Genomic DNA, 230686 nt, shown 5'->3' with positions numbered 1-230686 from the left:
TCAAACGGGTAAAAAACGCTTTTATCCGGGTTCGCCTGTGATTGCCCAAAAGTTGGTGCGAAGCACCGATCGCATGAAGTTATTTGAATTGCATCCAACGGATTCAGAAATTCTCATCAACAACATGAAAGGGCAAGGCGTCAAGTACCAAGTGGGCATCACGGATGGCTTTAAAGGTTTGATTGGCTTATTGCCGCCATCGTCACGCCGCGCTGTGGTATTGATTGATCCGCCATATGAAGATAAAAAAGATTATCAAACGGTGATCAAAACATTGCAAGAAGCGCATGAACGGTTTTCAACGGGTTGTTATATGGTTTGGTATCCGTTGCTGCCACGCAATGAAAGTTTGAATTTGCCCAATAAATTGGAACAATTGTTTAAAGACAATTACCTCAATGTAACGCTTTCTGTCACAGAACCTGAAGGTGATCAATTTGGTATGTTTGGCAGCGGCATGTTCATTGTCAATCCGCCGTATACTTTGAAAAAAGAATTGGAAAGTGTATTGCCAGCATTGGTTAAACATTTAGGGATCGATCGCGGTGCCACTTCGACGTTGGATTATAAAATCCCTTAAAGATTGTACGCATTCATGCATAAGAAAAAGCCCTAAAATATTTTTAGGGCTTTTTTGTAAGGAGAGTAATCGTATAGATTAAGTTTCACAACAGTCCATGAAACTGAAACCATTGTAGCGAACATTAACATTTCATTACAATTTAAAATGGTTATGGTTTTTTAGAATGTTGGCAAAAAAATACCTGAAACAGCGTTCAGGTATTGAGTCATTTCATTCCCTTTTAAAGGAATTTTATGATGATTTATTTTGCGCTTCAGTGAAAAATTCAGGATGATTCACTTGGCGATATTGTTGAATCGCTTCAGAGATGCCTTCGCCGCCCACTTGTGAACGCACATATTGGCTGATGAATTTAGAACGCTCTTCTTCAGCTTGTTGTGAGTTATCCATAGATGACACCACAAATGTGACAATGAATGCAATTGGAATGGAGAATAACGCAGGGTTATTGTATGGGAACAATGGGCTGTCGTGACCTAATACTTTCACCCAAACTTCTGGGCCAAAGAGGATCATCAATACCGCACTGATTAAACCTGCTGCACCACCAATGACCGCGCCTTTTGTGGTCAAGCGTTTCCAATACATGGATAAGAACAATAATGGGAAGTTTGCAGAGGCTGCAATGGAGAAGGCTAAGCCCACTAAGAAGGCAACGTTTTGATGTTCAAACAATAATCCCAATAAAATTGCAATGATGCCTAAGGATGCTGTGGTGATGCGTGAAATCATCAACTCAGTTTTCATCACAGGTTTGCCTTTTTTGATGACGTTGGCATAGAAGTCATGACTGATGGCAGATGCACCTGATAAGGTTAAACCTGCAACAACCGCAACCAATGTTGCAAATGTCACCGCAGACATGAAGCCTAACAATACGTTACCGCCGACTGCATGAGATAAATGGATGGCAACCATGTTCGCACCGCCCACAATTAAGCCATCTGCATTGGTGTATTCAGGTTTGCCGGTCACATATAAGATCGCGCCAAAGCCGATGATGAACATCAATAAATAGAAGTAACCAATGAAGCCTGTTGCGTATAATGCTGATTTTCTTGCTTCTTTGGCATCTTTAACCGTGAAGAAACGCATCAAGATGTGTGGCAAACCTGCCGTACCAAACATTAAGCCAATGCCTAAAGAGATGGTATCGATCGGGTTAGAATATGCCAAACCTGGTTTCATCAACGCAGTGCCTGCATTGTGAACATCTGTCGCTTCAACAAACAACGTTTCAAGGTTAAAGCCCACCCAATATAAAACCACGATGGACATGAACGTTGCGCCGATCAAAATCAAAACGGCTTTGATCATTTGCACCCATGTTGTGGCCAACATGCCGCCTAACAATACATAGATCATCATCAAAATGCCCACGATGAAAACAGCAATGTTGTAGTTTAAGCCAAAGAGCAATTCGATTAATTTACCCGCGCCCACCATTTGTGCGATCAAATATAACAACACGATCGCCATTGTGGAGAACACCGCTAAAATACGAATAGGCGTTTGATTCAAACGAAATGCGGTCACGTCCGCAAATGTGAAGCGACCTAAGTTTCTAAAGCGTTCTGCCATGAGGAATAAAATCACCGGCCAACCAATGAAGAAGCCAAATGAGTAAATTAAACCATCATAACCTGATGCAAACACAAGGGCAGAGATCCCAAGGAAAGAGGCTGAAGATAAATAGTCACCGGCAATCGCTAAACCATTTTGAAAGCCTGAGATGCCGCCGCCAGCGGTATAGAAGTCAGAGGCGGATTTTGTTTTATTCGATGCCCAAAATGTGATGGCGATCGTTGCAAACACAAAGACGAAGAACATGATGATGGCGGTCCAGTTTTTACCGCCGCCTGTTGTTTGTGCTAAGGCAAAGCTGCCCACGCCCAAAATGGCTAAGCACAACAATTGCTTAAAGACATTATTTAATTTCATTGGCGATCTCCTTTAACAACTTTTCCGTCATCGGATCATAATAAGTATTGGTGCGATAGACGTAATAGCCTGTCATTAAAATGGTCCAAATGATCAAAAAGAATCCCGCAGGAATGCCCCACGTGGTCACCATGTCAGATGCCATCGGCAATCCAACGAGATCAGGTGCAAAGGCAACGCCAATGATGATCAAAATATAAAAACCTAATGTGAGCAGCAGTAGCCAGAGACTGAATCTCTGTTTTTTGGCCACCATCTCTTTGAATCGCGGATCATTGTAGATACGATGCACGACGACATCGTATTGGCGATCCTGTTCTACAGCATTAGACATAGGGTCCTCCTCAAATTTTACTTGTTGTTGTATTGTTTTAATGAATTAAATTTCTCATGTATGTTTGATGCATATTTTTTAATATATAAAACACCTCCTTAATGAGAAGATACGAATTTTTAAAAATTTTGCAAATAAAAACGATGATCATTTAAATAATTGATCCATTGTAAGATGATCGTATTAGCATTTAACTATTGATGGTTATATTTAATTACAATGAGTTAACAAAGTTTGGCTGTATAGTTTTTGATCACATTTATGGGTGTTGATGCTGATTTTTCAAATACTTTTGATATGAGTCTCAACATTAAATGAAACAAAGTGCCTAGAATACGGCTTTAGAGTTGATTTTCGCTAGATAAGCATGCTATATAATTAGAACCATCATGGAGAGCGCCCAAAAGGCAAAATGGATCAAAACCTAAATTGATCAATGATTTGTGAGTGGCGAATCACTCTAAAATTTTTTAGAGCAGGGAATATTTAATAGAATTTAGAACAGCAGGGAAAAACTATGCCGAAATATCGTTCGCATACATCGACCCAAGGTCGTAATATGGCGGGGGCACGTGCGTTGTGGCGTGCCACAGGAATGAACAATGAAGATTTTAAAAAACCGATCATTGCCGTTGTTAACTCTTTTACGCAATTTGTGCCAGGACATGTGCACCTGAAAGATTTAGGTCAAATGGTGGCGCGTGAAATTGAAAAAGCCGGTGGCGTTGCCAAAGAATTTAACACCATTGCCGTGGATGATGGCATTGCAATGGGACATGATGGGATGTTGTACTCTCTGCCCAGCCGTGATTTGATTGCGGACTCTGTAGAATATATGGTCAATGCCCACTGCGCAGATGCCATGATCTGTATTTCAAACTGCGATAAAATCACCCCAGGCATGTTGATGGCATCGATGCGTTTGAATATTCCCACCATTTTTGTATCAGGTGGCCCGATGGAATCAGGGAAGCTCACTTGGAACAATGAAAAATTGCGCCTTGATCTTGTCGATGCCATGGTAATGGCGGCGGATGATCGCGAAGCAGATGATAAAGTTCAAGCCATTGAAGAAAATGCATGTCCAACGTGTGGCTCATGTTCAGGGATGTTTACGGCAAACTCCATGAACTGCTTAACGGAAGCCTTAGGTTTATCTTTACCCGGTAATGGCTCACTCGTTGCCACGCATAAAAATCGTCAAGAACTCTTTTTTGAAGCGGCGCGCCTCATCGTAAAAAACACGCGCGATTATTATGACAATGATAATCATCAAGTATTGCCACGTTCGATTGCCTCGTTTAAAGCTTTTGAAAATGCCATGATGCTTGACATTGCCATGGGCGGATCGAGCAATACTGTGTTGCATTTATTAGCGGCTGCCCATGAAGCGGGTGTTGGTTTTACCATGCAGGACATTGATCGATTGTCTCGCAAAGTACCACATTTATCTAAAGTGTCTCCATCCACCAGCCGATATCATATGGAAGATGTGCATCGCGCAGGCGGCATCATTGGTATTCTAGGTGAATTGGCGCGCATGAATTTATTGCATACCGATTGCCCAACTGTGCATGCTCCAACATTGAAAGATGCCATTGAGCGTTGGGATGTGATGACGCAACAGGATGAAACAATTAAACATTTTTATCAATCAGCACCAGGTGGCGTACGCACCACAGAAGCGTTTAGCCAAGATCGTTACTTTGAATCATTAGATACAGACCGTGAAAATGGCTGCATTAGAAGTGGTGAACATGCTTACAGCCAAGATGGTGGCATTGCCGTATTGTATGGCAACTTAGCAAAAGATGGCTGCATTGTGAAAACGGCGGGTGTGGATGATTCCATTTTAAAATTCACAGGTCGTGCACGTGTGTATGAAAGTCAGGATTCTGCCGTTAAAGGTATTTTAAACGATGAAGTGAAAGCCGGTGAAGTGGTGATCATTCGTTATGAAGGCCCAAAAGGCGGACCCGGCATGCAAGAGATGTTGTACCCAACGTCTTACTTAAAATCCAAAGGGTTAGGGAAGGCTTGTGCATTATTGACAGATGGCCGATTCTCTGGCGGAACTTCTGGTTTATCCATTGGTCATGCATCGCCAGAAGCAGCGGATGGTGGCATCATTGCCATTGTGGAAACAGGCGATGAAATCATCATTGACATCCCTGAACGCAAAATCCATTTAAATGTATCGCCTGAAGAGATTGACGCACGATTGGCGACTCAAGCACAAATGGGATTTGTGCCTAAAGAAGTGCGTACGCGTAAAGTATCCCCAGCGTTACAAGTATATGGTGCACTGGCAACCTCAGCTGCATTTGGCGCGGTGAGAGATGTGAGTCGTTTAGCTAAATTAAAATAAATTTCTGAGCCCATGAAAGTGGGCTTTTTAATGGGCATTAAACGACTGACCGTCGGTCAATATTATTTATAATATCAAATCAACAAAAGTCATCATTCTTCAAAGCCCAAATAAAATATCAACAAATAATTACCCCCACATGTCACGATCTAAATGATCATGCAAGTGAATAGGGTGGATAAATATAATCTTTTAATATGGATGGACAATTTTAAGAGACTGGCTGAATCATTATCTCATCTAGCTAAAACATCAATCTATAACTTAGAAGTTAAAGGAAATGCAGCGTGATTAAAATATGGTATGATGATCGCCGTTATTTTAGTACAGAGATATCAATGCCAATATTAAGTGAGCAATTAAAATTAAGCTGAATTAAACTGTTGGGAATATTCAGGGTAACCAACTGACCGTCGGTCAATAGCGTTTGTTAAAACATTAAACCTCACCAGCATTGATCTTAAATTCCACCATCTGAAATAAAGCCTAAAATCATTAAAATAAACATTGAATAGGGCAGAATGCTGTATATAAAAATGTAATCGTACGCGCGTAGAATTCATCAATGTGCCTCCTAGGTCACTTCTAGAAAAACTGAGCACATATGTTTGAGGCTAAAAATCATCCAGATTTCATACACAGTTAACCGATTGGCAAATTGAGTGTGAAATATTGTGTGGGATTTATGATCGCCATGAAATGAAATGCAATCACACTTTAAGAATGATCATTTTTGGTATGATGAGATTAAAGGTGAATCTTGATGAATATGATGAGTGTAATAATAAGAGCGGTAAATATTTTTTAATGTAGAAATCATGAATCAAGGGCAATCACGCATATAAATATAATTTAACATAATATATAGAAGTGGAAATTGTGGTTATATAATTTCAACTGATTCAAAACTAATTTCACATTGTATATCGTATGAAATATACGTCAATATATGAAACATAAAATTTATGTTCTCATATCTCATATTCAATGATCAATAAATTATAACCTATATAATCATACTGACTTATTGAATTGGAGAACTCGAAATGCTAATACCCGTTAAAAAGACACCTGAACGGAGTACCATCGGAGTTACAAAAAACGAGATTATTTTTTTAAAAGATTGCTGTGAAACGATCAAAAAGAAAACCAACAATGAATATGAGATTTCGTGGAGTGAATTCGCCAAGTACGTCATGATGAATTATGCTGAAGAAGCTATGCAAGATATTATTTTCAAAATTAGAGATACAGAAAATGAAAGTTAGAGACTTAATTTTTATATCCGAGTTGGATCAGTTTAGTGTGGCATATCAACTCAATATTAGTTATAGCTATTTGAGTGAGATAAAAAATAAAAAACTCAGTGGACTCTCTAGAGATCTACGCTTAAAAATTGAGTTATTCATTATCAAGAATAACTTACAAGAAAAAATCGAGCAGAAATATTTAGAACTTAAAGAAGGTTCAAAGCCACCTTTTCTATAATGCCCTGTTCCCTACCCAATCTTTTAAACATCGTGTTAAAATTGTGTTTCAGTTTCAAAATGGGAAAAAAGGACGGTATTACTATAACCGTCCTTATGGCATCGTCATATCATTCAAATACGGAGCAAAAGTTCAAATGCTTTTTATGAATCCTGATAAATTATTTCTAATGTTTGTTCTTTTAGGAATAGCAGCAATAATAATTACAATCATTGCTGGGTATTTTATTCTTAAAGCCCTAAATAAATGGGAAGAAAAAGAAGAAAAATATCGTAATAAACCAAAAGAAATCATTATTACAATTCGACGTGAAGATGATAAAGAGAAAATTATAGAAGAAATTGTTAAATCTGAAGTAAATAATAATTTAACCTTTAGAGATAGATCACAACGCCGATAATCTTATATTTAGATTTTTTCTGGGGGAATCGCTACGCGACCGAGCTGCCTACTGAGCTAATTTTATTCGCTAAATTTCTTTGCGATTGGAACCCTGATTATTGAAACGCTTGCTGACAATAATTGCTGAACCCACTCTGAACAAATTACCTAGTCGGACGCTAATAAAATGGATCTCATCCAAGTATGGCGGCATCTCTTTCCCTAAAAACCTAGATTACGGCTAGCGCTCACTGTAGTACTTGTGGTTTCCGTATTTTCTTAACGCGTTTATATTATAGATGCAATGTGTTCTTATTCCGTCTGTTTCTCTTGCTTCACTACAGTTATCGGAACAAACTACGCCCCCAAAAAAACAACGGTAAAGGCTACGCCCTCCATAAAAATAATTTTTTTATTTAGATGCCAGTCTACAAGATGACAAAAAGTGTCGCTTGTTATGCCTGTGTCTAAATAAATAAAGTGCAAAAATTATTTTTATTTCGCCATTGTTTTTTTGTTGTCGGTTTGTTTACCGATCTGTAGGCGAAGCGAGAAACTAACGACGGAATAAGGAACGACAGCCGCAAAAGTATATAAACGCTAAAAATACTGATGCAGCAGGCTCGCTCCAAATCTTCAACAGAATAAGGTTGAATCTCGCCACAACATACTAAATGAGGAAATAAAAATGCACATGAACACAAACATAGAAATTGAAACACTATATCTAATCTTAGATAAAATCGACATTTGTATAAAGCTTATGAAAGATACGCCTATAGATGATATTACTAGAAATCAATTTATGGGTATAGCCATTGGTATGGTTAAAACATTGTGGCAGTTGGGGATTATAGATGATAGGCAATTACTTTATATTGAAAGCTGCATAAGTAGTGCAACTAACATAGATACTGACATCTTAGGAAACTTCCACAAATTCAAATAATTTCAAGCCCCTAAAAATATTGGGGCTTACTTAATCTCATACCTTTCGACTATTGCCAGATCGTTGTTGGATCACTCGTGGTAATGGTGATTTAATGGCATCACGACATACTTTGTTTTCAAGTTCAAGCGTATACCCTGCTTCACTAAAACACATACATTTATTCCGATAACTTACACAACCGCTAACAGGTATGGCTTCTGGAACTGCTGAGAAAGCATAAATTCTTTCGGGTGTTGTTTCAGCCAAATAATTAGTTGGTGGTGGCGTATAACCCCCGACCGTCGCCGGCACATTGTGCGTCGGCTTGACGGTCGCGGGGGTGTTAGGTTCTTGTGTTGCTAATGAATGTATCTCGTTGCCTGCCAACATTGACAATCCATCATTATAAAAAACTTTATAAATTAAATAACCAATAGCCATCAATATAAAAAAACTTAACGTTGCCAGCTTTTTTGGTACTTTAAATTTATACGTATGTACTGATGCAGACTTATAATATTTATAAAGACTTTTATCATATTTCCAAAAGTAAGAATCAGCGCGTTGTTGCTCTGCCCTATCATTTGGATTGTCACAAGTATGTGACCATGTATATTTCATGGCACCTGATACACCACGAGCACGATATAAATGAATATGTTCACCAACTAATTTACGAATATGATGATGGACAAATGTTGGTGCTTGAGTAATAAAAATTAAATCATGCCCTGTATGTCGATGGGTTTCCATGGCTGTCAATCTTTCATCTTCAACTTTGCCACGCTTGGCATCACTTGGATATAAATGTGGCTGCTGACATTCATCATAAATCACTAATGATCCTTCAGGTGTCTTTCTCCAATCATCGGGAGCATCATGTAAATATACTCCTGTTGGATCAATTAACTCTTTTTGTAAACCTGAAATATTTGTGTAAACCATTCTTTTTTCAGCAATAGCTTTAAGAATTATTGCAATTGCTGATAATGTCTTTCCTGATCCAGGAACCGCAGTAATTAATGTGATCATGGCTTAACACCTAAAACAACCATACCCGCACGAATGGTAATGGTTGTTAATAATGCAGAAAAAACTATAGAAATAGCAGTATCAACTTCAGCAAGACGTAGTATTTGTAATAATGAAGTTGGTAACTCTGATAAATACTGTGTCATGAAATTCATAGCCTTTTCAATGTACTTATCTACTTGCGTATAGGTAAAAAATCCTAAACCAAATCCAGCAAATACACGTAATACAACACTAGATAAAACCCATACTAAAATACCTTGTAAGAAAGTTTGCATTATTATTTCCTCAATCCCATGACAATATAAATGGCTGACATATAAGCAGATGCTATAACCAAGTACCCCATGATTTCGGCAAATTGGCAGAAAATATCAAATGGTATAGGGATTTGATATTTGCCTAAATTTAAAACATAAGGTTCAGGACATGTCTTAGCGACACCCAATTGGAAGCGGTATGTGCGATCCAACTGATTTATATCTTTTTCGTTTACCAACCCAGCTAATCCACTATCTAATAATGAGTTAGCCTCATGCCCTAGTCTTAATCCCTCTTTTTCCATTTCTCCTTGGGTGCTTAACCACCATTGATTAATTTTCCCCTCTAGAGATTTACCCTTAGAATCTAAAGCATTTTCAATAGCTTGTTGAACTTCAGATTGTGATAGTCCCTTACCATTACCATTACCATTACCTGTTGGGGCATTGCCATTATCACTACCATTTTCTGATCCTGTATTATCTCCTTTGCCCGAACCAGAATCCCCATCTTCTCCATTTTTACTATCATCATTTGGATTAGATGGAGTATTTGGGTCAGCCGTCCCTCCGGATTCGGGTGGATGGTTATAAGTAATCCAAATATCAGGATCATCACATGCCCAAAACTCTTGCTTATATCTTGATTCACCTTCACCCTGTGCATCACCAATAATAACCCATGAAAATCCATGATCTTTTCCAGATTTACAATTATTCCAATCAGTTAAATCAGGCTTTGGATCAACAGATATAGAACAATAAAGAGACTTAGTTTCTTTCTGTTTATAAATCAAAGACTGACGACCAAGATGAGAATGATGAGTATTTTTTGTATTAATACAAGAAACAGCGTCATCACTTGGTTTTAACTTAGATAATGGAGGCTCAAAACGACCAAAAGACGCACCAAGTTTTTCTAATCTTTCCTGACATGCTAAAGTCATTGCAGCTACGTCAATTTCCTTAGTTTTAGTCTTAACAATAGAATAAATAGAATCACCATCTTTGACACAAGAGCCAAATCGCTCATTACAAGATTCAATAGAACAAGACTTTTCTTGTGCTGTAGCAAAACTTATGGCAATAAAAAGAATGGCAATACAAAACCGATATAAATTAACCATATAAATTCCATATTCATAAATTCATTCCTAAAAAAAGGGGGACACAAAGTCCCCCCAATCCCACCGATACAAATTAAAAAAAGCTTGCTTTTAACCAACGAAAGCCCATGACAACAGCTGCCATAATTACTAATGCAACACCTACGGATTCCAAGTTGGTTTGGACAGTGGATAATTGAGCATTAATTTTTCCCATCATGGCTGAATCATCAGCAAGCGCAAAAGAACCCATTGAAGTTACCGCAACGCCTAAAACAACACCTTTAATTTTCTTTAACATAAAAATATTCTCTAACGTTTATTGATAATAAATCTAGCAAGTGTTTTAAATCCCCATGCTACCAATGTGATTAGAAACAATTGCCAACCAATTTCTGAACCCATGCCTGATGGCAAACCATTCAGAATATTTGTGTTCTGGATCCAAGAACGACAAATTTCATTAACGACTTCTGTACATACATAAGTCATAGATTCCTCTTGTTTTCTTTATGTATTTCATATAGTTTTCGCATTTCATACCTGCGTTTTTCTTCAGCCTTCCTTTCAGCGATTGCTTGATAGTTAGGCTTTGATAAATCGATTTGACGGAATTCTTGAGTTGGTACACATTTGAATGTTGCTTCATTAATATCTTTACGAGTTGGCAGGTGCTCGAGTAAATTAATGACGTTCATTTCTGGCAATGAATCAATATTCACATGTAATTTATAGTTTTCTGGACATGACAACGGTTTAACATCAAAACGATTGATTAAGGAACGGGCTTCAATGGATACCCCTTCAATAAATCTTTCAGAAATATCAATGCCACTAATTTCTAAAATTTCATTTCGATGGCGGTAAAAAGTGGTCTTAGACATAATGCGACGATCTTGCAAGTCCAAACCTGCTTTCCACATACTAATAGTTTTGATATGTTTCTTTTCTGTGAATACTTGTAATGGATCAAAATACTCAAGGTTCTCCTGTGGGAAATTGAGTAGTTGATCTATTTTCTCTTTTGCGTACCTTGCCAGTTTCGCCATAGTAACTTGCTCCAAATCTCTTAATCCAGAATCCGCCAAAGTTTTTCTATCTATTTCAGTTTCAATACGAACAACGCCATGTTTTTTGGCATATTGATAAGCAAATGATTTTTCTAAGGATTCTCTATCTTTTGTTTTACAGTGCGCCATTAATTCTTCATGCTTTACATAAGCTTTTGTGAATAATCGACCACCTTTTCTGCCCCATTGTGCAGAGCTGCGACCACTTACAGACTTGCTCACATGAGAAATTGAACGAGTTTGTAAATAGTCCACAAGATATTGAGCATTTTCTGGCGACCCTGTTGCAAAGTTTACGTTCACATCGCAACGGGTAATAACGGCACCATATAAACGAGAGCGGATTAATCTTCCATCTCTCAATGATGGATAACAATTTGTTTTGCCAAAAGTAAAAGCAGGTAAACCAAATTTAGCTAGGATTTTATTTGCCTTTTGGATGGTCTCACCAAATGACAAATTAAATAAGTTGTCTCTACGACCAAAGCGACCAATATTGCCCGATAAAAAGACACGCGTGCCATCACAAAAAAGCATTAAACGTGTTGAGTGTGAACCTTCGACAAGATATTTTTTATAAGAGCGCCAAAGTTCTTTATATTCCTGACCATCATGCCAGTGGGTATTTATTTCAGTTTCACCCTTATGGAATTCATCAGAGTATGAGTCCAAATCTTCAAGATTTAAAAGCATACCATTATTAATTTTGCGCAACTTCCCTGCTTTATCATGGTGATCCTGATAAATCGTTAGCCAATCAACATTTAAAGTTTGCTCTAATAAAGATAGAGGGAATTTTGAATTGTCTATTGGATCAATGGTTAAAGCAGGGATAGTCATGATTATGCCGCTGCCTTTTCTTTAGGTAAAACTTTAAGTCCTACAAACTTAATGCCCGGTCTACCTCTAGATAGATATGTTTCTTCTAGGAATTCGCAAGTTGCAGGAAAATCTTGTCCATTGACAGAAGTAATAAAAGCATCTAATTCCTGTTTATCTCTAAAGAACATAGAGACAGTATCAACACATTGCCCAAATTGTAGATTACTGAACTTTTCCCCATAGGTCTCATTTTTTTCTTTGATGCAATAAACGCTGGCGGAAAAGAAAGGGCTATTATCTTTTGATTTGATGCCCCAAATCGGTTCGACGCCTAAAACAAGTGCTCTCATACTCTAACCTCATCAAGTTAATAAAACTTGAATCAGTCAAAATTACTCAACACAAATAAACATAAAATATATAGAAGTGGAAATTATATCTATATTGAAATCTAGGGCTTTATGGCTGTATAGATTATGATGACTGAGATAAATACATTTGCATGGCTTCATCAATTTTCTGGATCACATGATTTTGATATGTTATAGATCCAGATCGATTCCAGCCATTCGTATCCACATTGATCACATCAATGCCCACAGAATTTAAGATCATGGTTTTGGTATCATCAAATTTATCATGATGTCCATTGCCATTGATTTCGATCACAGCCACAACATTGTGCTGCAAATCCGTGAGCACAAAATCTGGACGCAAACCTTTTTGTAACTGTAAAACATAATCTGCATTTGTGGTTTCTTCAATGAATGCCATCAATGGCACCTGCGGATAAACATGCAGCGGAATTTTATTGTAACGCAAAATATTTTGTACGCGCTCAAATGCAATCGTTTCGCCAATATTCATCAAACCACGTTTTTCAAAGGTGGCAACTTTAACCGCAGCTTCCCTTTTAGCCTTTTCAGTAAACACTTGCTGTTGATCTTTAAAAGTCGGATATTCACGCGCTGTTTTGTCTGATTTTGCTTGTGGCTTTTTTTGCGGGACTTTCTCTGTAACGGTCGGTTCGATCCGTTTTGATTTTTTGGGTGTGCGATTTTTAGGCAGCACGGCGACCACAAGAATTAAAACGAAGAATATTGCAGCACCGATGGCGCTTGGGCTAAATTGACTGAATAAATTAAGCATTAATTAAGTTTCAATAATTTGAGTTCTTCATCACTCAATGGTAAACCTTGGGCGAATTTTGCCAACACTTGTTTGCGTGGATCCACACGTTTCGCCAAACGGCGCATAGCATCAGTGTATTCTGATTGATGCAATTGAGGATCAAGCATGTGATCAAGCACACTTAAAGATTCAACATATTGAATCCATGGTTGATGTTGAAAGCGGCTAAGCAATTGCGCTGCTGTTTTGATTTCAGGATAATCAATGATTGTGGTGATGAGTTGATATAAAACTTTAGCGCCTTTTTCCTCACTATCCAGTAAAAATTCATAATTATGAATCGTTTTTGCCAAATTTAGGTTATTTAATAGTAAAACAATGCCGCGCTCAACTAAGTTTTGACCTTGAGGTTGTGCCATTTTGCGTCTAACGGGTGTTGCCACAACACCAGCGCTGACATGTTTCTCTAAAATGCTTGCAGACACATTGGCTTTTTTGCCAAGTTCAATGCGTAATAAATCTCGCAGTGGAATGTCTGGCATTGAATTGATCAACGCGCCCATATCCGTCAAAAGTTGCGAGCGCCCTTCAATGCTTTCTAATGAATAACGCTGTTCAAAATGGTGAAAGAGATATTCGCTCAATGGCAATGCATTGTTCACTAAGTCTAAAAATGCTGCTTGTCCATGGGCTTTTAAGTAACTGTCCGGATCATGGCGATCGGGTAAAAAGAGAAATTTAATCTCTTTATCCACATTCATTACAGGCAACGCATTTTCCATCGCTTTATAGGCAGCCTTCTGCCCTGCCTCATCGCCATCAAAACAGAAAACAATGGAGTGCGTATAACGAAATAAATTGGCCACTTGTGTATTTGACATCGCTGTCCCAAGTGTTGCCACCACATTTTGAATGCCAAAATGTGACATCATCACCACATCCATGTAGCCTTCCACCACAAGGATTTCATTGTAATTGCGCACATCACGTCGCAATTCATACAATCCATAAAGCTCTTTGCCTTTATGGAAAACAGGCGTTTCTGGGGAGTTTAAATATTTCGGTTCACCTGTACCAATGATTCGACCGCCAAACGCAATGGTTTGCCCTTTGCGATTGCGGATCGGAAACATCACGCGATCACGAAAACGATCATAAAAGTGATTGACTTTATTTTGTGCAGGAATGATGAGCCCTGCTTCTTCCAATGTTTTTTCGCTTGCGCCTTTTGACTTTAACGTCATCAATAAAGCATTCCAGCTGTCTGGCGCAAAACCAATGTTAAAGCGCGCAATGTCTTCGCTGTTTAAATCACGATTGGTCAAATAATCTCGTGCATGCTGATGATTGGGCTTTGCCAATTCACGCTGAAAAAATTGATTGGCTTCTTCCAATGCCGTTAATGTGGTTTGTGTCCGCTTTTCTGCTTCTGGCGATACATTTGATCGTCGTTCATATGGCACCACCATGCCTTCATGATGGGCTAAGTATTCAATGGATTCGACAAACTCAAGTTTCTCATACTCCATTAAAAAAGTGACCACATTGCCCTTCGCGCCACAGCCAAAACAGTGATACAACTGTTTACTTTGATTGACCATAAACGATGGCGATTTTTCTTGATGAAACGGACAACATGCCTTAAAGCTGTTGCCCATTTTTTTCAGGGATACGCGCTGATTGATGATCTCAACAATATCAACGCGCCCGATGACTTCATCAACAAATTGATTGGGAATGTAGCCTTTACTCATTTATGGGTTCAAAGCTGCTTTTAACAATTTGCTCACAACGCCCATGTCAGCTTTACCTTCTAATTGTGGCTTTAACATGCCCATGACTTTACCCATGTCTTTCATGGTTAAAGCACCTGTCGCTTTAATCGCTTCGCTGATGGCAGCTTCTACATCTTCTTGGCTCATTTGCTCTGGCAAATATGGCATGATGATGGACAATTCAGATTCTTCTTGCGCCACTAAATCTAATCGTTCAGCTTTTTGGAATTGATCAATGGACTCTTTGCGTTGCTTAACCATGCGCACTAAAACAGCAGTGACGGCGGCATCATCCATCTCAATGCGTTGATCCACTTCCACTTGTTTGATTTCTGCACTGATTAAACGCAAAGTGGCGAGTTTTTCTTTGTTTTTCTCACGCATTGCCGTTTTGATGTCTTCCATGATTCTAGCTTTTAAGCTCATTGCTTTACTCCTTCTCAAAAACAATATTATAGAACGATTCTGTGAAGTTAGCAGAAAAAAAGCCCTCGGTTGAGGGCTTTTGCTTAAACTTTCTGCGCTAATGCTTATGGATTAAGCATTTATTGGAATGCTGCAAAAATTTCTGCCGTGGTTAATTTTTTACCGTTGATGTTCCAAGTCCCTTGTTTGAATTCAATGTCCATGAACAATGTTCTTTCTTTGTACTCAAGTGGAGAGGCACCTAATTGTGCTGATTGCATGCCCACTAACATCATCACCATTTGAATGGCACCTTGCACATCTTTTTTCGCAGATGCAGTATCTTGGCCATCTAATGTTAAGAATTTTTCATACTGAGCAATGATGTAATCTTCCGTCACTTTACCTTTGAAAGAGAATTCATGAATGAATGCATCGATTAAATCTACAGGTGATTGATTTTCAACCATGGCTTCAATGGCTTCAGGACCTTCTTGCAATAAGGCCACTAATTTTTCAGAAGGTTGGAAAGCAATGCTCGCTTTTAATTCATCGCCAATGGTTAATTTGTTTTCAAAGCTCATGTTCAAACGGGTATCTTTAGTGAACAAAGAGGCAATCGTTTTTAAAAATTCTTGCGCTTCTACTTCGTTCATGTCAGATGGATCTTGTGAAGATAATGCGTTTGCTTGTTCAATTAAAGCCTTCCAATTTTTGATGTTTTTGATGCCTTTGATGTTGGTATCAACAGAGATGGCGCCAAAATCAAGCTTTGGAGATTGATCTTTAGTCACCGCAACATTACCAACATGATAAGCGACGTTGCCTGAGAGTAAACCTTTCTCTTCATAAATACCACTTTTCGCTTCAATTTTAGACACATCAAACTTGAAGGTTTCAACATTGTCGCTGTTTTTATTCGTGGCAGACATGGCAAGATTGCCCAATGAGGCAACCGTTTCATATTTTAATGGGCTTGCTTGATAGTTCGTTGAAGACACCAATTTTGTTAAATCAATGTTTGCATCCACTTCTTTGGCCAATTCACCGGTGGCTTTAATCTGAATGCTTTTGCCTTCAGAACCCGATTTCAATGCCGTCAAATCTGTATAATCTTTATTGAAGTTTAACACAATGTCATTGGTGAAATCATTGAGTGTCAATTCAGCAATGGCCACATCGCTCAATAATACAGGCACCGTGTTTTTTGCCATTTTCACATTGTAAGAAAATGTTTTGGCTTTTTCATCTAATGTGCCTTCATAATCTGCATTGGCAAATAGGTTGTTTAATTTAACCGTTTCACCTGCCGCTTCTACATCAATGACCACACCACCATTGGCCTGCCCTTTGATTAAAGCGCGACCATTTTCTGGGTTGTATTTTGCTAAATCAACATTCGCTTGAGAGGTGATGTTGTATTCAATCGATGCTGCATTTTGTTGATCGGTATAGGTGAATTGATCTTGTAAGGAAACTTGATCATTCACATTGCTAAAGTTTGCTTCATATGCCACAGCACCTGTGCTAAATTCAGTGGATTTGTTGATCACTGTTTGTGTTGCAGCGAGGTAGTTTTGTTCAAAAGTTTTGAATTTATCGGCATTTGAAAGATTGCTAGACTCATCAGAGCAACCATAAATGATCAAAGGTAAAGCGACAGCTAAAATTGTTTTTTTCATAGTATGTTATTTCCTTGGTTAAATCGCGTCATATCATATCACAATGAAAATCATTATAAAATTCTATCGAAGGCTTTTTTCACAGCGTCTTCAAACACGGTAAAATCCGCATCATCTTTAAACATATTTTCACTGAGGTGGCGGCGCCATTGGCGACTTTTTGGGTAGCCATTAAATAGTCCAAGTAAATGGCGGCCAATGTGATGAACCCTAACGCCTGCAGCCAATTCAGATTCCACATAAGGCTTTAATGCAGCTAAAACATCAAACGGCGATTGATCAGAGGCTTCATCCCCAAAATAAAGATGGTCCACTTCATTCATTAAAAAGGGCGAGTGATACACGGCGCGCCCAAGCATGACACCATCAAGATTGTTCATAACACTTAATCCCTGCTCTGGCGATTGAATGCCACCATTTAAGATTAGCATCAATTCTGGAAAATCGTGCTTTAACTGATACACGCGATCATAATCTAATGGTGGAATCTCACGGTTCTCTTTAGGCGATAAACCAGATAGCCAAGCTTTACGCGCATGAACAGTGAAAGTTTTGCATCCTGCTTGACTCACCACATCAATAAAACGATGCACAAAGGCATAATCATCCTGATGATCAATGCCAATACGGTTTTTAATGGTGACAGGAATATTGACAGCGCTTTGCATGGCATCAAAGCACTCTGCCACCAATTCAGGCTCAGTCATCAAACACGCACCAAAGCGACCTTTTTGCACACGGTCAGATGGACAACCACAGTTTAAATTGATCTCGGTATATCCATAATCTTCTGCAATTTTAGCCGCTGTTTGTAAATCTTTTGGATCTGATCCACCTAATTGTAATGCAATCGGCGATTCTTTGGCATTAAAACGCAAATGCATGTCTGTATCCCCATGCAAAATGGCACCAGTGGTCACCATTTCTGTGTATAGCAAGGCTTGTTTGCTCATCAAACGGTAAAAATAACGACAATGGCGGTCGGTCCAATTGAGCATCGGCGCAACACTGAAACGGTGGTAATGGTTCATAACTCTATAATCTCGGGGAATATTAAAAAGTAAAACCTCTTAAAAGTTTAAGAGGTTTTCAAGACATTAAGCAAATAAGTGAGGCTTATTCATTGTCCATAAAGCTGCGTAAGCTTTCAGAACGGTTCGGATGACGCAATTTTCGAAGGGCTTTGGCCTCGATTTGGCGAATACGTTCGCGCGTGACATCAAACTGTTTGCCCACTTCTTCTAAGGTGTGATCCGTGTTCATGTCGATACCAAAACGCATGCGAAGTACTTTTGCCTCTCTTGGCGTTAAGGTTTCTAACACTTCACGGGTGGCTTCACTTAAACCCACGCTGGTGGCCGCTTCTAATGGAGAGACCATGCCTGTATCTTCAATGAAGTCACCTAAATGTGAATCTTCATCATCACCCACAGGTGTTTCCATTGAAATGGGTTCTTTAGCAATCTTCAACACTTTACGAATGCGGTCTTCAGGTAAACCCATCGCTTCTGCGAGTTCTTCTGGCGTTGCTTCGCGTCCCATGTCTTGCAACATTTGTCGAGAAATACGGTTTAACTTATTGATGGTTTCGATCATGTGCACAGGAATACGGATGGTGCGCGCTTGATCGGCGATTGAACGCGTGATCGCCTGACGAATCCACCAAGTGGCATAGGTTGAGAATTTAAAACCGCGGCGATATTCAAATTTATCCACCGCTTTCATCAAGCCAATGTTCCCTTCTTGAATCAAGTCGAGGAACTGCAAACCACGGTTGGTGTATTTTTTCGCAATCGAGATCACCAAACGTAAGTTCGCTTCGATCATTTCACGTTTTGCACGTTTTGCTTTCGCTTCATTGATGGAGATTTCACGGTTGATCTCTTTAATCTCATAAATGGCTAAGCTGTTGGCTTTTTCAATTTTTGCCAATTGTGTTTGAATCTCAAAGATGGCATCTTTGTGCTCTTCGATGGCTTTGGCATATTTGTGCTTGCTGTTGATGACTTCTTCGACCCACTCTTTTTTCGTTTCATTGCGTGGGAATGTTTTGATGAATGCATCGCGCGGCATTTTACAAGTGGCGATACAGATTTTCATCATTTTACGTTCTAATGGACGAATGCGATCAATGGTCTCTTTTAATAAAGCCACCATATCTTCTTGCATTTTTGGCGCCAATCTAAACTCGATGAATTTTGATTTTAAACGCTCTTGGGCATCTAAAATTAAAGCATCGATGTTTTTCTTGCGTTTGTTACCACGAAGGGCATCAATTTCTGCAATGATGGCTTTGAGCTCTGCAATTTTCTCTGCAAAGATCTCTTTATTTGGGCCAGTTTCAGCAGAAGCGGCGCTGCCACCTTCGGCTTCTTCATCATCTTCAAGATCATCAGCTGGCGCTTCATCATCCACAATTTCTAATTCTTCATCGTCTTTATCTTCGGCGATTTCAGAATAATAGCTAGGATCCACAAAGCCGGTGGCAATGTCGCCAAGGCGCTGATCTGTTTCTAATGTTTCTTCATAACGGCTGATCAAAAGATCAACCGCAGGATAGTAATTCGCTAAGTTTAATAATGCGCTGTTTAAACCTTCTTCGATGCGGATGGCGATTGATTTCTCTTCATCACGAGACAATAAATCTACAGTACCCATTTCACGCATGTACATACGCACAGGGTCAGTTGTGCGACCAATTTCACTGCTGTCGATGTTGACCAATACCGCGGCCGCTTCATCAACGGCATCATCATCTGAGCCGATGGAGTCATTCGTTAATAACAAGCTGTCCATATCTGGCGCTTCGTCACTCACCTTAATGCCCATTTCAGAGATCATGGCAATGATGCTTTCGATTTGCTCAGGATCGATGATATCTTCAGGAAGGTGATCGTTGATTTCAGCATACGTCAAGTAACCTTGCTCTTTACCTTGAGCAATTAACTCTTTAATTCGTGCTTGTTGTTCTTTAACTGTTAAAGCATTTTGCTTACTCATAATGAATTCCGATAACCCCAAAAATGTAAAAAACGCAATATAATATTATACCATATTTCATATCGCATAATAAAAGCCACAACGTTAATTTATGCAGCTTCCCCCACTATGATCAGCATAATGGTGATACTTTTAATAATTTCAATCCCCCCAAGGGTTCAAAGTGATGTTGCCCAAAATCATACTGTGCGCGGCGCCTGTGGCGGTGGTTAAATTGCTTGGCTGACGATTGAGGGTTTGATGCCCAAGCACGGCAAAAGCCACCGCTTCTTTTGCATCGCTATTGAGTCCAATGTCCTCTTGCGTCTTCACTTTAAGCATAGGCAAATAATGCTCAATTCGTGACACAAGATATAAATTATATGCGCCGCCTCCAGCAATGATGAGTTCATCATCCGGATTGAGTGCCAGTTTGGGTTGAATGAATTGTTTAACTGCATGGGCAATACTTTTTGCGGTTAATTCTGTGAACGTTGCGATGACATCGTCTGCTTGATTCGCATACTGCTCGCAAATGGATTGAATGTGAGTTTCTCCAAACAATTCTCGTCCTGTGGCTTTTGGCGGTGCTTCTTTGAAATAGGGATCATTCATCAAATCGTTCAATAATTCAGGGATCACTTGCCCACGGGCGGCGATTTGTCCTTGGTCATCATACGGCAATTGATAGAAATATTGCATTGCGCCATTGATCATCATATTGCCTGGGCCTGTATCAAAGGCAAAGACTTCATCCATCGTACAGTTTTTTGGCAATACGGTAATGTTGCCTATGCCGCCAATGTTTTGTAATAAGCGATTGTGTGTGGTGCTGCGCAATAATAGATATTCAGTATAAGGCACCAATGGCGCGCCCTGCCCGCCGGCCATCATGTCCATCGGGCGAAAGTTTGAAATTACCGTTGTATGATGATCATACGCTAAGGGTGCCGGATCCCCAATTTGTAAAGTTGAGGCGCAATATTCATCTGTCGCTTTTGGGATGTGATAAATGGTTTGCCCATGCATGGCGATAAAATCGAGCGGCGCTTTAAAATCATGATCCTTCAATAAACGACTGACAGCTTCACTGTATAATTTGCCAAGTTCAAAGTTTAACGCACAAAGCTCTGCCACATTTGAAGTTTCTGGATGACTGACGCGCAGTACGGCTGCTCTAATGTGTTCATCGTATGGATAGCTGTCATAATGAATGAGCGTGCATTGTGTGGATTCATTGACGCCTTCAATCTCCACTAAAGCGACATCAACGCCATCTAATGATGTGCCAGACATGATTCCGATACCATATGCCATTATTTTGCCTCTTTTAAAAGAACCGCTAAGCGCTCTTCTTTTGCCAATGCGGATTGCGCTTCTGCATAACTCATCTTTTGTAGATGCATGAGCAGTGCTGTTTTCACATGGTGATGTGCACGCTCTAATAAATCATGGGCGGCGATTTCATCAATTTCTAAAATGCTCATTAGCATATTGAGCGCACGCTGATGTAATTTCTCATTGGTGGGTTTGACGTCCACCATAACATTGCCATACGTTTTGCCCAATTGAATCATGCTACAAGTGCTGAGCATATTGAGCACCATTTTTTGTGCACTGCCCGCTTTTAAGCGCGTGGATCCTGTAATCACTTCAGCGCCGGTTACAATGGCAATCGGGTAATCGGCGGCGCTTAACATGGGATTATTCTCTGTACAGGTCACGGCAATGCTTTTTGCACCGATGGCTTTGGCATACTCTAAGCCACCTAAACAATATGGTGTTCGCCCGGATGCTGCAATTGCACATAGAATGTCTTTGTCATTGAATGCCACGTGCTTTAAATCTTCAATGCACAATTCGCGGCGATCTTCTGCATTTTCCACAGGATGACGAAGTGCTCGATCACCACCTGCAATGATGCCCATCACTTTTTCTTCCCCAACGCCAAAGGTGGGTAAACATTCTGAGGCATCTAACACACCTAAACGACCGGATGTGCCTGCACCAATGTAAATCAATCGTCCTCCTGATTTTAAAGCGGCGACAATCCCATCAATGGCATGGCTGATGTTTTCACTGGCGTTGGCAATCGCATCGATCACAGTTTGATCTTCTTGATTCATGGTTTTGACCATTTCAAGTGTACTCATGGCATCGATGTTTTGGGTTCTAGGGTTGTGCTGCTCTGTGGTCAGCCTATGGATGGCAAGCGTCATTAGAATACGGCTCCTGGTTTGGCAAAAATAAGTTGAGCACGGCGAATGCACGGCGTTTGAGGTTTATCCGCGCATTCATAAATTCTGATCCACAATTTACGTGTGGGAATGAACTCACTTGGATTTTTGCCTTCAAAGTAATGAATGGGCAAACCATTGGCTTGCTGGCGTGGGAACCATGCGGCTTCAAATCCGCGTAAACGTTCAATGGCTTTTACAAAGGGTTTGACTGGCTCTGTAAAATATAAGGTTAAGATGCGTGTGCCGCGATTGGCGCTGTATTCAAATGTGGGTTGATCGGCATCGTTTGTTAAATGCTGAGTGGATTCATAAATGGCACCCCTTCGCGGCGATTTCCCCCAAGTGATGCCCAAATATTGCTGTGCATCATCTTTGGTAAATCCATATTGATCCCCATTTTTGGCAGCCGCTAAACGCATGAAGCTTTTCATTTCATGGCTTAAAGGCTCAGCAAAGCTTATGGATAATTGACCTAACATCAACAACGCGGCGATGATTCGCATCGATTCTCCCTCATTATGAAACCATTTTGATGAAGACATCATAAAGGCGCTCTGTCATCCCTTCAAGTTCTTCAAAGCTTTTTTCACGGCATTCATCAAAGGCTAAATTGATGCCTTGATAAATCAAGAGCGCCACTAAATCTGGCGAGGCAACATGCCAAGCTTGGACTTCATTGCCCGTTCGTAAAAATTCCTCTAAAAAGATGATGACACTTAAATGCTCGCGGCGTTCGTCTAAATAATATTGCTGCTGAAACAATGCAATGTGCTCTGCCCGATGCTCATAATAATGGACAATGCTGCCCTGGCACCATGCGCGAATCTTACCATGCCAATCGCTGTGTTTGCATTGCCCCATGTAATCATTGGTCAGTGATAAATAGCTTCGAATGTATTTTGCGCGAAGTTCTAGGATCAAATCCTCTTTAGATTGAAAGTAATGGTAAAAGGTGCCCTTTGCGATATTGACGGCTTTAACGATCTCATTGACGGTTGTGTCTTTTAAACCGTATTGAATGAATAAGCGTAATGAGACATCCATAATTTCGGCATGCCGTTCATCATATGTTTTTGCCATGGTGATGTTCCTATTGTGTGCGTGGATGTGAATAATTTTTTAAATTATATTGACCGGTAGTCAGTCGGTAAAGTATATCTAAAACCCCATCCCTTTGGCAAATCTTTTCAGACTCAAATAAAAAAAGATCCCCCGATTGCTCAAGGGATCAACAACTCAAACTTATTTAAAGTTTTAGTTAAGGATTCATTATTCGATTACGATCAATAAGTCGCCAGATTCCACAGTGTCGCCCACTTGCACGTACACTTGCTTGACCACACCCATTTTCTCAGATCGTAGGATCGTTTCCATTTTCATCGCTTCCATGGTGAGTAATGCATCGCCTTCTTTCACATTATCCCCAACTTTCACGCGCATTAAACCGATCATTCCTGGCATTGGTGCACCGACGTGATGATTGTTGCTTGGGTCGGCTTTTGCTTTCTTCGCAGCTAAACCTTCCACACCTTTTTTCGGTGTTTTAAAGATGCGCTGCTCACCGTTGAGCTCAAAGTACACTTGGCAATCACCATTGTTATCAGGTTCAGAGGCAACAAGGTAGCTGATCAATAGATCCTTACCCTTCTCGATCTGTACGCTGAAGGTTTCATCTTCTGCCATTGGGTAGAAGAATTGCTTCGTAGGAATGATGGACACATCACCATATTCATAACGGAACTTCACAAAATCTGTAAAGACCTTCGGATACATGATGTATGATGCCAAATCTGTATCAGAGACATAGTATTTAAACTTCGCTGTCAATTCTGTGCGCAATTGATCAAAATCCACGGGCGGCAATTGGCTGCCTGCATTTTGAATCTCTGGTGCTTTGCCTTGTAGAATTTTATCTGACAATGCTTTCGGTAAACCGCTTTCAGGAATGCCGAGCTCACCATTGAATAAACCTGTCACAGATGCAGGGAAAGCAATTTCACGGTTAGGATTGACCACATCTTCTGGCGTTAAATCTTGCGTCACCATCATCAATGCCATGTCGCCCACGACTTTAGAGCTTGGCGTCACTTTCACGATGTCCCCAAAGAGCGTATTGACATCCGCATAAGCTTTGGCCACTTGATCCCAACGAGATTCTAAGCCTAAGCTGCGCGCTTGTTCTTTCAGGTTCGTGTATTGTCCACCGGGCATTTCATGACGATAAATGTCTGATGTGCCTGAGCGCACGCCAGATTCAAACGGCGCATAGTAAGAACGCACGCCTTCAAAATATGTGGAGATTTGCGTAATGGCATCATAATCAAACTTAGGATCACGGTCGGTGTATTCAAGGGCACGTAAAATCGAACCCATTGGCGGTTGGCTCGTTAAGCCTGAGAAACTGTCAATGGCGCAATCCACTGCATCCACACCAGCTTCTACCGCAGCCAATACGCTTGCCCCGGAGATGCCTGAAGTGTCATGCGTATGGAAATGGATCGGTAAACCCACTTCTTCTTTCAATGCTTTCACCAATTGACGCGCCGCCGGTGCACGGCATAAGCCCGCCATATCTTTAATGGCAATGATGTGCGCCCCTGCTTTTTCAAGCTCTTTGGCCAATTTCACATAGTATTCCAATTGATACTTCGGACGCGCGGCATCATGAATGTCAGAGGTGTAACAGATCGTCGCTTCACACAATTTGCCGGTATCGATGATGGAATCCATACAAAAACGCATGTTATCGACAATGTTCAATGAGTCAAACACACGGAAAAGATCAATCCCTTTTTTCGCCGCTTGTTCCACAAAGAACTGAATGGCATTGTTTGGATAACTGGTGTAACCGACACCATTGACGCCACGGATCAACATTTGCAATAAAATGTTGGGCATGGCTTCGCGCATTTTTTCCAAACGATCCCATGGATCTTCGTTCAAAAAGCGCATGGCAACGTCAAATGTAGCACCACCCCAACATTCCATGGAGAACATTTTTGGCAATAATTTTTGATAATAAGACGCAATTTTTAATAAATCATGGCTGCGTACGCGAGTTGCAAATAAAGATTGATGTGCATCACGCATCGTTGTATCGGTGATGAGCACCTCTTTTTGATTGAGCATCCAATCGCTGAAGCCTTTTGCACCGAGCTCATCTAAAATGATGCGCGTGCCTTTAACTTCTTCCACATCTTCTTTCGGTTTTACCGTTGGTAAAACTGGCGTCACAAAGTGCTTAGGAATGTCACGACCCGCCACTTCAGGATTGCCATTCACTTGAACTTCAGATAAATATTTTAATAAATAGCTCGCACGGTCACGGCGTACAGGGAATGTGAACAGTGAGGGCGTTTCGTCAATAAAGCGCGTGATGCATTCGCCATTAATGAACAATGGATGATTGATCACATTTTCAACGAACAATAAGTTTGTGGCCAAACCACGCACACGGAATTCACGCAATGCGCGATCCATACGCTCAATGGCTTCTGCCGCGCTTCTGCCCCACGTGGTGACTTTGACAAGGAGTGAATCGTAATAAGGTGTGATCACTGCGCCAGCATAGGCTGTACCGCCATCTAAACGAATGCCAAAGCCCGCAGGCGAACGATACGCATTGATGACGCCATGATCGGGCACAAAGCCATTGGCAGGATCTTCTGTCGTGATGCGGCATTGTAACGCAGCACCTGTCATCTTGATGCCATCTTGTGTCGGCACTTCTAACAATGCATCCCCAAAGGTTAAACCTTCAGCAATGCCAATTTGTGCTTTAACAATGTCAATGCCTGTGATGGCTTCTGTCACAGTATGTTCAACTTGAATGCGAGGGTTCACTTCAATGAAGTAGAATTTATTGGTGTCCGCATCCATCAAAAACTCAACGGTTCCTGCATTGACATAACCGGCTGTTTGACCAATTTTTACGGCATAACCACACACTTCTGCACGCAATGCATCATCTAAATAAGGGGCAGGCGCACGTTCCACCACTTTTTGATGGCGGCGCTGAACGGTACAGTCACGTTCAAATAAATGCACGATGTTGCCAGCGGCATCCCCAAGGATCTGCACTTCCACGTGGCGTGCACGCACCACTAATTTTTCAAGGTAGACTTCATCATTGCCAAAGGCGGCTTTTGCTTCACGGCGCGCCACTTCAACGGCATCTAAAATTTTATCGGCAGATTCCACCACGCGCATACCACGGCCACCACCGCCCCAGCTTGCTTTGAGCATGACAGGGTAACCGATGGTTTCGGCGATTTTTAAAATTTCTTCGTTATTGTGTGGTAATGGCTCAGACGCTGGCATCACAGGCACGCCTGCTGAAATCGCTAAGTTACGAGCAGAGACCTTATTACCTAAAAGCTCCAAAATACGCTGTTCTGGACCAATGAAGATAATGCCATTCTCTTGACAGGCTTTTGCTAAATTTGGATTTTCTGCCAAAAAGCCATAGCCTGGATGGATCGCATCGGCGCCTGACTCTTTAGCAATGCGGATGATGTCCTCAATGTCTAAATATGCTGCTAATGGTGGTTTACCTTGGCCCACTAAATAGCTTTCATCTGCTTTATAGCGGTGAACCGCTTTGATGTCTTGCTCAGAGTAGATCGCTACAGTATTAATGCCAAGTTCAGAGGCTGCGCGCATGATGCGGATCGCAATTTCTGAACGGTTAGCAACCAGTATTTTTTTAATCTTACGTTCTGTTTGTAGATCAGATGCTGCTTGAATACCCATAACTCGCCCTTATCAATGTAATTATTTTAATCACAATAAATTCTCTTAAAAGATTTTTATTGCTCTACTTTTATAATGGACTTTTTCGAAAGATTCAATCCTTAAATGCCTCCTTTTGATTGAAGCGCACATTTGCCCATGTCAATCAAAAAGTAGTAAAGATGTAATGTTTCATCTAGGGCAACGAAAAATATTGGCTCATCTTCGCCGTTTTTCATTAACGTAATTAAACGATCACAGCGCCACCATTGAATCGACTATTGCCATTGAATTAGAAACATACAGCGATTGTGTAAAGTTTTGTAGGAGCAAAATCGCCCCGAATCATTGATGTAAACAGATGTATGGGCGCGGCATATCTTCATCCACATTCGTCAAAAATTTCATCATTTTTAGCCATCAATCGCCGCCAAATCTTGACCAAAATTGTATAAAAATAAATCAAAAAAGCTGACCATTTGGCCAGCTTTGACATTCATTGCGCAATTTTTTTAACTTAAACTTTTACAATCCAACCTTCAGGGGCTTCGATGTCACCAAATTGAATGCCCACCAATTCATTGTATAATTTCTCTGTCACAGGGCCCACTTCTGTTTCGCTGTAAAAAACGTGGAAATCATCTTCAATTTGAATGCCACCGATCGGAGAGATCACAGCCGCTGTACCACAAGCACCCGCTTCTGCAAATTGATCTAACTCATTGACATACACATCCCCTTCAATCGCCTCCATGCCTAAACGCTCTTTAGCAATGTGCAACAAGGAGTATTTTGTGATGGATGGCAAAATAGAAGGTGACACAGGCGTCACAAATTTATTGTCATGCGTGATGCCAAAGAAGTTTGCTGAACCCACTTCTTCAATCTTTGTATGGGTTGCTGGATCTAAATAGATACAATCTGAGAAATTACGCTCATGCGCTTCATAACCTGGCAATAAACTTGCCGCATAGTTACCACCCACTTTGGCAGCCCCTGTACCCATTGGCGCTGCACGATCATAATCAGAGACAATAAAATTCGTTGGCGCTAAGCCACCTTTAAAATAAGGACCCACAGGCATACAGAAAATCGTGAAGATGTATTCAGGTGCAGGTTTAATGCCAATGTTTGCCCCAACGCCAATATAAAGCGGACGCAAGTATAAGGTTGCCCCTTTACCATAAGGCGGTACAAAATCTTCATTTGCACGCACTACGGCTTTCACTGCTTCTACGAACATCTCTTCAGGAATCTCTGGCATACGAAGACGACGCGCACTCTCATTCATACGACGCGCATTTTCATACGGACGGAATAAGTTAATGCTGCCATCTTTCGTGCGATACGCTTTTAAGCCTTCAAAACATTGTTGGCCATAATGAAGCGCCGTGGAGCCTTCATGAATTTTTAAATACGGATCATCCGTTAAATCACCTTTTTGCCACATGCCATTTTCATGTTTAGCCACAAAACGGTATGGCGTTTGAATATAACTGAATCCTAAATTATCCCAATCAATTGTATTGTTTGACATCTTTCATCCTTTGTTCTAACTATATTGTGGTAAATCATCACTGTCATAATGATGATCTGCCAAATTCTCTTTGATGGTCACCTCATTAATGGCCAAACCGATATCTGTAAATACCAGCGCATTAATATGTTTAATATATTTTTCCAGTTCTGCATAGGGGATTTGAAAGTTTTTTTGCACCGCTTCTACAGAATGCAATTTTGTCACTGAATCTTCCACCTCTTGAAAGGTTTGACCATACTTCGTGCTGTCAAGCAAAACGGCTTTACACGTCACATAGTCCGCTTCAAAACTCACAAAGCCAAAGCCAATCAGATAATATTGATCCATATTGATGCCTTTTTCGCGGCACAAAGCCACAAGGCTAGAAATACGACCTTCCCAATCAATCTCGATGGCACCTGCTAAGTCGCTATATTTTGTTTTTGTTGCAGGATTTGTCAGGGGCAGTTTTTTCATACGCGTACGATCCTCAATGATGAATTCTTATAAGAAATCTTTTAAAAAGTGACCGGTGGCACTGTCTGCATGATTTGCAATCATTTCAGGGGTGCCTTCTCCAATCACCCTCCCTCCTTTATAACCGCCTTCGGGACCTAAATCAACAATCCAGTCGGCTGTTTTGATCACATCTAAATTATGCTCAATGATAACAATGGTATTGCCTTGATCACGAAGGGTATGAATGACGCTTAATAATTGGGCAATGTCATGAAAATGTAAACCTGTGGTCGGCTCATCTAAAATATAAAGGGTTTTACCAGTGTCACGCTTTGACAATTCACGGGAGAGTTTCACGCGCTGGGCTTCACCGCCCGATAATGTCGTGGCATTTTGCCCCAATGTAATGTAACTTAAACCCACATCCATCAATGTTGTTAAGCGGCGATGAATGACAGGAATGGCAGAGAAAAATTCACACGCATCTTCCACAGTCATCTCTAAAACTTCACTGATGTTTTTACCTTTGTATTGAATGTCCAATGTTTCGCGGTTATAGCGCTTACCTTTACACACATCACACAGAACATACACATCTGGCAAAAAGTGCATCTCCACTTTAATCAAACCATCGCCTTGACACGCTTCACAGCGTCCGCCTTTCACATTAAAGCTAAATCGCCCCGCGGTATAGCCACGAGCACGCGCTTCTGCGGTGCCTGCAAACAGCTCACGAATCGGCGTAAACAATCCTGTATAAGTGGCAGGATTCGAGCGCGGCGTGCGCCCAATGGGGCTTTGATCAATGTTAATGACTTTATCAATATGCTCAAGCCCTTTCAGTTCTTTCACAGGTGCCACTTCTTGACTGGCGCGATTTAAAGCATTCGCTGCAAATGGATACAATGTATCATTGATGAGTGTTGATTTACCTGAGCCTGAGACACCCGTCACACACGTCAATAAACCCACAGGAATATTCACCGTCACATTTTTTAGGTTATTGCCGGTTGCACCCACAATGGTGAGCTGTTTTTCAGGATCATTTTGCGTGCGCGTTTTTGGCACTGCAATGGACAATTCACCCGATAAATATTTACCCGTTAAGGAATTAGGGTTGTCCATGATCTCTTCAGCTGTACCTTCTGCCACCACATGCCCACCATGCACGCCCGCACCGGGCCCAATGTCCACAATGTAATCCGCCGCGCGCATTGCATCTTCATCATGCTCCACCACAATGACCGTATTGCCTAAATCCCGTAAGTGAATGAGGGTTTTGAGTAAGCGATCATTATCACGCTGATGCAAACCAATGGAAGGCTCATCCAATACATACATGACGCCCACTAAACCTGCCCCAATTTGTGAGGCCAAACGAATGCGCTGCGCTTCACCGCCGGATAATGTCTCTGCTGAACGGGACAGATTCAAATAATCTAAGCCCACATTCACTAAAAAGCCTAAGCGCTCATTGATCTCTTTGAGGATTTTATCAGCAATTTCCGCACGCGCGCCAGTTAAAGCCATCGATGATGACCAAGTCAATGCATCCTCAATGCTCATCGCCGTCACTTGATCAATGGAATGATCATCAATCAACACATTGCGCGCCGCAGGATTCAAACGCGCACCACCACACGCTTGACATGGGCACGAGGTTAAATATTTAGCGAGCTCTTCACGCATGCTTTGGGATTCTGTTTCACGGTAACGGCGCTCTAAATTCGGTAAAATGCCTTCAAATGCATGTGTGCGCTGCACCACTTTGCCATTTGAGCCAAAGTATTCAAAATTAATCTCATCTGTGCCTGAGCCATTTAAAATGATCTCTTGAATCTTGTTTGGCAATGCATTAAAGGGTGCTTCAGGATCAAATTTATAATGTTTCGCTAAAGATAAAATCATGGAGTAATAATAAAAAGCACGTTTATCCCAACCCCGAATCGCCCCTGTGGCTAAAGAGAGATCGCCATCTGTGATCACTTTGGTGCGATCAAAAAATTGACTGACGCCCAAACCATCACACGTTGGACACGCACCCGTAGGATTATTAAAGGAAAATAAACGCGGCTCAAGCTCTGGCAAAGAAAAACCACATTCCGGGCACGCATAATTGGCTGAGAAATGGAGCTCAATCTCAGGATTTTGCATATCAACGGCGTACACTAAGCCTTCTGATAACCCCAATGCAGTTTCAATGGATTCCGCTAAACGTTGGGCAATGTCACTGCGCACTTTAAAGCGGTCAATCACCACTTCAATGCTGTGTTTTTGTTTTGGGTTGATCTCGGGCAACTCATCAATCTCATACACTTGCCCATCAATGCGTAAACGCAAATAACCTTGTGCCTTTAACCCATCAATGAGCTTAATGTGTTCGCCTTTACGATCACGCACAATTGGGGCAAGCAGCATAATGCGTGAATCTTCCTCAAGGGCGAGAATTTGATCCACCATTTGGCTCACCGTCTGAGCATTGAGTGGCAAATGATGCGTTGGGCAATGGGGCACGCCAATGCGTGCAAATAAAAGACGCAGATAGTCATAAATCTCCGTCACCGTGCCCACAGTTGAGCGCGGATTGTGTGAAGTGGATTTCTGTTCAATGGAGATGGCAGGTGATAAACCTTCGATGTGATCCACATCCGGCTTATCCATCATGGAAAGAAACTGTCGTGCGTAGGCTGATAAAGATTCCACATAACGTCGTTGCCCTTCGGCATAGAGTGTATCAAAGGCCAGTGAGGATTTACCTGATCCTGACAAACCTGTGATGACAATCAGTTGATTGCGCGGCAAGGTCAAATGAATGTTTTTTAAATTGTGGGTACGCGCCCCTTGAACCGTTATATTTTCCATGATCGCTCTCAAAAAAATCTCTCCCGAAGGAGAGAATGATAAATGGTTGGAAGTCTCTGCTTATTGGGTGTTTTCTTGCATGAAGATTAAACTCTTCAATAAATTCAATGCCTCATACAATTGATTGTCCACCACCGCAATTTCACGGGTTTTCTTAGATTGAGCAAATGTGGTGATGGTTTGATCCCCATCGCCATTTTTGTTCAAATGTTTGGCTAAATTCTCTTCACGAATGAAGTTTGAATTGTTCTCTGAATCCACATTCAACGACAACAACTCAATATTTGGCACAATGCCTTCACCCTGAATCGATCGCCCTGATGGCGTGTAATAAAGAGCGGTTGTATATTTCATGCCCTGCCCATCCATTAGATTCACCACTGTTTGTACTGAGCCTTTACCAAAGCTCTTTTCACCAGCGATGATGGCACGCTTTTGATCTTGAAGGGCGCCTGCCACAATTTCAGAGGCAGAAGCAGAACCGCCATTAATCAACACAATTAAAGGTGCACCGTTTAAAATATCCCCTTCCGTCGCCGCAAAATCAATGCGTGTTTCAGGTGATTTTCCTTGCGTGTACACCACCAAACCAGACTCTAAAAAGAGATCAGAAATGCCCACGGCTTGGTCTAAAACGCCGCCCGGATTGTTGCGTAAATCAAGCACCAAGCCTTTTAAACTGCTCTTTTTCGCGCGAGCTTGCTGCATCAATTCATTGATGGCCGTGCGCATCTCTTCAGCAGATCTGTCTTGGAATTGACTCAAACGCACATAACCAAATGCATCATCAATGAGTTCACTTTTAATGCTTTCTGTTTTGATGATGTCTCTGACCACTGTAAAGGTTAAAGGCGCACGCTCTTTTTCGCGGATCACAGTTAAAGTGACTTCTGTGCCAGGTTCACCTTTGAGCATGTCCACAGCTTTTGCCACATCAATGGATTGCACAGCGGTTGAGTCAATTTTAATGATCAAGTCGCCCGCTTCAATGCCTGCTTTTTTCGCAGGTGAACCATCCATTGGGGAGATCACGCGAATCAAACCATCTTCACTCACCACTTCAACGCCAAGGCCAGCAAACGATCCCGTTGTGGTCTCTTGCACCTTTTTATAGGCTTCGGCATCATAAAATTCAGAATGAGGATCTAACCCTGAGAGCATCCCTTTGATGGCATTATTGATCATGGTTTCATCGGTGACATCATCCACATAATTGGCTTTCAGCTGCTCAAACACATTCACAAAGAGCAACAATTGTTGCACGGGTAATGTTTGCTCAGGCGCTTCTGGCAACACTGAATCAATCACATTATCCACATGCACATCACTCATTGCAGCCGGTGGCTGCTCTAAACCTAATGCCACACTGTGCCCACTCAAAGACACTAAGGACAGTACAGCGGCGACTAACAAGGATCGTCGAAAATCTCTCATCCTGAATCTCCCATTCATTATTTAAAATGTACAAGGTTGTGCCCAGTCATCTCTTTAGGTTGCTCAAGACCCATTAAATGCAAAATGGTGGGCGCTAAATCTTTTAACGCACCATCTGGGGACAACGTTGCTTCACGACCTAAATAGATCAATGGCACAGGACCTGTAGTGTGTGATGTGTGTGGCTGATTGGTGTGTTCATCCCAAGTCAATTCTGCATTGCCATGATCGGCTGTGATCAATAACTCACCGCCCACTTCTTGTACGGCATCATACACATGACCCATGCACTCATCGACGGTTTCAATCGCCGTGACAATCGCATCAAATACACCGGTATGACCCACCATATCAGGGTTGGCAAAGTTACAGATGATCACATCAAACTTGCCAGAACGAATCGCCGCACACAATTTATCTGCCACTTCTGGCGCGCTCATTTCAGGCTGTAGATCATAGGTTGCCACTTTCGGTGAATTGACCAAAATGCGCTCTTCATTTTCAAACACCGTTTCGCGGCCACCATTGAAGAAGAAAGTCACATGTGGATATTTCTCGGTTTCTGCAATGCGAAGTTGAGACAAACCTGCATTGGCCACCACTTCCCCTAAACCATTGACAATGTTTTGAGGTGGGAATGCCACTTCACCATGCAAACCATCTTTATAATGCGTTAAGCAGACATAATGAGACAATTTAGGGCGATACTTTGGCACAAAGCCTGTGAAATCATCTTCCGTAAATGGATAGCTCAATTCACGCGCACGGTCAGAACGGAAGTTCATGAAGATCACCGCATCGCCATCCATCATTTTAACGGCATCGCCAATCACGGTTGCTTTAACAAATTCATCATTTTCATCACGTGCATACGCTGCTTCTAAACCGGCTAATGCAGTGGGTGCTTTAAATTCTGCCAAGCCTTGGCTCACTAAATCATAGGCTTGTTCAACGCGCTCCCAGCGATTGTCACGATCCATTGCATAATAACGGCCAATGATGCTTGCAAAGCGGCCAACGCCACACGCTTTAAACGTATCTTCTGCGCGTTCAATGTATGTTTGTGCTGAGCGTGGCGCAGTATCGCGACCATCTAAAAAGGCATGGAGATAAATCTCTTGAATGCCAGCATCCGCCGCCACTTTAATCAAACCATGAATGTGCGCTTCATCCGCATGCACGCCACCATCTGACAATAAACCAAAAATGTGCAACGCTTTACCGGACGCTTTTAAATCCGCCAAGGTTTTTTCAATCACAGGATTGCTTTGAAATTCACCGCTTTCAAATGCTTTTGTGATGCGCGTTAAATCTTGATACACCACGCGTCCTGCACCAATGTTGATGTGTCCAACTTCTGAGTTCCCCATTTGACCTTCGGGCAAACCCACCGCCATGCCAGACGTTTTCAACAATGTGCATGCGCCTTCTGTTTTAAATTCTTCCCAGTTAGGCGTTTCTGCCGCCATGATGGCGTTGTTTTTCATATCGGTGCGGTAACCCCAACCATCCAAAATACATAAAACCACAGGTCTTGGTGCTTTCGTCATGATGTTTTCCTCGTTTGATCATCGTCGTTAACAAATGTGTCCATTATAATGAATTCTCCCCCTGCTTTCAGAATAGATTCCGCCTGTCATAAAAGTGCAACATTGATTGCGTAACCTTTTGTGCATCTTTTGACAACGAGGAGAAAATCATCATGGGTCGTCCAAAAACCATTGAGATCACCACAGAAGCGATCAGCAATTTAAGCCCAAATCCAATCTTATCCACTTTACTCAATAAACCACGTTCACGCCGCGATGTGCTCACAAAAACAGGCATGGGCGCAGGCTTGCTTGGGCTCTTTACATTACCATTGGTCAATGTGGCTAAAGCAATTGCACCGAGCAGTCAAAATCAACTCACTGATGGAAAAACGCCCTATTTACGCTTTCAATCCGTGCCATTTTCCACACAAGATGATGTGATCGTCCCCAAAGGTTATCAAGCAGAGGTGCTTTATCAATGGGGTGATCCTGTGGGGATTCAAGGCAATGGACCAAAATTTAATGAAGATGCCAGCAATACCGCCGAAGATCAAGCGGCGCAAGCGGGCATGCATCATGATGGCATGGCATATTTTCCTTTAGACAAGGGTTCAAATCATGGCTTATTGGTGATGAACCATGAATATGTGGACAATGGCTTACTCTTCCCGGATGGCGATGCCAATTGGGACATAGATAAAGTACTCAAAAGCCAAAACGCCATGGGTGTGTCTGTCATTGAAGTGATCAAAGATGGCCATCAATGGCGCGTGGTTCGTCCATCAAGATATGCGCGCCGCATTACGCCCCATACACCCATGCACATTCAAGGACCCGCCAAAGGTCATCCATTGATGCAAACAGCCGCTGACCCGAAAGGTGAAATGGTGCTTGGCACCCTACAAAATTGTGCCAATGGTCAAACGCCGTGGGGCACATATTTAACCTGTGAGGAGAATTGGTCGGACATCTTTGTGAAAAAAGGTGCACTCAATGAATTAGAATCCCGTTATGGCATTGTCAATCAAGATGATGCGTATCGTTGGCATGAGTTTGATGCGCGATTTAATGTGGATCAAACGCCAAATGAGCCCAACCGCTTTGGCTGGATTGTGGAGATTGATCCCACAGATCCAAATGCCACACCGATTAAACACACAGCCCTTGGGCGCTTTAAACATGAAGGTGCTGAACTCACCATTGCCCCAACCGGTCAAATTGTGGCATATATGGGCGATGATCAGCGCTTTGAATACATCTATAAATTTGTCTCTAAAGATGCCTTTGACCCCAAAAAAGGCAAACAAAACAGCCAATTATTGGATGAAGGGACGCTCTATGTCGCAAGATTCAATGAAGATGGCAGCGGCGATTGGTTACCTTTAATCTATGGTAAAAATGGTTTAACGGCTGCCAATGGCTTTCATCATCAAGGCGATGTGGTGATCAATGCGCGTAAAGCGGCGGACATTGTGGGTGCAACGAAAATGGATCGCCCTGAATGGATTGCCGCCAATCCTTTGGTGCCCGGCTCCATTTATTGTACGCTCACCAATAACAGCAATCGTGGTAAAGAAGGTTATCCCGATGTGGATGCGGCGAACCCGCGCGCTAACAATCTCTTTGGGCACATCATCCATTGGAATGAAGAGAATGGCAATGGTGCAATGGATGCCTTTACGTGGGATATTTTAGCACTCGCTGGCCGTGATCAAACCACGGCGCGCAATCACATGGCCAATCACCGCGGCGATCTCTTTGGCAGCCCCGATGGCTTAAAGTTTGATTACAATGGTTTGTTGTGGGTGCAAACAGATGTCTCCACGTCAACCCTCAATCAACATGAATATGCTGGCATGGGCAACAATCAAATGTTGGTGGTGGATCCGGAAGAGGGTTATTTTAAGCGCTTTTTAACAGGGCCAAATGGGGCGGAAATTACGGGCATCGCATTTACGCCAGACAATCAAACCTTATTTGTGAACATTCAGCATCCTGGTGAACCACCAAAAGGCAATGCGGATCCGAATAACCCAAGTCAATATTCAAGCTGGCCCAATCACCACAATCGCCGCCCAAGGTCTGCAACTGTTGTCATTCAACGCACTGATGGCGGCATTATTGGCACATAACCAGTTGTTTATTAAATATAATTGATACGTTGTAAAAAAGTAGTTTTTCGTAAAATCATGCCCAATTTATTTTTAAACTGGGCATTTTGTATTCAATCATCGCCTAGGGAAACACTTTCACTTTGTGCTAATTTTCCATAAAACTACATTTCAACTACAATACAACTTTAAGCCTTCGCACATAAACCAATATAGACCGCAATATCAATCATATCGTGCAAATCAATGCCTTCTGATTGTGCATTGAGTTTCACTTTAGCCGCCAAAGCCAATGCCGTATCATAATCACTCAAGGCTAGATCATCCGTTAAATGCAGCGTCATGCCAAACAATGGCGCAATGGATTCTAACGCTTTAGGCATCACAATGATTAGCTGCATCGGCTTCATTAAAGCTATAAGAGATGTGATCACGCTCCATTGATGAATGCCAAGTTCACTCAATAATTCAGCAAACGCCGCCCAATCTACCGACCATTCATCCTCATTGCCATAGACCGCATCACACCAAAGGGTGGCCAACTCATGGGGATTGCCCTTTTCAATCGCTTTAATGACTAAAGACGGTGATTGAATGAGTCCTTTCGGTGCGCTTTTCAGCAATGCCACCAAACGTGCAATGATCATATCTGCTTCACCGCGTTTTAACCATGCGCGCACATCCACTTCATTGAGCTCAGTTTGTGCTTGCTCGGATAAATCACGATATGGCGTCACTCTTTTGATAAATTTAACATCCGCCACACCCTTTGGGCAGAGACTTAAAAAGCGCTCCGCCAACGGTTGATTCATTGCCAAGTGTGAATCATCCACCGTCACTTTCACAGGTGAGCAAAATTGTACCGATAACAGCTTTTGTCCGGCATGTTCAAAGAGAATGTGCACTTTATCATCGCGCTGATCTTCTAACACCAAACCGATGCCCCAAGCCTCTTGCTTTGGGTGTTTGACTTTGTCACCTTTTTTGTAATGCATGATTCACTCCTTGGTTGTTATTATCTTATTGAATCTGCTGCACAAACCACCTTTGTAATTCTATTAAAGAGTCCTGTGCCTCAGGATGATGTTCTATGACGCCATTGAAAATAGCATGAATGTCATCTTTTTTATAGCGCTGACCCATTAAAGCTTGTTCTAAAGCCTCAAGCGCCGATAAATAGAGGCTATCACTGTAGAGTTTAACGGCTGTCATCACACCTTGTTGCACCAATAATTGTACCTCAACGCCGCCCCAAGTGAAGCGTTCATCAAAATGATGGCTAAACTCCAATGCTTTACCAAAGTTCCAATCCCAACTGCTTTGCACTTTAAATTGCGCCGTAAAGCCATCAATGGCAGGCGGATGAGCTTCACTGATGTATTCTGCCGTCACCTTGCCACCATACAACGCACAAAACTCTTGCTCAATCGCCTGACAAATCATCTGATGCGTTAAATCAGGGCGCACTTCTGTTAAATTCGCCACGCGCGAACGCACGGATGAAATGCCTTTGGCCGCCAATTTTTTGGGATCAGGATTTAAGTAATTGGCCAAACGCGTAAAATCCACATCAATGAGCAATGTACCATGATGAAAGCCACGATCCGTTTTTTCCCGATACGCAGAACCAGAAATTTTACGCACTTCACCATTGCGCTCAATGATGAGATCATTACGCCCTGAAGCTGTGGCATGAATGCCCAATGAGGCCAATGCACGTATAATGAGTTGCGTGGATTGCGTTTTATCATAATCAGGCTTACCTGCCATAAAGGTAAAATTGGTGTTGCCCAAATCATGAAACACCGCCCCGCCGCCACTTTGTCTTCTCGCAAGTTTTACATGATCTTCTGCCATTTTACGCGTATTGCACTCTTTCCAAGGATTTTGGGCGCGCCCAATCACCACCGTTTGATCATTGCGCCACAAAAACAATACTTTTTGATTCGGATCCATCTCATTAAAGATGGTCTCTTCCACCGCTAAATTGAACCACGGATCCACACTTTCTGAAATCAGTAATCGCAAAGGGGACATTTTTACTCCTTTTCTCTCTATTCATCGGCAAATTGTCATGATAGAACTTTTTTCTCTGTTAATATACACACAGCAAAGATTGAAGGAGTCACTATGAAAATTGAAGTTTGGTCAGATTTTTCTTGTCCATTTTGTTACATTGGCGTGCATAACTTTTATTTAGCGTTAGATGCATTCAACGCAGAACATCAAACAGAGGCGATGCTCCTATTTAAAGCGTATGAATTGTCGCCGGATGCGCCGTTTGAAACCGAGTTATCTTATTATGAGAATCTTGCGCAAAAGTATGATGTGCCCCTTGATCGGGCAAAAGCCATGACAGACAATGCCGTCGTGTATGCCAAAGAAGCTGGATTAACCATTGATTTTGATAAAGTGATTCCCGTCACCACAACGATTGCCCACCGCGTTGCCATTTGGGTGCAGCAGCATCATTTAGACAAATCTCGTGCATTTAACATGCGCTTATTTGAAGGCTATTTTGCCAAAGGTGAAAATATTGCTGATGATCAAGTACTCGCGGCGATTTTAGCAGAAGTGGGCATTGAAGCGATCAACATTGCGGACATTTTAACGGATCACACCATCAGCCAAGCCAAAGATGTGGATTTAGCAGAGGCCATGGGCTTTGGCATTAAAAGTGTGCCATTTTTTGTCTTTAACCGCACAGATGCTGTGGCAGGTGCGCAAACGCCCGTGAATTTCTATCAAGTGATCGATAAAATCCACACCACAGGCACCACAGAAGGCTTACAATAAGCCTCATCAATCAAAGGAAAGGATCGAGTTATGAAAATTGGTGTATTCATTACCTCTAATGACACTGAAAAAGCATGGAATGCCATTCGCTACATGAATGTCGCCATTGAAATGGGACACACCGTGACCGCATTTTTAATGAACAGCGGCGTTGAAGTGGAATTTATGGATCATGAGCTCTTTGACATTCAAGCCCAATGGCAAAAATATGCTGAATTAGGCGGCAAGCTCTATTCATGCGGCACTTGCTTACAATTTAGAAAGCGCCGCGATGATGCCCAATTATCCACCGTCACCACCATGATCGAAGCTGTGAAAATCACCGAAGAGAGCGACAAAGTGCTCACGTTTTAATCCTTGAGGAATCAATCATTATGAAAAAACGCACACACTCTATTAATAAATCAACGTTTCGTAAGAACTTTAAACTCAAACCTCTGGCCGTTTCCCTTTTAGTTGCTTTTGGCGTCGTGGCTTGTGGCAGCAGCAATGACACTGAACAGTTGACCATTTATTCAGATGCCAATGACTGCATCAATAACAATCCAAACATGGTGGCAGAATGTAAAAGCGTTTATGAAGGCGCCATTAAAGAAGCCATTGAAACGGCACCTAAATACGCCACCATTGAAGAATGTACCGCAGATTTTGGCGCAGAAAACTGCCAATCCGTTCAACAAGCTAACAATGCTGTCAATCCGCAACAAATGGCCAGCAATGAGAGCGGCGGTTCTTTCTTCATGCCACTGCTTGCAGGTTTTATGATGGGTAAACTCATGAGCGGCATGATGGGCAACAACAATGCTGCCCATAAACCTGTCTATTCTCCGAAAGATGCATCAGGCCGCCCAACAAACTATTATGACAGCACCGGTAAAAGCTATGGCGCTGCGCAATCTGGTCGCACCGTTTCTGTGCCAAAAAATGAGCTGAAATCTAAGCCCGTAGGCACCGTTAAACGTGGCGGATTTGGCCAAATGGTGAACAATCAGCGCATGGCGGCACAATCAAAAGCCACGCAATCGCGCTCAACGGGTTCAACCTCTAAAGCCACCTCTTCTAATCGCTCAACATCTTTTGGTGGTTAAATGAAACGCATCCCCATTACCGCGCGCCCCGATTGGCAAGAAAAAGCTGTGGAATATGGCTTTTATTTTCATACGATGTATGACGAGCCTTATTGGAGCGAAGATCATTATTATGCCTTCACTGGCCGCGAAATCGATGAGCTCGAAGATGCCACCAATGAGTTGCATCAAATGTCTTTAGAAGCCGTTGAGCTTGTGATCAATAATGAAGCTTTACTGAAAAAATTCCGCATCCCTGAAAATGTGTGGGACTTTGTGGCCACATCATGGAAAGATAAAGATCCCTCACTGTATGGGCGCTTTGACTTTGCCTATGATGGCAAAACGCCGCCTAAAATGTTGGAATACAATGCAGATACCCCAACCTCTTTATATGAGAGCGCATTTTTCCAATGGATTTGGCTCGAAGATCAAATGGCTGCCGGTCATTTACCGGACAATGCCGATCAGTTCAACAGCATTCAAGAAAAACTCATCGAGCGCTTTGCCTTCTTTAAAAGCTGGCATGGCATCTCTCACATGCATTTGAGCTGCTGCTCTGACACAGAAGAGGATCGCGGCACCATTCAATATCTGCAAGATTGTGCCTTAGATGCAGAGTTACCGAATGATTTTGTGTTCATTGAGGACATTGGCATCAATGAATATGGGCAATTTACAGATGTGAATGATGAGATCATCCGCACGATGTTTAAGCTCTATCCTTGGGAGATGATGTTCCGCGAAGAGTTTGCAGAATACTTAGACAATCGTAAAACCTTGTGGATCGAGCCCGGCTGGAAAAGCATTTTATCCAATAAAGCGATTTTACCGCTCTTATGGTCAATGTTCCCGAATCATCCTAATTTGTTGGAAAGCTATTTTGCAGAAGATGCCGCCGCCGGCAATTTATCTTCTTATGTGAAAAAGCCGCTCTTCTCTCGTGAAGGCGCCAACATTTCGATTGTGGATCGTGGGCAAGTTGTGGCAGAAGCGGAAGGTCCTTATGGTGAAGAAGGCTACATTCATCAAGCCTATTATCCCCTACCAAAATTTGAGGACAACACCACATTGATTGGCAGCTGGGTTGTGGGTGATCAATCGGCAGGCATTTGTATCCGTGAAGATAAAGCACTGATCACACAGGATTTATCACGTTTTTATCCGCATGCAATCATTGATTAAATAAAATCCCCAGAAATGGGGATTTTTTTGTATGAAGACATTTATATTGAGTATAAAACACATTAACCGACGGTCAGTTGGTCATCACCATTTAAAAAAGGCCTTGTTTCCAAAGCCTTTTGATGACTATTTATGATCTGTGCTTTTACCCACTTGATCACCAATGAGACCACCGACGGCAGCGCCGCCCACTGTACCGAGCACCGCGCCATCAAAGAGCCAAGCACCTGTGACAGCACCAACGCCTGCCCCAGCCACAGCATCCTTTTCACGAGTGCTCATACTGTTCCAAGTTGAACAACCTGCCAATAATCCAATCATGGTCATAACTGCTGTTAGTTTGATGAATGTTTTCATACATGCTCCTTTCTTTTAGGCCCATTGATACTTCTAAAGTAGCGCAATTGACACCAAAATCCAAGACCAATTAAAGGATTCTATAATCCTTAGAATCTTCTAAACGCTGTGCATCAGACATCTTTTTCAAGATGTAATTGAGCAAAATACCATACAAAGGCAAGAAGAACAGCGCACAAATCACGATCTTAAAGCCATAATCCACCCATGCAATCTCCATCCAATTTGCTGCCATAAATGGATCATCGCTTTGATAAAAGGCAACGCTGAAAAACACCAAAGTATCAATCATATTACCCACAACAGCCGCAGCACTTGGCGCCACCCACCAGCGTTGATTGCGACGCAAATAACTGAATACGCTAATATCCATCAATTGCCCCACTAAATACGCAGAAAAACTTGCCAGTGCAATGCGTGCCACAAAGAGGTTAAATTGACTTAACTCCCCAAACCCGAGCCACTGCCCTTTAAAGAAGACCACCGATAACACATACGAGATCAAGAGCGCTGGCATCATCACCACAAAAATAATGCGCCGCGCCAACGATGCACCAAAAATGCGAATCGTCAAATCTGTGGTTAAAAAGATGAATGGAAAAGTAAATGCGCCCCATGTGGTGTGAAAACCAAAAATGGTAAAGGGCAATTGCACCAAATAGTTGCTCGATGCAATGATTAAAATGTGAAAAAATGACAATTGATACAACGCACGGCGGCGCTGTTCAGGCGTAAATGCATACATACAATAAATTCCTTAGTTTTTTTGCGTGGGAGGTTTGCGAACCACGAAGCGTGCCATTGTAGCCGATATTATCGAAATGGCAAGGCGACTTTTTCGCTATATTTGACAATATATATCGGTTAATTTAAGCTGATCGGTCATTCCTATGGTATCTGCATCGAAGGCCTTGCATGCATAATCGTCGATCCTTTTTAAAATCCATTCTCGCCACCGCGTTAATGGCTCATTGCCCTGCCCTTGTGTGGGCTAAATCCCGTAACACATCATTGCTACAGAGCTTTGGCGCATTGCCTAAAGCAGACAGTGTGCAACGCATTTTAAGCGCAGGACCTGTTGCCGATGTCTTATTGATGAGTTTAACCCCCGAAAAATTATTAGGACTCTCAACGCGCCCATTGTCAAAAATGCAGCAACCTTTTTTCAGCCCCAAGTTTCGTGATTTACCTTTAACAGGGCGCTTAGCCGGCAAAGGCTCAACCTTATCCTTTGAAAAAATCATTGCACTCAAGCCTGACATCATTGTGGACATTGGCAGCATCAGCGCCACCTATGTCACAACCGCTGAGCGCGTGCATCAACAAACCAAAGTGCCTTACGTATTGATGGATGGCACGCTTAAAGACAGCCCTGAACAGCTCTCAACTTTGGGCGATATTTTAGGTGTCAGCGAGCGCGGCGATCAATTGGCCAATTATGCCACTCAAATGCTTGATCGCACACATTTACTCGCCAAATCTTCCCAATTGCCTGAAATGAAAGTCTATTCTGCCCGCGGTGCGGATGGTTTAGAAACAGGCTTAGGCGGTTCGATTCATACAGAAGTGCTCGATTGGGTGGGCGCCCATAATGTGGCAGCGGCGGCTGGTGATGAGATCATTGCACGTGTTTCCATGGAGCAATTGATGCTCTGGCAGCCCGATGTGATCATCACGATGGATCCAGAATTTCATGCTAAAATTTATACTTTACCCCTTTGGCAACGCCTCAATGCGGTTAAAAATCGCCGCGTTTATTTAGCCCCAACGCTGCCTTATGGCTGGCTTGATCGCCCACCAAGCATTAATCGATTGCTTGGCACCATTTGGCTAAGTCGCGTTCTCTATCCTGAGCTCATGCCTTATGATGAATATGCAGAATGGATCACCGGTTACTTTAAACACTTTTATCAATATGATCTGACAGATGAGGCATTGAGCATGCTCTCTGGAGATCTGCATGCGTAAACGATTGTTCATTGCGCCAACTTTGCTGGTTGTACTGATGATCCTTGCCATGCTTGTGGGCAAAGTCCCGCTCTCATTGTCTGAGTTGTGGCAAGCTTTCATGAGCTTATGGACAAACTCAGAAGCCACAGATGCAGAATTTGTCCTTTGGCACATCCGCTGGCCACGCATTTTAGCCGCCATTTGTGTGGGTGCTGCTTTATCTGTTGCAGGCGCAACGTATCAAGGCATGTTTAAAAATCCATTGGTGTCCCCAGACATTTTAGGGGTTTCTGTGGGTTCTGGCTTAGGCGCTGTGATCGCCATATTTTTAGAATATTCCATGGTGGGCATTCAACTTTTGGCATTCATTGGCGGTTTACTCACTGTTTCCTTGGTTTATTTGGTCTCCCGCTTGGTGCGCCGCTTAGATCCTGTTTTAGCCTTGGTACTCTCTGGCATTGCAGTGGCTTCTCTATTGGGCGCATTGATCTCACTGTTTAAACTCCTAGCCGATCCCTACAGTCAATTGACCACCATGACATTTTGGATGATGGGCTCGCTCACCATGGCAACGTTAGAAGACCTCGTCATCATTGTCCCTTTGATTCTCATCGGGCTCATTCCGCTTTATCTCTTGCGCTGGCGCATGAATTTACTGAGCCTTGAGGATGAAGAGGCCAAATCCATTGGCGTTAATATCAAACATTTACGCATTATCTTCATTCTCGCGGCGACATTGATGACCTCTGCGGCTGTCTCAATGGCAGGCATCATTGGTTGGATTGGCTTAGTCGTGCCACACATCGCCCGTTTGTGGATCGGCCCTGATTTTCGTCAATTACTGCCCACCACACTTTTTTTAGGCGCAGCATTTTTACTCCTCACAGACACCATCGCCCGCACCCTTTTCCCCATTGAGATGCCAATCAGCATCATCACAGCCTTTGTGGGTGCGCCATTTTTTATGGGCTTACTCATTAAAGGTGGTCAGCGATGACGGATATTGTGCTTGAGCACTTAACCATTGGCTATGGCAAAAAGGTGATTGCGGCTGATTTAAATTTAGCTTTACCGAGTCAAGCGGTGACGTGTTTACTGGGCGGCAATGGCTGTGGTAAAACCACCCTACTCAAAACCATTTTGGGCACATTGCCCGCCATTGATGGCACTGTTTTGATCAATCAAAAGCCCATTACCACTTATTCACATGCGGCTTTATCACGCTTAATGGCTTATGTGCCCCAAGCCCATCACCACGTTTTTCCATTTACCGTGGAAGAAGTGGTATTAATGGGACGAACGGCACATATTTCGTGGCATGCAACGCCAAAAGCGGCTGACCTTGCCATCGCGCATGACTGCCTTAAGCGACTCAACCTCAGCCATTTACGAACGCAAGCCTATACAGAACTCAGTGGCGGACAACGTCAATTGGTGCTGATCGCACGGGCAATGGCACAAAAGCCCGCCATCCTCGTCATGGATGAACCCACGGCAAGTTTAGATTTTGGCAATCAGTTAAAAGTGCTCAACCACATTGAAACCTTAAAAGCTGAAGGGATGAGCATTTTACTCACCACCCATCAGCCAGAACATGCTGCCCACATCAGCGATCATGTGGTGCTTTTTCATCAAGGAAAAATCATTCAAGCAGGCACGCCGCAAGATTGTTTAACAGCCACGCACCTTGCCACGTTGTATGACTTACCGATGGACACCATCCACAAACATCTCAACCATATGTTTTAATGAAGGATTTTTCATGTCTGATTCCACCACCATTTATGACATTGATTTTGCAAAACTTTATCGCAATCATGCTGCACAAGCATTGCGCCAACCGAAAACGTCTGCCGATTGGGATAAAAAAGCAGACAACATGCGTTCAGGCACAGGCTGCACTAATGATCAATACATTCAAGCCTTTGTCTCGCGCATGGATTTGACCGATGCGGCCACTCTTTTAGATGTGGGCTGCGGCGGTGGTACCATTGGCTTAGCGGTTGCTTCAGGCTTAGAGAAAGTCTATGAGCTTGATTACAGTCCAAAAATGCTTGAAGTGGTGGCAGAGCGCGCCGCAGAACAAAAGATCAATCATTATCAAACCATTCTCAAATCTTGGGAAGATGATTGGCACGATGTCCCTGAATGTGACATTTGCGTCTCTTCTCGCTCATCGATGGTGGCTGACATTGAAGATGCACTGGCTAAGCTCAATGCCAAAGCCAAAAAAGCCGTTTACATGAGCATGACGGTGGATAAAGATTTCATTCAGCGTGACATCCTCAAAGCCATTGGGCGCGATGACATCGGTTTTCCCACTTACATTTATGCCATGAACCTACTCTATCAACAAGGCTATCGCGTGAGTGTGGATTTCATTGAAGCCAACCATTGTGCCCAAAAGCTATTGACACAAACCGCAGAAGAGTTTGTGCGCTCTGTTGAGTGGTCAATTGGCACCTTGACAGAAGATGAGCGCGATCGCCTCATCCATTATTATCATAACCACCAAAGCCAATTGCCGACAGTGAAGCCAATGCATCGTCCCTGGGCATTTTTATCGTGGAGAACATCGTAATTTTTAGTGGCGAATTCAACATCTATTTTTGATTGCATTTTTAGGAGAGTGTATGCAATATCCATCCCCCCGTTTTACTTTAACAAAAGTCGCCGCTGCGGTGATTTTGTGCACATCTGGCATGGCAATGGCAGATGAGAACAAAGCCGAACACAGTAACATTTTCACCTTAGGTACGGTTGTGGTGACCGCAGATGCCATCACCACGGCAGAATCCTCTGAATCTTTCATTGACCGCGAAACCATTGAGCTTTTAGAGGCGAAAGATTTAGGACAAGCTCTACAATATACACCGGGTGTTTTCTACGATTCACCAATTGGCGCAGCTGGCGGTCGCTCTGCCCGCCGCTTTGAACCAAGCGTATCCATTCGTGGTTATAGTTTGCGTTATGTGCCCATTTTTGTTGATGGCATTCCTGTTTACATTCCATATGATGGTTATTCAGACATGAGTCGCTTTACAACGGCGGATGTCTCTTCCATTCAAGTGGCAAAAGGTTACAGCTCCGTCATGTATGGTCATAATACTATGGGCGGCGCCATTAACATTGTGACATTAAAGCCACGCTCCGCCTTTGATTTCTCTGGCACCCTTGGTACAGCGACTGGCGATGTTAAAGAGATCAGTGCAAACGTTGGCACATTACAAGAAAATTGGTATCTACAAGTGGGTGCATCTGAACGCACACGCAAATACAGTCGCCTTGCAGAAAAATTTGATGGCAAAGATGGTGCAAATCGTCAAGTTGATAGCGATCAATATCTCTATCACACCAAAGATCGCCGCGCGAACATTAAAGTGGGTTGGACGCCCAATGCCACAGATGAATACGTTTTAAGCTATTCTAAACAAGAAGCCAAAAAATATCCCGGTACAGGCAACGGCATCATTCCAACAGAATGGATTTGGCCAAAATGGGATCGTGAAACCGTTTCCTTTGTTTCCCAAACATGGCTTTTTGATGATCAAGTTTACATTAAACCACGCATTTATCATGATGGCTTTAAAAATACGCTCTTAAACTTTAAACCCAATCAAGCCAGTCATTATGATGATAAAGCCTTTGGTGCGTCTTTAGAATTGGGCACAACAGCTGTACAAAATCATCTCTTTAAATTGATGCTGAGCTATAAGCGTGAAACCCATAAAGGCATTGATCAAGACCTCAAAAAAATGACGCAGGAAGAGACAAAAGCCACACAGAAGTTCTACTCCATCGCTTTAGAGGATACCATCACCTTTAATGAACAATGGGAAGCTCAAGTTGGGGCAATCTATACCAAACGTAAAGCAGATGCCGATGGCATTGGGGCAAATACACAAGCGTTGATCGGTCAATATCCTGCCGCACGCTCTTTATTAGCGCCATCTATGGATGCGACAGACTTCCAAGCAGCACTTTTTTATCAGCCATCAGAGACTGATACATTCCGCATCACTGCAGGTAAAAAAACACGTTTCCCAAGTTTTAAAGAAGTCTATTCAAACTATGGTGACAACGCTGTCAATTGTAAAGACAAAAAATTCAAATCTGATAAGCGATTATGCCCTGTTTATGATAAAACACCCATCATTGCGCTACAAAATCCTGGTTTAAAACCAGAAAGTGCCATCAACATTGACTTAGGCTATAGCGGCATGCCAATAGAGGGTTTACATCTTGATGCAACGCTCTTTTACAGCCAATCTAAAAATGTCATTGCTCGCGAAGAAAATAACCCTCATCGTTTCCCAGGTTACATTGTGAATCAAACCATCAACTTATCTGGTAAAGTCGAACGCAAAGGGTTGGAACTTGGATTAGATTATGACATCAATCGTTATGTGCGTTTAGGTGGTGGTTATACCTATTTAGACATGAAAAATAAGGATTCTCATGAGCATGTCACAGATACACCAAAGCATTTTGGCTATCTCTATGCCACATTTAAACCGATTGATTGGTTTGAAATCACCCCATCTATGACCGCTCGCAGCAGCAGTTATGCATTTGCTCATAGCAATGAGAAAAATAAAGGCTATCAATTATATAACCTTAAAATCAGTGTGACACCGCCACAATGGAAAGGCGTGAGCTTTAATGCAGGTGTTGATAATATCTTTAATAAAGATTATGCAGCCTATAACGCATCTTTCCCATCTGAAGGACGATCATTCTACGCAAACATGCGCATTGATTTTTATTAATCATCGTTATATAAATAAGAACATATCCCGCTGTTTTGACGGGATTTTTCATTTTACGATAACTGCTCATATCTTTTTAGATTCTTCAATATTTTTGAGATATTTTTCGATAAAATTCATAATTTTTATATTTCCCATACACAGCCATAAAAAATACCAATAAATATATTAAAATCATATATTTATAATTAAATACAAATATTTAACCTATTGACTTATGGGGTAAGATTCTATAAGGTAACCGCTCCTCAACTAAAAAGGAGTATGTTTTGGATAAAAAGAAACGTATTGCAATTTTGGGCGCAGGGCCCAGTGGTTTAGCACAATTACGTGCTTTTGAAGCGGCGCGATTACAAGGAGTTGAAAATCTGCCTGAAATCGTATGTTATGAAAAACAAAATGATATTGGCGGCATGTGGAACTACACATGGCGAACAGGATTAGACAAACACGGAGAACCTGTTCATGGCAGCATGTATCGCTATCTTTGGTCAAATGGACCGAAAGAGTGCTTAGAGTTTGCAGATTACTCATTTGAAGAGCACTTTGGCCAGCCGATTCCCTCTTATCCCCCACGTGCAGTGTTAAAAGACTACATCATGGGGCGCATCAACAAACAAGACATTCGCAAATACATTCGCTTTGAATGCCCTGTGCGTTGGGTGACGTTTGATGATGCCACAGAAAAATTCACCGTCACGGTGATGAATCATAAAACAGATCAACAAGAGACCGAAGAATTTGATTATGTTGTGGTGGCCACTGGCCATTTTTCAACGCCGAATATGCCCTATTTTGATGGTTTAGATCAATTCCCCGGCCGCGTTTTACACGCCCATGATTTTAGGGATGCATTAGAGTTTGAAGGCCGCGACATTTTATTGGTGGGCAGCAGCTATTCAGCAGAAGACATTGCCACACAATGCTATAAATATGGCGCAAACTCCATCACCATCAGCTATCGTTCTCGCCCTTTAGGTTTTGATTGGCCAGAAGGTATTGCAGAAGTACCATTGCTGACGCACTTTGATGGCAATGTTGCCCACTTCAAAGATGGCACACAAAAAGCCTTTGATGCAGTGATTTTATGCACGGGTTATCAATTCCATTTCCCATTTTTAGAAGATCGCTTGCGCCTACAGGCGAGCAATTGCCTCTATCCTGAAACATTATACAAAGGAATTTTTTGGCAAGAGCATCCACAATTGATCTATTTAGGCATGCAAGATCAATACTTTACTTTTAATATGTTTGATGCCCAAGCATGGCTTGCGCGCGATTATATGATTGGCCGCTTTAACTTGCCAGACAGCGATGCACGCGAACAAGATATGAATGCATGGCAAACAAAACGCCAAGCGGCAACCTCCGCATTTGCGGCGATTGATTTCCAAGCAACTTACATCCGTGATTTAGTGAATCAAACGGATTACCCTGACTTTGCAGTGGAAAAGCAAGCAGAACTCCTCAAAGCGTGGCAAAACGATAAAAAGAAAGACATCATGGGCTTTCGTGAACAGTGTTATCGTTCCACTCAAACCAACACTTTAGCCCCTCAATTACCGATGCCATGGTTAGAGATCAAGGACGATACATTAGAGTATTTCCTATCACTTGATTTTAAACCCCATCAATCTTTGAAGGTTTCTTAAGCGAAAACACCAAGGCAATCGGCCTTGGTGTTTGTTGATGCACTTAAAAACGATAATTGAACCCAACCATCACTTTAGTTTCACGATGATGTTTTGTACCCGTTGTATGAGACACATTGCCCCAAACGCCAAATTGCGAGTTGATGTGTGCCTCTAATCCCGCTTTAAATTCCACGCGATTTTTCATCCCTTCTAAGTACGTATCCACTTGATCCATGCGCACACCCACTGCTTTTGATTGATGCAACCAATTCGCTTCTACAAAGGGTTCAAGTCGCATGCCTTGAGGATCATTGCCCATCTCATGCTTTAAAGAGACTCGCACGCCTAAACGCGTTAAAACATGATCATGCCCCATGCCTTCCACCACAGTACCATTGCTTTCCACATGGCGATCACTTTTCACACCCGACCAAATCACTTGTGCTTGTGGAATGACATACAACGCATTAGAGGCACCTGCCGCACTTTGCCAATTCGCTGCCTGCCAAACATAACCTGATTCTAACGATGCTGTTAAACCCTTGCTGTGATATTTTTCTTTATCCAATAAGTCACCTTTGACCGTATTATTGAACCAGTTGTATAACAACCATCCATCCACATACCAGCCGTGAGATGATGCTGCATTTTGATACCATGTGCCATATAAACCTGCACTGTAACCATCGACATCACCTTTTGCACGACGATGAGACAAATGATTTTTATTGGTATTACTTGCGTGTGCATAACCAGCCATTAAACCAAAATGCACCGCATCCACCCCTTGCCATGAGCCACTGAACAAATCGCCGCCTAACTGCACCACGTAGCGATCTGATGAGAGCTGAGATTGTTCATCTGACATTCTTCCCTTCATGTGTGCCCCTGACACACGACTCCATAACGTGGTTTGTTGCATTGTGCCAGTGATGGGATCGGTATACCATGTTTCACCAACGCGATCACTTAGACGCGTGTTAAACAAGCTACCCGCTGCTGCTAAGTTTGCAGCATAGCTGCCCCCTTCCGGTCGATAAGTTGGTTTTGGCACAGGGGTGGGGTCTGGTGTTGGATCTGGCGTTGGATCTGGTGTTGGATCTGGTGTTGGATCTGGTGTTGGATCAATCGTGCCACCGTCTTGTTTAGACGTTAAGTACCAATGATTACTATTTTGCCCTGCAGCGCCCGGTTTTAAATAGTATTCATAACTACCCGCGACTATTCGCCCCTCTTGTACAAACGCATTGGCATCTGAATGCCCTGTTTGAATGATCTCAATGCCTTCAACCGTTTGTGCACCTTGTCCGCCACGATTGAGCACTGCCACGCGCGTTGTACCTGTGGCGTTACCAGTGATGATCAACTGATCTTTCGGGCTATCATCCCCACCCACTTTGACACCTAATGTCACTAGACCATTATTGCCATGCCAGTTGCCTTGTTGTGTATAAGTTTGACCCACTACAGATTGCATATTACCAATGATCAGATGACCACTGTGCTCAATGTCACCTGTGACTGTCACTTTCTGGGCTAATGCTTTTTGTGCTGAATCATCATTCAGTAAAATCGTTCCACGATTGTCCAATGCCAGCAAGGTTTGATCATTACCGGCTAAATTCAATACACCCTTTTCATCCACCAAGATATGTTGACTAGAAGCAATCGCATCATGCGCCGCTAAAGACAATTGCCCATCATTGATGGTGGTTTTTCCCGTATAACCATTTTGTGCCATTAAGACCAAATTGCCTTGCCCAGTTTTCGTTAGGCTTTGACCATCCCATGATGGATTGAGCGAGTCATGATCATTCAGCGGAACTTTAATGGCCAATGCATCATCCTTTGCAATGTCAAAAGTTCCATGCGCCCGATCGCCTAAACCATACCAACTCAATGAATATTGAACAATATGATCATTTTGACTGATTTGTGTGTAATGATTCGCCTTTTGACCTGAGATCATCAACTCACCTTCAGCAGCAGCCCCATGAATGGTCTGATCACTTTTCATAAGGGTCACCGCGGTTTGATCCCAATCTTTCAAATCAAGGGAAAAAGTTGCATCTTGCATGCTGACAGCATTGGCAGTCAATGAACCAACATCTGTAAAGTGAACCTTGACACCTTGATCTAAAGTAATCTCATTAAAGCCTGTCGCTTGCCCACCACTGACCATCAATTGACTGTTGTTGCCTGCCTTCAAAGCACCGTCCACCGCTGTTTTCGCTTGTGCATCGAGTGTCAATTGATTGGTTTGATCTGTGGCTTTAAGCACGATGTCCCCAACGATTTTTGAGCCATCCTCCAGTGTCAATTGATTGATGCCCTTTGTAAAATGAATGGCTGTCGGATCATTGCCGCTACCGGTTTGAATTAATCCATGATTGGTGATTCGTAAATCAGCACCTTCAATGGCAATGCCCGCATTGCCCGAAGCCCCATTGGTACCTTTTTTTCCGTAGGCACCATAACTACTGCCCTCACCACCCACATTGCCTGAACCGCCTGCACCACCTTTCCCACCATTACCACCATAAATGGATCCTGTATTGAGAATGGTTAAATCCGCGCCTTTAATGGCAATCCCACCATCACCACCATTGCCACCATCACCGCCTTGACCACCTACACCCCCCGGAGCATTGAACGTCCAAGCATTGCCGCCCTGACCGCCTAAATACCCCTGAGTGCCATCGCCACCATTACCCGCACGGATCACACCACTATTGGTTATGGTGCCATGCTTAACTTCAATGGCGATGCCACCTTGACCACCAGTGCCACCCTTTCCGCCTTGTCCACCGTTCCCACCAAGAAATGCACTACTGTCACCTTGTAGGTTATCACCACCTGCACCACCTGCACCGTCTAAACCACCATAACTTTGAGTATCAGCACCACGACCACCATCACCTGCGATCATTAAATTTTCATTATTAATCGTAATATGGTCTCCCTTAATGGCAGAGCCACCCTGACCACCAGTACCTGCATTGCCTCCCGCGCCGCCATCCGCACTTTTAGATTCAGTGATGCCAGAGCCATCAAAGCCACCTTGACCACCTGTGCCACCTTGACCACTTGTGCCACCTGTACCACCCTTAATTTGACCTAAGTTATGAATGGTCAATTGATCACCCATAATGCCGGCACCACCTTGACCGCCATTGCCCCCTGTACCACCAACGGCACCAATGGCACCTTGACTAATGTTTACATTAGATCCACCGGCACCACCTTGACCACTATCACCGGCCTCACCACCAATGCCACCCTGACCACCTTCGATCAATGCTCCAGCAGCATTATTGATGATCAAATCCTTGCCTTCCACGGCATTGCCACCGGTACCGCCTTTAATGTCTGATCGATTGTTTAAAGTGAAACCATTATTCCCCACAAAAACAGCGCCGCCTTGCCCACCTGTGCCACCAGCACCGCCATTACCTCCGACTTGTGCCACGCTATCTGTGGGTTGATTGGTGGCTGTTTTACCCTGTTGCCCTGCGGTACCTGATGTGCCATTTTTACCTGTGGCTGCCACAATCTTTTCATCATTGGAGGTCGATTGAGTCAATACTTGTGTCGGCGGTGCATCGGCACCTGCTTTCCCATCAATGCCATCTTGTGCTGGAGAATTGGCCACAGCCATCGCCATGCTCAACAACAAAATACCGCTCACTGTGGCTGACTTTTTCTTCCCTTTGGCCAATTCACAGGCCACTGACCATGCATTTAATGATTCATTCCATATGAGTCGATAAATTTTGTTCATGATTATCTCCTATATTATTAAGGATATTAATATTAATTAAATCAAACTTTATATCAAATATAATATCATTAATGTTATTAATAACGGCAGGATATTCAAAAAATGGAGACTCATGTCATAAAAAAACCACCTTTCGGTGGTTAATTCAAAGAAAACTGATTCAGCGCAAATACAAATTCATGGACAAACGCTGCTGATTCTCTTCAGCTAAGGTAAAGTCTAGCGCGAGCGTTGCGAGATCTTCCACATACACATCAAGCATTGGATTTTTTGTGCGATCTAAATGTTTAATGTAAGCATGACACTCAGGGCAGCTTTCAGCCTTCATGGGCGACTCTTGCCCTTCTAAAGACAATAACTCAATCTTCCCTGTATTTGGGCAGCTGTGACACGTTGAACGCACTTTATGCCATTTCGTTTCACAGGTGTTGCACACCAAATAACGTAAGCCATTGTCCATTGGGTCTAACACACTGGCAATTGGGGCATCGCCACACATCGGGCAATCATGAAAACTTTGCTCCACTTCTAACTTTGGCAAGGTGGCTAAGGTTACACTTTTCACATATACCGCTTTTAAAGCAATGGATAAAAACGGTAAATACTCTTTGGCAATCTCATCGCTGCCTTGACCAAGCAAAGTTTTGGCATATGAAATTAATGTTTCATCTGATAAATTTGCCATTGCTGTTAAAACAGATTTCACTTCATCTGCAAGCTTTTTCGCATTTAAAGCAGCCACAATGTGTTTAAAAACATTGGGAAAATATGGCAATAACTCTGCATCTTTCAAAAAAGGCGCCGCATCATTTAAAGTAGGCGGCGCCATCTCTAAATCTGCATATGCATGTTTTGCTGCTTCTGTGAGATGAATCCAAAAGTTGATGGTGCTGTGCAAAGATTCAGGCGCGCTGATCTCCATCTTCTCAAACTGCATCACGCGTGATGTGAAGGGATTGCCCTCAGGCAATAAAATGGGTTTGATGTCTGGAATCGTGCCCACTAATACATTATTTTCCGGTGTAAACTGACTCATTTCTTTCCCTATAAAAAGAATAAGCGCAATTTCTTGCGCCTATTTTTAAACATTATGATTCATTGTTATTTAGACTCTTTTTTCTCAGAATCTTCAACAACTTTCTCATTTTTCATGATTTCACGATACCAAGCAGGATGATGACTGTGGGCCCATTTTTCAGAAACCACGCCTTCTGTCATCGCACGGATGGTGCCACGAATCCAGATCGCTGCATAAACATGCACAATGATACACGCAATCAGAATTAAAGCTGCCCAAGCATGCAATAAGATGGCAATGCGACGAAGCTCAATGGAGAAATGATCGGCAAAGAAAAATGGACTTTGCCACATCATGATGCCAGTCACTAGCATCACAAATAAGCAGCCCGTCATTGCCCAGAACATCCCTTTTTGACCGGCGTTGTATTTACCCACATCGCCCACTTCTTCGCCCATGATCACTTTTTTCACAGACAATGCCCAGCGCACATCTTCCATATTAGGAATGTTATGTGGCGCATAACGCACGAACTGAATCATAAAGCCCAAGAACATGATGATGCCCACAAACGGATGCACAATGCGCGCCGTTTGCAAGGTACCAAACACTTGGCCAAACCATGAGAATGATGGATAAAAGAGCGCTAAACCTGAAATGGCCAACACAATAAAGCTAAACGCCACGATCCAATGGTTGATTCGCTCAGAAGCAGAATAACGTTGAATTAAACGATTTCCTGGTTTCATGCGTTGTCCTCCTTCTCGATATCTTTCGCTTCTTTCGCCAGTTTTTTAGGATCTAACACATCACGATCCTTATCTTTACTGTCTGCATCATTCGGGCCAATCGTAATGAAATGGAAGAATCCGAACAAAATGGAAGCGGCAATACCAAAGGTTGATAAAGGTTTTAAAAAGCCTTTCCACAACTCAGTCCAACCGCTGATCTTAGGATCTTTTGGCAAGTTTGAGTACAACTGTGGTTTATCTGCATGCTGCAATACGTATACAACGTGCGTACCGCCCACACCTTTCGGGTTATACACGCCTGCATCTTCAAAGCCGCGACCTTTTAATTCAGTCACGCGATCTTCTGCAAAGTGAAGCATGGCATCACGCTCACCAAAGCGAATGGCACCCGTTGGGCATGTTTTCACACATGCAGGCTCTTGCCCAACCGCAACACGGTCAGAACACAACGTACATTTATACGCTTTGTTGTCTTTCTTACTGATGCGCGGAATGTTAAATGGACAACCCGTAATACAGTAGCCACAACCGATACAGTTTTCTTCATGGAAATCAACGATCCCATTTTCATACTGCACAATCGCGCCCGGTGAAGGACAGGCTTTTAAACAGCCTGGATCTTCACAGTGCATACAACCATCTTTACGGATGAGCCACTCTAATTTACCGGCTTCATCAGGTTCAGCTTCAGCAAAACGCATCACTGTCCAGCTTTCTGCGGATAAATCATGTGGGTTGTTGTACGTACCATCACACGTACCGACTTTATCACGAATATCGTTCCATTCAGAACAAGCAACCTGACACGCTTTACAACCAATACAAGATGAGACATCGATGACTTTTGTCACCTCTGTCACATGTGTACGCGCTTGAGGTGGCGTGGTGGACGTCGCGGATAAACGCTTAATATCTAATGACTGCAAAGACATTATCGACCTCCCTCTGCTTTCTCAATATTCACTAGGAATGTTTTAAATTCAGGTGTTTGCGTATTCGCATCACCCACTGAAGGCGTCAACGTATTGGCAATAAAGCCTTGTTTGGTCAAACCTTCATAACCCCAGTGAATCGGAATGCCGATGTGATGAATGCGTTTACCATTCACATCTAATGGCTTAATGCGTTTAGTCACAACCGCAACCGCTTTAATGAAGCCACGCTTAGACCATACTTTCACCCAATCACCATTGGCAATGCCTTTCTCGGCTGCTAATGCTTCACCCATCTCAATGAATTGTTCAGGCTGCGCAATCGCATTCAATAATGCATGTTTTGTCCAATAGTGGAAATGCTCGGTCAAACGGTAAGTTGTGCCCACGTATGGGTAATCTTCCATTGTCCCTAATTCCTTACGGTCATCTTCAAAGATGCGCACCGCAGGGTTATTGAGCACTTTTGGATACATCAAGTTCACGCCAATTGGAGATTCCATGGGTTCATAATGGGCTGGGAACGGTCCTTCTGCCATCTTATCGATCGCATATAAACGGCTCACACCTTCAGGATTCATGATGTATGGATTCATCGCACTGCCTGGCGGCTCATCTGCTTTGAAGTCAGGGACATCGTAACCGGTCCATTTTTTACCATTCCAGAAAATGAGCGCGCGCTCTTTATCCCACGCCTTACCATCACGGTCAGCCGATGCACGGTTATAGATAATGCGGCGGTTTGCAGGCCATGCCCACGCCCAACCTAAAGTATTACCTAAGCCCGATGGATCGCTGTTGTCACGGTTGGCCATTTGGTTGCCCGCTTCCGTCCATGAGCCTGCGTAAATCCAGCAGCCTGATGCGGTTGTCCCATCATCACGCAATTGCGCAAAGCTTGAGATCAATTGACCTTTTTTCAAAATCACATTGCCATCGGCATCTTTGATGTCTGCCAATGCATAACCATTGAGCTCTTTGGCCAATTCATCAGGATGAGGCGCAGTTGGGATGTCATATTTCCAAGAAATATTCATCAATGGTTCAGGGTTCACACCACCATGCTCTTTATAGAGTCGGCGCACTTCATATAAAATGCCTGACAAAATATTCGCATCTGGCAATGCTTCTCCCGGTGCATCTGCTGCTTTCCAGTGCCATTGTAACCAGCGACCGGAGTTCACAACAGCGCCATCTTCTTCCGCAAAACATGTGGTGGGTAAACGATACACCGTGGTGCCAATTTTACTGGAATCCACATCGTTTGACTCGCCATAGTTTTTCCAGAAAGTGGAGGTTTCTGTCACCAATGGATCCATCACCACTAAATATTTCAATTTAGAGAGTGCTGCGATGGTTTTGTTCTTATTTGGGAACGATGCCACAGGGTTAAAGCCTTGGCAGAAATAGCCATTCATTTTCCCTTGTTTCATCAACTCAAATACGCGCAATACATCGTACATTTGATCCCATTTAGGCAACCAATCAAAGCCCCAACCGTTCTCTTTGGTGGCTTTATCACCCCAGAATGTTTTCATCATACTGACGAAGAACTTCGGCGTGTTGCCCCAATAGTTGAACTGATCAGGTCGTGTTGCTTTTGGCGTCACTTGTGACAAATAGGTGTCAATCGTTGTCTGTTTTTCACTTGGCAATGGCATATAGCCCGGCAAGTTCGTTGACAACAAACCTAAATCCGTCAAACCTTGAATGTTCGAGTGACCACGCAGTGCGTTCACACCGCCCCCTGGCATACCGATGTTACCCAATAACAATTGAATCATCGCCATGGTACGAATGTTTTGCGAACCAATCGTATGCTGCGTCCAACCAAGTGCGTACAAGAATGTCGCCACTTTATTGTGGGCAGAACAGGTGCCTAAAATTTCACAAACTTTTAAAAATTCTTCAACCGGCGTCCCTGTGATGGTGCTCACCAACTCAGGTGTATATGATGCATAATGTTTTTTCATCATATTAAACACACAGCGCGGATCCTCCATTGTCGGATCGACAACGGCATCGCCATTTTCATCCATCTTGTAGTTCCAAGAGGATTTATCTGTGTACGCGTTTTTCTCTTTATCCCAACCCGAGAATAATCCCTCATTGAAATCAAAGTCATCATGGACAATAAACGTCGCATTGGTGTAATTTTTTACATAATCCCAGTTTATTTTGCCATTTGCGATGAGCCAATTGATCACACCGCCAAGGAACGCAATGTCTGTCCCTGAACGAATCGGTGCATAAAAATCAGCAACGGATGCAGAGCGGTTAAAACGAGGATCAACCACAACAAATGTTGCGCCACGTCTTTGTTTTGCTTCTACGACCCAACGAAAACCAACAGGATGCGCTTCCGCAGCATTCCCACCCATTACAATTACAACGTCGGCATTTTTGATATCAACCCAGTGGTTGGTCATGGCGCCGCGGCCAAATGATGGAGCAAGACTTGCTACCGTGGGTCCATGTCAGACCCGAGCCTGATTATCTATGGCCACCATCCCAAGTGAACGAACAAACTTACCTGTCAAATGACCGGCTTCATTACTCGCACCTGACGCTGCTAAAAAGCCCGCCGTTGTCCAACGGTTGACACGCACGCCTTCTGCGTTGTGCACCACCATGTTGGCATCGCGATCTTCTTTAATGTGGGCGGCGATCTCTTTGTACGCCTGATCCCAACTGATGCGCTCCCACTTATCAGAATTTGGACGACGAACTTCAGGATACTTCAAGCGGTTTGGACTCTTCACGTAATCTAGTAAGCCCGCTCCCTTAGGACATAACGCCCCGCGGCTCACTGGATGATCCGGATCCCCTTCCACATGGATGAGGCTTGCTTTCGCATTATAAGCGCCATCACCTAAACTATACATTAACAATCCGCACCCTACCGAACAGTATGTACATGTATTACGCACTTCTTTTGCGCGCAATAATTTATACTGGCGAACTTCCGCGTGAGCTATGCTTGGCGCCATACCCATTAACGCCAAACCAGTTCCTCCGACAGCTCCAGCGGACAGTTTAAAAAACTGTCGTCTAGAAACTTCCATAAATTACCTCTTAAATTTAAAACACACCTAACAACACTTTTTAAAAACTCTAAACATCCATTCACAGTCTTTAAAAAATTTTAAAACGAGTTGTTCATTATATACTTTTTATTCACAGTCGCAAACGGCTAGAACCGGCGATGCCCCATTAATAATGTGGGGGACGCTCATCTAAAAGCGAAATCTGTGAGTCTTCTGTCTTCTCTGCTAATTTAGAAGATAATGTGATCAACTGATTGTGCAAATCTTCGATTTGGCGTTGTTGATCAATCAGACATTGATTCAATGTCTCAATCGTGAGTTCGTGAAACGCCTCGCGCTGCTCTAATTCATCTACGCGGGCGCGTAAGTCATCCATTTCGTCGTGTGCCATTGTTACCCTTCACAATTTTCTGCATGGCTAAAATCGCTTTCTTCACCAAAGTGGTTGATTGTACACCTTTATGCGGCGCATAAAAATAGTTCACCAACATTTGTTGCATCTTTTCTAAACTTTTTTGCTCATCCTCTGAAAGATACGGCATCAATGCCTGCTTGAATTCATCGATTGAAGTGCCTTGCGGCAAATCAAGCCTAAAGCGTGCATTGCTCAGCGCCAATAATCGCTGATACTCATCACTCACCGTGCGTTTAAAGGCACGCCAAGGTTTCATCACCCACAGCACTAATGCAAATACAATCAGTAGGATGAAAGCAATTGTCACTTTCAATAACAATGCTGTGGTCAGCTCTTTGACATTAAACAGCATGGAGAAGAGCGATTGTTGCGTTTGGTTTTGATACCCTAAAACAAACTTCGTCCAGCGATAATCTAAATCCTCTCGCCATGCTTTAAGAGCGGCCAACCAGCTTTGTTCACCCTGACCCACGGTTGTTTCACCCGTCAATGCCATCAATAACGCTTCAATGCCATGGTCTAATCGATTCGGTGCCACTGCCATCGTAGGATCAAGTCGCACCCAATGATTTTGATCCCAATATTCCACCCATGCATGGGCTTCTTGCCCTCTGACGGCAACGCGGCGTTCGGCAGCTTTAATGTCGCCGCCAAGATAACCAATGACAACACGGCTCGAAATGCCTGCACGGCGCAGCATCCAAGCCGTTGCCCCTGCATAATGTTCACAAAAACCGCTTTTGGTGTCAAACATAAACTCATCGAGGGTGTTTTCACTCGTCAATCGCCCTGGCTCTAACGTATATACATAATCCTGACGAAAATGCTGCAAAATCTTTTGCACATATTGGGTTGGATTTTGACTCTCTAACCATAAGCGATCGGCCAAAGCGGCAGTGTAGGGATTATCATTCGTGATCTGTGTGTAACCAGATGCGGTAATCTCAGCCACATTTTGCCCATTTTGCAATTGAGCCTCTTTGTAATAAGTGCCGCCGTATTGAATTTTCTGCTCTACCGGATGAGCATACTGATAACTGAAATCAGGCAAAGGCACAATAGTATTTTGCCCTTCATCCATCAACGTGAGATCAAGGGTTGCCAAATAGCGCTGCTGCGTCGGCGACATCACCACGCTATAATGTTGGCCTTTTGAGGATTTTGGCAAGCGGTAACCTGCTTGCGGTAACGCATCAGCAGCATGGGTTGCGCGCCAGGTTTTCCCATCAAAATGATCCAGCGTTAAGCTGCGCCAATAAAGCTCATTGACCTTAGGCACTGCCCCTTCAAATTCTGCCCAAAACATGTGTTGATCACTGCTGGCAAGCTTTGCGATGCTTCCAGGCGTCATACTGTTTGACACACCGGTTTTGGCCACTTCTGTCATCTGCCCACGCCCTGGCAATAGAGAGGGAAAGCGCGGGAACACCAAAAAAAGTACAATCATTAAAGGCAAAGAGAGCGCCATCAGTTGTAAGGCGGTGAACACTTGGGCTTTGTGATTGACGCGCCCATAACCCACTTGCTGCAAACTGAGCATTCCTGACACAATCAGCGCGAAAATCAGCACAGAATACATGAACATGCCAATGCTACGATCAAATAAATATAATGTTGAAATCCCGATCAATCCCACAGCGCTGAGAATATAACCATCACGCACAGTTTTAGATTCCACAAATTTAAGGGCATAAATCGCCATCAACAAAATGCTGCACCCCGTTGTATTGAGAAAATTGCCTTGCGTGGCATACAAAATGCCCACAACGGCTAGGATCATCGCGACTTTGACAATGCTTGAGGGAAAGCCCATTTTCATGCGATAAATGCGCAGGCGCCACACAAAGCAGCCCACAAACATCAGCGCCACCCACATGGGCAAAAAGAGCCACAATTGTGGCAAAAGGGTTAAGACAAACGCCGCACCGAACCAAATGACTGAGCTGCGTGGAAGATCCATATTATTCATGCCTCTATCGTTGATACAATGCCAACGCCTCTAAACAGCGTGCTTGATGAGCATCACCTGTATTGGGCTCAATGGTTAAAGCGCCCAATCGTAGCCCAAATCGTTGTCCTTTTTCCGTCCAAAGCAATACAAAATGGCATAAGTAAGATAATTTCTGTTCGATTGACCCGGTAAAATCCGCATCACTGAGCCACACTTCGGTAGTGGTTTGGCCAGAAAATTCCTTCACCCAAACCCCTTGACCTTTAGCATAGGCGCGCCAATCAATCCGCGAAAGCGCATCCCCAATGGCATATCTTTTTAATCCCTCAAAATGATCCACACCACGGATGATGTGCGCCGCTGACTCTGATGCCCCTTGCCCCTCTACCATGGTATGGTGTGTTGGCAGTGGAATCGTCATGGGTTTGGGATAACATAAGGTGTGCGAAGGCAGATCAATACGCGTCCATGCACGAAACAGCCCGAGCGGATAAGTCGTCGACAGGGTGACAGGCGGCAAATCAACGCGCCCTCGCACACAATCCTCAAGCAATATTGGCGCGGTGACCCTCTGTTCTTTTGGGCAATCAATGCGCACCTCAGAGGCGGCAATGCTCACCATAATGGCCGGATGCAAACGATCAGGTGCCTCAACACCCACCGGAAACATCGCCGTTTGCCCATCAAACACAGGCTCTGCACGCCCCACCGTGAGCTTTAATTGATCTAAATTGCGCCAAGTGAGCACCATGGTGGCCAAAAAGAGTGAAAAGAGCCAAAAACAGAGCAGATACACCAAGGCATTGTCAAAATTAATGGCCATCACCAACAACACGCCACAGAGCAACACATAAATGAGCCCAAAGCGTGTGGGTAAAATATAAAGAGTGCGGCGATTGATGGTCTGCATGATTACACAAGTGTTGGAATATGATTCAACAACCATTGCACCGCATCATGGCTGTTGTGTCCGCTGTGACGCAAACGGTGCTCAAAGACACTCGGCAATACCGCTTTCACATCTTCTGGCACCACATAATCCCGCCCACTGACCAAAGCATATGCCTTCGCTGCTTTTAATAATGCCACACTACCGCGGGGCGAAATACCAACGGCAAAGCGCGCCTCAGTACGAGTGGCAAACACCAAACGCAAAATATAATCTAACAATGCATCCGATGCCGTCACGGCCATCACTTGTTGCTGAATGAGACTGAGGGATTCTCGCGTCAACAGCGTTGGCAATGCCGCCACTTTACCGCGATGGGTTTCACCTTTTAATATGCGGCGCTCTGCTTCCTGAGTCGGATAGCCAAGCGACAGCGTCATTAAAAAGCGATCCATCTGAGAATCTGGCAATGGATAGGTGCCACTGCCCGCTGTGTTCGGATTTTGAGTGGCGATCACAAAGAAGTGTTCTGGCAGGCGATAACTTTTGCGCCCAATCGACACTTGGCGCTCTTCCATTGCCTCTAACAATGCACTTTGGCTTTTTGGCGTGGTGCGATTGATCTCATCGGCGAGCAGCAATTCTGTAAAAATTGGGCCATGGTGCAGGCGAAAGGCTTGTTGTGCTTGATCAAAGATCTCGCCGCCAATGATATCCCCTGGCAATAAGTCAGAGGTGAATTGTAAGCGCTGATACGATAAACCGAGCACTTTGGCCAAACTGTGTGCCAACGTTGTTTTACCCATACCCGGTAAATCTTCTAACAACAGATGGCCTTTTGCAAAAAGGCAGGCCAAACTTAATGTGACCTGCGCTTCTTTACCTAAAATGATGGCGTTGAGCGCCATTTTTATTTGTTTGATTTGATTATGCATGACGACTCAAGAAAAATATTAACGCACCACTTTTTGGAATTTAGGCTCTGAGGTGATCTCAGCAAAGCTTGCCACAGGATGATCTAACAGCACCATCTGATTTTCTGCCACAAAGAAATGCATGTTGCGTGCATTTAAGAGGCGAATGATGGGGGCATTTTTATCCCACGTATAACGGCCTTGAAACACAATGGGTTGACCTAATGGCGCACCATTTTTCATGCTTTGCTCAATATAACGATATTGCCCATACTGATTCACTTGCAATTGTGCATTGGTATAATCACACCCTTCGCATTTTAAACGCGTGCGATACGTGCCAGGATAATCAAGGCTCGTTTGGGCGATTTGTGAGGCTGTTTCTACAGGCTCAACAGGCTTTGGCGCCTCTGTTTTTTTAGGGGAAACAGATAAGCAACCGGTTAATATTAAAGGCAACATTGCCGCTGTGATCACACTCTTTTTCATACGTACGCTCCATTATTTTTTAATCAACATCACAGTCATTCATTGTAGCTGATATCTAGCAAATTTGACATTTTTTCACCCCTTCCACTATGATCCCTCTTTTCTTTATGGTTTTCCCTCATGACTGCTCCTCGTTTTGATGCATTAAGCGCACACTTTCAGGATAAAATTTATGCCTCCTTTAAAGGTCAATTGCGCCTAGCCATTTTAGAGCGTGATTTCCTCAAATTTGATCTGCTCAAGCGTCCTTTCAAAACTTTGGACATTGGCGCAGGCCAAGGACAATTTGCCAGAGTATTGGCGGAAAATGGTCATGACATGACCCTTTTAGAAGCGGCTGATAATATGTTGAGCCTTGCCAAAACGCGCTTTGCTGATCATCAATTGACGGCAACCTTCATCCATGATGAATTGCAAAACATTCCAGAGCGCTTCACAGAACCATATGATCTGATCCTTGCCCATGCGGTGATCGAATGGCTAGACAATCCTGCCGACATCATTCAAATTGCCAAACATGTCATGCATCAACACAGCACGCTCTCCCTACTCTTTTATAATGTCAATGGTTTGATTTATCACAATCTCATTCGTGGCAATTATCGTTATGTGGAGAAAAACAATTTCCGTGGTGAGGCCGGCGGCTTAACGCCCATTTCACCGGTGCAACCGACAGAATTAAAACAAGCGCTAGAAACTGCAGGCTGTGAGATCATCCATCAAAGTGGTATTCGCACTTATTATGATTTTATGACCAAAGACAATAAGCAAAAAATCAGCACGGAAGACCATTTAAAGATGGAGATGCACTGCTCCACGAAACCTGAATATCTGCCCAATGCCCGTTATTTGCATTGGCTCGTTCGCCTAAAATGAGAATGAACATGTCACTTTTTTTAGCCCCAACCACGGGCGAAACACTGCGCGCCTTTCATCAACAATTGATGCAATGGTTTGATGAACATGGTCGCCATGATCTGCCTTGGAAGCCACAGGATCATTACACAAATGCTCAAAACATCTATCACATTTGGCTCTCTGAAATCATGCTACAGCAAACGCAAGTGGCAACGGTGATTCCATACTTTTTTAATTTCATCGAGCAGTTTCCCACCATCAATGCGCTGGCGGATGCAGAGATTGAACGCGTACTCAAAGCTTGGGAAGGCTTAGGCTATTACGCCCGCGCCCGAAATTTACATCAAGGCGCACAATATGTCCGGGATCAATTCAATGGTGAAATCCCCTGTGATTTTGCGGCCATTGAATCCATCAAAGGCATTGGGCGCACCACCGCCGCTGCCATTATGAGCCAAGGATTTAATCGCCCTTTTGCGATTTTAGATGGCAATGTCAAACGCGTGATGGCACGCGTCACAGGCGCAATGCATCCAGAAAAGCAGTTGGAAAAAGTCCTGTTGCCCTTTGCCTATATGATGAGCAGCCAAGCGCGCCCAAATGATTATACGCAAGCGGTGATGGACTTTGGCGCCACAGTGTGCACCAAGCAGCCTAAATGCACCACTTGCTTTTGGCAGGCACGTTGCATCACTTTGCAACAGCAACAAGTGGCGATGATTCCCGCGAAAAAGATCAAAGCTGTGAAAAAAGAGCTCGAACTCTTCCCCATGATTGTGGAAAATCAGCGTGGCGAATTATTGTTTCATCAACGCACCACAGAAACCATCTGGCACAACCTTTATGAGTTCCCGCACCTCTCTTCCCATTTGCTAGACATTGAAGAGATGATGCCGAATGTGACCGTGATCGAGAGCATCTCCTTGCCGCGCTTTAAACATGTGCTCACACACATTAATTTTCACATTGAGCCACTATGGATTAAAGTGATAACGGATGAATCATCCATCACTCTCAATGGACAATGCTATGCTTTCACACCGCGCGCCATGTATGAAACGTATGCAAAAACCAAACCCACCAATGATTTATTAGATGTGATTCATGGCTGATCACTTCTTTTATGTTCTGCTGTGTCATGATGATTCACTCTATGCCGGTTACACCACAGATCTAGCGCGGCGTACAGCAACACATAATCGCGGCAAAGGGGCAAAATATACGCGGGCGCGTTTACCCGTACAATTGATTCATGCCGAGCGCTTTGCCACACAAACCTTAGCGATGCAGCAAGAATATGCCTTTAAGCAATTGACGCGCACAAAAAAAGCGGCTTATTTAGCCGCTTTTGGCGTTGATCTCACGCGCTTACTTAATGAAGCTTAAAAACTCTGCACGCGTGGCCGGATTGTTTCTAAAGGCGCCAAGCATGGCAGATGTCACCATGTGAGAATTTTGCTTCTCAACGCCGCGCATCATCATGCACATGTGTTTTGCTTCAATCACAACCGCAACGCCTTTAGCATCCGTCACTTCTTGAATGGCATTGGCGATTTCAGAGGTGAGCGCCTCTTGAATCTGTAAACGGCGCGCAAACATGTCCACAATGCGGGCAATTTTCGATAAACCAAGCACTTTGCCATTGGGCAAATACGCCACATGCGCTTTACCGATGAAGGGCAAAATGTGGTGCTCACACAAAGAATACAACTCAATGTCTTTGACCAATACCATTTCATTGCTGTCTGATGAGAAAATGGCGCCGCCCACGACTTCTTCTAAGGTTTGCTCATAACCACGACACAGATATTGCATCGCCTTTGCAGCGCGTTTCGGTGTATCAACGAGGCCTTCGCGCTCAGGATCTTCACCAATTTCAGTTAAAATGGCACGGTAATTTTTTTCTAAATCAGACATGATCGCAACTCAATAATGTGAATAAAGCTCCGAAGTTTACTAGGAATTGCAACATTGATCAATGATATTCACCAAATCCCGCAAAGAGCGTTATAATTGCATTTTGTTTATCGTAATTTTAAGGAACAGTATGATCTCCTCCATGACAGGTTTTGCTAGAGAAACCGTAGCCACAGATTTTGGTACATTATCCATTGAGCTACGCAGCATCAATCACCGCTATTTAGAAACCTATTTTAAATTGCCAGACCTATTGCGTGCCTTTGAACCTGCCTTGCGTGATCAAGCGCAATCCGTATTAAAGCGCGGTAAACTTGAGATCATGATGCGCCTAGAAGCAGCCGGTGCCACCAATGAACATTTAACCCTCAATGAAACGCTTGCTAAAAATGTGATCGCCCTGCATCAAGAGGCCAATGCCATTCTTGGGACAACACATGCCTTGAGCCCTTCTGAGTTGATGCGCTTTCCAAATATGCTCATCACGCGTACGCCAGATCCTAATGCGTTAGAAGCCATCACCACACAAACTTTTGCAACGGCACTTCAATCATTGGCGAAAAATCGTCAAGCAGAAGGCGCACGCATTCAAGCTGTGATTGAAGATCGTTTAAATAAAATCGCGGCATTGACTGAACAAGCCCAAGCCCTGCGCCCTGAAGCGATTGTACGCCTGCGTGATAAATTAACCGCGCGCTTAGCTGAATTTGCCATTGAGGTGGATCAACAGCGCTTAGAGCAAGAATTAGTCTTTGCCATTCAAAAATTGGACATCGATGAAGAGATCGACCGCCTCCATTCTCATGTTGTCGCCATGACCGATGCCATTGCCCGCAATGAACCGATTGGCCGCCGCTTAGACTTTTTAACTCAAGAGTTGAACCGCGAAGCGAATACACTTGGCTCAAAGTCCCAAGATGCAGAGCTCACCGCCATTGCCGTTGAGTTAAAAGTGTTGATCGAACAGATCCGCGAACAAATTCAAAACATCGAGTAAGCCATACATTGAAGCCCCGCAAAGCGGGGTTTTGTTTTATGGATGAATTAAATATTGATACAAACTCTCTTTCACCGCTTGCTTGAGCTCTAAATTGAGCGTCACCACATTGATGGTTTTATCTTCAGAGATCGGCATTTTCTCTTCCATAAAACTGTGTTGATCCGCCGTGACGCGCCCTAAGCAATAAAACTCACGCCCTTCATCATTGTCTTTTTTCACAAAAAGATACAAAGCGATATTGCGCGATTGACTGTGATAAAACGCCTGCACATCTTTACTTTTAAGTGTGCGCTGCCCTTTTGAAAACCAACGCAGGAGCGATGGATTTAAGAAAGCATCCTCATATTTGGTGCGATCGCTGATGTTTTCATCTTTATGATAATTGACAAAAATGGGGCACACTGTTTCATCCCGATCAAACAGATAACCGCCCACACTTTGCGCATTTGGATTTTCTTGGTAATTGAGAATGCGAAAGACATCTTTGCGGCTATATTTTTCATACAAAATAAAGCGCCCATCGATCAAACATGAATCTACCAACTTTTGTCGATAAACGGCACGGGCTAAATCCACCGATTGCATCAAATGGGTTTTAAAACTTGATTGCGCCAACAATGTTTTAAATTGTGACGTCAAAACAAAGGATTGCCCATCAAATGCCACCACATCATACAATGCTGCATCTTTTAAATATGCACTGTGGCGATAAACCACTTTGCGTTTATTGACCTCAGTCACCACAAAGCTAAAGTTAAGATTATCCACCACTGAAATGATGTCTGCATCCGTTGGCGTAAAGTGAAAATGTGCATTGCAATGGGATTTAAATGCATCTAACGTGATGACATGATGCTGTAATAATTCAAAGAGCAGACAACTTTCTGTAATGCGCTTGGCATTATTGATCTCACCATCAAAGTAACGCAGCATGGCGGCAGCATCCTCTGAAAGTGGCGGCACATGCGCTTTAAAAACATATTTCAGCGCTTGATAATAACTGCCAAACACCCGAATGTATTGATAAGGATCACGCGACCCATGGCGAATAAAGTCAATGGGCGTCGGCATATGCCCAAGCTTATCAAAGAGCGCCTTCATGTCCTCGGCCAAATCTTTTTTATGATCAAAAGATGCTTGATTAATCGCAGCATAAATGCGCTGCTCTGTAATGGCATCAAAGCTAATGCTCGATGCGCCCGGCAACGCGCTGCTGCCTTCACTCATTTTTCGGCGAAGCGCATCTTTGTTATATGATGTATCGCCAAAAAGTGCCATCGGAATCATATAGTTATTGGCATAATTACCAATGAAATCCAACACCGTAACATAAGACTTATCTTGTGCTTTACGCAATCCGCGCCCAAGCTGCTGCACAAACACAATCACCGATTGCGTTGCGCGCAACATCACAATGAGATTCACGCGCGGAATGTCGATCCCTTCATTGAAAATATCCACCGTGAAAATGAATTGTAGATGATCCACATCATCAGATTCGAGCGATTCAATCGCCGCCTCACGTTCATGTTCACTGTGGCGCCCAGACAAAGCACATGCACGAAAACCAAACCCACAAAATTGTGCGGATAATGCATCGGCTTCTTCTACACTTGAGCAAAAAACCAGCCCGCGATAATCTCCAGTATCCGTAGAATAATGGGTGATTTTCTCCAAAATGTGCGCCACACGTTCTTCACGAATCAATTGATTAAAGCTTGGCGGCTTTTTCACATCGTCCGTCAATACAATGTCCGCAATGCCGTAATAATGAAATGTGGTGAGTAAATCTGCTTCAAGTGCATCTTTTAAGCGAATTTCATAGGCAATGTTGTGATCAAAATATTGAAAAATATCTTCACCACTCATGCGCTCTGGCGTTGCCGTCATGCCCAATAAAAATTTGGGCGTAAAATGGTTAAGAATGGTTTGATACGTTTGCGCCGCTGCGCGGTGGGTTTCATCAATCACAATGTAATCAAAATGATCTTGAGCAAAATGCGCTAAATGATGGGGCAAACTCATCGTTTGCACTGTGGCAAAGAGATAATCGGCAGCGTAATCTTTATGATTGCCGTCAAATAAGCCAAAGGTCATGTGCGGATCATGGCCTGCAACGCTTGACAATATCTTTTGATACGACTGCATGGATTTGGCTGCAATCGTGCTTCTGTGCACTAAAAAGAGGAATGTTTTGGGTTGAACGCGCGCCACATCAAACGCCGATAGATAAGTTTTGCCCGTGCCGGTTGCAGAAATGAGCAATGCCTTTGTTGCCCCTTTTTCATCGCGAAGATGTTGTAAATTATCCAAAGCTTTTAATTGCATGGCATTCGGTGCAATGTGTTGCCCGCTTGTGATTTTCGTATGCTGCAATTGGTTTCTGCCAAAGCGCAATTGCTCATACTGAACACGATATTGATCAATGATGGCTTTGCTCACAAGGATTGATCGCTCATACATCACTTGTTGTTCAGCTTTGATCTGCTCGATGATCTCGCCATTAATGGAGGCATCTAATTTAATGTTAAATTCATAATTTTTGCATAAGGCACTGTCCGTCAAATTGCTACTGCCAATGACCACAATGCTCTGCTCGCCCTTTTCAAAATAAAAACATTTGGCATGAAAGCTGTTGTGCACATCAATGCGCAGTTCAATGTTTCGATAGGCCAATAAACGCTCAAGTGCCGCAGGATCGGTAAAATTAAGGTATTGTGACACAATGATCACGCCTTTAATCGCTTTACGATTCAACTCATCGAGCGCCTCACGAATCACCGCAACACCGCCTGTCGTCACAAAGGCCACCGAGATAAAGAATTCATCACAGGTTTTCAGCTGCTCTAAAATCGTGGTGAGCACCTTTTTTTCGCGTTTAAAATCATTGACTAAAATGGCAGGCAGATATTGCCCTTTTGAAATGTGATCCACATCATAAAAACTTGTGGTCAGATCATTGAGAAGATCATTCATAGCGCTTACTCAAGATAACTGAGCTGATCAATGATCGGCAAATCCGCCGCAGCCCAATCTAATGCGTAAAGCTCACTGATGGGCAACCACACATAATCCATGTGTTCATTTAAACGAAAGTTCAGATCAAGGGGCGTGCATAAAAATGCGTGCATGATGATTTTAAAATCAGGATACGTGTGATGGACTGTGATCAAAGGCTCATCCACTTGAATGACCCAATTGAGCTCTTCATCAATTTCACGAATCAAGGCCGCTTCATGGGTTTCACCGGCCTCTGTTTTGCCACCTGGAAATTCGTATTTATATGCCAAATACTCTTTTGCATTGGCCCCACGCTGGGCACAAAATATTTTGCCTTCATGTTGAATGACTGCCGCAACCACTTCTATTTCTTTCATCATTGTAACCATTATTATTTGTCAATATTGACGCTATCATTTGCAAAATTTATCGGCCAGTATACAACATTTTGGCAACAAGATGATCGCGAATATCCACACAATGGAAAGAAAATGGCGCGCACGAGAGGAAACCTAAAAACAACTAAAGCCCTTGATTTAAAGGGCTTTATATTTGGAGTGTTTATTTTTTACTTCCAAATTTACTTCTAATAATCCCTACCGAGTGTTTTCCACAATGTTTCTTCTGAAATTTTTAAATGCTCACACAATTGATCAACCGACCATTTTTTGGTTCTGCCGCTCACAATTGGTTCTGGCAGCATGCCATCTCTTACATAATTATTAATCGTGTAATTATGGATGGGTTTGCCATTTTCTGACATGAGTATAGCAACGTCTTTTTGTAAAATAAATGCTGGTTTGAAATTATGACTCACATTTAACCTCTGAAGCAACACACCTTTTTTATATGCCTCAATCAAACCATTACGGGTCAATTGCTCAATATGTTGTACACCAGTCAAATTAATTTTAGAGATATTATAAAGCCACTGGCCATCAAATTTTTTCACATCATGACGACTCAACATATAGCCATGATCATTTAAGAATTTCTTAATTTCATTGTTGATGATGTATGACGTTTTGTCGCGTTTATCTGTCATGCTCATTGTAATTCTCTCCCTAATTCTAAATGTTGTTTAACTGCTTCCAAATGTGCCAATTCAAAAGATTGTGCAGCTATGACATATTCATAGCCGCCCAATTTAATCGTGAAGTTCTGCATTAATCGCCCTTCATTGCTTTAAGTTTATGAATCCGTCTTTTTGCATCATTGATTTCATCAATGATCAATTTGTATTCCCGACGCTGAATCTTGCGCCGATCAAACAGTTGCATTCTTTGTTTTTGTAGATATGCCAAAATGCGTTCAATACCAGCAATGCGCTCATTCATTTCCAAATTATTCATACTTAAATCCTTTTTCTAATCAATCAATTATAAAATTTCACTGTTTTTCCAAAGAAAATAACGATTGGCCATTTTGATTACCCCTTACCTTTATGAAAAATATAACAACGCAATGAGCCAAAACCCTTCCCTGCTCTGTTTGTGTACTCATCATCGTTGTACTTAGAATTCACAACTTTATTATGCTCAATATATTTGTGCCTGCTGGTGTGTGGCAGCATCTTCTTGACTGTTTTAATGTCATCTAGCTGCTGGCGCATCTCTGCGGCCAATCCATAAAACTGATTTAAGTTGATGGCGATATACTCATCATTTCTGGAATGATTAACCGCAAAACCTTCATTATTGAGATACTCATAAACCTCCCAAAACTGCTCTAAAATTGGATGATCTTGTTTAAGTTCAATATCGCGTTCAATTGCAATGCGGCAAATGTACTCTTCAGTTGCACGCATCGTGTGCTCAGGAATGGGCATTAAAAACTTCAAAGCCTGCAACAATGAGAGCATCAAGCCATGCGTCAAGCCAATGCGCGTTGTCTGCACCTCTTCCAATGCCATAATGCGTGCTCTGTTTTGTTCAAAAACTGAATGAACACACTTTAAAATGGCATCTTCATTTTTCAGTGCTTCCACCAAAAAGCCTGACAACTCATCCATTGACATTTGTTCTAATCGACGGGCTTTAATGCGTGACTCAGATGTGTGATTGCTCGTATCAAAATGCACATAAACAAGGCGGGACAACAACGCAATTAAGTTATCGCGTGAACCTGCGGTAATGGCTCGCTCATTTTGGGATAAAATCAATGAACCTCTGAATTTAGGGCTGTTGGTGTTATTGCCATTATTCTTTTGGCCCGTTGTTCTCAAGTAACCGCCATTGTATAAGGACTTGAGATCCTCTAAGTTAAAGCCTTCACACTCAATCATTACCGTTGGCAAGTTGGCCACTTGTGATAATGTTCTGAAATAACCCACTTTAGAGCCGTTATTGGGATTGACCCCTTCATAGTCTCCCCCACGCCCAGAGAGTTTCCACATGAATTGTAAAATGGTGGACTTACCTGCACCCGCTTCACCTGTGAGCTCCAAAAATGGAAAGCCTTTATAAACATCACGCAATTGTTCTACAAATAATGAGCCAAGCCAAAACGCTAAAACCGTCAATCCTTTTTGGCCAAAGACATCAATGAAATCTTGGTGCCATGTATTTTGATAGTCCATGCTTGGATCAAACTCAGGCATTGAAAAAGTTGTCTTAATGTTTTGGTTCCCTGGCAACTCAAAATACTCTTCCTTATTGAGCTTATAGACACGACCATTTTTAACAGCAAACTCAGGGAAAATATACGCGCCCAACTCTTTGGCATACCCTAAAAATGGCACCGTGTTAATGTCTTTGATGTCGCTCGTTTTCACACGATAGATTTGATCTAAATGCTTTGTTTCACCTGTAAATGTCGCACCTGACACCGTATTCATCACACGCGCTTTGAACTCGCCCGCGCTGGACAATTGCTTCGGTGAAAAGGCATCTTTATTGCGTTTATTTTTCATGACCACTTCAAGAAAGTAGAATAACTCATTGGTATCTAACTCTTTTTGTGCGTACAAAATATTCGTAACGCAATTGGCAATCTCAGTGATGGTACAAGACGACTTAAAGGCTGTTTCCTCGTCCTCATCGTTTTTATTGATGGCTTCAAGCATCGCCTTCACATCCACTTTGACCCAATATGTATTGAAATTGAACTCAAGGAAAAACTGCTGCTTTTCATAGCGCTGATACATCAAATATGCTTTGCGCATCGGTGATCTTGCGGACAACACTGCGCCGTGGTGAAGATAGGTTTCAATATCTTCATCATCTAATTGCTCTTTGATGTGCTTATCGTTCCAATCATCGCCATCATTGGTAATGGCCAAACGGATGTCAGAAAAGAATCCTATTTTTTCACATAGCTTTAACCATTTAATGGCAGACTGTTTGCCTTTCTCATCTGAATCTAAGGCAATCACAATGTTTAAGCGCGGATTCTTTTGGTAGATCTGCGTTAAAGTGTGTTCAGGAAAGTTATTAGCACTCATGGCACTGATGGCATGAATGTTATGATGTCTTAACGCAATCGCATCAAAGATCCCTTCGACCACCCATAATTCATTAATTTTGGTCACATCAAGATCATTAAAATGCCAAGCCAATCCTTTGTATGAATAGCCTTTTTTGAAGTGGGCTTTTTGCTCAAACTTTTCCAAGTTTTCAATCAGGCGTTCCCAATAACCATCCCCTGGCATTGGAAAACGCACCGTTGGTGTGGAAACTTTTGTGCTATAATCAAAAAACGTTTCTTGCGTGAATTGGTCACACAATGTGGTGTTAAAGCCCCTTGCTTCCCTCAAGTATGCTTTAGCAATTGCGCGGCCATCTTCTGCCATTTCATGGGCATAGCGTTTAGAAAAGTTTTCAAAGATGTCTGGATAACGATCACGTGCGGAGATCTCATAACCGCACGTGGTACTATCACATTGGATCTTCCACGGATCATCACCAAATATCCATAATTTCTTTTTCTGACAGCTTGGACAAATACCATTTTTATAGCGTTTGCCATTGCCTTGAGGCTTTGCCCCTGTTTCTGCGATGAAGCGGCGCACCACTTCATCTCTCTGACTGCGTTCCATTTTCATTACATTTCACTCGTCATATAATTCACAAACTGTGTGTAACCACATCCGCGGTTCACCTCTTTGCCTTGTTTGAACACAACAAAAGAAGGTGCAACCTTGATATTGAAGCGGTGCATCAGGTTCTTCCCAACGCTGTTTGGGCTGATGTCTACATTGACGCATGCAATGTGCAAATGACGTTTACTGAACTCATCGAGCATGTGCAGCATTTTCTTAGAAGATGTGCAGTGGCTACGCGTGAATAAAATAATGGTGGGCTCGTTATCTGTGATGTTTTTGAGCGTTAAACCATTGGTAATATTGATCACATAACTAGTCATGATTCACCCCCTGAGATGCGCCCTTCTTAATGGATTTCATCAATTCATGGATTGAGATGGCAGACTTCAACAAATGAATGGTAAATGCTTGATCTGCCACTTCATCCGCTGCTAAGTAATATTGATGACGCACAGACTCAAGCACACTTAACAATGCAGAACTTGTCATTTGTGATGCTTGTTGAGCCAACTTCTGTACATCATTTGAATGGTCGATAAACATTGATGTTAAAGCTATACCGCGCACTGCTTTCGCTACGCGTTTAAAATCCAAGTGTGCTGCCTCTAAACATTGAGATACATTTTTAATGGGTAAAAAAGTGCCCTGACTAACTAAAGCCATAATTTTTTCTCCTTAAATTTTAATTAATTAGATTTCGTTTTAATGATCCAGCGATCAACTGTTTCATAGGTCACAAACGTGGATGAGCAATGCAGATTTGTACACTGGTAATACTTCTCCCTCGTTTGTGTCGTGATCACTTTAGTGGTGACAATCTTGGCTCTGCTACCACACTGTGGACATTTATACGAATTAGCGGTTCCTGATCTATTCACATACTCTCCAAATGTGTTATTTGCAGCTGTACTCTTCAATTGCTTTTTTTAATAAAGCATGAGCCACAGTCGCAACTGGACGCTTCTCTCTATTTGCAATGTTTCTGAGCTGATTTAACTCAGATTTCGTGATGGATACACGAACTTGCTCACTCCTTTGCTCGCTTGTAAAAAGCTTATTTTTCATTGATAATATCCTTAATGACTTAACAAATGACTTAATTATAGTTACTTCAAATGACCGTATTTGGCATATTACCCATCAATTGGGTGAATGTCAATAAATCAATCTATCGTTTGAATTAATCTATAGAGGAAACACTCATATGATAGAAATCGGACGTAGACTTAAAGAAGTTAGGGACAACTTAAAAATGACCCAAAAAGAATTTGGAGAAATTGCAGGTGTCGGTGGCAATGCCCAAATGAATTATGAAAAAGGGACGCGTAAACCTGATGCCGAATATTTTGCAAATATCACAAAAATTGGCTGTGATATCCAATACATTATTACGGGCATACCATCTAATAGCTCACAGCCCAAAATTTATGACAACGCTGGTCATTTAGTTGATTTGGAAGAATTCTGTTTTGTGCCTCGTTATAAAGTGTTTGCGGCGGCAGGTCATGGATCAGCCATTAATGAAGAAACCTATGAGTTCTCATTGGCATATCGTAAGTATTGGGTTAAAAAATATTTAGAGGTCAATCCCAAAGATTTAATTGCCATCACTGCCCGTGGTGACTCTATGATTGGCGTCATCAATGATAAGGATGTCATGCTCATTGATACCGCCAATAAACTCTTTAATGATGGGATTTATGTGCTCAGAATCGATGGTGACTTGATCGTTAAAAGCGTGCAAAAGCTACCCAATAAAATCATTGAAATTTCTAGCACTAACCCACTTTATAAACCGTTCACGATTGATATGAAGAACCCACCGAATGACTTTGACATCATCGGGTGCGTTGTGCATGTTGAGCCTGTGACATTGTTTAGAAATCGGCGTGTAAGGGATTAATATGGAAATCTTTTTGGCATTTGTGATTGTGGGGATTTTTCTTCTTATTTTAATGCGAAATAAAAAACTTAAACGCAACCAAAAACAAAAAATCTCGCCAAAAAAAGGGAAAAAAGTATCTTTCTATTATCTAAATTTTCCCGATCATGATGAGGATTTAACAGAAGAGGAAGAAGATTTAGAAGAGGCCAAACGATATAAAACTATTACCCTGCATAAAGTAGATGAAAATTATATTTATGGATATTGTCATACCGCAAAGGCTGAAAGAACTTATGTGCGTGAGAAAATTGAGTATTTTACAAATGGTCAAGAAATAGTTGATACGATGTATGAGGCATATTTAGATGAATATGCCACTCATAATGATAATTTTATTTCTATTCGCTACAACAATAAGAAAGGGGAACAAAAAAATCTAAACCTTATTATTACAAGTGAATATCCAATGTTTTTTAATGGCTATGTATTAGAAGATAGTTATGATAAATACATTTTTACCTTTTCTTATGAAAATGTTTTGAATGTTTTACGTGGTGAAAGGTTTAAAGAAAAATTGCAGCATTGGCAACCAATCATTAAACAGATAAAGTCATTGACTCATGATATAAAACGAACAGGCATTAATATTATCGGCTTTTCAGAATCTGAATCACTTGAGTTGGAAGAGCTTGCTAAAGCATATCGATTAAAAGTACTAAAAACACAAACCAAAACATTATTTGCTATTGTTACTAATGCTGCATTACCTGAAACACAAAGAGAACGAGCCACAGAGAATGGCACATTGATTATGAATAAAGAACAATTTTTACATTTTTTAAAAACGAGTGAGGTTTAAATAATAATTATGAATACAGATGTAGGCGCTAGAATTAATGCATTAGATAACAAATTAGTGGCTGCAGAATCAGACACGACAGAACGAGTTAAAGCGATAGAGGACAAAATATCTACATCAGAAACAGATGTAGATGCTAGAATTAATACATTAGATAACAAATTAGTGGCTGCAGAATCAGACACGACAGAACGAGTTAAAGCAATAGAGGATAAAATATCTACATCAGAAACAGATGTAGATGCTAGAATTAATACATTAGATAACAAATTAGTGGCGGCAGAATCAGACACGACAGAACGAGTTAAAGCAATAGAGGACAAAATATCTACATCAGAAACAGATGTAGATGCTAGAATTAATACATTAGATAACAAATTAGTGGCTGCAGAATCAGACACGACAGAACGAGTTAAAGCAATAGAGGACAAAATATCTACATCAGAAACAGATGTAGGCGCTAGAATTAATGCATTAGATAACAAATTAGTGGCGGCAGAATCAAACACGACAGAACGAGTTAAAGCGATAGAGGACAAAATATCTACATCTGAAACAGATGTAGATACTAGAATTAATGCATTAGATAACAAGCTATCAGCAACAGAAACAGGTATAGTCGAACGAATAAATACTTTAGAGCATCACTTATTTGGTGAAAATGGCACAGAAGCTAAAATTGATGATTTAGAGGAAAAGTTATTTGCTGAAGATGGTGCTGAAAGTAGAATTAACGCTTTAGATGAAAAATTAGATGAAACTAACAATTCTCTTGATGCAATACAAGCTAAAACAAAGGAACAAGCTAAAGAGCTAGAAAATTTTTTTGCAAAGCAAAAAGATGCAGTTGATAAGAAGATCATAGAATATGAAAATACTTATAAAGGATTCACTACAAAAATTGAAGATTTATTGCCAGCAGCTATGAGTGCAGGATTGGCAAGTTCCTATAAAGCAGCTAAAGAGACTTTCGATAAAAAAATCACTTTTTATAATCGAGCGCTCATAGGATTATTTTGTGTATTAGCTGTTTTTGGTGGCTATAATGTAATTAAATATGCAAACTTAGAAAACATAACCTTACTTTATGTTTTTTCTAAAATATTATTACAGCTTCCTATACTTGGCCTATTGGTCTGGATAACAATTTTTGTTTCCTCAAAATTAAATGAATGTGTAAGATTGCAACAAGAGTATGCACATAAAGAATCTATAGCAAGTTCCTACAGTAGTTTTAAACAACAAATTGAAAGCATTGAGAGCGATCAAGAAAAAAAAATGCTTGAGAATTTAATGGGTGATTTAATCCAAAATGTATCTTTTAATCCATCTACAACTTTAGATAAGCAGCAACCTCTCAAACATCCAGTTAAGGAAATAATAGATACAGCTGCTAATATTGCACAGCAGCGAGAATAATTATACAATTTGAATACCGATTATTTAACCTCCGCCTCAACCTGAGTCGTCAAACCACTCTGATCAAGGTTATGAGTCACACGAGTAGCGATCCAATTTTGTGAATCAATCTCCGCCTTAAAGCCCAGTACTTTCACTGGGCTTTCTGCTATGAGTTCAGGGCGACCCATCGCCAGCGTAAACGAAAATGATGCAACTGCACGTTGTACCCGCTTCAATTCATTTTCTGCCGCTGCCCTTGCCTCATCTTCCGTTTTGTAAATGCGGCGCAGCATCTTTGTGCGCTCATCATCGCCCACCAAAACCTCTTTACGCACGCCATTCTTAGTGGTTGTGTATTTCGCTTTAATGCCCGTATAAGCATCACGATCACTCACAGAATAACTGTGATTATCCCCTTGATTACGGGTAATGATGATTGTGGGCAACTCTTGGCCGCTAGCTGTCTTGCTTTCCCCGCGTTTCAAAAATAGGATGGTACCCTTTTTCACCGTGGCTACTGCATCAAACTCTTCAGCCAAACGCGTTAAAAAGTTGGCATCACTCTCATTGCGCTGCTGACGATCCTGCACTTTAATGTTGGCCAATTCATCAGCCACTCGGAATTCTAATTTGTGCTCTCCTGCAATCGCTTCCACAATCTCTTTGATGGTCTTTTGATGATATGCCTTGTTCTTCTGCTCCAAAAGCTTCTTTCTAAAGTCCGCAGAATTGGCGGAAATGGTGATCACATCAGGTGCGCCTGTATGTGAAACAGCATCCACCACAAAGTCCCCGCGATCAATCAATGCACCAAAGCCAATCTTCACATTGATCTTAACGCCACGCTTTGGCAACGCCATGAAACCATCACTATCATCAATCACAAGCGTTAATGTATCAGCATCAAAACCACGATTATCAACCAAATTGAGGGACAATAAGCGTGAATTAATGCGGCTGGTAATGTTCTTGCCATCAACAGTGATGGCATATTGTGGTGTTTTGGTATCAAAAAGCATAGTGGCTCCTTATAATACAAAGTTTCAATATTAAAAAAGTTCTGTTATTAAAATAATGAACTTCTAGTTTATTTAAGGACATAAATCATGGATAAATATAATAAAAGACTATCTGAGTCTTGGTTATTAGGATTTATACTAGGTGTATCCTCAATTCTCATAGTTTTAGCGGTGACATTAGCTATATTTAAGAATACAGAACTAGGCAATTATTCTGTGCTACTAACCATAATGTATGTTTCATTTCCTCTTGTTTTAGCTTGGTATAACAGTGTCATATCTGAAAGAAAAAAAAGAGAAATAGAAGTACTATCAAAAAACAGACAAGAATGGATCAATGATTTACGTAAAAATATGGCAGAATATTTGCAACTTGTATATAACATGAAATCATATAATTATGACCACCAAAACAATATAGTATTTACACCTCAGTTAGTTACAGAAGAAAATCACAATAGATTATTGTACATAACATCCTATGTAACACTGCTGTTGTCACCACAAGCAAAAACTATAAAAAATGATAAATCACTAGAATTAGTTAGATTATTAGGGGAAGTAAATTGCTTTATTTTTAATCCTTTAAGTATCGAGGATATCAATCAATTTTGTCAAAAAATATCTGAATATTGGGGTGCACCATTCGCAGCACCATTTCCTCTATATTGCGATAGTTTTGCACAATTATCCTCAACTGACCAAATGCAATTTTATATACATACAAAAACAATCACTCTGAAAATGATTAGTATCATGACTCAAGAAATACTCAAAACAGAATGGGAACAAGTTAAACTAGGGAATTAAATCAACCCACTAATCTGGCTTGTCAGCACACCCAATGCACCTAATAGATCATCCCCTTCCCGTTTGAACTCAAGGGTAAAATCCACAATATGTGGTGCGCCTGTGTGCTCAAACTGACGGGCAATTTCATCGGCATTCATACAAATATAATTGCCATGAATTCTGCCCGTTCTTTCAATCAAAGGAAATGCCTGCCCGCTGCTTGCCTGTAACCGCAAAATTTCCAACACATTGCGCCCGCCTGTCAGCATGGGTAAAAGTTTGCCCGACAACACCACCATTTCATCACCAGGACCCAAAAATTGATGGGCATCACGCGTGCCCACCCGTGAATTACTCGCATATTTATAGCCCGTTTTCTTTGTAAACTGCTCATATGGCAATGACTCCAAAGCAAAGGGGAAAAATCCCCAAACCATTTGAACTTTCATTACGTCACATCTCCTAAAAATGCACTGTTTTTATTGGTAACGCTGGCAATGCCACGCTTAACTGATTCAGCAATGGCGGATGCATCACTGCTTTGCACTGTAATGTTAATCTTGAATGTGTTGGTTTGTGTACGATTGCCAGTCCCATTGATGCGGTTTTGCAATATGCGTTGATAATCTTCTTGGCGAGCCGCATCATTTAAATGCGCATTGCCGCCAATTGCTTTTAATTGTACTTCTGGACTTAAAGTCCCAAACTCGCCATAGGTCAAACCTGTTTTATTTTCAATGTCTAATTTGTCATACATAGCCGTGTCTTTTTTCCCGACAATGGCATAATAAGCATCAAAAAACGGCTGCAATATTTTCATGACTCTATCAATGGCTGGTTGTGCCCACTTGACCATATCGTTCCAAAATTCCGCCACAGAGGACTTTAATACCGCAAACGAGGAGTCCCAATCCCTAAAGGCATTCACGACAAAAGCGACCCCTGCACCCATGAACTCCCCAAACTTTCTAAATGCAGTGCCAATCCCCAAAATAGTATTAGCGCCAATATCAAAGACAAATTGTAACTTAGAGCCAATGATGGGGATTCTGCCAATCCAGCTCCCTAACCAGTCATAGACATTCCGCAGATCTTTCCCTATTTGAAAAACACCATCTGTGAAAAACCAAACTAAGCTGTCCCAATTTTTATACACGCCATACATGACCAAGCCAATGCCAGCAATGGCTGCCACAATGGGATTACCAAGCACAGCAAACTGAAATGCTCCCCATGCCAATTTAGCCAAACCTAATGAGGCTGTAATGCCCATCACACCTGCTGCGATGTAGCTCAAATTACTAATGATATCTGGACTACTTTTGGCAAAATCCCCAATATTAACCATGATTTTAGTGAGCCATTTAAACGTATTACGTAGCCCTTTATTGTTCACCTCAAAGATAGAGATCTTAAAATCCGTCCATGCTGAATTTAATTGCTGCATATCGCCTGATAAGTTATCCGCCATGACTTTGGCCAATTGCTTACTTTCACCATGGTTGTTCTTCAGCTCATCAATGATGCGATTTAAATCTTCTAAGTTGCCTTTCTCAATCAATGCAGAAAAAGCCGCAGCCGCTTCCTCACCTGCAATACTTTTCAAAATCCCCATGCGTTGAGCATTACCCATTTTGGCTGTTTTCTGTAACACTTCTCTCAATAAATCAACAGGCGTTCTAAGGTTGCCCTTTTTATCATTCGTTTTAATGCCAAGTTTAGCCAGCTCTTTCTTTGCCATGCTCGGTCCTGCTGCTAAACGACTGAAGATCGCACGCATGGCTGTACCTGATTGACTGCCTTGAATACCAATGTTCCCCAACACACCAGCAATGGCAGAGGTTTCCTCTAAACTGACACCCAATCCCTTGGCAATTGGCCCTACATATTTCATGGTTTCACCAAGCATCTCAAGATCTGTATTCGTACGCGTAAATGTCCCCACTAAAATATCACCCACACGGTCCATTTCATCGGCTGATAAGCCAAAAGCTGAGAGAATATTTGACCCAATGTCCGCCGCCCTTGAAATATCCACATCACCTGCTTTAGCCAAATCCAATGTACCCGCCATTGACTTGATGATCTCTTCAGGTTTAAAGCCTGCCATCGCATAAAATGCTTGGCCTTGAGCAACTTGTGTAGGATCCGCCCAAGTTGAAGCACCCAATTCTTTAGCATTTGCCCGCAATGCTGCCAGCATGGGATCATCTTTTTGCAAACGTGTTAAAGCCTGAACTCTGCCCATCGTCGTATCAAAGTTCATACCATCATCCATAAAACGCGATACGCCATAACCCATTGCCGTGGCCGCTGCAATGTGCATACCACCTGCACCCATCATTTGTTTTCCTGAATTTCGATGAGCCTGCGTTTTATAAAGTCGCGTCAATCGCGCTTGTTGCCTTTCAATTAAACGAGAGGTTTTCTCAAGTTCTTGTTGATCACGTTGCTGCGCCCTGCTCAATGGTCCAACTTGTGGAATGCGATCATTGAGCTCTCGAACGCGTTTTTTATAATCTTTGATGTTCTGCTTGGTTTTACCAATTGAGCCATCAATACCACGCATCACAGAGGTCACGTGGTCAAATGCCTGTAAAATCACTTCCATTTTCAACTCAGCCACCACGTGCCTCCTTTAGCTCTTCTTGGTATGTTTTGGCATCCTCATACCACCCATTTAATTCAGATATTTCCATGTTGCACATATCGCCATAAGTGATGAACGGGAACGACAACCCGATCACCACCATTTTTGACTTTATGCCTCCATCTGTTCCTCTTCCTCCGCCCAATCGAGCGGATCCACCAAAAAAGCTGTGACCACTAATGCAAACTTACTGATGTCTTTAACGCTCATCTTTTTGATGACCGTCTGCGATAAACGTGGCTCCGTGATTTTTGGCAGCAACTCAATCAATGGATCGGTATGGCCAAACTGCAATGCGTGCAATGACAATCCTTTAAGGGCAATCACATTCGGTTCACGCACCACAATTTCTGTATATTCAGTTTCGCCCACCATTACAGGCTTGCTTAATCTCACTGTTTTTTGTTCGCTCATGTTTATTGTCTCCCTAAGTGACGACGGCGGTCTGCCAATTGATCTTTACCATTGATGCGGCGAATCATGTTCATGGGATCTTCAAAGTAAATCTCTTTGCCATCCACGAAATACTGAACACGTGCAACCGCCAATGTCACATCATTTGTACTCAATTCATTGAGTGATAAATCACCTGCATCTGCTTCCTGAATTTGCCCCCAAAAATAGGCTTTAAATGCTCGTTCTGTACAACTGTCCCCTTCCCCTAATGAGCCCAAAATCATGATGGGCACACCATCCACGGAACAATTGCTATTGACCAGCAAATCAAAATCCAACCCTTTGGTTGAAAAGCTCATTTCCCAATCAGCGTCATAACCCACAGCCACTTTAAGTGGACGTGATAAACCACCTGCATTCAACTCTTCTAATTTTGGTGAGTTCTTCGGCAACTTAATTTTTTCACAGGTGCCAGCATAGTTGTTGTCACCCACATACAAATCAAACGCACGTAAAATGCGTGGCAATACAATGCTCATGATTAACCTCCTACAGCATTTTTAATGAATTTATCGGATAAGCGCACCGTTAATCCTGGAGACTCAATCGGTGGCACTGCTGTCAATTCAAGTAACCAATCAGGGCGGCCACTCATCAATGCATCATCACCATTTAATTCAGGATGTAGAATAATCTCACCACCTAAAATACGGCCTGCACGCTGCCAATCATATAAAATGGCATCACCGCGTTGTTTGAACTGATCCAAACGCGCAGGATTCATCGGTTGATCTTGTGTCATGTTTTTGAGTAAATTTGCCAAAGTAATGGCTGCCACTTGGCTTGAACGTGCAAAGACTTCAAAGTACATGGATGAATCAGGTCCCGCGGTGGTGCGGTTGCCCCAAGTGCGGTAGCCATCATCTAACACAAAGCAAGAAATACCCGCTTCATTCAACGTGTTTGCACCTGTGCCATAGCCATTGATGCCGCTATATGTCACCTCTTTGGTTAAACCTGTCACACCTTTGAGCACCTTATTTGAAATGGAATAATGCCAGCCTTTCTCCTGATCTAAGCGGGCGCGTAAACCTGCCAATGCTGGTCCCGCATAGTGCTCAACTTCTGCGGCCAATTGTGGATTAAACTTGATGATGTCACCATAAAAGAACATGCCATAGTTATTGGCAAACTTCTTACGGTATACCAAAGCATCTGCGATATTTTCACAATGGCTCATGCTCATATAAGCAAAACCATATTGACGTTCTGCATGCTCCACCAATGCTTTGGCCACAGCTTCAGATTTATCATAAAGTGGAATGGTAAAAATGCGCGGTGTCACACCCACTTGAGTGGGCGCTAATGCCAGTGCTTTGAGCCCTGTCACGCTATCATTGTCATTCACCTTGCCAATAATATTGGCAATCGTCTCTTCACTTTCACCTTCTGCCACACGCACAACCACAACAGGCGCACGCACTTCTGCATCAATCGATTGCAATGTTTCTGACAACGTGCCTTTATTTCCTGCTTTGGCAATTGCTTTTTTAATATCTAAGACCAAAACACAACGATCTAACGGAAACACTTCAGGATCCGCATCTTCCGCAGTACACACAACGCCAATGGTATCTGTGGCCATAATGCGTGTTTCAATATATGCCTGATCATCAATCGTCAGGCGCACACCATGTAAATATGCAGTGCTCATTATTTCTCTCCTTTTTTATTCTTACCATCCGTCAAATAGCCTGCGTGAACCATCTTTTCAATTTGCTCTTTGGTGAGTTTCTTCACGTCAATCACATCACCTTTTTGATAGCGCACAGCGCCGATTTGGATTTGTCGTAAGACTTCCATGATTACTCCTTGAGTTTTTCAATTTCTGAATTAATATCTTTGATTTTTTGAGCAACTGCTCTTGCTTCTTCTTTTTCATCTAATAAAAGATGCATGTTCATATCTGACTGAAGTGATGACTTCTCATCTAAAAGCTTTTGCAACATCAGTTTTGCTTCTTGGGCTTGTTCTTTATTCAGTAAAGCATCATCGATCACCCAACCTTGATAAGTCCATTTTCCGCCTTTTGACTTATGGTCTCTAAACTGAATGAATTGTTCATCAGTCATCTCAACGAGATTCTCGAAATCATCGTTGAATTTTTGAGCGTCTTCGATTGATTCGTAACCAAAAACTTCATTTGTTTTTTTGTTTGTGTAGTGTTTCATCGTAGTTCGCTCCAAATAATTAAATTTTTCCAACCGACTTTCTCTGCTCTATATGTTGAGCCTGCGGGTACGATAAAAGATGTATGGCCGTACCAATTTTTGCCGTTACCCTGGTCTGTTTCTAGAATTAATGTATTATCGATAAAAATCTTGAGGGGATCGTAGTAGTTATCAAACTCATTATTTATTTGTACGCAAATCGGCTTATTAGTATTATTTTTGTATAACGTATCAAACGTTCTCTGACTCGTAACATTAACCCATTTCTGCCCATATCCTAACCCGTGACTGTTTTCAATGCTCTTCAACTGATCACTAACAGCTTTCTGACTCATCACGTTTGTTGTTGATGTGCCTATGGATTGCACAACAGAGCCACCTGTAATCTTTTTCTCAGCTAGATTATAAGCACTATCTGCTTTATTCTGTGCCGCAGCTGCTTTTTTATCCGCTGTTGCTGCCGCTGTATTTGCCGTGTTCGCTTTGTCATTGGCTTGATTCGCGGCTGTTTGTGCAGCTTTTGCAAGTTTATTGACTTCATTCACAATGCGCTGACTGGCACCCGCTGTGCGTGAATCACCCAAGGCATCCAAAATTTGTGGGATGGCTTTTTGATCAACTTTGGCAACTTCGGCCAATGCATGCATCACTGAACAAGCCAAGTCAAAAATGGCATTGTTATCATTTTCCTTCATACCATCAGCCTCAGGCTGACCACCCATCACATCATCATTTTCACTGACAATGCGAATCTTTTTGAGCCGATCTTCAGCTTTAATATTCTTTAAAATTTCAGGCATTTATCTCACTCCATATCTATAAGTACCGTTGTGCTTAAATGTTTTGTCATGCTTCATGGGGCGTGCATATTGCACATCTAACAATTCACACCGTGCAGGGGCGGTCGCATTTAAAATGCTTTTGGCCATTTCCATTTGGTCAGTTGTCAATGGCGATTGAAAAGCCACAATGTATTGCGCCCATGTCATTGTGGTTTGCTTGGCATATCGAATGCGGCCATTGTGTTTAAACAAACCATCATGTTGTTGGCGCTTCCCTCTACGAATGAATTCAATTTCACCAAAACCCACAGAGCGCATTGCTCTACGCATGGATGCCACAGTGCCTGCTTGCAAACTGATGGCAGGCGCTTCTCTAATCATTTTGCGTTTGCGATCTTCTGGCCATGATTCATCCCAATCTTCAATGCTTCTTGACCATGCCAACCACCCTAATAATTCAGTTGGACAATCCTCTGCACTATTGAGCGCGGCATAACTAAAATCATGCATTGATAATGCACAGACATCCGCTAAATCACGTTCTAATTGCGTGCTAGATGTGGGCAATAATTCATGTGGACGCATAGAAACCACCATCATTCATTTTGATCCCTGTTAATCGGATCACCTGATTCGCTTTAGCGATCACATCTGCTTTCGGTGCAATGATCTTAATGTTCTGCACACCTGGTGCGCGTGCCATATCATGAATGGCATTGAGTGTTAGAGCTTCCCCAAGCTTTGACACATCCTTTTTCAAGGCTTCAAAGCGTTGTTGTACAGAGTGATCCACAAGTGATTTCACCTGACCTTTGTAATACGTCACCGTAATTTCAATGGCTTGATCAATAAACTCTGCTTTCTTGACATACACAGAATCACACAGTGGCACCACCTCTTCAGATTCAAGATAGTTTTCAATCTTCTTTAGCAATACCTCATCAGCCACACCCTTTTGATCATGGGTCACAATGGTTAATGTCACATCGCCCGCTTTTGGTGTATGCGCATGTACGCCCACTTCTTTCACTCTGCCATCCACAGAACGTGCCAATAATTCATAAGCGCGTGCGGGTCCTGCCACAGACCATTTTTTAGGGGCATTTTGTGCGCGGTAACGTAAATCCTCATCTGCCTCCCAAATGGTGGGAATGGGCGGATTGGCATTTGGGTCACCTGCCTGAATGATTAAACGCTCCGTCACTGTATTGGCTGCAATGTTGTCCAAATTATTTTGTGTGGCATATGCCAACATGGTTTGCTTGAGCTTCTCATTGATTTCGTTTTTCAATAAAACGGTTTGATAGGCTGAAAGTTCCAACAATTTTTTAATGGGATCACTCTCAAGCACCAATGTTGCATAATCAGGACTCAATACACGAAATTGAGCCTCTAAATTTGATAACTCTTTTTCATAATCAATCTCATAAAAGACCTCTGGCGTTGGCAATGTTTCTAAATTAATCATGCGGATGCTCCTTTGACAAAATCATTGAGCGCATCAGGATTACGCAATAAGCGCTGGTTCATATAGAACTGTTCACCGCTTTCCTTAATGGTTGCTGCGATCTCTAAATCGACAAGTCCTGCATTAGATACAGGTGTAAAATTCACAAAGGTTGCAGTAATGCGTGGCTCCCAAATGGATAAAGCGATCACCGTTGCACTCATCAGTTGCATCATGTTTTCATCATTTGCAGGTCGGTCGATTAACTCAGGCAATAGAGATCCATACTCTCTACGCATCACACGTGAGCCAATGCGCGTTGTGATGATGTCAATGATGGATTGCTGAATGTGTTGGTTCATAGGGATTTCATGCCCCGTAATTCGATTCATCACACAACACCCCCTGTTTGATCACCACCAGCTTGCACACCACTGTGATGATGCTGGCTATATTTTTTGCCATTAATGGTTGGATCCACTTTAAAATCAATCGGAATATTTACGGTGCCCGCTTTGCCTGAACCACTCATCGCAAAGCCACCTTCTAAATTCGTAAAACCTTTAACCGTGAGGGATTTTTCAATGGTGGTGTCACCATCTAACGTGATCGTGGGGGCATGTACCTCTGCGGTTTGAGTATTGACAATCACATTGGCAGAGCTGTTTAAAGTTAAAGTGCCACTTTCTGTGTTGTGGTGGATCTCATCGCCATTATCAAAATGGATTTTAAAGTCAGCTTCAGACAAATAGGGATAGTTACTTTCATCAAAATAATTGGGGGCAAAACGGCACACATCATCCTCACCACCTTCCATCATCACAGTGCCAGAGACACCGATTTTTGGCGCACACCAAATCCATGTACCACCAATGAATGGCATGGCGCATGGCATCCAATCGCTATAAACACCCTGATCGATTTCAACACGCACTAAGCCTGGCGCTGTCGTTAAATCAACCGCGACAATCTTGCCCACAGGGTTCATGTTTTGAAGTTTTCTATGAATGTCTGACGGTAACATCTCAAAATCCTAAATGTTGTTTAACAGCATCTTCTAATGCTTTTTGATCATCGTTTGTGATGCCAAACAGCTCACGCACGGGATATTTATGCTTCAATCGTTTTTTACGGTTCACGATGGAGGATTTCCCAAATTGGTGAACGCCTGCAATATAGCCATCTAAGCCACTTTTATATTGCACATTGACGCCTTGGTCAGTGGCAATGATGCTTAATCTGCGTAATTGCGAAAGGCGCTTAAACATTTTGCCTTTCTTCATTGAGTATTTTTGTGGCTTACGTGGGACAAATGCTGATCCTTCCGGATCCACGTTTTTCTTGATTCTCTGCCCTGCACTTCGACGTACCACCATCCCCAAACTTTTGGCCAATTTCTTCCGTTCAACGGGCGATAATGCTTTGATCAAATCTTTTAAAGCCCCTAAATCAGCATGCATGAGTCACCAACTTCCCATCCAATCTTTTGACGGATACGTTCTCAACCAACTGCAACTCAATGGCAATGAATGCATCGGTTTCACGTTCTAATGCCGTTTCAAATCGCATAAATTCATCACCGCCTGTTTTACTGGCATGCTCACTCATCCATTCCCCAACCGCGGCAAATAACAACAATGCATCGCCTGCAAAATCATTAATGTAAATATTGGCTCGATAACTCAAACGATAATCCAACGCTTTGGCATTGCTTTTGGTCATCTTGCCTTCATCTGTGAACACATCAAATTTTGATTGATCCACATATTGCTCAAGCATTTGGGTCAGTGATGTGAGCTTTCTCATCGTTTTTCGAGCTCCTTAATCTGGTTCTCATGTTTCTTTAAAAGCTGGTCATGGTTGTTCAAAATCATTTTTGATTCAGAGAGTTCCTTATCAAAGGCACTCATCTTGGTCATAAATGCATCGGCACGATTTTCCAACTTTGTGACCTTCAGATCAGTCAATTCAGTGGTAATGCTGAATTTCTCAATCTTTAAATTCATTTCATTTTGCACATTGGCAAACTTGTCCAATCGGTTGTTATTCGCCGAAAAATACCAAGTGGCAATGGCAATACCGATGCCAAAAAAAGTGCTTAGGATTGCCAGCAGTGATTTATTCACTTCCCGAATTGTTACTGTTTGATGACTCTCAACTGCCATTGCTTCCGCCTTCTTTGCAAAAATATGTGTATAAATCCATGTACTTTTCTAATTGTTCTTGTGTGCCACTGGTGTCCAATTCATGCCCATAAATGGGATCAAAGATGAGACACCAACTGTCATTTCTCACTTCGTAAATAACCTTTGGTGCGCATGCGCTCAATGCGATCAGCATCAGACAACTGAGCATGACGCGCTTTAATGTGGTTCGCTTTTTTGACGTTATGAATGATTTCATGCGCAATGTTTCCCTCTTTAATTGCCTCATCTCGCTGCTTTTTTAACTGCGTCATGCGCCACATCACAATTTTGATCAGTAATGCAGCCACACCGAGCACACCTAATCCCCACACAAAACTATTCATGGTCATCCTTTTTTAAGGCATCGCGTTTTTGAAATGTGGTCACAATGCCTTTAGACACTTTCAAGCCTGCAAATGCCAAACAATAGATCCAATAGATTTCACCCAATGCACTTGGATCACGTACCGCAATCACCAATAAAACAATGGTGGCAACCACAAAAGCGCCTAAGCTCATGACTTTTGTATCATCAATCTTTTCCATGTCTGCCCTCTAAAACTGTGGATATTGTGGAGAGAGAGGCAATTCAAAATGTGGACCATCTGCAAAAGCACGCTGGCCACTGCGAATGCGTTGATCAACATATTTCTGTTGCGCTTGTTCTGTGGTCATGCCGCGGGTCTCAGATAGCAATGCATTCCATACACCACCCCAACGAATCGGGATATTGAGCTCAATGGATGCTTGTCGAACCGCTTCAGCAATTGCATAGCAACCATTCCAATCCCATGCCAACTTGCCATTGATCAATGGCACCAAATCAACCGCATGGGCATAACCATCTTTGCCAATCAAATGGCGTGAACCATGTAATGTTTGGGACGTGCCCTTTTGGTAATTAATCTTTTGTTGGGCGGCTGTGCGCACACCCTCAAAAACTTGAAAATCTTGTTGAGTCAATTGAATGGCTCGTTCAACAATGGCCACTAAATGTGGATGCACACCCACTAAATTTGCACGTGATTTTTGTCCTAACTTAAACATTATCAATCCCATAAACTTATTGTTTGTTTAACTGGCGCTTTGTACTCAGGCAAATAGATCACCGTGCGCGCAGGTAAAATGGCTGGCAACATTGCCAAATGTCTGTTCTCTTTCATCATGATCACTTGATCAAATTGAGACGTTGGCACACTGGCCGCATATAAAGCTGCATCTATGGTTTGTTGGCCATTGGCAATGATCTTTCTCATACCAACACCGCAAACACATCAGGTTCATCATAAAAAGTTCGTACAGCATTCCATCGGTCACGGCGCAATTCATCGACTTCTGGCGTAATGAGGCTTGCGCGGTCTTCACCTGATTTACGCGTCAAATCCATGTCCCGAAAATCTTCTAAAAGCTTTGCTTTACCTTCGCTAAATACTGCACGTTCAAAGTTAAATACATAACGGCTTTTACCCGCCAATTCATCACAGGGGACTTCTTCAAGTGTCAAATACTCAGCATGCTTTGCTCTGAAGATGCGTAATTCAGAAATGACCAAATCAAGGGCGGACAACAATGCCATTTCCACTTGTTCATTTTTAACAGAGTCTAAAATACGCATCGCATCACGAAAACTTTGACCATTAATCCCTGGCCAAAAGCCAGAGCGTGGGATCATTAATTCACTGTTTTTGCTATTTTGACCAATGAAGCTCATCCTAATCCTCCAATGACGGGGCTGTATGCTGGTACTTCGCGTGTCATATCAATGATCAGCTTCCCAACATAAGCCCCCGCGTGGTGACGCTCGTTATTCAACCTTGTCGGTTGATGTCTCTTCTTGCTTGTTTAAAGCAGCTTCAAGCTTATTTGCGCGTGTTTTAACTCCAACATCGGGATCTAATTCAAGCGCACGCTTCCAAACTGCCAAAGCAAACTGTGGATTACTTTCTTCTGATAACTCACCAATGGCACGATTTAACTTCGCACGAATGGCATCCAACATATCTTCATCCATCATCAGATCATTCAAAGCCAATAAATGTTCTAGCGTTGTATCTGGCTTTTGATTCAATGCCCGATTGGTGATCTGTTCCGTGATGGCACCTGCCTTATTGGTCTTAAAGATCGGTGGCAAATCATAATTGTTTGTCATCAAATACGTTGCAATGCGCAGTGCAAAATCAATGTCCCCCGCATCAACTGCCCAAATGAACATTTCAGCGGTGATCTTATCTTCAGGTGCATTTGGATTATCTAAAATGCCTTCAACCCAATGGCGATAATCCTCAAGGTGTTCCGCTTTAAAGCGCTCTTTCTCTTCATAGCTCAAAATGCTGCGTAAGCTAGATAGGTCATGCTTTAAGCGCACCAATAAATTCTGCTGCTCAGGATCCATATCATTTGGAGTGGCTGCATTGCCTTGCAACTCTGCAAGCTTGCGTTCTTTTTCTCGTTTGAAATAAAACACAGATCCCCCTTATTTATCTTCTAAGGTGATTTTTTCAACAAGCACCGCTTGTTCATAATTGTGCAATGCATAAAATTCATTTTGCGTGTTGTAATTCTCATAACGATCACGCTTTGAATTCATCTCATAAGATGAGCGCACAGAGCCTTTTTGAATGCGAATGGCTAAGTTTTTAGGACGCGTCACTAAAATGGTGCCATCGGGGAAAAAGTCGGGGGATTTGGCAATCAAGCCATTGATGACGTAATAAGCTTCCTGTGTGATTTTCTGTGCCGTTTCAGTGTTGGTCGCTTTCTCTAACAACTTCATTTGGCGACCCACCAATAAATCACTGGACACATAAACTTTAAGGTCTTTTTGATACTGCTTAGGGATTAAACTCAATGCTTGAACCACCAATTGATCCAAGTTTTCAATCAATTGACCCTTGCCCACTTTAATGGCTTCACCATTTAACTCAGTGATGGCATGTTCTGGTTTATGTGTGCGAATGCGTTGCAGCCAACCAATGTTCACATCCTGCCCTAATGGATAGGTTTTTTTATCGGTGTTCTCTGCAACTTTTTCACCATTCCAACCAATGCGCTCCATATCTTCACGTTTACTTTCTAAGCGTCGATCTTGTAAACGCTTTTGGAACATCTCTTTGGTGCGTGCAAAGGAGTTCAATTCTGCAAAAGTAAAATGCGTGTCATGATCTGTTTTGACAGCGGTATACACAATGCCTGACGGCTTACCTAAACCGCTTGTTTCACGCTCTTTATCTTCAGTATTTGTACGCCCTGACACCAACTGTGAAGGACCAAAACCAAGATCATTGACAATCATATCTGTACAAAGGTCAATGTCCACTTCACTTAAAATGCCTTCTGAAGCCACCTTTTCCACCCACACATATTCCGTTTGCGGGTTAATGGTAAACTTCTGGCCAGCTTCAATGGCTTTAACATCCACGCCATGCAATTCCGCCTGACGTGCTGTGTAATTGGTTAAACACTCTAATGTGTTTTGTAATAAAACTTCGCTCATAACTCTTCCTTAGACATCTGCTAAATATTCATTGGCACCATTGCCCGCAACAAATTCCTGTTTTGCACTGGGTTCTGGCGTGTTTTTTAATGATTCAAACTCTGTTTTAAGTTCAGTAAATGAGTCTGAAAGCGCTTTGTTTTGTTGCTTGAGCTCTGTAATCACGTCATCTTGCTTGGATGCAAATTGAGTTAAAGCACGTTCTAATGACTCAAGTGAGAAGTTTGACTCTGCTAATTTTGGGGCAGATTTTGGCGGTTCATTTTGTTCACGTTGTGCCGCAAACAGACCCGCAAATAAGCTTTTAAATAAGCCTTTTTCATTGGCATCCACATCACCATCGTCTACAAAATCAATGCCTGTAAATTCCAATGCAGTTGAAAAAATGTGCTCAGGCTTATGACGCACTTGAATGTTAAATTGCAAAGCTTCAGTGCCAAGGCTTGCAGGTGAGTCGGTCACACCTAAACCTGAAAGATATGCTTGATTGGTTTTTGCAAAGTTTGGTGCAATTTCAATGGAAAAGCCTTTCTTTTGATTTTTGGCATTCCACTCAACAAGGGCTGGCGTCACTTCCATTTCTGCATATAACGCACGCTGCGTAGTGCCATTGATTGCATAATCTTCCGCTTTTAATGCCAAAACATGACCATAATTGCCAAATGTGCTGTCAGGGTATGAGCTGCGGATGTGCTCCATCCAAATGTTTGCTTGATAAACCGCAGGATTATATGACGCGGCCATTTCATTGATTTGTTGTGGGGTGATTTCTCGCCCATCAATGGTGGGACCACTGACCGCAACCCGTGTCCATTTCGTTTTTTTATTCATGAATAGAATCCTAATCGTACAAAAGAGGATTCAATTTTTACGTTAATGGCAACAGAACGCACGTCATTACAGTTTGCCCTCAAGGGTTGCAAACTCAAACGAGATTATTTTTTACGCGTAACCATAGAGAATGAGCACATGAATAATGAATTGCTCATCACACCAGAAAACACCCAACCACGCGAACTTTCAAGGCTCTTTTATTTCGCGGGCTTTCGCGTATCTGAAATTTCCAAAATGATTGGCACGCCAGAGAGCACCATTTACGATTGGCGCAAAAATGATAAATGGGATGAGGCGGATTTTTTCACACGTTGCCAAGATGCTTTTCAGCTCAAATACATTCGTTTACTGATGAAGAACACCAAAACAGAAAATGAATTGCGTGAGTTTAAAGAGCTTGGTGTACAAATGAAAAACATCTACTCACCCAAGCCACAACGCAAAAAACGCAGTGCGCAAATCAATAGCGATCAATTCGATTGGGAAAAATTCCAATCCCAAATCAATGAGGGATTAAAAGATCTATTCCCATTCCAAACGCAGATCATTCAAGACATTGAAAAATATAAAAACAGTAAAAAGAGTTCGGCTGAATTCATTTTTGGTAAAACTCGACAGGCTGGCTTTACCTATTTTCTATCTTATTATGCCCTACGCCGTTTGGTGAATCTCAAACACAATCAAATTTACATTTCAGCCAGTAAAAATCAGGCGTTCCAAGCCAAACGCTACATGTTGGCCTTTGTTAAAAATCTGACGGGGGTTGAATTATCAGGCGGGGATGCCATTAAATTTAAAGATGATCTGAACTTTTATTTTTTAGGTGCCAATCCATACACTGCCCAAGGCTATACAGGCGATGTGACCTGTGATGAATTCTTTTGGATGCCTCGCTTTGAAGAGTTACAAACCGTTGTGACCGCATGTGCGACACATAAAAACTTTATTATTAATTATTTATCCACGCCTTCTAGTAAAAAGCATCCTGCCTATAAATTTTGGACGGCTGCTGAATACCACTCAAACAAAAAGAATAAACCCTTTAAGGTCGATCATGCCTCACTTAAAAATGGGCGGCTGTGTGAAGATGGTAAATTCCGTAAGATCATCACCATTCATGATGCGATTGCAGGCGGTTTTGATTTAGTGGATTTAGATAGTTTACGTCTACGTTATACGCCAGATCAATTCTCAAAGCTGTTTGAGTTCGAATTCTTTGATGACATGGAAAGCGCATTTAATTTTAATGATTTAAGCGCATGTATGGTGGATTCATGGGAGAAGTGGACAGACTTTGAACCTTTAACCAAACCCCATAAACCATTTGGCCGTAAAAAGGTGGCTGTGGGCTATGACCCTGCCCGCACCAATGATGGTGCTGCGTGTGTTGTGGTTGCCATTCCATCCAATAAAAATGAGCCGTATCGCATTTTAGAAAAGCACTTTTGGCAGGATGTCTCCTTTGACAATCAAGAGCGCTATCTCAAAGAAATCACAGATCGCTACAACGTCGTACATCTTGGCATTGATACCAGAAACATGGGATTGGTGATCGCTGAACGCGTGGAAAACTTCTATCCAAACTTAACGCGTTACCAAAGCGATCTATCCTTAAAAACCTTATTTGTCCTACAAGCCAAAACCCTATTTCGTGAGCGCAAAATAGAATTTGATGCAGGTTGGCAGGATCTTTTATCCAGTTTTTTAAACATCAAAAATGCCATGACCAAATCACAGCAATATGCCACGTTCCAATCTGTGAGAGATGAAGAACATGGGCATGCAGATTTAAGTTGGGCAACGATGTACGCGCTGGGCTATGAACGATTCGATGGCACAACGGTCGATACTGAACATGAACATATTGTAGTTTTATAGAGAGAATGATTATGAATAATGATGTAGTGACATTTAACATGGGCGAGCCTGAGATCTTCAGCCCACACGATTTCATTGATATGTTATCTTGCCAAACCATTGATGGCTACTATGCTCCACCCATTTCATACGACACATTAACCAAATTGCCTCGTTTGAATACCCATCATGAATCCGCTTTAGATTGTAAAAAAAACATCCTCAGTTCTATTTTTAAAGATACTCATTTTTTAGATTATGAATCGTGTGAAGCCTTCATTGCTGATTATCTAATTTTTGGCAATGCTTATCTTGAGCCTGTTAAATCATTGGTGGGCAATACAATTCGCTATCGCCATGTGATGGCCAAATATACCCGCGTTGGCACAGATGGCAATTATTACTTTCTCAAAAACTTTGGTGAGAAGATCAAAAAGAACAACCTGATTCATGTCAAAGCTTATGATGTGAATCAAAATGTGTATGGAATCCCACCATATTTAAGCGCCATGCTCAGTATTGCATTAAATCATGCAGGCACCCTATTCCGTTATAAATATTACAAAAATGGATCGCATGCGGGCTTTATACTTGCCATCAATGGACATGTTTCAGATAAGGGCATGAAAACCATTGAAGAGACGCTCAAAAAGACAAAGCAGTCAGGTAATTTTAATAACCTGCTCGTTCATTTGCCCAAAGGGGATAAAGATTCTGTGCAGCTGATTCCCATTAGCCAGATTGCAGCCAAAGATGAATTCGTCAATATCAAAGATGTGTCACGTGATGACATTGCCACCGTTCATCGTGTGCCATTGGTGCTCATGAGTATTCAAGCAACAAATGCTGGTGGCTTTGGTAATCCTGCACCATTTGCGAAAGTCTTTTACAAAAATGAGCTGTATCCAATGATCCGAAAATTCTACTCAGTGAATCATCGACTTGGCCAAAAGATATTTGATTTTGACAAATACGACTTAGAAGAAAGCTAGGGGGTGTTTCTCAAAAGAGTAACATCAGTAACCTGATTTTGTAATATTTACCAAAAGCATTGGTATTGCTACATTTCAAGAGATTTTAAAAATGTAACATTTTAGTATTTTTTAGTAACCTCAGATTACAAAAATCTATATCTATTTGAATTTAAATGATTATTTTTATAAAAAATGTTACATCTTATTTGTAATATTGATTACAGAAAAGTTACTTAAATGTTACATTTTGGAAACTCTCAAAAGCTAGTGATTGCAATGCATTTGGAAGAGTTATAAAAAAATGTTACTGAAATTACTACTTTTAAAACATACCCACAAGTTTTAAAAACTCTCTATTTAAGGGCGGAAAATTTAAAGAAAAAAGTAATATAAATATTCGAAATAAATCAGAATCCCAATTTGGTTGCTTATCATTGATGTGATCAAGCGCAATCCTTTGGTAATACTGCACAGCATTGCCCTCTTCTACGCACCTACGCCATAATTTTGGCCGTAAAAAAACGCCTTTTTTGCATAAAGCCCGCCGTGGTGAGGTGCGGATTTTTCGGGGGCATTTCTTAAAATAAAAATAATCCTCATCCAACAGCATCCACTTAAATAGAAATCATTGTTTAATTATATAAGCTTGAATTTTTTCAGGGCTTTCATATTATTTTTTTCTGTATCACACATATCTATAAAGTCACTCCACCAAATCAAAGCTTCTTTTCTGTGTTCTAAGTACTGTGCGCGATTATAAGCAGCGCGTACAGCATCACTATCTTTGTGCGATAAACACATTTCAATCACATCTCTATCAAATAAACATGTGCCATTTAATACTGTGGAAGCCAATGCCCTAAAACCATGTACTGTACTATCAATACCACAGCGATTAATTGCTGTATTTGGTGTGTCTTTATGAATATGTGTACTTAAATGATTATTTTGAAAAATATATTGAGATGATTTGAATTTCTTCATATCTTCGAGAATTTCCAATGATTGTTCAGTTAAATGAACAATATGAGCCCTTCTGCTTTTCATTCTCTCAGCGGGTATTGTCCAAACATCACCGTCAATTTCATCCCATGTAGCATATACAGCTTCGCTAATTCTGCACATGGTTCTTAATGTAAACTCGGTGCATTTTCGAACAATTAATGAACTTCTATCAGATGCAAAAAAATCATTTAACATATATATTTTTGATGGATCTAGCGCCCTATGATTCTGTTTTTCACGTATGGTAAAAGCCGATGCAGTGACTGACGTAACAGGATTCATATCACATAATCCTCGTGCAATGGCATAATCAAAGGTTAATTTAAGTGCTGATTTTGTTTTCTCTAATGTTTCTCCAGCACCACGCTTATCGATTGGCGCTAATGCTGCAACAATATCTTTAGGCCTAATTTTTGTGATGTCTAAATTTTCAATTGTAGGAAAACAATCTTTTTGGACAGATGATAAGGCCCGATTTGCAGTTGATTCAACAACAAGCAATTTCCATTTATCAAACCATTCATAAAAAACCTGACCAAATGTCATGATATCTTTTTTAGAGATACTTTGATGATTCTCCAGATTCCCTTTGAGTTCATCGCGTTTTTTTCTCGCAGCGGCTAAAGGGATGTGCTGCGCATCACCAATTGTGTAAGTTTTACGTTTTTTATTGAGATCATAATAATCTAACCGCCAAACTTTCTTACCTGTTGGATAAATTGTCAGTATTAACCCGCCACCATCATAAAGCTTGTAAGCTCTAGGCTTAGGCTGGGCTTCTTTAACTTGTTTGGAAGTAAGTGGAAGTATAATTTTCGCCATTTTGGAAGTAAAACCTTACAAATTTGGAAGTAGATACTCCAATCTTACTTCCATTTACTTCTATTTTAAACTAAATTTTTATATTCTTGGCTATTCTAGAAACGAAAAAAGCATAGTAGAACCCTGATTCTATCTATGCTTTACTATTATTGATTATTCTCTTCTATTATGAAAATGGCGCGCCCGAGAGGGATCGAACCTCTGACCTTCAGTTTCGGAAACTGACACTCTATCCAACTGAGCTACGAGCGCAAAGCGTGGCTATTGTAGCGAAGTTTCTGCCATTTTCATAGATGTATTAATGGGCAGCAGAAAATTAGCGCTTCTTGCGCACCTCAATTTGTGCGCCATCATCAATGTGAATGTTCGGAATCTGTTTATACAATTGTAGTTGACCTGTGATGCACACATTTTTACCATGGAGCGCCCGCAAAGCATATACGCCGCCTGCCGCATCGACATTGCGTTGCCACACGACGCCATAAAAACTTTGGTTCGGATAAGCAGCATCAAAGTTGATGAACACTGCCTTATTCGTCACCGTCACTTGCTTGACGTCACCGCACACCGTTTGCGTTGCATGCATGTATTGATGCGCCTCGCGTGCCGTAATGTCCGCATAGGCAGCACTTAAAATCACCACCAATGCTGCGCCATACCCTAAAATCTTCATGCCATCCTCCTCAATGTTGGCTCATTCATCATTTTTGCCTAGCATATCACAAGAAAAAAGCAGCTGCGCAGTCGATATTATCTTGATATATAGCGTATAGATCACCATTAAAATCGATTATTTAATCATTTATATCAATTGATTAATTAAAAATGAAATGATACGTTGAGCATCATCATTATTGAAGGCAAAGGCATGATTATGACAACGAATCAACACCCCTTTCCTGTTATGGAAAATCCTGGCATCGCCTGCTTTTTAGCGATCATCGCGGGGATGATGAATGGTTTTACCTATGATCAAGCGGGCGTCTTTGGTACGGTGCAATCAGGCAATGTGATCATGATTGGCCACTCATTGGCTACAGGCAATTGGGCACATTTAAAAATTGCGGCGCTCACCGTCTTAGCATTTGGCTTAGGATCAATGACTACGGTATTCATCCAATATTTAGATTCTGTGCGCAAAAAACTCAATTGGACCTTTGTTATTCTCCTGTTAGAATCCGCCATCCTTTGCCTATTGGCCACAGGCATCCTAACGCCCTATTTGAGCTTGATTGGCATCTGTATCATCATTTCCTTCATTGCGGGCATGCAAGGCAATGGCTTTCATAAAATGAAGGGCATGCTGTATGGCAACATTGCTGTCACCATGGTGGCACAACTAGCCTTTAATCACTTGATGCGATTTTTGTGTGGTGATCACAGCGCATTTAAAACGGCGATTCTTTATTTCTCTGTGCTCTGTAGCTTTGCCCTTGGCGGATTCTGTGGCACATTATTAACACACCATTTACATGATCATTCACTCTTTGTACCGGCAGCGCTCCTTGTTTTACTGGCTCTTTATCTCTATTTTAGCCCACGTAAAAAAGGCATCGCGATTGATCCCACATAAAAAAGCTCCGCAGTGCGGAGCTTGTCATTCACAGATGATTATACAGATTCTGGCGGAATAATGGCATCTTCAGAGCTTGCCACCAAGGTTGCAGCAGTCATAGAACTACTGACATTTGCACAAGTGCGCGCCATGTCCACAAATGCATCAATCCCCGCAAAAATCCCCACCACTTCCACAGGTAAACCCATCGTTAAAAAGAGGGCTGTGGCGATCAAAATACCGCCGCCCGGCACGCCTGCTGTCCCTAGTGACACAAGCGGCGTCAACGCAATGATGATGATCACTTGCGTCATCGTCACATCGCCCGTTGTGGCATTTAAGGCGAAGATTGCGAGCAATACCGGCCAAACGCCTGCGCAGCCTGCCATGCCAACACTTGTACCGAGCGACCCCACGAATCCTGCAATGTTGTCAGAAACACCCACGCGCTTAGTTAAGCAATCAATGTACAATGGCAATGTGCCCGCACTGCTTCTTGAGCTGAATGCCATGATTTGTGCGGGTAAAATCGCTTTAAAATATTTGATGGGATTTAATTTTGCAACAAGGGCGATCAAAATACCGCCCGTGATGAAAATATGGAAAAAGCAAGCAATGAATGTCAGAGCAATCACCGTTAATAAGGGTTTTAAGACTGAGGCATCGCTTGTGGCCAATGTATTGGCCATCAATGGCACAATCGCATACGGCAACAATTTAATGAGCACTTTAACGATTTGATAAATCACGATGTACGCCGCGTCAATGAACTCAATGAATGCCGTCACATTGCGCCCACGCGTGCGCACAGCCACCAATGCAATGCCCACCATAATGGCAAACAATACCACCGGAATCACTTGCCCTGCGGCCATGGATTTAAACAAGTTATTCGAAAATAGATCAGTGATCACTTGTGTGATCGGTGGCACCGCTTTTTGCACATAATCTTCAGCGCCTGTTAATGTGCTGCCCTTGCCTAAATCAATCGACAATGCCAATACTGCGGCCACAATCGCCGCTAAAATCACCTGAAACAACAACCAAAAGAAGCTTTTTGAGCCAATCGATTGCAATGCCTGCACGGACTCCATTTTATTAATCGAGCGAATCAAAGAGACAAGCAATAACGGGATCACCATCATGGAGATGGTTTTCACATAAATGGTGCCAAAAACGGCAAAGTAAGCTGTATCGCCGGGGAAAATTACGCCAAGCACGCCACCGATGATGAGTGCCACCATCGAAACCACGCCAAAATTTGTGCGCTTAGATAATACATAAATGGCAGCAAAGCTCAATAAGCCGACAGCGAGCATCACAAAGCTCATGAGCTGCATATGGTGAGTCATTTTTACATCCTTTTCTAAAATTTAAACAACAAGAAATGGAGTGCAAAAGACCCACGCGCAATCAGCCCGTACCACCTTTGGCACTCCGACATATCCCTAAACTAGGGATTAAATGAGTGCGTCAAATGGAGAGGGGTCGAGTCAATCGCATGATGAATTCTGAAAAAATTAAGGCGCGTATCCTAACACCGAATGCCATGGGAAATCAAAATTTGTTATGCTCATTCTTTACCCGCAAAAGGAGATGAATGATGAATCAAGATGATTTAAAAAAACGTTTAACGGATCTGCAATATTATGTGACGCAAGAAAATGGCACAGAGCGCCCATTCACCAGTCATTATAATGATTTTGATCAGGCAGGCATTTATGTAGACATCATCAGCGGTGAGCCGCTCTTTTGCTCTTTAGATAAATTTGATGCCGGCTGCGGTTGGCCGTCCTTCAGCCGCCCGATTGAAACCCTCAAAGAGGTGCGTGACTTAAGCCATGGCATGATCCGTACAGAAGTGCGAAGTGCACAATCAGATGCCCACCTTGGGCATGTTTTTACGGATGGTCCGGTTGAAATGGGCGGCTTACGTTACTGCATCAATGGTGCAGCGCTGCGCTTTGTGCCTTTCGAAACCATGGCAGAAGAAGGCTATGGCGATTATTTGGCACTGTTTAAAGCTTAAGCTGCTTTTTCACCTCTTCCACCAACACTGATTGATCCTGCTTACTGAAAAAGCTCAGCAATTTACCCTGACCATTCATCAAGAAAAAGGGCTTGCTGCCAAAGCTGAACATGCTGAGGTTGCGAGGTTTAAAGCGAAAACGCTCCACAAAATGCGGATGCGTGACGCGGGTCGGATCAATCAGCATTAAATTCTCATATTGTGTCATGGCAGGATAGGTGTGTATCTCTCCCATCAACACAATCTGTAATTGATCATCCCAAGCCGATTGCAGATGATTGATGCTTTTACTGAGCTGCTCTGAATCTGCGCTCAAATCATGCAGATCCATAAAAAGTGTAGGTTTACCCAGTAAATCAGTGATGGCACAGAACTTTTGCCCCATGCGCCACTCAATGTACGGCACAGAATCATGCACCACAAGCCCTTGCTGCCCTTCAAAAACGGAGGTGGCTTCGGTGGTTAAATAATCAATGAGTTGATCAAGGCGATCACTCAACGCCTCTTTAGAGAGATTACGATACATCTGATAGGCACTTTGCATGAGCCAACTGTCCGGATCAGAGATCCGCACAAACAGCGGCACATGGTTCACAATCTTCTCAAGGGCTGCTCGCTCAAAATAGAGCTTGGTCAAAGGTGGCAGATAAAATTGATTCAATTGTCGCAAGCGCTCTTTCATCTCATCTCTCCTCAAGTGCCCCCTTTAGGGCGTCGATCACATAGGGCAAAGCATGCTGATTTTGTTGCACACAAGCTTCGGCGGCGTTTTTCATGCGCCGACGCACCGCGCGCTCTTCAATGAGTTTGGCCATCTGATCATCTAACGTTTCATGGGTGAGGATCTCAATGGCATCGTGCGCTTGAAAAAGGGTCACCATCTCCATAATGTTATCCACATAAGGCCCCGTGGTGATCACCTTTTTAAGGCATGCGGGCTCTAAAATATTGTGTCCGCCAATGGGGACAAAACTGCCGCCCACCGTCACAATGTCAGAAACGCCATAGAGATACAACAGCTCACCTATCGTATCAAATAACCACACATCATGATGGTTGAACTCAAAATCCTCAAGCGCCGTTTCACTGCGCGCTTGGCATAAAAAGCCATAATCTTTAATCAGATTACGCACAGCCTTAAAGCGCTCAGGATGCCTTGGCGCTATGGCCAATTTAAGGTGTGGATGCTGCTCTTTTAATGTTTTAAAATGCTCTAAAATGAGCTTTTCTTCCCCATCATGGCTGCTCGCTAAACACCATAACAGATAATTGTGCTTGCCTTTAGTCAGCTGCGTCACTTGATAAGTGAAATCTTCTGGCAAAATGGTGAAGTATTTTAAATTGCCCATCACCGTCACTTTCTCAGCGCCAATGGCTAAAAAGCGGGCTTGATCCTCTTTTGTTTGCGCCATCACATGAATGGGCGCTAAAAGTTTGGCAATGGTTTTGGGCATCTTTTGATAGCCCTTTTGCGAACGATCCGACAAACATGCGCTGATGATGAACGTTTCAATCCCCAATTTGGCGCATTGACTGAGAAGGTTGGGCCAAATCTCCGTCTCCATGATCATCAAAGCCTTAGGGCGCACTTTTTTTAAAAAGCGGCGCACAAAAAAGCCAATGTCATGAGGCAAAAAGGTGACAGAGACTTGATCCCCGAAGCTCTTTTCAATCTGCGCACGTCCCGTTAATGTGGTTGTGGTGATCAAAATAGAACATGATGGCGAGGTTTTCAATAACTCGCACACCAATGGCGTCATTGCGCGCACTTCCCCTAAGGAAACCGCATGCAAAATCACATCGTGAGGTTGAACAGCGTTTGAAAAACCGAGGCGCTCAATGCAATAACGCCCCGCTTTGCCTGATTTTTTATCTTTCAAATACCGAAATAATAAAACCCATGGCAGGATCACCCACCATAGGATTCTATACACTAAAAATAACATGTCCGATCAATGGCGCTTATAGAGATTTTAAACCTGCGTAATTTGGGTAGTTCTTTTGCAAAATGCGCAAGCGATCATTGGCCATATTCTCTAAACCAAGGGCTCGATACGCTTTGACTTGAATGAGCAATGCTTCTTGTACAGCCGGTGAGCCATCGTAATTATCAATCACATATTGCGCACGGTTCGCCGCGCCCACATACGCTTTACGCTGCATGTAGAAATTGGCAATGTGGATTTCTGATTGCGCTAAAGTATTGCGAAGATAAATGACACGTTTTGCGGCATCTTCTGCATACACACTGTTTGGATACTTATCTAAAATCACCAAAAATGCTTCCATCGAATCTGTGAGCTGCTTTTGATCCACTTTTGTATGATCAGGCGGTAAGAATTTATCGATGATGGAACGGGCTTTATCAAAGTTCACTAAACCTTTCATGTACCATGCATAATCCACATGTGGATGATTTGGGTAGAGTTTAATGAAGTTATCGGCCTCTTGTAGCGCCTCTTTATGATCACGATTGAGATAGTATGCGTAAATTTTATTCAACTTCGCCTGTTCTGCATAATTCCCTTGGGGGAAGCGCGCTTCGATCACATCAAAACGTTCAATCGACTCTTTATAACTACCACCATCTAAACTTGATCGACCTTCCTGTAAAAGATCACTGCCTGACATCATACGATAACGATCTTCTTTTTTGGTACTTGAGCATCCAACAATCAACAACATTGTTGATAAAAGTACGCTACAATGCAAAACAGTTTTATTCATATTCAAATCCATGTGATTTAGTGTTTTAACAGAAATTTTAACCAGCTATTATACTCAAATTTATGCAATCGACAGAAACTTTTTCATTGACTATCCCTATGTCTGCCGCTGGCAACCGTTTAGATGTTGTTCTAAGTGAATTGTTACCGAATTATTCCCGCAGTAAAATCCAAGACGCCATCAAAAATGGTCAAACTTTGTTAGATGGTAAACCACCTAAAATCAAAGATAAAGTCTATGGCGGTGAAGCGGTCTCCATCACATTGATTTTAGAGCAAGATTATTTAAACGATGCGAAAGCCGAAGACATCCCTTTAAACATTGTCTATGAAGATGACCACATCATGGTGATCAATAAGCCTGCGGGCTTAGTGGTACACCCTGCGGCGGGCAACCCTGATGGCACTTTATTAAATGCCCTGCTCTTTCACAACGAAAACGCGCATTTATTGCCGCGTGCAGGCATTGTGCACCGTTTAGATAAAGACACCACCGGCTTAATGGTGGTCTCTAAAAATCTAGATGCTTATTACCATTTAGTCGAGCAATTGAGTGATCACTCAATGGGCAGAACTTACCACGCGATTGCCACGGGTGAACTCATTTCTGGGCAAACCATTGATGTGCCCATTGGCCGCCACAAGGTGGATCGCAAAAAGATGAGCGCGCAAGCCATTGGCAAGCCCGCCATCACCCATTATCGCATCTTAGATCATTACCGTGGTCACACATTGGTGGAGTGTAAACTTGAAACTGGGCGCACCCATCAAATCCGTGTGCACATGAACTTCATTCATCATCCGCTCTTTGGGGATTCTACTTATGGCTGGCGTTTAAAATTGCCACCTAAAATGGTGCCCGAACTGGCAGAAGAGTTGCGTCAATTCAAGCGCCAAGCCTTACATGCGAAAAAGCTCGAATTAACACATCCCCATACGGGTAAACGCATGTTATTTGAATGCGATTATCCTGCTGACTTGGCAAAAATCATGCACGTTTTTGAAGAAGATTATCAACGTAACGAGGATTATTAGAGTCATGACCATCAAAACCATCAATGGATTACCTGTGATCAAACCGAACTGGTCTGTGCCAGCTCATATTAAAGCTTACTCAACCACACGTTTGGGCGGTTTTAGCAGTGCGCCCATTGATGGTTTAAACTTAGCGCTCAGCGTTGAGGATGATCGTGATGATGTGATCAAAAACAGAGCGCGCCTGATGGAGGCGCTCAATCTGCCTGAGCCACCGCGATGGATTTCTCAAACCCACAGCACCATTGTTCATGATGCCAGTGCGTTAGAGGCCATTTGTGAGGGCGATGCCCTTTTTACCACCAAACCGAATCAAGTATGTGCCATTTTAACGGCAGACTGCTTGCCCATCATTTTAACCAATGAAGCGGGTACCTTTGTCTCGGCCATTCATGCAGGCTGGCGCGGTTTACTCAATGGCATCATTGAAAACACCTTATCGGCTTGCCATCACATGGATGACACAATGATTGCCTGGTTAGCGCCCGCCATTTCCCAAAAAGCCTTTGAAGTGGGTCCTGAAGTGCGCGAAGCCTTTATGGCACACAATCCTCATTATGGTGATTTTTTCATCGACAGCGAGCGTGCAAATCACTTTTATGCTGACCTTTACAGCATTGCCCGGGAAAAGCTGAAAGCCTTTGGCGTCAAAGCCCACAACATTTTTGGCGGCGATTACTGTACCCACAGCTCACCGGATCTATTTTTCTCATATCGTCGAGATGGCAAGGCCTCAGGTCGCCAAGCCACCTTGATCTGGATGGCATCCTAGCCGCACGCCCAATCATAGAGCACGTGATTAAAATCACGTTGCTCCAAGGCTTCCATCGTCATAAAAAACTGAATGGAGCCACAGTCGCCAATCAATACATCCCCAATGCTGTCAATTTGCAGCAATAAAAATTGTTGATTCTGTGCGCGCTCACGCGGATCAAACTGCGTAAAATTCGGATATCCACCCACAGCATGACCGTAATTGGCTGCATCAACAGCATCATAAATGGCCATCATGACGGACTCCTCCTCATCTTCATCCTCTAATGATTCAGTGTATGCCTCAAGCGCTGTTTTAAAGGCCTCAATCTCAGGGTTACCAAATGATTCAGATTCTAACTCATACAGGGTCTCTTTGATGCTGGCCGTCAAGCCCACCGCTTGATCAATGCTAAGCGCACCATAATCATCTGCATTGTCATCTTGAATGTGTGAGCGCAAAGCTTCAAACGGTACTTGTGTCAAGGCAGATTCTGGCAAAATCTCTGTAAAATAGTGCACTGCGCTGCCATTGCCCTGACCGGTTTTTTCTAAGTCTAACCCCATTAAATCATCGGTGATGTCATAAAAAAAGCTGAGCATGCCAGACTTTGGTAAATGTTTTAAAACGGCATCTTGCTCGCATGTACTTAAAAGCTCAGCATCTTTAAAGATGTCAGATAAGTTCAGTTGTGCGAGTAAAGCTAAGGGGACGCCATCATCATTCGTTGGATACAGTGCATCCTTAGGAAAATACGGCACGCCACCAATTTTGGAAGCATATAAATCATGATGCACCTGTGCCGCTGTGGGTGTCAGTGCAATGGCACGGCGCGCCGTGTGTGACAATAATGTGGCCAATTCCTTAGGGATCATGGATAAACCTCCAATGAAGAAAAGCTTAGTATGGCATTTTTTGCACAAAAATAAACCGTGCCATCTGTGCCCGCCATTTCTTTCAGAATTTTTTCTGAAAACCGTGTAAAATCGCCTCTGTTTTTAACTATCCTTAGTTTATCTATCTAATTTTATGACAACTGAATTACCATCTACTTCTAAAACTTTTTACATCCAAACGCAAGGCTGCCAAATGAATGAGTATGACTCAGACAAAATGGCGGACAGCTTAAAGGCGTTTTGTCAGCTTGAAAAAACCACTGATGTGGAAAAAGCGGACGTGATCATTTTAAACACCTGCTCCATTCGTGAAAAAGCGCAAGAGAAAGTATTCTCTGAATTAGGTCGCTGGCGCGAGCTGAAAGCTGCGAACCCAAACATTGTGATTTGTGTGGGCGGCTGCGTGGCGAGCCAAGAAGGTGAATTGATCCGTAAACGTGCGCCTTATGTTGACATTGTGTTTGGCCCTCAAACATTGCACCGCTTGCCAAAAATGCTCCTCGATGTCTGGAAAGGCAATGGCGCCCAAGTGGATGTTTCTTTCCCTGAGATTGAGAAGTTTGATCACTTGCCAGAACCACGCGCCGAAGGTCCTTCAGCGTTTGTGTCCATCATGGAAGGCTGTAACAAATATTGCTCATTCTGCATCGTGCCTTATACACGCGGCGAAGAGATTTCTCGCCCAATGATGGATGTGATCGGCGAAATCGCCATTTTAGCGGAACAAGGCGTCAAAGAGATCAACCTACTTGGGCAAAATGTGAACGACTATCAAGGCGAAATGCCCGATGGCTCCATCTGTGACTTAGCGTTATTGATTGAATACGTGGCAAAAGTCGATGGCATTGACCGCATTCGCTTTACCACATCGCACCCGATTGCCTTCTCTGATCGCTTGATTGAAGTGTATGGCCGCGTGCCTGAATTGGTGTCTCACTTACATTTACCGATTCAATCGGGCTCTGATAAGATTTTGATGGCCATGAAACGTAACCATACGGCGCTTGAATATAAGTCTAAAATCCGTAAGTTACAAAAAGTGCGCCCAGACATCTCTTTATCCACTGACATCATTGTGGGCTTCCCGGGTGAAACGGCTGAAGATTTTGAAAAAACCATGGATTTGGTCAAAGAGTTGAACTATGACATGTCCTTTAGCTTCATCTATTCCCCGCGCCCAGGCACACCTGCCGCCTCTTTACCGGACAATGTGTCTATGGAAGAGAAAAAAGAGCGCTTAGCCCGTCTTCAAGCCCAAATCACTTCACAAGTGAATGCCATTTCAGAAAGCATGGTGGGCACAAAGCAACGCATTTTAGTGAGCCGCCCTTCTCGACACGATCCTGAAGTTTTAGCTGGCCGCACTGAAAACAACCGCGTTGTGAACTTCATTGGACCAAAAGAGTTGATTGGCCAGTTCTGTGATGTCATCATTACAGAAGCATTGCCAAACTCATTGCGTGGCCGTTTAGTTCTAGAATAATCAAAAAAGGAAAGAATTTATGAAAACTCAACCCGTCTCTTACCAATTGATCAGCGAAGACATCGCTGCGTTAGAAACCGATGTATTGGTGGTGAACTGCTATGAAGATGAGCTCTCACCCGATGCTAAAGCACTCGATGCAGCCATGGATGGCTTATTGCAGTCTTTATTAGATTCAGGCGAAATCACTGGGAAAGCGGGTTCAGTTTTCCCAATCTTTCAACCGAAAAACATCAAAGCCCGTTATTTATTGGTGGTGGGCTTTGGTGCGCGTGAAAAAGCCTCTGTGGTGACGTTGAGTAAAGCTGTAGATGCTGCCACTCAATGGGTGAAAAAAATGCCCGCCGAAACCATCACATTCTCCATCTTGAGCAACTGTGGTAAAAAAGCGTACACCATTCCAAAAATCATCGAAACGGTTGCGCATGCCACCTATACTTTTAATCAATACAAAAGCAAAAAAGATGAGCAAAATGCACAAGTATACGCCATCAATGTTGCTGCGTTAACCGAAGAGATCAAAGCAGCCTTTGATTATGGTTTAGCCCTCAAAAAAGGCGTATTGCTCACAAAAGATCTTGGCAATACACCAGCAAATCACTTAACGCCCACTGATTTATCTGACATTGCGGACAATCTTGCGCGCGAATATGATGATTTACATTGCAAAATCCTCAATGACAGCGACATCAAACGTTTAGGCATGGGCGCAATTGTGGCGGTGTCTCAAGGCAGCGCAGAAGCGCCTAACTTCATCGTTTTAGAATATCATGGTGCACAAAGCCGTGAAGAAGCCCCAATTGTGTTAGTGGGCAAAGGCGTGACTTTTGACTCAGGCGGCATTTCCTTAAAACCAGGCGCTGGCATGGATGAAATGAAGTATGACATGTGTGGTGCGGCAAGTGTGCTTGGCACCATGAAAGCGGTGGCAGAATTGGCCTTACCTTTAAACATTGTGGCGTTGATTCCAGCAGTTGAAAACATGCCTTCAGGCACTGCGATTAAACCTGGCGATGTGGTGACATCCATGTCTGGCCAAACCATCGAAATTTTAAACACCGATGCTGAAGGCCGCCTCATTTTATGTGATGCATTAACGTATGCAGAGCAATATGAACCCAAAGCAGTGATCGATGTGGCCACGTTAACAGGTGCCATCATCATTGCCCTTGGTCATGAACCGACGGGTTTATTTGCCAACAATCAAGACTTAGCCGATGCATTGATGGCATCGGGTGAAGCAACGCGTGACCGTGTATGGCAATTGCCAATGTGGGATGAGTATCAAAGTCAATTAGACAGCCCATTTGCAGACATTGCCAACATTGGCGGCGGCCGCGCAGGTGGCTCAATCACTGCGGCATGTTTCTTATCACGCTTTACCGAAAAATATGCGTGGGCCCATTTAGACATTGCGGGCACTGCGTGGACATCAGGTGCGAATAAAGGTGCAACGGGTCGCCCTGTTGGCTTATTACTCGATTATCTGAAAAAGCAATCTTTGGCATAAGATAGACGTAGATCAAGCGAAAAGATATACATTAAATTAAAATTATGTAACTATAGATGACTATAGTTACTCCGTTTGTTTTTATTACCCATTAGATAATCAAGGAGAAAATAATGGCTATTCGTGTTGGCATTAATGGTTTTGGACGTATTGGTCGCTTTGTGATGCGCTTAGCACTCGAGCGTAATGACATCGAAATTATTGGTATCAATGACTTAATTGACGTTGATTACATGGCTTACATGTTGAAATATGACTCAACACACGGTCGTTTCAAAGGCACAGTGGATGTTAAAGATGGTCAATTGATCGTTAATGGTAAAGCCATTCGTGTGACTTCTGAGAAAGATCCTGCAAACCTCAAATGGGGTGACATCAACGTTGACGTTGTTGTGGAAGGTACAGGCATCTTCTTAACCGATGAAAAAGCACGTAAGCACATCGAAGCTGGCGCGAAAAAAGTTGTTTTAACCGGTCCTTCTAAAGATGATACGCCAATGTTTGTGATGGGTGTGAACCACGAAACTTATGCCGGTCAAGACATCGTTTCTAACGCATCTTGCACCACAAACTGCTTAGCACCTGTGGCGAAAGTATTGAATGACAACTGGGGCATCACTGAAGGCTTAATGACCACAGTGCACGCAACAACTGCCACACAAAAAACAGTGGATGCTCCTTCTTCTAAAGATTGGCGCGGTGGCCGCGGTGCTGCACAAAACATCATTCCTTCTTCAACGGGTGCAGCTAAAGCTGTGGGTAAAGTCATTCCCGAATTGAATGGTAAATTAACTGGCATGTCTTTCCGCGTACCAACGCCAGACGTTTCTGTGGTTGACTTAACGGTGAACTTAGCAAAACCTGCCACATATGCTGAAATCTGTGAAAAAATGAAAGCAGAATCAGAAGGTGCATTAAAAGGCATTTTAGGCTACACAGAAGATGCAGTGGTTTCTACCGACTTCTTAGGTGAAACTTGCACATCTGTCTTTGATGCAAAAGCAGGGATTGCATTGACTGACAAATTCGTTAAAATCGTTGCTTGGTACGATAACGAAATCGGTTACTCTGCAAAAGTATTAGATCTTGTTGCTCACATCTCTAAATAAGTTTAAGAGACGACACTGATCAAAAAAAGCCTTGATATAATTGTTTATCAAGGCTTTTTCTACAATAATGGGTTATACTCAATCAACAATAATCATTCGTACCGACATAAGGAGTCACAATATGTATAAAAAAATCTTATTGGCCATTGATGGTTCTGAAAACTCTCTTCGTGCCGCGGCGGAAGCTGCAAAACTTGCAAAAGCAGACGCGGATGCAGTTGTGGAAATTGTCTATGTGACAGTTCCCCCAAAAACAGCGCGCGAAATCTTATTAGAACCTTCTAAAGAAGAGCAAGAAAAAGTACGCAATGCAAAAATTCAACCCGTTGAAAAAATCCTAGACGATGCCGCTGTACAGCACAAAACGAGCATCATCACAGGTGAAGCGGCGCCAGCGATTGTGCAACACTCTAAAACAGCCGGTGCAGACATCATTGTCATCGGTAGCCGTGGTTTAAATGCTGTGCAAAAATTTGTGCTTGGCGGCGTCAGTAATGATGTGGTACAAAAAGCCACTGTGCCCGTTTTATTGGTTAAATAATTAAAATCATCAGACTCAAAAAAGCCCATCCATGATGGGCTTTTTTAATGAATCAATCCACTAAATATTCGCGGATCTCTTTAAGTGCTTTCATCTGAATACGGCGCACTTTTTCACTCGTTGTGCCTAAAAGATCGCCCACTTCGGCATAGGTTTTTGGCACATCATCATCTAAGCCAAAGCGCTCAATGATCACGCGGCGGGAAACATCATCTAAATGGGTCAAACCCTCTTCTAATGCGGACATCAAACAATCTTCCTCCATCATTCCTAGGGCATCGTCTGAGCGATGGTCACTTGAGAGCATGTCTAACAATGAGCCCTGTTCATCATTCACTTCCATATCTAACGAAAGAATCATCTCATTTTCAATCAGAAGATCTTCCACCTCTTTGACACTTTTCTTCGCCACTTCCGCAATTTCTGTGTACGTTGGTTCGCGGTTCAGTTTTTTACCTAAATCACGCTGAATCTTTAAAATACGGTTAATCGCTTTGTGTAAATGAATCGGCAAACGCACCGCACGCCCCGTATTCATAATGTCACGCTCAATGGCATGACGAATCCACCACACCGCATAGGTAGAAAAGCGGTAATTCATCTCTGGGTCAAACTTTTCCACCGCCTGCATCAATCCCATGTTGCCCTCCGCGATGAGATCGCTCAATGGAATGTCACGATTGGCATAGCGCTTAGCAATTGCGATCACAAGGCGCAGATTGCTTTCGATCATCTCTTGACGCGCCGCTTGATCCCCAGCTTGAACACGATACGCCAATGCCTTCTCTTCTTCTGCCGTTAATAATGTGCGACTTGAGAGGTCACTGAAATACATGCTTAAGGAATCAGAAATATCAATATTACTGTGTTTATCATGATTTGTGACAATATTTGTAAACTCATCTTTATCGCGGATGAGGTCAGAACCTTCTACGGATTCTTGATCCCACTCACCGAGTAAACCTTCCTTATTCATTGACAACCCTTATTGATTGATATTTCTTTAATAAAACAGTTTGTGTAACTCATTAATTTGTCTGTATGATTTGACGCCGACAATCATATAGACAATGGCATGATTGATAAAATAAAAAACCCTTATCATCATCTTTTAAAAAGATTATAATGAAACGTTCCATCTTTATGTCTTCATTACCAATGGCATCAATTATATATTTTTGTTAGGAAATATCAACAAAATAAATGATTTTAGCTGTTTTACTGACAGATCCAATGGGTAAAATTCACTATTTATCAATGAGATTGATAAAAATTATCACCACCATTGTTAAAATAAGTAAATTTAGTCCTATATGAGAAATGTAAAGATTGCGAATGATTCACATCTAAAATTGAGGTTTTTTGCGCAATATTTGGGCAAATGTAAATGGCAAAGCCATCTTCATCCAATCTTTGACAGCGCTGCCAAGTGGGCATGTATGTTTGAATGTATTGCGCTGCTTTTTCATCGGGCGCCGTTTCATAGCGCACCTTTGCACGACATGCCAGTTGCCAATTGAAAGTGGGCACCACACGAATGTGGCCTTCATTGGCCACTTGATGCATCAAATATTCTGCAATGATTGTGGGTAATTCATCGGTGGATAACGTCACCACCGCATGTTCCCCACTGCCGGGGAATTTTCCTGCATATGCACGATATTGATTGGTGATGAGAAAAAACTCATCCTCATCGCGAACCCATTTCCCCTCATGGGTTAAATCTACAATGCGCCGTGCTGCCTCATTAACCAAACGACACTCCCCATTATATCGGCGCGGCTGCTGCACATCGACAGTGTATTCAACACCTTTGATCACATCGCGATTGTATCCACGATGTTTCGCCCAATTGATCAGTGGTTGGGCGGCACTTTGTCCTTCATCAATGGTAAAATAGATGCTGTTTGCGCATTCAAGCCATTCGCGTAGATCACGCCCATTGATGCGAAGGATGGCCAATTGATTGTTAAAGGGATACAAATCCGCCACATTCTTAAAGCTCAAAATGCCAGGCTCAATCCAGGTAAAATCATGCGGGGCATTTTTACGTCCGCCCACTTTAAATGCAGGCACGGCACTGAGAATTGGACGCTTTTCTACGCCCAATGACGCTAATAATTGCGCCCCATACCACAACTGCGCTTGGGCAATGAGCTCAATGCAGGCATCATCTTCCACCAGACTCATTGCACTTGAAAAATCGGTGACATTGCGTCCAATTGGGGCATTCATACGCGCTAAGGTCAATGCATGTTCACGCGCCACACAGGGAAATAATGGGTGCGTTGCATCCCCTTGCCCACCATTTTCAATCAATTCAGGCCATGCACGCTCAATGTGCCAACCTGTCGCATCATGGGTCAGTGTAAAATTCACACAGCCTAAGTATTGCCCAAAGGCACCAGACATGACCACAGGCACCGCACGACTGCCCATCTTTTCTGCCATGACGCCATGGGCATGCCCTGCCACAATGGCATCAACGCCTTCAATCTCTGCAAGATAAGTGACGCTGTTCTCTGCCCCCATTTGATAAGGGCGATCACTGACGCCAGAATGGGACAACACAACAATCAGATCCGCACCTTTGGTTTTCATCTCTTTGACATAATGAGCAATCGATGCGGTGATGTCCTTCACCACTAAGCGCTCGTGAGGATCTTCTGATAAAACTTTATGATTCCAGAGCATCACTTGAGGGGGTACTGCCCCGATGACACCAATGGTGATTGGTTTCGGTGCACCCTTTTCCATGGTGATCGATCGCTGTAATAATAAATAAGGTGGCAACCATGGTTTGCCTGCCGCCGTTTCAATGTTTGCACTCGTCACCGGATGGCGCCAATCTTGTATCGCCTTATGAAGATACGGCAATCCAAAATCAAACTCATGATTGCCAAGGGTTGCGCCATCATATTTCAGCGCATTCATGAGTGTAATCATCGAATGCTGATGCACCATGGCATCATCGCGCAGATAGTTGCCAATGGGATTGCCCTGCAGGCAATCACCATTGTCTAATAACAGTGTATTTGGCTCTGTGCGGCGAATCTGCTCGATCACATCTGCCAGTCCCATTAATCCGACATCAAGGAGCGATTGATCACGATAATAATCATAATTCGTGACATGTGCATGTAAATCCGTGGTGGCTAAAATGCAAAGTTTCGCTCGTTGAAGGGTCATGTCACTGTCATTATCCTTGATCGCTTAATGAAGAGAGCATGTCCGCTTGATGCTCTTGAATGAGGGGATTGATGACTTGATTTAAATCGCCGCCCATGATGTCTTCTAGTTTATAGAGAGTTAAGTTAATGCGGTGATCCGTAATGCGACCTTGCGGATAGTTGTACGTGCGAATGCGCTCAGAGCGATCCCCTGAACCCACAAGGCTTCTACGATTTTCACTCATGGCTTTTTGCTCTTTTTCACGCTCGGCTTCTAATAAACGTGATGCCAATAAGCTCATGGCACGCGCACGGTTTTTGTGCTGAGAACGTTCATCTTGACACTCAACCACTGTGCCTGTCGGTAAATGCGTAATACGGATGGCAGAATCCGTTTTATTCACGTGCTGACCACCGGCGCCCGATGCACGGAACGTATCCACTTTTAAATCCGCAGGATTGATGTTCACCACTTCTGTTTCTGGCACTTCTGGCAAAATTGCAACCGTTGCTGCTGATGTATGCACGCGACCTTGTGATTCTGTCTCTGGCACACGTTGTACACGGTGCGCACCGGATTCAAACTTCAAGCGAGAATACGCACCATGACCAATCACACGCGCAATGATCTCTTTAAAGCCGCCATGTTCGCCGCGGTTTTCAGAGACAATTTCCACCTGCCAGCGCAATGTTTCTGCATAACGTGCATACATATTGAATAAATCACCAGCAAAAATCGCCGCTTCATCGCCGCCCGTTCCGGCACGAATCTCTAAGAAGATGTTGCTGTCATCATTCGGATCTTTCGGCAAAAGGAGAATTTGTAATGTCTTTTCTAATTCTGCTTGTTTCTCTTGCAGCAATGGCAATTCTTCTTTTGCCATCTCTTTGAGCTCAGCATCACTGCTTTCTAACATCTCTTTAGCTTCAGTGAGGTTAAACTCATTGGTTTTCCATGCAGTGAATTCTTCCACCACAGGCGTCAATTGAGCATACTCTTGCGAGAGCTCACGGAATTTATTTTGATCGGTGATGATTTCAGGCTCAGAGAGTAAAACGCCCACTTCTTGATGACGCTCAATCAACTGATCTAACTTACGGATAATCGATGGATTCATAAAATTTTACTATATTCTTCTAGAAGAGATAAAATAGCCATTATCGCAGAATATTTACAATTCGTGTACCCGATAGGACAAAATTTATGAAATGGCTTCACGCGCTTATTGCCTTTTTAGCAGGCTTGGTTTTTTATTTAAGTTACAATTTGTGGTTTCAAGAGGATCAAGGTTATGCCTCCCTTGAAAAACTCACTGCAAAAATCGAAGCCGTCAATCAACAAAACAAACTGCTTGAAGCGCGCAACACCGCCCTTGAAGTGAAAATCAAAAGCCTCAAAACCGATGCCGGTGCCCAAGAAGAGCTCGCACGCCATAAACTTGGCCTCATTCAAGAGGATGAAACGTTTTATCAAATCCTCCCAAGTGAAGAGGAGCATCGTCATTATGACTAAACTCAATCGATCGATCCTCATTGGCATTCTCTGCTGCTTTGTGATTGCCATAGGGGCGCACTTTTTAGGCAAACAATTTCCCCTCATTGGTGGCGCGGTATTTGGGATCACCCTTGGCATCATTTTAAATGCATTATTTGCCAAAACCTCTGAAAAAATCAGCAAAGGCACCAGCTTTGCCGGCAAAAAAATGCTCCATTATGCCATCATCTTATTAGGCTTTGAGATGAGCATTCAAGAGGTCTTTCATGTGGGCTTAAATTCGCTATGGATCATGCTCTTTACACTTGCGGCCACCTTCATCACTGCCATTGTGGTGGCAAAAATGCTGAAAATTGATTTTGTCACCGGCACATTGATTGGTGTGGGCACAAGCATTTGTGGTGGCTCAGCCATTGCAGCAACAGCGCCTGTTGTGCGTGCAGACAGCCAACAGATTGCCTATGCCATTGCCACCATTTTTTTATTCAACATTGCCGCTGTTTTTATTTTCCCCGCCCTTGGCCATCTGTTTCATATGAACGATGAAGCCTTTGGCTTATGGGCAGGCACAGCCATTAATGACACGTCATCTGTTTTAGCTGCAGCTTATTCTTACAGTGATGAGTCCGGCAGCCTTGCCACCATTGTTAAATTAACACGCACCTTGATGATCGTCCCCATCACCTTTTTCCTCTCCCTTTATATGGCCAAATCAAAAAGCGCAGGCGATGATTATGAGTTTAAACTCACCAAAGCGGTGCCCTATTTCATCATTGGATTCATCATCACCACTTTAATCAATTCATTGAACATCATTCCCCATGAGATCACCCATGGTTTGGCACAACTTGGTAAATTTTTGATCATTGTGGCGCTTGTGGGCATTGGACTCAACACAGATTTAATGAAATTGCTGAAAAATGGTCTTCGTCCCATTATAATGGGCGCCATTTGTTGGGCGGTGCTCTCTGTCACTGCACTCATCGTACTCTACAGCATGGGGCATTTAGCCTAACCCGACGCAGCAATAAAGGACACAATTAACATTATGGCGACTCAGCTCAAGCGCGGATTGACACCGCGCCACGTTTTATTCATTGGCTTAGGTTCTGCCGTGGGCACCGGTCTATTTTATGGTTCAGCCAATGCCATTGAATTGGCAGGACCTGCCGTTCTCATCGCCTATTTTTTATCTGGCATCGCCGTTTTTATGGTGATGCGCGCCCTAGGTGAGATGATCATGCACCACCCGATGCCGGGTGCTTTTGGCGCCTATGCCACCAAATATTTAGGCCCTTTGGCAGGTTTTATCACCGGTTGGACGTATGTATTTGAAATGGCGCTCGTCTGCATTGCAGATGTCACCGCTTTTGCCATCTATATGGGTTTATGGTACCCCGATGTGGCCCCATGGATTTGGGCGTTGGCCATCACATTAATTTTATGCGGCATCAATCTGTGCGCCGTCAAAATGTTTGGCGAGCTTGGCTTTTGGCTTTCCCTATTAAAAGTGGTGTCCATCATTGCCATGATCATAGCAGGCGGCTACATTCTCATGAGCCACATGCATTTAAATGTGCCCCTTGAATTCACCCCAAGCCTTAGCAATCTGTGGAGCCACGATGGCTTTGCCCCCTTTGGCATCACAGGCATCATCATATCATTAACCGTTGTGGTGTTCTCATTTGGTGGTGTGGAAACTTTAGGGCTCACTGCATTAGAGGCTGAAAACCCAGAAAAAACGATCCCGATGTCCATCAATGTGGTGCCGGTGCAAATTCTGCTCTTTTACTTTTTAGCACTCCTTGTGCTGATGGCGCTTTTTCCGTGGAATCACATTGGCTTAGGCGCGAGCCCATTTGTCACGATTTTTAAAAGTCTGGGCATTGATTACGCTGCAAACCTCCTGAACATTGTGGTGATCACAGCAGCCATCTCCGCCATCAACAGTGACATCTTTGGTGCAGGCCGCATGATGCATGGGCTCAGTGAACAAGGTCAAGCCTCCAAGGCATTGAGTAAACTCTCTAAAAGTGGCGTACCGATTGTGGCAATCGCCATCATGTTTGTGGTGATGATCATTGGTGTTGTGCTCAACTACTTTTTCCACGATGGTTTATTTTTAGTGATCGCAGCGATGGCAACCTTTGCCACTGTTTGGGTGTGGCTCACGGTGCTCATCTCTCAAGTGGGCATGCGTCAACAATTGACCAAAGATGAAATCGCAAAGCTTAAATTCCCAGTGCCCTTTTGGCCAATTGGGCCTGCCCTTGCCATTGCCTTTATGCTCTTTGTGGTGGGCGTGCTTGGCTATTATGCACCTGTGCGCAATGCCTTATATGCTGGCATCATTTGGCTGGTAATTTTAACCGTGTGTTACTATTTATGGATCAAGCCTCATGCAAAAAATCGCCTTTAACACCCTAACGGTCAAACCTTGGAAAAATGGCCTTGGCACCACGCGCGAGGTGATGATCCATCCCCAAAATGCCACGATGGATGACTTCATTTGGCGTGTGAGCATGGCATCTGTTGAACACACAGGGCCCTTTTCTCATTTCCCGCATTGCCAAAGAAGCTTAGCACTGTTAACGGGGCAATCGATTGAACTATTGATTGATGGTGCGCTCCATACCCTGACAAAATCAGGGCAACCCATTACTTTTAGTGGTGAAAGCACTACGGAAATGATCCATTGTGTTGAGCCTGCGTTAGATTGCGGCATCATTACCGATACGCGCCACGCCAGTCATTCAATGGTGCGTATTGATTTTACAGACAATGATTATCAGCGATCTTCTTTGACCACATGCATCATTGCATTGACGGCATGTTCCCTAAATGGACAAGCGCTTGAGCCCTTAGATGCGCTCTTTTTCTCAGAGCATGATGAGAGGCATATAAAATTTAATGCGCCGTTTTCAATGGCTTCGTGCCTAATAATGGAAATTGACCTCAAATAGCCCTTGACACTTTTTATCCGAAATGGTTTGATACTTTTCAGTCCAACAATGTTACTAAAGTAAACTTAAACATGACCCACCCATCCGCGTTAATGATGATGCTTTAGAGAGTTACTCAATTGAGTGGCTCTCGAACCTTACTGTAGAGTCACTCTAACGCTCATCTTTACCCAAAAATTGATCCACCAGAGTGACAACACTCTGGTTTTTTTATGGATGAAATAAAAGGAGAACAACCATGCCCGTGATTATTCCGGAAAACTTACCCGCTTCACAAATTCTCAAAGATCATGGCATCTTTGTGATGAATCCAGAGCGTGCAAATACACAGGACATTCGTCCGGTGCGCATCTGTATTTTGAACTTAATGCCTGACAAAATCACCGCAGAAACCCAATTGCTCAGTAAACTCAGTAATGGCATTTTGCAAGTGGACATCACGCTACTGGCCATTGAAAACCACACCTCTAAAAACACCAAGCAAGTGCATTTAGATGAATTTTACCGTTTTTTCAGCGACATTGAAGATGAGTATTTCGATGGCATGATCATCACAGGTGCACCTATTGAGCTCTTAGACTTTGAGGAAGTGACCTATTGGGATGAATTGACCAAAATCTTTGAATGGAGCAAAACCCATGTGTTTGCCTCCCTCTTTATCTGTTGGGGCAGCCAAGCGGCCTTGAAGTATTTTTATGGCATCGAGAAGAACATTTTCAAAGAGAAATTAACAGGTGTATTTGAACACATCAAAGAAAAACCCGATTCTAAACTGCTCATTGGCATGGATGATCTTTTTTATGTGCCACAATCACGCAACACAGAGAGTGATCCGATTGCCACGCGCAATCACCCTGAATTAGAGGTGATCGCAAGCTCTGAAGTCTCTGGCATTCACTTAGTGGCATCAAAAACGGGTCGCCAAGTCTTTATGAGTGGTCATCCTGAATATGGTAAAGAGACTCTCTTAAAAGAGTATCAGCGTGACTCTGCCCTAGGCATGATGACCATTCCGAGCAACTACTTTAAAAATGATGATCCCACTCAAGCCATTCAAACACGATGGATGAGTGCATCGAGCATTTTCTTCCAAAATTGGCTCAATTATTTTGTCTATCAAGAGACAGATTATGACTTTACGTCAAAAAAATCGTAAATCATCCTGATTAAATGTATAAATTATGGATCAGAAATCATTTTCTGATCTATAATCATTCATCCCTTTTGAGACAATGCAGAATGAATGATTATGAATAAGATTTTTTCGGTTGCCCTGGTATCCCTTTTAACGGTGGGTTGCGCAAGTACACAGACACAAAAAAGCGCCCCGATTGTTGCTCAAGCAAGCGTTGCCACAAGCGCTCAACCTAAAGCAAAACCTGTCGCAAAAACAAATGTGACGGTCAGCGCCGCACCCGCAGCCTTAAGAGACAGCCACGTTGTCACCACGGCACTGCAAAATCAATTAAAACAATGGAAAGGCACGCCCTATAAATTAGGCGGCAACTCTTTAAATGGCATCGATTGCTCTGCCTTTGTGCAGCGCACCTTTACAGATAAATTTGCCATTGCCATACCACGCACAACGATCGCACAAAAATCTGTGGGCATTCAGATCGCAAAAGAGGATTTAAAACCCGGCGATCTCATCTTCTTTAAAACCAATTGGGGACAAAATCGCACTGGTCTTCATGTGGGCATTTACAATGGGAACAATCAATTCATCCACGCCTCAACCTCTAAAGGCGTGATGACCTCTTCATTGAATGACAAATATTGGAAACAACGTTTTTATCAAGCACGCCGCGTGCAACAAAGCAAAAGCACGCAAGTGGCACTCAATACCTAGTCACAATAAAAAAGCAGCAAACGCTGCTTTTTTTACTGCTTAAAAACTGATGTGCTCCTCAATGTGCACATTAATGAGCTGATAATCATAATCAAAACTCAAAATGGCACGGTTGCGCCATAAAAGCTCTAAATCATCAGTATATAACTCAATTTTATCTGAATGCATCACAATCGCATCGAGGGAGACAAAGTCAAAAAACTCCTCTAATGTGTATTCTGCTTCCCCTTCGCTGAGCCAATCGCGGTTTTTAAGGGTCAATAATGCCTCTAATCCTGCAATGAAAGCATCTTCAAAGGCTTCACTTTCTAGGAATGCCAATAAGCGATCACCTAAAGCTTCTGCTTCTAATGCATCGCCCACCAGGTTAATTTTAAGGGGCATGTCTGACAACTCAATGCTGCCTGCATAGCCTTGTAAAGCGGCTTCATAGGTCAATTCACCCAACACAGGGTGCACAAATGTGGAATGGTCCATAATTATCGTTCTCTCTCAGGGTGATGACCCCAGTTTAATTTTGCACGTAAAATTTCAAAGTAGTTGTAGTTTTCAGGATGCACCAGTGTGATTTTTGAGGCATTACTAATAAGTTCAAGCTCATCACCCTTATCAAAATCAAACACCACTTGCCCATCGCAACTGACGCTCACTTCATGGCGCACGCTCTCTTTCAATGCCACTTTGATTTTTAAATTCGTGGGCAACACAATCGGGCGATGGCTGAAGGTATGCGGTGAAATGGGCACCACAAGCACAGCAGACAATGATGGATAAACCAAAGGCCCGCCCGATGACAATGCATAAGCCGTTGAGCCTGTGGGCGTTGCAAAAATCACGCCATCGGCCCAATAGCTGGTTAAATATTTATCATCCACAAACACATCAAGCTCGATCATGCGAGAGATGCTGCGCTGATGAATCACCACATCATTTAAGGCAAAAGAGTCGAATTTACCGGGGATTTTCACACGAATGAGCTCACGATCCTCCGTTTTATATTCACCTTTTAAGATGTGAATTAAACTCTCTTCAAGCTCTGTTTCGCGGATGTCCGTCAAAAAGCCTAAGCGTCCTAAATTGATGCCTAAAAATGGAATGTCTAAATGGCACGCCTTACGGGCAATGCCTAAAAATGTCCCATCGCCGCCAAAGATGATGATCAAATCACAATCTTTCACGCGATCTTCTAGCAATTGCTTAGATTCAGCGCTATCATTCGGGGGCAAGGCCAAGGTGACCGTTGCACAACCATTGCGCTCAAAGATGGCCTCAGCCGTTTTCATCACTTTAGCAAACGATGGATTGCTTACGTTGTTTCGGCTCACCAAAGCAATTTTGTTAAAATTGTTCATATCGGCTTCGTATATCAGTGGTTAAAGTGCTAAACTTTAACCTATTCTTATGGGATTGAAAAGGTAATGTCTGAGATAAAATTAACGCAATATAGCCACGGCGCCGGATGAGGCTGTAAATTAGATCCCAAGGTTCTTGGGGAGATATTGACAGGCAGTGGCATACAAACCTCTGATCCGAATTTATGGGTGGGCAACCAGTCACGCGATGATGCTGCGGTTTATGGCATCGATGCAACGACGGGGATTATCTCAACCACGGACTTTTTCATGCCAATTGTGGACGATCCCTTTGATTTTGGGCGCATCGCAGCCACAAATGCCATCAGCGATGTCTATGCGATGGGCGGTAAACCCATCATGGCGATTGCGATTTTAGGCTGGCCTTCTCAAAAACTCCCCCCAGAAGTTGCACGCACCGTGATTGCAGGCGGACGCGCCACCTGTGAAGCCGCTGGCATCATTTTAGCAGGCGGCCATTCCATCGATGCACCTGAACCAATTTTTGGTTTAGCGGTGACAGGCATTGTGGACAAAGCGCATTTACAACGCAATGACACCGCACAAGTGGGCGATGCCATCTTTTTAACCAAACCCATTGGCATTGGCATCTTAACCACCGCAGAAAAACGTGGTTTACTGCGCAGTGAAGATCAATTCACTGCCCGTGACATTATGGTAGAGCTCAATCAAGCCGGTGCACGATTTGCCCTTGAGCCTTATGTGCATGCCATGACAGATGTCACAGGTTTTGGATTGATTGGCCATCTCTCTGAGATGACCGAAGGCAGCAATGTCAGCATTGAGCTCGATTGCGCAAACATTCCGCTCATTGATTCTGTGCGCCATTATGAGGCTTTAGGATCAATGCCAGGCGGTACCTTTAAAAACTTGGCAAGTTACGAGCATTTAGTGACGCATAATGATCAATTTGACGCTTATCAACATCTTCTGGGTGATCCGCAAACAAGTGGCGGTTTATTAGTGTCTGTAAGCGGCGATCATATTGATGACTTCCAGGCGTTGTGCAAAGAGGAAGGGCTTGGCCATTTAGAGCCCATTGGCCACATCATTGCCCCACAAGCCCATAAAATCATCCTAAAATAATGGTGGTGCCATAGTCTCTGATGAAGCTATGGCTTATACTACATGCCTAAACAAAAAAGATAACAAGGCACACCATGACAAAGGGGACACATTTAGTATTGCATCGCATCATCATTTATCTCACGCTCATTTGGCTCTTTGGTTCGTTTGCAGGGATCGACCTCAATCCTTGGATTGATGATTATTACAATGAATGGCGCATGGGGGAGATCATTTTATTGCTGTTCAGTGCCGTCGGGCTCATCCTGTTGCCGAGTACTGAACTGCGTCACCACCGCCATGCCCTAAAAATCGCCGCGCTGATCAATGGTTGTTATGTGCTGTTGCTGATCTTTGGCATTCATAATGTGACGGCATATTTAACCTTAAGCCTCAATATTCTATTGGTGATGGCGTTTCTCTACTTTGCAATGGCATTCAAAAAAGATCAAGCTTGGTTCAATCATGCCCTTGCGGTCATTGCATTAACGCCCATTCCCAGCATTATTTATCTTTTCACCAGTGTTATGATTCAAATCACTGACCCAACTTACACAAGCGTTGGGCACAATACCTTTGGCAACATTCGTTATTTTAATGATGCACTGTTGCCGTTACTCATGATTTTATGGTTGCGCCCGGGCTTTCTCGCCAATCAACGCTTCACACCATGGATTTTTATTTTAAGCACCTTATACCTCTTCGTTTTTTTCTATGATGGTGCTCGCGCCGTTTTACTGTCCCTCACCATCGGAATACTCCTCATTATGGTCTTAGGACAACATAAACGCGCTGCGTTAACATTGCCCTTAATGACAGTCATTTGCGCATTCACTTTATATGTGGTCTTTAATGTTTTGATGCTGCAAGATGCACAAATGCATGGTTTAGCTCGCACAAGCTCATCGGGTCGGATAGATTTGTATCTTTTCTCCTTACAATCCTTCATGGACAATGTGTACGTTGGCATGGGTGCAGGTCATTTTATCTTCGAAGATGGCAATCAATTGGCTCACCCCCATAGTTTCATGCTCTATTGGCTGGCTGAGATGGGCTTAATGGGGCTGATGCTCAATTTATTGTGCCTCTATTTATTGGTGCGCTTGCTGTCATATGCGGATCAACTGCCGGCTTGGCTTTGGGTCAGTGTTTTTGTATTGATGAGTAATGGTGCGTTGTCTGGCTCCTTAATTTACCCCATCAGTCAATGGCTGACTTTAATGTTGATGGCCTATGCTTATGCGGCACTGCCGAGCACATCAACCGCTCAGCCTCTTGCCCCTGTAATTTATGTTGATGGCCATAAAGGTTTGGCCGTCATTGCCAGTATTCTCATCATGCTCAGTACATATTATGCATGGCCATACATTCGCCATGAAATGCTCTCACGAGAAACGGATGCCACAGATGATCCGATGCTCATCAATAGAGCCTTTGGCCCCGCAACTTGGCAGTACAATCCCATCATCGCTTGGCCAAGTGAATCAAAATAGCGCATCAAAAAGCCGATACGATTGTATCGGCTTGATCGCATATTAACATTAGCCCTTAAAACGATGACCAATGTCTGTACGGTAGAATGTGCCCTCAGTTTCGATCTCTTTCATCAAGGCATACGCATGAGCTTTGGCTTCATCAAAGGTTTCGCCTAAACCTGTCGCCACCAAAATGCGCCCACCATTTGACACCAATTGCCCTGCTTTTTCTGCAACGCCTGCATTGAAAATCATATTAATGGATTCATCCACTGCCAAAGTTTTCAATGGATAACCTGTTTCAGGCTGCTCAGGATAACCTTTTGATGCGAGCACAACACCCACGCAATAGCCTGATTTCCACGCAACGCTTGGCACGTGATTGTCACTTAACATCGACAAAATCACATCAACCAAATCGCTTTCTAAGAGCGGTAAAATCACTTCAGCTTCAGGATCGCCAAAGCGCGCATTAAACTCAATGGTTTTAAAGCCCTCTTTCGTTAAAATCAAGCCGCCATACAAAAAGCCTGTAAAGGGCATGCCTTCCTTCACTAAGCCATCGGCCACCGGCTGCATGATGGTTTTGACAGCAATCGCAGTCTCTTCACTCTCTGCTGTAAAGCATGGCGCATAAGCCCCCATTCCACCTGTGTTCGGGCCTTCATCATTGTCATATGCACGTTTGTGATCTTGCGCCATCATCATCGGCACCACTTTGTTGCCATGCACAAAGCACATGAGGGAATATTCATTGCCCTCTAAAAACTCTTCAATCACGATGCGCGCGCCAGCGTCCCCAAAGCGATTGTCTTCTAACATATCCACCACACACGCTTTGGCTTCATCCATCGTTTGTGGCAACACAACACCTTTACCCGCGGCTAAACCATCGGCTTTGATCACAATCGGCACACCCACTTTTTCAAGGTACGAAAGCGCCTCATCCACTTGTGTAAAGGTTTGGTGCGCAGCGGTTGGCACACCATAGCAATTCATGATCACTTTGGCAAAATCTTTACTGCCCTCAATTTGTGCGGCTGCCTGTGTTGGCCCCCACACTTTAATGCCGCGCGCTTGCATTTGATCGGCCACACCTGCCACTAAACTCGATTCAGGGCCAATGATCACCAAATCAATCGCATTCGCTTCTGCCCAGTTTGCCAGCTCATCGCTCGCCGTTTCATTGATGTTCACAAGGTGCGCCACATCTTTCATGCCCACATTGCCAGGCGCCACATACACTTCTGATACTTGAGCGCTTTGTTTCACTTTCCATGCCAATGCGTGCTCACGCCCGCCTTTACCCACGATTAAAATTTTCATCATTCACTACTCACTGTCAAAAAAGTCAATATCAATTGTTTTTACTACGTATGCTTGCTGATCGCTGACACCTATGTTGTACTCAATCATCAATTTCGTTAAAAGTTCCCCATCCACGAGCACCACTTTTGCACCATTTTTTGGGAAGAACTTTTGAGCATTTTTAGAAAACTTACCGGTGGTGATGAACACCCCTTTATTTGCGCCATGATAACCTGTCAATGCCCCCACAAAGTCACGAATGGCAGGCTCACCCACAGTGCCTTGCCAACGTTTGGCTTGCACATAGATATTATCTAACCCCAAGCGGTCGGCTTTAATGATGCCATCAATGCCGCCATCACCCGTTTGTCCGATCACAGCCCCTGCATCCTCCATTGAGCCACCGTAACCCATGGCCAAAAGCAGTTCAATCACCAGTTTTTCAAAAAATGCAGGCGATGCGGAAAGAATCTTCTCTTTTAAGCTCAACGCCAATTGTGTGTTGATTTCATGATGCGCAGCCTCTAAGCGCTCTAAACTTGTACGATCCACCTCTTTTTCTTTTGGGATTTGTGGCGCACGCGAGGCTTGCATAAAAGCTGCAAAGGATGGGAATTGCATCAAAAACTGGTTATTGATGGCGTCAATGTCTGCATCTTTAGCGATGCGTCGACCCGCTTTGGTGATGCTCAGCATGCCGCGAGCTTTCGATTCTAATAAGCCACTTTTTCTTAAATAAATCGACGCCCAACTGATGCGGTTGGTGAGGACAAGTTGCCCACTTTTTAATTTTTGTTGACGGGCTTTTTCAGGAATATTAAGTTGTTCGACAAGTACATCGCTGAGCGCGCGCGTACTGATGGATGTGTGCTGAGCGACGCATTGCAAGATTGGTAACATTAAATCTTGATAACTCGGCAGCATGCCTTAAATGCCCCCATTCATCACAGGGTCATCGAATACAAGAGAATTCGGCGGTTGCGGCATATTCATCCTATTGACAACAATCAGGTTCATCAAAGGTGAACATCATACCATTTATTTGATGAATAATTGAGAGATGATGTAAAAAAAGGCAACCTCATCAGAGGTTGCCTTAGGATCATCGTTTGACCGAACTGTTAGTTCAAGTCGTTATATTGATAATCTTTCACACGCATTGGTGTCACATCTTTCGCTGTGATGCCTTTATCGATGCCGTTAAAGTTTGAACGCACATAGTTCACAACGTTTGCGATTTGTTCATCATCTAAAATGCCACCTAATGCTGGCATGCCATGCAAGCCATACAATACAACAATGCTTGGGTAAGCAGGTTGTTGTAATTTAGGGTTGTTCACAAGGCTTGGGTAGAAACCTGCGCCGACTGCACCTTTACCATCTGGCATGTGGCAACCTGCACAAGAAACTGCATAGATTTCTGCGCCATCGCGTTTTGTGATCACAGTTTTATCGTTCACACCGCCTGCACCATCAGCAAATACAAGACTGCTCATTAAGCTGAATAAAGCCGTGCCTAAAAGAAGTTTTTTCATTTCATCGTCCTCAGATTATTTTGATGCTCTTGCGTGTAATTGGCCAATGGCTTCGAGTGCAGATAAAATCGCACCTTCTTGCCATGCAGGGATGTAAGAAACATGCTCACCTGCCAATACTACGCGGTTGTCCATCGTGGAGACATTTTTGAAATGCTTAGCACGTGTATCTTCTGTCCATAAACCATAACAACCTAAGGTTGATGGCTGACGATGCCATGCCACAGAAATACCATTGTCAAACTCTTTAACCGCTTGAGGATGGATTTTTTGGAAGTTTTCCATCACTTTTTTCATGCGCTCTTCAGGTGTTTTTGCAGAGAATTCAAAAGAGTTGATGCCGAACAAGTAAGAACCTAACACCACACCTTTACCTTTTGAGAGGTAATCTGTGCTTGGGTAAGAGATCTGACCAATCGGTAAATCAGTGAATGTTACGCCACCATAGATTTGTTCATCTTCTTCCCAGAAGCGACGCTTGAATTGGATACCCGCTTTAAAGCTTGTGGCATAATGCACCGCTGCGATACCGCTTTTCACTGGCGCGCTTAAGTTGTTTGGAATCTGCGCTAAAATTGAGAATGGAATGGTACATACGCAGTAATCTGCTGTTTCCACCATCTCTTTATCACCATTGGCACGATCTAAGTACGTAACAGTTACGCCTTTATCGTCTTGGATCAATTTAGTCACTTTAGAGTTCAAACGAATGTTGGACATCAAACCTTTAGCAATCGCTTTAGGTAATTGATCCATACCGCCTTTGGGTTGGAAGATTGTGGATGCATATTCATAATCGAAATGCATGTTCAATGCTGACCATAAGCGTGAAGACAATACGTCATTGAAATCTAAAGGTGTCGATGGAATGTTGTCATGTGTTGCATTCGCATCTTGTGCCCAACCACGGAATGGTGAACCGCTAGGTCCTGTGTAGCGATAGTTTTTATCTAAACCGCCCCACTCTTTGATGGACTCTAACAACATTTCTTTGTTTTCTTTAGTGACCGCTTCATCCAATTGATTTTGGTTGATGGATTTGGCCAATAATTCATTGGTGTAACCACGGAAATCAGAGAAGATCTCACGGTATCTTTGTGGTTTGCCACCAAATGCTTGAGAGTTGTGTAAGTATGCATTTTGGTTCACTTGTTGGAACGGTTGCATTTCTACGCCAAACTCACGTGCATAATGTAAATAACCTTGGTGATGGTAAGGAATGCGCCAAGGACCAGGATTTAAATATAAACCTTCGTCAAATTCACATTTTTGTGTATGACCACCTAACTCAGTGTAAACGTCGCCACCACGTAAAGACCATGCACGACCACCGACTCGGTCATTAAAGTCTAAGATCTTAACATTGTAACCCGCTTTTTTAAGCTCATAAGCAGACACTAAACCTGCAAGACCTGCCCCTAATACGAGGACAGTTGCGCCTTTAGGTGCATTGCTTAAATCTGGTGTGCCTTTGAAATCACTGTTGTTCATGAATCCAAACGCCATCATGGAATTGTAAAGTGCAAATCCACCGGCCGTCGCACCGATCATTTTTAAAAGGTCGCGACGCTTCATTTCTGTAGCCTGTTCAGCCATAATTTTCCTCACTACTCTGACATTTGCTTGACATTTATCACTAAAAACAGTTCATTTTCATGACAAGCATCAAAACAATAAATTCTAACTGTGCCACCAAGAGCACAGGCAGCGGATCATAGCACAGTGATTTTGAAAGACATGCTAAATTTTTATACGCATTTTATTATTATTTTTCAAATACTTAAAAACTTGACTTTAAAATAGTTGATAAAAAACAGTAGTTTTTTGATTTATATCATTGACTAAATATAAATTTTTAAGATCAAAAAAATCGTTAATTAAACAAAGGATAATTGTCATATTTCTGGCATTTTTTTATCAAACAGCAATCATTATTGTTTGATAATTAGTCAGTAAAATCGGATACAAAGTGCACAAAATTACTATATATTTCTTATTTTTCAATCGACTAGTTTGTAACAACAATGTAATAAAGACCTTTTACCCATGGCTTTTAATGTTTCAATAATTGATTGATTCCATAAAATACTGAATGCATCAATAAATTGGCCATTGCCCCATAAAAATGGCAGTTTGTATAGATTTTAACCACATTTTCGCTATATATATCTTTATATGACAAGGATTTGGCGCGAATAACAAGCGCAATAAAGCTTGTCTATGAGCCTCATAAAGAGAAATGATCATATAAAAATGGGGGAAGATGATGCTAAAGATGGATGATACAATCGGCATTAGGCAGCATTGCACTGCCAACCGAGGATGATGGCGCCTTTGCTTGAGGGAATTGCCATCATCCTCGGTGACCGTTTTAACTCATATTAGTGTTTAAAGTGACGCTTTTTCGTAAAGACCATGGCAATGCCGTATTGATTGGCCACATCAATCGAATCTTGATCCTTGATGGAACCGCCCGGTTGAATGATGGCTTTAATGCCTGCTTTGGCCGCGATCTCTAATGTGTCTGCCATTGGGAAAAATGCATCCGATGCCAATACATTGCCTTCAGCTTCACTGCCCGCTTGCTCTAAAGCGATTTTAGCTGCGCCCACACGATTCATTTGACCGGCGCCAATGCCCAATGTTTGCCCCGCTTTAGCAACGACAATGGCATTTGATTTCACATGTTTCACCACTTTCCAAGCAAAGAGCAAGGCTTCTTTCTCTTCATTCGTTGGCGCGCGTTCTGTGACAATCTCAAAGTCATCGAAGTTAATGGCACCACGATCTTTCGTTTGCACCAATAAACCGCCATTGACCGCTGTTGTGGTGTATTCACCATCAAGCTCAGAAACCATCGCAGGATTTTCCAATAAACGAATATTTTTCTTCGCTTCTAAAATCTCACGCGCTTCGGATGTGAATGCAGGCGCAATGATGATCTCTAAGAAAATCTTGCTCATTTCTGTCGCTGTTTGTGCATCAATCACCTGATTCGTGGCAATGATGCCACCGAAAATGGAGGTGGAATCGGCTTCAAAAGCCTTTGTCCATGCTTCAAACAAAGTTGAACCGGTGCCAACGCCACATGGATTCATGTGCTTGACAGCAACCACCACAGGCTCTTTATATTCAAGCATGATGTTCACAGCCGCATTACCATCTTGAATGTTGTTGTAAGAGAGCTCTTTACCATGCAATTGCTTGGCATATGCAAGGGCATTGCTTTCTGCTAAGGGCGTGCGATAAAACGCCGCGGCTTGATGTGGGTTTTCCCCATAACGAAGCGCTTGCTGTTTTTCAAACGTTAATGTCAATTTTTCAGGGAATGCATCGCCTAATGTGCGCGCGAAGTAATCGGCAATCAATGCATCATATGCCGCGGTGGTTTGAAACACTTTAAGGGCTAAACGCTGACGGGTTTCAAAGGTGGTGTCACCATTTGCTTTGATCTCTTCGATCACCACTGCATAATCGGCAGGATCTGTCACCACGGTCACAAATGCATGGTTTTTAGCCGCAGAGCGCAACATAGAAGGGCCGCCAATGTCGATGTTCTCAATCGCGTCTTGATACGTCACGCCTGGTTTAGAAATCGTCTCTTTAAAAGGATACAAATTCACACACACCAAATCGATGTACTCAATGCCATTGTCCGCCATCGCTTTTGTATGGTCTGCATTGCCGCGAATGGACAATAAGCCGCCGTGCACTTTTGGATGCAACGTTTTCACACGGCCATCCATCATTTCAGGGAATTCTGTGATCTCTGAAATGTCTTTGACGGCAATGCCTGCATCAAAAATGGCTTTTTTTGTCCCACCTGTTGAGATGAGCTCATAGCCCAAGTTCGCCAACGATTGAGCAAATTCAACAATACCAGCTTTATCGCTGACGCTTAATAATGCACGCTTTGTAGACACAACTACTTCTCCTTTGTAAACAACATTTCTAAAGTGGCAGGATACAATCCATGCTCGACGGCATGGATCATGTACGCCACTTCCTCAAGTGACTCATTGCCTGTTAATTCAATGGCTTTTTGGGCGATGATTTCGCCAGTGTCCATACCTTCATCCACATAATGAATGGTGACACCGATTTTTGTTGCCTTTGCGCGATACGCTTGGCCAATGGCATCTTTGCCTTTATAGTCTGGCAATAATGAAGGATGGATATTGATGATATGGCGTGGATAAGCATTTAATAAAGTCTCCCCAACTAAACGCATAAAACCTGCAAGCACCACCCATTGAACGCCAAGCTGGCGCATTTTTTCAACCAATACAGCTTCATATTCTGCTTTAGAGGCATAATCTTTGGCACTAAAAACAAAAGTTTCTAACCCTTCACGTTCAGCTTTTTCAATGATGCCCGCACCTTTTTGATCACACACCACTAAAACAACTTCAGCTTGTAATTTGCCATTGTTGATCCATTTCATAATGGCATCAAAGTTGGTTCCGCTGCCTGAACCAAACACTGCAATTTTCGTCATGATTCATCCATTTAAATGAAAACCCCAAATACAGAGGATTTGGGGTGATTGAATTATTGGAAGGTGATTTGCCCGGAATCTGTCACTTTACCGATGATTTTCGCATCTGCATTGTGGGCAAGAATGCGTTCAGCATCCTCTTTAGCCACCATCAACATAAAGCCGATCCCCATGTTAAAGACGCTGTACATCTCTTCTTCAGGGATGTTGGCTGTTTCTTGTAAAAATGGGAAAATGGCCGGCATGTCCCATGAGCCTTTAACAAACTCAGCGCCCATGCCTTCAGGCAATGCACGCGGTACGTTTTCATAAAAACCACCACCGGTGATGTGCACCATTGCGTGGACTTTAGCTGCTTTCAATAACTCTAAAACAGGACGCACATACAGCATCGTTGGGGTCAATAACACTTCCCCAAGTGAGCGATCAAAGCCCGGATACGTTTCATGCAAAGATAAACCATGATTTTTAATGATGTGGCGCACCAATGAGAAGCCATTGCTGTGAACACCGCTTGATGGCAAGCCAATGATCACATCGCCCACTTTTACGTTCTCTTTTGTGATGCGCTCATCTTTTTCAACCGCGCCCACTGCAAAGCCTGCAATGTCATATTCGCCATCTTGGTAAAAACCTGGCATCTCTGCGGTTTCACCGCCAAGCAATGTGGCATTTGATTGTCGGCAACCTTCTGCCACACCAGCAACAATCGCTTCAATTTGTGCCGGATTGTTCGCGCCGCATGCAATGTAATCTAAAAAGAATAGAGGCTCAGCGCCTTGCGTTAAGATGTCATTCACACACATTGCAACAGCATCAATACCGATGGTGTCATGAATGTTCATCTCAAAGGCCAATTTTAATTTGGTGCCAACGCCATCGGTGCCTGACACTAATACTGGCTTTTGATATCCCAATTCAGATAAGTCAAACGCCCCACCAAAATCCCCAAAGAGATTCATCGCGCCAAAACGCATGGTGCTCATCACATGTTTTTTGATGCGCTCAACAGACTCATAGCCTGCTTCTAAGTTTACGCCTGCTTCTTTATATGCTTGACTCATTTATGCCTCATTAAACTGAATATTCGTGGGATAATGGTTGGTGAAACAACCCATGCACAAACCGCAATTTTCACCGCGATCCGCAGAGTGCCCTGTCGCTTTGATTAAACCTTCGGGACTTAAAAATGCTAAGGAATCCACATCAATGTAACGGCGCATATCTTCCACCGTTTTTTGATGCTGCGCCAATAACTCACGCGGATTTGTGGCATCGACGCCGTAATAACATGGATATTTAAAAATCGGGGAAGACACACGCATGTGAATCTCTTTTGCGCCTGCGGTGCGAAGTAAAGATGCAATGCGTTTACTTGTCGTACCACGCACAATCGAGTCATCGATCAAAATGACGCGCTTATCTTTCACAATGCTGCTGATGGCAGAGATCTTCATGCGCACACCGCGCTCACGCAGTTCTTGGGTGGGCTGAATGAATGTGCGCCCGATGTAACGATTCTTAATGAGCCCCATTTCATTCGGCAAACCTGACGCTTCTGCATAACCAATGGCGGCAGAGATGCTTGAATCTGGCACGCCAATGACGATGTCTGCATCAATGTGCGCCTCTTTGAAGAGCTCAATGCCGCTGCGTTTACGAACAGCATGCACATTTTTACCCTCTAAATCACTGTCAGGGCGCGAGAAATAGACATATTCCATCATGCAAAGGGCATGGGTGCGCTCTGTCTCTAAAAAGCTTGAGATCACTTCGCCATTGTCAATGGTGATCACTTCACCCGGTTCTACATCACGCACAAACGCTGCACCGACAATGTCAAATGCACAGGTTTCTGAAGCAAACACATAACCGCCGCTTGGCATTTTCCCCATCGATAATGGACGGATGCCGTGCGGATCACGCGCCACATATAAACCGCTGTCATGCAGCACTGTATAGCTATACGCGCCTTCAATCTGCAATAAACTCTGCTTTAAGCGCTCTAAAAATGTGCCTGTACAACGACGCAACAAATGTCCTAAAAGCTCTGTTTCCCCGGAGGAATGAAACACGCTGCCCTCTTTTTCTAAGCGCACTTTTAACTCATCAGAATTCGTCAATGCGCCATTAAAGGCAATGGCAATGGTTTCATCTGTGGTGCTCAAAACGATTGGATGCGCATTGATCACACCGCGTGAGCTGTTTGTGGGATAGCGCACATGGCCAATGGCTGTTGCACCCACTAAACTTTGTAATTTTTTTGGATCTGCAAAGACTTCAGTTAATAAGCCTTCCCCTTTCACGCAGATGATTTTGCCATCCTCTGTCAATGTTGCGATCCCTGCACTCTCTTGCCCGCGATGTTGCAATGCATGCAAGCCATAATAAGTCAGCGTTGCCGCTTCAGGATTCCCTGAAACAGCAAAAACGCCGCATTCTTCATTCAGTTGTTTCATGCTCATTCGGAGCGTTCCTCTAAACGACGATGAATTTCTTGATACGCTTCGATCACGCCACCCATGTCTTGACGGAAGCGATCTTTATCCAATTTTTCATGGGTTTTGCTGTCCCATAAGCGGCAAGTGTCTGGGCTGATCTCATCGGCTAAGACGATGGTGCCATCTTTCATGCGGCCAAATTCGATTTTAAAGTCCACCAAATCAATGCCCACTTCTAACCACAAGGCTTTTAAAAACTCATTGATTTTGAGCATTTCGCTGCGCATGTGATTCAACTCTTCTTGCGTGGCTAAACCAAGGGCAATGGCGTGATCATCATTGATTAATGGATCATTGAATGCATCATTTTTATAGCAGAACTCTAAAATCGGTGGATTGAGTGTCTCGCCTTCGGTTAAACCAATGCGTTTAACCAGCGAGCCCGCCGCAATGTTACGCACAATCGCTTCCAATAAAATGATGTCCACTTTATGACACAACTGTTCACGCTCATTGACAGCTTTGATGAGGTGAGTTTTGATGCCATCTTTCATCAATTGAGCAAAAATCATGCGAGAAATCTCAGAATTCAAGCGACCTTTATCTTCAAACTGCGCCTTTTTCGCGCCATTACCTGCAGTGGCATCATCTTTATAATAGATGATCACTTCATCTGGGTTATTCGTTGAATAGATTTGTTTTGCTTTTCCTTCGTACAACAATGCGTTTTTCATTACTCCTCCTGATGAGTAAAAACAGCGTGAGAAAATTCCTGCGTCTGTTGATCGCACGTAAAGGTCACATGACCGACTTTGCGATTAAATTTGTTCTCTTTTTTACCGTACAAATGGACATGGCCATTGCGCGATAAATGGGGTAAATAGGTCATCAAGGGTTCGATGTGTTGGCCAAGCAAGTTATACATGATCGTGGTTTGGCGAAGCGTGGTGCAGCCTAAAGGCAAGCCACACACAGCACGGATTGCTTGCTCAAATTGGCTCGTCGTACAGCCTTCAATGGTGTAATGCCCTGAGTTATGTGGGCGCGGTGCCAATTCATTAACATAAATCTCATCGCCCTTCACAAACACTTCCATCGCTAAAATGCCCACCACATCATATTTTTCCATGAGGTTTTTGAGCATTGTGTGTAAGCGTTCTGTTAAATCTTCCGATTCATCCATCGAGGCAATGGAGCAATGTAAAATATTATTGATGTGCTCATTGCGCGCCACAGGGAAAGTGACAAACTCGCCATCTTGCCCGCGAACGCCAATGATGGAGGCTTCAAAGTCATAATCCACAAAAGCTTCAGCAATGACGGATGAATCCATCAAGGCAAAGAGTTTATTCGGTAAATCTTCACGCGAACGCACTACGGCTTGCCCTTTACCGTCATAACCACCTTCTGAGGTTTTCACCACAAATGGGAAACCTAATTTCTCTGGCAGCCCAAGCCATTCATCGCCTAAGCTGTCCACCATGACGATTGGCGGTACAGGCAAACCTGCATTGACGATATGCTCTTTCTCACGCATACGATTTTGCGTCATCCAAAGGGGAAAATGTCCTTGGGGAATATTGTTGTATTGTTCATTAAGGCGCTTGACGAGGTCGGCATTGATGTTTTCAAATTCATAGGTCACCACATCACACTTAGCCACAAACTGATTGAGGGCTTCATAGTCGTCAAACTGACCAATGGTGTATTGATGGGCGATGGAAAACGCCGGTGCATGCAATGATGGATCATAGACAGCCGTGAGGTAACCCATGCGGTTAGCTGCTGCTGCAAGCATCTTACCTAACTGACCGCCTCCTATAATGCCGATTGTTTGATTAGGTAAAATGCATCTCATCATCTATTCTCCAATATTAATTTTTTGTTGGAGTACAGAATCACGCTGATCATTTCTGTACTTCTGTAAACGATCTCGCAATGTCGGATCAGCGATCGCTAACATTTGTGTGGCCAATAAGCCCGCATTTTTCGCGCCGGCTGTGCCGATGGCAACAGTAGCCACAGGGACGCCGCCAGGCATTTGTACGATGGATAATAAGGAGTCCATCCCTTTGAGGGCTTTGCTCTCAACAGGGACGCCAATCACAGGTAGTGTAGTCAATGCCGCCACCATGCCCGGTAAATGTGCAGCACCGCCCGCGCCCGCTATGATCACAGAAAAACCTCGATCAACCGCAGATGTGGCAAATTCAAACATTAACTCAGGGGTACGATGTGCGGATACTACTTGCACGTGGTGAGGGACATCAAACTCGACTAATATGTCGATCGCAAACTGCATGGTTGGCAAGTCGCTTTGACTGCCCATAATTACTGCAACTTTTGGATTTTTCATCTCACAAACTTTAAATAATGCAAGTCTATCGGAAGCGCTAGATTATAGGGGTTCGGCTTAAAAATGTAAATACAATTTTGTCTTTATTTGTAAAATAAAATAATTTAATTATCTTTACAGACACCAGCAAAAATGCCCATTTAACTGACCATAAAATGGGCATTTGATTATTTTATGATAATAATTTCAGTCACATAATAACTCAATGGCAAGCCTGTCGCGTGCTGAGGATAAGCACAGGCTAAGGTTTGCAGCTGCACTTTACCCATCAAACCTTTATGTGTGCGGTCAATGGCAGTCGCGCCAATGCCTTGTAAACTTTTTAAGAGCGGAAAAATGCCAGAAAATGTCAAAACTTCACAATAATGATGACATCGGACAGTGCGGCCTAAACCCTCTGCCGCCGATTCAATATTAGCTACGGGCAAAAAATCCACCACATGCTGCGCATCATCCACCGCTTGCCATGCTTTTTTAAGCTCATGCAATGTTGGATCTGCCAATGTTGCCACATACAATCGGCCGCCCGGCTTTAACACACGCACCAACTCAGAGAGCGCACGCGGTAAATCATGGCACCACTGCACCGCTAAACTGCTGATGACCGCATCAAATGCATCACTTGGCAAAGGTAGAGATTCAATGTCCCCTTGCACATAGTCGTGAGCAGATGCTTTGAGCATCGCTTGTGTGAGCATGGCATCAGACAGATCAAGCGCCGTCACATGTGCTGCGCCCCGATTTTTCAAAGCATGACTGATGTAACCGGTGCCGCAGCCAGCATCTAACACACACGCTTGATCAAGCGGCACTTGCGCAGTTAATTGTGCCATTAAGGCATCCGCCACTGTTTTTTGTACAGTTGCCGCCATGTCATAAGAGTGTGCAGCGCGCCCAAATGCAGTGGCCACTTGGGATTTATCGGCTAAGCGCATGGTGCATGGCCTCAATGAGTTGATCGACTTGTTCAAAGCTGTGCGCAGCATTTAAAGTAATGCGAATGCGGGCGCTGTTTGGCGGTACGGTGGGCGGACGAATGGCCGTTGCCCAAATGTTACGACTTTTCAAAGCATCTGACACACGCAAACTTGCCTCGTTGCTACCAATGATCACCGGCTGAATGGGGCTGTTGGACGCATTTTCAATGCCAAGCGCCGCCATCTCTTTTTTAAAGTGGGCAATCAAGGCTTGTAAATGGGCGCGTTCTGCATCCATTTTACGGATCAAATCAACCGCTTTGGATAACGCATGCGCATGTGCCGGTGAAATGGCGGTGCTATAAATCAATGGACGAGACACTTGCGTAAAGTACTCTGCCATTGCATCTGAGCACAACAATGCTGCGCCATTTAAACCAAACGCTTTCCCAAAGGTTACGATCAATAGATCAGGTTTCACGCCTTGAGCATCACACGTGCCGCGCCCTTCTCGTCCATTGACGCCAATGCCGTGGGCATCGTCCACCATCCATAAGCAATCTGGCGTCACTTCCGCGACAGTTGCCATATCTTTAAGCGGCGCCTCATCGCCATCCATGCTAAAGATACCCTCTGTGATCACAAGGCTCGCCGCTTCATGTTCATGCGCTTTGTCTAATTGCTGAATCAAGGCAGACACATCATTGTGGACAAAACGCTTTAAGGTGCCTTTTGCCAACATCGCCGCTTCTAGTAAAGAGGCATGACTCAATTTATCAGCAATGATCCAATCATCTTTATCAATCAATGCTTTGATCACTGCTTGATTGACAGAAAACCCAGAGGGATACACAATCGCGCGCTCATAACCCAACCAATCGGCTAATTTTGCTTCTAAATTCTCTAGTGGCGCTTGGTAACCTGTCACCAAACCTGATCCGCCACTGCCCACGCCATACAATGCCGCACCCTCTTGCCATGCAGCAATGAGCGGCAATGAGTGACTGAGCCCTAAATAATCATTCGCTGCAAAATTGAGATAACGACGCCCTTCCACCACCAATTGATTGTTTGGCAAACTCTGCATGCTGCGCCGTCTTCGATATGCATCTAGAGTGGTGCGCTCAGCAAGCGTTTGCGCGATTCGTGTTGCCCATTTGTTCATAAGATTACTTTTCAATGCTCAAAGAACGGCTATCATAGGTCAATTGGCATTGTGATGTAAACCCATATATAATTTTCAAGTTCACAAAAAGAGAGTTGATTATGCCTTTACCATCTATGGATTCACCCTTTTTACTGCTCCATGGCATTTTAGGTGATGAGCGCACCTTTGAGCCCATACAAAATGCCCATCTCGATGGGTCTGTATTCACCCATACATTATCTGGCGCCGGCATAGATGGCGCGAACATTGACGCTGCGCATTTCAATACCCGCATCCATAGTGATCAATTGATTGAACATTGCGCGCAGAACTTTACGCAACCTGTCACCCTTGTGGCGTGGTCATACAGTTGTCATGTCGCCCTCCTTGCCGCCCTGAAAGCACCGCATCTATTTAAAGCTCTCTATTTATATGATTGCATTGTGCCAAGTTATGGCTTAGAAGAGGATGCAGCTGCCCTTAAAGCTTTCAGCCGTGATCTACACAAAATGATGTCGCCTGTCATCAAAGCACTGCGCAGTCAACATCCGACAGATGCTGTCGATGCCTTTGTCCAATCATGCAGCGCGCATCACCTCAAGTTACAGGATCAATCGCCACGCATTCAAGCCATTAAATTAGACAATGCTCATACCGTCTCGCGTTTATTGACACAAGCCGAGCCCGAACCAATTCATCCAGAGACATTGAGCACTTTTCCTGTACCAGTGCGCATCTGTTGGGGGGAACATTCCCGAGTCATTTTTCGTTTAGCCTCAAAAGCCTTGATGGATCATCTCCCTAAAGCATGCCTCCTGACAGGCTCAGGTTCATTGCCAGAGTGCGACCATCTCATGCCCGAGGAACAGCCAGAGCGCTTTATACAATATATTTTGCAAGGGGCATAAAAAATTGCCAATAAATAGGTTAAAATATGACGGTACTAAGTTAAAGTATAATAGTCTAACAAAGGATAAAATATGGCTTATGATATCGGTAAATGTAATGAAATGATCAAAGCGAGCTTTCCAGACCGCCGCTTACACATCAGCATTGGTCGTTCAGTACGCTTTTATAGCTTGGTCTGTTTAGTGGCGTTGATGCTTGGCATCATCGGCGTGTTTATGTTCAGCGGTGCAATTGCTGTGCGCTTTGTGGCGCTCTCTGTTTTAGCGGTGGCGTTTTTAATCGTCTTTGCACTGTTTAACCTCAAAAAACTCAAATATCTTTACTCCATTAAAGATAAAAAAGTGGTGCCGGTGCTTGTGCCCATCCAAAACATCTATTCGGGTAAAAGTTTGCGTGGCAGTGTGATGACAAAAGTCAGTTATCGTTGGCCTGTGGGCACCACGCAAGTGATCAATGCAGAATTCCCTGGTGAAACGGGTCCCCTCATCGTTAAAACCGATGATCCTGCCCGTCAATACGCATTGGCATTATGTGTGGATAAAAAAGACAAAGGTCCACTCAAACCTTATTTGATGGACAAACGCTTGTCCCGCTGTTTGCTCTCTAAACCAGAGCGCCTAGCGATTTTACGCACCATTCGCGCCATCAACAAGGCGGCGCAATAACTCAAGAGGCTTGAAGATGATTGCACTATCCTTAACCACCTTGTTCAGTTTAGTCGCCATCATCTTCTTTCCTTTAAGCTTCACAACACTGATCCTCTCTCTGCTTTGCCTCACCATTCTATTGGCCATCCTTGCGGTTTTTCTTGCCAAATATCGTTTGAATTTATGCCTCATCCTCACAGGTTTACTGCTTGCAAGCCTCCTTGCCATCCCCAAACTGCTCCATTATCAATCGGCCTTTTCTAGCCTCCCTCATCAAGACACTTATCAATTTCAAGTCACGGCATATTATCCTGAAAGCCATGCGTTAGAAGCACGTATAATTGAACCGGCTGCCTTTAAAAATCTCGCGTTTCGTTTATATAATGTACCAAAGACGCAACCGATTGCACTCTCTGCCATTTACGAAGCACAATTGATGCTCAAACCTAATCGCGCCAAAGCATCCTTTCACACCCTACCGCAGCGCTTACAACATTTATCAAAAAACCGCATTGCCACAGCAAATTTAGCGAATCATGCACAACTGACAGAAGTTCAACCCAGTGATGCCATCACGACATTGCGTACACACATTGCAGATGAACTCACGGCGCACCATTATCAAAATGGGGATTTAATGGCAGCGCTCACCGTTGGAATGACGCAAAAGATCCCACAAGATACCTGGTCGCTCCTTCGGCAAACTGGCACCATTCATTTGGTCTCCATTTCAGGATTACACTTAACATTTGTGGCGCTGTGGTGTTTTGTGATGCTCAGAACACTTTTTGGCCTTGGCATGATTACGCGTCCTGCACCTTATCAAATCGCTGCGGTATTCAGCCTTCTCATCGCTTTTGGCTATGCCTTATTAGCTGGCATGAGCTTACCGACAGAGCGCGCCCTCATTATGTTTGCGATCTTTATGCTGACACTCCTCTGGCGCTACCCCATCTTTAACCTATCAGGCCTTGCGACTGCATTACTGATTGTCTTAATCCTCGCGCCATTTTCTGTATTGACAGTTGGGCTTTGGCTTTCGTTTACTGCCGTACTCATTTTAATGTTACTCAGCCGCTTTAAGTTGCCCTTTATTGTGATGTTATTGCTCACACAATTGATCATCAGTCTATTGGCCATGCCAATTGTGGCAAGCTTTTTCAATGAAATTTCCCTCATCAGTCCCCTGACCAATTTATTGGCCATCCCATGGACGACGCTCTGTATTTTGCCGCCCTTATTGATGGGCGTTGTGCTGCTGCCCATCTTCCCAAGCATTGCAGACTTTTTCTTACAGTTAAGTGATTGGGGGCTCACCCATTTACTACAATTTTTAAAAGTGATGAATGACATTCCTTATAGCCACATCACCGTGCCACACATTCCGATGATATGGGCGATTGTGCTCACTGTGTGTGCTTTAATGTTACTCACTCGTTATGGTTGGAAGGTTAAAGGAATCGCGGGGCTGATCGCTATGAGTTGCCTCTGTGGGATCAACTTCCCAAGCCCTCACAATCGGCTCTATATTTTTCCTGTGGGTGAAGGCTTATCGGTCTTATTAGAGAGCGATGAACAAACGGTTCTTTATGATACGGGCCCTTATTTTAGAGGTTTTGAAGCCGCAAAAAGCACCATATTGCCCACCCTCAATTCACTTGGCATTGAACACTTAGATGGCATCATTTTAAGCCTACGCAATCAGCAACACATTGGCGGCACAAAAACCATTCGCCGGCAATTTCCTGATGCGCCTGTCATTGCCCATCAAAGTTTAATGCCACTCATGGAGGATGCCACAGCCTGTCAGGATTATCATTATAATGGCAATCATCTCTCCATTATGCCCTTACCCGTTCACACAAGTTGCGCTTTTGAGGTGACACTCGATGATCAGCGCATTTGGTTATTGTCAAATATGATGACACCGCGCGAATGGCAAGCCTTAACAAAACTGCCTGCGCCGGATATTTTATTGATGCCCAATAAAGGACGATCCGGTCAATTGGTCATTCCGAACCATTGGGATGCAACGCTCATTGCTTCCACAAAAACAGTGCATAAGAATCATTCACCTTTAAATATCCACAATGCCTATGATGGCGCAATTATGATCAACATTAAAAAAGGCCGCCATCATGTCAAGATGGCAGCCTCACATCACTATTGGTGGATGACTAAATCACAGCCTTAGCGCGCTCAATGGCAGCCTTCACTTGATTTGGCGCAGTGCCGCCAAAGTGATTGCGTGCATTGACAGAGCCCTCAAGAGTTAAGCACTCAAACACATCCGCATCGATTAAGTCAGAAAAACTGCGCAACTCATCTAAACTCATTTCAGAGAGATCACGCGCCGTGTCCACGCCCAATTTCACAGCTTTACCCACCACTTCATGCGCATCTCTAAAGGGCATGCCTTTACGCACTAAGTAATCAGCTAAATCCGTTGCCGTTGAGAAACCCAATTTTGTGCGCAAATACATGTTCTCTTTTTTCGCGATGATGGCAGGCACCATATCCGCAAATGCACGCACAGAACCCAATACAGTATCTGCAATGTCAAAAATGGGCTCTTTATCCTCTTGATTGTCTTTGTTGTACGCCAATGGCTGACTTTTCATCAATGTGAGTAAACCCATCAAATGACCAAACACGCGCCCTGATTTACCGCGCACCAATTCAGGTACATCCGGATTTTTCTTTTGCGGCATGATCGATGAACCCGTACAGAAGCGATCGGGTAAATCAATGAAATCAAAAGCAGGCGTTGACCACAACACCAACTCTTCAGAAAAACGCGATAAATGCATCATCATGATGCTTGCGCTACTTGCAAACTCAATGGCAAAGTCACGATCAGATACGGAATCTAATGAGTTTTCTGTCGGTGCATCAAAGCCCAATAACTCAGCCGAAATGTGGCGATCAATCGGATACGTTGTGCCCGCTAATGCTGCAGCGCCAAGCGGTGAATAGTTCATGCGTGCACGGCAATCGGCAAAACGTGAACGGTCGCGCTTGATCATTTCAAACCACGCCATCAAATGATGTCCAAAAGTGATCGGTTGCGCCACTTGTAAATGGGTAAAGCCCGGCATGATGGTGTCATATTCACGCGCCGCTAAATCTAAAATGCCCAACTGTAAACGTTTTAACTCTGCATCGATTAAATCTAACGTGTTGCGAAGCCATAAGCGAATGTCCGTCGCCACCTGATCATTGCGTGAACGCCCTGTATGCAAACGCTTACCCGCAATGCCAATTTTGCCAGTCAAGGCAGATTCAATGTTCATGTGCACATCTTCAAGGGCAACTGACCATTCAAATGTACCTGCTTCAATCGCGGCTTGCACTTCATTTAAACCTTTGATGATCAAATCAAAATCTTTTTTTGATAAGATGTTTTGGCGATGCAACATCTCTGCATGGGCTTTTGAGCCGGCAATGTCTTCTTTATACATGCGTTGATCAAATTGTACCGATGCCGTAAATGCTTGCACAAATGCATCTGTGCTTTCTGAAAAACGACCGCCCCACTGTTGATTGACTTTTTGTTCAGACATCCTAAATCCTTTTTGACTATTTCACTATTTTCGGCAGCTGAATCACAACTTCAGCCCCCATCATTTTACCTTCTGAATAGATGGCGATCTTACCATGATGCTCTTCAATGATCTTTTTGACAATGGCAAGCCCCAATCCTGTTCCCTTTGATTTTGTGGTGACATATGGCTCAAAAATCTTCGCCATCTGATCCTGATCAAAACCAATGCCGGTATCTTTAATTTTCAGCACCACCCAATCATCATCACTCGTTAAGGAGACATCAATCTCCCCCGTTTGATCTGGGCAGGCTTCAATGGCATTTTTCACTAAGTTATGCAATAACTGACGCAAACGCAAGCTGTCGCCAAGAATATAAGCAGGCGCGTCCGTCAGCATCGTGCGAATCTCAAGCGCCGCCGGATAATCCTGATAAAGATACATCACCTCTTTGACGAGCTTTTTCAAATCAAGCTCCACCAACTGCTGCTGTGAGCTTTTCGCATATTGACTGAAATCATCCACCATGGTTTTAAGCGCTTTAACCTGCGCGATGATGGTTTCTGTGGATTTATCGATGATCTCTTTATCTTTATCCACCATTTTTTCAGAAAAACGCAGCTTCATGCGCTCAGCCGAGAGCTGAATTGGCGTCAATGGGTTTTTGATCTCGTGGGCTAAACGGCGCGCCACTTCACTCCAAGCCGATTCACGTTCACCGCTGATGAGTTGGGTGATGTCATCAAACACCACAATTTTACCGCCTTTTAAACCAATTTGATCATTCTCTTCTGAACCGCGCACCGATAAAATCTGCTGTGAACCATTGTGATAACGACTGATCTCCGTACGCCACTCTTTTTCAGTGGTGTTTTTTAGATGCTCAAAGAGCGGCACAATGAAGCTTCTTAATGCTTCTGGCGCATCTTTTAACGATGCTAGGGTTAAATGGTCTAAATCCTCTTCCATCACCCCTAAAATGGTCAATGCCGCATTATTAAACACGCGCACTTTACCAAGCTCATCGATCACTAAAACGCCGCTCGAGAGCTTTTCTAACAGGGAGGCTAAATGAGCACGCTCAGCTTCTAACAAACCTTGGGACTTTTGCGCCACTTCATGGGCATGCTTGAGTTTTTGCGTCATTTCATTAAAAGATGACGTTAAAAAGCCAATTTCATCACGAGATTTGACTTTAATTTTGCGCTCTAAATCACCTTCTGCCACCGCTTTTGTGGCAATGGAGAGATCACGAATCGGATTGACCAAACGGCGAGAGGCAAAAAATGAACCCCCAAGCGCCAATAAAATCGACAACAACGCCACGAGCCCTAAAATCACCAATAGGTTCATTTTTAAGGGTGCCCTTAAGGATTTAAACTGCTTATAATATTCCACAGAATTTTTTGTGGAGTTTGCCAACTCTGTGTATTTATCCGGAATTTCATAAAAGGCTTGCAAAATATAGGGCAAATTTTCTGCAATTTTAGTCACCACGCGCACGCGCAATTGCGAGTCAGAGACTTGTTCTAGCACCACATACTCCATGCCTTGCGCCACACTCATGAGAATCACATCATTCGGGCGCTCTGGCATCACTTTATCAAAGTCACTGGAGGCAAAGGCCACCACATTGCCATGACCATCAAAGACGGAAAGCTCCATCGCATTGATGTTTTCGCGCACATTTTCGATGTAAAAACTCAAATCCGTAAAGGGCAATGTCATTAAGCGCTCACCTGTGGATTGCGTCAAATTTAAAGCATCCACACGGCGAATGTCTAACGAGGAGCGCGACAACGCCAAAGCATCCTCAAAGCCTTTATCTAGCGAGGCATCAAACCAGCTGTCAATGCCCTTATACACCATCGTAATGGAGAAATAGAGCAAAATCGCCAAGGGCAACAGCGAAATCCCAGAGAAAAACAGCATCATGCGCACATTTAAGCGCGAACCGATGTAACCTTTGCGATAAATGCGCACAAGTTTCACCAAGTAATGCCCCACAAAGAAAATCAGGAGCAAAAAGCAGATGCCGCCGGCTGCCAATAACCAAATAAAGTTATCTGAGTACTTTGACACAGATTCTAACGATTGGCTCATCATCCCTAAGATGATCACCAACAACATCGATAAGATGAATAGAGGGATGATGCTCTCTTTTTTTGTTCTTCTTACCATTTAGCAAACTCCCAATACTTCCAACCTGTATCTAAATTCCAATCACTCGACAAATATGCCGGGATGCGTAGCGGCGTTGGCAACTCATCAATGTTGAGTTTTAAGCGCACGCCACCACGATAAATCTTGTCTGCCTTTCGATGGGCAATTTTAATGCGAAAATTTTTAGGCTCAGCAATGTATGCGAGCGCTAATGTTAATGTGGGGAAATTCTCATATTTTTTACTCTGCTCTGCATGCACCACATATTGCCGCGTTAATGCGTTATAGGCGATGACAAAGCTGTAATTTTTGGGCGGATTGTCCCCTTCTAACCAAACAAGCCCCACTTTTTCCTCCACCACAAAAGTGTAGGTAAACGTGAGGGGAATGCCATTTTCGAGCATCTGTATTTGGTCTTTACTCATTTCGATGGTGGCATCGATGGCGATTTTATAACTGTTCTCCTCGCGCCCGTTTTTCACGAATACCGAAGAAATCATAAACTCATTCGCAAAGCTCATGGATAACCATGAGCTTAACAATACGATCAACCATCCGATGCGTTTAGCCATCAATCTTTTCGATTAAACAGTAATAAAAGCCATCCATTTTTTCCGCTTGCTCAGAGAATACAGGCAAAATCTGATAGCCATACGCTTCACGCTCTGCAAAAGGTAAGGACAATTCACACTCTTTGGCATCACTGTGGGCGGCAAAGAAGGCTTGCATCTGCCCTTCGTTCTCTTCTTTTAAAATCGAACATGTGGAATACAACAAACGACCGCCCACTTTAAGCATTGACCAAGCATGATCTAATAAATCCGCTTGTGTTTGAGCAAGCACGGCAATGTCTGTTGGCTGACGCAAGCGTTTAATGTCCGGATGACGGTGAATGATGCCCGTTGCTGAACATGGCACATCTAATAAAATGGCATCCACCGCTTCATCGGCTGTGAAGTTTTCAAAATGGTTCGCGGATAACACCACTTTATCTGCCAATTCATCTTGAAACACGCGCGTAACGTTTTCTTGCACACGTTTTAAACGGTTGCTCACGCTGTCAATGGCGTAAATTTTCGTCAATTCAGGATTGCGTTCAAGCATTGCCACCGTTTTACCGCCCGGCGCTGCACAGGCATCGACAATCACATCATCATTTTGCGGATTGATCAATACCGCTGCAAGTTGCGCACTTGCATCTTGCACAGAGCTCATGCCTTCATCAAAATGTGGCAACACAGACACCGGTACCGCTTCAGTCAAGACAATGGCAGAATCAGAATGGGCATGCACTTGATGATCAACGCCAGCATCGTCTAACAATGCTGAATAAGCATCACGCGTCGATTGTAAAGGATTGACGCGAATGGTCATCGGTGGATGCTGCATGAATTGCTCTGCAATTGCGCATGCTTTCTCAACGCCCCAATGGCTAATTAAACTTTCAGACAACCATTTAGGTAACGAGACTTTGGCAGTATTTTTCGGCAATGGTTGCAAACCTTCACGCAACACTTTACGCAAAATGCCATTCGTTAAGCCCACTGCCCACTCTTTATTCATCGCGCGGATCAATGCCACCCAGTTGTTCACAGCTGCGTATTCAGCGGTGTTCATCTCTGTGATTTCATACATGGCTAACAATAACGCTAAGTAAACTTGGCGCTCTGTGGATTTAATGGGCTTTTGTAAATAGTGCGTCAATTGAAAACTCAACACATCAAAGTGACGCAATGCACCGTACACCAAATGCTGCACAAAACGCTGATTACTGTCATTGAGCTCACGCATTTCTGTGGCGAGCAATTCAGACAACGATTGCCCTTTTTCCACTTTGTGCAAAATATCAATGGCGCAATAACGCGGATCTTTAAGCAAATGGCTCATGGGGCTGTAATTTTTATCTGGCGCTGCAGATTGCGTGCGTGACTTATGGGTGCGCGATGGGCGAGAAGGCTTTGACTGCCCTTTGCCATAATGCACACGTTTTTGTCCATCGCGAGAAAAATCACGACTTTTTTTTGGTTCAGCTTTTTTCTCTGATTTTGGCTTGTAGCTAACTTTTACGCCATTTAGAGTGGTATCGGTTGTCATTTAAATTAGTTCCTCTAAATGAAGTGACGTGCCTTTGATAAAGTCACGTGCAAGCATTGCTTTTTTGCCCGCAAGTTGTAGTTCGATGATTTCTAGTTGTGTGCTGCCCGTGTGAACAAACAAAGCGCCCTCACGCACTTCTAATGTTCCAGGTGCACGAGTGCTTGCTTGATCTGTCAAACGCGTTTGCCAAATTTTTAATAACTGACCTTGCCACGAAGTGTGGGCAGAAGGCACAGGATTAAAGGCACGCACTTTACGATCAATGATCTCAGAAGGCTCTGACCAAATGATTTTCGCCTCTTCTTTCGTCAATTTTTCTGCATAAGTCACGCCAGCCTCAGGTTGCGCCACCGGTTGAGCATCGCCTGCTAAAATCGTTGGCAATGTTTCAATGAGAAGATTTGCACCAACACTTTTCAATGCATCATGCAATTGACCCGCGGTCATGGTTTCTGTGATGGCAACTTTTGCCTCACGCCATACGGCGCCAGTATCTAAGCCTTTATCCATCTGCATAATGGCAATGCCCGTTTCAGCATCACCCGCTTCAATGCAGCGCTGAATGGGCGCAGCACCGCGCCATCTTGGCAATAAAGAGGCATGAATATTAATGCAGCCCTTTTTCGGTGTCGATAGCACAGCTTCTGGCAAAATCAAACCATACGCCACCACAATCATCACATCGGCATTGAGGGCGGCAAGTTCTGCTTGCGCCTCTTCTTGACGAAGGCTCAATGGCTGATACACAGGAATATTGTGGCTTTCTGCCAACTCTTTAACGGGGCTTTTTGCCAATTTTTTCCCACGACCTTTCGGGCGATCAGGCTGCGTATATGCCGCAACCACATTGTAACCTGCATCGATTAAAGCTTGCAGTGTGCCAGTTGAAAATTCTGGCGTGCCCGCAAAGATCACTCTTGTTGCGTTCGGTGCTGTCATTATCGCTTTTTCTCCATATCTTTGAGATATTTTTCGAGTTTTTTCAATGCGCGTTCACGTTTCAAGCGAGATAAATAGTCAATGAATAAGATGCCATTTAAATGGTCTAATTCATGTTGCATACAGCGGGCTAATAGATCTTCAGCTTCGCGCTCAAAGAAATCGCCGTGAATGTCTTGTGCGCGGATTTTAACGGCAAATGGACGCTCAATTGGGCCACTGTAAATGCTTGGCAAGGATAAACAGCCCTCTTCTGATTCTGCCACATCCTCAGATTCCCAAATGATCTCAGGATTGATGTAGATCATAGGATCGTTCTTTTCTTCTGTACAGTCGGTGACAAAAATGCGACGCAGATCATTGACCTGATTGGCCGCTAAGCCGATGCCATTATTCTCATACATGGTCTCTAACATTCCGTTAGCTAACTCATACAAATCCTTATCAAAAGTGGTAACAACGCTTGCGGTTTGACGCAGCGTCTCATGTGGCACATAAATTACATCAAGTTTAGACATTGATTAAAAACTACCCATTCATATCAAAAAATAAAAAAACCGCTGATTTGAAGCGCTCACCGCTCGCCTTAAATTTGGTCAGGTGGCTTGCTAAACGCTCAAAAAATTCAGATAATCTTATCAAATTTTTGTTTGCATTAATATTAATAAGGATAATTTATGAATATAAAGCGCCTGCTCATTGCAACTGGCTTGTTGTGCGCATCCCTTTCCATGGCGGCAACGCTCAAACCTGATGCCCCACAACACTATGTGGTGCAGCCAGGAGATTCCTTATGGAGCATTGCGAAAAAGTACACAGATGCCCCATGGGAATGGCGTCAATTGTGGAAAAGCAATCCTCAAGTGAAGAACCCTAATCGCATCTATCCAGGTGATGAATTTAGTATCAAAAATGGCAAGATTATCTATCAGCGCAACTTCAAAGGTGGCAGCGCGAAACAGCAAGGCGGACTTAAAACCGTTAAACTCTCTCCTGAAATGCGCGAAGTGCCCATTGATTTAGGTTTACCTGTGATCTCTTATGATTACCTACGCGGTAAATTTGTGGACATGGAAATTGTCGATGCGGCAAGCCTTAAATCTTTACCGTATGTGGTGGCGTTTGAAGACAACCGTTTAACGGGGCATGTGAACCTTAAAGCTTTCATTAAAGGTGATTTGCAGCCGGGTCAAACTTACAACGTATATGAGCGTGGCATCACACATAAAGGCTTAAAGCTTGATGACATCAGCAAAGGCAAAAAGAAAAAAGATGTGGACATCGGGACTGAATTGATCAAAACCGGTGAAATCGTTGTGGAAAATGTTAAAGATGGCATTTCCACTGTTTACATCAAAAGTACAGTGAACCGCGGCATCACGCCAGGACAATATGTGGTGCCTAAGCCTCAAACAAGTAACATTGGCAACTTATACTTTGAGCCTAAATCTGCCCCACAAAAAACTGAAGCCCAGGTGGTCAATACCCCAGGCATGCTCAAAAGCGTCGCTGCAGGTGGGAATGTGGTGTTAGACAAAGGATTAGATGCAGGTTTATCTCCAGGCGATTTACTTTTGGTGCAACAACCGGACATTTATAAAAATGATCCATTAGATCCAAGCAAGCGTTTACGCATTCCTGGACAAGCCGCTGGCATGGTGATGGTGTATAAAGTGTTTGATCGCATGAGCTTAGCCATTGTGATTGAAGCGGCTAAACCGATTCAGCAAGACATGATGGCTGTCACACCTTATTCAGATTATAACAATCACTAATGTGATGATGCGTTAATGCTAAAGCCCCAATTGAAATTGGGGCTTTTTTATTATGATGCTCGTTTGATCAATAGATACTGGCAAAATGCATTAAGTGGCCGTTCAATTACCCAATAACAAATATACCCAGCTAAAATTGATAAGATGGTCAATACTAAAAATACAATCAAGCCATCTGTATTTGGCATCCATTGCGCAAAGGCCTTAATACCTAATGGCAACATTGGCACCTGCATAAGATAGATGGAATAAGATGCATTGCCTAATTGCTGCAACACTTTAGATTTTAAATCATGCACCAATAATATTGATATAAACATAATGGCTGCTGGTATGCCCCATATCATAAAGCGCCATGCATCACTAGGTTTAGGGACAATCATCACAAAACAAAAACTCAATAAAAATAATAACCAATATACATGCTTCTGATGCCAAGAAAATTTTGTACGCCCCCATTGCATACCTATAAAAATTGCTCCACCTAAGATAAATTCTAATGCAACAGAACGATATAATCCAAAAACAACGCATACAATCATGATAAATGTTAATACACACCATCGTTTATACTGTGTCATCGTCATGCATAATGTCAGTGCAAATAATGCATAAAATGTCATTTCATACTCTAATGTCCAACCAACATATAATGCTGGAAAGTCATAATGAAAATGCATACTCACAAATGATAAAGAACTGATCAATTTTCCAAAACCATATTCCATATCTGAAAAAAAAGCGGGAATTAAATGATAAATCATAAATAGTGAAAGCGTTAAAAACCAATACATCGGTACAATTCTTTCAATACGATTCAACATAAAAGCACAGGGTGATCGAGGTTTTTTATCGTTAATCATAAACATTAAATAGCCAGAAATAATGAAAAATAGATCCACGCCAAATGAACCCCATTTCCTTACGTTTAATGTTAAGATGTCCCATGCACTCCATTCAAAATCTTGGTGTTCAACAGCAAAATGCGCATGAAATAGCACCACTATAATGGCAGCAAAAGCTCTTAATGCCTGAATGTTTATGATCATAATGCCTTGTGATTCTAAAAAAGTTGCATATTAAACCATAAAATAAAAAAAGATCCCACAACGTGGGATCAATCTAGGTACGACTCAATGAAAAAAATTACAACTGACCAATTGAAAGGTATTTTGTTTCCAAATAAGGCTCGATGCCTTCAATGCCGCCTTCACGACCGAGTCCACTCTCTTTAAAACCACCAAATGGCACTTGAGCAGCACTTGGCAATCCATCATTCCAGCCTATAATCCCAAAATCGAGTTGATCTTGTAGATAAATGCCGCGCTTATAGTTATCCGTGAAGAAATAAGCCGCCAAACCAAATGGCGTACCATTGGCGATGGCAATGGCATCTTCTAAGTTTTCATAAGCAATGATGGGGGCGATTGGGCCAAATGTCTCTTCTGACATGATGTTCATATCAAGCGTGACATTGCTCAGCACAGTGGGTTCCACAAAATACGTGCCCTTATCGTGATCAGCAAAGCTATTGCCGCCCGCTAAAACTGTGGCGCCTTTAGCTTTGGCATCCTCAATTTGAAAGACCACTTTATCAAAGCCTTTTTGATTGATGAGTGGACCAATGTCTGTGGCTTCATCCATCCCATTACCCATTTTAAGGGCGCGGGCAGCTTTAGCAAACTTCTCACTGAACTCTGCAAGCACAGATTGATGCACAATGAAACGGTTCGCACAAACGCATGTTTGCCCTGCATTTCTGAATTTTGAAGCCATCGCTTGCTCAACCACATAATCGATGTCCGCATCTTCACAGATGATGAACGGCGCATGTCCGCCTAACTCCATCGACATATGTTTGACCGTTGCCGCGCTCTCACTGATGAGGCGTTTACCCACTGGCGTTGAACCGGTAAAGGTGATTTTGCGCACATATGGGCTTGCGGTAAATACAGGACCCACCTCATGACCATAACCGATCACGCATTGCAATACATCTTTTGGGATGCCTGCTTCATGCGCTAATTCCACCAATCGAATCATGGTCAATGGCGTATCTTCCGCAGGTTTGACGATAAACGTACAGCCGGCTGCCAATGCAGGCCCTGCTTTACGCGTCATCATCGCCGCCGGAAAGTTCCAAGGCGTGATCGCTGCCACTAAACCTAAACCTTGGCGTGTGACAATCAAGCGCTTATTCGTTGAGCTTGCCGGAATGGTGCGACCATAAATGCGTTTGGCCTCTTCTGCATACCACGTTAAGTAACTCACAGCGTAGTCCACTTCACCGAGGGATTCTTTCAATGGTTTACCATTCTCTTCCGTCATGATTTTGGCAATCTCAGCTTTATTGGCCACAATGAGCGCTGCCCATTTTGTCAATAATGCCGATCGCTCATAGGCCGAAGTGTTGCGCCATGCCGTTAAGGCATCATGCCCTGCTTTGAGTTTTGTTTCAATCAGCTCCGTGCTGTCCATTGCTAGTTGCGCCAATAGATCGCCCGTTGCGGGATTGTAAACCTTTAATTCATTCATTGAAATTCATCCTTCCTACTGTTTGCTCGCTTCTGCTAATGCATCTTTGAGAATCGCTAAACCCTTAGCCAATTCTTCATCAGTGATGGTCAAAGGTGACAAGAAGCGAATGACATTGCCGTGTAAGCCTGCTGATAATAACAATAATCCATTGTCGTTCGCATATTTTGTGATGATGCTCGTGCGTTTTGAGTCCGCTAAACCTGTGGCAGGATCAGTCAACTCTGCCGCAACCATCGCACCTAAACGACGGATGTCGCCAATGAATGAATAATCTTTTTGCATCTCAACCAAGAAGGCTTCAAGCTTCGCGCCCAATGCTTCTGATTTTTCATTCAATGACTCTTCTTCCACAATGTCCATCACAGCAAGGGCTGCTGCACAGGCAATCGGGTTACCGGCAAATGTGCCACCTAATTGACCTGCTGTCGGTTCATTGATGATTTCAGCGCGCCCAACCACAGCACTCAATGGCATGCCTGCCGCTAAGGATTTAGACGTGGTCATTAAATCTGGCACAATGCCAAAGTGTTCCATCGCAAAGAGTTTACCGGTACGGCAAAAACCGGCTTGAATTTCATCGGCCACAAACACAATGCCATGTTCTTGACAGAAGTTATACACGAACTCAACAAAGCGTTTCGGTGGAATGATGAAGCCGCCTTCGCCTTGTACAGGTTCCATCACCACACATGCAATCATACTTGGGCACACGGTGCCTTTAAAGAACTCTTTAAAACGTGCGATCACTTCATCGATGTACTCATCTTCCGTCATGCGGCTTGGACGTTCATAGACAAATGGGAACGGTGCTTGGAAAACATCAGAGTTAAATGGACCAAAACCTTCTTTATAAGGTTTCACTTTACTCGTCATGCCCATCGTTAAGTTTGTGCGACCGTGGAATGCGCGGTTAAAGACCACAACACCGCTTCTGCCTGTGTATTTACGAGAAATTTTCACCGCATTTTCAACCGCTTCCGCGCCTGAGTTTAATAACAATGCTTTTTTCTTGTGATCCCCTGCGGTGATTTCACACAAACGGCGGCACACTTCCACATAACCTTCATACATGATGACGTTAAAACCAGGATGCGTGAAGTGTTCCACTTGTGCTTTGATCGCTTCGATCACTTTAGGATGGCTGTGCCCCACGTTCATCACGCCAATGGCGCCTGCAAAGTCAATGAACTCTTTGCCATCTTTCGTGATGATGATTGAATTTTTAGCGCTTTTTGCCACATTTAAGTTGCCAGTGCTGACACCGCGAGCCACATATTCTTCGCGCAATTCAGGTAAAGTACTCATTTGAAACTCCTTAGATTTAAATCAATTCAATAAAATGGTTGTCGTGTCGATCGTTATTATTTTGGGATGAACACATTAAGACTCACGAGCATCTCTTCTACTGGGGTTGGCAATAGATTGATGTTATAGAGCAAATCACTGACGGCGTAGAGCGCCGCAAAAACATAAAGGGTCACGATGATCGTTTGCACAGGCACGCTTGTGATCAAACGATTGCACTGCCAATCGGGTTGAATGTCTCCGTTTTTACGAGCATTTTTCAACATAATGATGGGTAAAATGGCTAAAATCACACCGCCCACTGCACCGGCAAATTCAAGCGCACGACCAAATGAAACCATTTCACGATATGCCAAAATAAAGGGCGGCACACAGATCACAGCAAGCACAGTTAAACGACGAAGCTTATGCGTTTCTGAACCTAACTTAAATTGATCAAAAATGTTGGTAAAGTAGCTGCCAGCCAAACCCCAATAGGAGGTGAGCATCGCACACAGTGCAAAGAAGTTGGCAATCAAAGCTGCCCACGCACCTAAATATTTACCCCAAGTGATGGTGGCAATTTCATCCACGCCTTCAATGCCAGCTAATGAAATCACAGACAATGCCACAGTTGTCAATAAGATGAATGTACACGCCATGCCGATCATGATGGCTTTTGGCAACGCTTTAGGCTTATGGGCAAGGCCGCGGGCAATCTCTGGCACAATGTATTGTGCAGAATAGCTGAACACCACTAAATAGATGATGGGGATCATGTAAGACCAGCGCCCTTCCATCAAGTGTTCAATTTTTGTATTCACATTGAAAATGGTGGAAAAAGAGAGCACTAAAATGAGTGCCACCATCGTAATACTAATGTATTTTTCCCCTTTACCAATGGCTTTGAGCCCTGCATATAAAATGCCAACCGCCGGAATGGCAAACAAAATGCTGCCGAGCTGATTCGGAATGCCAAACAACACATTCATTAATCGGCCACTGCCCGCCATATAAGCAATCAATGCGCCCGTTGTATTGGCAAAAATTGAGATAAAAATGAGCCATGAACCCACTTTACCCACATATTTACGTGCAAGCCCGCTCAATTGATGGTGTGCTTTGGTGCGAAGCGAAGATTCTGCCACATAAAGCATCGTGATCGTGGTGATGATGCCAATGATGATGAGCCACAAAAAGAGTGGCAAAAAGCCTGAATTGCGCGATGCATACGGGATGGCCAATACACCTGCACCAATGTTCGTGCCCACAATCATGGCCACGCCTTCTAGCAATGTTAATTTTTTGGTGACTAATGTCTCCGTCTCCTGTCCTTCAACGCTGTCTGCGCTGATCTCTTGGTTTGAAGGCTTTGCTAATCCTTCCATACTCACAGTCCTCATATTTTCTCCTCGTTCCCCTGTTACTTTGATGAGCTTCTTGATTATTATTTGCCATTTGTAGCTATTCTGAAGTCTCACAATACATTTATGAATAAAAAATTTCACATATTTTCAAATCACTATAGCCATTCCATCCTTTCAAAACTCAGTTCTTATCACTGATTCGATAGTATTGCGTTCTTCATTTCATAACAATTAGATAAAAATAATGAAATGTATGATAAATTCATACGATCGTATGATTCATTTTAAAGGCGTAACATGCAACTCACCATTCGTGATTTAATCGATAAACCTGAGCTGAAGATAGAATTAATGGGCGGTCACAAAGGTGCCCACCGAAAAATTGTCTGGGCACACACCTCAGAATTAGAAAACCCCAGCGAATGGGTATTGCCCAACCACTTAATCATGACCACCGGTCTTGGTATTCCAAAAAATGGTTTAAAACAAAAAGACTACATCATGCGGTTGATCCACGCAGATTTAGCAGGATTGATGATCTCCACTCACATGAGTGCACCTAAAGACCTTAAAATGCTGATTGAAGTGGCGGATCAATATGATTTCCCTGTGCTATTCATTGATTATCACGTGCCCTTTATTGAGATCGCTAAAATCATCATTGAGGCCAATAAAGACAAAAAAGAAGTGATCAACAATCAGTTGGTCAAATTATTATATGAGCACTCCAAAGAGTTGATTCGTGAGCACAATGTGCAAGAGCTCACCGCGCGCGTCACTGCCCTTTTAAACATGCCCATTGATTTGGTCAATAGCATCAATCCGAAAGAGACATTGTTCAGCTTTGAACCATTGAGTGAAACGCGCTTAAAGCTTTTATCCACCCTTGATCTGCACAGCGATGTGCCGCAAAAAATTTACCAAAAAACTGCCCCCACGCTGAATATCATCCCATTAAAATCCCACGGCATCAGCCTTGTGGTCGAGGATAGCAATATCAGTAGTGAATTATTGCAAAGCTTAACCCTGCTCTTTAGCTTATACATCGAGATGCGTAAAGAGAACTCCTATCAACGCAGTTTGCTCTCGAGCGAGTTTTTAGACGACATTTTAAATGAGCGCATCAGTGATGCGTATATTGAGAAAAAGCTGCCAAATTACAATGTGAGCATTGATAATTGCATTGCCATCATCGCTAAACCGAAGCCTGACATTAATTATCAAAAAGTCTTTTTTAAATTTGCCATCCGCGGTTTGTGCCTCTTTCAAAAGCAGCGCGTGTTTTTACTGACAGAGGCACACAATGTTGAAAAGCTCACCAATCTTTTTGAGTACATGGGCATCAGTGATCCCATCAAACAGATCAAACGCATCAACGATGCCTTTGCAGAAGCAAAGCTTGCATATAAAAACACCACAGATGCTCTGCCTGTGCAGCATTATGCCAAGCAAAATTATAGTCGCTATACATTGCCAAAAAATTTACAAGATGCTGAGCGCATTTTTGAGCTCAATTTAGGGGCACTGTATCAACAAGATCAGCAGAAAAATACGCGCTATGTGCACACGTTAAAGGTCTTTTTAGAAAATGATCGCGCTTGGGAGAAAACCGCTAAACAGCTGCACATCCATAAACAAACTTTAGTCTATCGCATGCAAAAGATTCAGGAGATTACAACGCGCGCCACCAATTCAACGGCAGATATTGTCGAGCTCTGGATTGCCATTAAAGCTGGAGAAATTTTGGGTTATATTGAAGAGAATCATTAAAACCACATGCATCAATAAAAACGGCGCCCACTCAATGTCAGCGCCGCTTAATTATAGTTATTGTAAAGGATACAACGTGATCTCTACGCGGCGATTTTGCGCGCGCCCTTCAGGCGTTGCATTTGAGGCAATCGGATCGCTAGGACCTGCCCCATACGTGGTTAAACGTGCCGCACTGATGCCTTGCAATACCAATGCATTGGCCACACTTTGTGCACGCTCATTTGATAAGCGCTGATTGATGGCCATGGTGCCCGTGGAATCTGTATAACCCACAATGCGCGCGCCGGTTTTGTTGTACTCTTTTAACACAGCCGCCACGCTTTTTAAGGTTTGTACGCCAAAGGGTTTAAGGACAGAACTGCTGGTGTCAAACGTTAAACTGTTCGGCATATTCAATACAATGCGATCCGGATAACGCGTGACGCTCACGCCTGTCCCTTCTAAGCTTTGGCGCAATTTCGCTTCCTGCTGATCCAAATAATAACCAATGCCTCCGCCCACTGCAGCGCCGCCTGCGGCACCAATTAAAGCGCCGCGTCCTGGTTTACCTTTATCTGATAAAGCTCCAATGCCTGCCCCCACAATTGCACCGATGGCGGCACCTACACCACTGTCGGCGGCTTGCTCTTGTCCTGTGTAAGGATTTGTTGTACACCCTGCCAGCACCAATGCAGACATCGAAAATGCCATCACAATTTTTTTCATAGTTCTTCCATTCTAATGATGATGAATCAATTAATAAGTGCGTTGTGTTGCCACAGCACCTGTCGTCGCCCCTGCCGCTGCCCCAATGCCTGCGCCAATCGCTGCATTGCGACCACGATGTTTTTTGCTCGACAATGCACCCACGCCAGCGCCCACAGCCGTCCCAATCAATGCACCTGACACCACATTTTCACGGGTGCCACGATCACGATAAGGATCATTCGATGCACACGCAGCCACAAGGCTCACAATGCCTAAAGAAATTAACACTTTTTTGATATGGTTCATGATTCTGTCTCCTTGATCAATTTTACCGTTTTTATGGATAAGCCCTTAAACAATCTACACAATTTTTACAAAATTGTTCGAAAATACGACAAAATAAAAGTTTTTTTATAGAAAGCCTCCCCCTATTCTATAAAAATATCCTATAATGTTGGCCCTCCCCCACTGTAAATTAAAGGTTCAAAAATGGAACTAGATCCAACCGTACTGGCACGGATACAATTTGCCATTAATATTACATTTCACATCATCTTTCCAAGCATTAACATCGCATTGGCATGGATGCTTTTATTTTTTAAACTACGTTATCAGAAAACGCAAGATCAGTCTTGGTTAAATGCGTATAACTTCTGGGTTAAAATCTTTGCGTTGAGCTTCGCCATTGGTGTGGTGACAGGCGTGACCATGAGCTTCCAATTTGGTACAAACTGGCCGGGCTTTATGGAAACCGTGGGTAATATTGCAGGGCCGTTATTGGGCTATGAAGTATTGACTGCGTTCTTCTTAGAGGCCACATTCTTAGGTGTGATGCTCTTTGGTCAAAACCGCGTCTCTGATCGTACACACAACATCGCGACAGTTTTAGTGGCGGTGGGTACATCGTTCTCAGCTTTCTGGATCATTGCATTGAACTCTTGGATGCAAACCCCAGCCGGTTATGAAATGATCGATGGCGTTGCCCATGTCACAAGCTGGTGGGAAGTGATTTTCAACCCAAGCTTCTTGACTCGCTTAGCGCACATGTTATTGGCCTCTGGCTTAACAGCAGCCTTCATCGTTGCTGGTATCTCTGCATACCGTATGCTTAAAGGTGACCGCGCTGCAGGCACTCGTCACGCGATGCATTTAGGTGTGGTTGTGGCTGCCATTTTGATCCCTGTACAAATCTTTGTGGGTGACATGTCTGGTTTATTGGTGTTAAAACATCAACCGGATAAATTAGCCGCCATCGAAGCCATCTGGGAAACAGAAGCACCCGCTGCATTAAACCTCATTGCATTCCCTGATGAAGCGACCCGTTCAAATAAATTTGACCTTGCGGTGCCACATTTAGGCAGCTTGATTTTAACCCATACATGGGATGGCGAAATCCGTGGTTTAAACACATTCGCAGAACATCCACCTGTGGCAAAAGTCTTCTGGAGTTTTAGAATCATGGTGGGCATTGGCTTCTTAATGCTCTTTGCTTCATGGATTGCAGCTTTCCAATTGTGGCGCAAAAAAGAAGTGTCTAACTGGATGTTAAAAGGCTTAGTGGCCATGACATTCTCAGGCTGGATCGCTGTCATTGCCGGTTGGTATGTGACAGAAATTGGTCGTCAACCTTGGTTAGTGTATGGCGTGCTTAAAACAGCAGATGCCGCAGCACCTCACGGCATGACAGTGATGATCTCTTCATTGTTAATGTACGGCTTACTTTATGCCTTCATCTTAGTGAGCTACTTATCTGTATTGTTTTATATGACACACAAAGCCATCAAAAATAACACTGCGAAACAAGGAGCATAATCATGGTCATGGATGCAGCAACAATTCTACCCGTCATATTTGCCTTTTTAATGGCAGCGGCGGTCTTCTTTTACATCATTTTCGATGGTTATGACTTAGGCGTGGGCTTATTGTTCCCATTTGTGAAAAATCGTGCGGATCGCGATTCTATGGTGGCAACGATTGACCCATTTTGGGATGCGAACGAAACTTGGATCGTCCTTGGAATTGGCGTCATCTTCATTGCTTTCCCTAAAGCATATGGCGACATTTTAGTGACCCTTTACATTCCGACTGTGTTGATGCTTGGCGGCTTAATTTTACGCGGTGCAGCATTTGACTTCCGTAACACAGCAAAAGAGCATCACAGAGGTTTATGGGATGCATTGTTCTCCATCGGTTCATACGTTGCGACCTTGTCACAAGGCGTGATGGTGGGTTTATATGCCACAGGTTTAGACACCTCTTTAGGTGGCTGGGCATTCGCCATTTTAGTGGGCATTTCTGTTTGCTTTGGTTATGCGTTGTTAGGCTCAGCATGGTTGATCTTTAAATCTAAAGATCACATCCGCCAAATGGCAATTAAAACTGTCAGAAACAGCATTTTCTTAGCCTTCTTAGCGATCGTATTGATCTCTGCGGCAACGCCACTTGTGAGCACCACTGTGTACAATAAATGGTTCACATTCCCGAACATCATTTATTTAGCACCTGTGCCATTGGCCTGTGTGATTTTAGCCTTCATCATCTTCCGTATGTTGCCTAAAATCGCTGTGGACAATACCTTCCAATATGACTGGGTGCCTTACTTATGTGCGGTATTGATTGTATTGTGTGCCTTCATTGGTTTCTCATACAGCATCTTCCCTGACATCATCTTAGGTAAATTGACCATCTGGGAAGCAAGTGCAGCCCCTGCGTCATTAGAATTCACCTTATGGGGTGTTGCGATTGTATTGCCAATGATCCTTGCATATACATTCTATGTGCATCGCATCTTTAAAGGTAAAATTGAGCATGATCATCACGTCGGTTACTAATTAACTGATTCTGATGAATAAAATCCCGCCTCGTGCGGGATTTTTTATGCATGACGTGTGGACCACAAACAGATGATCGACCCTAAACACACCAACACAACACCCATCCAGAAGGAAAAAGACAACGGTGCGCTTAATAAAATCGCCGCCAACACAGCAGACAAAACTGGCACAAAGTACGATGCAGTGGCCAGCAATGTGACATTGCCATGTAAAATGCCCACATTCCATGCGGCATAACCAAATCCCATCGCCGCGCCTGCCATCAATAAATAACCTGCGCCCACCCAACTGAACTCAATGTTTGATTGCCCCGTCAATCCATATTGCAACCATAAGGTGATTGCCACTAATAAGAAAAAGAGCGTGATGCCATTTTGCCCCTTTGCAAGCCTTGCCGTCACAATGCAATAGGCTGCCCAAATCACTGCACCCACAAAAGCTAAACCATAACTTAAGGGATTATCACTGATGTTATCTAGCATCATCGATACACTGATGCCCGCTTCACCCCCTAAAATCCACACAATGCCTGCACATGACACAATGAATCCCGGAATGATCCAAAGATTACTTTTTTGATGATTGAATAAAATCGCCGCCACAATGGTAAAGGTTGGCCACAGATAATTGACCATGCCCACTTCAATGGCTTGCTCTGCCGTATTTGCATAACCAATGGCGAGCGAAAAACAGACTTCATACGCCACAAATAAGAGGCTGCCCCAAATGAGATACGTTTTAGTAAAGGCCTGGATGCTTGGGCGTGCAAGCGTGATGAGCAAAAAAACTGTCGCCACTGAATATGTTAACGCCGCACCGCCCACTGCCCCAAAATGCACCGCCACTTGGCGAAGCAATCCCACATTGGCACTCCACAGCACAATCGCGCTGAGCCCAACCCATGTTGCTGTTTGTCGATTCATAAATCCTCCTCTTGGCATCAATATAAGCCACAAATTCAGAAGATACAAAAAAGCCTCCCGAAGGAGGCTCTCTATCATCTCAAAAACTTAATGCTTAGAACGGTGCATCAATGTCCACGATGTCCACTAATTTTTGGTTCACGAACTCTTTTAAGCCTAAATCGATCAATTCACGACCAAAGCCTGAGCGACGTACACCGCCAAATGGTAAGTCTGCTTTCACCATGGTTGGATGATTCACAAACACCATACCTGTTGAGATTTGATGTGCCACTTTGCGGCCACGTTCATTGTCAGATGTAAAGACAGAACCGCCTAAGCCGAAAGGTGAATCGTTGGCAATGCGAATGGCATCGGCTTCATCTTTCGCTTTAAAGATCATGGACACAGGGCCAAAGAACTCTTGATAGTACGCAGGATTGTCTGGCGTCACATTTGTTAAAATGGTGGGTTGAACAAAGCAACCTTGAACTGGAACTTTTTCGCCCACTTCAATCGCTGTTGCACCGTGTTTAACGGCTTCTTCGATCTGTTTTAATAAACCATCTTTCGCACGTTGTGAAGACAATGGTGCCAATTGTGTGGCAGGATCCATCGGATCACCTGCTTTCAATGCCGCCACGCCTGCTGTGTATTTTTCTAAATATTCATCATACACTTTTGCATCCACAATCATGCGTTTAGAAGATACACACACTTGACCACCATTCCAATGACGGCCAAACACGCCCCATTTGGCAGTTTTTTCAATGTCCGCATCGTCTAATACCACAAATGCATCCGCGCCGCCTAATTCCATGATGGATTTTTTAAGGTGTTTACCCGCAACTTGTGCAACGGCAGAACCTGCAAATTCAGAACCTGTCAATGCAACGCCACACACGCGTGGATCTTGTAAAATGGTTTCCACATGATGATGCTCAGCAAATAAGTTGATGAACACGCCTTCAGGCAAGCCCACTTCTAACATCATTTTTTCAAACGCCGCAGCACATTGTGGTACGTTTGAAGCATGTTTTAAAATCAATGTATTACCCGCTGACAATTGCGGTGCCAAAATACGCGCCACTTGATAATACGGGAAGTTCCAAGGTTCGATGGCAAGCAATACGCCTAAAGGCTCGTACACCAAAGAAGCTTCACCTTCCGCAGGATCCATCACAGGAAGTTTACGTGGTTGTAATTGTTCTTCTGCGTGTTTTACGTAATATTCTAAAATTTGTGCAGACAATTCCACTTCTGCTTTAGACTCAGCAAACACTTTACCCATTTCTAAAGTGATGAGTTTGGCATGCTCATCGATGTTGTCACGCAAATGTTTAGCCGCTTTGCCTAAAATGCTCACACGTTCTGCAACGGGTAAGTTTTTCCAGCTTTGGAATGCTGCATCCGCTTTGTCGATGGCAGAAACAATCTCTGCTTCTGTCGCGCTTGGGAATTCTTTAACGAGTTCATTGGTGTAAGGATTAACTGTTGCGAATGCCATGATTGACTCCTATCAATAGAAAAGATACTTGACTATACTTCTTCAGTGGTTGATTTAAAAAGTTAATCTTTAAATCAGCCTGAGAAATAAATTAAATCTTCAAATTAAGACCCCCCTCCATTTTATGAGTCATTTCTCAATAAAATATTGTTTGGAAATCGGCTAAATTACCGACCACCTACAAGAGAGTCGAGTCATTATAGCGCCACAAGTTACCCGATGTATACCAATTATTCATTTAATTAATATAAATCAATTATTTATTATATAAATTTTGCCATGATTTTTTTAAATAATTCAAAGGACTTTTATCCATTTCAATGATTCATCCCCTTTATTTAAGGATCTGTGTTACCGTTAGGTAACCCTTTGCGTGAGTCAAAAGTATCTATGATCCGTCTATTACTGCTTGCCGCTGGCCACAGTCGCCGTTTTAAAGCTCTGCACAATGTACATAAATTGTGCCATTTACCGCCACACTTTGAGCGTACTATTTTAGCCACAACCCATCAAGCCACGTTAAAATCCTTCAACGCTGATGAGATTTTGATTGTGGTCAATCAAGAAGAAGCGGATGTCATTGCATTGGCACAAACATTGGGCAGCCCCATTCAAATCATCGAAAGCGATGGCATGGGCGAGAGCATCCGCCAAGGCATTCAAGCCTTGCCTAACAATACAACAGGCATCCTGATTTTACCGGCGGATTTACCCTACATTCAGCCCGTGACCCTCACAAAGGTTAAAAATGCCCTGACTAAATACCCGATTGCCCGCCCGATTTATCAAGGTCAAGCAGGACATCCTGTGGGGTTTGATCAGAGTTTATTTCCTGAATTAAAGCAACTGACAGGCGATCAAGGGGCAAGTGCAATTGTCAAAGCACACACTTGCCATTTGATCGACACGGATGATTTTGGCGCCATTTATGACATCGACCGCCCTAACGATCTACTTTGCTTGTAGCACGCGCTTAATCTTCTCTGCAGTGATCGGAAATTCATAAAAGCGATGCCCTGTTGCATGGGCAATTGCATTGCCAATTGCTGGCAAAATCGGAATCATGCCAAGTTCCGCCATGCCTTTTGGTGGTGATGTTTCTGACAATGGCGGTAAAAAGTCTGTGCTTTGTTGCCACACTGCCACATCTTTAGCGCGCGGTAAAATATACCGGTTAAAGTTCCAGGTACCATTGCCAGGACCATCATCATACAAGGGCAATTCTTCCATCAATGCATGCCCAATGCCCATCGCTGTCCCACCTTGAATCTGCCCAGAAACCAACTGTGGCACAATCATTTTCCCAGGACTCATGAGCATATGATGACGCAAAATTTGCACCGCCCCCGTGCCTTGATTAATGGCAAGCGCCACCAAACATGCCGCAGGGGTCACGGTTGTGGGATCAGCACCGCCACGATCTGTGGGCGGGAAAAATGCCTCTTTACGGGCAATGAAATGAAAACCACCTGTGGTCATTTGATCCCGTAAATGCTTAGGTGCACCTTCACCATATTGCACAGCCAATGCATCTAACGGTAGATGACAAGCGCCCACCGTTGGGATGTCAAAATCAGCCCGCGCCCATTGCCAACTTGAATAAGCATGCACAGCAACGCCTGTAATCAGACCCATTTCATGAGCTTTTTTCGCCAGTACTTCAAAGGGAATGGGCTTCATGCCGCCACCGCCAATGCCAAGCTCTGTGACGCGTAAATCAGATAACGATAGATTCAAGCTGTTCATCGAGCCACCGCCCACACCTTGACTCCAAATGGCTTTAGCGGCTGGCCATAAACTATTTTCCAATAAGAATTTACCCGCTTGACGCGTGCCAAAGCCAATGTAATACACACCACTTGAGGAACTCATGTCCGGAATTATGCCCGGCGTCCAATAAGGATCATGTTTAGCCAACTCATCTTGTTTCTTTTGATCTGCCCAGCTTGTGTGTAAAGGCAATTCAGGGAATTCTGTCACCCCAAACTCCACCACATCGGGTGCTTTACTGAGCGCCTGCCACACCATCACTTGTTGAGCAGTTGTGCCGCCCGTCCCGATCTCCTGCATACAATGGCGCATAGTGAGCTGACCTTCTGCATCAAAGGACAAAGATAAAATGGTGGGCACACCACTTGAGCCATACACCTGCTGCACCTGCGCAAATCCCACACCATATAAAAATCCTGGATGATTGGCTTCATAACGAATTTTATCGCGCATGCGATTTTGCCACATCGGATGCTGTTCTGCTAAATTGAGCATCTCCACATTGCGTGGATCACCCGCAATGATGCCCCCTTGCGTATTTGGATACCCTTCGAGCATCGCATTATTGCGACGCAGCATCATCGGGTCGATCTTTAAGATCTCGGACAATTCATCCACCATCATTTCTGTAATGGCCATCGATTGCAATGAGCCAAAGCCGCGCATCGATCCTGCTTCCACCGCTGGCGTTGCCATCGCTAATGCGGTGAGGTCAGATTTTGGAAAATAATAGATGGACTGCGCACCGCGCACCGCCACATGGGACACCGCCACAGATAAATTCTCACGCCCGCCGCCATTACAGTTGTAGGTACCTTTGAGAATCTCAAATTTTCCAGTGGTTTTATCTCCCACAATGGTGACGTCCATCTCCACTGAATGGCGCTTCATGCCCATTTGAAATTGATCATAGCGATTATTGGCCATGCGAACCGGTAATCCGTCGCTGTAAAAGCTCGCCGCCATCGCATAAATGGGGAACACAGAGTAATCTTTAGAGCCATAACCCACTGTTGAACCAGTGAGTAGGACAATGTTTTTCACATCCACTGTTTGATTATGCTTTACTAAATCGGCTGCCATGTTCGCAACCCCAGCTGGGGATTGCGTGGCGGTTAAAATGTGCAATGTTTTTGTTTGTTCATCAAACCAAACATTGCAGTTATCGGGCTCTAATGCGCAAGGATCAATGGATTGAGAAAAGCCATGGCGCTCTAACACAAATTTATTGGGATCATTTTTCGCAGCCTCAACCATTTGCGCAATGTCCTGTGCATGCTCCATCCCTTTATTTTGCGTCTCAGGTTTTTGATGGGCTTGTTGCAAGGCATGTAAAAAACCGCCGCCCCGATCCTTATGGAAAAAGCTTGGCACCATCGTATCATCCGGCTTTGCCTCAGGTGGCCAAATCACAGCATTGCCCTTAAACTTACCTTTAATGGCGGCATCTTGATACGGCGAAAACACTGATGGATCATACGGTGTTGCCCCACCAATGCGCACATAACGCGCCGCCCCATAGTTATTAAAAGGTCGAATGCCCGTCACTTCACCATATTGAATGACGCTGTCATCAAATTGCAATAGGCGCTCAGCAGCATTAAAGCGCGGGAAATCCTTATAAATTAAAATCGCCACAGGATGACCTAAAATGGGCGACGTCATGCCTTTTGGCAGTAAAATATTTTGCCCATAAAAGCCTTTACCCATGCTCGTATCTTGCGGAATGTTAAAGCCATCGCGCACCAAATCCTCTTGCAGGATCAAACGATCTGGCTGAAGATCCCCCAGCACAGATAAATCCACCCCTTCAAAGGTGCGATCTGCCTTGGTGACTTTGAGCATCAATGCATAACACTGCTGATCTGGCCACCCCTCTAAATCACGGGCACGATAATCACGCGCAAAGTTCTTTTGCCCCGTGACTTTACGAATGCCATCCCATCTGAATTTTGCTTGACCATTTTTGCCCATCCAATCGGTGGATGAGGGCCCTGAATTGACTTGTGTGGCATTTGCCGTTGGCAAGCGCCCAATCATCAAGGTGATGCCGGCAACGGTGCCCAATTTTATGAATCCACGCCGAGAAATGTCCACAACCATAAAGCCTCTCCTAATGAATGATGTTCACTCAGTATAGAAGAGGCTTGATTGAGTTGCTAGATAATTCCGTTAATGTTGATGTTTCTCAAAGAGCATCTCAGCAATGTTGTGGGCGTGATCACCAATGCGCTCAAGATTTGAGATTAAATCTGTATACGTTAAACCAGATTTTGGCGTACATTCCCCATGATTGAGGCGGCGAATGTGTTGCTTACGCAAATAACGCTCCATATCATCGATCTCATCTTCTAACTCATAAACGCGGCGCGCTTTTGATAAATCGGTCTTATCTAACGCCGTGATGGCCAGCTCAACCGAGCGAATGGTGAGTTCAAACATCTCAAAGACCTCATTTTTCGCATCGTCACTCAAGGTAATGTTGTGCTCACCCATATAATCGATCTGCTCGATGATGTTTTCAAAGTGATCGCCAATGCGCTCGATGTCACACACTAAGTTGAGCATTGCTTGTAGATCATTTGAATCTTGGGGCGTGATTGAATGAGGGAAAATTTTCACCAAATAGCGAGTGATCTCTTCATCCAATATATTGATATTCTTCTCTAAAATGCGTCCAAATGCCGCATCATCCATATTGTTGGTTTTTAGGTATTCAAGAGAACGTTTTAAACCATCGATGCTCAAATTCCCCATATGAATGAGCTCTTTTTTCGCTTGCCCAATGGCAATGCTTGGGGATTTTTCAATGATGGTTTCATCTAAATAGAGCGCCACTTTTTCATGAGGTTTTTCGCGCTCTGGCAAGAGTTTTGTCACCAAATAAGCCCAAAGGCCAATGAATGGCAATTGAATCAATGTATTGACTAAGTTAAATGTCCCGTGTGCAAAGGCGATCTGCATTTTAGGTTCAAGCGCCAATTGCCCGGTGACCCACATGATAAAATGCGTGTATGGCCCCAGGAAAATAAGGAAAATCACCGCACCAAGCACATTAAATAACACATGAATGGCTGCCGCACGCTTTGCAATCACAGTCGCGCCAATTGCTGCCAATACCGCTGTAATCGTTGTCCCAATGTTATCCCCAAAGAGCACAGGCAATGCGCCTTGCAGTGAAATCAAATTTTCAGCATACAAGCCTTGCAAAATCCCAATGGTGGCACTTGAAGATTGCACAATCAAGGTAAACACAGTACCCACAAAAACGCTTAAAATCGGGCTGTGACTCATCTCTAAAATGAGTTGAGTAAAGAGCGGCAATTCCCGCAATGGCGCCAATCCACTACTCATCAAATCAAGCCCGATGAACAAGCCACCAAAGCCAAAGAAGATTTGCCCTAAGTTTTGCACACTCGTTTTTTTGAAGAAAAAGAGCATCACTGAACCCATCAATAAAATCGGATAGGCGTACTCACCAATGTCGATCCCGATGATGAATGCCGTCACCGTGGTGCCAATGTTTGCTCCCATGATGACGCCAATCGCTTGACGCAAAGTCATTAATCCTGCGCTCACAAGCCCCACCGTAATCACCGTGGTGCCAGAGCTTGATTGAATGAGTACTGTGACAAAAATACCTGCCAAAATCCCCATAAATGGGTTTGTGGTAAAGCGATCTAAAATGGTGCGAAGGCGGTTACCCGCTGACTTTTGAAGCCCATCGCCCATAAATTTGATTGCAAAAAGAAACAGGCCCAGTCCACCTAGAAATTGGAAGAGTATTTGTTGCCAATCCATGCATTACCTCAAAAATGAATGCTCAAGTACAATAGAAAGTTCGCTATTCTAAGCTATTATGCAAAAATTGCGTACATATTCCGTATACTTCAATCAAATATTATGCAGATTAGGACAAAATATTGACTTTTATGTCAAGCGCTTTGGCATAGTACGGCGCTGTGGTCACCAAGCCATCCACTCCTGTTTGCGCGTAAGCTTCAATGTTGCTTAAGTTAATGCCACCTGCGCCTAATAATGTCAATTGAGGATGGTGCGCGCGCATGTGCATGACGGCTGTACTCAATTGCTCTGGCGTTAATTTATCAAACTGAATGGCATCGATGGGCATTTTTGCAAAGCGAATGGCTTCTTCTAAATGATCCGCCTCAATGACGATCTTTTTCTCGCAGGTCAAATGACGAATCTCCGACAATCGGTCACTGAGCGCTGCATCATCTTTAAAAAATTGACGGTGCTGCTTAAAGATCAAAATGGTTTCTGATAAACCCAAACGATGTGGCACAGCGCCTCCTGCCACAATGCCATTAATGGCAAGCGCTTTTGTCCCGGGAATGCTTTTACGCGTGGTCAACAGTGCCACTTTTTGAGGCGCTTGTTGGCAAATGTCCACCATTTTACGCGTGGTGCTCGCAACGCCTGAGGTGTAATCTAAAATGTTTTGCCCAACTTTCCAGAGGGTATGAATGGAATCGCCCCGCCCTTTGGCCGTCAATAACTGATCACAGGCATGAATGCGTGTACCTGAAGGTTTCATACTCAAAACTTCAATGCCTAAACGCTCACACAGTTTTGCCACAATCTCAGTGCCCGCCACAACACCGCCACTGCGTGTCATGTATTGAATTTCTGTTGGGGCTTGCTCAATCCCGAGTAGTGTTGAGGTTAAATCAATATATGGCACATCTTCACGGATGAAGCGCTCCATCTCTTCGGTGGTCATGAACATCATCACTCCTTTTTTAAGTCAATTGCTCAAATAATCGTGCCTCGCCGTCTGCTTTTAAGGCATCGGTGAGGGGATAAAAATGGATTAAACGCCCATTTTTCATCACGCCAATGTGTGTGGCCAACGCCAGCGCCTCGCTGATGTCATGGGTGACATGCACAATAATGGGCGAAGTTGTGCGATGAATGTGATGCAGCACGCGGCGCATTTCATGGCGCGTCACATAATCAAGGGCGCTGGTGGGCTCATCTAACAATAAAAGCTCGGGCTCAAAAATCAGTGCCCGCGCCAAGGCAACGCGCTGACGCTCACCGCCACTTAAATGTGTGATGGCTGAATCTAATAAATGGGCAATGCCCAATTCATTTGCAATCTTAAGGGTACGATTCTGTTGCCGTGCCATGGGCACTTTGCGCATTTTTAAGGGAAAAGCAATATTTTCTCGCACAGTTAAATGGTTAAAAAGCTCAAAATGCTGATACACAAAGCCAATGTTGCGTGCTTCCACGGGCATTTTTGATAAAGATTGTTCATTGAGCGTGATTGATCCTGTCAATTGGGAATAACGCCCTGCGATCGATTCTAACAATAATGTTTTACCTGACCCTGTGCGCCCTAAAATGACGCAATAATCGCCTGGTTTTAATGCAAGTGAAATATTGTCTAAGGTAAATGCCCCAACATTAAGGCAAAGTTCATCGAGCGTCAGCACGGCGTCCCCTAAAAGCATATTCAAAGATTAAAGAGCATGTTAAAGAGATCATCATTAAAATCACCGCAATTGCCATCGCTAAATCGAGCTCGCCGGTTGATAGATTCAGCATAATGGATGTGGGTAGAATTTCTGTTTTCATGCGCGTTGCGCCCGCCACCATAATCACTGCGCCAAATTCGCCAAGGGCACGTGACCATGTCAAAATCACTGTGGCAATCAACGTACTTTTGAGTAGTGGTAATGTGACATGATAAAAACATTGCCATTTTGAGGCACCAAGTGTGCGCGCCACAAAGAGCTGACGCCCATTTAATCGCTCAAGCCCCACCGCCAATAATTGAATGGCAAAGGGGAGATTCACAAACACTTGCGCCAACATGATGCCCTTTTCAGTGAACACAAAGGCGAGATTAAAATGGCGCTCTAAAAATCCACCAATGCCCAAATGACCAAAAAAAAGGAGCAAAGCCACACCCGAAACAATGTGTGGCAATGCCAATGGCAAATAAAGAAAAGGCATCACATAGTGCTTAAATCGACATTGATGCAAAAATTGGGCAATCGGTGCCGCTAACATGAGGCAAATGATGGTGGAGATGATCGAGGTTTTTAAACTCAATGCAATGGCAAATTGTACCTCTTTTGACTGAATCGCCGTGGGCAATTGTGCCATACCCTCTTTCATCAACATTAAAAGTGGCGCAACGATAAAAAGCGCCACCAACATGACAAATAGATAAAAGAGTGATCGAATCATTCCGTCACAGGGGCAAAACCATGACGCGCAAAAATCTCACGGCCTTCAGGAGAATCGGTTAAATCCATAAACGCTTTAGACAACTCTGGGGATTGTGTTGACGTGACAATGCCGCCCGTGACAATTTGATCAATGTTTTGTTCAACCGGAATCTCAATGATCTCAACTTTTGGGTTGTGATACACTGCATCAATGGTGGCAATCATGGCATCTGCCGTGCCTAAAGTGAGTTGCACCGCCATTTCATTGACAGTGTTTGCCGTTGATACCACGTTATCATTGATCTTTTCTAAATGATTTTTCTTTAAAATCTCTTGCGCCGTTTTACCAATCGCATTCGCTTTTGGCTCACCTAAAATCACTTTAATGCCTTCGCGACTTAAATCTTCTAAGCTTTGGATGTTTTTAGGATTGCCCTTTAGCACAACAATGGCAGGCGTATGATGGGCAATGCCATAAGCGTTCCCAACTAAACCTTTTTTCTCAGCGGCTTCATAAGAGACTTCTGAGCCCACAATGAACAAATCGCCCTTGCCTGTGGTGGCAAGCTGCGCAAGCAATTGCCCTGAACCTGCAAAGTTAAATTCCACCGTCGCATCATGATTTTTTTCAAAGACCGCTGCAATCTCTTCCATAGGCTTTTTAAGACCTGCGCCTGAATAGACAAATAATGACTCTGCAAATGCTGCACTCAATGTTGTCGCCAACAATGCTGTCAGCGCCAAAGTTTTATGAAAACGCTTCATATTGACCCCTTTGATCTCAATCATTGCGCGGAGTATATCACAATACATAACGTTTATCCGGCAATTAAATGCTATACTGCTTTCATGTTTTGATTGAGATCATAAAGACCCACGATGACCACCAATACAACGCCAAAAACGGGCTTAGAAACATTTAAAATGATTGCCCGCAAAATCCTCTATCTCTTTGCCATCTTTGCATCCATTGTGTTGATCATTGACATCACGCTTGTGGACATTCCGAACATCCAAAACAACACATTGATCCGCAATAACAATCTACAATTTTGGATCTGCATCTACTTTTTATTGGACTTATTGTCAGGCTTTTTTCTCTCTGATCATCGCTTAGAGTATTTTCGCCGCTATCTCTTTTTGATTTTGGTCTCCATTCCTTACATCAATGTGTTGAACCATTTTCATTTAGAACTCTCCACGCAAGCCTTTTATTTACTGAAATTTTTACCGATTTTTCGCGGCGTCATCGCCCTCTTTTTATTGGTTAAACTCCTCATCAGTGACCGCATTACTGGGTTATTTGTCTCCTATTTAACCCTGTTTTTCTCGATTGCCTATCTACAAACTTTGCTCTTTTATCTCTTTGAGATCTCCGTCAACCCACAAGTGAAAACCTATGGCGATGTGATTTGGTGGGCATCGATGACCGCAACCACTTTAGGATCAAACATCATTCCTGTCACCACCGCAGGCAAAATCAGCACTGCCATTTTAGCGGTGGCAGGCATCACGATCTTCCCCATTTTCACGGTTTACATCACCACCATGATCCAAAATTTGAGCAAAAAGCACACAGACGAATCGTCTAAATGATGTCCATTTTCATTGACCACCTTGAAATTGAAAAATCCATCCTCATTTTAATGAGACGTCAATGAAACATGAACAAGGAGTTCAAATGGAACAATATCGTGGTACCACGATCTGCGCAGTTAGACGTGGCAATGAAGTTGTCATCGGTGGCGATGGCCAAGTCTCGTTAGGCAATACCGTCATGAAGGGCAATGCCAGAAAAGTGCGTCGTTTATACAATGGAAAAGTGATTGCCGGATTTGCAGGTGGTACAGCCGATGCCTTTACTTTGTTTGAACGCTTTGAAGCGAAACTCGAGCAACACAACGGTCAATTGACCCGTGCAGCCGTCGAATTGGCCAAAGATTGGCGAACAGATCAGCAACTTCGTCGCCTAGAGGCGCTATTGATTGTGGCAGATGAAACGGCTATTTTAGTGATCTCAGGCAATGGCGATGTGATCGAGCCTGAACACAATATGGCCACCATTGGTTCTGGCGGTGCCTTTGCACAAAGTGCAGCCCTTGCCCTTTTAGACAATACAGATTTAGATGCAGAAAGCGTCGTGCGCAAAAGCTTAAGCATTGCCGCGGACATCTGTATCTACACCAATCACAATCAAACGATTGAAAAGCTAACATTTTAGGAAGACATCATGAGTGAAATGACACCAAGAGAGATCGTTCAAGAACTCGATCGCTACATTGTGGGACAAAACGATGCAAAACGCGCCGTTGCCATTGCTTTACGTAACCGTTGGAGACGCCAACAAGTCACCGGAGACATGCGTAAAGAGATCACACCGAAAAACATCTTAATGATTGGGCCAACGGGCGTTGGTAAAACTGAAATTGCTCGCCGTTTGGCCAATTTAGCAAACGCGCCATTCATTAAAGTGGAAGCCACAAAATTCACGGAAGTGGGTTATGTCGGTCGTGAAGTGGATTCCATCATTCGTGATTTAGTGGAAGCTGCCATCACGAAAGCCCGTGAAGATGCTGTAAAACTCGCGCATCCGAAAGCTGAAGACGCCGCCATTGAACGCATTTTAGATGTGCTCATTCCCCGCCCTAAATCCGTGGGTTTTGACAATGAGCCAAGCGCGCCAAGCACAGATAACTCTGCCACGCGTCAAAAATTCCGTGAAAAAATCATTCGCGGTGAATTAGACGACAAAGAGATTGAAATTGAATTGACGCAGCAACATGCTTCAAGCATGAACATCATGACGCCTCCTGGCATGGAAGAGATGGCAGAGCAATTGCAATCCCTCTTCAATCAAACGGGCAACACGCCAAAACATAAGCAAAAGATGAAAATCAAAGATGCTTTAAAAGCGGCGCAAGATGAAGAAGCCCGCCGTTTGGTCAATGAAGAAGATGTGAAAAAACAAGCCATTGCTGCTGCTGAAAACACTGGCATTGTTTTCATTGATGAGATCGATAAAGTGTGCCGCCGCGGCGAAAGCTCTGGCACGGATGTTTCTCGTGAAGGTGTGCAACGTGATTTATTGCCCATCATTGAAGGCAGCACCGTCTCTACTAAATATGGTCCTGTGAAAACCGATCACATTTTGTTCATCGCATCGGGCGCTTTCCATGTTGCACGCCCTTCTGATTTGATTCCTGAATTGCAAGGTCGTTTACCGATTCGCGTTGAACTCAATGCATTGACGGCAGAAGATTTTGAACGCATCTTAAAAGAGCCATCTTCGGCCCTCATCAAGCAATACACTGCCTTATTGAAAACTGAAGAAGTCGAACTTGCCTTTACAGATGGTGCGATTGCTGAGATTGCTAAAATCGCTTACAACGTCAATGAAAAAACAGAAAACATTGGTGCGCGTCGTTTACACACGATTTTAGAGCACTTGCTAGAAGAGATTTCATTCACAGCGTCTGATCGCAGTGGCGAAACCGTCACCATCGATGAAACCATGGTGAAAAATTCTCTCGGTGAATTGTCTGACAATGAAGATTTAAGCCGCTTCATTCTCTAATTACATTAGAATCAAAAAGCCCCCACAGTGTGGGGGCTTTTTTGATCTAAAATCCGCGGGTATTGCTTAAATATTTTGGTGTATAGCCCGGAATGCTCTCTTCCCAGAAAGAGTCTGTGCTCTGCCCAACATTACCTAAGCCCTTAAATTCAAACTGTAAATAGGCTTTCCAACTCTTTTTATCATCAAGTAAATTACTGCGATAATAACGAGCTGCCACACGCGTTGCCACGCAGCAATCACTGTATTCAAAGCCCACATAAGAATCATTCATGCGGCGCTCTTCTAATGAATAGTTATAGCGCCCCACCACTGCCCAGTTATTATTCACTTCCCAGAAGGATGTGATATCAATTTGGTTCGTCACCCAATCTTTTTGCGTACCTGTCAAGGTGCGATCATAGCGCTGTGCAATGTTAATGATTTTACGAGGCTCAGGCTGATAGCGTAAGTCATACGATAATCGCGTGGTGCGCTTGGCATCCGGTGACCATTGCCAAATGACTCGAGAACTGAAATCACTGGAAAAGACAATGTGATTTTCCACAAACCATTCTGAATGACGGCCACTTTGGCATTTAATTGCCCCAATGCCTGGTCGATGATTATTTTCATAATCCTTCAGGCACTCATTTTTCGGCAATAAGTCTTGGTTAATGGTGATGCGTGGTTGATCAAAATAATAAATTTGTCCTAAAGACAATCTAAAATGCTCCACACCCGTTTCATCATTAATAAAACGTGTGGTGAGCGCAGTTGTGAGCTGATTGGCATTGCTCTGACGATCGGCACCAGTAAATTGGTTGGTGGCAAACAGATTGTCATAGCTTGGTGTAATGTTGCCGGTGTCAAAAATTGGAATGTCTGATTGACGACGATATGGCACATTCAAGTAAAATAAACGGGGTTCTAATGTTTGAATGAAGTTCCCGCCACCAAATAAATGGCTAAAGCTCACATCACGCTCTAAGGCAATTCCTGTATCAATACTGAAAATGGAGGTGCCGCGGTGCAAATTATGGGGTTTATTCGGTGCAACGCCATTGATGTCTTGATAATCTAAATCATAATGAGTGTAGCGATAGGCCAATTTTGGCTCAAAAAAGCCCCAAGAATTTTCTAAACGAAAGCCCACATACGGCAATAAATCAATGCGCGTCGCAGATTTTGGGCGCGCTTTATTACGATCATTTGGCTTAATGTGGGTTCTAAATTGTACAGCCTCCACATTCCCACCATAAATGATGCCATTTTGTTCCCATTCGCCACTTAATAACCATTGTGGCATGCGCGCATAAGGCGCATCAGGAATGATCACCTTATCAAGCACTTGATAGTGCTGCACACGCAATGTGCTCTGCCAATTGCGATCTGAATAAGTGAGTTCTGCCACGCGCTCTAAGTTTGTTTCAGTCAATAAGCCGACAGCATCTTGAATGTCTTCCACATAGCGATGATCAGACACTTGTTGAAATAAGATGCGCCCACGCAATTTTGGCATCAAATTCAACTGCTGATTGAAAAACACTGACCAACGCGTTGAATGCAGTTTTTTGCTATAGGGATCTTTCGGATCATTCGCAGCAATGCGGGCACGCTCTTGATTTTTAAACCGACGATCATCCGGCAAAAAATCAAAACGGAACACTGAATTTTGCCAGGTGTTTAAATAGCGAGCTTCTGCCCCTAAAATCAAACCGCGGCGCGTATAAAATCCGGGATTTAACGTCACATCATAATTCGGCGCTAAATTTAAATAGTAAGGTGCACGGACAGATAAGCCACCATCGCGATCATAAGAGATTGTGGGGAATAAAAAGCCCGTTTGTCGACGATCATCAATGGGGAATGAAAAGTATGGCGTGTATAAAATCGGGACGCCAAAGAGTGCAAATTTGGCATGTTTGGCAATGCCGCGCCCTGTGTTTTCATCTAAATGAAGATCGGCTGCGGACAACTGCCACACCTCTTCATCCGTTGGGCACGTTGAATAGGTCACACCTTGGAAATCCGCGGTTTTTGCAATCTGACGGCTGATGGCATATTTCGCGCGCCCTTGCGCTTCCGCTTGGTGTAAATAGTAGGTGACATCATCACCTTCGTACTCTTTATCATTGAGGCGAGAGGTGAAGCTTTTAGACTCAAGCACCACAGAATCAGAGGCATAACGGATGTTTTGATCATGGCCAGATAAGACATTGGTTGTGCGATCTAGCGTGATGCGACTGGCATCAACGCGGCTGTTGCCATAATACGCCACAATATCGCCTTCGACATTGGCATAACGCTCATCACTGTCAGCAGTATTTCCTGAGAGATAAACCGTGCCATCCTCAATCACTTGATCAGTCGGCTGTAAATATTGCTTCAACGGGCTGATGCGGCAAACGCCTAAAGCACCCGTTTGCGGTGTTTGAGCCATCACAGGCGCTTGTATTAACCCAATCACAAGGGCAATGTATAGTTTGTTTCGCTGACGTATTGTTTTCAAGGGCGTAACCTAAATCTTCTTCAATCCATTGGCCAAAATCTGACTAAAATTCCATCAAAGTCAACGTATCATACTGCTTGATCTTCTCGCGACCATTGAGCTCTGTCAGTTCCACTAAGAACGCACAGCCCACTACAATGCCACCGAGCTTTTCAACCAACTCAATCACCGCAGCAATTGTACCGCCTGTGGCGAGTAAATCATCACAGATCAATACCTTTTCACCAGGTTTGATGGCATCTTTATGAAGCTCAATGAGGGCAGTGCCATATTCTAAGGCATATTCCACACACTCTGTTTCACGGGGTAATTTACCTTTTTTACGGGCAGGCACAAAGCCCACATCCATGGCATACGCCACAGGACAACCCACAATGAAACCACGTGCTTCTGGCCCAACGATCTTTTGCACACCTTTCGATTTCGCGTAATCAACGATTTGATTGGTGGCATAACGATACGCTTCACCATTGCCAAGCAGTGGCGAGATGTCTCTAAAAATGATCCCCGGTAACGGATGATCTGGAATGCTGATGATATAATCTTTTAAATTCATACGATTGCCATTAACCTGGAGGCCAGTTCAAACGACGACCTGCTAAAATGTGCATGTGAATGTGATGCACTGTTTGACCGCCATCTTCATTGCAGTTCATCACCAAACGGTAACCATTGTCCGCAAAGCCGAGCTCTTTGGCGATCTTTTTCGCCGCTAAAAACAGCTGCCCCACAAGTGCAGCATCGGCTTCGTCAATGTCATTGACTGTTGGAATCTCTTTTTTAGGGATCACCAAAATGTGTTCAGGTGCTTTTGGATCAATGTCACGAAACGCCAACACTTGATCATCTTCATAGACGATGGTGGCCGGAATCTCTTTATTAATAATTTTGGTAAAAATGGTACTCATGATTCACCTCCTTAAAATCTTTGTCTTGCTCTGAATGCATGGGACAATGTGCCGCTGTCTAAATATTCAAGTTCGCCGCCCATTGGCACGCCATGTGCAATGCGGGTGACGATCACTTGATAGGGCTTGGCCATTTCATCAATGTAAAACGCCGTCGCTTCACCTTCAACCGTTGGATTGGTGGCTAAAATCAGCTCTTTGATCACTCCTTCACGCAAGCGCGCTTCAAGCAGATCAAGCCCCACTTCTTCAGGGCCAATGCCATCTAACGGTGATAAATTGCCCATAAGCACAAAGTAACGACCTTTATAATCCACCGATTGGGAAAGTGCAAACACATCCATCGGGTTTTCCACCACACACAACAATGATTCATCGCGCTTTGGATCTTGGCAGATCGAACACACAGCCTCATCAGATAAATTGCGGCAAATGCTGCATTTTTGTATGTGATTCAATGCACCCGTAATGGCTTCGCTCAGCTGCAAAGCACCCGTTCGATTGCGCTCAAGCAAATGCAGCGCCATTCTCAGCGCTGACTTTTGCCCCACACCGGGCAAAACCCTTAAGGCATCCACCAATGCTTTAAGGGCTTTCGGATACAGTGTATGGCTCATTAAAAACCAGGCAATTTCATGCCCGCTGGCAATTCAAAGCCACCGGTCACAGATTTCATTTTTTCTTGAGAAGCCACTTCAACTTTCGCCAATGCATCGTTAAACGCTGCACCGATTAAATCTTCAAGCATCTCTTTATCATCTGATAACAATGAATCATCAATTTCAATTTTACGCACAACGTGGCGGCAAGACATTTCGATTTTCACTAAACCTGCACCAGATTCACCCGTCACAGAGATGTCCGCCAATTCTTCTTGTGCTTTCACCATATCTTCTTGCATTTTCTGGGCTTTTTTCATCATCCCAGCAATTCCGCCTTTCATCATCATAATCGTTTTCCTTGATTAAAAAATTGTATTATACACTATTCGTGTTTGAGCTTAAGGGTTGAATCTAACACTTCTGCATCACACGTATTGACCAAAAATTGCACAACAGGATCCGCATGAATGTCAGCCAACACTTGCACTTTACGCGCTTCTAACTCTTTTTCGGCCCGATGATTAAAATCATCCTCTTCAATCATCTGTTCTGTGGCCACAATGGAGCAACGAATGTCGCGACCAAGAAGCTCACTCACCGCTTTTGCAATGTTTGCTTCGGCATCCGGAATGTTAAAGGCATGATCTTCTCTTGAGCGTTTTAGCACCAACCAATCATCGGAAAATCGTTCGAGCACTAAGTTACGAACAATGCCCAGCGTCAATCCTGAAATGGATAGATTGCGCACAATTTCAAGCCAATCTTCATTGTTATTTAAAGGATAATCGGCTTGAGATCTAGCAGCGACCGATTCAGCAGGCGTTGATGCCACAGGCACTGCAATTTCTGGCTCAATGGGTTCTAGCGCAACCGCTGTGATGGATTCATATTGCTCAGCATCAATCCACGGCGGCACATCATCCATCGTAGGTGCATCATTCATAGGTATGATTTCAGGCTCAGGTTCTATCTCAGGCGTTGGCTCTGCTATTTTTATTTCTTCAACCACAGGCGGCTCTGCAACAGGCTCAACTTTAGTAACAACCTCTGGCGCAGCTTGTACCTCATCTAACAATGTCGCCAATGAAACTGTCGGTTCATTGTGCCTTTGCGGTGCATGGACAATCGGCGTTGTAGATGGCTGCGTTTTGACGGACGGCGCGGATGATTTTTGTGGCGCACCTTTTGGTGTAAAGAGCAACATGCGCAGCAATGTCATCTCAAGCCCAATCAATGGCTCAGGATGCATTTCTAAATCTTTGCGGCCATGAAGTGCAATTTGATAATACAGTTGGAGATCTTCTGCACTCATCGCCGTTGCCAGCGCTTGCCATGCATCTTGATGCGTATCATCTAAATCAATAAAGCTGGCATCAATTTGTAACAGCGTCAATTGATGGAAAGCCTCAATCAAAGCTTCTAATAATGCATAAGGATCTGCACCTGAATCCATCACTTGCTTAGATGCCGCAAGTAATGCAGATTGATCAAGGGTTGCTAAGGCACGCAGAATCAGCAGTGCATATTGATCATCAATGAGCCCAAGCATGGTTTGAATCGGTTCAAATGCCACATGACCATTGGTGTATGCAATGCCTTGATCTAATAGAGACAAGCTGTCACGCATGCTCCCTGCCCCGGCTTTGGCAATCAGTTCTAGCGCTTTATTTTGATAATCGATGCCTTCAGCATCCATGATGTGCGTTAAGTAGCTGGTAATTTCAGGGGCTGGGATTTTTTTTAAATGAAACCGTAAGCAGCGCGATAAAACCGTCACCGGTAATTTTTGTGGATCGGTGGTGGCTAAAATGAATTTAACATGCTCTGGCGGCTCTTCTAATGTTTTTAATAAGGCATTGAAGCTGCTGTTTGAGAGCATGTGCACCTCATCGATGAGGTAAACCTTATAACGACCGCACGTTGGCGCATATTGGACATTGTCTAAAATTTCGCGAGTATCTTCCACTTTTGTGCGCGATGCCGCATCGATTTCGATCAGATCCACAAAACGACCTTGATCGACTTCCTGACAAATGCTGCAAACGCCACAAGGATGAGAGCTGACCCCTTGTTCACAGTTTAAGGATTTCGCTAAAATGCGCGCAAGCGTTGTTTTACCGACACCGCGAGTACCGGTGAGTAAAAAGGCATGATGAAGACGATTATTATCGAGACCGTTTGTTAAGGCAGTGACAACGTGCTTTTGACCAACAACTTCGTGAAAGTTTTTCGGGCGCCATTTACGCGCTAAGGCTTGAGTTGCCATGGGGATGAACTCCTAATATTTCCTGCCCAAAATGGAGATGACCCACACCAGCTCACCCTCTGCACGCAAACCTAATACGTGTGCTGCTTCCTTCCGGACCTGACACGGTGCGTAATAATTCACTGCGAGGAAACCAATGTGGGTCACCATAATATTTTTTGGAGGCTGAAGCCAGAATCGAACTGGCGTACACGGTTTTGCAAACCGGTGCATTACCCCTATGCTATTCAGCCATTTTTTGGAGCGGGAAACGAGACTCGAACTCGCGACCCCAACCTTGGCAAGGTTGTGCTCTACCAACTGAGCTATTCCCGCACTGCAAATCAGAAGCGTATTATAAGCGATTAAAATGATTAATCAAGATGAATTATTATACAATTCTTGTTTTGTGCACTTTATGCGCAAAACCGCTCGACTACTGACCTTATTAATATAGCACATCAAATTAAAACTGCAATCCATCGGTTTTGGTGAAATGTTGCCCAGAATCCATCAGATGGATAAAAATAGTTGAAGTTAGTCTATACCTCAGGGCACATTACCTTTATAATGAATCGAATTTTTTAGAATGACTTTATCATATAGAGGTACTTGTTATGGGTTCATTTAGCATTTGGCACTGGATCATTGTATTAATCGTCGTATTGGCAATTTTTGGTACAAAAAAACTGCGCAACATGGGTGGTGATTTAGGCACAGCGTTAAAAGGCTTCAAAGACGCCATGAAAGAAGATGAGAAAAAAGAGGGTGACAAAGACGGTAAAGTTGAATCCGTTGAGCACAAATCTACTGAAGCTGCACCTAAAGTAGACGCTTCTGAAACGAAAAAAGACAACGTACAGTAAAGTCCATCAATGTTTGGTATTAGTTTTAGCGAATTTCTGATTGTCTTTATTGTCGCATTGATCGTCATTGGCCCACAAAAGCTGCCAGAGACCATTCGTGCGGTGGGCAGTATCGTCAATAAAATCCGTTCTTTTGCAGATCAAGTGAAAAATGAAGTCTCAAAAGAGTTCGAAACCGATGAGCTCAAGCGCTCCATAGAGGAGACAAAGCAGAGTTTTACAAAGCAGATCAATGACACCACTCAATTAGATGAAGTGAAGCAGTCATTGCGTGAAGCGCGTCACTCTACAGAGGATACCCTTCGCAACTCTCGCGCCATCATCGACCAAACATTGAAATCTGATTCATCGAGTGCTGCAACGCCAGAGATGGAACATTTTTATGATGACTACCATTATGAAGATGCCCCGCTCATTACCGCACCTCCTAAAGGTTATCAGGCTGCATTGACAGACATCACGGTTGCCGCAGAGCCTGAAGATGCCTTGATTCATCAATGTCGTGCGCGCCAACTTGAGCTGTTCTTAGCAGGCGAAACAGCACCTTATACTGCTTATCGATTAAAGTATGCCAAAACGCGTCATTTAGAATCTTTACCGAATCTTGTTGATCGTTACCATGACACTTTAGTTGAACTCAATCAATCATGATGCCTGTTGATACCATTTTCTCTGAGAAACGCAAGAAAACTGACTTTGTCTTCAATGAAGAAGTGGTCAATGTTTTCTCAGACATGATCAAACGCTCTGCACCGGGTTACCCGATGATCGTTGAGCAAATTGGTCGCTTTGCTCCGCTCTTTGCAGAGGACAATGCCACCATTTATGACCTTGGCTGCTCGCTTGGCGCGGTATCTAATGCCCTTCGCCATTCGATTCGTACAGAAAATACGAAAATCATCGCTGTCGATAACTCAGCACCCATGATCGAAAAAGCCACACAGTTTTTTAAATTGCAAGATCAAGTACACGATGGCCTCATTCCCATTGAGCTCAAACAAGCAGACATTCGTCATATTGACTTTGATCCCGCGGCCATTGTTGTGTTAAATCTAACCTTGCAATTCATTGAGCCAGCCGAGCGTTTAGCACTGCTCACCAAAATTCGCCAAGCATTGCTGCCAACAGGCGCCCTATTTTTATCAGAAAAAATCTATTTTGATGATGCTGATGAGCAATCCGTGCTTGATGACATGCATTTAGCCTTCAAACGTGCGAATGGCTACTCAGAATTAGAGATTGCCCAAAAGCGCGAAGCCATTGAAAATGTGATGCGCATTGACTCCTTTGCCATCCATAAAGCGCGCCTACATGAAGCGGGCTTTACGCGTGTTTATCAGTGGTTTCAGTGCCTGAACTTCATCTCCATCGTCGCTTTACCTTAAACACATTATTCCAAGAATCCTATGATTGATTACGCAGCTATTGCCGAGTTTTATCGCCCCACGGGCTTGCGTCAATGGACGCAAAATCTTTCCACGTGGTTACCTGAATACATTCAAGAACACATTCATGGCAACTTTGATGACTGGCAAGCGGTGCTAGATCAATTGCCCGCAATTGACAATTGCACCTTAGATTTGGTCAATGGTGCCATTTTGCAAGGTGCTACAGATTCAGCGCAATTAGAAGCATCATTGCGAAAGCTCATGCCTTGGCGCAAAGGCCCTTGGCAATTTTGTGACACGCACATTGATACAGAATGGCATTCTGATTGGAAATGGGAGCGCGTGGCACCGCACATCGATCTTCATCATAAAAATGTGCTCGATGTGGGTTGTGGCAATGGTTATTACGGCATGCGTATGCTCGGTGCAGGTGCGAAATCCGTCATCGGGATTGATCCAAATTGGCTCTTTTTGGCGCAATTTAAAGCCTTTAAACATTATGCCCCAGATTTACCCATTTGGCAGCTGCCCATTGGGCTAGAAGCCATCACGGATGAATTGGCATGGTTTGATACGGTGTTTTCCATGGGTGTCCTTTATCATCGCCGCTCACCGATTGATCATTTAACTGATCTTAAACGCTTATTGAATAAAAAAGGCACCTTGGTACTCGAAACCATGGTGATTGAAGGCGATGAAAATGCTTGTCTCATTCCGCATGATCGCTATGCACAAATGCGCAATGTGTGGTTCATTCCATCGGTCAAAATGCTTGAGATTTTCTTAAAGCGCGTGGGCTTTAAACATGTCAGATGCGTGGATCTCAATCAAACAAGCATTGAAGAGCAACGCAAAACGGATTGGATGACTTATCTCTCCCTTGAAGATTTCTTAGATCCAAATGATCACAATAAAACCATTGAAGGCTATCCTGCCCCACTGCGTGCCGTGATCATTGCTGAGCAATGATTCAATACATCCAAAAAGCCTGAACACTCAGGCTTTTTTGTTGCGCTTTTTTTCAGGCAATAAAAAAACCTCATCAAAGATGAGGTTTTAAAATTTGGAGCGGGAAACGAGACTCGAACTCGCGACCCCAACCTTGGCAAGGTTGTGCTCTACCAACTGAGCTATTCCCGCAGAAAGTGAAGTAATTATAGCGCCTAAAATTTTTAGGTCAAGCATAGAATTTAGTCATTTTAGTTTTTTATGAGATAATTGCCCATTCGTGACTCATTAACTCGGAAAGGTGCTGTTTTGAAACATCTCTCGATTAGACAAATCGCCCCCTTAGTGTGGCTCTTTTTCGCCTTAATTACCTTTAGTAATCAAAGTGTTGCCCAAAGTTTTTCCCAATCTTTATTGAACAAACAAGCAGATGCGCCTTCATTGCCTGCCGCTGCCCGCCAAGATTTCTTACCGCCTGAGCAAGTCTTTAAACCTGAGATTTTTAAAGCTTCTGAGTCAGAAATCAACCTCATTTGGGAGATCAATCCTGACTATTATTTATACAAAGATAAAATTCACATCACACCGCTCAATCAAAATGTCGACATCGCCGAAATCATTTGGCCAGACGCTGTGATGCATGATGATGAATTCTTTGGCCGCCAACCCATTTATAATCACACCATGGAAATGACGCTGCGCTTTAAACAGCCTTTAGTCAATGTCCATACGCTTCATTTAGAGATTGAAGCGCAAGGCTGTGCGAAAGCTGGCTTATGTTTTCCGCCCCATCAATGGTCTCGCACATTGGTCGTGAATCCTGATGTAACAACGACAGATCAACTGAAAACAGAAACGGCAGCCCCCCTTTTAAATGAGCATGATCGTTTGGCTTCATTTTTATTAGAAAAGCAGTATCTCGCGCTCCCGCTCTTTTTCTTACTCGGAATTTTATTGACCTTTACGCCGTGTGTTTTACCGATGCTACCCATTTTATCGGGCATTTTAACGGGTGAAAAAAACCTCACAAAACGCCGCGGCTTTATGATCTCTTTTTCCTATGTCATTGCGATGGCGCTTGTGTATACCACCATTGGTATTGTCGCTGCGATGCTAGGCAGCGGTTTAGCGGCAGCGTTTCAAAATAAATATGTATTAATGGGCTTTGCTGCCCTCTTTGTGATTTTGTCATTGAGCATGTTTGGCGTTTATCAAATTCAAACGCCCGTTTTCATTCAAAATTATCTCAATCGCTTTGCGAGTCAATCAAAAAGTGGCACATACATTGGCGCGATGATTATGGGTGCGCTTTCTGCCCTCATTGTGGGTCCTTGCGTCACAGCGCCGCTCATTGGCATCATCACCTTAATCGCCCAAACGCAAGATTATGTTTTAGGTGGCTTTGCCCTCTTTGCCATGAGCTTAGGCATGGGCGTACCGTTGATGATTCTTGGCGTGTCTTCTGGTTATCTCTTGCCGAAAGCTGGCGCATGGATGAACGCCATTAAAGAGTTCTTTGGCTTTATCCTCTTAGCCGTTGCCGCCTATTTCTTAGGGCGCATTTTACCGCTCTTTTGGGAAAACATGCTCTATGCCTTCATCTCGCTCTCGCTTGCCCTTTGGTTTGTGATCAAAATATTTAAAATGCATCAATTGCCCAAGTTCTTTATGCTCCTCGCCCTTTTATCCCTCGCATTTTCAGGCTACTTTGTGTATGAAAGCTTAAAAACCCATGAAAGCTTAGCGGCCACACCCATTGTGGGCTTAAAAGGACTCAATGAAGCCTTACAGAACAATCATGGCAAAATCACTTTGCTTGAGTTCAATGCTGATTGGTGCGTCGCGTGTAAAGAGATGGAAAAATATGTCTTCAGTGATCCTGAAGTGAAAGCACGTTTGGCTGAACTCAACTTCATCACAGCAGATGTGACAGAAAACAACAAAGTGGATCAACAATTACAAAAGCACTTTAATCTCTTTGGACCACCTGCGATGCTCTTTTTTGATGCCGCCGGCAATGAGATTCCGCAATACCGCGTGATGGGTGCTGTGCCTGCGGATCAATTCATTGAACATCTTGATTATATTTTAAAAAATAATTAAGCGCCGACTATGGCCTCTCCCCTAAAGCTCATCTATAATGATGAGCTTTATCTCTTCCTAGTTAAAGTTCTTTAACTTCGCATGAATCGATCACTCACAAACATCTACCGTTTCTTCTTCAGCTATGATTTCACAATAGGTTTATACAAAGGCATCGGTGTGTTTCTCCCGGTCTTCATTGTCTATTTATTGGGTGGAGAGACGAAAAATCTCATTACGGTGGGCTATGCCAGTTTAACCATTGGCATTGCTGACCAAATTGGCTCATTCAAACATAAACGCAATGAGCTGCTCATCACGCTTGTGGGTACATTACTCATCACCATCTATTTTGCGCAATTTATGGGTACAATGCCCTTTTTGTTCATCATTTCCCTATCAATTGTGGTGTTTTTCAGTAACTTTATGAGTTGCTTTGGCCCTAAAGCTGGCACCATTGGCTTTACCTTCATCTTCATCGCGATGATCACTGGGCGAAATACCTATAATGTCACCGAATACATCATCGATTTTTCCATTGGTGCCATCTTTTATGTGATCTATGCACTGCTGTTTTCTAAAGTCTTTGCCAACTACATCATTCGCCAAACGCTCTCTTCTTGTTATGTGCATTTAGCACGCTATTTACAAGCCATTTCAGAGTGTTATCGCCAAAACAGTGATTTAGAAAAGTCTTTTGCCAATTTGATTGAAACTCAAACCACTTTGATTGCAGAGTTTCAACAAACCCGTGATTTACTTTATCGCACCACCAATCAGTCTGACCCAAAAATTCAGAAAATGGCTGGAGAATTGACACTGCTCACGGATGTGTATGATCGCATGGTGGCACCGTTTCAAGACTTCACCACCATTCGTCAATCGTATGAGAATTCAGACATTCAGATTTTCCTGCGGGATCTTTATCGTAAGGCTGCCAATAATTTAGAAGAGATGAGCCTACATACATTAGGCGGTGGCGAGATGATTCGCCGTTTAGGCTTTAAAGCAGAGCTCAGAGCCCTTGAGTTTGAACTTGAGATTCTCAAAAATACAGAGTTAGATGAAGCGGCTTCAGAAGCCTATGGTGTATTGGCTGCCCATTATCGAAAAGCGTGGGTGATGAATCGTCAATTAGATAAAGTGCGTGAATTGCTCCTTGGGCAAACTGAGATCCCCACCCTTGGTGATCACTTTAAAAAACACATCTCCCACAGCCATTGGTCTTGGAACATTGTCAAAGAGAATTTGACCCTCTCTTCTGATTTCATGCGTTTTTCCATTCGTACCGCAGTGGCTATGTTCGCCACCCTCTCCTTTATCAGCTTGGTGCTCGATCAAAAACAGATTCTCGCCCACAGCTTTTGGATTGCCTTTACGTTGGTCACCTTAATGCGCCCCGGATTTAGCATTACGCGTGAACGCAGTCAAGCGCGCATCATTGGCACGGTGCTCGGGTGCATCATCGTTGGCATCATTGTCTCCTTTGAGCCGAGCCTCTCTTACATTGTGATGTATATTATGGTGTCCATCATCCTCAGCAATGCTTTGGTGAATCTTGACTATAAACTGTGCGTGATGTTTGTGACGATCTATGTATTGCTGACCCTCAATATGACCGATGATCTCTCAGGGGCTTCGATTGCCATTGAACGGGTGATTGATACCGCTGTCGCTGCCGTCATTGCCATTTTCTTCACCATCTACTTTTTACCCTCTTGGGAAAAACGCGAGGCGCCGCGCTTAGCCGAACGCATTCGCTATCACATTTATGATGTATTAGAAACCTTAGAGGCTGTTTGGATCAAAAAGAGTGTGGAGCCTTCTGAGTTTTACATTAAGCTCAAAGATACGCAATCTTTAATCATTCAGCTGTCAAACTCTTTAACCCGCATGCAAAAAGAGCCACAAAAATTCCATGGGGACTTTCATTATTACAATGAATTCATGATTCGCCAGCAATCGGTGCTCTCACAATTGGCAATTTTAGGGTATTCTCTTGAGCAATTGCATAAAGATCCGAGCAGCATTCCTGAGTTCAGCGAGCTCATCATGCTGACAAAATTGCGTTTAGATCCCACCATTCCAAGCAGTGAAAAAACCAAACCCTTTACTGGTCAAGAGCTCAAACCGCTCATTTGGATGGTGGAAGCGAATACTTAAAGCTGATCCACATCAACAATTGTGCGATTGATGCAAAATATTTTTAACCACACACCCATAAAAAAAGAGGCCATTGGCCTCTTTTTTTGATCAATTGAGGACAAAGCCCCATTTTGTTAGTTTAATGTAGCACCCACTGAGAACAATACCGCAGCAATGCGCACAGACGATTGGATTGCTTGTGTGGTGACGCCGTGATCACGTAGGTTTTTCTCATGTGAATCTAAGCACATACCGCAACCGTTCACGGCAGAGACTGCCATAGAGGCCAATTCAAACGTCACTTTATCAATGCCAGGATTTGCCATGCTGTTCATGCGTAAACGCGCAGGAATTGTTGCATACTCTTGGTTGCTAGTTAAGTGAACAAAGCGGTAGTAAATGTTATTCATGCTCATGATACTGAACGCAATTTTTGCACCGTTTAACTCTTCTTCCGTTAAAATTGGCGCTGCAAATGCTTCGATGTTTTCAATCAAAGCTTTTGAGCGTGTGCTCAAAGAGACCGCCACTGCAATCGCTGCGATTTGCTTTTCAGTCAAGCCTTCTGCGCCCGCTTCGCTCAAAACGTTGCTTAAATTCAAACGCATATCTTTAGCGTACGCAGGTAACATATCTTTTAATGCATCAATTGACATCTCAATCTCCTTAAAAATGTTGTAAAAATTGTGTGTGTTTCCACTTGATGGAACCATTATTCATAATTTTTATCAACTTGTCATATTAATAATCTTGATCAGGTTGATAAATAACTTCAAATATCAACATTACCTCAAATAGGATTGTATTAGCCCAAGGTTCACCTATAATAAACCAAGATTATTGAGTCTTGAAAAAATTACTTTTTGACAACATATTGTGGTTGGCATCCGTAATCTTTCCAAGATAAAGATTTTAGGTTAGTCATTCATACGTACTATAAGGAGTGGAGCATGAGTCATATCGACAGTTTGAAGTCTAAAGCAACGCTAAAAGTTGGGGATAAAGAGTATCTCTATCACTCAATCGCACAAGCGGCAGAAACATTAGGGGATGTTTCTCAATTACCAAAATCCATGAAGGTTTTATTAGAAAACCTTTTACGTTACGAAGATAACAAAACTGTGAATCTTCAAGACATCGAAGCGATCCGCGATTGGTTGAAAGATCGTAAATCTGACCGCGAAATCCAATACCGCCCTGCACGTGTATTGATGCAAGACTTCACAGGTGTACCTGCGGTTGTTGACTTAGCTGCCATGCGTGATGCAATGGTAAAAGCGGGCGAAAACCCAGAAAACATCAACCCATTGTCCCCTGTTGACTTAGTGATCGACCACTCTGTAATGATCGACCATTTCGGTACAAACAATGCGTTTACTGAAAACGTAGACATGGAAATGGAACGCAACGGTGAGCGTTATGCATTCTTACGTTGGGGGCAAAAAGCCTTTGATAACTTCAGCGTTGTGCCTCCTGGCACAGGGATTTGTCACCAAGTGAACTTAGAATTCTTAGCAAAAACCGCTTGGGTTTCTAAAGTGGATGGCAAAGAATGGGTGATTCCTGACACTTGCGTGGGTACAGACTCACACACACCAATGGTGAACGGTTTATCTGTTTTAGGTTGGGGCGTCGGTGGTATTGAAGCAGAAGCTGCCATCTTAGGTCAACCCATCTCCATGTTGATCCCTGAAGTTGTGGGCTTTAAATTAACAGGTAAATTACGCAGCCACGTGACTGCAACAGACTTAGTCTTAACAATCGTACAAATGCTTCGTAAAAAAGGCGTGGTGGGTAAATTCGTTGAATACTTTGGCGATGGCTTAGCTGAATTGCCTTTAGCAGACCGTGCAACCATCTCTAACATGGCACCTGAATACGGCGCAACGGTTGGCTTCTTCCCAGTCGATGAAATCACATTAGATTACATGCGCTTAACCGGCCGCTCTGATGACACGGTTAAACGTGTTGAAGCATACGCTAAAGCACAAGGTTTATGGCGCAATGAAGGTGACGAACCTGTCTTTACAGATGTTTTAGAATTAGATTTAGGCACTGTAGAAACCAGTATTGCAGGCCCAAGCCGTCCACAAGATCGCGTTGTATTAGGTGATTTACCTGCAACAAGCAAAAAATTCATCGCAGACAGCGTTGAAAACCCTGATTTAGCGGTAGACATCAACATCGATGGTCAAGCAGAAAAATTGCACCACGGTGATGTTGTGTTTGCAGCCATCACATCTTGTACAAATACATCTAACCCAAGCGTGATGATGGCGGCAGGTTTAGTGGCGAAAAAAGCCGCAGCACTTGGTTTAACTCGTAAACCATGGGTGAAAACATCTTTAGCCCCTGGCTCTAAAGTGGCCAGCGAATACTTAGAAAAAGCTGGCCTCATGAAGTATTTAGAAGACATCGGTTTCTACTTAACCGGTTATGGTTGTACAGCTTGTATTGGTAACTCAGGCCCATTAATTCCTGCCGTTGCCAAAGCCATTGATGAAAACAACATGACAGTCTCTGGCGTATTGTCTGGTAACCGTAACTTTGAAGGCCGCATCCATCCACAAATCCGCGGCAGCTGGTTAGCGTCTCCACCATTGGTTGTGGCTTACGCAATTGCAGGTTCAACCAACATTGACTTGACCAAAGATCCAATTGCACAAGATGCCAACGGTAAAGATGTATTCTTAAAAGACATCTGGCCTTCAAACGAAGAGATCGCTAAAGAAGTCTTAATGATCACAAGCAACATGTTTGCCAAAGGTTATGAAGGCGTATTTGATGGTGATGAGCAATGGCAATCCATCGCTGTGACTGACAGCGAAACGTATGAATGGGATCCAAACTCCACATACGTTCAACATCCACCATACTTTGAACACATTGATCAGCCGATTGAAGCATTGAAAGCGATTGATAAAGCACGCGTATTGGCAGTGTTTGGCGATTCCATCACAACGGATCACATCTCACCTGCCGGTTCAATCAAGAAAGATTCCCCAGCGGGTCGTTACTTGATCGAACATGGTGTGAAACCTGAAGACTTCAACTCATACGGTTCTCGTCGTGGTAACCACGAAGTGATGATGCGCGGTACATTCGCAAACATCCGTATCCGTAACAAAATGATCCCTGGCATCGAAGGTGGTTTGACTAAATACCTACCTTCTGGCGAAGTGATGGCGATCTATGATGCAGCGATGAAGTATAAAGAAGATCAAACACCATTGATCATCTTAGCCGGTAAAGAGTACGGTTCAGGTTCAAGCCGTGACTGGGCAGCAAAAGGTCCTAACTTATTGGGCGTAAAAGCTGTGATCGCAGAGAGCTATGAGCGTATTCACCGTTCTAACTTGATCGGTATGGGCATTTTAGCGCTTCAATACAAAAATGGTGACAATGCTGAATCTTTAGGTTTAGATGGCACTGAAAGCTTCCACATCGAATTTAATGATGACATCAAACCGCATCAAGACATCGTTGTGACAGCAACTCACCCTGAAACAGGTAAAGAAACTCAGTTCACAGTGCTTTGCCGCATTGATACATTGAACGAAGTGGATTACTTCAAAGCAGGCGGTATCTTACATTACGTATTGCGTGACTTGATCGCAAAACAAAAAGCGGCTAAATAATCATATTTTCCCCGTGATCTAAAAAAGCCCGACAAATGCCGGGCTTTTTTTATGGTCATGATTAGGCTTAAAGATATTTTTTCGGGGAAATGCCCGTCATGTTCTTAAAGAACGTTGAGAAAGCGCTGTAACTGCCAAAGCCTAAGGATAACGCAATCTCCATCATTGGCTGATGCTCACTCAATAACTCAATGGCTTTAAGTAAACGCCATTGTTGGCGCCACGATTGATAATTCATGCCCGTCTCTTTTTGAAAAATGCGCGTAATCGTGCGTTCACTTGCGCCAACGTGCAAGGCTAATTCTGACAAAGGCGGCGCTTGTGCCAATAAGTCATATTTTTGCAGGCGATAATCCTCGGGATAATCCAAATACATGTGCTCACGTTTTGCGCTGACCAACTCATCCCAGAGCACCAATAACCAATGATACCCACGCGATGGCAATTGCCAATCAGTGTCCCACGGCGCAGAAGCGATGGTTTCTAACACCGCACGCATCAAACTGGTGGCCACCCAAATCATCGGATGATCAGGTAAACGCATGCTTTCACGCTCATCTAAATAGATGGAGCGATAACCCACCACTTCTGTAAAAAAGACGCGATGAGGCATATGTGCAGGTATCCACAATAAACGTTGAGGCGGCACGACATACAATTGTCGATTCATCATCACGCGCATACTGCCCTTTTGAGCAAACAGAAATTGTCCCTTTTGATGCACATGCTCACCCGAATCGTGTCTGACCAATTCTGATGCAATGCCAATGATGGCTTGATCCATCGCATCTGGGTTAAATTCTGTTTTTGCATCTATCCATGCCACTTGTTCACCTTTTCATCCTATTGCTCAACAAACATGAGCAAAAACAAACATTAATAATAATCATTTGCATTTAATAACAATATACAGCAAGATACCCCCATTCGTCAGATAGGAGGATCTTCATTGATGCAAGTTCATAGAACCGTTGTTCGTGTTGCTCGTAAAGAGTTCATCACCCCAAATTTTCTACGCGTTATTCTAAAGTGTGATGACGCTGAGCGCTACAAAGATGTGCCAATTGGCGTAAATAATAAGCTATTTATCCCGCCAATTGGGCAATCTACCGTACAAATGCCTACTTTTAATGCACAATCACAACAATGGGAAGTGATCGATGAAGCATTGCGCCCAACGGTGCGCACTTATACACATCGTGCTTTTGATTTAGATGCCAAAGAATTGTGTGTCGATTTTGCAGTCCATGAAGGCGATTCTGTGGCTTGCCAATGGGCGCTCAATGCCAAAATTGGCGATGAAGTGGGCTATGCCATGAAAATATCTCATAAACCTTTGGTGCCCAACGTTAAAGATTATCTATTTGTGACAGACATGACGGGCATTCCTGCCGTTGCGGCCATTGTTTCAACACTGCCAGAAGATGCCCATGTCACCATCATCACAGAAGTGCTCGGCGAGGTGGACATCTATCCTGAACATTATCAAAGTGCAGCAACATTGACGCTTCATTGGCACACCAATTTTTATCCACACAATGGCAGTGATCTCTTTGAACACGCAAAGCCCTTGATTGATACACTAGATGCCGCCCATTTTGTGCATGTGACGGCTGAATTCAATACCGTCAAACAGTTCCGCGATCATCTACGCAAAACATTGGGCTACACCAAAGATGAGTTTTATGGCTGTGCGTATTGGCAAATTGGCAAAAAAGAGCATGAAGAGCGCACCAAGCGTTTAGAGTAATTCCATTCCCTGAAACATTGACTGATTTTGTAATAAATCAGTCATCTTTTATAAAACATCACATTCGACTTTTCATTATCCTAGCGGTTTTCCTTGAGAACCGAAGATCATGACACAAAGTACACGCCTTTTATTGATGGCTTTACTGATGTTCCCCCAAATTGTGGAAACTCTCTACAGCCCGATTTTACCGGCTTTGAGCTCGGCATTTGCTGTCTCTGAAGCGGCAGCTGGGCAAACCTTATCCCTCTATTTTATGGCATTTGCCATTGGTATTGTCTTATGGGGCTATTTATGTGATCGCCTCGGGCGGCGCATCACCTTCATTCTTGCACTGTCTGTGTATACGGTGGGTGCAGTAACGGCGTTATGGGTGACGGACTTTTCTGCCCTTTTGATCTGCCGCATGTTGATGGCGCTAGGTGCTGCGATTGGCTCAATTGGCACACAAACCGTAATGCGTGATGCTTATTCCGGCGAAGCACTTCGCAAAACCTTTGCCATTGTGGGCATTTTAATGGCCATCAGCCCCATGTTGGGCATTTTTATGGGCACTCTCCTCGAGATGCATTTGGGTTATCGTGCCATTTTTATGGCATTGGTGCTCTTTGCCCTCATGTTACTGCTGTGGACGATTCTGAGCCTACCAGAAACACGACCACACAACATGCAGCGAGTGGCATTACTACCAATTGCCCGCGTGATGCTTAAAGATGGTGTTTTACTGCGTCACATGGTGATGATTGCGGGCTTTAATCTGATGCTCTTTAGTTATTATCAATTGGCACCCTTTTGGCTCACCGATTTAGGTTATCCGATGACACTCTTCAGCTATACAGGATTATTATTGGGGGCAGGCTCATTGCTTGGTGCCCTCATTAATCGCCGCTGTACTCAAGCACACGTGCCGGCACGCACATTAATTAGAATCGCCACCATGGTTCTGCTCATCAGCGCTTTGATGGCTTTTAGCTTACGTCATTCCCTGTGGTTACTATTGCCAATGGGTATCATGACCTTCTGCTATGGCATCGCCATCCCAAATATTCTGGCACATGTGCTCGATGATTATCACAACGCACGGGGCACTGCCGGCGCATTATTGGGTTTAGGGTACTATTTGCTCTTAGGGCTTGGGTTGATGCTGAGCGCCATCAGTGGACATCTTGCAGGCACGTTATTGGTCACCGCCCTTTTCATGCTGTGCATAAATCTTTCTGAATGATTTTGCACTAAGGATTATAATGGGGCACGATTATTTTTTATTTATAGATTAAGGTCAAATGTCTCATTCTCCATTTACACCCAAAGTTGGACACATCAATCGCTTAACCATCGAACAACAAACCTCCCGCGGCTTAATGCTTGCGGGCAATGTCTTTTTGCCCAACCGCGCCATTCCTGAAGATTTAGTGGTCACCATTGGTGAGCCACTCGAAGTCTTTGTGTATGTGGACAACCAAGAAGAGTTGATCGCCACCACAGATAAACCCTACACAGAAGTGGGTAAATTTGCGGATCTGCAAGTGGTGGAAGTGGCGAGTTTTGGTTACTTTTTAGATTGGGGATTGCCAAAGGATCTTTTATTGCCTTTTCGTGAGTCACTGGTGGATTTAGAAGTGGATGATTTTGTCATCGTGTACACTTACATTGATCCTGTGACGCACAAAATCACCGCCACCACGAAATATGAGCGCCATGTACAAGCCACCGCGCCCAACTACAAAACCGGTGATAAAGTGTCTGTATTGGTGGAGAGCAAAACACCGCTTGGTTTAAAAGTGATTGTGGATCATGCGTATTGGGGCGTTGTCTATCAAAGTGACATCGTGGGCGAAATGCACATTGGTGATGAGTTCACAGGCTACATTAAACCTGTGCGCGAAGATGGTAAACTCGATGTTTCCATGATTCCCATCATCAAAACCAATGAAGCGCGCCACGGCTTAGAAGGCGCCATTTTAAAGGCACTGAAAGCGAATAAAGAGGGTCGTTTACCCGTGAGCGATAAAAGTGATCCGGATGTGATCATGTCCCATTTTGGCGTCAGTAAAGCGGCGTTTAAACGTGCCATTGGCGCCCTTTATAAAAACAAGAAAATCATCATCCATAAAGATGCCATTGAATTACAAAAATAATCCATGAGCACCGAAGCGCGCGGCCATTTATTGGCGCTCTTGACGATTGTGCTGTGGGGGACAACTTTTGTCTCCACCAAAATTTTGTTACAGCACGATCTCTCGCCTTTAGAGATTCTCGGGGCGCGCTTTTTATTGGGTGCTTGCTTTTTGATGCTCTTGTATCCAAAACGCTTAAAAGGCACCACATGGCGCGAAGAGCTCTGTTTTGCCCTAGCCGGTTTATGTGGCACCACCTTCTATTTTTGGTTTGAGAATCATGCATTGCTCTATACGCTTGCGGCAAATGCAGCCCTCATCTCCTCAACTTCCCCATTTTTTACAGTGCTGCTTGCCCGCTTCTTCTTAAAAGAAGAGTGCATTCGCCCCATATTTTATGTGGGCATGCTGCTCTCGTTTGTGGGCGTTGGGCTCATGAGTTTCAGTGGCTTACAATCCTTTGAATTAAGCTTAAAAGGCGATGCATTGGCGCTTGGCGCCGCCTTCATTTGGTCGATTTATGCCATTGTCTCCAAAAAAATGGGCAGCTTTGGTTACAACACCATTCAAACCACGCGCCGCACATTTTGGTACGGTTTACTCTTTATGTTGCCCATGATCTCTTGGCAAAGCCTAGATTTTTCTCACGATGCTCTCTTAAACTATGTGCATCAATATGCATCACCTGTGGTGATGTTCAACCTTCTGTTTTTAGGTTTAGGCGCATCCGCCCTCTGCTTTGTCACATGGAATCTGGCCGTTAAAATTCTTGGTGCCATTAAAACAAGCCTCTACATCAACGCTGTGCCCATGGTGACGGTGATCTTCTCAACCCTCATTCTCCATGAGCACATCACCTTATTGTCTGCCCTTGGCATTCTGTTGGTGCTGATGGGTTTAGGCATCTCTCAATATCAACGAAAATCGTCCAATTCATAAAAATTATAAAATATTTATATAATAAATTAGATTAATATTGCTTTAACTGATATAGATATTATATTAATAAAAGCATCAATATCTCAATGATGTTGATCCTACTTCATGATGGCATCCAAGATTATAGAGAGATTATTATGAAAACGATTAACTTACAACGGCGTCGCCTCATTGGTGTTGGCGGTCTTCTCCTATCCGCTGCACTCTTCCCCCCAATGGGGCGTTTCGCCTTTGCCGCAGTCAAACCCACCGAATCCCAACTGACATCTTTCATCAGCCTTTCAGAACAGCTCACCGGTTATGGGGATTTAAATCCCATCTTAGCAGAGCGTTATCTGACGGCAATGCTTAACCTTTACCCAGACTTTGCGACGCACTTATCTGCCCTTGGCGATGGCGAAACTGTCATGAGCCGCATTGCTCACAATAAAAGCAACACTGAATGGGCGATGCACATCACTCATGCATGGTACACAGGCACAGTGGGTCCTAATCAGGACGATGCCGTAGAAGTCATTGCCTATAAAGATGCCTTAATGTATCGCCCAACGGCGGATGGTTTGCCTGTGCCCACCTACTGTTTTAGAGGTGAATTATGGTTCAGTGCATTGCCACCTGGCATCACGCGTGAACCCACTGTACCGGCAACATTTTAGGGAGCAATCATGAATCAAGCAAAACAATTGGCCAACGGAGATTGGCAAGCAGACGTTGTCATTGTCGGCAGCGGCATTGTGGGCGCAATGATGGCCACAGAGATTTCAGCAAAAGGCTACAGCGTCTTAATGTTAGATGCAGGTTTACGCGTTGAGCGCGGACAAATTGTGGAAAATTCCCGCAATATGCCAGAAAAAAACCGTGCAGGCATCGATTATCAAAGCCTTTATCCTCAATCGCCCTTAGCACCCTTTCCGCTCTATTTCCCCAACAATGGTTATTTGGGTTTATCGGGCCCAAATGCCGCCGCCTATGCACAAGACTATTTGAAAACTGTGGGCGGCACCACATGGCACTGGGCAGCCTCTTCATGGCGCCATGCACCAAATGACTTTAAAATGCACACACTGTACGGCGTTGGGCGCGATTGGCCGATCACGTATGATGAGATGGAACCATATTATACGCGCGCAGAATATGCCATTGGTGTGGCAGGCCCAAGGGATAAAAGCATGCAATCGCCGCCTGAACGCAGCAAACCTTATCCGATGGAGATGGTACCGTGGTCATACTTTGAGCGCACCGTTTATGACACCACCAAAGATTTTGGCTGCCACTTAGTGCCGATTCCACAAGGACGTAGCACACGCGTGTGGGAAAATCGCCCCATCTGTTGTGGCAATAACAACTGTATGCCCATCTGCCCAATTGGCGCGATGTACAATGGCATCCATCATGTGGAAAAAGCAGAGCGCAATGGCACGATTGTTGTGTCTGAAGCAGTGGTTTATAAAGTGGACACCGATGAGAAAAACAATCTCTCTGCCATCCATTTTTATGACAAAGAGCGCAAATCCCATAAAGTGACCGCCCAAAAATTCGTTTTTGCCTGCAATGGCATCGAAACGCCGCGTTTATTGTTAATGGCGGCCAATGAGCAAAATCCCCGCGGGATCGCTAATAACACCTCTGATTGCGTTGGGCGCAACATGATGGATCACTCAGGCATTCACTGTTCATTCACGTCGAAAAAACCGATGTGGGTTGGTCGTGGCCCTGCACAAAGTGCAGCCATGGTGGGCTATCGTGATGGTTCTTTTAGAAAAGATCACGCAGCATTCCTCATCATCATGAACAACTTAAATCGAAACCTCGCCCAAACCCAAAAAGTGTTGGCCGATGGCACAATGGGCGAACATTTGCCTGAAGCGGTGCGTGAGAGCACCATTCACTCAGTGTATTGGGACATCATGCTTGAAGTCCTTCCTGAAGAGAGCAATCGCCTCACTTTAAGTAAAACCCGTAAAGATGCACTGGGCTTACCGTGCCCGGATGTCTATTATGATGTGGGTGATTATGTGCGCCGTGGCCGCACCGCAGCACAAGAAAAATTGCGTGAGATCGCCCATCTCTTTGGTGGCACAGATGTAGATGTCACCTCAGAATTTGTGCCGAATAACCACATCATGGGCGGCTGCATCATGGGTGATGATCCCAAAAATAGCGTCGTCAACAGCCACTGCCGTGCGCATGATCATGAAAACTTATGGTTACCCGGTGGCGGTGCAATTCCCTCTTCAAGTGTCGTCAATTCCACATTAACCATGGCTGCTTTAGGTTTGCGTGCAGCCGATGACGTGTTAAGGAGCTTAGCGAAATGAAAATCATTCGAACCCTCTTAACAGCGGCGCTCCTCAGTACGCCAATGATGAGTGCAGCGCTTGCCGATGATGGCAATGCGGCGCGCGGTGAAACACTCGCCATTTTAGGCGATTGCCAAGCGTGCCATACTGATAAAGCAGGGGATGGCGAACCGTTTGCCGGCGGCTATCCCATCAGCTCACCGATGGGCGACATTTACTCATCAAACATTACGCCCTCTAAAACATACGGGATTGGCAGCTACTCTCTTGAAGATTTTACTCGTGCACTGCGCGATGGGATTCGTAAAGATGGCGAGCATCTCTATCCTGCGATGCCCTATCCATCGTACGCTAAACTCACCGATGCGGACATTAAAGATCTCTATGCGTATTTCATGACATCTGTTCAACCTGTCGATGAGCCGCCTAAGCACACCACAGAATTGCCCTTTCCTTTTGGCATGCGCTCTGTGATGGCAGTGTGGAATGCATTATACTTGGACAATACGCCTTTTAAAGCCGATCCTAATCAAAGTGATGAGTGGAATCGCGGTGCGTATATTGTCGAAGCCCTTGCCCACTGTAGCACGTGCCACACACCGCGTAACTTTATGATGGCAGAAGAGAAAGACCATTATTTAGGCGGCAGTAGCTTAGGTCCTTGGTTTGCGCCAAACATTACCTCAAGCATCAATGGCGGGATTGGTTCATGGCAAAATGCTGATTTGATCACTTATCTACAAAAAGGTCACCTCAAAGGTAAAGCACAAGCCGCGGGCCCAATGGGTGAAGCCGTTGTGGACAGCTTCCAACATGTGGATGCCAAAGATCTTGAAGCGATCGCCACATACATTCGCTCCGTGCCTGCTTTAGACAATCCTGCCCAAAGTGCGCCACGCGATACATATGGCGAGCCGTTTGATGTGGATCTCTTATTACGTGGTACTGCGCCTGTGGATGCGTATCAAAATCTGAAAAGTGGCGAAGCGCTGTACAGTGCTTACTGTTCAAGTTGCCATCAAAATACAGGTTCAGGCACTGAAGATCAATTCTATCCATCGCTCTTTCACAACACCGCAACCGGTGATGTGAATCCAAGCAATGCGATTGCCGCAGTTTTATATGGCGTCAATAAGAAAGTGGATGGCAAAGAGATCTACATGCCAAGCTTTGGCCCACAGTCCGCCACACAAGCGCTGTCTGATGAACAGATTGCCAAAATTGTGCAATTTGTCTATCAACAATATGGCAACCCCACTGTAGGGGTGACTGAAGAGATGGTCAAAGAAATTCGTGCAGGGGGTGCTGCGCCCGCATTGATGAAGCTGCAACCTTATCTATTGCCCGGCATGATTTTCTTGATTGCCGTTGTGCTCGGTGGCATCATCGCTGTGGTCAGCCGTAAAAAACGAGGAGGCAAAGATGATCACTAAACAGACACAATTGTGCATGTCACTTGCCGCACGCCCCGGCAACTTTGGGACGCTTTTTCACAACTATTTGTATGATCAGCTTAAGCTCGATTACATTTATAAAGCGTTCACCACATCTGATCTAACAGCGGCAATTGGCGGCGTGCGTGCCCTTGGCATACGGGGCTGCGCCATCTCGATGCCCTTTAAGGAAGCGGTGATTGAGCTTGTGGATGAATTGGCGCCATCTGCTGCGGCGATTGAGTCTGTCAATACCATCGTCAATACCGATGGGCATTTGACCGCTTACAATACAGATTACATCGCTGTGGCAAATTTATTGCAAGATTATGCCATTGATCCTGCCACACCTTTTTTACTCAAAGGCAGCGGCGGCATGGCCAAAGCGGTGGCCGGCGCTTTGTATGATCAAGGCTTTAAGCACGGCACCATCATTGCGCGCAATGCTGTTAAAGGCCAAGCCCTAGCAGATTTGTATGGTTATGAATGGATGGATGATGAAGAGGTCATTGCCTCCACAGAAGGCATGATGCTCATCAATGTGACACCGCTCGGCATGCAAGGCGGTAAAGAAGCCGATGCTTTAGCCTTTAGCCCCATTCATATTGAAACGGCAGAGACAATTTTTGATGTGGTGGCATTGCCGGTGGAAACGCCGATGATTCAATTGGCGCGTACCCTCAATAAAACCATCATCAGCGGTGCGGATGTGGCTGTGATTCAAGCCCTTGAACAATTTGTGCTTTATACGGGCGTTCGTCCATCAATCGATTTGATTAAAGAGGCATCAAGCTTTGCGAGAAGCCATGCTTAAATCTTAAATCATCCTATTAAAGATCATGCCCGAATCATCGGGCATTTTTTATGGAGCTTTCGGTATAAAATCTAAGCCGATGTCCACCGAGCGTACGCTGTGTGTCAATGCACCGATGGCAATGAAGTCCACGCCAGTTTTAGCCACATTCAATACATTCTCCTGCGTAATGCCGCCCGATGCTTCTGTTTGGCACTTGCCTTCACATAAGCGCACCGCTTGCGTTAATGTTGCCGTGTCCATATTATCTAACAAAACTAAATGCACGCCTGCTGCCAATGCTTCTTTTAATTGTGTTAAGGTATCCACTTCCACTTCAATCGGAATCAGATGCCCTGCATAAGCTTTTGCATCCATAATTGCTTTTGTGAGACTGCCTGCGATCGCAATGTGATTATCCTTAATCAAAATGGCATCATCTAATCCCATGCGATGATTGCGCCCACCGCCAACGCGCACCGCATATTTTTGTAATGTCCGTAAGCCCGGCAATGTCTTACGCGTACAAGTGATTTGTGCCTTTTCATCTTTGACCATCATCACAATTTTATTGACTTGTGTCGCAATGCCGCTTAAATGCGTCATAAAGTTCAGCGCCGTACGTTCTGCTGCCAATAATGAACGCGCAGCGCCCGTCACTGTGGCTAAACACATGTTTGGCGTCATGGTATCACCATCTTTGACGTGCGGCGTATAGCAGATATTTTCATCAAAACGCAACCACGCTAAGCGCGCTAAATCCATACCTGCAACGATGCCATCTTCCCTAGCGATGACATGCAATGTGGCCTGTTGATCCTCACTGATGGTGGCTAAACTTGTGACATCACCGCGGCGGCCTAAATCCTCGGCCAATGCTGCATCTACATAAGGTGCTAACAATACATCTGGCAATGGGGCAATCATTTTTCATCCTCCCTGATTATTTATACTCATTTTGAGTATATATTTTTAACCGTTGAATCACAACAAAATAAATCAATGCAAAAGGGATTGCCAAGGCAGAATAAAAAAGTTATGCTCAAAATGAGTATAATAAAACCCACAGAGGATAGGAGTGATTGTGATTGAGAGAATCAAGGCGCAATTGGCCGCACATGATGCTGTGCTGATTGCCCATTACTACACTGACCCAGCCATTCAGGCACTGGCAGAAGCAACAGGCGGCTGCGTGGCAGATTCATTAGAGATGGCGCGATTTGGTCGTGATGCCAAAGCACAAACCCTCATCGTCGCTGGCGTGCGCTTTATGGGGGAAACGGCAAAAATTCTCAGCCCACATAAACGCGTCTTAATGGCAGATTTAGAGGCAACGTGCTCGTTAGATTTAAGCTGCCCGATTGATGAATTTTCTCACTTTTGTGATCAACATCCGGATCGCACCGTTGTGGTGTATGCCAACACCAGCGCAGCCGTTAAAGCGCGGGCAGATTATGTGGTGACTTCAGCCATCGGCGTTGATATTGTACGCATACTCCATCAACAAGGGCATTCCATCATCTGGGGGCCTGATCGTCATTTAGGGGCTTACATCAAAGCGCAAACAGATGCAGATATGCTGCTCTGGCAAGGTCATTGCATTGTGCATGATGAATTTAAAGCCTTTGAACTGCAAGCGCTCAAAGCTCAACATCCGAATGCCAAAGTGCTTGTGCACCCTGAATCGAGTGAAGCGGTGATTCAAGAGGCGGACATTGTGGGTTCAACTTCGCAGCTCATTGCAGCTGCCAAACAATTACAGGCACCCACGCTGATTGTCGCCACAGATCAAGGCATTTTTTATAAACTCTCGCAAGCCGTGCCGGATAAAACATTGATCATCGCGCCCACAGCCGGCAACAGCGCCACTTGTAAAAGCTGTGCCCTTTGCCCATGGATGGCGATGAATACTTTAGAGAAAATTGAGGCTGCCCTCACAGATTTTAAACATGAAATCATGGTCGATCCAATGATTGCTCAACAAGCAAAACGTGGCATTGATCGCATGCTTGACTTTGCAGAGCAGCGCAAAGTGAATCTACAAGTGCAAAGCGATACGCAAAAATATGCGGCGCTCTTCAATCATGTTGGGCCTGCATAATCAACGGGCAATCGGTAATTTACTGCCGGATAAGGAGCGTTCTAGGAGCACATCATCCCTAAATTGATACAATCGCGCCGGTCGCCCTTGCCCATTGTGATCAAAGGTGCCTGTTTCTTCAATGAGGGCTTGCTGCAATATAAAGCGGCGAAAATTCTGCTTATGGAGCACAATACCACCGAGCGCCTCAATGCTTTGTTGTAGTTGTAGTAATGTAAACGCTGGCGGCAACAGCTCAAAAATTACGGGGCGATATTTGATTTTCGCGCGTAAACGCGCCATCGCAGAGGCCAATACACGGCGATGATCATGGTGCATCGGCTGCCCTGAATATTGGGGCGGCAATGGTGCATCCGATGCCGTCGATTCAGGAATCATGCCCACTTCGTACATCAACTCATAGCGCTGAAGCACATACTCTTCATTCCATGTAAACGGCGCAATGCCCCAACACAATTTGACATGCTCCTCACGAAAACGCTGCTCTGAGACACTATTGCCAGCATTGATCCAATGGCGAAACAGTGGCAACAGATGCTGATCAATAAAACTTGGTCGCCCTTCTCGATGATCTTCCCACGGAAAATAATCATACCAATTGCGCCAAATGGCTCCGGTTTCTAAATGATTTTGCTCTTCACGCACCAATCCTAAATAGCTGATGTAAATCAGATAATGCCCGGAGGACGTTTTACGCTGCGTATCCACAAAGGTATAAAGCTGCTCAACATAGCCAAGCGGTTGATGCGTTTGCGTTTCCACCCATTGGCGCACACCAGCCTGCAAAGAGCGATGAATGGGCGACAAAGGGCCACAAGGCAACGAATTGCCATCTGCCACCGTCAGCACTTTTGCTTGTGACTCGGTGACGGCAATCAGAACGGCCGCGAGCTCTGTTGTCCCCTCTTCGTGCGTGTTGATCGGTGTTTGCATAGTATCCTAGTGATGATTAAAGCAGCATTATAGAGGAAAGATCACTCAGAGCTCAACAAATAGGCTTGCAGCCCCTCCTCAAGTTCTGTTTGCAAACCCGCAGGCGAGAGAATTTTGACATTCGGAACCCAATAACGCACCAACGCTAATATCTCTTGGGCACTGACATGTTCACTCATCACCACCAAATCACCATTGTTTTTCTCTTCAATGATTGATTGATTGGGCAATAATTTGCGCCGCTTAAAATAGATCGCCACCTCACCACGGACGAACACTGTCACTGCTTTGATCTGATTGCCATAATAGACGCTGTCAATGTTTTTGAGGTCCTCTAAAATGGCTTGATCCAACGTAAAATGCTCATTTTGTACACTGATGCCTTCAATGCGTGAGAAACAAAAGGTTTTGATCTGCCCTTGATCATCGGCCATCAAATACCAAATCCCCGAGCGGTTGATCAAAATATAAGGCGCCACGCGATAGCTCTTATGGCTTTTTGACTGATTTTTATAATAACTAAAGCACAACAGCTTTTGTGACTCAATCGCCGCTTTAATGAGGTCAAAATCCCCTTTTTTATGGGAGATGTCCTCATAATTGTGCCCTTTAACACACACGCTTTGCGTCAACTTTTGTTGGAAAAACTCGCGATCAAGTTTTGGAAATAGGTTTTGAATGCTCGCAAAATGGGCAAAGCGATCCACATCCTCAGGATACAACTGCCCCAATGAAGACTTTGACAGACTGTAATACTTTGGCCCTTGCTCTTCCCAATCAAGAAAAACCAGACGCTCTTTTAAATCGCGAATGATCGTGCGCTCTGTGACATTAAACTCTTCCGCAAGCATTGCCACTTGTAAGCGATCCCCAAGGTTGAGTTTCGCTAAAATCTCCCCTAGACGATGGGCCAATTGTGTATTTTTTGTTTTCATGGTTCATCCCTTGATTTGCCAATCATCCACGCCACATTTTGGGCACTGATGCGGAAAACTTAAATCATCACCGATGATTTTAAAGGTAAAGTGACAATTTTGGCACTCAAGAACGATGGGGGTTTTCAATGGGATCGGCATGGTTTTCCTTATCATTATTGGATTTATTTTATAGTTATTATATAACTGATGAATAAAATAAAAAACCCCAATCTTGATCAGATTAGGGCTCATTGATTCCAATATATTCACTTTATTATTTTCTTATATTCATTCATTAATTACATTATGAATAGATAATACCATTTATCTTTGCACGGTTGTGTCATTTAGTAAACAACGAATCAAGATTTTGATAATTTTTATACAATTGATCATAAATCGTCCCATAATGCCGCTTCCATTGACCATGACGGGTAATGATCTTACTACAATCGATGTTGGCAATCTTCGGATGTTGTGTTGCAATGGGCGCATAGCCAATCGGTGCACTGAGCCAGGCCATTGAAGTTCGATAAGAGTATTTAAGCACATCATCATGCATTGAGTGACAATTATAAATCCGTCCATTCACCATACGCGCAGCATTCTCCCAATCTTGACTCTGATTGCCAACGGCGCCACCTAATAAAATCACATCCTCAACAGAATACTGCGCATGACACAGTGCATAATAAATCACGCGGCAACCCAACGAATGCCCCACTAAAGTGATTGGCAATGTCATCTGTGACAATGCAGCCCCAAGCGCATGCCCCGCCTTCTCTGCATTCTTCATCGCGCGGTGCCATGGGTTTTTCAATAATGCACCCCATTTGCGTTGCAATAATGCATTCATCATCTCGCTGATGTCCGCCATCGATTGAGACGGCCACTGAACGCCATACACATTTGATGTGGCATCTAATGCCGATTCGCTTGTCAGCCATTCGGTAAAATCAGCATGGGTTTCATTTAAAAAGCCATTGATGAAAATGACATTGCGCATTGCAGGTGATGTTGCGGTGTGAATGGGCATGATGGCAAAATTTTTCATATGTACTTTATGATGAACGCATCATAATCAGTGGAATGTAACGACCATTATAACGAACAAAAAAGCCCCTGCAATGCTCTGCAAGGGCTTTGACCAATCAATCTCAACTAATCCACTGTGGGCGCGGGCTTAACCGCCACTGTTTCTGCTTGTAGATACGTATGCTGCACCGGTTTTAACTCACCTTTGAGCCCCTTATATGTGGAGATACAGATCACCAACATCATCACCGCTAAAGGCACAGACATCGCCACCAATGCCGATTGCAAGCCTGCTAAACCACCTGACACAATCAATACCGTGGAAATCGCGCCGATCACCACACCCCAAATGATCTTCACGCGATTTGTCGGATTTGGATTACCATTTTCACTCACCATACCCAACACGAATAACGCTGAGTTTGCCGATGTAATGAAGAAGATCATCACCAATACAATGGTTAAAATGCTGGTAAAAACAGGATATGGGAAGTTCTCTAAAAAGACAAAGAAAGCGGAGGTCACATCTTCTGCCACCACAGATGCCAATGCCGTTTGTCCAAGATTTTGGATGATGTGAATCGCACTGCCGCCCATCACCGCAAACCAGAAAAATGACCCCAACACAGGAATGAACACCGCGCCCACCATAAATTCACGAATGGTTCTGCCTTTTGAGATGCGCGCCACAAAACTACCCACCAACGGTGACCATGCAATCCACCAACCAAAATAGAAGAGCGTCCAATTTGCAATCCAATCGCCATTGCCATAAGGCTCTGTCCGCAAAGACATATTGATGAAGTTTTGCGCATAATCACCAATGCCTTGGAACAAAACTTTAAAAATGGTTTGCGTAGGCCCTAAAAACAGCACAAAACCCAGCATCGCAAATGCCAACAACATGTTTAAATTAGATAAATGCTTAATCGCCCCTTGCAAACCTGAAATGGTGGAAGCAATGTAAATGATGGAAACCACAGCAATGATAAAAAACTGTACCTGCGTTGACACCGGAATGTCCCATAAAATATTGAGTCCACTGTTGACCTGTAGTGTCCCAAAACCTAAAGATGTGGCAATGCCGATCACCACTGAGAAAATCACCAGAATGTTGATCCATTTGCCAAATGTGCCATAAATGCGATCACCCACCAATGGATAAAAAACAGAGCTCAAAGAGGCTGGCAATTTTTTTCTAAATTGAAAATATGCCAACGACACACCCACTAAAGCGTAACATGCCCACGCAGAGACCCCCCAATGGAGATACACATATTGCATGGCTGTTTTTGCTGCTTCCTCTGTGTGCCCCTCACCGACAGGGGGTGAAATGTAATAAGAAACCGGTTCTGCCACGCCCCAAAATACTAAACTGATGCCAATCGATGCGCTGAATAACATCGCCACCCATGTTAATGTGCTGTATTCCGGTCGGTCGTCGTCATCTCCTAATCGAATGTGACCAAAACGTGTAATGGCCAAATACATACAAAATAGGAAAAACACCAAGACTGAACCTAAGATGAACCACCCAAGATTGTTATAGATGAACCCTAAAGATCCCTTTGAAAATGCCTCCACCTGCTCTGGTATGATGACCCCTAGGGCGATCACAATTAAGCTCAACCCTAACGAGACATAAAATACCGCATTCTTACTCCGCATCATTCACACACTCCTCCATTATATTTTCTTATTCTGAGCATCAATTTGACACCCAAGGTTTACACTTTTAACTCATGATCAACCTCGACGTCAATAGTTATGTTTGTCATATGTAGTCCTACCTACATTGATTTTGATCAAAAATTTCCTGGTAAATTAACCACTAACCTATGATACCAATCAAAATTTAGTGATTTTATTCACTTGCAAAAATATTTTAAAGAATTTTCAAAAGAGCATTGACCCCTTAGAAATCTTGTTATAGGATCATCAAAAGTAAACCTAAAGTTTACATTTAAACTACAGAGGAGAGGCGAGAGTATGACAATGACAAAAAAAAACATATCCATTCAAGATCATATTGACTTAGACAACGCATGGACAATGCCTGCGCAGTACTACACATCTGAGGAGATTTTTGAAACGGAAAAAGAACGCATCTTTGCGAATTCTTGGATTTGTGTGGCACACATCAGCGAATTGGCAGAGAAAAATGCCTACATCATCCGAGAAATCATCGGGGAGAGCTTAATTTTAGTCAGAGGCCGTGACAATGTATTGCGCGGCTTTTACAACGTTTGCCCCCATCGTGGTCATCAATTATTGAGTGGCGAAGGTGGTAAAGCAAAAAATGTCATCACATGCCCGTATCATGCATGGGCATTTAAATTAGATGGTGAATTAGCCCATGCAACCAACTGTGAAAACGTTGCCAACTTTGATGCCTCTGCCATGAGTTTAAGCAGCTTTCATGTCACAGAGTATGCAGGCTTTGTTTACATCAATCTCACACAAGGTGAACCACAACCCATCGAAGCGCAACTACCTGGCTTAAAAGAGCAAATGGAAAATGCTTGCCCATCGATCAAAGATTTGAAATTAGCCGCACGCTTTGTCAATCCTACGGCGGCCAACTGGAAAACCATCGTCGATAACTACATTGAATGCTACCACTGCCCAACAAATCATGTGAGCTTTGCAAGTTCTGTGGACGTCAATGTGTATGAACACAATTTATATGACAATTGGACGGTACAAATCGGGCAAGCCAAACCATCAGAATCCTCTTATCAATTTGATGAATCTGTCAAAGACCCGAAATTCTACGGTTTTTGGATTTGGCCATGCACCATGTTCAACATGCCTCCAGGCGGCGATTTTATGACAGTCATTTATGAATTCCCGGTCAGCGCAGGTGAGACACTACAATTTTACGACATCTATTTCCTCAATGAGGAACTCACGGAGTATCAAAAGAACTTGATCGAATGGTATCGCACTGTGTTCCGTCCTGAAGATTTACGTTTAGTCGAAGGGGTGCAAAAAGGTTTAACCTCAAGGGGTTATCGTGGTCAAGGTCGAATCATGGCGGATCGTCAGCGCAGTGGCATCAGCGAACATGGCGTTGCCCACTTCCATCAGCACGTTGCCCGTGCCCACGAACAATAAATATTCAACTGAAAAGGCGAGTGAGCCATCCTCACTCGCGGCTTAATCATCACAATCATCGAGATAAAGAGGCTTTTATGGTTTCCGCTAAAATTCCAGTCAAAGTTGGCAAAATTGTGCCGTTGACCCCAACCATTAAACAATTTGAATTTCATCCCATCGATGCACCGCTGCTGCCCTTTAGCGCGGGCAGCCACATTCGTCTGCATTTAGATGCCATTGAGATGACCAAAGCCTATTCCCTCATCAGTGATCCGAACAATCCTGAGCATTATCAAATTGCGGTGCTGCATGCAGAACAATCAGCAGGTGGCTCACACCATATGCATCACGGTGTGCAAGAAGGTGACATCATTGAGATTTCACCGGCGGATAACTTCTTTCCTTTAAATGAAGATCCCACAGCAAAACATCTTTTCATTGCAGGTGGCATCGGCATCACGCCCTTTCTTTCCTATTTATACACCGTCAAATCCTTAGGGCTACCCTTTGAGCTCCACTACACGTTTCGTGATGGTCAAAATGCCGCCTTTATTGACCACCTAAAAACGGCACTGAAGGATCAGCTCTTTATTTATGACAATTCTCAAGATCAACAACTCAATGTGCAAACATTGATCGAGCAGCAGCCTAAACACAGCCATGTGTATGTGTGCGGCCCGCAATCTTTGATTAATGCCGTCATTGACGCTGGCACATCGATCCTTGGGGCAGACCATGTACATTTTGAGAATTTTACTGAAACAGGCAGCACGGGCGATGCCTTCGAAGTGGTGTTTAACCGCTCAGGCTTTAGCTTAATGGTGGATGAAAACACCTCCATTTTACAAGCAATCGAGGCAGATAAACGCATCAATGTAGAATGTCTGTGTCGCAATGGCGTCTGTGGCACGTGTGAAACTGCCATTTTAGAAGGCGAGGCGGATCATCGTGACCTTTATCTCGATGAAGATGAACAAGCCGAACAAAAGACCATGATGATCTGCGTCTCCCGCGCTAAAGGCAAACGCCTTGTGCTCGACTTATAATTTTTGTGAATCATCCTAGCCCTTCGGGAGGCGAATGCCTCCCATTTTTTTAGGGTCTAAGATTCGCGCCAAGCATCAGGCACGCTTTTGAGCATTAAAAAATGTCGGCCACTGTCATCACACCCTACGCTTAACTGCAATGATTTGCCCTGATACTCAAGGGTGCCTTGCCCCATTGAAACAATGTCTGCCAATGCTTGTGCCGCATCCATCGCCCATTGATACAAAAAGGCTTGCAGCTTTAAAAAATCTAATTGATGCGCCGCACAGTTGCTTGCCATAATGCCGCCCTTTTGATCCATGAACACCACCAATTCCGTTTGCTGCTGTAAAAAAAACTCAAAAAAACAGTGTTGCTGACGCAGTGCAATCTCTTCTTTCTTTTGCTTGGTGTAATCTAAACTGATGCCCACAATCTTGGTGATTTTACCATTTGGGCCTTTTACGCCGGCCGCCCTTGATTTAATCCAGCGCGACTCACCATTTTGGTGAATTTTAAAATCAAGCTCATGCGCACCGCCATTTTGAATAATTTTGGTATAACCGGCCAACAATCTGTCGCGGGATTTTTCCGTCATCAAGGATAAAAAGTCATCATTGCTGTGAATTGCCATGCCATACACTTGTTCAACGTTGTCAGAATAGCGCACCTCATCGGTAAGAATGTCCCAATCCCATGTCACAATCTGATTGGATTCATGCAGATAAAAATCATTGATGTGACGCGCTAACAGCTGTTGATTCTCATCTTTTTCCGCGCTGCCATAATACTCACCATATTTGAGCCAAATTTTATCCACATCCAAAAATGCGGCCAAGCGTTCTAAATTTGCATCATCGATCATGCCGCCTTTGGTCCATTTATTCACGGCTGTTCTCGAGATGCCTAAAGCTTCAGACACTTTACGCTGGCTCCAGCGCTTATGTTTTAATAACTGAAGCAATCGATCTCCAAATGTCTCTTTATTCATGAAATGTTTCCCATTGCGTCATGATCCATTCAATCCTCACGCAGTGAAGATTGCCCTGCCCTCCATTGAGGGTTTGATGATTCTACCATCTCTGATGCATCCATGTCTTTTAAATGCAGATAATTCTCATTCTCAATTATAATGATGAATGCCCGCCCATTCTACCGTGTTCATGGCCAAGAAAAAATCACCCCCATCAAAAAAGCCCTGAAAAAGGCTTCCTCTTTCAGGGCAATGACAACGATTCATCACTATGCGTGGGCTTCTATGATGCGCACGATGGCATCCCCCATAGATTGTGTGGACTCATTGCCGCCCATGTCTTTTGTATAAGGACCTGTGGCGAGCACTTGCTCAATGGCTTGCAAGATCGCATCATGCGCCGCTTGATAACGCTCACAGCCCTCTAAATCACCAAAGAAATTGAGCATCATCGCCCCCGACCAAATCATGGCAATCGGGTTGGCAATGTTTTGCCCATAAATGTCTGGCGCAGAACCATGCACAGGTTCAAACAAGGATGGGAAATTGCGCTCAGGATTGATGTTTGCAGAAGGTGCAAGCCCCATTGTGCCCGTGCAAGCGGGCCCTAAGTCAGATAAAATGTCACCAAATAGATTCGATGCCACCACCACATCAAACTGCTCAGGACGCATCACAAAGCGGGCACATAAAATATCAATGTGCTGCTTATCGCATGTAATCTCAGGATAATTCGCTGCCATGGCCTCAACGCGCTCATCCCAATAAGGCATGCTTAACGCTAAGCCATTGGATTTTGTGGCACTCGTCAATTGCTTGCGCTCACGCTTTTTCGCAAACTCAAACGCATAACGCAAAATGCGATCAATTCCACGCTTACTGAACACAGATTCCTGCAAGACAAATTCATGCTCTGTGCCTTCGAACACTTTGCCACCAATGGCTGAATACTCCCCTTCTGTATTTTCACGGATCACGTAAAAATCAATGTCCCCAGGTGCTTTGTTCGCCAAAGGTGACGTCACGCCCGGAAACAGTCGCACAGGACGAAGATTCACGTATTGATCAAATCGGCGTCTAAATTGCAGTAAAGAGCCCCACAAGGAGATGTGATCGGGCACCAATTCTGGCCAACCGACGGCACCATAATAAATGGCATCAAATGATTGTAAGGTTTCAAACCAATCTTCTGGCATCATCGAGCCATGCTGCGCATAATAGTCGCAGTTTGCCCAATCAAACACTTCAAACGATAGATGAAGATCATACAGTGCCATCACGCGCTCTAAAACCTTTAATCCTTCAGGCATCACCTCTTTACCAATGCCATCTCCTGCCAATACTGCAATTTTAAATGTGCGGCTCATGCCTTTCTCCTTAAATGGGTGATTATGTTGTCTGTTGTGTATGAATCATGACAGAAAAAATCACACTCATCAGTCACATTTTAGAAACTGACTCTCTCCATAATGGAAACAATCCGTGACAATGCCTGAAAAAATCGTTAAGTTATTGGCCATCCATTTTTGAGAAAACTGCCCATGAATCATTTTCAAAATTTTCCACAAACCAATGATTTATATATCTTTCTCATGGTGGTGAAAAACCGCAGCTTCATACAAACCGCCGATGCCCTTGGCGTCTCTCGCGCTTACATCTCTAAACGCATTCAAACATTGGAAACAAATTTAGGGTATCAATTGCTGCACCGCACCACGCGCACACTCGCCCTCACACCGCAAGGAGAAAAAGCCCATCAATGGGCACAAGAGATTTTACTCAATGTGCAGCAAATGGCTGAAGATCTGACCGAAAACAGCCATCAACCTCAAGGACATTTAACCATCACCAGCAGCTTAGGCTTTGGGCGGCGCTATGTTGCGCCACTGTTGTCCGACTTTGTCACACAATACCCTAACATCACACTGCGTTTTGACACCATTGACCAATTGCAAGATTTGATTGCTGAACATGTGGATTTAGACATTCACATCGGCAACCACATTGCCCCAGACATGATCGCAAAGCGCTTAGCCCACAATCGCCGCATTTTGTGCGCATCCCCACAATATCTTGAGCGCTGCGGGAAACCTGAGCATCTGACAGATTTGCTGAACCACGATTGCCTCATCATCGAAGAGCGTGATGCACCCTATGCCCTTTGGAAATTCACATCCGCAATGGGTGAGCAACAGATCAAAGTGAGCGGAAAATTGTCCTCAAACAATGGCGAACTCATTCGACAATGGGCTCTCGATGGCCATGGCATTATGCTGCGCTCACAATGGGACATTCATGAGGATTTGTGTCAAGGTTCACTCATCCGCGTATTAGACGATTACTGGCAAGATGCGGACATCTGGGCCGTTTACCCCACGCGTCTGAATCACTCGGCAAAGCTCAAAAGTTGCGTCAACTTTTTGGCAGCACACCTGCCTGATCGACTGAAGCAAAGTGATTGAGGGCACTGAATCATTCAAAATAAACTTTAAGTTTACATTTAACAATTTTGTAAACTACAATTGAACATTCTATAAAAAAATGGTATCAAAATAGAAAGATCACAAAAACGACGACACCTAAGGAGAATGTATGAATGAATTATTAACCGTGACCAATCCAGCCACTGGCGATGTGCTGGCGAATATCGAATTAGACACCGAATCCACCATTGAGCGTAAACTCAAAGCGGGACACGAGGCCTTTAAAACCTTCAGTAAAACCAGTGCATATGCGCGCGCTGCCCTATTGAATCGTTGGGCTGAACTGGTGCTAGAAAATCAAGAATCCCTGGCCACATTGATGACACAAGAAAATGGTAAACCCCTCGCTGAATCCCGCGGTGAAGTGGCATATGCGGCCAGTTACCTGACATGGTTTGCAGAAGAAGCCAAACGCCTATATGGCCGCACCGTGCCCGCTAATGGCACAGACAAACGCCTCATTGTCACGCGTCAAGCCATTGGCCTTGTGGCGGCGATTACACCTTGGAACTTTCCGGCAGCCATGATGACGCGAAAAGCAGGCCCTGCTTTGGCCGCGGGCTGTACCTTCATTGTCAAACCTGCTGAAGATACACCACTGACCATGATCCGCTTAGTCGAGCTCGCCCATGAAGCCGGCATTCCCGAAAATGTGGTGCAAATCGTCAATGGGCGCGGCGCCGATGTGGGCCCACTTTTCACAAAAAGCCCATACGTGCGCAAAATCACCTTCACTGGCTCAACGCCCGTAGGTAAATTGTTGATCAAAGAGTCCGCGGAGACGGTTAAAGGTGTTTCAATGGAATTAGGCGGCCATGCACCTTTCATTATCTGTGAAGATGCGGATATTGATGCGGCCGTCAGTGCAGCCTTAGCCTCTAAGTTTCGCAATGCTGGCCAAACCTGCGTATGCGCCAATCGTTTTTTAGTGCATGAAGCAATCGTAGATGTATTCAGCGAAAAATTTGCCAATGCAGCCAAAAATCTCAAAGTGGGCAATGGTTTATTGCCCGATGTGGATGTCGGTCCTGTCATCAATCAAAAAGGTTTTGATAAAATTGTGGCACAAATTGAAGATGCCAAACGCAAAGGTGCAACAGTCTTAGCAGGCGGCACAACTCATCATGATGCAGACAAAGGCTTTTTCTTCATTCATCCAACTGTGCTTGGCAATGTCACTCTTGAGATGGACATCATGCATGAAGAGACATTTGGGCCGGTTGCACCCATCATGACCTTTAAAGATGATCAAGAAGCCGTAGACATTGCCAATGGTACCCCCTTTGGCTTAGCCGCTTACTTTTTTACACAAGATTATCGCCGCGGCATCCATTTCCAAGAGAATCTTGACTTTGGCATTTTGGGGTGGAACGATGGTTTACCGAGCACCGCGCAAGCGCCATTTGGCGGCATGAAAGAGAGCGGCATTGGCAGCGAAGGTGGCTCAGAAGGCATTGAACCTTATCTTGAAACCAAATATCTCTCCATTGGGGGATTATGATATCTCTATTTCATCCCCGTGACTGTATTGACAATCGCCGTCACAACTTTGCATGATCTTGGCGTATATTTTTCGCCATTTCTCCAGTGACAATATTGATAATGGCCAATGATGAAAAGGATGCCTACACACATCAAAAACACCCCAAAGTTTAACTCACTTTGGGGTGTTTTAATCTCAATGATGCTTAGAATTGGTATTTAAAACCAATGTTAAAGTTGTAATTTTTATGCTTATGTTTGCCTTGACGATAATTGATCTCAGAATTGATCGTAAAATTCTCATTCATCTTAGCTTGTACGCCAAGCTTTGCTTCGTAGAATAAGCCAGGTTTACCAGAAGATAAACTTCGATCATCGTAGCTCACTTTAGAGGCAATGTCGTCATACCAAAGGTTAAACGCTGCATAAGATTTGACATCACCTGTTTTGGGGTAAACATATGCCCCCACTCTTGAAATCACATGACCTTTTTGCTGTTCACGGATGTCAGTGCCATTAAAATCACGATAATTGTCCACCTTATAATCGATATAGCTGATTTGTGCTTGCGGTTCCACCACCAAATTTTCACCAATGGCCATCGGATAACCGCCCTGCACACTCACCGTCCACAATCGTGAATCATATGAGCTTGAAGCATTATTGAGGGTTGTCACTGTATTATCATACTTGCCATATGAAATCGTGTAATCAATGAATGGACTTAACGCATCGTCCGCATTCTTAAACCAACTGCCATATAAGCCGATGCTTTGCCCTGAGATAGAACCTGTGCTGCGTGATTCTGTGATGCGATTCCAGCCTTTAGAATCCATCGAACTTGTTGAGATCATTCCGCCGACAATCACCAAGCCATCCCCTGTTCTAAAGCCAGTGTCTGCCCCTAATACAGAAGCAAACCCTTTATAAGTGTAATGGATCTGATCACCTGCAATGTTGCCTTTATCATGGGTGCCCGTTTCATTGAACCAAACCGAACCGAGATATTGGCCATCTGCCGTCATGTTTCGATCTAAAGCACGCAAGCCACCAGAACCGGCGGCCAGTGCGCCTGAAATGTGTGAACCATAACCCGGCAATTGAGATCGAATGGTCCCCATGCTATTTGCGATGGTGCTGCCCACATCCGGGCGATATAAATCTCGATACGAGGTTAAATACCAGTCTTGATCCTCTGCATTTCTCGATAAAACATACTCGTTGATGCCTTTGACCACGGTATTTTGTAATTCAAAAGCATTGTCATCCGATGAGCCTGCATCAATGATTTTGATGCCCAAAGGCGATGTCATGCCGCCTGCAACATTGCCAATATCCGTGATGTGTAATTTTGTTTTGCCCGAAATATTGCCAGAGACAATCAACTGATCCGCTAAACTCGTCGTTTGATTGCCAAGGTCTGTATTCATATACAGCACAGCATTGTCACCCGCTGTGTAGTTACCCTTAATGATCAAGCGATTGCCCGCCGTCGTATTGGCATTGCCGATATAAATCTTATTGTGGTTATTCACATCATGATTCACTGTTAATGTGGCATTGCCTTGTGCATAATCTCGATCAGGGCTCTGTCTGACATCTCGTAAATTCACATCGATGGTGCCATAGTTATTGACAGTTTGATTCACTGTACCGGTCCCTGCCAATGTACTGCCTTGAGCAATGTTTAAAGTGCCTGCCATGCTTGCACGTGACTTCTGATTGGTGCCACCTAATACGGCACCTTTTTCTAAGAACACAGTTCCGGCCTTAATCTCAGTATTGCCCGTATGTAACAACTGATTCGCAATCCTTAACGTGCCATTGCCTGATTTAATGAAATCACCGGTGCCCGTCATCTGATTCACCCATCGACCGTCTGCCAATAGATTCAGATCAACCGTGCCATGATTGACAATCTTCGCAGTGCCGAGCTGTTTTTCAGAGGTGACTGACAATGTTTGATCATTGACATTCAAAGTCCCAGAAAATGTATTGGCATCCGCGGTTAAAGCGACATTGTCATTAATATTGATCTTGCCTGAACCTGACAATCCATTTTTAAAATTTACGTGTCCATTGTTAATGTCTAATGTGCCACCGACATCAATGGCGCCATTGCCTAACGACCCCGTTTCAGACAACTGAATTGCAGCGCCTGAATGAATCGCAACATTGGCCATTAAATCCATGTTGGCTGTTGTGATGTTTAAATCACCACCAGAGATGATCAAATCCCCTGCGCCCATTAATGCGCCTGAAGAGGTGGATCCTTTTTCCGTCATGGTCAATGATCCACCGGCAAGATTCAATGTTCCCGCATTCGTCAAACGGCCAATGGTTTGTTGTTGACCATTTAAATCAACGGTTGTAGCCGTCGCTAAATTTAACTGGGAAGTTTGCCCAAAGGCATTGTCACTGCCAGCCGTCACTAAGCCTGCTGTTACATTCGTTACACCTGTATAAGCATTGTGACTATTGTCTACAATCATGCCTTGATCATCACTCGTTAGGTTTAAATTACCTTGCCCCGTGATTTTAGCCGTCATTTGATTGTTGCCACGATTAATGGTCGTAGAATCAAGCGTCAGTGTTTTACCATCGAGAATATCAAGCGCCACCAAGCCATACGTCACGCCTAGACCTTTATTTTCCACCAAGTGATAGTTGTATGTCGAATCTGCAATTTTCTCGCCGTTTAGCACAATGTCATGATGCACATTGTCCAAGATTTCTTTGCCATGTTGATCCTTAAGGGTTAAATCGTTCACATTCAAGCCACTTGAATCCTTCGCTGTAATAATATTGGTGACTAAACCTGTTAATTGATCAAATAAGTTCGGTGACTCATTCACATCAACACGTGGGATATATTCAGTATTGATCATGACTGTCGTGTTAACACCCGTCGAACTTAAAGTGCCTGTAGCAATCGTTTCTTTGTCACCATTGAATGACAAATGACCGCCATTCAATGTTAAGCCGCCGATGGTTTGAGTACCTGCACCCACCGTTGTAACATTGCCAGCACCCAGAGATATATTGGCATTTTGTAATGCTTGAGTATTATCACCCGATAGATGAAATTGCGTATTCTCCAGATTCACAGTCCCAGCAAAATCACTGCCCACATCTTTGCCAAAGTTAAAGCGATTGCCGGCTGTTTGGACATCTAATAGACCTGAACCCGTAAGATTATTGTTAAAGCTAAAATCACTGCTTGAATTCACTGTGACACTGTCACCAACCGCGGCAATGTTGAATTTTGCGGCATCATTTAATTGACCATTTTCTATCAATGTTAGTTTAGAACCCATTGCAATGTTGAGGGTACCTGTCAAATCCTTAAGATGAGTATTACCTGCATTTAATGACAAATTAGAGCCAGATAAATTTAAATTTCCATCTCCACTGATTATATTCGTGAGTTCTCCAGTCATCTTATCTAAATTAACGGTACCACCTTGCACAATGCTGACTGAACCTTTGCCTAGTTGGCTGAATTCCGTAGTTGTTAAGCTACTTGTAGCATCGACTGCAAATATTCCCGCAAAGTCTTTATTATCGCTACTAAAATTAACAGTGGCATTATCTGTAATATTCACAATTCCTGAGCCATGTAAGACATTCTGAACGGCTGAAGTAACGTTATTTAAGTTCAGCGTTGATGTTTCTGAACCAAAATTAATTTGCCCTAATCCTAAAGCTGATTGATTGCTAACAGTTAAAGAAGCTTGATTACCTATATTATGCGCACCCATAAAGCCTGAGTTATCGGCTGTTAATGCAATATCTGCATTTGTATTAACTACACCTGATCCTGCTAAGGTATTTCCAAAAGTAGCGTCAGCATTTAAATTCAGTGCACCATCCACAGCCACTTGGCTAGTACCTAAAGTGCCTGCATCTGATAATGACATTGACGCACCGGAATGAATGCCTATGCTGGCATCTAAATCCTTATTCGCTGTCGTGATACTTAAATCACCCGCTGAAATGATTAAATTACCTATGCCAGACAATTCACCTGATGATGTTGAAACACCACCTGCATTCGTGATGGTTAATGTGCCATCTGCAAAATTAACTTTACCATCATTTGCTAGGCTACCAACGGTTTGTTTGTTACCGTTTAAATCAACGGTTGTACCGGCTGCTAAATTTAACTGTGATGTTTGCGCAAAGGCATTGTCACTACCCACCGTCACTAAGCCAGCTGTTACATTTGTGGCACCTGTATAAGCATTCTTTTCATTGGTTAAAGTTAGCCCCTTATCATCACTGATTAATGCCAAGTTCCCTGTGCCAGTCAAGGTTGCTGTCATGTTTTTATTGGCAGCACTTGTTGAATCGAGCGTCAATGTTTGACCATCCACAATATTCAAAGCGCTCAAACCATAACTAACGCCCAAACCACCTGTATTATTAAGGGCATAATTGTAAGTACCTTCTGCAACTTTTTGGTCATTTTGATCAATATTTCTAATGGTGCCAGTGCCCACAGTGCTACCATTGAGCCCTTGCAAAGTTAAATCAGAGAGTTTCAGGCCATCATTATTTGTAGCTGTGATTAATTGATGATTCTGACCACTGTTTTGATCAAACAAGTTCGCAGCAGTGCCATCTGTTGGCGAAATCGCATCCAAATCCACTTGGATGATACTTGAGCCATTGTTTGCCAAAGTATTTGTGGTAATGGAGCCCGTGCCTTTAAATACGGTTTGACCGCCCTCTAATGTCAAATTTCCAATGGTTTGGTTAGCTGTATCGATTGTAGTTGTGTTACCCGTACCAGTTACTAATGTTGCATTTTTTAGTGCTGCTGTATTATTACCAGTTAAGTGAAAGGTGCTGTTTGCTAAATTCACAATCCCTGCAAAGTCACTGCCCACATCTTTGCCAAAGTTAAAGATATTTCCTGTTGTTTTAACATCCAATAAACCAGAGCCAGTGAGATAATTATTAAAGCTAAAATCACCGCTTGAATTGACTATGACACTGTCACCAACTGCAGCAATATTAACTTTAGCCGAATCATTTAATTGACCATTTTCCGCTAATGTTAGAGTAGAGCCAGTTGTGAGATTGACAGTCCCTGTTAAATCCTTAAGATTAGTGTTGCCTGTATTCAATGACAAATTAGAACCGGATAAATTCAAACTCCCAGTTCCACTGATTATATTCGTGAGTTCTCCAGTCATCTTATCTAAATTAACGGTACCACCTTGCACAATGCTGACTGAACCTTTGCCCAGTTGGCTAAAATCTGTGGTTGTTAAACTGCTTATACCATCGACTGCAAATGTCCCTGTAAAGTCTTTGTTATCAGAACTAAAGCTCACGAAAGATTGATCAGAAATATTCACCATACCAGAACCATGTAACACATTCTGAACCGCTGAAGTCACTCTATTTAAGTTCAGCGTGGATGTTTCTGAACCAAAATTCACTTGCCCTAATCCTAATGCAGATTGACTGCCAACGGTTAAAGAAGCTTGATTCCCTATATTTTGCGCACCTGTGAAGCCTGAGTTATCACCAGTTAATGCAATATCTGCATTTGTATTAACTACACCTGATCCTGCTAAGGTATTTCCAAAAGTAGCGTCAGCATTTAAATTCAGTGCACCATCTACAGCAATTTGGCTAGAACCTAAAGTACCCGTATCTGATAATGACATTGACGCACCTGAATGAATATCTATACTGGCGTCTAAATCATTGTTTACCGATGTGATGCTTAAATCACCCGCTGAAATGATTAAATTACCTATGCCAGACAATTCACCTGATGATGTTGATGCAGCACCACCCGCATTCATGATGGTTAATGTACCACCAGCAAAATCAACTTTACCCTCATTCGTTAGGCTACCAACGGCTTGAGTTTTACCATTTAAATCAATGGTTGTACCGGCTGCTAAATTTAACTGGGAAGTTTGCCCAAAAGCATTGTCACTACCCGCCGTCACTAAGCCAGCTGTTACATTTGTGGCACCTGTATAAGCATTCTTTTCATTGGTTAAAGTTAGCCCCTTATCATCACTGATTAAGGTTAAGTTCCCTGTGCCAGTCAAGGTTGCTGTCATATTTTTATTGGTGGCACCTGTTGCATCTAACGTCAATGTTTGCCCATCCACAATATTCAAGGCACTTAAACCATAACTAACACCTAAACCACCTGCATTATTGAGAGCATAATTGTAGGTGCCTTCTGCAACTTTTTGATCATTTTGATCAATATTTCTGATGGTGCCTTCGCCTACTGCACTGCCATTGAGCTCTTGCAAAGTTAAATCAGAGAGTTTCAGGCCACCATTATTGTTAGCCGTAATTAACTGATGATTCTGGCCACGATTTTGATCAAACAAGTTCGCAGCAGTGCCATCTGTTGGCGCAATGGAATCTAAATCCACCTGAATTATACTTGTGCTATTACTTGCCAAAGTATCTGTGGCAATGGAGCCTTTGCCTTTAAATACTGCTTGGCCACCATCCAATGTTAAGTTCCCAATGGTCTGATTATCCGTATCAACTGTGGTTGTATTGCCTTTACCAACCACCAATGTTGCATTTTTTAGTGCTGCTGTATTATTACTGCTTAAACTAAATGTGCTGTTCGATAAATTCACAGTCCCTGCAAAGTCACTGCCGACATCTTTGCCAAAGTTAAAACTATTGCCAGCCGTTTTAACATCTAATAAGCCAGAGCCAGTAAGGTGATTATTAAAGTTAAAATCACCACTTGAATTCACAGTGATGCTGTCACCAACTGCAGTAATATTCACTTTAGCGGCATCATTTAATTGACCATTTTCTACCAATGTTAGATTAGATCCAGTTGTTAGATGTATTGTACCTGTTAAATTTTTCAGCTTGGTATTGCTTGTATTCAATGACAAATTTGTACCAGATAAATTTAAATTCCCTGCACCACTGATTATATTCGTGAGTTCTCCAGTGATCTTATTGAGGTTCACAGCACCTGATTCAGCAGCTGCCACACTTCCTGAACCCAATTGGCTCAGTTTAGTAACGTTTAAGTGACTCGTGCCATCAATAGCAAATGTTCCTGCAAACCCTGTATTGTCCGCAGTCAAACGCACATCAGAATGGTCAGACACATTGATTGAGCCCGCGTCGCTCATGGTATTGTTTAAAGCTGTATCCATCGTCTGGAGCTTTAAAGCACCCGCGATGGCAATGTGACCGCTGCCCACTGTCGCATTTTTAATGAGCGTTAATGCCGAACCGGATGCAATCGAGACATTGGCACTTAAATTGGCATTCTCAGCTGAAACAGATAAATCGCCCCCAGCAATATTTAACTGACCTGCACCACGCAAACCATCCTTAGCGCTTGATGCTCCGTTGCCTGTGAGCGTTAAACTCCCGCCTGCAATGTCTAAACTGCCCGCATTCGTTAAGCCACCAATGGTTTGTTTGTGACCACTTAAATCAACAGTTGTGCCAGCTGCTAAATTTAAATGAGCGGTTTGACCCAAAGCATGATCACTGCCCAGCGTCACCATGCCTGCGGTGACATTCGTGGCACCTTGATAATCATTGAGTGCATTATCAATCGTCAATCCTGCGGCAGTACTCGTTAAATTAATGCCGCCAAGCCCAGTTAACTGCGCATTCATCACTCGACTGGTTGAAGTCGTTGAGTTTAATTCTAAGATTTTATCCTCATGGATATCGATTTTGCTTAAGCCATAATTCAAAGCTAAACCATGATGCTCTTTTAATGTGTAGTGATAAGTGCCCTCAGCAACTGCATGACCATTTTGCTTAATTTCAAGTTCCGTACCCGCACCAAGCACTTGTCCCGCAAAATCTTGTAATGATAAATGATCAAGATTGATCGCACTGGTGTTGGCAGTAATCAACTGCTTACCCACACCTGAGTTTTGATCAATGACGTTCACAGATTCTGTATCTGTCACATCCACTTGAATCACACTATTCTTTGCAGTGTTTGACAAATGATCAGTGACGATGCTGCCTGCATCCTTAAACACCAGCGTTGCGCCATCTAATTCTAAATTTTTAACTGCCTGATTTTGCTCTTCAACTGTCGTGGTGTTGCCAGAGCTTAAAGATAACGTACTATTGGCTAAAGTATCGGTATTTGTTCCACTTAAATTAAACGTATTATTCTGTAAACGCACATTGCCTGTGAAATCTGAACCCACATTATCATCAAAATTAAATGCAGACTGATCACCCGTTAAATTGAGTTGCCCTGCCCCCGTTAAATGTGTTTTTAGCGCATTCGCTGTGTGATTCAGCGTACCGGCAACTTCTGTCGTGCCAGAACCGAATTGATTGAGATGATTGGTATTTAAAGTGCCACCCGCTGCCACAGTTAAATTGCCTGTGAGCCCAGTGTTGATACCTGTGAGCGTGACTGTCGCACCTTTATCAATTGTCACCGTGCCATCCCCAACCACAGAGGCTGAAAAATCGCCCGTATATTGATCGCCTAAAGTGAGTGCGCTTAACTGATCAATATGAACAGTGCCCGTTGCAATATTGTTTGATGCGGCTAAAGTGAGCGCCGTTTTGTCTAAATGGATATTTGCAAAATTTTCAAATTTTGTATCGGCTTGGGTTTTAAAGATGGAATCTTTCACATTCAGTGTATTTGTACCTGCCCCGGCATCTAATTGATTAATAATCACAGCATGATGATTTGAATCAATGTTGCTTAATTCAAAGAGATCATCACCGCTGCCCGTCATCACGCCATGGATCTGGCTAGGATTATTGATATAAACTTTATTTTGACCCTCACCTAAATTCGCGATGCCCAATAGTGATGCGCCACTTTCAATCGTTAAGGTATCATCCCCGCCATGAGTGATGAGATGATCAATCGCCCCTGTATTGGTGATGGTGTTGTTCACATCACCATTGTCAAAACGTATATATCCCGTGATCACGCCTTGATTGACGAGCTCTCTTTCAACCGTGCCCAAGATTTTAAGAGCAGTCGCCCCAGTGGCATTAATGTTAACGCCATCCTCAACCTTAATGACATCTGCAACGGTGCCCCCCGTGATTTCTACGCCAACACCCGCGCCCGTTGTGCCCACAACACCTGTATGATCCGTCACATTAATGTTCAAATGTGCACCCGCTAATTGTGAAAGATCCTGAGCTAAACGCAGTGCTGTGCCTTTGCCTTTCACAGTCAGCTGATTAGTTCCGCCCGCATCACCTTTTGCAAAGGTCTTATTGTTGAGGTCACTAAAACCGATGCCATCTTCAATATTGATGTGTGTATCTTTAAACGTAATGTGAGCATTCGCATTGTTATGCTCAATTGCTGTGCTCGTTGTGCCATTTGCATTGATGGTTGTGCCCGTGATTGTATGTACATTGGCCGTGTTGCCATTGAATTCTATGCCGGTGGCACCTTCTGATACATTAATTTCGCCGCCCACTAAAGCTAGATTGAGATCGCCATTTTCCTGCGCATGACCGACTTTAATGCCTGCGCCACTTAATGCGGTTAAACTGCCCGATGTGCCATCAAGCTTCATGGTTTTATTGGCGGTGGATAATAATTCAATGCCTGCTGTTTGACTGGTGATGGTGCCTTGATTGGCGAGTACAACCTCACCATTTTCGCCATTATTGTGTTCAATGTGCATGCCGATATCCGCATCAATTTTCCCAGCATTTCGGGCGTAAATACCGCCAGAACCGGTTGTCTTACTTGCACTAATGCCTGTGCCCGTCATCCTTAAATCTGTTTCATCACCTAAGTTAAAGACGACATGATCTGTGCCTGTTGCATTGTGGTTAATGCCTGTCGTATTGGTGGTGGCATTATCAATGCCATTTGCATAGGCAGCACCTGTATTTGTTTGATTTAAAATGATGCTTGCCCCAGCGCCAAAACCCTTATCATCATAGGTACCGATGCTAAAACCGCGGTTTGTATTGGTGCCCAATAAAATATTTTGCGCCGCAATCAATTCAAACTTAGCACCATCCTCAAAAGTATACATAAAAGCACGATTGTCTGTATTCGTGATGTTAGCTGTTGTGCCTGTGCGATCAATTTTAACATCCGCACCCTTTTTAAAATCCATCGTGGCGGTATTAATCACCGCGCTACTATTTTGAAATGATACAAATATTGGATTGGAATGAACCACATGATATTGACCCGTAAAAATTATTTTATTGATCTCGCCAATTTCTTGACGTGTCACTGGGGCAACCACTCCCATATTTCCCATCGTTGCAATGGCATTTGAATTACCACCACTGCCACGCATGAATGTATGTTGAGAGGCAGAAAAATTTTTAATATTGTCATACACAACATTGATGTCGGGATCTGTGCTTTCTACCCTCACCATACTGTAGTAGTTCGCAGTATCAATGGACATGTTTTGTAAAATCAGTGTACCACCACCCTTATTAATGCTTAAACCATTACTGCCGCCACTGGTGACTTTCAATTCATATTGATGATTACCATCAATGACGATATTGTTTTTTTGAGAAAAGTTGACTGCAATATAGCTACCAAGCGTAATGTTATTGCCTAAAGTAATGTGATCATAAGCGCCCCCTTCAACAGCTGTTTTAAATTCAGCGGCTGTATTGACTGTGATCGACTGCGCGTTAACACCTGAAAGGACGCTCAACAACGCCATGCATATAAAACCCTTCTTAAAAAAAGTGAATGGGTTGTCATCGACACGCGCCACAGATGTCGATGCATTTTGCATCCCTTTTGCCAATTCACTGGCCACAACCCATTGATTAATTTTTTTATTCCAAACAATTTTATATACTTTATTCATAGTCAGCCCTTAATAATCTTGCAATGTTTTCAGGTATTTACAAAACTCATGTGCAGCCCAATCAACTCTTTGTAAATCAATATTTTATATTAACATATATCTCATGAGTTAATTTTATAATCAAGTTTTTAAAAATCAATAAGTAAAAAATAATAATTTGATTTAGATAATTAAATTATAATTTAATGGATGATTGGAGATTTAGGCGCTAAAAAATACGCTCAACAATCAAAATAATGCAAAAGCTATCATATAAACATTAGCCATTCGATCGGCTCAAAGAGCTCAAATGACTAAGAAACTGATCTGTATTTTCCAAGAAAAGTAAGCTATTTTTTTGGAACTCATCAGCATCTTCCTCAGATAATTTTTCCCCATTCAACATTTGATCCGCGCAAGTTTTCCATACTGACAAAAGTGCGTGAACACTGTTTTTATACTTATTTAATAAATCATCATCGACGATACTATGCAATTGACACAACATGATGACTTTACTAAGATCATGAATAAATACATCTATATCCGTGACAGGGTCTTTCACCTTGTCAGACCGAGTTAAGATAATCTTAATCCTCAACCCTTCTACAACGCTATATAATTCTTCTATTTTAGAAATTCTTAAGCTTTCTAATGCTAAATATCTTTGTGCATCTATCTGCTTGTGAGTAGATTGTTTTTGAGAGTAAAAAGCAATGATTGCGGCGATCAAAGCCATGAAGCCCGCCATTAATGAGCCATGATCCACTATAAAGTCATATGTGGATTTACCCTCAGGCACCGTCATAAAACCAAATGCATAAACGATCAGGATCAAGACAGCACCCAAAGGAATGCCAATCATCAAAG

Annotated in this window: 207 protein-coding genes, 4 tRNA genes, 1 other RNA gene and 1 riboswitch (2 of these 213 running past the window's edge); of the genes, 72 read left to right on the top strand and 140 right to left on the bottom strand. The window is 43.4% G+C overall.

Annotated elements, in window-relative coordinates:
- Positions 1 to 580, top strand: partial view of a 23S rRNA (adenine(2030)-N(6))-methyltransferase RlmJ gene (locus tag B143_RS0102950; protein WP_018122142.1) — the 3' portion only. 263 nt of this gene lie to the left of the window's left edge; only the last 580 of its 843 coding nucleotides appear in the window; its start codon lies off the left edge, out of view; it ends in the stop codon at positions 578 to 580.
- A 234-nt stretch (positions 581 to 814) separates the two neighbouring features.
- Here the strand turns inward: B143_RS0102950 and B143_RS0102945 are convergent, their stop codons facing one another.
- Positions 815 to 2524, bottom strand: a complete 1710-nt coding sequence (locus B143_RS0102945) for a cation acetate symporter (protein ID WP_008314651.1) — start codon at positions 2522 to 2524, stop codon at positions 815 to 817.
- Entirely contained in the window at positions 2511 to 2858 is a 348-nt protein-coding gene (locus B143_RS0102940) for a DUF485 domain-containing protein (RefSeq protein WP_008314653.1), read from the bottom strand. The genes B143_RS0102945 and B143_RS0102940 overlap by 14 nt, the downstream gene beginning before the upstream one ends.
- A gap of 517 nt (positions 2859 to 3375) precedes the next feature.
- Between B143_RS0102940 and ilvD the strand changes: the two genes are divergently transcribed.
- The 3 genes from ilvD to B143_RS0102915 all read left to right on the top strand — a co-directional run bounded on the left by ilvD (position 3376) and on the right by B143_RS0102915 (position 8044).
- A complete protein-coding gene (gene ilvD / locus B143_RS0102935) occupies positions 3376 to 5226 on the top strand; it encodes a dihydroxy-acid dehydratase (protein ID WP_018122141.1) in 1851 nt (616 codons plus the stop codon).
- A 1531-nt stretch (positions 5227 to 6757) separates the two neighbouring features.
- Positions 6758 to 7114, top strand: a complete 357-nt coding sequence (locus tag B143_RS0102920; protein WP_143695688.1) for a hypothetical protein — start codon at positions 6758 to 6760, stop codon at positions 7112 to 7114.
- Between the two features lie 669 nt (positions 7115 to 7783).
- Positions 7784 to 8044, top strand: coding sequence for a hypothetical protein (locus tag B143_RS0102915; RefSeq protein WP_018122137.1), 261 nt, complete (start codon positions 7784 to 7786; stop codon positions 8042 to 8044).
- Positions 8045 to 8080: 36 nt separating this feature from the next.
- Here the strand turns inward: B143_RS0102915 and B143_RS0102910 are convergent, their stop codons facing one another.
- From B143_RS0102910 to gpmI, 22 genes are all read right to left on the bottom strand, one after another.
- Complete coding sequence (locus B143_RS0102910) at positions 8081 to 9058, bottom strand: zonular occludens toxin domain-containing protein (RefSeq protein WP_018122136.1); 978 nt, start codon at positions 9056 to 9058, stop codon at positions 8081 to 8083.
- Complete coding sequence (locus B143_RS0102905; protein ID WP_018122135.1) at positions 9055 to 9336, bottom strand: DUF2523 domain-containing protein; 282 nt, start codon at positions 9334 to 9336, stop codon at positions 9055 to 9057. The genes B143_RS0102910 and B143_RS0102905 overlap by 4 nt, the downstream gene beginning before the upstream one ends.
- Positions 9337 to 9338: 2 nt before the next feature.
- On the bottom strand, positions 9339 to 10445 hold the full coding sequence (locus B143_RS0102900) for a virulence factor TspB C-terminal domain-related protein (protein WP_018122134.1): 1107 nt from the start codon (positions 10443 to 10445) through the stop codon (positions 9339 to 9341).
- Between the two features lie 73 nt (positions 10446 to 10518).
- The gene (locus B143_RS09705) at positions 10519 to 10725 is read right to left on the bottom strand and encodes a major capsid protein (RefSeq protein WP_018122133.1); all 207 of its coding nucleotides are present in this window, start codon (positions 10723 to 10725) and stop codon (positions 10519 to 10521) included.
- A gap of 187 nt (positions 10726 to 10912) precedes the next feature.
- On the bottom strand, positions 10913 to 12334 hold the full coding sequence (locus B143_RS0102885; RefSeq protein WP_018122131.1) for a phage/plasmid replication domain-containing protein: 1422 nt from the start codon (positions 12332 to 12334) through the stop codon (positions 10913 to 10915).
- Between the two features lie 2 nt (positions 12335 to 12336).
- Positions 12337 to 12666: a hypothetical protein gene (locus B143_RS0102880; RefSeq protein ID WP_018122130.1), complete on the bottom strand. Its 330-nt coding sequence runs from the start codon at positions 12664 to 12666 to the stop codon at positions 12337 to 12339.
- A 124-nt stretch (positions 12667 to 12790) separates the two neighbouring features.
- Positions 12791 to 13465 carry a DUF2726 domain-containing protein gene (locus tag B143_RS0102875; protein ID WP_018122129.1) on the bottom strand — a complete coding sequence of 225 codons (675 nt, stop codon included), beginning with the start codon at positions 13463 to 13465 and terminating at the stop codon, positions 12791 to 12793.
- The gene (gene dnaG, locus B143_RS0102870) at positions 13465 to 15201 is read right to left on the bottom strand and encodes a DNA primase (RefSeq protein ID WP_018122128.1); all 1737 of its coding nucleotides are present in this window, start codon (positions 15199 to 15201) and stop codon (positions 13465 to 13467) included. The genes B143_RS0102875 and dnaG overlap by 1 nt, the downstream gene beginning before the upstream one ends.
- Positions 15202 to 15648, bottom strand: a complete 447-nt coding sequence (locus tag B143_RS0102865; RefSeq protein WP_018122127.1) for a GatB/YqeY domain-containing protein — start codon at positions 15646 to 15648, stop codon at positions 15202 to 15204. It abuts the gene before it with no gap.
- A gap of 119 nt (positions 15649 to 15767) precedes the next feature.
- A complete protein-coding gene (locus B143_RS0102860) occupies positions 15768 to 17309 on the bottom strand; it encodes a YdgA family protein (RefSeq protein ID WP_018122126.1) in 1542 nt (513 codons plus the stop codon).
- Between the two features lie 53 nt (positions 17310 to 17362).
- Positions 17363 to 18340, bottom strand: coding sequence for a tRNA dihydrouridine(20/20a) synthase DusA (dusA, locus tag B143_RS0102855; RefSeq protein ID WP_018122125.1), 978 nt, complete (start codon positions 18338 to 18340; stop codon positions 17363 to 17365).
- Positions 18341 to 18425: 85 nt separating this feature from the next.
- Positions 18426 to 20309 (bottom strand): RNA polymerase sigma factor RpoD, encoded by a 1884-nt coding sequence (gene rpoD, locus B143_RS0102850; RefSeq protein ID WP_018122124.1) that lies wholly within the window; start codon positions 20307 to 20309, stop codon positions 18426 to 18428.
- A gap of 141 nt (positions 20310 to 20450) precedes the next feature.
- Positions 20451 to 21605 carry an anhydro-N-acetylmuramic acid kinase AnmK gene (anmK, locus tag B143_RS0102845; protein ID WP_018122123.1) on the bottom strand — a complete coding sequence of 385 codons (1155 nt, stop codon included), beginning with the start codon at positions 21603 to 21605 and terminating at the stop codon, positions 20451 to 20453.
- Positions 21605 to 22507: an N-acetylmuramic acid 6-phosphate etherase gene (gene murQ, locus B143_RS0102840; RefSeq protein ID WP_018122122.1), complete on the bottom strand. Its 903-nt coding sequence runs from the start codon at positions 22505 to 22507 to the stop codon at positions 21605 to 21607. Before murQ ends, anmK begins: the two co-directional genes overlap by 1 nt.
- Positions 22507 to 23031 (bottom strand): hypothetical protein, encoded by a 525-nt coding sequence (locus B143_RS0102835; protein ID WP_018122121.1) that lies wholly within the window; start codon positions 23029 to 23031, stop codon positions 22507 to 22509. The genes murQ and B143_RS0102835 overlap by 1 nt, the downstream gene beginning before the upstream one ends.
- 13 nt (positions 23032 to 23044) lie before the next feature.
- Complete coding sequence (locus B143_RS0102830) at positions 23045 to 23608, bottom strand: TetR/AcrR family transcriptional regulator (RefSeq protein WP_018122120.1); 564 nt, start codon at positions 23606 to 23608, stop codon at positions 23045 to 23047.
- Between the two features lie 189 nt (positions 23609 to 23797).
- Positions 23798 to 27280 (bottom strand): pyruvate carboxylase, encoded by a 3483-nt coding sequence (locus B143_RS0102825; protein ID WP_018122119.1) that lies wholly within the window; start codon positions 27278 to 27280, stop codon positions 23798 to 23800.
- A gap of 496 nt (positions 27281 to 27776) precedes the next feature.
- Positions 27777 to 28796: a branched-chain amino acid aminotransferase gene (locus B143_RS0102810; RefSeq protein ID WP_018122117.1), complete on the bottom strand. Its 1020-nt coding sequence runs from the start codon at positions 28794 to 28796 to the stop codon at positions 27777 to 27779.
- Positions 28797 to 28811: 15 nt separating this feature from the next.
- Entirely contained in the window at positions 28812 to 29255 is a 444-nt protein-coding gene (locus tag B143_RS0102805; protein ID WP_018122116.1) for a hypothetical protein, read from the bottom strand.
- Between the two features lie 27 nt (positions 29256 to 29282).
- Positions 29283 to 32099 (bottom strand): excinuclease ABC subunit UvrA, encoded by a 2817-nt coding sequence (gene uvrA / locus B143_RS0102800; protein WP_018122115.1) that lies wholly within the window; start codon positions 32097 to 32099, stop codon positions 29283 to 29285.
- A 60-nt stretch (positions 32100 to 32159) separates the two neighbouring features.
- Positions 32160 to 33533 carry a S41 family peptidase gene (locus tag B143_RS0102795; RefSeq protein ID WP_246782759.1) on the bottom strand — a complete coding sequence of 458 codons (1374 nt, stop codon included), beginning with the start codon at positions 33531 to 33533 and terminating at the stop codon, positions 32160 to 32162.
- 17 nt (positions 33534 to 33550) lie between these two features.
- Positions 33551 to 35083, bottom strand: coding sequence for a 2,3-bisphosphoglycerate-independent phosphoglycerate mutase (gpmI, locus tag B143_RS0102790; RefSeq protein WP_018122113.1), 1533 nt, complete (start codon positions 35081 to 35083; stop codon positions 33551 to 33553).
- A 152-nt stretch (positions 35084 to 35235) separates the two neighbouring features.
- On the opposite strand from gpmI, the gene B143_RS0102785 reads away from it, so the two are divergent.
- Positions 35236 to 37197 carry a PhoX family protein gene (locus B143_RS0102785; RefSeq protein ID WP_018122112.1) on the top strand — a complete coding sequence of 654 codons (1962 nt, stop codon included), beginning with the start codon at positions 35236 to 35238 and terminating at the stop codon, positions 37195 to 37197.
- A 167-nt stretch (positions 37198 to 37364) separates the two neighbouring features.
- Here B143_RS0102785 and B143_RS0102780 read toward each other — a convergent pair whose 3' ends face one another.
- A complete protein-coding gene (locus B143_RS0102780) occupies positions 37365 to 38171 on the bottom strand; it encodes a DUF3553 domain-containing protein (protein ID WP_018122111.1) in 807 nt (268 codons plus the stop codon).
- Between the two features lie 25 nt (positions 38172 to 38196).
- Positions 38197 to 39213 carry a lipoate--protein ligase gene (lplA, locus tag B143_RS0102775; RefSeq protein WP_018122110.1) on the bottom strand — a complete coding sequence of 339 codons (1017 nt, stop codon included), beginning with the start codon at positions 39211 to 39213 and terminating at the stop codon, positions 38197 to 38199.
- Positions 39214 to 39306: 93 nt separating this feature from the next.
- On the opposite strand from lplA, the gene B143_RS0102770 reads away from it, so the two are divergent.
- From B143_RS0102770 to B143_RS0102755, 4 genes are read left to right on the top strand one after another with little or no spacing between them, the layout of a single operon-like run.
- Positions 39307 to 39972: a DsbA family oxidoreductase gene (locus B143_RS0102770; protein ID WP_018122109.1), complete on the top strand. Its 666-nt coding sequence runs from the start codon at positions 39307 to 39309 to the stop codon at positions 39970 to 39972.
- 30 nt (positions 39973 to 40002) lie between these two features.
- Positions 40003 to 40326 carry a DsrE family protein gene (locus tag B143_RS0102765; protein ID WP_018122108.1) on the top strand — a complete coding sequence of 108 codons (324 nt, stop codon included), beginning with the start codon at positions 40003 to 40005 and terminating at the stop codon, positions 40324 to 40326.
- A 20-nt stretch (positions 40327 to 40346) separates the two neighbouring features.
- Positions 40347 to 41060: a DUF1190 domain-containing protein gene (locus B143_RS0102760; protein WP_018122107.1), complete on the top strand. Its 714-nt coding sequence runs from the start codon at positions 40347 to 40349 to the stop codon at positions 41058 to 41060.
- On the top strand, positions 41061 to 42224 hold the full coding sequence (locus tag B143_RS0102755) for a glutathionylspermidine synthase family protein (RefSeq protein ID WP_018122106.1): 1164 nt from the start codon (positions 41061 to 41063) through the stop codon (positions 42222 to 42224).
- Positions 42225 to 42350: 126 nt separating this feature from the next.
- Here the strand turns inward: B143_RS0102755 and B143_RS0102750 are convergent, their stop codons facing one another.
- Positions 42351 to 42581, bottom strand: coding sequence for a glycine zipper 2TM domain-containing protein (locus B143_RS0102750; RefSeq protein ID WP_008314693.1), 231 nt, complete (start codon positions 42579 to 42581; stop codon positions 42351 to 42353).
- Between the two features lie 70 nt (positions 42582 to 42651).
- Complete coding sequence (locus B143_RS0102745) at positions 42652 to 43326, bottom strand: 7-cyano-7-deazaguanine/7-aminomethyl-7-deazaguanine transporter (RefSeq protein WP_018122105.1); 675 nt, start codon at positions 43324 to 43326, stop codon at positions 42652 to 42654.
- Positions 43327 to 43332: 6 nt separating this feature from the next.
- A riboswitch (PreQ1 riboswitch) is annotated at positions 43333 to 43377 on the bottom strand.
- Positions 43378 to 43496: 119 nt separating this feature from the next.
- Between B143_RS0102745 and B143_RS0102740 the strand changes: the two genes are divergently transcribed.
- From B143_RS0102740 to B143_RS0102715, 6 genes are all read left to right on the top strand, one after another.
- Positions 43497 to 44549 (top strand): iron ABC transporter substrate-binding protein, encoded by a 1053-nt coding sequence (locus B143_RS0102740; RefSeq protein WP_018122104.1) that lies wholly within the window; start codon positions 43497 to 43499, stop codon positions 44547 to 44549.
- Entirely contained in the window at positions 44542 to 45528 is a 987-nt protein-coding gene (locus B143_RS0102735) for a FecCD family ABC transporter permease (RefSeq protein ID WP_018122103.1), read from the top strand. Before B143_RS0102740 ends, B143_RS0102735 begins: the two co-directional genes overlap by 8 nt.
- On the top strand, positions 45525 to 46280 hold the full coding sequence (locus B143_RS0102730) for an ABC transporter ATP-binding protein (RefSeq protein ID WP_018122102.1): 756 nt from the start codon (positions 45525 to 45527) through the stop codon (positions 46278 to 46280). The genes B143_RS0102735 and B143_RS0102730 overlap by 4 nt, the downstream gene beginning before the upstream one ends.
- Before the next feature lie 13 nt (positions 46281 to 46293).
- Positions 46294 to 47112: a class I SAM-dependent methyltransferase gene (locus B143_RS0102725; protein ID WP_018122101.1), complete on the top strand. Its 819-nt coding sequence runs from the start codon at positions 46294 to 46296 to the stop codon at positions 47110 to 47112.
- Positions 47113 to 47164: 52 nt separating this feature from the next.
- Positions 47165 to 49300: a TonB-dependent receptor plug domain-containing protein gene (locus B143_RS0102720; RefSeq protein WP_018122100.1), complete on the top strand. Its 2136-nt coding sequence runs from the start codon at positions 47165 to 47167 to the stop codon at positions 49298 to 49300.
- A gap of 269 nt (positions 49301 to 49569) precedes the next feature.
- Positions 49570 to 50952: a flavin-containing monooxygenase gene (locus B143_RS0102715; protein WP_018122099.1), complete on the top strand. Its 1383-nt coding sequence runs from the start codon at positions 49570 to 49572 to the stop codon at positions 50950 to 50952.
- Positions 50953 to 50995: 43 nt separating this feature from the next.
- On the opposite strand, the gene B143_RS10080 is transcribed toward B143_RS0102715, so the two are convergent.
- The 10 genes from B143_RS10080 to B143_RS0102660 form a co-directional block, all read right to left on the bottom strand.
- Positions 50996 to 54715 (bottom strand): autotransporter outer membrane beta-barrel domain-containing protein, encoded by a 3720-nt coding sequence (locus B143_RS10080; protein WP_018122098.1) that lies wholly within the window; start codon positions 54713 to 54715, stop codon positions 50996 to 50998.
- Between the two features lie 160 nt (positions 54716 to 54875).
- Positions 54876 to 55751: a formate dehydrogenase accessory protein FdhE gene (locus tag B143_RS0102705; RefSeq protein WP_018122097.1), complete on the bottom strand. Its 876-nt coding sequence runs from the start codon at positions 55749 to 55751 to the stop codon at positions 54876 to 54878.
- A 65-nt stretch (positions 55752 to 55816) separates the two neighbouring features.
- The gene (locus B143_RS0102700; RefSeq protein WP_008314712.1) at positions 55817 to 56482 is read right to left on the bottom strand and encodes a formate dehydrogenase subunit gamma; all 666 of its coding nucleotides are present in this window, start codon (positions 56480 to 56482) and stop codon (positions 55817 to 55819) included.
- On the bottom strand, positions 56479 to 57417 hold the full coding sequence (gene fdxH, locus B143_RS0102695; RefSeq protein WP_008314713.1) for a formate dehydrogenase subunit beta: 939 nt from the start codon (positions 57415 to 57417) through the stop codon (positions 56479 to 56481). The genes B143_RS0102700 and fdxH overlap by 4 nt, the downstream gene beginning before the upstream one ends.
- Positions 57417 to 60482 (bottom strand): formate dehydrogenase-N subunit alpha, encoded by a 3066-nt coding sequence (fdnG, locus tag B143_RS0102690; protein ID WP_155964846.1) that lies wholly within the window; start codon positions 60480 to 60482, stop codon positions 57417 to 57419. The genes fdxH and fdnG overlap by 1 nt, the downstream gene beginning before the upstream one ends.
- Before the next feature lie 148 nt (positions 60483 to 60630).
- A complete protein-coding gene (locus B143_RS0102680; protein WP_246534757.1) occupies positions 60631 to 60855 on the bottom strand; it encodes a SlyX family protein in 225 nt (74 codons plus the stop codon).
- Positions 60833 to 62848, bottom strand: coding sequence for a transglutaminase TgpA family protein (locus tag B143_RS0102675; RefSeq protein ID WP_248647494.1), 2016 nt, complete (start codon positions 62846 to 62848; stop codon positions 60833 to 60835). Before B143_RS0102675 ends, B143_RS0102680 begins: the two co-directional genes overlap by 23 nt.
- Positions 62849 to 62852: 4 nt before the next feature.
- A complete protein-coding gene (locus B143_RS0102670; RefSeq protein ID WP_018122094.1) occupies positions 62853 to 63740 on the bottom strand; it encodes a DUF58 domain-containing protein in 888 nt (295 codons plus the stop codon).
- 2 nt (positions 63741 to 63742) lie between these two features.
- The gene (locus B143_RS0102665; RefSeq protein WP_018122093.1) at positions 63743 to 64654 is read right to left on the bottom strand and encodes an AAA family ATPase; all 912 of its coding nucleotides are present in this window, start codon (positions 64652 to 64654) and stop codon (positions 63743 to 63745) included.
- 18 nt (positions 64655 to 64672) lie between these two features.
- Entirely contained in the window at positions 64673 to 65122 is a 450-nt protein-coding gene (locus B143_RS0102660) for a copper resistance protein NlpE N-terminal domain-containing protein (RefSeq protein ID WP_008314728.1), read from the bottom strand.
- A 120-nt stretch (positions 65123 to 65242) separates the two neighbouring features.
- Here B143_RS0102660 and B143_RS0102650 point away from each other — a divergent pair, with 120 nt between their 5' ends.
- Genes B143_RS0102650 through B143_RS0102640 form a run of 3 tightly spaced genes read left to right on the top strand, consistent with a single transcriptional unit; the run spans position 65243 to position 67366 of the window.
- Complete coding sequence (locus tag B143_RS0102650) at positions 65243 to 65998, top strand: methyltransferase domain-containing protein (RefSeq protein WP_018122092.1); 756 nt, start codon at positions 65243 to 65245, stop codon at positions 65996 to 65998.
- A gap of 8 nt (positions 65999 to 66006) precedes the next feature.
- Positions 66007 to 67092, top strand: a complete 1086-nt coding sequence (mutY, locus tag B143_RS0102645) for an A/G-specific adenine glycosylase (RefSeq protein ID WP_018122091.1) — start codon at positions 66007 to 66009, stop codon at positions 67090 to 67092.
- On the top strand, positions 67085 to 67366 hold the full coding sequence (locus B143_RS0102640; RefSeq protein WP_018122090.1) for a GIY-YIG nuclease family protein: 282 nt from the start codon (positions 67085 to 67087) through the stop codon (positions 67364 to 67366). The genes mutY and B143_RS0102640 overlap by 8 nt, the downstream gene beginning before the upstream one ends.
- Here the strand turns inward: B143_RS0102640 and folE are convergent.
- Positions 67349 to 67897, bottom strand: coding sequence for a GTP cyclohydrolase I FolE (gene folE / locus B143_RS0102635; RefSeq protein ID WP_008314737.1), 549 nt, complete (start codon positions 67895 to 67897; stop codon positions 67349 to 67351). The genes B143_RS0102640 and folE overlap by 18 nt on opposite strands.
- Before the next feature lie 130 nt (positions 67898 to 68027).
- On the opposite strand from folE, the gene B143_RS0102630 reads away from it, so the two are divergent.
- A complete protein-coding gene (locus tag B143_RS0102630; protein ID WP_018122089.1) occupies positions 68028 to 68894 on the top strand; it encodes a YicC/YloC family endoribonuclease in 867 nt (288 codons plus the stop codon).
- Positions 68895 to 68930: 36 nt separating this feature from the next.
- Here the strand turns inward: B143_RS0102630 and B143_RS0102625 are convergent, their stop codons facing one another.
- From B143_RS0102625 to B143_RS09930, 9 genes are all read right to left on the bottom strand, one after another.
- Positions 68931 to 71873: a DEAD/DEAH box helicase gene (locus tag B143_RS0102625; protein ID WP_018122088.1), complete on the bottom strand. Its 2943-nt coding sequence runs from the start codon at positions 71871 to 71873 to the stop codon at positions 68931 to 68933.
- Between the two features lie 5 nt (positions 71874 to 71878).
- Positions 71879 to 72274 (bottom strand): (deoxy)nucleoside triphosphate pyrophosphohydrolase, encoded by a 396-nt coding sequence (locus tag B143_RS0102620; protein ID WP_008314742.1) that lies wholly within the window; start codon positions 72272 to 72274, stop codon positions 71879 to 71881.
- 209 nt (positions 72275 to 72483) lie between these two features.
- The gene (locus B143_RS0102610; protein WP_018122085.1) at positions 72484 to 72948 is read right to left on the bottom strand and encodes a hypothetical protein; all 465 of its coding nucleotides are present in this window, start codon (positions 72946 to 72948) and stop codon (positions 72484 to 72486) included.
- Between the two features lie 115 nt (positions 72949 to 73063).
- The gene (locus B143_RS0102600; RefSeq protein WP_018122083.1) at positions 73064 to 73249 is read right to left on the bottom strand and encodes a hypothetical protein; all 186 of its coding nucleotides are present in this window, start codon (positions 73247 to 73249) and stop codon (positions 73064 to 73066) included.
- A gap of 77 nt (positions 73250 to 73326) precedes the next feature.
- Complete coding sequence (locus B143_RS0102595) at positions 73327 to 75933, bottom strand: toprim domain-containing protein (RefSeq protein WP_211205506.1); 2607 nt, start codon at positions 75931 to 75933, stop codon at positions 73327 to 73329.
- A gap of 5 nt (positions 75934 to 75938) precedes the next feature.
- On the bottom strand, positions 75939 to 76259 hold the full coding sequence (locus B143_RS0102590; protein ID WP_018122081.1) for a thioredoxin family protein: 321 nt from the start codon (positions 76257 to 76259) through the stop codon (positions 75939 to 75941).
- Positions 76252 to 76602 (bottom strand): hypothetical protein, encoded by a 351-nt coding sequence (locus B143_RS0102585; protein WP_018122080.1) that lies wholly within the window; start codon positions 76600 to 76602, stop codon positions 76252 to 76254. Before B143_RS0102585 ends, B143_RS0102590 begins: the two co-directional genes overlap by 8 nt.
- A gap of 23 nt (positions 76603 to 76625) precedes the next feature.
- Entirely contained in the window at positions 76626 to 76817 is a 192-nt protein-coding gene (locus B143_RS10110; RefSeq protein ID WP_018122079.1) for an ogr/Delta-like zinc finger family protein, read from the bottom strand.
- 16 nt (positions 76818 to 76833) lie between these two features.
- Entirely contained in the window at positions 76834 to 77004 is a 171-nt protein-coding gene (locus B143_RS09930; protein ID WP_018122078.1) for a hypothetical protein, read from the bottom strand.
- Between the two features lie 187 nt (positions 77005 to 77191).
- Here B143_RS09930 and B143_RS09695 point away from each other — a divergent pair, with 187 nt between their 5' ends.
- Genes B143_RS09695 through B143_RS0102565 form a run of 3 tightly spaced genes read left to right on the top strand, consistent with a single transcriptional unit; the run spans position 77192 to position 80102 of the window.
- Positions 77192 to 77842 carry an XRE family transcriptional regulator gene (locus B143_RS09695; protein WP_018122077.1) on the top strand — a complete coding sequence of 217 codons (651 nt, stop codon included), beginning with the start codon at positions 77192 to 77194 and terminating at the stop codon, positions 77840 to 77842.
- Position 77843: 1 nt separating this feature from the next.
- Complete coding sequence (locus B143_RS0102570) at positions 77844 to 78683, top strand: hypothetical protein (protein WP_018122076.1); 840 nt, start codon at positions 77844 to 77846, stop codon at positions 78681 to 78683.
- A gap of 9 nt (positions 78684 to 78692) precedes the next feature.
- Positions 78693 to 80102 carry a coiled-coil domain-containing protein gene (locus tag B143_RS0102565; RefSeq protein ID WP_018122075.1) on the top strand — a complete coding sequence of 470 codons (1410 nt, stop codon included), beginning with the start codon at positions 78693 to 78695 and terminating at the stop codon, positions 80100 to 80102.
- Positions 80103 to 80122: 20 nt separating this feature from the next.
- Here the strand turns inward: B143_RS0102565 and B143_RS0102560 are convergent, their stop codons facing one another.
- Entirely contained in the window at positions 80123 to 81103 is a 981-nt protein-coding gene (locus B143_RS0102560; RefSeq protein ID WP_018122074.1) for a contractile injection system protein, VgrG/Pvc8 family, read from the bottom strand.
- 87 nt (positions 81104 to 81190) lie between these two features.
- On the opposite strand from B143_RS0102560, the gene B143_RS0102555 reads away from it, so the two are divergent.
- On the top strand, positions 81191 to 81913 hold the full coding sequence (locus B143_RS0102555) for a hypothetical protein (protein WP_018122073.1): 723 nt from the start codon (positions 81191 to 81193) through the stop codon (positions 81911 to 81913).
- Here B143_RS0102555 and B143_RS0102550 read toward each other — a convergent pair.
- From B143_RS0102550 to B143_RS0102430, 23 genes are all read right to left on the bottom strand, one after another.
- Positions 81910 to 82344: a phage tail protein gene (locus B143_RS0102550; protein ID WP_018122072.1), complete on the bottom strand. Its 435-nt coding sequence runs from the start codon at positions 82342 to 82344 to the stop codon at positions 81910 to 81912. The two genes, B143_RS0102555 and B143_RS0102550, sit on opposite strands and share 4 nt — an antisense overlap.
- Positions 82344 to 84521, bottom strand: a complete 2178-nt coding sequence (locus B143_RS09805; protein ID WP_155964844.1) for a phage tail tape measure protein — start codon at positions 84519 to 84521, stop codon at positions 82344 to 82346. The genes B143_RS0102550 and B143_RS09805 overlap by 1 nt, the downstream gene beginning before the upstream one ends.
- A 135-nt stretch (positions 84522 to 84656) precedes the next feature.
- Complete coding sequence (locus tag B143_RS09685) at positions 84657 to 84959, bottom strand: phage tail assembly protein (RefSeq protein ID WP_018122069.1); 303 nt, start codon at positions 84957 to 84959, stop codon at positions 84657 to 84659.
- Positions 84960 to 84961: 2 nt separating this feature from the next.
- On the bottom strand, positions 84962 to 85480 hold the full coding sequence (locus B143_RS0102530) for a phage major tail tube protein (RefSeq protein ID WP_018122068.1): 519 nt from the start codon (positions 85478 to 85480) through the stop codon (positions 84962 to 84964).
- Positions 85481 to 85482: 2 nt separating this feature from the next.
- Positions 85483 to 86655, bottom strand: a complete 1173-nt coding sequence (locus tag B143_RS0102525; protein ID WP_018122067.1) for a phage tail sheath subtilisin-like domain-containing protein — start codon at positions 86653 to 86655, stop codon at positions 85483 to 85485.
- A complete protein-coding gene (locus tag B143_RS09925; RefSeq protein WP_018122066.1) occupies positions 86655 to 86804 on the bottom strand; it encodes an NUDIX hydrolase in 150 nt (49 codons plus the stop codon). Before B143_RS09925 ends, B143_RS0102525 begins: the two co-directional genes overlap by 1 nt.
- A gap of 2 nt (positions 86805 to 86806) precedes the next feature.
- Positions 86807 to 87172, bottom strand: coding sequence for a hypothetical protein (locus B143_RS0102515; protein ID WP_018122065.1), 366 nt, complete (start codon positions 87170 to 87172; stop codon positions 86807 to 86809).
- Positions 87169 to 87972 (bottom strand): hypothetical protein, encoded by an 804-nt coding sequence (locus tag B143_RS0102510; RefSeq protein ID WP_018122064.1) that lies wholly within the window; start codon positions 87970 to 87972, stop codon positions 87169 to 87171. The genes B143_RS0102515 and B143_RS0102510 overlap by 4 nt, the downstream gene beginning before the upstream one ends.
- Positions 87973 to 88539 (bottom strand): phage tail protein I, encoded by a 567-nt coding sequence (locus B143_RS0102505; protein WP_018122063.1) that lies wholly within the window; start codon positions 88537 to 88539, stop codon positions 87973 to 87975. It lies immediately after the preceding gene.
- Positions 88526 to 89422 (bottom strand): baseplate assembly protein, encoded by an 897-nt coding sequence (locus B143_RS09800; RefSeq protein WP_018122062.1) that lies wholly within the window; start codon positions 89420 to 89422, stop codon positions 88526 to 88528. Before B143_RS09800 ends, B143_RS0102505 begins: the two co-directional genes overlap by 14 nt.
- Entirely contained in the window at positions 89419 to 89793 is a 375-nt protein-coding gene (locus B143_RS09675; RefSeq protein WP_051063859.1) for a GPW/gp25 family protein, read from the bottom strand. The genes B143_RS09800 and B143_RS09675 overlap by 4 nt, the downstream gene beginning before the upstream one ends.
- Positions 89793 to 90425, bottom strand: coding sequence for a phage baseplate assembly protein V (locus B143_RS0102490; RefSeq protein ID WP_018122060.1), 633 nt, complete (start codon positions 90423 to 90425; stop codon positions 89793 to 89795). The genes B143_RS09675 and B143_RS0102490 overlap by 1 nt, the downstream gene beginning before the upstream one ends.
- 1 nt (position 90426) lies before the next feature.
- Entirely contained in the window at positions 90427 to 90861 is a 435-nt protein-coding gene (locus B143_RS0102485) for a phage virion morphogenesis protein (protein ID WP_018122059.1), read from the bottom strand.
- A complete protein-coding gene (locus B143_RS0102480; protein WP_018122058.1) occupies positions 90851 to 91207 on the bottom strand; it encodes a phage tail protein in 357 nt (118 codons plus the stop codon). The genes B143_RS0102485 and B143_RS0102480 overlap by 11 nt, the downstream gene beginning before the upstream one ends.
- The gene (locus B143_RS0102475; RefSeq protein WP_018122057.1) at positions 91204 to 91566 is read right to left on the bottom strand and encodes a hypothetical protein; all 363 of its coding nucleotides are present in this window, start codon (positions 91564 to 91566) and stop codon (positions 91204 to 91206) included. Before B143_RS0102475 ends, B143_RS0102480 begins: the two co-directional genes overlap by 4 nt.
- Before the next feature lie 119 nt (positions 91567 to 91685).
- On the bottom strand, positions 91686 to 91931 hold the full coding sequence (locus B143_RS0102465; protein WP_018122055.1) for a hypothetical protein: 246 nt from the start codon (positions 91929 to 91931) through the stop codon (positions 91686 to 91688).
- Positions 91924 to 92133 (bottom strand): hypothetical protein, encoded by a 210-nt coding sequence (locus B143_RS0102460; RefSeq protein ID WP_018122054.1) that lies wholly within the window; start codon positions 92131 to 92133, stop codon positions 91924 to 91926. The genes B143_RS0102465 and B143_RS0102460 overlap by 8 nt, the downstream gene beginning before the upstream one ends.
- Positions 92134 to 92142: 9 nt before the next feature.
- The gene (locus B143_RS09670; RefSeq protein ID WP_018122053.1) at positions 92143 to 92634 is read right to left on the bottom strand and encodes a M15 family metallopeptidase; all 492 of its coding nucleotides are present in this window, start codon (positions 92632 to 92634) and stop codon (positions 92143 to 92145) included.
- Between the two features lie 2 nt (positions 92635 to 92636).
- Complete coding sequence (locus B143_RS0102450) at positions 92637 to 92843, bottom strand: tail protein X (protein WP_018122052.1); 207 nt, start codon at positions 92841 to 92843, stop codon at positions 92637 to 92639.
- Positions 92840 to 93298 (bottom strand): head completion/stabilization protein, encoded by a 459-nt coding sequence (locus B143_RS0102445; protein WP_018122051.1) that lies wholly within the window; start codon positions 93296 to 93298, stop codon positions 92840 to 92842. The genes B143_RS0102450 and B143_RS0102445 overlap by 4 nt, the downstream gene beginning before the upstream one ends.
- A gap of 93 nt (positions 93299 to 93391) precedes the next feature.
- Positions 93392 to 94051 carry a phage terminase small subunit gene (gpM, locus tag B143_RS0102440; protein WP_018122050.1) on the bottom strand — a complete coding sequence of 220 codons (660 nt, stop codon included), beginning with the start codon at positions 94049 to 94051 and terminating at the stop codon, positions 93392 to 93394.
- A gap of 9 nt (positions 94052 to 94060) precedes the next feature.
- Positions 94061 to 95080, bottom strand: coding sequence for a P2 family phage major capsid protein (locus B143_RS0102435; protein ID WP_018122049.1), 1020 nt, complete (start codon positions 95078 to 95080; stop codon positions 94061 to 94063).
- A 9-nt stretch (positions 95081 to 95089) separates the two neighbouring features.
- Complete coding sequence (locus B143_RS0102430) at positions 95090 to 95911, bottom strand: GPO family capsid scaffolding protein (protein WP_018122048.1); 822 nt, start codon at positions 95909 to 95911, stop codon at positions 95090 to 95092.
- Positions 95912 to 96049: 138 nt separating this feature from the next.
- On the opposite strand from B143_RS0102430, the gene B143_RS0102425 reads away from it, so the two are divergent.
- Positions 96050 to 97792 carry a terminase large subunit domain-containing protein gene (locus B143_RS0102425; protein ID WP_162137858.1) on the top strand — a complete coding sequence of 581 codons (1743 nt, stop codon included), beginning with the start codon at positions 96050 to 96052 and terminating at the stop codon, positions 97790 to 97792.
- Between the two features lie 11 nt (positions 97793 to 97803).
- Positions 97804 to 98763: a phage portal protein gene (locus tag B143_RS0102420; RefSeq protein WP_018122046.1), complete on the top strand. Its 960-nt coding sequence runs from the start codon at positions 97804 to 97806 to the stop codon at positions 98761 to 98763.
- 618 nt (positions 98764 to 99381) lie between these two features.
- On the opposite strand, the gene B143_RS0102415 is transcribed toward B143_RS0102420, so the two are convergent.
- The 3 genes from B143_RS0102415 to B143_RS0102405 all read right to left on the bottom strand — a co-directional run bounded on the left by B143_RS0102415 (position 99382) and on the right by B143_RS0102405 (position 101245).
- Positions 99382 to 100572: a tyrosine-type recombinase/integrase gene (locus B143_RS0102415; protein ID WP_018122045.1), complete on the bottom strand. Its 1191-nt coding sequence runs from the start codon at positions 100570 to 100572 to the stop codon at positions 99382 to 99384.
- Between the two features lie 175 nt (positions 100573 to 100747).
- A tRNA-Arg gene (locus B143_RS0102410) sits at positions 100748 to 100824 on the bottom strand.
- 64 nt (positions 100825 to 100888) lie between these two features.
- On the bottom strand, positions 100889 to 101245 hold the full coding sequence (locus tag B143_RS0102405) for a hypothetical protein (RefSeq protein ID WP_018122044.1): 357 nt from the start codon (positions 101243 to 101245) through the stop codon (positions 100889 to 100891).
- 201 nt (positions 101246 to 101446) lie between these two features.
- Between B143_RS0102405 and B143_RS0102400 the strand changes: the two genes are divergently transcribed.
- The gene (locus B143_RS0102400; RefSeq protein ID WP_038195845.1) at positions 101447 to 102145 is read left to right on the top strand and encodes a YoaK family protein; all 699 of its coding nucleotides are present in this window, start codon (positions 101447 to 101449) and stop codon (positions 102143 to 102145) included.
- A gap of 38 nt (positions 102146 to 102183) precedes the next feature.
- Here the strand turns inward: B143_RS0102400 and B143_RS0102395 are convergent, their stop codons facing one another.
- Complete coding sequence (locus tag B143_RS0102395) at positions 102184 to 103479, bottom strand: dicarboxylate/amino acid:cation symporter (protein WP_051063857.1); 1296 nt, start codon at positions 103477 to 103479, stop codon at positions 102184 to 102186.
- A 251-nt stretch (positions 103480 to 103730) separates the two neighbouring features.
- Between B143_RS0102395 and msrB the strand changes: the two genes are divergently transcribed.
- Positions 103731 to 104156 carry a peptide-methionine (R)-S-oxide reductase MsrB gene (msrB, locus tag B143_RS0102390; RefSeq protein WP_018122041.1) on the top strand — a complete coding sequence of 142 codons (426 nt, stop codon included), beginning with the start codon at positions 103731 to 103733 and terminating at the stop codon, positions 104154 to 104156.
- On the opposite strand, the gene B143_RS0102385 is transcribed toward msrB, so the two are convergent.
- Genes B143_RS0102385 through B143_RS0102375 form a run of 3 tightly spaced genes read right to left on the bottom strand, consistent with a single transcriptional unit; the run spans position 104146 to position 106883 of the window.
- Entirely contained in the window at positions 104146 to 104838 is a 693-nt protein-coding gene (locus tag B143_RS0102385) for a hypothetical protein (RefSeq protein ID WP_018122040.1), read from the bottom strand. The two genes, msrB and B143_RS0102385, sit on opposite strands and share 11 nt — an antisense overlap.
- Before the next feature lies 1 nt (position 104839).
- A complete protein-coding gene (locus B143_RS0102380) occupies positions 104840 to 106102 on the bottom strand; it encodes a 3-deoxy-D-manno-octulosonic acid transferase (RefSeq protein ID WP_018122039.1) in 1263 nt (420 codons plus the stop codon).
- 16 nt (positions 106103 to 106118) lie between these two features.
- Complete coding sequence (locus tag B143_RS0102375; protein WP_008314756.1) at positions 106119 to 106883, bottom strand: outer membrane protein assembly factor BamD; 765 nt, start codon at positions 106881 to 106883, stop codon at positions 106119 to 106121.
- 62 nt (positions 106884 to 106945) lie between these two features.
- Between B143_RS0102375 and rluD the strand changes: the two genes are divergently transcribed.
- Together rluD and pgeF are read left to right on the top strand one after the other, a co-directional pair.
- Entirely contained in the window at positions 106946 to 107917 is a 972-nt protein-coding gene (rluD, locus tag B143_RS0102370; protein ID WP_081600412.1) for a 23S rRNA pseudouridine(1911/1915/1917) synthase RluD, read from the top strand.
- A 4-nt stretch (positions 107918 to 107921) separates the two neighbouring features.
- The gene (gene pgeF / locus B143_RS0102365) at positions 107922 to 108689 is read left to right on the top strand and encodes a peptidoglycan editing factor PgeF (RefSeq protein ID WP_018122038.1); all 768 of its coding nucleotides are present in this window, start codon (positions 107922 to 107924) and stop codon (positions 108687 to 108689) included.
- Here pgeF and B143_RS0102360 read toward each other — a convergent pair.
- The gene (locus B143_RS0102360) at positions 108686 to 109546 is read right to left on the bottom strand and encodes a YwqG family protein (RefSeq protein WP_018122037.1); all 861 of its coding nucleotides are present in this window, start codon (positions 109544 to 109546) and stop codon (positions 108686 to 108688) included. The two genes, pgeF and B143_RS0102360, sit on opposite strands and share 4 nt — an antisense overlap.
- A 154-nt stretch (positions 109547 to 109700) precedes the next feature.
- Between B143_RS0102360 and miaB the strand changes: the two genes are divergently transcribed.
- The 4 genes from miaB to B143_RS0102340 all read left to right on the top strand — a co-directional run bounded on the left by miaB (position 109701) and on the right by B143_RS0102340 (position 114210).
- The gene (gene miaB, locus B143_RS0102355; RefSeq protein WP_051063856.1) at positions 109701 to 111050 is read left to right on the top strand and encodes a tRNA (N6-isopentenyl adenosine(37)-C2)-methylthiotransferase MiaB; all 1350 of its coding nucleotides are present in this window, start codon (positions 109701 to 109703) and stop codon (positions 111048 to 111050) included.
- Positions 111051 to 111069: 19 nt separating this feature from the next.
- The gene (locus tag B143_RS0102350) at positions 111070 to 112560 is read left to right on the top strand and encodes a leucyl aminopeptidase (RefSeq protein ID WP_018122035.1); all 1491 of its coding nucleotides are present in this window, start codon (positions 111070 to 111072) and stop codon (positions 112558 to 112560) included.
- A gap of 113 nt (positions 112561 to 112673) precedes the next feature.
- Complete coding sequence (gene gap / locus B143_RS0102345) at positions 112674 to 113669, top strand: type I glyceraldehyde-3-phosphate dehydrogenase (RefSeq protein ID WP_018122034.1); 996 nt, start codon at positions 112674 to 112676, stop codon at positions 113667 to 113669.
- Positions 113670 to 113790: 121 nt separating this feature from the next.
- Positions 113791 to 114210, top strand: coding sequence for a universal stress protein (locus tag B143_RS0102340; RefSeq protein ID WP_018122033.1), 420 nt, complete (start codon positions 113791 to 113793; stop codon positions 114208 to 114210).
- Positions 114211 to 114262: 52 nt separating this feature from the next.
- On the opposite strand, the gene B143_RS0102335 is transcribed toward B143_RS0102340, so the two are convergent.
- From B143_RS0102335 to prfA, 3 genes are all read right to left on the bottom strand, one after another.
- On the bottom strand, positions 114263 to 115186 hold the full coding sequence (locus tag B143_RS0102335) for a sigma-70 family RNA polymerase sigma factor (RefSeq protein ID WP_018122032.1): 924 nt from the start codon (positions 115184 to 115186) through the stop codon (positions 114263 to 114265).
- A 278-nt stretch (positions 115187 to 115464) separates the two neighbouring features.
- On the bottom strand, positions 115465 to 117399 hold the full coding sequence (locus B143_RS0102330) for a bifunctional 2',3'-cyclic-nucleotide 2'-phosphodiesterase/3'-nucleotidase (RefSeq protein WP_018122031.1): 1935 nt from the start codon (positions 117397 to 117399) through the stop codon (positions 115465 to 115467).
- A gap of 10 nt (positions 117400 to 117409) precedes the next feature.
- Complete coding sequence (gene prfA, locus B143_RS0102325) at positions 117410 to 118498, bottom strand: peptide chain release factor 1 (protein WP_008314773.1); 1089 nt, start codon at positions 118496 to 118498, stop codon at positions 117410 to 117412.
- An 86-nt stretch (positions 118499 to 118584) separates the two neighbouring features.
- Between prfA and B143_RS0102320 the strand changes: the two genes are divergently transcribed.
- The 6 genes from B143_RS0102320 (at position 118585) to B143_RS0102295 (ending at position 123687) form a co-directional block, all read left to right on the top strand.
- Complete coding sequence (locus B143_RS0102320; RefSeq protein WP_008314774.1) at positions 118585 to 118893, top strand: FtsB family cell division protein; 309 nt, start codon at positions 118585 to 118587, stop codon at positions 118891 to 118893.
- Entirely contained in the window at positions 118886 to 119890 is a 1005-nt protein-coding gene (locus tag B143_RS0102315) for a YeiH family protein (protein ID WP_018122030.1), read from the top strand. Before B143_RS0102320 ends, B143_RS0102315 begins: the two co-directional genes overlap by 8 nt.
- 33 nt (positions 119891 to 119923) lie before the next feature.
- Positions 119924 to 121294, top strand: a complete 1371-nt coding sequence (locus tag B143_RS0102310; RefSeq protein WP_018122029.1) for an amino acid permease — start codon at positions 119924 to 119926, stop codon at positions 121292 to 121294.
- Entirely contained in the window at positions 121275 to 121838 is a 564-nt protein-coding gene (locus B143_RS0102305) for a HutD/Ves family protein (protein ID WP_018122028.1), read from the top strand. Before B143_RS0102310 ends, B143_RS0102305 begins: the two co-directional genes overlap by 20 nt.
- A 238-nt stretch (positions 121839 to 122076) precedes the next feature.
- Complete coding sequence (locus B143_RS0102300; RefSeq protein WP_008314778.1) at positions 122077 to 122994, top strand: homoserine O-succinyltransferase; 918 nt, start codon at positions 122077 to 122079, stop codon at positions 122992 to 122994.
- A 93-nt stretch (positions 122995 to 123087) separates the two neighbouring features.
- Entirely contained in the window at positions 123088 to 123687 is a 600-nt protein-coding gene (locus tag B143_RS0102295) for an NlpC/P60 family protein (protein WP_018122027.1), read from the top strand.
- A gap of 39 nt (positions 123688 to 123726) precedes the next feature.
- On the opposite strand, the gene B143_RS0102290 is transcribed toward B143_RS0102295, so the two are convergent.
- Both B143_RS0102290 and B143_RS0102285 read right to left on the bottom strand, forming a co-directional pair.
- The gene (locus B143_RS0102290) at positions 123727 to 124164 is read right to left on the bottom strand and encodes a DUF2262 domain-containing protein (RefSeq protein WP_018122026.1); all 438 of its coding nucleotides are present in this window, start codon (positions 124162 to 124164) and stop codon (positions 123727 to 123729) included.
- A gap of 2 nt (positions 124165 to 124166) precedes the next feature.
- The gene (locus tag B143_RS0102285) at positions 124167 to 125039 is read right to left on the bottom strand and encodes an NAD(+)/NADH kinase (protein ID WP_018122025.1); all 873 of its coding nucleotides are present in this window, start codon (positions 125037 to 125039) and stop codon (positions 124167 to 124169) included.
- Positions 125040 to 125105: 66 nt separating this feature from the next.
- Between B143_RS0102285 and selD the strand changes: the two genes are divergently transcribed.
- Together selD and B143_RS0102275 are read left to right on the top strand one after the other, a co-directional pair.
- Positions 125106 to 126146 carry a selenide, water dikinase SelD gene (gene selD / locus B143_RS0102280; RefSeq protein ID WP_081601009.1) on the top strand — a complete coding sequence of 347 codons (1041 nt, stop codon included), beginning with the start codon at positions 125106 to 125108 and terminating at the stop codon, positions 126144 to 126146.
- Positions 126147 to 126220: 74 nt separating this feature from the next.
- The gene (locus tag B143_RS0102275) at positions 126221 to 127618 is read left to right on the top strand and encodes an O-antigen ligase family protein (protein ID WP_018122023.1); all 1398 of its coding nucleotides are present in this window, start codon (positions 126221 to 126223) and stop codon (positions 127616 to 127618) included.
- Positions 127619 to 127666: 48 nt separating this feature from the next.
- Here B143_RS0102275 and purD read toward each other — a convergent pair whose 3' ends face one another.
- The 13 genes from purD to B143_RS0102210 form a co-directional block, all read right to left on the bottom strand.
- Positions 127667 to 128929, bottom strand: a complete 1263-nt coding sequence (purD, locus tag B143_RS0102270; protein WP_018122022.1) for a phosphoribosylamine--glycine ligase — start codon at positions 128927 to 128929, stop codon at positions 127667 to 127669.
- Positions 128930 to 128932: 3 nt separating this feature from the next.
- Positions 128933 to 129832: a restriction endonuclease gene (locus B143_RS0102265; RefSeq protein WP_018122021.1), complete on the bottom strand. Its 900-nt coding sequence runs from the start codon at positions 129830 to 129832 to the stop codon at positions 128933 to 128935.
- A gap of 197 nt (positions 129833 to 130029) precedes the next feature.
- A complete protein-coding gene (locus B143_RS0102260) occupies positions 130030 to 130443 on the bottom strand; it encodes a c-type cytochrome (protein ID WP_008314795.1) in 414 nt (137 codons plus the stop codon).
- 15 nt (positions 130444 to 130458) lie between these two features.
- Positions 130459 to 132039 carry a flavin monoamine oxidase family protein gene (locus B143_RS0102255; RefSeq protein WP_018122020.1) on the bottom strand — a complete coding sequence of 527 codons (1581 nt, stop codon included), beginning with the start codon at positions 132037 to 132039 and terminating at the stop codon, positions 130459 to 130461.
- 785 nt (positions 132040 to 132824) lie between these two features.
- Entirely contained in the window at positions 132825 to 134366 is a 1542-nt protein-coding gene (gene purH, locus B143_RS0102250; RefSeq protein ID WP_018122019.1) for a bifunctional phosphoribosylaminoimidazolecarboxamide formyltransferase/IMP cyclohydrolase, read from the bottom strand.
- A 2-nt stretch (positions 134367 to 134368) separates the two neighbouring features.
- Positions 134369 to 134941: a phosphoribosylglycinamide formyltransferase gene (gene purN, locus B143_RS0102245; protein ID WP_018122018.1), complete on the bottom strand. Its 573-nt coding sequence runs from the start codon at positions 134939 to 134941 to the stop codon at positions 134369 to 134371.
- A 53-nt stretch (positions 134942 to 134994) separates the two neighbouring features.
- Positions 134995 to 136005, bottom strand: a complete 1011-nt coding sequence (purM, locus tag B143_RS0102240) for a phosphoribosylformylglycinamidine cyclo-ligase (protein ID WP_018122017.1) — start codon at positions 136003 to 136005, stop codon at positions 134995 to 134997.
- Complete coding sequence (purF, locus tag B143_RS0102235) at positions 136006 to 137406, bottom strand: amidophosphoribosyltransferase (protein ID WP_018122016.1); 1401 nt, start codon at positions 137404 to 137406, stop codon at positions 136006 to 136008.
- The gene (gene purC, locus B143_RS0102230) at positions 137403 to 138116 is read right to left on the bottom strand and encodes a phosphoribosylaminoimidazolesuccinocarboxamide synthase (protein WP_008314810.1); all 714 of its coding nucleotides are present in this window, start codon (positions 138114 to 138116) and stop codon (positions 137403 to 137405) included. The genes purF and purC overlap by 4 nt, the downstream gene beginning before the upstream one ends.
- On the bottom strand, positions 138116 to 139243 hold the full coding sequence (gene purK / locus B143_RS0102225) for a 5-(carboxyamino)imidazole ribonucleotide synthase (protein WP_018122015.1): 1128 nt from the start codon (positions 139241 to 139243) through the stop codon (positions 138116 to 138118). Before purK ends, purC begins: the two co-directional genes overlap by 1 nt.
- The gene (purE, locus tag B143_RS0102220) at positions 139244 to 139738 is read right to left on the bottom strand and encodes a 5-(carboxyamino)imidazole ribonucleotide mutase (RefSeq protein WP_018122014.1); all 495 of its coding nucleotides are present in this window, start codon (positions 139736 to 139738) and stop codon (positions 139244 to 139246) included.
- A gap of 167 nt (positions 139739 to 139905) precedes the next feature.
- Complete coding sequence (bioC, locus tag B143_RS0102215) at positions 139906 to 140673, bottom strand: malonyl-ACP O-methyltransferase BioC (protein WP_018122013.1); 768 nt, start codon at positions 140671 to 140673, stop codon at positions 139906 to 139908.
- Positions 140657 to 141820, bottom strand: coding sequence for an aminotransferase class I/II-fold pyridoxal phosphate-dependent enzyme (locus B143_RS0102210; RefSeq protein WP_018122012.1), 1164 nt, complete (start codon positions 141818 to 141820; stop codon positions 140657 to 140659). The genes bioC and B143_RS0102210 overlap by 17 nt, the downstream gene beginning before the upstream one ends.
- A 101-nt stretch (positions 141821 to 141921) precedes the next feature.
- On the opposite strand from B143_RS0102210, the gene B143_RS0102205 reads away from it, so the two are divergent.
- The 3 genes from B143_RS0102205 (at position 141922) to B143_RS0102195 (ending at position 145552) form a co-directional block, all read left to right on the top strand.
- A complete protein-coding gene (locus B143_RS0102205) occupies positions 141922 to 142710 on the top strand; it encodes an alpha/beta fold hydrolase (protein ID WP_018122011.1) in 789 nt (262 codons plus the stop codon).
- 72 nt (positions 142711 to 142782) lie between these two features.
- A complete protein-coding gene (locus B143_RS0102200; protein ID WP_008314823.1) occupies positions 142783 to 143376 on the top strand; it encodes a hypothetical protein in 594 nt (197 codons plus the stop codon).
- Positions 143377 to 143392: 16 nt separating this feature from the next.
- Complete coding sequence (locus B143_RS0102195) at positions 143393 to 145552, top strand: DNA internalization-related competence protein ComEC/Rec2 (RefSeq protein WP_018122010.1); 2160 nt, start codon at positions 143393 to 143395, stop codon at positions 145550 to 145552.
- Here the strand turns inward: B143_RS0102195 and argH are convergent.
- The 6 genes from argH to def are packed head-to-tail and all read right to left on the bottom strand — an operon-like array spanning position 145536 to position 152618.
- On the bottom strand, positions 145536 to 146921 hold the full coding sequence (gene argH, locus B143_RS0102190) for an argininosuccinate lyase (RefSeq protein ID WP_018122009.1): 1386 nt from the start codon (positions 146919 to 146921) through the stop codon (positions 145536 to 145538). The genes B143_RS0102195 and argH overlap by 17 nt on opposite strands.
- Positions 146922 to 146937: 16 nt before the next feature.
- Positions 146938 to 149082, bottom strand: a complete 2145-nt coding sequence (locus B143_RS0102185) for a sensor histidine kinase (RefSeq protein WP_008314829.1) — start codon at positions 149080 to 149082, stop codon at positions 146938 to 146940.
- Positions 149076 to 149636, bottom strand: a complete 561-nt coding sequence (locus B143_RS0102180; protein WP_018122007.1) for a DUF4390 domain-containing protein — start codon at positions 149634 to 149636, stop codon at positions 149076 to 149078. The genes B143_RS0102185 and B143_RS0102180 overlap by 7 nt, the downstream gene beginning before the upstream one ends.
- Positions 149629 to 151158, bottom strand: coding sequence for a 16S rRNA (cytosine(967)-C(5))-methyltransferase RsmB (gene rsmB / locus B143_RS0102175; RefSeq protein WP_018122006.1), 1530 nt, complete (start codon positions 151156 to 151158; stop codon positions 149629 to 149631). The genes B143_RS0102180 and rsmB overlap by 8 nt, the downstream gene beginning before the upstream one ends.
- Complete coding sequence (fmt, locus tag B143_RS0102170; RefSeq protein ID WP_008314834.1) at positions 151159 to 152100, bottom strand: methionyl-tRNA formyltransferase; 942 nt, start codon at positions 152098 to 152100, stop codon at positions 151159 to 151161.
- On the bottom strand, positions 152100 to 152618 hold the full coding sequence (gene def / locus B143_RS0102165; RefSeq protein ID WP_008314837.1) for a peptide deformylase: 519 nt from the start codon (positions 152616 to 152618) through the stop codon (positions 152100 to 152102). Before def ends, fmt begins: the two co-directional genes overlap by 1 nt.
- A gap of 159 nt (positions 152619 to 152777) precedes the next feature.
- On the opposite strand from def, the gene B143_RS0102160 reads away from it, so the two are divergent.
- A complete protein-coding gene (locus B143_RS0102160; protein ID WP_018122005.1) occupies positions 152778 to 153875 on the top strand; it encodes a LysM peptidoglycan-binding domain-containing protein in 1098 nt (365 codons plus the stop codon).
- Between the two features lie 50 nt (positions 153876 to 153925).
- On the opposite strand, the gene B143_RS0102155 is transcribed toward B143_RS0102160, so the two are convergent.
- The 4 genes from B143_RS0102155 to B143_RS09665 all read right to left on the bottom strand — a co-directional run bounded on the left by B143_RS0102155 (position 153926) and on the right by B143_RS09665 (position 159085).
- The gene (locus B143_RS0102155) at positions 153926 to 154924 is read right to left on the bottom strand and encodes an acyltransferase family protein (RefSeq protein WP_018122004.1); all 999 of its coding nucleotides are present in this window, start codon (positions 154922 to 154924) and stop codon (positions 153926 to 153928) included.
- A gap of 97 nt (positions 154925 to 155021) precedes the next feature.
- Positions 155022 to 156410, bottom strand: coding sequence for an NAD-dependent succinate-semialdehyde dehydrogenase (locus tag B143_RS0102150; RefSeq protein ID WP_018122003.1), 1389 nt, complete (start codon positions 156408 to 156410; stop codon positions 155022 to 155024).
- Positions 156411 to 156425: 15 nt separating this feature from the next.
- Entirely contained in the window at positions 156426 to 157718 is a 1293-nt protein-coding gene (gene gabT / locus B143_RS0102145) for a 4-aminobutyrate--2-oxoglutarate transaminase (RefSeq protein WP_018122002.1), read from the bottom strand.
- A 56-nt stretch (positions 157719 to 157774) separates the two neighbouring features.
- The gene (locus tag B143_RS09665) at positions 157775 to 159085 is read right to left on the bottom strand and encodes an aromatic amino acid transport family protein (protein ID WP_018122001.1); all 1311 of its coding nucleotides are present in this window, start codon (positions 159083 to 159085) and stop codon (positions 157775 to 157777) included.
- Between the two features lie 276 nt (positions 159086 to 159361).
- On the opposite strand from B143_RS09665, the gene B143_RS0102135 reads away from it, so the two are divergent.
- Positions 159362 to 160834: a PucR family transcriptional regulator gene (locus tag B143_RS0102135; RefSeq protein ID WP_018122000.1), complete on the top strand. Its 1473-nt coding sequence runs from the start codon at positions 159362 to 159364 to the stop codon at positions 160832 to 160834.
- Between the two features lie 57 nt (positions 160835 to 160891).
- On the opposite strand, the gene B143_RS0102130 is transcribed toward B143_RS0102135, so the two are convergent.
- Both B143_RS0102130 and B143_RS0102125 read right to left on the bottom strand, forming a co-directional pair.
- Positions 160892 to 161542: a YiaD family glycine zipper/OmpA-like lipoprotein gene (locus tag B143_RS0102130; RefSeq protein WP_018121999.1), complete on the bottom strand. Its 651-nt coding sequence runs from the start codon at positions 161540 to 161542 to the stop codon at positions 160892 to 160894.
- 30 nt (positions 161543 to 161572) lie between these two features.
- Complete coding sequence (locus tag B143_RS0102125; RefSeq protein ID WP_018121998.1) at positions 161573 to 161830, bottom strand: YMGG-like glycine zipper-containing protein; 258 nt, start codon at positions 161828 to 161830, stop codon at positions 161573 to 161575.
- Positions 161831 to 162013: 183 nt separating this feature from the next.
- Here B143_RS0102125 and B143_RS0102120 point away from each other — a divergent pair, with 183 nt between their 5' ends.
- On the top strand, positions 162014 to 163336 hold the full coding sequence (locus B143_RS0102120) for a cytochrome ubiquinol oxidase subunit I (RefSeq protein WP_008314852.1): 1323 nt from the start codon (positions 162014 to 162016) through the stop codon (positions 163334 to 163336).
- A gap of 2 nt (positions 163337 to 163338) precedes the next feature.
- Positions 163339 to 164355, top strand: coding sequence for a cytochrome d ubiquinol oxidase subunit II (locus tag B143_RS0102115; protein ID WP_008314855.1), 1017 nt, complete (start codon positions 163339 to 163341; stop codon positions 164353 to 164355).
- 44 nt (positions 164356 to 164399) lie between these two features.
- Here the strand turns inward: B143_RS0102115 and yddG are convergent, their stop codons facing one another.
- Positions 164400 to 165281: an aromatic amino acid DMT transporter YddG gene (yddG, locus tag B143_RS0102110; RefSeq protein WP_018121997.1), complete on the bottom strand. Its 882-nt coding sequence runs from the start codon at positions 165279 to 165281 to the stop codon at positions 164400 to 164402.
- Positions 165282 to 165375: 94 nt separating this feature from the next.
- Complete coding sequence (locus B143_RS0102105) at positions 165376 to 166767, bottom strand: NAD-dependent succinate-semialdehyde dehydrogenase (RefSeq protein WP_018121996.1); 1392 nt, start codon at positions 166765 to 166767, stop codon at positions 165376 to 165378.
- A gap of 348 nt (positions 166768 to 167115) precedes the next feature.
- Here B143_RS0102105 and B143_RS0102100 point away from each other — a divergent pair, with 348 nt between their 5' ends.
- Positions 167116 to 167733 (top strand): nucleotidyltransferase family protein, encoded by a 618-nt coding sequence (locus B143_RS0102100; protein WP_018121995.1) that lies wholly within the window; start codon positions 167116 to 167118, stop codon positions 167731 to 167733.
- Here the strand turns inward: B143_RS0102100 and B143_RS0102095 are convergent.
- The 6 genes from B143_RS0102095 to modA all read right to left on the bottom strand — a co-directional run bounded on the left by B143_RS0102095 (position 167719) and on the right by modA (position 175505).
- A complete protein-coding gene (locus B143_RS0102095) occupies positions 167719 to 170640 on the bottom strand; it encodes a xanthine dehydrogenase family protein molybdopterin-binding subunit (RefSeq protein WP_018121994.1) in 2922 nt (973 codons plus the stop codon). The genes B143_RS0102100 and B143_RS0102095 overlap by 15 nt on opposite strands.
- 69 nt (positions 170641 to 170709) lie before the next feature.
- Positions 170710 to 172338 (bottom strand): Na/Pi cotransporter family protein, encoded by a 1629-nt coding sequence (locus B143_RS0102090; RefSeq protein ID WP_026165674.1) that lies wholly within the window; start codon positions 172336 to 172338, stop codon positions 170710 to 170712.
- A 109-nt stretch (positions 172339 to 172447) separates the two neighbouring features.
- Positions 172448 to 173287 carry a ModD protein gene (gene modD, locus B143_RS0102085; RefSeq protein WP_018121992.1) on the bottom strand — a complete coding sequence of 280 codons (840 nt, stop codon included), beginning with the start codon at positions 173285 to 173287 and terminating at the stop codon, positions 172448 to 172450.
- A gap of 13 nt (positions 173288 to 173300) precedes the next feature.
- Positions 173301 to 173999, bottom strand: coding sequence for an ABC transporter ATP-binding protein (locus tag B143_RS0102080; RefSeq protein ID WP_018121991.1), 699 nt, complete (start codon positions 173997 to 173999; stop codon positions 173301 to 173303).
- Complete coding sequence (locus tag B143_RS09660; protein WP_038195716.1) at positions 173983 to 174759, bottom strand: ABC transporter permease; 777 nt, start codon at positions 174757 to 174759, stop codon at positions 173983 to 173985. The genes B143_RS0102080 and B143_RS09660 overlap by 17 nt, the downstream gene beginning before the upstream one ends.
- Complete coding sequence (gene modA, locus B143_RS0102070; RefSeq protein ID WP_018121989.1) at positions 174756 to 175505, bottom strand: molybdate ABC transporter substrate-binding protein; 750 nt, start codon at positions 175503 to 175505, stop codon at positions 174756 to 174758. The genes B143_RS09660 and modA overlap by 4 nt, the downstream gene beginning before the upstream one ends.
- Before the next feature lie 114 nt (positions 175506 to 175619).
- On the opposite strand from modA, the gene B143_RS0102065 reads away from it, so the two are divergent.
- From B143_RS0102065 to hslU, 3 genes are all read left to right on the top strand, one after another.
- Entirely contained in the window at positions 175620 to 176336 is a 717-nt protein-coding gene (locus tag B143_RS0102065) for an ion channel (protein WP_018121988.1), read from the top strand.
- An 85-nt stretch (positions 176337 to 176421) separates the two neighbouring features.
- On the top strand, positions 176422 to 176961 hold the full coding sequence (gene hslV, locus B143_RS0102060; RefSeq protein ID WP_008314871.1) for an ATP-dependent protease subunit HslV: 540 nt from the start codon (positions 176422 to 176424) through the stop codon (positions 176959 to 176961).
- A gap of 9 nt (positions 176962 to 176970) precedes the next feature.
- Positions 176971 to 178314, top strand: a complete 1344-nt coding sequence (gene hslU / locus B143_RS0102055; RefSeq protein WP_018121987.1) for an ATP-dependent protease ATPase subunit HslU — start codon at positions 176971 to 176973, stop codon at positions 178312 to 178314.
- A gap of 46 nt (positions 178315 to 178360) precedes the next feature.
- Here hslU and B143_RS0102050 read toward each other — a convergent pair whose 3' ends face one another.
- From B143_RS0102050 to B143_RS0102015, 9 genes are all read right to left on the bottom strand, one after another.
- On the bottom strand, positions 178361 to 180805 hold the full coding sequence (locus tag B143_RS0102050) for an LPS-assembly protein LptD (protein ID WP_038195711.1): 2445 nt from the start codon (positions 180803 to 180805) through the stop codon (positions 178361 to 178363).
- Positions 180806 to 180848: 43 nt separating this feature from the next.
- Positions 180849 to 181361 (bottom strand): adenine phosphoribosyltransferase, encoded by a 513-nt coding sequence (locus B143_RS0102045; protein WP_018121985.1) that lies wholly within the window; start codon positions 181359 to 181361, stop codon positions 180849 to 180851.
- A gap of 10 nt (positions 181362 to 181371) precedes the next feature.
- Entirely contained in the window at positions 181372 to 181713 is a 342-nt protein-coding gene (locus tag B143_RS0102040; RefSeq protein ID WP_018121984.1) for a histidine triad nucleotide-binding protein, read from the bottom strand.
- An 11-nt stretch (positions 181714 to 181724) separates the two neighbouring features.
- Positions 181725 to 182330: a recombination mediator RecR gene (gene recR / locus B143_RS0102035; RefSeq protein WP_018121983.1), complete on the bottom strand. Its 606-nt coding sequence runs from the start codon at positions 182328 to 182330 to the stop codon at positions 181725 to 181727.
- Entirely contained in the window at positions 182330 to 182659 is a 330-nt protein-coding gene (locus B143_RS0102030; protein WP_026165673.1) for a YbaB/EbfC family nucleoid-associated protein, read from the bottom strand. Before B143_RS0102030 ends, recR begins: the two co-directional genes overlap by 1 nt.
- Before the next feature lie 38 nt (positions 182660 to 182697).
- A complete protein-coding gene (gene dnaX, locus B143_RS0102025) occupies positions 182698 to 184581 on the bottom strand; it encodes a DNA polymerase III subunit gamma/tau (protein ID WP_018121982.1) in 1884 nt (627 codons plus the stop codon).
- A 42-nt stretch (positions 184582 to 184623) separates the two neighbouring features.
- Positions 184624 to 184720, bottom strand: an RNA gene (gene ffs, locus B143_RS09850) — signal recognition particle sRNA small type.
- Between the two features lie 20 nt (positions 184721 to 184740).
- Positions 184741 to 184814, bottom strand: a tRNA-Cys gene (locus B143_RS0102020).
- Positions 184815 to 184820: 6 nt separating this feature from the next.
- A tRNA-Gly gene (locus B143_RS0102015) sits at positions 184821 to 184896 on the bottom strand.
- A gap of 281 nt (positions 184897 to 185177) precedes the next feature.
- On the opposite strand from B143_RS0102015, the gene tatA reads away from it, so the two are divergent.
- Genes tatA through cmoB form a run of 4 tightly spaced genes read left to right on the top strand, consistent with a single transcriptional unit; the run spans position 185178 to position 187783 of the window.
- Positions 185178 to 185426, top strand: a complete 249-nt coding sequence (tatA, locus tag B143_RS0102010) for a Sec-independent protein translocase subunit TatA (protein WP_008314879.1) — start codon at positions 185178 to 185180, stop codon at positions 185424 to 185426.
- A 9-nt stretch (positions 185427 to 185435) separates the two neighbouring features.
- A complete protein-coding gene (gene tatB / locus B143_RS0102005; protein ID WP_018121981.1) occupies positions 185436 to 186077 on the top strand; it encodes a Sec-independent protein translocase protein TatB in 642 nt (213 codons plus the stop codon).
- Entirely contained in the window at positions 186074 to 186811 is a 738-nt protein-coding gene (cmoA, locus tag B143_RS0102000; protein WP_018121980.1) for a carboxy-S-adenosyl-L-methionine synthase CmoA, read from the top strand. Before tatB ends, cmoA begins: the two co-directional genes overlap by 4 nt.
- Before the next feature lie 21 nt (positions 186812 to 186832).
- Positions 186833 to 187783: a tRNA 5-methoxyuridine(34)/uridine 5-oxyacetic acid(34) synthase CmoB gene (gene cmoB / locus B143_RS0101995; RefSeq protein ID WP_018121979.1), complete on the top strand. Its 951-nt coding sequence runs from the start codon at positions 186833 to 186835 to the stop codon at positions 187781 to 187783.
- 95 nt (positions 187784 to 187878) lie between these two features.
- Here the strand turns inward: cmoB and B143_RS0101990 are convergent.
- Positions 187879 to 187954 (bottom strand) — tRNA-Gly (locus B143_RS0101990).
- A gap of 117 nt (positions 187955 to 188071) precedes the next feature.
- On the opposite strand from B143_RS0101990, the gene dsbD reads away from it, so the two are divergent.
- On the top strand, positions 188072 to 189865 hold the full coding sequence (gene dsbD, locus B143_RS0101985; RefSeq protein ID WP_018121978.1) for a protein-disulfide reductase DsbD: 1794 nt from the start codon (positions 188072 to 188074) through the stop codon (positions 189863 to 189865).
- Positions 189866 to 189946: 81 nt separating this feature from the next.
- Complete coding sequence (locus B143_RS0101980; protein WP_018121977.1) at positions 189947 to 192007, top strand: FUSC family protein; 2061 nt, start codon at positions 189947 to 189949, stop codon at positions 192005 to 192007.
- Between the two features lie 116 nt (positions 192008 to 192123).
- Here B143_RS0101980 and B143_RS0101975 read toward each other — a convergent pair whose 3' ends face one another.
- Positions 192124 to 192645 (bottom strand): carboxymuconolactone decarboxylase family protein, encoded by a 522-nt coding sequence (locus B143_RS0101975; RefSeq protein WP_008314893.1) that lies wholly within the window; start codon positions 192643 to 192645, stop codon positions 192124 to 192126.
- Between the two features lie 294 nt (positions 192646 to 192939).
- Between B143_RS0101975 and acnA the strand changes: the two genes are divergently transcribed.
- Positions 192940 to 195627, top strand: coding sequence for an aconitate hydratase AcnA (acnA, locus tag B143_RS0101970; RefSeq protein WP_018121976.1), 2688 nt, complete (start codon positions 192940 to 192942; stop codon positions 195625 to 195627).
- A gap of 67 nt (positions 195628 to 195694) precedes the next feature.
- Here acnA and B143_RS0101965 read toward each other — a convergent pair whose 3' ends face one another.
- Positions 195695 to 196453 carry an AraC family transcriptional regulator gene (locus B143_RS0101965; RefSeq protein WP_018121975.1) on the bottom strand — a complete coding sequence of 253 codons (759 nt, stop codon included), beginning with the start codon at positions 196451 to 196453 and terminating at the stop codon, positions 195695 to 195697.
- Between the two features lie 126 nt (positions 196454 to 196579).
- Between B143_RS0101965 and B143_RS0101960 the strand changes: the two genes are divergently transcribed.
- The 8 genes from B143_RS0101960 to B143_RS0101925 all read left to right on the top strand — a co-directional run bounded on the left by B143_RS0101960 (position 196580) and on the right by B143_RS0101925 (position 204980).
- Positions 196580 to 197377, top strand: a complete 798-nt coding sequence (locus tag B143_RS0101960) for a siderophore-interacting protein (RefSeq protein WP_018121974.1) — start codon at positions 196580 to 196582, stop codon at positions 197375 to 197377.
- 109 nt (positions 197378 to 197486) lie between these two features.
- A complete protein-coding gene (locus tag B143_RS0101955; RefSeq protein ID WP_018121973.1) occupies positions 197487 to 198602 on the top strand; it encodes an MFS transporter in 1116 nt (371 codons plus the stop codon).
- Between the two features lie 58 nt (positions 198603 to 198660).
- The gene (locus B143_RS0101950) at positions 198661 to 199515 is read left to right on the top strand and encodes a CvfB family protein (protein WP_018121972.1); all 855 of its coding nucleotides are present in this window, start codon (positions 198661 to 198663) and stop codon (positions 199513 to 199515) included.
- Between the two features lie 3 nt (positions 199516 to 199518).
- Positions 199519 to 200433 carry a DMT family transporter gene (locus B143_RS0101945; RefSeq protein ID WP_018121971.1) on the top strand — a complete coding sequence of 305 codons (915 nt, stop codon included), beginning with the start codon at positions 199519 to 199521 and terminating at the stop codon, positions 200431 to 200433.
- A 137-nt stretch (positions 200434 to 200570) separates the two neighbouring features.
- The gene (locus B143_RS0101940) at positions 200571 to 201089 is read left to right on the top strand and encodes a sugar dehydrogenase complex small subunit (protein ID WP_018121970.1); all 519 of its coding nucleotides are present in this window, start codon (positions 200571 to 200573) and stop codon (positions 201087 to 201089) included.
- Between the two features lie 9 nt (positions 201090 to 201098).
- Positions 201099 to 202751 carry a GMC family oxidoreductase gene (locus B143_RS0101935; RefSeq protein ID WP_018121969.1) on the top strand — a complete coding sequence of 551 codons (1653 nt, stop codon included), beginning with the start codon at positions 201099 to 201101 and terminating at the stop codon, positions 202749 to 202751.
- Positions 202748 to 204166: a cytochrome c gene (locus B143_RS0101930; RefSeq protein ID WP_018121968.1), complete on the top strand. Its 1419-nt coding sequence runs from the start codon at positions 202748 to 202750 to the stop codon at positions 204164 to 204166. The genes B143_RS0101935 and B143_RS0101930 overlap by 4 nt, the downstream gene beginning before the upstream one ends.
- Positions 204156 to 204980, top strand: coding sequence for a shikimate 5-dehydrogenase (locus B143_RS0101925; RefSeq protein ID WP_018121967.1), 825 nt, complete (start codon positions 204156 to 204158; stop codon positions 204978 to 204980). Before B143_RS0101930 ends, B143_RS0101925 begins: the two co-directional genes overlap by 11 nt.
- 48 nt (positions 204981 to 205028) lie before the next feature.
- Here B143_RS0101925 and nadC read toward each other — a convergent pair whose 3' ends face one another.
- Positions 205029 to 205886, bottom strand: coding sequence for a carboxylating nicotinate-nucleotide diphosphorylase (gene nadC, locus B143_RS0101920; protein ID WP_018121966.1), 858 nt, complete (start codon positions 205884 to 205886; stop codon positions 205029 to 205031).
- 157 nt (positions 205887 to 206043) lie between these two features.
- Here nadC and nadA point away from each other — a divergent pair, with 157 nt between their 5' ends.
- Positions 206044 to 207060, top strand: a complete 1017-nt coding sequence (gene nadA / locus B143_RS0101915; protein ID WP_282705066.1) for a quinolinate synthase NadA — start codon at positions 206044 to 206046, stop codon at positions 207058 to 207060.
- On the opposite strand, the gene B143_RS0101910 is transcribed toward nadA, so the two are convergent.
- The 5 genes from B143_RS0101910 to B143_RS0101890 all read right to left on the bottom strand — a co-directional run bounded on the left by B143_RS0101910 (position 207061) and on the right by B143_RS0101890 (position 211613).
- Complete coding sequence (locus B143_RS0101910) at positions 207061 to 207993, bottom strand: NUDIX hydrolase (protein WP_018121964.1); 933 nt, start codon at positions 207991 to 207993, stop codon at positions 207061 to 207063.
- Positions 207994 to 208034: 41 nt separating this feature from the next.
- Complete coding sequence (locus tag B143_RS0101905; RefSeq protein ID WP_018121963.1) at positions 208035 to 208928, bottom strand: helix-turn-helix transcriptional regulator; 894 nt, start codon at positions 208926 to 208928, stop codon at positions 208035 to 208037.
- A gap of 3 nt (positions 208929 to 208931) precedes the next feature.
- Positions 208932 to 209069: a hypothetical protein gene (locus tag B143_RS0101900; RefSeq protein WP_018121962.1), complete on the bottom strand. Its 138-nt coding sequence runs from the start codon at positions 209067 to 209069 to the stop codon at positions 208932 to 208934.
- Between the two features lie 184 nt (positions 209070 to 209253).
- Positions 209254 to 209964: a DUF726 domain-containing protein gene (locus tag B143_RS0101895; RefSeq protein ID WP_018121961.1), complete on the bottom strand. Its 711-nt coding sequence runs from the start codon at positions 209962 to 209964 to the stop codon at positions 209254 to 209256.
- Positions 209965 to 210071: 107 nt separating this feature from the next.
- Positions 210072 to 211613, bottom strand: a complete 1542-nt coding sequence (locus B143_RS0101890; protein WP_026165672.1) for a BCCT family transporter — start codon at positions 211611 to 211613, stop codon at positions 210072 to 210074.
- Between the two features lie 321 nt (positions 211614 to 211934).
- Between B143_RS0101890 and B143_RS0101885 the strand changes: the two genes are divergently transcribed.
- Positions 211935 to 213062, top strand: coding sequence for an aromatic ring-hydroxylating oxygenase subunit alpha (locus B143_RS0101885; RefSeq protein ID WP_018121959.1), 1128 nt, complete (start codon positions 211935 to 211937; stop codon positions 213060 to 213062).
- 77 nt (positions 213063 to 213139) lie between these two features.
- Positions 213140 to 214090 (top strand): PDR/VanB family oxidoreductase, encoded by a 951-nt coding sequence (locus tag B143_RS0101880; protein ID WP_018121958.1) that lies wholly within the window; start codon positions 213140 to 213142, stop codon positions 214088 to 214090.
- 56 nt (positions 214091 to 214146) lie between these two features.
- Here the strand turns inward: B143_RS0101880 and B143_RS0101875 are convergent, their stop codons facing one another.
- Both B143_RS0101875 and B143_RS0101870 read right to left on the bottom strand, forming a co-directional pair.
- Positions 214147 to 215061 carry a helix-turn-helix domain-containing protein gene (locus B143_RS0101875; protein ID WP_018121957.1) on the bottom strand — a complete coding sequence of 305 codons (915 nt, stop codon included), beginning with the start codon at positions 215059 to 215061 and terminating at the stop codon, positions 214147 to 214149.
- Between the two features lie 251 nt (positions 215062 to 215312).
- Positions 215313 to 216410 carry a tartrate dehydrogenase gene (locus B143_RS0101870; protein WP_018121956.1) on the bottom strand — a complete coding sequence of 366 codons (1098 nt, stop codon included), beginning with the start codon at positions 216408 to 216410 and terminating at the stop codon, positions 215313 to 215315.
- A gap of 174 nt (positions 216411 to 216584) precedes the next feature.
- Here B143_RS0101870 and B143_RS0101865 point away from each other — a divergent pair, with 174 nt between their 5' ends.
- Both B143_RS0101865 and B143_RS0101860 read left to right on the top strand, forming a co-directional pair.
- Positions 216585 to 217505, top strand: a complete 921-nt coding sequence (locus B143_RS0101865; protein ID WP_018121955.1) for a LysR family transcriptional regulator — start codon at positions 216585 to 216587, stop codon at positions 217503 to 217505.
- Positions 217506 to 217635: 130 nt separating this feature from the next.
- On the top strand, positions 217636 to 219027 hold the full coding sequence (locus B143_RS0101860) for an NAD-dependent succinate-semialdehyde dehydrogenase (protein WP_018121954.1): 1392 nt from the start codon (positions 217636 to 217638) through the stop codon (positions 219025 to 219027).
- 187 nt (positions 219028 to 219214) lie between these two features.
- On the opposite strand, the gene B143_RS0101855 is transcribed toward B143_RS0101860, so the two are convergent.
- Both B143_RS0101855 and B143_RS0101850 read right to left on the bottom strand, forming a co-directional pair.
- On the bottom strand, positions 219215 to 229837 hold the full coding sequence (locus B143_RS0101855) for an autotransporter outer membrane beta-barrel domain-containing protein (RefSeq protein WP_018121953.1): 10623 nt from the start codon (positions 229835 to 229837) through the stop codon (positions 219215 to 219217).
- A 259-nt stretch (positions 229838 to 230096) separates the two neighbouring features.
- Positions 230097 to 230686, bottom strand: the 3' portion of a protein-coding gene (locus B143_RS0101850; protein ID WP_155964842.1) for a hypothetical protein. The gene runs 40 nt beyond the window's last position; the window shows 590 of its 630 coding nt (coding positions 41–630); its start codon lies off the right edge, out of view — the gene reads right to left on this strand; its stop codon occupies positions 230097 to 230099.

This window comes from Wohlfahrtiimonas chitiniclastica DSM 18708, assembly GCF_000375345.1.
In the GTDB taxonomy this organism is placed as follows: domain Bacteria; phylum Pseudomonadota; class Gammaproteobacteria; order Cardiobacteriales; family Wohlfahrtiimonadaceae; genus Wohlfahrtiimonas; species Wohlfahrtiimonas chitiniclastica.
The sequence above is the reverse complement of the archived record's forward strand: the minus strand, read 5'-3'. Positions and strand labels throughout refer to the sequence as shown.

Excerpts from the sequence above, each read along its gene's own strand:
- prfA (WP_008314773.1), bottom strand. The coding sequence starts at position 118,498 with ATGAATCCATCGATTATCCGTAAGTTAGATCAGTTGATTGAGCGTCAT.
- B143_RS0102255 (WP_018122020.1), bottom strand. The coding sequence starts at position 132,039 with ATGGCTGAACAGGCTACAGAAATGAAGCGTCGCGACCTTTTAAAAATG.
- B143_RS0102395 (WP_051063857.1), bottom strand. The coding sequence starts at position 103,479 with ATGACTCACCATATGCAGCTCATGAGCTTTGTGATGCTCGCTGTCGGC.
- gpmI (WP_018122113.1), bottom strand. The coding sequence starts at position 35,083 with ATGACGAAAGCACCAAGACCTGTGGTTTTATGTATTTTGGATGGTTGG.
- B143_RS0102805 (WP_018122116.1), bottom strand. The coding sequence starts at position 29,255 with ATGAAAAAACTGCCCCTGACAAATCCTGCAACAAAAACAAAATATAGC.
- B143_RS0102460 (WP_018122054.1), bottom strand. The coding sequence starts at position 92,133 with ATGGAAAAGATTGATGATACAAAAGTCATGAGCTTAGGCGCTTTTGTG.
- B143_RS0102335 (WP_018122032.1), bottom strand. The coding sequence starts at position 115,186 with ATGAATAAGGAAGGTTTACTCGGTGAGTGGGATCAAGAATCCGTAGAA.
- B143_RS0102315 (WP_018122030.1), top strand. The coding sequence starts at position 118,886 with ATGACTAAACTCAATCGATCGATCCTCATTGGCATTCTCTGCTGCTTT.
- B143_RS0102285 (WP_018122025.1), bottom strand. The coding sequence starts at position 125,039 with ATGAACAATTTTAACAAAATTGCTTTGGTGAGCCGAAACAACGTAAGC.
- B143_RS0102725 (WP_018122101.1), top strand. The coding sequence starts at position 46,294 with ATGTCTGATTCCACCACCATTTATGACATTGATTTTGCAAAACTTTAT.
- B143_RS0102880 (WP_018122130.1), bottom strand. The coding sequence starts at position 12,666 with ATGAGAGCACTTGTTTTAGGCGTCGAACCGATTTGGGGCATCAAATCA.
- anmK (WP_018122123.1), bottom strand. The coding sequence starts at position 21,605 with ATGGCATATGGTATCGGAATCATGTCTGGCACATCATTAGATGGCGTT.
- dnaX (WP_018121982.1), bottom strand. The coding sequence starts at position 184,581 with ATGGCAACTCAAGCCTTAGCGCGTAAATGGCGCCCGAAAAACTTTCAC.
- B143_RS0102860 (WP_018122126.1), bottom strand. The coding sequence starts at position 17,309 with ATGAAAAAAACAATTTTAGCTGTCGCTTTACCTTTGATCATTTATGGT.
- B143_RS0102585 (WP_018122080.1), bottom strand. The coding sequence starts at position 76,602 with ATGGCTTTAGTTAGTCAGGGCACTTTTTTACCCATTAAAAATGTATCT.
- B143_RS09660 (WP_038195716.1), bottom strand. The coding sequence starts at position 174,759 with ATGATTCGATCACTCTTTTATCTATTTGTCATGTTGGTGGCGCTTTTT.
- fdxH (WP_008314713.1), bottom strand. The coding sequence starts at position 57,417 with ATGTCTTTGCAGTCATTAGATATTAAGCGTTTATCCGCGACGTCCACC.
- B143_RS0102210 (WP_018122012.1), bottom strand. The coding sequence starts at position 141,820 with ATGAACAAATGGGCAACACGAATCGCGCAAACGCTTGCTGAGCGCACC.
- B143_RS0102420 (WP_018122046.1), top strand. The coding sequence starts at position 97,804 with ATGAATAATGATGTAGTGACATTTAACATGGGCGAGCCTGAGATCTTC.
- B143_RS0102705 (WP_018122097.1), bottom strand. The coding sequence starts at position 55,751 with ATGAGTCAGTTTACACCGGAAAATAATGTATTAGTGGGCACGATTCCA.
- B143_RS0101960 (WP_018121974.1), top strand. The coding sequence starts at position 196,580 with ATGCAAGTTCATAGAACCGTTGTTCGTGTTGCTCGTAAAGAGTTCATC.
- B143_RS0102560 (WP_018122074.1), bottom strand. The coding sequence starts at position 81,103 with ATGCTTTTTGATACCAAAACACCACAATATGCCATCACTGTTGATGGC.
- dnaG (WP_018122128.1), bottom strand. The coding sequence starts at position 15,201 with ATGAGTAAAGGCTACATTCCCAATCAATTTGTTGATGAAGTCATCGGG.
- B143_RS0102260 (WP_008314795.1), bottom strand. The coding sequence starts at position 130,443 with ATGAAAAAACTTCTTTTAGGCACGGCTTTATTCAGCTTAATGAGCAGT.
- B143_RS0102915 (WP_018122137.1), top strand. The coding sequence starts at position 7,784 with ATGCACATGAACACAAACATAGAAATTGAAACACTATATCTAATCTTA.
- B143_RS0102400 (WP_038195845.1), top strand. The coding sequence starts at position 101,447 with ATGACAACGAATCAACACCCCTTTCCTGTTATGGAAAATCCTGGCATC.
- B143_RS0101940 (WP_018121970.1), top strand. The coding sequence starts at position 200,571 with ATGAAAACGATTAACTTACAACGGCGTCGCCTCATTGGTGTTGGCGGT.
- folE (WP_008314737.1), bottom strand. The coding sequence starts at position 67,897 with ATGTCTGATTTAGAAAAAAATTACCGTGCCATTTTAACTGAAATTGGT.
- dusA (WP_018122125.1), bottom strand. The coding sequence starts at position 18,340 with ATGAACCATTACCACCGTTTCAGTGTTGCGCCGATGCTCAATTGGACC.
- B143_RS0102625 (WP_018122088.1), bottom strand. The coding sequence starts at position 71,873 with ATGAATGATCTTCTCAATGATCTGACCACAAGTTTTTATGATGTGGAT.
- B143_RS0102700 (WP_008314712.1), bottom strand. The coding sequence starts at position 56,482 with ATGAAACCAGGAAATCGTTTAATTCAACGTTATTCTGCTTCTGAGCGA.
- B143_RS0102120 (WP_008314852.1), top strand. The coding sequence starts at position 162,014 with ATGGAACTAGATCCAACCGTACTGGCACGGATACAATTTGCCATTAAT.
- B143_RS0101950 (WP_018121972.1), top strand. The coding sequence starts at position 198,661 with ATGTCTCATTCTCCATTTACACCCAAAGTTGGACACATCAATCGCTTA.
- B143_RS0102430 (WP_018122048.1), bottom strand. The coding sequence starts at position 95,911 with ATGAATAAAAAAACGAAATGGACACGGGTTGCGGTCAGTGGTCCCACC.
- B143_RS0102105 (WP_018121996.1), bottom strand. The coding sequence starts at position 166,767 with ATGGCATTCGCAACAGTTAATCCTTACACCAATGAACTCGTTAAAGAA.
- B143_RS0102305 (WP_018122028.1), top strand. The coding sequence starts at position 121,275 with ATGCAAAAAATCGCCTTTAACACCCTAACGGTCAAACCTTGGAAAAAT.
- B143_RS0102150 (WP_018122003.1), bottom strand. The coding sequence starts at position 156,410 with ATGAATGAATTAAAGGTTTACAATCCCGCAACGGGCGATCTATTGGCG.
- B143_RS0101890 (WP_026165672.1), bottom strand. The coding sequence starts at position 211,613 with ATGCGGAGTAAGAATGCGGTATTTTATGTCTCGTTAGGGTTGAGCTTA.
- modD (WP_018121992.1), bottom strand. The coding sequence starts at position 173,287 with ATGTTCATGACCACCGAAGAGATGGAGCGCTTCATCCGTGAAGATGTG.
- B143_RS09685 (WP_018122069.1), bottom strand. The coding sequence starts at position 84,959 with ATGAGCGAACAAAAAACAGTGAGATTAAGCAAGCCTGTAATGGTGGGC.
- B143_RS0102730 (WP_018122102.1), top strand. The coding sequence starts at position 45,525 with ATGACGGATATTGTGCTTGAGCACTTAACCATTGGCTATGGCAAAAAG.
- B143_RS09665 (WP_018122001.1), bottom strand. The coding sequence starts at position 159,085 with ATGGAAGGATTAGCAAAGCCTTCAAACCAAGAGATCAGCGCAGACAGC.
- fmt (WP_008314834.1), bottom strand. The coding sequence starts at position 152,100 with ATGACAGCACCGAACGCAACAAGAGTGATCTTTGCGGGCACGCCAGAA.
- B143_RS0102670 (WP_018122094.1), bottom strand. The coding sequence starts at position 63,740 with ATGCAGACCATCAATCGCCGCACTCTTTATATTTTACCCACACGCTTT.
- B143_RS0101910 (WP_018121964.1), bottom strand. The coding sequence starts at position 207,993 with ATGCAAACACCGATCAACACGCACGAAGAGGGGACAACAGAGCTCGCG.
- B143_RS0101900 (WP_018121962.1), bottom strand. The coding sequence starts at position 209,069 with ATGCCGATCCCATTGAAAACCCCCATCGTTCTTGAGTGCCAAAATTGT.
- B143_RS0102885 (WP_018122131.1), bottom strand. The coding sequence starts at position 12,334 with ATGACTATCCCTGCTTTAACCATTGATCCAATAGACAATTCAAAATTC.
- gap (WP_018122034.1), top strand. The coding sequence starts at position 112,674 with ATGGCTATTCGTGTTGGCATTAATGGTTTTGGACGTATTGGTCGCTTT.
- B143_RS0102830 (WP_018122120.1), bottom strand. The coding sequence starts at position 23,608 with ATGGCAAAAACATATGATGAACGGCATGCCGAAATTATGGATGTCTCA.
- B143_RS0102755 (WP_018122106.1), top strand. The coding sequence starts at position 41,061 with ATGAAACGCATCCCCATTACCGCGCGCCCCGATTGGCAAGAAAAAGCT.
- B143_RS0101925 (WP_018121967.1), top strand. The coding sequence starts at position 204,156 with ATGATCACTAAACAGACACAATTGTGCATGTCACTTGCCGCACGCCCC.
- B143_RS0102180 (WP_018122007.1), bottom strand. The coding sequence starts at position 149,636 with ATGGCTAAACGCATCGGATGGTTGATCGTATTGTTAAGCTCATGGTTA.
- B143_RS0102505 (WP_018122063.1), bottom strand. The coding sequence starts at position 88,539 with ATGCGTCCACATGAATTATTGCCCACATCTAGCACGCAATTAGAACGT.
- B143_RS10080 (WP_018122098.1), bottom strand. The coding sequence starts at position 54,715 with ATGAACAAAATTTATCGACTCATATGGAATGAATCATTAAATGCATGG.
- B143_RS0102360 (WP_018122037.1), bottom strand. The coding sequence starts at position 109,546 with ATGATCCCTAAGGAATTGGCCACATTATTGTCACACACGGCGCGCCGT.
- B143_RS0102940 (WP_008314653.1), bottom strand. The coding sequence starts at position 2,858 with ATGTCTAATGCTGTAGAACAGGATCGCCAATACGATGTCGTCGTGCAT.
- B143_RS0102665 (WP_018122093.1), bottom strand. The coding sequence starts at position 64,654 with ATGCATAATCAAATCAAACAAATAAAAATGGCGCTCAACGCCATCATT.
- B143_RS0102590 (WP_018122081.1), bottom strand. The coding sequence starts at position 76,259 with ATGACTAGTTATGTGATCAATATTACCAATGGTTTAACGCTCAAAAAC.
- ilvD (WP_018122141.1), top strand. The coding sequence starts at position 3,376 with ATGCCGAAATATCGTTCGCATACATCGACCCAAGGTCGTAATATGGCG.
- purF (WP_018122016.1), bottom strand. The coding sequence starts at position 137,406 with ATGAGCATGAAACAACTGAATGAAGAATGCGGCGTTTTTGCTGTTTCA.
- rpoD (WP_018122124.1), bottom strand. The coding sequence starts at position 20,309 with ATGAGTAAGCAAAATGCTTTAACAGTTAAAGAACAACAAGCACGAATT.
- B143_RS0102660 (WP_008314728.1), bottom strand. The coding sequence starts at position 65,122 with ATGAAAAAGAGTGTGATCACAGCGGCAATGTTGCCTTTAATATTAACC.
- B143_RS0102485 (WP_018122059.1), bottom strand. The coding sequence starts at position 90,861 with ATGCATGCTGATTTAGGGGCTTTAAAAGATTTGATCAAAGCATTATCG.
- B143_RS0102525 (WP_018122067.1), bottom strand. The coding sequence starts at position 86,655 with ATGAGCACTGCATATTTACATGGTGTGCGCCTGACGATTGATGATCAG.
- B143_RS0101905 (WP_018121963.1), bottom strand. The coding sequence starts at position 208,928 with ATGAAAACAAAAAATACACAATTGGCCCATCGTCTAGGGGAGATTTTA.
- B143_RS0102295 (WP_018122027.1), top strand. The coding sequence starts at position 123,088 with ATGAATAAGATTTTTTCGGTTGCCCTGGTATCCCTTTTAACGGTGGGT.
- B143_RS0101975 (WP_008314893.1), bottom strand. The coding sequence starts at position 192,645 with ATGTCAATTGATGCATTAAAAGATATGTTACCTGCGTACGCTAAAGAT.
- B143_RS0102600 (WP_018122083.1), bottom strand. The coding sequence starts at position 73,249 with ATGAATAATTTGGAAATGAATGAGCGCATTGCTGGTATTGAACGCATT.
- B143_RS0101935 (WP_018121969.1), top strand. The coding sequence starts at position 201,099 with ATGAATCAAGCAAAACAATTGGCCAACGGAGATTGGCAAGCAGACGTT.
- cmoA (WP_018121980.1), top strand. The coding sequence starts at position 186,074 with ATGATGCCTGTTGATACCATTTTCTCTGAGAAACGCAAGAAAACTGAC.
- purK (WP_018122015.1), bottom strand. The coding sequence starts at position 139,243 with ATGATGAGATGCATTTTACCTAATCAAACAATCGGCATTATAGGAGGC.
- B143_RS0102745 (WP_018122105.1), bottom strand. The coding sequence starts at position 43,326 with ATGTATGCATTTACGCCTGAACAGCGCCGCCGTGCGTTGTATCAATTG.
- B143_RS0102875 (WP_018122129.1), bottom strand. The coding sequence starts at position 13,465 with ATGCTTAATTTATTCAGTCAATTTAGCCCAAGCGCCATCGGTGCTGCA.
- B143_RS0102380 (WP_018122039.1), bottom strand. The coding sequence starts at position 106,102 with ATGTTATTTTTAGTGTATAGAATCCTATGGTGGGTGATCCTGCCATGG.
- B143_RS0102675 (WP_248647494.1), bottom strand. The coding sequence starts at position 62,848 with ATGAATAATATGGATCTTCCACGCAGCTCAGTCATTTGGTTCGGTGCG.
- B143_RS0101955 (WP_018121973.1), top strand. The coding sequence starts at position 197,487 with ATGACACAAAGTACACGCCTTTTATTGATGGCTTTACTGATGTTCCCC.
- tatA (WP_008314879.1), top strand. The coding sequence starts at position 185,178 with ATGGGTTCATTTAGCATTTGGCACTGGATCATTGTATTAATCGTCGTA.
- B143_RS0102780 (WP_018122111.1), bottom strand. The coding sequence starts at position 38,171 with ATGCATTACAAAAAAGGTGACAAAGTCAAACACCCAAAGCAAGAGGCT.
- B143_RS0102330 (WP_018122031.1), bottom strand. The coding sequence starts at position 117,399 with ATGACCCTTCAACGAGCGAAACTTTGCATTTTAGCCACCACGGATTTA.
- B143_RS0102735 (WP_018122103.1), top strand. The coding sequence starts at position 44,542 with ATGCGTAAACGATTGTTCATTGCGCCAACTTTGCTGGTTGTACTGATG.
- B143_RS0101980 (WP_018121977.1), top strand. The coding sequence starts at position 189,947 with ATGAATCGATCACTCACAAACATCTACCGTTTCTTCTTCAGCTATGAT.
- B143_RS0102785 (WP_018122112.1), top strand. The coding sequence starts at position 35,236 with ATGGGTCGTCCAAAAACCATTGAGATCACCACAGAAGCGATCAGCAAT.
- B143_RS0102570 (WP_018122076.1), top strand. The coding sequence starts at position 77,844 with ATGGAAATCTTTTTGGCATTTGTGATTGTGGGGATTTTTCTTCTTATT.
- B143_RS0102515 (WP_018122065.1), bottom strand. The coding sequence starts at position 87,172 with ATGAAACACTACACAAACAAAAAAACAAATGAAGTTTTTGGTTACGAA.
- B143_RS0102135 (WP_018122000.1), top strand. The coding sequence starts at position 159,362 with ATGCAACTCACCATTCGTGATTTAATCGATAAACCTGAGCTGAAGATA.
- B143_RS0102640 (WP_018122090.1), top strand. The coding sequence starts at position 67,085 with ATGGCTGATCACTTCTTTTATGTTCTGCTGTGTCATGATGATTCACTC.
- B143_RS0102200 (WP_008314823.1), top strand. The coding sequence starts at position 142,783 with ATGGCTTATGATATCGGTAAATGTAATGAAATGATCAAAGCGAGCTTT.
- def (WP_008314837.1), bottom strand. The coding sequence starts at position 152,618 with ATGTCTAAACTTGATGTAATTTATGTGCCACATGAGACGCTGCGTCAA.
- hslU (WP_018121987.1), top strand. The coding sequence starts at position 176,971 with ATGAGTGAAATGACACCAAGAGAGATCGTTCAAGAACTCGATCGCTAC.
- B143_RS0101875 (WP_018121957.1), bottom strand. The coding sequence starts at position 215,061 with ATGAATAAAGAGACATTTGGAGATCGATTGCTTCAGTTATTAAAACAT.
- B143_RS09695 (WP_018122077.1), top strand. The coding sequence starts at position 77,192 with ATGACCCAAAAAGAATTTGGAGAAATTGCAGGTGTCGGTGGCAATGCC.
- B143_RS0102310 (WP_018122029.1), top strand. The coding sequence starts at position 119,924 with ATGGCGACTCAGCTCAAGCGCGGATTGACACCGCGCCACGTTTTATTC.
- rsmB (WP_018122006.1), bottom strand. The coding sequence starts at position 151,158 with ATGACAACCGATACCACTCTAAATGGCGTAAAAGTTAGCTACAAGCCA.
- B143_RS0102340 (WP_018122033.1), top strand. The coding sequence starts at position 113,791 with ATGTATAAAAAAATCTTATTGGCCATTGATGGTTCTGAAAACTCTCTT.
- B143_RS0102300 (WP_008314778.1), top strand. The coding sequence starts at position 122,077 with ATGCCCGTGATTATTCCGGAAAACTTACCCGCTTCACAAATTCTCAAA.
- purN (WP_018122018.1), bottom strand. The coding sequence starts at position 134,941 with ATGACGAAAATTGCAGTGTTTGGTTCAGGCAGCGGAACCAACTTTGAT.
- B143_RS0102045 (WP_018121985.1), bottom strand. The coding sequence starts at position 181,361 with ATGAATTTAAAAGATTATATCATCAGCATTCCAGATCATCCGTTACCG.
- B143_RS0101930 (WP_018121968.1), top strand. The coding sequence starts at position 202,748 with ATGAAAATCATTCGAACCCTCTTAACAGCGGCGCTCCTCAGTACGCCA.
- B143_RS0102065 (WP_018121988.1), top strand. The coding sequence starts at position 175,620 with ATGACCACCAATACAACGCCAAAAACGGGCTTAGAAACATTTAAAATG.
- B143_RS0102465 (WP_018122055.1), bottom strand. The coding sequence starts at position 91,931 with ATGAATAGTTTTGTGTGGGGATTAGGTGTGCTCGGTGTGGCTGCATTA.
- B143_RS09925 (WP_018122066.1), bottom strand. The coding sequence starts at position 86,804 with ATGGAAGTCTTACGACAAATCCAAATCGGCGCTGTGCGCTATCAAAAA.
- B143_RS09670 (WP_018122053.1), bottom strand. The coding sequence starts at position 92,634 with ATGTTTAAGTTAGGACAAAAATCACGTGCAAATTTAGTGGGTGTGCAT.
- B143_RS0102510 (WP_018122064.1), bottom strand. The coding sequence starts at position 87,972 with ATGCCTGAAATTTTAAAGAATATTAAAGCTGAAGATCGGCTCAAAAAG.
- B143_RS0102205 (WP_018122011.1), top strand. The coding sequence starts at position 141,922 with ATGCCTTTACCATCTATGGATTCACCCTTTTTACTGCTCCATGGCATT.
- B143_RS0102290 (WP_018122026.1), bottom strand. The coding sequence starts at position 124,164 with ATGGACCATTCCACATTTGTGCACCCTGTGTTGGGTGAATTGACCTAT.
- B143_RS0101870 (WP_018121956.1), bottom strand. The coding sequence starts at position 216,410 with ATGAGCCGCACATTTAAAATTGCAGTATTGGCAGGAGATGGCATTGGT.
- lplA (WP_018122110.1), bottom strand. The coding sequence starts at position 39,213 with ATGTCCCCTTTGCGATTACTGATTTCAGAAAGTGTGGATCCGTGGTTC.
- B143_RS0102765 (WP_018122108.1), top strand. The coding sequence starts at position 40,003 with ATGAAAATTGGTGTATTCATTACCTCTAATGACACTGAAAAAGCATGG.
- B143_RS0102195 (WP_018122010.1), top strand. The coding sequence starts at position 143,393 with ATGATTGCACTATCCTTAACCACCTTGTTCAGTTTAGTCGCCATCATC.
- nadC (WP_018121966.1), bottom strand. The coding sequence starts at position 205,886 with ATGATTGCCCCATTGCCAGATGTATTGTTAGCACCTTATGTAGATGCA.
- B143_RS0101885 (WP_018121959.1), top strand. The coding sequence starts at position 211,935 with ATGACAATGACAAAAAAAAACATATCCATTCAAGATCATATTGACTTA.
- B143_RS0101945 (WP_018121971.1), top strand. The coding sequence starts at position 199,519 with ATGAGCACCGAAGCGCGCGGCCATTTATTGGCGCTCTTGACGATTGTG.
- B143_RS0102115 (WP_008314855.1), top strand. The coding sequence starts at position 163,339 with ATGGTCATGGATGCAGCAACAATTCTACCCGTCATATTTGCCTTTTTA.
- B143_RS0102320 (WP_008314774.1), top strand. The coding sequence starts at position 118,585 with ATGAAATGGCTTCACGCGCTTATTGCCTTTTTAGCAGGCTTGGTTTTT.
- B143_RS0102945 (WP_008314651.1), bottom strand. The coding sequence starts at position 2,524 with ATGAAATTAAATAATGTCTTTAAGCAATTGTTGTGCTTAGCCATTTTG.
- B143_RS0102865 (WP_018122127.1), bottom strand. The coding sequence starts at position 15,648 with ATGAGCTTAAAAGCTAGAATCATGGAAGACATCAAAACGGCAATGCGT.
- hslV (WP_008314871.1), top strand. The coding sequence starts at position 176,422 with ATGGAACAATATCGTGGTACCACGATCTGCGCAGTTAGACGTGGCAAT.
- B143_RS0102450 (WP_018122052.1), bottom strand. The coding sequence starts at position 92,843 with ATGAGAAAGATCATTGCCAATGGCCAACAAACCATAGATGCAGCTTTA.
- mutY (WP_018122091.1), top strand. The coding sequence starts at position 66,007 with ATGTCACTTTTTTTAGCCCCAACCACGGGCGAAACACTGCGCGCCTTT.
- B143_RS0101880 (WP_018121958.1), top strand. The coding sequence starts at position 213,140 with ATGGTTTCCGCTAAAATTCCAGTCAAAGTTGGCAAAATTGTGCCGTTG.
- B143_RS0102445 (WP_018122051.1), bottom strand. The coding sequence starts at position 93,298 with ATGAGCTTCATTGGTCAAAATAGCAAAAACAGTGAATTAATGATCCCA.
- B143_RS0102405 (WP_018122044.1), bottom strand. The coding sequence starts at position 101,245 with ATGAAGATTTTAGGGTATGGCGCAGCATTGGTGGTGATTTTAAGTGCT.
- B143_RS0102905 (WP_018122135.1), bottom strand. The coding sequence starts at position 9,336 with ATGCAAACTTTCTTACAAGGTATTTTAGTATGGGTTTTATCTAGTGTT.
- msrB (WP_018122041.1), top strand. The coding sequence starts at position 103,731 with ATGAATCAAGATGATTTAAAAAAACGTTTAACGGATCTGCAATATTAT.
- gabT (WP_018122002.1), bottom strand. The coding sequence starts at position 157,718 with ATGAGTACTTTACCTGAATTGCGCGAAGAATATGTGGCTCGCGGTGTC.
- murQ (WP_018122122.1), bottom strand. The coding sequence starts at position 22,507 with ATGACGCTTGCCATCCATAGGCTGACCACAGAGCAGCACAACCCTAGA.
- B143_RS0101865 (WP_018121955.1), top strand. The coding sequence starts at position 216,585 with ATGAATCATTTTCAAAATTTTCCACAAACCAATGATTTATATATCTTT.
- B143_RS09930 (WP_018122078.1), bottom strand. The coding sequence starts at position 77,004 with ATGAAAAATAAGCTTTTTACAAGCGAGCAAAGGAGTGAGCAAGTTCGT.
- B143_RS0102265 (WP_018122021.1), bottom strand. The coding sequence starts at position 129,832 with ATGCTGCCGAGTTATCAAGATTTAATGTTACCAATCTTGCAATGCGTC.
- B143_RS0102555 (WP_018122073.1), top strand. The coding sequence starts at position 81,191 with ATGGATAAATATAATAAAAGACTATCTGAGTCTTGGTTATTAGGATTT.
- B143_RS0102530 (WP_018122068.1), bottom strand. The coding sequence starts at position 85,480 with ATGAGCATTGTATTGCCACGCATTTTACGTGCGTTTGATTTGTATGTG.
- B143_RS0102630 (WP_018122089.1), top strand. The coding sequence starts at position 68,028 with ATGATCTCCTCCATGACAGGTTTTGCTAGAGAAACCGTAGCCACAGAT.
- cmoB (WP_018121979.1), top strand. The coding sequence starts at position 186,833 with ATGATTGATTACGCAGCTATTGCCGAGTTTTATCGCCCCACGGGCTTG.
- B143_RS0102910 (WP_018122136.1), bottom strand. The coding sequence starts at position 9,058 with ATGATCACATTAATTACTGCGGTTCCTGGATCAGGAAAGACATTATCA.
- rluD (WP_081600412.1), top strand. The coding sequence starts at position 106,946 with ATGCAATCGACAGAAACTTTTTCATTGACTATCCCTATGTCTGCCGCT.
- acnA (WP_018121976.1), top strand. The coding sequence starts at position 192,940 with ATGAGTCATATCGACAGTTTGAAGTCTAAAGCAACGCTAAAAGTTGGG.
- B143_RS0102825 (WP_018122119.1), bottom strand. The coding sequence starts at position 27,280 with ATGGGTATTCAAGCAGCATCTGATCTACAAACAGAACGTAAGATTAAA.
- B143_RS0102375 (WP_008314756.1), bottom strand. The coding sequence starts at position 106,883 with ATGAATAAAACTGTTTTGCATTGTAGCGTACTTTTATCAACAATGTTG.
- B143_RS0102095 (WP_018121994.1), bottom strand. The coding sequence starts at position 170,640 with ATGGTTGTGGACATTTCTCGGCGTGGATTCATAAAATTGGGCACCGTT.
- B143_RS0102435 (WP_018122049.1), bottom strand. The coding sequence starts at position 95,080 with ATGAGCGAAGTTTTATTACAAAACACATTAGAGTGTTTAACCAATTAC.
- B143_RS0102415 (WP_018122045.1), bottom strand. The coding sequence starts at position 100,572 with ATGGCGAAAATTATACTTCCACTTACTTCCAAACAAGTTAAAGAAGCC.
- B143_RS0102480 (WP_018122058.1), bottom strand. The coding sequence starts at position 91,207 with ATGAGAAAGCTCACATCACTGACCCAAATGCTTGAGCAATATGTGGAT.
- uvrA (WP_018122115.1), bottom strand. The coding sequence starts at position 32,099 with ATGGAAAATATAACGGTTCAAGGGGCGCGTACCCACAATTTAAAAAAC.
- B143_RS0102650 (WP_018122092.1), top strand. The coding sequence starts at position 65,243 with ATGACTGCTCCTCGTTTTGATGCATTAAGCGCACACTTTCAGGATAAA.
- B143_RS0102620 (WP_008314742.1), bottom strand. The coding sequence starts at position 72,274 with ATGAAAGAAATAGAAGTGGTTGCGGCAGTCATTCAACATGAAGGCAAA.
- B143_RS0102350 (WP_018122035.1), top strand. The coding sequence starts at position 111,070 with ATGAAAACTCAACCCGTCTCTTACCAATTGATCAGCGAAGACATCGCT.
- B143_RS0102425 (WP_162137858.1), top strand. The coding sequence starts at position 96,050 with ATGAATAATGAATTGCTCATCACACCAGAAAACACCCAACCACGCGAA.
- B143_RS0102160 (WP_018122005.1), top strand. The coding sequence starts at position 152,778 with ATGAATATAAAGCGCCTGCTCATTGCAACTGGCTTGTTGTGCGCATCC.
- B143_RS0102130 (WP_018121999.1), bottom strand. The coding sequence starts at position 161,542 with ATGAAAAAAATTGTGATGGCATTTTCGATGTCTGCATTGGTGCTGGCA.
- B143_RS0102475 (WP_018122057.1), bottom strand. The coding sequence starts at position 91,566 with ATGGCAGTTGAGAGTCATCAAACAGTAACAATTCGGGAAGTGAATAAA.
- B143_RS09705 (WP_018122133.1), bottom strand. The coding sequence starts at position 10,725 with ATGTTAAAGAAAATTAAAGGTGTTGTTTTAGGCGTTGCGGTAACTTCA.
- B143_RS0102155 (WP_018122004.1), bottom strand. The coding sequence starts at position 154,924 with ATGATCATAAACATTCAGGCATTAAGAGCTTTTGCTGCCATTATAGTG.
- B143_RS0102760 (WP_018122107.1), top strand. The coding sequence starts at position 40,347 with ATGAAAAAACGCACACACTCTATTAATAAATCAACGTTTCGTAAGAAC.
- B143_RS0102550 (WP_018122072.1), bottom strand. The coding sequence starts at position 82,344 with ATGAAAGTTCAAATGGTTTGGGGATTTTTCCCCTTTGCTTTGGAGTCA.
- B143_RS0102595 (WP_211205506.1), bottom strand. The coding sequence starts at position 75,933 with ATGGAACGCAGTCAGAGAGATGAAGTGGTGCGCCGCTTCATCGCAGAA.
- B143_RS0102610 (WP_018122085.1), bottom strand. The coding sequence starts at position 72,948 with ATGAGCATGACAGATAAACGCGACAAAACGTCATACATCATCAACAAT.
- B143_RS0102835 (WP_018122121.1), bottom strand. The coding sequence starts at position 23,031 with ATGCGAATCATCGCCGCGTTGTTGATGTTAGGTCAATTATCCATAAGC.
- B143_RS0102185 (WP_008314829.1), bottom strand. The coding sequence starts at position 149,082 with ATGGTAAGAAGAACAAAAAAAGAGAGCATCATCCCTCTATTCATCTTA.
- B143_RS0102810 (WP_018122117.1), bottom strand. The coding sequence starts at position 28,796 with ATGTCAAACAATACAATTGATTGGGATAATTTAGGATTCAGTTATATT.
- B143_RS0101855 (WP_018121953.1), bottom strand. The coding sequence starts at position 229,837 with ATGAATAAAGTATATAAAATTGTTTGGAATAAAAAAATTAATCAATGG.
- tatB (WP_018121981.1), top strand. The coding sequence starts at position 185,436 with ATGTTTGGTATTAGTTTTAGCGAATTTCTGATTGTCTTTATTGTCGCA.
- bioC (WP_018122013.1), bottom strand. The coding sequence starts at position 140,673 with ATGCGCTTAGCCGATAAATCCCAAGTGGCCACTGCATTTGGGCGCGCT.
- B143_RS0101860 (WP_018121954.1), top strand. The coding sequence starts at position 217,636 with ATGAATGAATTATTAACCGTGACCAATCCAGCCACTGGCGATGTGCTG.
- B143_RS0102090 (WP_026165674.1), bottom strand. The coding sequence starts at position 172,338 with ATGGATTGGCAACAAATACTCTTCCAATTTCTAGGTGGACTGGGCCTG.
- purM (WP_018122017.1), bottom strand. The coding sequence starts at position 136,005 with ATGAGTCAAGCATATAAAGAAGCAGGCGTAAACTTAGAAGCAGGCTAT.
- B143_RS0102770 (WP_018122109.1), top strand. The coding sequence starts at position 39,307 with ATGAAAATTGAAGTTTGGTCAGATTTTTCTTGTCCATTTTGTTACATT.
- B143_RS0102030 (WP_026165673.1), bottom strand. The coding sequence starts at position 182,659 with ATGATGAAAGGCGGAATTGCTGGGATGATGAAAAAAGCCCAGAAAATG.
- B143_RS0102275 (WP_018122023.1), top strand. The coding sequence starts at position 126,221 with ATGACAAAGGGGACACATTTAGTATTGCATCGCATCATCATTTATCTC.
- B143_RS0102795 (WP_246782759.1), bottom strand. The coding sequence starts at position 33,533 with ATGAGAGATTTTCGACGATCCTTGTTAGTCGCCGCTGTACTGTCCTTA.
- recR (WP_018121983.1), bottom strand. The coding sequence starts at position 182,330 with ATGAGCCATACACTGTATCCGAAAGCCCTTAAAGCATTGGTGGATGCC.
- yddG (WP_018121997.1), bottom strand. The coding sequence starts at position 165,281 with ATGAATCGACAAACAGCAACATGGGTTGGGCTCAGCGCGATTGTGCTG.
- miaB (WP_051063856.1), top strand. The coding sequence starts at position 109,701 with ATGACAACTGAATTACCATCTACTTCTAAAACTTTTTACATCCAAACG.
- purE (WP_018122014.1), bottom strand. The coding sequence starts at position 139,738 with ATGAAAAATCCAAAAGTTGCAGTAATTATGGGCAGTCAAAGCGACTTG.
- B143_RS0102565 (WP_018122075.1), top strand. The coding sequence starts at position 78,693 with ATGAATACAGATGTAGGCGCTAGAATTAATGCATTAGATAACAAATTA.
- B143_RS0102490 (WP_018122060.1), bottom strand. The coding sequence starts at position 90,425 with ATGTTACCGTCAGACATTCATAGAAAACTTCAAAACATGAACCCTGTG.
- B143_RS09675 (WP_051063859.1), bottom strand. The coding sequence starts at position 89,793 with ATGAATCGAATTACGGGGCATGAAATCCCTATGAACCAACACATTCAG.
- pgeF (WP_018122038.1), top strand. The coding sequence starts at position 107,922 with ATGACCATCAAAACCATCAATGGATTACCTGTGATCAAACCGAACTGG.
- B143_RS0102720 (WP_018122100.1), top strand. The coding sequence starts at position 47,165 with ATGCAATATCCATCCCCCCGTTTTACTTTAACAAAAGTCGCCGCTGCG.
- B143_RS0101895 (WP_018121961.1), bottom strand. The coding sequence starts at position 209,964 with ATGAAAAATTTTGCCATCATGCCCATTCACACCGCAACATCACCTGCA.
- B143_RS09800 (WP_018122062.1), bottom strand. The coding sequence starts at position 89,422 with ATGATTAATTTAGAAACATTGCCAACGCCAGAGGTCTTTTATGAGATT.
- B143_RS0102385 (WP_018122040.1), bottom strand. The coding sequence starts at position 104,838 with ATGAAAGAGCGCTTGCGACAATTGAATCAATTTTATCTGCCACCTTTG.
- argH (WP_018122009.1), bottom strand. The coding sequence starts at position 146,921 with ATGTCTGAACAAAAAGTCAATCAACAGTGGGGCGGTCGTTTTTCAGAA.
- B143_RS0102900 (WP_018122134.1), bottom strand. The coding sequence starts at position 10,445 with ATGGTTAATTTATATCGGTTTTGTATTGCCATTCTTTTTATTGCCATA.
- B143_RS0102125 (WP_018121998.1), bottom strand. The coding sequence starts at position 161,830 with ATGAACCATATCAAAAAAGTGTTAATTTCTTTAGGCATTGTGAGCCTT.
- B143_RS0102750 (WP_008314693.1), bottom strand. The coding sequence starts at position 42,581 with ATGAAAACATTCATCAAACTAACAGCAGTTATGACCATGATTGGATTA.
- B143_RS0102740 (WP_018122104.1), top strand. The coding sequence starts at position 43,497 with ATGCATAATCGTCGATCCTTTTTAAAATCCATTCTCGCCACCGCGTTA.
- B143_RS0102680 (WP_246534757.1), bottom strand. The coding sequence starts at position 60,855 with ATGGCACACGACGAAATGGATGACTTACGCGCCCGCGTAGATGAATTA.
- purC (WP_008314810.1), bottom strand. The coding sequence starts at position 138,116 with ATGAAAAACGCATTGTTGTACGAAGGAAAAGCAAAACAAATCTATTCA.
- B143_RS0102040 (WP_018121984.1), bottom strand. The coding sequence starts at position 181,713 with ATGAGTACCATTTTTACCAAAATTATTAATAAAGAGATTCCGGCCACC.
- purD (WP_018122022.1), bottom strand. The coding sequence starts at position 128,929 with ATGATGAAAATTTTAATCGTGGGTAAAGGCGGGCGTGAGCACGCATTG.
- modA (WP_018121989.1), bottom strand. The coding sequence starts at position 175,505 with ATGAAGCGTTTTCATAAAACTTTGGCGCTGACAGCATTGTTGGCGACA.